The sequence below is a fragment of the Salinirubellus salinus genome (assembly GCF_025231485.1).
GTDB lineage: Archaea > Halobacteriota > Halobacteria > Halobacteriales > Haloarculaceae > Salinirubellus > Salinirubellus salinus.
Window position 1 is genome coordinate 1,917,648 of sequence record NZ_CP104003.1, and the last position, 230,686, is coordinate 2,148,333.

A 230,686-nucleotide genomic window follows, 5' to 3' on the forward strand; every position below is an offset into this window, starting at 1 on the left:
GCTGTCGTGGGTCTCGAGGTGGGCGAGTTCGTGCGCGACGATGGCCTCCAGTTCCGGACCGTCAAGCAGGCGGAACAGGCGACCGTCGAGGACGACGGTCGCGGTGCCGACGACGCCACCGATGGCCAGCGCGTTCGGCATCTCCATGCGCGCCACCGCCACCGCGGGCGGGTCCACGCCCAATCGCTCGGCGTACGTCGCCACCCGCCGGTGGAGTTCCGGGGCCTGCGCGGGCTGGAGTTCCGTGGCGTCAAGGGCGGCCAGCAGCCGTGCCGTGCCGAACCGGTAGGAGCTCAGCCCGAACGCGACCGTGAACAGGACGACGAAGCCGGCGGTCCAGAGCAGGTCCGCGCGGGTCGCTCCCCGGACGAGCGCCGACAGGAGCAGGTAGCCACCGGCCGCGAGAAGCAGGTAGAAGCCGAGCAGCAGCACGCCGACCACCCCCATCAGGAGGCGGACGGTCGGCGAGCGGGCGGGGACGGGGACCGGACGCTCGGAGTCCATACCTACGGTAGGAGATGAGGGGACAAAACGGCCGCCCCGGCTCGCTCAGGTCACTCGGCGCCCGTGTCGACCGACCGGACCGTCCCGACGCCCTTCGAGCGGCCCTCGCGGAAGACGAACCGCTGCCCCTCCTCGACGAGGTAGGGGTGGAACTTGAACCGGACCGTCGCCCGGCCGGTGTCACCGGGGAGGAGCTGGCCACCCTCGGGGAAGAACGCGGCCGCCTCGCTCACCGTCTCGAGGTGGACGACCGGTTCGTACCCCTCGCCGATACGGGTCGGGTGGTTGAGCACCATCACGTCCGCCTCGAACTCGCGGACCGCCGTCGGGTCGCTGTCACGTGGCAACAGCACCATCCCGCGGCGGATGTCGGGTTCGCGGACCCCCTTGAGCGCGATACCGACGATGCGGCCGGCGCGGGCCTCGTCGACCCGGTGGTAGTGCATCTCGATGGAGCGGACCTCGACCTCCCGGAAGGAGCCGTCGGCCATCGGCCCGAGCAGGAGTTCGTCGCCCGCCTCCACCGTGCCCGAGCGGATGGTGCCCGACGCGACGGCACCGACGCCCGTCACCATGTACGAACGGTCGACGTACATCGAGAACTCGCCGTCCTCGTGGCTGGTCTTTGGCAGGCGCTCGAACAGTTCGTCGAGCACGGGCAGGCCGGCCATCGTCACCGCGCTCGTCTTCACGACGGGGACGACCTGCTCGCTGATCTCCTCGATGGCGGCCTCGACGCCGTGGCGTTCGACCGACAGGGGGGTCCGCTCTGCCCCGCGCAGGAGGCGCTCCACCTCGCGTTCGACCTCGTCGACCCGCTCGGGCTGGACCACGTCGGTCTTCGTGATGGCGACGATGGTCGGCAACTCGGTGGCGAGCAGGATGCCGAGGTGTTCGCGCGTGGTCTTGGTCGGCCCGTCGTCGGCCGCGACGACGAGCATCCCGTAGTCGAGCTTCTGGCCGACGAGGCCCCTGATGGTCGTTCGGAGCCACGGCTCGTGGCCCACGGTGTCGACGAACGAGACGAGACGATCAGCCTCGCGGACCACAGCGGCCCGGTCGTCCTTCCGGTCGGGGTTGTCCATCCGGATGGGTTCGCCGTGCTCGTCGAAGCCGTAGACGCCGTACGAGAGGTCCGCCGAGAGGCCACGCTCCATCTCGTGTGGCTGGACGTCGAGGAACGACCGGGTGCCACCCTCGCCGTCGTCCGGGTGGCCGGTCACGAGCGAGCCGACGAGCGTGGACTTGCCGTGGTCGACGTGACCGGCGGTCCCCACGACGATGTGTTCGTCGTCCGTGTCGAGGACGGCGCCCTCGCGGACGGTGGCGACGCCGACGATGCCGGTGTCGGCACCCTCGTCTCCCGCCTCGACGCCCCACGTCTGCACGTCCTCGATGTGCGCACCGGCCTCCTCGGCCAGCAGGGAGAGCACGTCCATCGACTCGGAGAACGCCTCCGGGCCGATGCCCGCGATACCGCCGTCGTCCGTGACGCCCACGACGTAGGTGGCCTCGCCGTCGCCCGAGAGGACCCGGTGTCGCAACTGGGCGGCGAGCGATTCCAGTCGGCCGTCCGCGAGGTGGACGTCCTTCGTGAGCCGTTCCTTGAACTCGACGCTGCCGCCCTCCTCCTCGCCGCGCGCGATGGCGCGTTCGAGGACGGCCCGGTCGGGACTCATTTACGTGAGACGCTAGCAATCGCCTGCATAAAAACGTTCGCGCGTTCGACAACTGTTGTCAGGGGAGCGACGGTGGCCGAGACGGGCTGACACCGCCGATCCGTCGACGCGGGCTGTGGCTCGACCGGACGGACGAGGGCCACGTGGCCGCTTGCCCGGCGGCAAACCAAGAGCCTCGTCGGGCGCAGTGTAACGGGATGTATGGCCGACATCCACACGAGCATCGACATCGACGCACGGCCCGAGGCCGTCTGGGCCGTCCTGACCGACACCGCCACCTACCCCGAGTGGAACCCACACCTCGTCCGGGTCGAGGGGGAGCTCGCGGCGGGCGAACGGCTCTCGCTGACGGTCCGACAGAGCGGCCGCGAGAACACCCTGTCCGTCCGGGTCACCGAGTACGACGACCCCCGACGGCTCGAGTGGGTCGGCCGGGTCGTCGCACCGCTCGTGTTCGAGGGGACCCACGCGTTCGAACTCGAACCCCTCGACGGGGGCGAGCGGACGCGCCTCCACAACACGGAGGCATCCCGTGGGCTGCTCGTGCCGCTCGTCGTCAGGTCGGACGCCCGCGAGGCCTACGAGGCGATGAACGCGGCGTTGAAGCGACGGGGCGAACCCGGCCGGGGCGACTCGGCCGACGCCCGCCCGGCCATCGTCCGGGTCGACTGACCGGCCCGCTCAGCCACAGAGGTCGACGAAGTTCCGCAGGATGCGCAGCCCCGTCTCCCCGCTCTTCTCCGGGTGGAACTGCGTCCCGAAGACGTTGCCCGCCTCGTTGGCGACGATGGACGGGAACTCGATGCCGTAGTCCGTGGTGGCGACGACGCTCGCCTCGTCGTCGGGGCGGGCGTAGTACGAGTGGACGAAGTAGGCGTACTCGCCATCGACGCCCTCGACGAGCGGGTGCTCGCGCTCCACGTCGAGTTCGTTCCAGCCCATGTGGGGCACCTTCTGTCCCTCGGCGAAGCGGACGTTGCGACCAGGGATGAGGTCGAGCCCCTCCGCGTCACCCTGTCCGACCTTGTCGGCCTCCTCGGAGGAGGTCAGGAGCATCTGCATCCCGAGACAGATGCCGAACAGGGGCGTCCCGGAGTGGGCGGCGTCGACGAGCGCGTCGCGGACGGGCTCGGCGTTCTCCATCCCCTCGCTGAACGCGCCCACGCCGGGGAGGACGATGCCGTCGGCGTCGTCGAACGTCTCGGGGTCGTCGGTCAACGTGACGCGCGCGCCAGCCCGTTCCAGCCCGCGGGTGGCGCTGCGGAGGTTGCCCAGTCCGTAGTCGACGAGTGCGACGTCGGCGGTTACCTGCTGGCTCACGGGTGGTGGTTACCGGAGCGTGGACAAGGCGCTTTCCGTTGTGGCAGTCGGGTCGCCGCGCCACTCGGGCCACCCGTCGACGCGTGGGCGGAACGAGGTGCTACATCCAGGTATGTCCAGGTCTATAATCCGAATCGGAACCCTTAGTAGGTAAGTGTCGTACATCTATCGCGTACGCGTCATGACCAAACGACGTAATTTCATCAAGACGGCCGGGGGACTGGGGGTCGCCGGGCTCCTCGCAGGGTGTACCAGCGACAACAACGACAACAGTGGCGGCGGGGATGGTGACGGGACCCCGACGGCCACCGACGAACCGACGGCCACGCCGACGGAGGTGCCGTACAACGACGGGCGCCTGACGTTCTACATGTCGCCGTCCGAGCCGCAGCAGCTCATGGAGTCGCAGTACGCGCCGGTCAAGTCGCACCTCGAGGAGGAGACGGGCGTCCAGACGCGGCTCAACTACGCTGCGGGCTACAGCGCCGTCCTCCAGAGCCTCGGTGGCGGGAGTGGCGACGTGGCAGAGACCGGCCCGTTCGCGGCCGCGCTGGGCGTCAAGGAGGACCGCTGTGACGTCGCCCTGCAGCGGTACGCCTACGGTTCCTGGGAGTACTCCTCGGTCATCGTGACACAGGAGGGCTCCGACATCGAGTCGCTCTCTGACCTCGAGGGTGAGCGCGTGGCGTTCGCCGACCGGCTCTCGGCCTCGGGCGCGCTGTTCCCCCTGTACATGCTGAAGGAAGCCGGCCTGAACATCGGCGACCTGCCGACCGACTCGGCCGGTGCGAACTTCACGCCGCAGTTCTCCAGCCACGCCGAGGCGTTCGCCGCCCTCGAGCGCGGGCAGGTCGCCGCCGCCGGCGTCGGGAAGTTCATCACGCTCAACGACGCTCGCGAACTCAAGGACGGGTTCCGCTACGTCGAGACGTACGACGGCATCCCGCGTGCGCCGGTCATCGTCAGCCCCGAGCTGAGCGACGAGGAGAAGAGCGAGGTCACGCAGGCGTTCCTGGACGCCCCCGACTCGGTCTACTACGGCGAGGACGGCGAGGAGGGCACCGACGACGACCTGTGGTTCAGCGACGTCCGCGAGGCGAGCGTCGAGGACTACCAGCCCGTCGTCGACGTGGCCACGGAACTCGGCATCAGCGCGGAACTGCTGGACGGCTGAGACCCCACCCCCGGATAACCGGGTTTTAACACTCTTTCAGATTATCCATCAACAATGCCAGCAGTATCGCTGCAGAACGTCACCAAGGTGTACGGTGAGGACACCGTCGCTCTGGAGGACGTCACCTTCGACATCGAGCAGGGGGAGTTCGTCGTCGTGCTCGGTCCGTCGGGCGCCGGCAAGTCGACCCTCCTCCGCATCCTCAACGGCCTGACCAATCCGACCAGCGGGACGGTGGAGATAAACGACCGCCCGGTCGGGAACGCCGGCAGTGCGGTGGGGATGGTGTTCCAGATGCACTACCTCATCGAGTCGATGTCCGCCTACCGCAACGCGCTGACCGGTGCGCTCGGGCGGACTGGCTCGCTCGCGAGTGTCCTCACGCTCAACTCCAAGGGAGACAAGCGTGCCGCACTCGAGGCGCTCGACACCGTCGGCCTTCTCGAGGAGGCCGAACAGCGTGCCAGTTCGATGTCCGGCGGCCAGAAACAGCGCGTCGGCATCGCCCGGGCACTGGTGCAGGACCCCGACCTCCTGCTGGCGGACGAACCCGTCTCCAGTCTCGACCCGAAGGCCGCCCGTGACGTGATGGGCTACATGAAACGTGCCGCCGAGGACCGCAACCTCACCACACTCGCCAGCCTCCACCAGGTGAACATCGCCCGCGAGTTCGGCGACCGGTTCATCGGCATCCGCGACGGCGAGGTGTTCTTCGACGGCGACCGCGACGACCTCTCGATGGAGATCGTCGACGACCTCTACTACGGCACCGACACGGAGGGCGAACTCGCGTCGGACGCCGGCGAGGGGCAGCCGACCGCGACCGCCAGCACCGACGGCGGGGAGGAACGATGACCGAGGACGACCCACGTACCGACGGTGGAACGCAGACCGCGAACCGCGTCGACGAACTCCTCGCCCGCATCGAGCGCAAGCGACTGGTCAGGCTGCTGTTCTCGCTCGGTGCCCTCGTGCTGGCGGCGGCCGTCGCCTACTTCGGGACCGGCTTCCTCGGTGACCGGCCGGTACCCGACATCCTCCGGTTCGCGCAGTACGAGTTCTTCGTCACGGAGTTCCTCAGACTCCTCCGCCCGACGTTCGTCGACCTGACCTTCTACACCCGCGAGGCGGGCATCGGCGGGCTCCGGGCCATCTGGGTGACGCTGACCAACCCCGCGACGGTCGTCGAGACGGCGACCAGCCTCCGGTCGGACCTGCTGGTCTCCGGGGTCGTCATCACCCTCTCCATCGGCATCATCGGGACCATCATCGGGTTCCCGTTCGCGCTGTTCTTCGGCGTCCTCGGCTCGGAACGGGTCATCCCGTTCCCGTTCAACTTCGCGTTCCGCGGCGTGATGTCCACCATCCGAGCCATCCCGGCGCTCGTCTGGGTGTTCATCTTCGCGGCGCTGGTGCCGCTCTCGCCGCTGACGGCGATGCTCGCGGTGGCGACCGACACCATCGGCAACCTCGGCCGTCTGTTCACCGACGAGCTGGAGGAGATACAGGAGGGACCGATAGAGGCCATCAAGTCGACCGGGGCGGACCGCTCGCAGGTCATCTCGTTCGGGATGCTCTCGCAGGTCTCCACCTCGTTCATCGCGTGGACGCTCTACATCCTCGAGATCAACACGCGTATCGCCGTCTCGCTCGGTGTCGTCGGGGCCGGCGGCCTCGGCCAGTACATCCAGCAGAACCTCAACCTCTTCAACTCCTTCCGGGCGGGGGCGGGGCTGGTGACGCTCCTGTTCCTCGTGCTCTCCATCGAACTCATCTCATCGCGGACGCGGGCGTGGCTCCGTCCCTCGGAACACGAGAGCAAGGGGCTCGTCGACGCCATCCGCGACCTGGGCGACGGGAGCAAGTGGCTCGGCACGAGTTCCGGCAAGGAGTGACCCGCGTCCCCGACGCTCGTCGGGTCGCCCGCTCTTGAATCCTGCCCCCGGCTCTCGGCGACCGGGGGCGGACCGTGCCCGATAAGTTCCCGCCGTCCCAACGCTGCCCCATGAACTTCCGAGAACTGGGCGAGTCGGGCGTCGAGGTGTCCGAAGTTGGCTTCGGTGCGTGGGTCGTCGGCACGGACTGGTGGGGCGACCGGACGGAGGAACAGGCCATCGAGATGCTGCACCACGCGTTCGACCGCGGTGTCACGTTCGTCGACACGGGCGACGTCTACGGCCACGGCCGCTCGGAGGAACTCGTCGGGAAGGCCATCGACGGCCGCCGCGACGAGGTCACCCTCGGGACGAAGGTCGGCTACGACTTCTACAACAACCCGCAGGCCGGCCACGGCGAACTCCCGAAGGAGGCGAACGTCGAGTACCTCGACGAGGCGTTCGAGAGGTCGCTCGAGCGGCTCGACGTCGAGTCGGTCGACCTCCTGCAGCTCCACAACTTCGACGCGAGCGAGGTCACCCCCGAGGTGCTGGAGTGGCTCGACACCCAGCGCGAGCAGGGCCGCGTCGAGGCGGTCGGTTGGGCGCTCGGTCCCTCCATCGGCTGGCTGGAGGAGGGGTTCTCCGGCATCCACGAGGAGTTCGACGCGGTCCAGACCGTGTTCAACATGTTCGAGCAGGTGCCCGGTCGCCACTTCGTCGAGGAGATCCGCGAGACCGGGTCCGACACCAGCCTGATGGCCCGCGTGCCCCACTCCTCGGGCCTGCTGAACGAGCAGGTCACGCCCGAGACGGAGCTCGGCAAGGGCGACCACCGCGGTCACCGGCCGCAGGCGTGGTTCGAGACCGGGTGGGAGAAACTCGAGAACGTGCGCTTCCTCGAGCGTGACGGCGAGCGGACGATGGCGCAGGCGTCCATCCAGTGGCTCCTCTCGCACCCCGAGGTGTCGACGGTGACGCCGACGTTCCGCACCACCGACGACATCGACGCGTGGGCGAGCGCCCCCGACACGCCGCCGCTCTCCGATGAGGAGGTCGAGCGCGTCGAGGAGCTCTACCGGACCAACTTCGGTGTCGACCGGGACGACGGGATGAGCCCCGAGCAGTTCCGGACCAGCGTCGGCGGACGCGACCTGGAGGAGGCCGGCATCCTCCCGAAGTCCGCCGGCGACTGACCGCGCGTCGACCTCAGTCGTCGCGCGCCGTCGCCGTCCGGAGTTCGAACCGGGCGCCCCCCTCGTCGCTCTCCTCGGCCTGCACGTCCCAGCCGTGGGCGTCGGCGATGCGCCGGACGATGTCGAGGCCGAACCCCGTCCCCGTCCCCGTCGTGTACCCGATGTCGAACACCTCGTCGCGGACCTCCGGGGCGATGCCCGGGCCGTCGTCGGCCACGTAGAATCCACTGCCATCCTCGAGGGGGCCGACGAGCACCGTCGGCTCCTCGCCGGCGTGGTCCAGCGCGTTCCGGAAGAGGTTCTCCAGCAGTTCGGTGAGGAGACCACGGTTGGCCTGGACGGTGAGGTCGTCCGTGACCGACAGCGAGGCGTCGTCGGGGGCCACACTTCCCCAGGCGCTCCAGGCGATGTCGTCGAGCGGGAGTTCGTCCGGGTCCTCGACGTCCCTGCCCCTGGCGATGAGGACCGCGTTCTCCGCGATGGTCGCGATACGGTTCAGAGCCGCCTGGACGTGTTCGAGGTACCCCGAGTCGACCTCGTCCTCGAGTAGCGTGATGTAGCCCGAGGCGACCGACAGCGGCGTCCGCAGGTCGTGTGAGAGGACCCGCGCGAGCGCCTCCAGTCGCTCCACCTCGGCGGTCGTCGCGAGTTCGGCCTGCGTCTGCGAGGTGCTGTCGAGGTGGAACACCAGCACGTGCGGGTCCCCGTCCAGTTCCAGCCGGTAGGCGAGCAGGTCGAACCACCGGGGCCCCTCGGGACCCGTGTGCGGGTACGTCGTCCGGTACTCCTCCATCTCGCCGGCCAGCAGTCGCTCCAGTGCCTCGACCACCTCCGTCGCGTACGGGTCGTCGGCCGCCCGGTGACACACCTCGAGGTAGTTCTCCCCCTCGCTCGCGGGGTGGGGATTATCGTCGGTCTCGCCGAACGCCCGCCACGACTCGTTCGTCACCAGTACCTCTCCGTCCGGCCCGACGAGACAGGCGATGACCGGCAACGCCTGTACGACCTCGGCGATGGAGTGGTCGAACGAGGAGGACGGAGGGTCCACGTGTCAGTCAGATGACCCCAGCCATCATAAATATTGGTCACGTCGGAGGAGTATCGAACTACGGCCCGTTGAGGGCCACACGACCCGTGAGAGCAGGACCGTTCAGTCGTCGTCCGTCCGGAGTTCGAACCGGGCGCCCCCCTCGTCGCTCTCCTCGGCCTGCACGTCCCAGCAGTGAGCGTCGGCGATACGCCGGACGATGTCGAGGCCGAACCCCGTCCCCGTCCCCGTCGTGTACCCGATGTCGAACACGTTCTTCCGTACCTCGTCCGGGATGCCCTGGCCGTCGTCGGCCACGTAGAACCCCTCGCCGTCGTCGAGGGGGCCGACGAGCACCGTCGGCTCCTCGCCGGCGTGGTCCAGCACGTTCCGGAGGAGGTTCTCCAGCAGTTCGGAGACGAGCCCGGGGTCGCCCTCGACGACGACCCCGTCGACGTACAGCGACGCGTCGTCCGTGTCGAGGGTCGCCCAGACCCGTTCGGCGAGGGTACCGACGTCGATGCGTTCGGTGTCCTCGACCGACGTGCCCCGGGCGATGAGGACCGCGTTCTCCGCGATGGTCCCGATGCGGCTCAGGGCCTCCTGCACCCGCTCTATGTGTTCCGAGTCCACCTCGTCTTCGAGCAGTTTGGTGTAGCCCGAGGCGACCGACAGCGGCGTCCGCAGGTCGTGTGAGAGGACCCGCGCGAGCGCCTCCAGTCGCTCCACCTCGGCGGTCGTCGCGAGTTCGGCCTGCGTCTGCGAGGTGCTGTCGAGGTGGAACACCAGCACGTACGGTCCGCCGTCCAGTTCCAGCCGGTAGGCGAGCAGGTCGAACCACCGGGGCCCCTCCGGTCCAGGACAGGGGTACGTCGTCCGATACTCGTCCATCTCGCCGGCCAGCAGTCGCTCCAGTGCCTCGACCACCTCCGTCGCGTACGGGTCGTCGGCCGCCCGGCGACACACCTCGAGGTAGTTCTCCCCCTCGCTCGTCGGGTGTGGGTTGTCGTTGGCCTCCCCGAACGCCTGCCACGACTCGTTCGTCATCAGCACCTCTCCGTCCGGCCCGACGATGCAGGCGATGACCGGCAGTGCCTCCAGTGCTTCGGCGAACGACCGCTCGGCCGGCGAAGAGGGACCCTCCATCGTCTGGTGCATACGATACCAGACCCAGTTAGATATCAGTTGCCCAATCGGTTAGACCAGTGAATCTTCGAAATAAAGACTCACAGTGCCGAGACAGTCATCTGAGCGGACAGGAAGCGGTGAGGCGTCGAGACCGGCTCAGGCGAGGAAGACGTGGCGCGGCCGGTCGGCCAGCACCTCGCGACCCCACTGGACCGTGTCGCGGAACGCATCGGAGCGGAAGAAGCCCATCGCGTCCTCGCGCGAACGCCACTGGCTGGCGATGAACATGTCGTTCTCGTCGTCGCGGTTGACCATCAGGCGGGTGTCGTGGTGGCCGTCCATCTCCGCCAACATCCCGCCGACGTCGCCGAACGTCTCGACGAACTCCTCGCGGTACTCCGGGACGACGGTGTAGAACATCCCCATCGTGCCGAAGCCGGACTCCTCGCCGGCCCGCGCGACCACGTCCGGCAACTCCGAGAGGAAGTCACCGGCCGTCTTGGCCGCCGACTGGGTCTCCCAGATGGAGACGACGGCGGTCCGACTCCCGTCCTGCGCCTCGTACACCGAGGTCCGGACGTGGGTGCCGTAGCGCTCGAACGCCTCGCGGAGTTCGTCCACCTCGTCGGCGAGTTCGTCGGGGGCGGCCTCCGAGTAGACCACCATCGAGTAGACGTCCTCGCCGTGGGGTTGCCCCCCGTAGATGTCGAGGTCCGCGAGTTCGCCGCGGATGTCGTCGTCCTCGTCAGTCCCGACCGGGCCGTCCGCGTCCTCGGCCCCGGCGTCGTGACCGTGTCCCCCGCTGTCAACCGCGTCGTCCGCTGTCTCCTCGGCCGGGTCGCCCAGCGACCCCCCGATGCCCGGCTGTGCGCCGGGGAGGTCACCGAGGAAGCCGCTGGCGACGTTCGCTGCCCGCTCGTTGGCCCACAGGCTCACCACGGCCGTCTGCCCGGCGTCGGCCCGCACCGCGGTCAGCACGTGCGTGTCGTAGTGGTCGAAGTTCCCGCGCAGGCCGTCCACGTCGTCCACGATGTCCTCGGCGTCCGCCTCGGAGTGGAACACGAGGCCGTAGCCCGCCCGCTCGCGCTCCTCGCGCGAGACGCCGAACCGGTGGAGTTCCTTCGCCAGTTCCTCCCGGTCGACCGTCTCGTGGGGCGGTTCGTCCGGACGCGAGGGACGGCCCCCGTCGTCGGTGTCGGGGTGGTCGCCGTCGGCGTCCGCACCGTCGCCGTGCGGTGAGTCACCCCCGCCACCGTGGTGGTGGCCACCCTCGCCGTGCGGGTCGTCGCCACCCTCGCCGTGTCCGTGTCCGTGTTCGACGCCCGACCCACCGTTGGCGTGGGCGGCCGTCGCCTCGTGGGCCTGCGCGTGGTCATCCGCGGCCGCACCCTCGTCCGCGTCGGCCGGGACGGCCTCGCCCGCCAGCAACGCGGGGAGGTCCTCCGGCGCGATGCGCCGGCCGAAGTAGAACGGGCCGAACTCGGCGTACTTCGAGGAGGAGGGGTCGAACCGCATCTGGTAGAGCAGTTTCTTGATCTGGGTGGCGTCGTCGGCGAACAGCGTGACGCCCCACTCGTAGTCGTCGAAGCCGAGGCTGCCGGTGATGATCTGGGTCACCTTGCCGGCGTACTCGCGGCCGATCTCGCCGTGCCCGGAGATGAGGTCACGCCGCTCGTCGAACGGCAGGTCGTACCAGTTGTACTCCGGGTCGCGGCGCTTGTCCATCGGGTAGAAACAGACGTGTTCGCTGTCCGGAACCGACGGGTAGAGCCGGGACTGCATGTAGTTGCGTCGGCCCGCGTCCTCGATGTTCTCGAGGCCGTCCGCGAGGTCCTCGGTCATGTAGCCCGAGATCTCGGTGACCGAGACGTAGGAGGTGACGCGCTCCGTGAACGCGGCGAGGGCCGTCTGCTCGAAGCGGCGCTCCGCGCGGTCGAGGTGGGCCGTCGTGGGACGCATGTGCATCACCATGAGGTCGGCCTTGTGCCCGACGACCGAGAACAGGGCCGACCCGCCGGCGTCGGCGTCGGTCAGGTCCTCGTGTGCCCGGAGGTGCTCGATGCCCTCGGCGAGCGCGCGCTCTCGCTCGTGGTCGGGGGCCTCGCGCCACGCGTCCCAGTCGACACGTCGCAGGTCGTGGAGCACGTACCACCCCTCCTCGGTGGCGGGGGGGTCGCGTCGGATGTGGTCCATACCGGAACGTGGTCTCCGGGCGACAAGGGCCTTTCCGATTCCCCGAGTCGAGGCCGACCGCCCACCGCTGATGCACGGTGAGCGTGCCCTCACCCGGTTACATTCGTGTTACTGCGAGGCAAGGACAACCCATATGCCCGATGCCGGAGTACGCGGTGCCATGACGAAGCGACACGTCCACCTGCCGGCCGAGGCCGAGGACGGCCTCCACGCCTTCCTGGAGGAGGTGGACTCGCGGCTCGCCAACGACGAGGAGAGCACCTGCGAGGTGGTCGAGGACGTCCTCGTCGACCTGCACGGCGACCGGGACGCCTACGAGCGCTGGCAGGCCGGCGAGGACGTCTCGCCCGCCGAGCGGGTCCGCCTGCAGGGGTACGACCCGTGTAACGCCACGCTGGAGTCCGAGTACTACGCCGAGAAGGACGAGGAGGCGTTCAAGACCTCCAAGCACCTCCAGTGGCTCTGGCGGCAGTTCGACGACACCCCGATGGCCGACAACGTCGAGTTCGCACTCCGCTTCCGGCAGATGCTCGCCGACCACCTGTTTGCCGAGTGTGGGGAGAACTGCCGCTTCTTCAAGGGCATCACGTTCACCTACGGCCACAACATCGAGGTCGGCGACAACGTCGTCGTCCACGACGACGTCCACCTCGACGACCGCGGCAAGCTCACCATCGGCGACCGCGTCTCCCTCTCCGACGGCGTCCACGTCTACAGCCACGACCACGACATCGTCGACCAGACCGAGGTGACGAACTACCACACCACCATCGAGGACGACGTCCGCCTGACGTTCGACGTGATGGTACAGGCCGGCGTGAACGTGGGCGAGAACAGCGTCGCCGGCGCGCGCAGCGTGGTCCAGTCCGACGTCCCCGCCCACCACGTCGTGGTCGGCCAGCCGGCCAAATCCGTCCGCGTCAAACCGGGCTGGGAGTCCGTCGCCGAGCCCCTCGACACCGACCCTCCGAACGAGCGCGACTCGCGGGTCCTCCCGTACGACCTCTCCGAGGACCTCGAGGTGTTCGACGAGTTCCAGCGCGACCTGCGCCCACCGGACGCGGACGGCCGCGACGACGACTGACCGGGCGGCCCTGTCGGCTCACGCCTCCAGCGCGTAGAGTCGCACGTCGCCGTTGCCCGACGAACACCTGAGCGTCGGGCCGCCCTCGCCGAGCCGACCGGAGATAGACCGGCGGCTCGACTCGCTGTCGGCCAGTTCGACCTCGGCCTCCACGTCCCCGTTGCCCACGGAGAGTTCCACGTCGGCGTCGAGGGCCGGTCCGACGCCGGCCTCCACGTCCCCGTTACCGGACGAGAGGGTCACGTCGTCACGGATGTCGTACACCTCCACGTCCACCTCGCCGTTGGCCGTCTGGGCGCCCGCGACACCCGTCGTCCCGCGAGCGACGGCGTCGCCGTTGGCCGACTCGACGGTGACGTAGCCGTCCACGTCGACGGCCTCGGCGTCGCCGTTGCCGGAGGAGAGTCTCGCGTCGCCGACGACGCCCCTCGCGCTCACGTCACCGTTGACCGTCCGGGCCGACAGGAGCGAGACGCCGTCGGGGAGGGTGACGACGAGACGGGCGCTCGCGTTCGCGAACCTGAAGTCGTCCTCGTAGACCGACTCGAGCGTGAGGAGGCCGTCTTCGACGGTGTCCTCGACGGTGACGGCGTCGATGGCCTCCTGCGAGCGACCGCGTTTGTGTATCTCGACCGTGACCTGGTCGAGGTCGGCGTCGCCCGCCTCGACGCGCACGTCGCCGTTGCGGTTCTCGAGGCGGACGGCGTCGTAGCCGCTGACGCTGTACGTCTGGGTGTCGTCTTCGACCACGTCGGGACCGGTGAAACCGGCACAGCCGGCGAGCCCGACGGCACCGACGAGGCCACTCGCCGCGAGGAACCGGCGTCTGCTGGAGGACTGTCGCATGGCGGCGTCCAGACGCGCCCCCGACTTAGGGGTTCCGTGGGCGCCCGCTCACTCGTGTCGGGTCGCCTCACGACGGCGCTGGACGGCGAGGAACCCGAGCGCACCGAGCCCGCTCAGCGCCGCCAGCACCTCGACCGGCCCCATCCACGTCGGGAGGAACGGGACGAACCCGAGCCACGAGTCGGCCGTGGCGAGTGCCGACCCCAGCGGGCCGTCGGAGGTCCGGCTCTCGAACCCGTCGCCGGAGACCCGCGCCTGTTCCTCGGGGACGCCCATCCGGTCGGCCTCGTAGACGATGCCGCGCTCTGCCTTCATCTCGTAGCGCCACACCACCTCGCCGGTCCGGTCGATCTCCAGCAGCCGGAAGTTCCGCGAGTCGGTCACCAGGGTGTTCCCGTTGGGGAGTCGGTCGACGTCGCGGGGCCACTGGAGCAGCTCACCGGAGCCAGTGCCGTCGTACTCCCAGACCACCTCGTTCGTGTCGACGTCCACCTCGACCACGCGGTCGTTCTCGGAGTCGGCTATCAGCACGGTCCCGTTCAGTCGCATCGGGTTGTGCTGCTCGTTCATCACCGAGTGGGCCGTGGGTCGCCCGACGACGTCGACGATGTCGTTCGTCTCGGGGTCGACCTCGAGGAGGACGTCGAAGTTCCGGATGGAGAGCTGGAAGTTGCCGTTCTCCAGCCGGTCGATATCGTTCATGTGCGTCCAGTCGGACTCCGGCCCGCCCTGTCGGAACTCCTCGGCGCTCCCCTCGGGCACGTACTCCTCGAAGAACGGCGTCCCCTCCGAGATGTGCTCGGTGGCGTTCCACTGCCACGTGATGTCCCCGGCCTCGTTCACGGTGAACGCGCGGTTGTTCCCCATGTCGATGATGGCCGTCTCGCCGTTCTCCAGTCGGTCGGCGTCGTGGACCTCGTGGTGGTTCGGGAAGACGTCGTACCAGTCGTACTCCCAGACGACGTTCTCGTTCGGGTAGTCGAGTTCGACGACGCGGTTGTGGACGCACGTGTCGCCGTACTGGGGTGGGCAGTCCTCGGGGACGATGGCGACGCTGGCGAGGACGTTGCCGTTGTCGAGCGCCTCCACGTCGAACACGCGGCCGTTCTCGGGGCGCCACTCCCAGACCGTCTCGCCCTCGGGGTTCACCACGCGGGCGCTCCCGTTGTTGTTGCCGAACCAGCCCTCGGCCTGCAGGCCGAGGAGCGTGTTGCCGGGGTAGACCGTGGCGTTGGCGGGGTCCGTCTCGTTGGCGGGCGACTGCTGCTGTGCGGGGGCGGTGCCGCCGCCACCCGCAGCGGCCGCACCGATGACGGCCACCGACAGGAGGAGGACAGCGAGGGGGAGGGCGACCCGGCGCGATTCCATACCGTCAGGTGTGGGTATGTCAGTAAATCCCTGTTGGTCCGCACCGTCGTCGAACCGTCCGCAGCACCTCAGTCCTGCGGTGGTGCGGGGGGCATCGACCGCTTGTGTGCGCTCCCCTCGACCAGCGAGACCACGCGCTCGACGGCCGACTCGGGAACCCCGAGCGTCTCGCACGTCGCCGACAGCGAGAACGGCCCGTCGACGTGCAACATCAGGACGGCGTCGAGCGTGTCGTAGGTCAGGCCCATCTCCGTCTCGTCGGTCTGTCCCGACCACATCTCGGCGCTCGGGGGTTTCTCGACGAGGTCGTCGGGCACCCCCACGTGGGCCGCGAGCTGGCGCACCTGGTACTTGTAGAGGTTGCCGATGGGGTTGCAGTCGACGGCCTGGTCGCCGTACTTCGTGAAGTAGCCCGTCATCGCCTCCGAGCGGTTGCCCGTCCCGAGGACGACCCGCGACTCCGCGTTGGCGACGAAGTAGTTCAGGACCCCGCGCGTGCGGACGGCGACGTTCCCGAGCGCCATCCGGTCGCCGGCCACGTCGTCCGGCGCGGCCTCGACGAACGTGTCCACGATGGGCTGTATCTCGACGATGTCGTACTGGATGTCGAGCAGTTCTGCGACCCGTTCGGCGTCGCTCATGTTCCCCTCCGTGTTGGCGTCGCTCGGGAGGACGAGGCCACGGACCGCGTCCGCGCCGAGCGCCTCCACGGCGAGGTGTGCAGTCAGCGTCGAGTCGATGCCCCCCGAGAGGCCGAGAACCGCCCCCGCCGCGCCCGCGGCGTCCACGGTGTCGGCGATGAAATCGGTGATCCGCTCGCGGCGGGCGTCGAGTTCGGCCTCGGAGAGACCGAGTTCGACGGGCAGGGCGTCGGCGTCGAGTTCGTAGACCTCCTGACTCATGGCCGGGTGTGGGTGTCGGGTGGTGAAAAGTCCGTGGCCCGGGGGAGAGACGCTACGTTCAAGTGGGGCGACGGGATAGTATTGGTTGCCTGCGCCAGTGGTCCAGTGGTAGGACATTAGCTTCCCAAGCTAATAGCCCGGGTTCGACTCCCGGCTGGCGCATGTCTGTCTCGAACGCCAGTAAGAGACATCATCGCCGCGCGGGAGTCGAATCCTGCCAGTCGCAGCCCGGGAGCGCAGCGAAGCGAGCACCCCGGACCCTGGCTCCGGTTCGACTCCCGGCTGCCGCACTCGCTTCGCTCGTGCGGCAGCCGACGTTCGTGAAGCCGACGGCCTCACTCACTCCCGGCTGGCTCGGGACGCTCGATCCGAGACGACCAGGCTCTACTCATTCACCGCGTCGTACCTCGCCGCCAGCGGGTAGCGCCACCCCATCCCGAACGCCTGCCGCGTCACGCGCAACAGCGGCACCTCCTGCCAGCGCTTGTACTCCGACCGATGGAGGAGCGTCAGCACCCGGTCGACGGCATCGGGGTCGTGACCCGCCTCGACCAGCGCCTCGCGGTCCATCCGCTCCTCGACGTAGTCGCGGGCGATGGGGTCGATGACGTCGTACGGTGGCAGGTCGTCCGCGTCGGTCTGGTCCTCGCGGAGTTCCGCGCTCGGGGGGCGTTCGACCACGCGGTCGGGGACCGGCGGGCCGTCGAAGGAGGGGTGGGGGGCCTCGTTCAGGCGGGCGGCGAGGTCGTAGACCAGTTCCTTCAGGCAGTCCCCGAGCGGGGCGAGTGCACCGACCATGTCGCCGTAGAGGGTGCAGTAGCCGACGGTGGACTCGGACTTGTTGTCCGGGGTGAGGACGAGCGCGTCGAACTTGTTCGACAGGGCCATCAGCGTGGTCCCCCGGATGCGCGCCTGCACGTTCTCCTCGGTCTCGTCGCGCTCGTAGCCGTCGAAGACGGGGCCGAGCTGGTCCATGAACGCGCCGAACGTCCCCTCGACGGGGACGACCTCGAACCCGATGCCGAGCGTCTCGGCGGTCCGGCGGGCGTCCTCGGTGGAGGCGTCGGCGGTGTAGCGGGTGGGCATGGCGACGCCGAGGACGTGGTCGGGGCCGAGCGCCTCGGCGGCGAGGACGGTCGCGACGGTGGAGTCGACGCCGCCGGACATCCCGACGACGACGTCCTCGAACCCGGACTTGTGGACGTAGTCGCGGATGCCGACGCGGATGGCGCGGCGGGCCTCTTCGGCCCGTGACTCGGGCGGGGCGGCGAGCGGTCGGTCCGCAGGGTCTGGGGCAGCACCGTCGAGCGGGACGTCGACGACGAGGAGGTCCGCTGCCCAGTCGGTCGCGCGGGCCCACGGGTCGCCGTCGGGGCCGAGGACGAACGAGCCGCCGTCGAACGTGAGTTCGTCGTTCGCACCGACCTGATTGACGAAGACGACCGGGCGGTCGTTCCGGGTCGCGTGCCCGGCGAACAGGGCCTCGCGCTCGGCACCCTTCCCGAGGTGGAACGGGGAGGCAGAGACGTTGACGAGGAGGTCCGCGCCGGCGTCGGCGAGGTCGGCAATCGGGTCGGCGTCGTAGCGGCGCGTGCCGTCGACGGCCGTCTCGTTCCACGCGTCCTCGCAGACCGAGAGCCCGACAGTGGCACCAGCCACCTCGACGGTCGTCGGGGCGTCACCGGCCTCGAAGTAGCGCGACTCGTCGAACACGTCGTAGGTGGGGAGGAGTCGCTTGACAGCACTGGCGTGTACCTCGCCGTCGTAGACGAGGGCCGCGACGTTCCGGACGGCGCGGCCGGTACCGGGATTGCGGTCCGCGACGCCGACGACGGTGGGGAGCGGGACCGCGTCGGCCAGCGAGTCGAGCGCCGCGAGGCCGGCGTCGACCACGGCGTCCCGGCGGAGGAGGTCACGCGGCGGGTAGCCGAGTAGAGAGAGTTCGGGCGTCACGAGCATGTCGGCGCCCGCCTCGGCCGCGCGTTCAGCGGCGTCGAGGATGCGCTCTCGGTTGCCGGTCACGTCCCCGACGGTCGGGTTCAGTTGCGCGCAGGCGACGCGGAGCGAGGGCTGCATCTGTCGGGCACTACTGTCGCGTCTCGAATATCGGTATCGGTACCGACAGGCAGGATGGTGGACGCCCGTCGAGTATTTCCGTCGAAAACATTCGAACTGTCGTTCCTTAGACTCGGCTGGGCGTGGTCAGCCCGCCCGTGCGAACTCCCGGCGCAGGGTCGTGTTCTCCGGGGTCACCCGCGCGTACTCGGCGACGACGACGAAGGCGACGGCCCACAGGATCGCCGCCACGCCCCACATCGCCCCCGTCGAACCGGATTGTAGGGGGAACGCGATGGACATCGCGCCGTAGTAGGCCATCGGGAGCGCGGCGAGCCACGCGGCCAGTCGCCAACCGGCGAAGCCGAACGCTGCGAACGCGCCGTAGGCGATGGGCGCGACGGCCAGCCCCGCCATCATCACGTAGTGGCTGTCCACGGCGTGCGGGTCGGTGGCGCTCCCGCTGAGCGAGAACTGGTTCACCGCGAACGCGAGCAGGGGCACGGCCGCGACGGCCACCAGCGCGAGCAACGCGGGGCTGTACGACTCGCCGCGGCGGAACAGTCCCCGGCCGGCGGGGTGGGTAAGCAGTGCGACCCCCGTCAGGACGAAGAACGGGACCACCTCCTCCGGGCGGCCGACGCCGAACCCGAGCGTGCCGGCCGTGACGACGAGGATGACGAGGAAGGAACCCCACATCGCCGCCACCCGCCGCTTCGGTCGGTACGCCTGCGCGAACAGGCCGAGGACGAACGTCAGGACGACCGCCGCGATCCCCATCACGTGCAGGCGATGGATGCCGAGTTCCGCACCGGCCCCAGCCGTCCAGCCGAGCGCGAGCAACAGGAACAGTTCGCCGAGGAACAGTACGGTCATCGCGGCGGCCGCGACGAGTGCGAGGTAGAACACGGCCAGTCGAACCATCTGGAGATTCGACCGGCGCTCGGTACCGCGTTCCGGAGCCGTGGACTCCGGCGAGGGAGTCGACGTGGTCGGTGATGACATCGAGGACACCAGGAGGCGGGACGCTGGAACCGGTGATAACCCTGTATTCGGCGGGAATCCCGGGGAACGGACGTTCGGTTCCGGGGACGTGAACGACCGTTCAGCAGGAGCGCAGCGGCGTCGGGCGCCCGTTCACGGCTCGCCGCCAGCCTGTACCGCCGCGACGGCGTCGAGCAGTTCGGCGGTAGCGTCGGCGTCGTAGCGGAGCGGGCGTCGCCACCACGGTCCCTTCCCCGAGTCCGCCGAGAGGTCGGTGACGAGGTGGTTCGCGTCCGTCCCGCCCGAGGGCGCCGAGAGCGGCACGGCCCGGTCGAGCAGGCGCGACTCGTCGGGGTCGCCGTAGAGGAGGACCCGGGCGTCGAACGTCTCGCGTTTGACGTGGGCGTTGTCGGCGAAACAGGCACGGGTGCTGGCGTCGGCCGTCCGGTAGTCCTCGCCGGAGAGCGGGTCGCGGGCGAGTCGGAACGCACCGACGAGGAAGGCGCCCCAGCGTGGCGGGTGCGACGCCGGTGGCTCCTCGCTCGTGTCGAGCGTCGCGTAGAAGAACGCCCAGTCGCCGGCCGCGAGGTCGAGCAGGGGCCGGGCCTTCACCCCGAAGGGGTCGCCGTAGGTGTAGGACTCGCAGTGCGGGTACTCGGCGAACGCGGGGTCGAGGTGGACCGGCGTGTCCCGGACCGACTCGGGGACGTCGAGCGAGAGGCCGAGGTCGCCGTAGGTCGGGACGGGTTCGCTCGTCGGTTCGCGCTCGGGGATGGGGACGAACTCGAAGCGCCCCTCGCGGTCGACGGGGGCGCGGAAGCCGGGGTCGTTCGTGTTCGCGCCGACGTTGACCGCGACAGCGCGGTGTCCCGACGCCGCGTCGCGCGGCCGGTCGTCGCTCATCGGTTCACGCCCGTTCGACGGTTATCACGATGCTGTCACCGTCCTGTAGGGTGTAGCCGGGGCCGACCGCGTTCCCGTTCACCGTGACGGAGACGTCGTACTCGCTCCCGTCCTCGTAAGTGGTCCCCTCGTAGGTGAACGAGTTCCGGGTCACGTCGAACCCGAGGGCCTCCATCCCGAAGCCGAGGGTGACGTCGCTGGCGTGGGCGTGCCACTGCTCGCCGCTCCCACCCTCGAAGTGGAACCGACGGTCCTGCAACTGGTACTGTTGCTGGGAGAAGTCGACCGTGTCACCGAGGACCGTCACCTCGATGTCGCCGTGGTAGTGGTCGCTGTTGACGGGACCGACGCCGGCCGCGGAGGAGCCAGTGAAGAAGACGACGTAGGCGACGAGCGCCGCCGCCAGGCCGATAACCACGACGAGGGCGATGGGACCGGTGGGGAGGCCACCGTCGTCCTCGGCGTCGCCGATCCGCCGCCGGTCGATGGGACCGAGTTCCTCGAGGTGCTCGGAGCGCAGATGCGAGTCGGGGACCTCGCCGTCGAACGACGCCCCACAGTAGTCACAGTCGGCCATGCGTGTTCGACCCACCGTTGCCCACGGATTTATTCAAGCGTTGCGACTGGTACAGCCGGGGATTTAGATGGCGGCGGGGACCCCACCTAGTCCAGTCGCTCGGCGTACGCGGCCAGCAACTCGGCGAACGCCTCGCGCTCGCCCCGTTCCTGCTCCTCGATCCGTTCGTGCGCCCGGAGTCGACGTTTGAGCACGCGGAGGGCGGCGTCGTCGTTCCCGGCGAGCTCCTCGCTCACTGCGAAGGGGGCCTCGACGACCCGCTGGACGAGGCCGATGCGGTGGGCCGACTCGGCGTCGAGCGTGCGCCCGGAGAGTGAGAGGTCTATCGCGTCGCCGAGCCCGACCACCGCCGGGAGCCGGTGGGTACCACCCCACGCGCCGAACAGGCCGAGTTTCACGCCCGTCTCGGCGAACGTCGCGTCGGGCGTCGCCACCCGCAGGTCACACGCCAGCGCGAGTTCCACCCCGCCACCGCGGGCCGGGCCGTCGACACCCGCGACGACGACGCTGTCGGCCGCCTCGATGGCACGCATCGTCTCCTGTCCCCGGCGGATGAACGCCTCGGCGTCGTCGCGCTCGGCGGCCGCGGCCACGCTGTCGAAGTCGGCGCCCGCCGAGAACGCGTCCCCAGCACCGGTGACGTGGACGACGGGCGCCGCCGCCTCGGCGACGGCCGCCCGCAGTTCGACCAGCCCCTCGGGCGTCAGCGCGTTGCGCTTCTCGGGTCGGTCGAGGGTCACCACCCGGACATCGCCCCGGCGTTCGACCTGTATCATGCCCGACCCACCGAGCGCGAGGTGTTGAACCTGTCTCTCCCGCGGGTCGCGCCGGGTGGTCGACCGGCGGCGGGTGGCCCCCTTTCCAAAGGTCTTTGACGCTACTCGGCCTACTTCGGAGTGATGGAGGAAGCCGCCGCGGTCCGTCGGGCCGTCGCCGAGACCGTCCGCGACGTGGTCCCCGAACCCCTCCAGGACCGCATCGTCGGGTTCGTCGACGACGGCTCGATGGTGCCGGGGACGGTGACGGTACTCGCCGCCGAGTCGTTCGGCGGCGAGGAGGTGGCCGTCGACCCCCTGCTCGAGCGTGCCGTCGGCGTCCAGCTCATCTACGACGGGCTGCGTCTGACCCGCGACCTCGTCCACGACGAGCCGTGGGACCGGGGAGAGAAACCCGACGCCGACATGGGCATCCTCGCCGCGGACGTGATGGTCGCCCGTGGATTCTACCTGCTCGCCCGCTCGGAGGCCGCCGAGTGTGCCGTCGAGGTGGTCCGAGCGTTCGGCCGGGACCAGACGGCGTTCCGCGCGGGCGGCGACACCTCGCTCGACTCGCGACTGGAGTCGGACGTCCTCGAGCTGGCCGTCCTCGCGGGTGCGACGGCCGTCGGCGTGACCGTCTCCGACGCCGACCTCGCAGGGTTCGCCAACGGGCAGGTCGACGGTGTCGGCTACCCGCCCGTCGACGGGACCGTGGCCGGGGGGCTCCGGGCGGACCTCCGGGCGCTGGCGGACGGGCACGTCGGCGAGCGGGCGGCCCGGAGTGACTGAACCTCGGTCCGGCGAGCGGGCGGCCCGGAGTGACTGAACCTCGGTCCGGCGAGCGGGCGGCCCGGAGTGACTGAACCTCGGTCCGGCGAGCGGGCGGCGAGCCACCACTCGCCGTTCTGCTACTCCGCGCTCGCGTTGCTGGCGCTGGCGGCGTCCGCACTCGTCCGAGTACCGTGACACTCCGGGACAGCGCCGTCCCCGTATCGAAACGACTAAAGACGAATCCCGGCTACCAAGGAATGCCTGCCTGGGTAGCTTAGCGGTAAAGCGCGTCCTTGGTAAGGACGAGAGCCCGGGTTCAAATCCCGGCCTAGGCTTCTCCGATTCTCGTACCGACGAGCGACGACTCAGTCCACGAGCGCGCTCAGCACGCGCCCCTCCACCTTCCGCAGGTGTTCGCCGACCGTCCCGGCCGAGAGGCCAACCGCCTCGGCGATGATCTCGTGGGTCGTCTGTCGTGGCACCTCGTAGTAGCCGAGTTCGACAGCGGCCTCGAGGATCTCCTGCTGGCGGGCGGTGAGCGCGGAGAACAGTTCGCCGGTGTCGGGGTGGTAGTCACCCATCCGGTCGAGCGTCAGCGTGATGTCCGAGGGGATGTCGGCGACCGCCCGCTGGATGGCGCCGCCGTCGCCGAGGACGGTGAAGCGGATGCCACCGCCGGCGGTGCACTCGACGGGTGTCTCGAGGATGATCTCGTTCTGCTGGACGACGTCCAGGAGCGCACGGGTCCGGTCGTTCGGGTGGAAGTGGACGTACGCCAGCCCCTCACCCTCGCCCGAGACCTCGAAGTCGATGATGTCCTCGTGAGCCGCGATGAGTTCGGCCGCCCGTGCCATGTCCCCCCGCAGGGCGTACAGCATGACCCCGGTCCCGTCGTCGAGCAGGTTGATCTGCTGGATCGACTCGCGGGTGACCGCCGGGTCGGTCGCGAGCGACCGATCGACCGGGTGGAACCCCCCGTCGTCGGGCGTGAGCGACACCGTCGCGTAGCGCATACTCCCGATTGCGTGTCACCCCCCTTGGCCCTTCCCCACCGGGCCGACGTCGACCCCCTGTTAAACTACCCTCGGGTGTGAGGCGATAGTCGGAGGGATAGAGAGTCCCACCCACGGTTCGTATGACGCGCTACGCAGATCAGGGCCGTTCGCTCCGACTCGACCCGGAGAGCCAGTCGGGCGGGTACTTCCGGCACGCGGTGTACAACCACTGGGACCCCTACGAGGACGTCCCGGAGTCGCTCCTCGAGCAGGACCGCCAGCGGCTGATGGCCACCGACCGGGACGCCGTCAGCGAGACGGCCTTCGACGACCTGCGCCAGTCGCTCGCGCTGTTCGGCGCCGGCGAGGAGGCCGTCACGGAGGACCTCGCCCCGCTGATGCTGGCGCTCGACGACATCGACGACCAGATGTTCGTCTCCTCGCAGATCTACGAGGAGGCCAAGCACACCCAGTTCTTCGACCGCTACTGGCGTGACGTGATCGACCCCGTCGCCGGGCACCACGGCTTCGAGGTCACGAACCCCACCGACGAACGCTACTTCATGCCTGCCTACGAGGCGCTGTTCGACGGCACCGAGGCGGCGATGCACCGACTCCTCGAACCCGGCGAGGACACCCCCGAGAACCGGGTCCGGGCGTACTGTCACTACCACCTCACCGTCGAGAGCGTGCTCGCCCAGACGGGCTACTACGGGCTGACGAACTCGCTCTCGGACTCGAACGTCGACATCACCCAGCCCGAGGCCCCCGACCTCGAACTCGACGGGCTCGTGGAGGGGATCAGTTACATCCGCTCGGACGAGGGCCGCCACGTCGGCTTCGGGATGCACAAGGTCCAGCAGCACCTCGCCGAGGACGGCGTCGACGAGCAGGTCGTCCGCTCGACGCTCCAGGAGCTGATGCCCCACGTCGCCGGCATCGTCTCGTACTCCGACGAACTGGTCGACCCGGTCCCGCTCGTCGAGTACGCCCGCGACAAGCTCACCCGCCGCATCGAGATCATCACGAACGCGGACGCCGAGATCCCGGACGTGGAGGAGCTGGTGCGTCTGGACGACGGGAACGGGGCGACCCCCGCCGACGACTAGGGACCACTGTTTCCGCCTCGGGTGCGAGCTCCGCGCGCACCGCTCGTCGCAAAACCGTGGGGAGAAAGTGCGCTCCTCGCTTCGCTCGGAGCGGGTGGGTGCACTGGCCCGCGCCGCCTCAGCACCACACCGCCTCCGCACAGCCTCCGCTCGTTTCCTGCTCGTCCCCGCTACCCCACCGTCAGCGGCCACGCCAGGGCAAGCAGCCCGAGCAGGACGCTCGCGACGAGCAACCCGAGGAGCACGTCGAGGACGCTACCCGCACGGAGCATCTGCTCGCGGGTCACCTCGCCCGTGCCGAAGACGATGGCGTTCGGCGGCGTGGCGACGGGGAGGGCGAAGCCGAAACTGGAGGCGACGGCGGCGACGACGGCGAGGAACACGCCCGCGGTCCCGGCGTCGGTGCCGAGCGTCGCGGCGTAGGCCGGCCCGAGGGTGACGAGGACGGGTGCGAGGATGGCCGTCATCGCCGTGTTCGACGCGAGTTCACCCAGCCCGATGGTGACGAGGACGACGGCCACGACGAGGACGACGGCCGGCACCCCGCCGAGCGACCCGACGGTCACGTCGGCGAGCCACGTCGTCGCGTCGGTGGCGACCAGCGCGTCCGCGAGCGAGAGCCCGCCACCGAGCAGGAGGAGCGTCCCCCAGTCCACGTCGACGAGCGTCTCCCACTCGGCCGCCCCGCTCACGACGAGCGCCGGGATGGCGAGCAGCCCGACGAGGACGTAGAACAGGAGTCCCTGATGGCCCGTGGTACCGAGGAGGTTCGCCGCGTCGCCGCCGAACAGGGTGACGAACGCCCGCTCCGGGAGGTAGGGCTCGAACAGGAACCCCAGCCCGCCGAGGACCCAGAGCAGCGCCGTCGTGGCCGTGACCGCGAGGGTCCGCCGCGCGGCCGTGGAGAGTGACCCGGCCGCGGCGAGTCGGCGGCGGGCGACCGCACGGGCGGGACTGGCGTCGTCGGTCGCTGGCGGGTAGAGCCGGACGAGCAGCGCCCACGCCACCGGCAGGGTCACGGCGACGACGGGCAGGCCGACGAGCGACCACTGGAGGAAGCCGATGCGGTAGTCGAGCGCCCGTTCGACCTGCGCGACGACGATGGCGTTGGGCGGTGTCCCGACGATGGTGCCGACGCCGCCGATGCTGGCGGCGTAGGCGACGCCGAGCAACATCGCCACCTCGACGTTGGCGAGGCCGTCACCGTCCCCGTCGCTCCGGCCGCCGTCGGTCGCGCCGGGGACGAGTTGCCCCCCGATGCCGAGCGCGATGGGCGCCATCATCGCCGCCGTCGCGGAGTTCGATACGAGCATCGACAGGCCGGCCGTCGTGACCATCACGACGAAGACGAGGCCGCGGGGCGACCCGCCGACGCGCGCGACGAGCGTGAACGCGGCCCGGCGGTCCAGGCCGTGTGACTGGAGCGCCGCGGCGAGGGCGAAGCCCGCGAACAGCAGGAAGACGACGGGGTCGGCGAACGACGCCAGCGCCGGGACGAGGCTCGGGTAGACGCCGAAGCCGGCGAGGAGGGCGGGGACACAGAGGGCCGTGACCGGGAGCGGGAGCGCCCCGGTCACCCAGCAGACGGCGGCGAACGTGCCGGTGGCGACGGCGTACTGGCCCGCCGTCGAGAGCCCGTCGATGGGGGCGAGAGTGACGGCGGCCGTGGCGAGAGCGGCGAGGGCGAGGAAGGCCGGACGCCGGCTCATGCCGCCCCGGCGAGCAGTTCACCGACGACGAACGCGACGGCGGCGGCCACCATCCCGACCACGAGCACCTCCGTCCCCGCGAGGTACCAGCGTCGCGGGATGACGAGGCTCCGCGCCGCCCCGACGAGGAAGAACGCGACGCCCGTGGCGACGATGGAGGAGAGGAACAGCGGCCGGATCTCGAGGACGTAGGGCACCAGCGGGAGCGCCCCCGCGACGACGAACGCGAGGAACGTCGCCAGCGCGGTCTGTCCCGGTCGCTTGCCGCCGTCGTCCGGCGTCTCGCCGGCCCCGCGCGCGTACTCCAGTTCCGAGCGCCGCGAGAGGAAGTTCGACATCCCCATCGAGAAGCCGTCGGCGAACAGGTTCGCAGCGCCGAGGATGAGGACGATACTGGGTTCGAGCGCCGCCCCCGCGACCCCGGCGACGACGGCGAACGTCGTCACGATGCCGTCGTTGGCCCCGTAGACCAGTTCCGCGATGTAGGCTCCGGCCGTCTCGTCCACCTCGTCGCCGAACAACGCACCGAGCATGATGGGTGGGCGACGGGACGACCCAAGAGCGTTCCCCCGCCCCACCGACACCTTTCTGCCCGGGCGGGTCGAGACTGGAGCAGTGACCGAGCGAAACGTCGCGCTGGTCTGTCTGGAGGCGGTCCGGGCCGACGCGTTCGCGGTCCACGCCGAGCGACTGGCCGCGCTCGCGGACGTGACCTTCGCCGAGTGTCGCGCCGCGAGTTCGTGGGCCGTCCCCAGCCACGCCTCGATGTTCACCGGTCGCCTCCCGCACGAACACGGCGTCCACGCGTTCGCCCCCGACTTCTCGGCGGTCGACCGCTCTGCGACGTTCCTCGCCGGACTCGACCACCGCGCGGTCGGCGTCAGCGCGAACCGCGACGTCGGGTCGTCCAGCGGCCTCGACACGTGGTTCGACACGTTCGTCGACGTGGACCCGACGCAACGGTACCCGTGGGGACTCGACGCCGAGTCGTTCCGCCTCGACTACGACGGGGCGCTCCCCCGGCCGGTCGGCGCGCTCGCGGCCGCACTCGGCCACGAGCACCCGGTCGCCTCGCTCGCCAACCTCGGCGCGCTCGGCCTGCGTGACCGTGCCGAGCGGAGCGACCGACCCGTCCCCGCCGACGACGGGATGCGCGTGATAGAGCGTGCGGTGGACCGGGAACTCGTGGACGGAGACGACGGGACCGAGCCGTGGTTCCTGTTCGTCGACGCGATGGACGCCCACGCCCCACACCGGCGCCTCGGCCTGCCGGAGTTCACAGACCTCGCGGTCCCGGACGGCTGGTCGTACACGGAGTCCGACGCACCCGCGTACCTCCAGCACCCCGACCAGTACGCCGCGGACGTGGACCACCTCCGGGCCTGCTACGACGCCTCGGTCCGCTACCTCGACCGTCGGGTCGCGGCGCTGGCCGAGCGGCTCGTCACCGCGAGCGACCGCCCCACCACCGTCGTCGTCACGGCCGCCCACGGCGAACACCTCCTGTATCCGGGCGACGAGGGGCGACTCGGCCACGTCGGCAGCCTCGGCGAGGGACTCCTCCGGGTCCCGCTCCTCGTCGTGAACCCACCGGCGGGCTACCCCGACCGCGTCGCGGCACCCGTCTCACACCTCGCGCTCCCCGACCTGCTCGTCGGCCTCGCCGGGAGCGAGACGCCGGACGTGACCGCCGACCGCACGGTCGCGGAGGTGGTCGGTCCCGCCCCCGGCAGTGAGGGCCTCGACGGGGTCCCACCGGGCGAGTGGGACCGGGCCATCCGGTGTGCCGTCGACGGCACCGCGAAGTTCTGCTGGGACTCGCTGGGCAATCGCCGGCGCTACGAGGTGACCGGCCCGAACGACCAGTCCGACCCCGAGGTGGCCCCACCGCCGGACTGGGGACGCGACCGGTTCCGCGAGGACGAGGAGTCGGTCGCCGCGTTCCGCGAGCGGGTCGAGTCCGGGGCAGGTCCCGAGCCGCCGTGCTAGAGACGCCCACCCATTTTAATTCCACTAGGATGGGGGATGCCTGAAGATACGCTAATGGATATTAACATTATAATTCATAAGGGTTTTGTACTGGCTCCCGAGACGTGGAGACGCACACAGGAGCGGGTCGCCAGCACGGCGCGCCGCTCAGGACTACCACAACAATGGGACACGACAACGACGGCGTGGACAAGGTCGCGAGCCGAGTCCACAACACGGACCCGATGATTCGAGACGTCGACAACCAGGCGGCCCGCGAGTTCCGCCAGAAACTGGACGAGCAGGACTTCGTCTTCGCTCCCGGTATCTACCACGCGCTCGACGCCCGGCTGGCCGAGATGGCCGGCCTGGACGCCGCGTACATGTCGGGCTACTCGACGGTGCTGGGCCAGTTCGGCTTCCCGGACCTCGAGATGGTCACGATGACCGAGATGGTCGAGAACGCGAAGCGCATCGTCGAGGCGACGAACCTGCCGGTCGTCGCCGACTGTGACACCGGCTACGGTGGCATCCACAACGTCCGCCGCGCCGTGCGCGAGTACGAGAAGGCCGGCGTCGCCGCCGTCCACATCGAGGACCAGACGACCCCGAAGCGCTGTGGCCACATCGCGGGCAAGCAGATTGTCTCGCGTGAAGACGCGAAGGCCCGCTTCAGCGCGGCCGTCGACGCCAAGCAGGACGAGGACACCTTCATCATCGCCCGCACCGACGCCTACGGCTCGGCCAACGGCGACTGGGAGGAGCACCTCGAGCGCGGCCGCATCTACGCCGACGCCGGCGTCGACATGGTCTGGCCCGAGATGCCCGACCCGTCCCGTCAGGACGCGGTCAACTACGCGGAGACCATCCACGAGACCCACCCGGACCTGAAGCTGGCGTTCAACTACTCCAGTTCGTTCGCGTGGAGCCAGGAGGACGACCCGCTCACGTTCCAGGAGCTCGGCGACCTCGGCTACGAGTACATCTTCATCACGCTGTTCGCGCTCCACTCGGGCGCGCACTCGGTCTACGAGGACTTCAAGAAGCTCGCCGAGGGCGACGAGGAAGGCCAGTTCGACCTCGAGCAGCGCTACCTCGGCCACGAGACCGAGAGCCACCACGAGCTCTCGTTCGTCTCGCGGTTCCAGGACATCGAGGCGCAGTTCGACCCCGCCGCCAAGGAGCGGATGGAGAAGTCCGCTGGCTTCTCCGAGGACGAGTCGGACCCGATCTCGAGCCAGAACGACGACGACTAATCACGAAAGTTTTGCTGTCGGGTTCGCACCTGCGGCGCGAACCACTCCAGCGGAACTTTCGATTCAAAAGGCGCCGCTCGGGCCTCCGGCCCTCGCGGCGGGTGGGTGCGCTCGACCGCACCGCGACCGCCCCGCACGGCCTCGACCGTGTGACATTCTTTCACGGACACGGCCCGCGAGCGGCGCTCTTTCGTGTGAATCGTCGATAGCGTTATACGAATCCACGGCACAGTCCGACTGTGTCTAGTACGAACGCTCCCATCCACGTCCTCTACGTGGACGACGACCCTGCACTCGTCGACCTCGTCGGCGAGTACCTGGAGCGTGAGGTAGAGCGCCTCGAGGTCGACACCGCCACCGACGTCGACGAGGCGCTCGAGCGGTTCCACGACCCGGACGAGCAGATCGACTGCATAGTCTCGGACCACGAGATGTCCGGGATGGACGGACTCGCCTTCCTCCGTGCGGTCCGCGAGACGGACCCACACCTCCCCTTCCTCATCTACACCGGTCGCGGCTCCGAGGAGGTGGCCCAGGAGGCCATCTCGCAGGGCGTGACCGACTACATGCAGAAGGCCCGCGGGATGGCCCAGTACGCCGTCCTCGCCAACCGCATCGTCCAGGCCGTCGAAAAGTACCGCGCCGAACGCGACACCCGACGGCGGCTCCTCGCGCTCGAGACGGCGTGGCAGGGCATCTGTATCGTCGACCGAGGCGGCGAGGTGGAGTACGCCAACAGCGCCTTCCTCGACCTCTACGGCTACCGCGAGGACCAGTTGCTCGGGCGCCCGTGGGAGGAACTCTACCCGGCCGCTGAGGCCGAACGCCTCCGCGAGGAGGTGCTCCCGCGCCTGCAGGACACCGGCGGGTGGGCCGGCGAGAGCGTCGGCCTCCACGAGACCGGCGAGACGTTCCCCCAGACGATGTCGGTCGCCGAACTTCCGGACGGCGGGTTCGTCGCCGCGGCAGACCACCTCGACCGTACCCGCGAGGACGGGCGGGCGACGCTGGGGGAAGAGGCCGAGGACTGACGCCGCCAAAGTTTTTCGCACGGGTTCACGCCTGTGGCGCGAACCGCTCGCGAAGAACTCTGGATTCAAAAGCGCGCCTCGCTGCGCTCGGCGCGGGGGGGCGAGCTATTTTCCCGCACAGCCCCGCCAGCCGCAGTTCTCTCGTGGCTGTCTCAGGTACCAGTAGTGGCTCGGCGCTCGGCGTGCGGCCGACCGCAGAGGCCGTGCGAGACGGCCACACGCCGCGGAACGAACGACCCACAAGGGTTTAATCGGTCGCCTCGAACCTTGCCGTATGCCCGACTGTCCACTCGCGGACCAGTGCCCCAGTTTCTCGGAGCGGATCGAGGGGATGGGGTGCATGCACTACGGCGACCGGGGGGGCGCCGAGTGGTGCCAGCACTACAATCAGCCGATCCGGGACCTGAAGCAGCAGCCAGTGACCCCCGGTGAGGAGGTCGTCGTCGAGGTGACCGACATCCACGAGAGCGGCGCTGGCGTCGGCCGAACCGAGGACGGGTTCATCGTGATGGTCGACGGCCTGCTGCCGGAGGCCCGCGCGAAGGTCCGCATCACCCGCGTCCACTCGAACCACGCGACCGGCGAGGAGGTCGAGCGCCTCCCGCTCGACCCCGAGGAGGACGAAGAGGGCGTCGAGCCGGTCGAGCCGGACGACGAGGCGGAGAGCGACGACGACGCGGCCGAGGCGGACGCGGACGGCGAGACGGACGAAGACGAGGAGGAGGAGCGCCAGCGACCACGACACTCGCGGCGCGAGCGACTGGGCAGTCGCGACAACTTCTGGGGCAACTGAGCCGCTCGGCGGGGCGGTGGGTTTTTCGCTTCGAGTTCCGAACGAGTAGGTGTGAGCGGAAGCCCCACCACGGGTGAGTCGCCGTGAGCGAGCGACTGGACCCGGACCCGTTGCTCGACCGCATCGGCTTCGACCCGGAGACGAGCGTGCTCACCCGGCGGCAGGCGGAGGTGCTGGCGCTGCGTGAACAGGGCCACGCACAGGCCCAGATAGCCGACCGGCTCGGCACCTCGCGGGCGAACATCTCCTCCATCGAGGCCAGCGCGCGCGAGAACGTCCGGAAGGCGCGCGAGACCGTGGCGTTCGCCGAGGCGCTCCGGGCACCCGTCCGCCTCGCCGTCGAACGCGGGACCGACCTCTACGACGTCCCCCGGATGGTGTACGAGGCCTGCGACGACGCCGGCGTGAAGGTCAACCGCACCGCGCCCGAGCTGATGAAACTGGTGAGCGACGAGGCGGGCGACGCCGTCCAGGGGCGGAAGGTCCAGCGCTCCATTACCGTCGGGGTCACGAGCGAGGGGCACGTCCAGGTCCGGCCGACCGGCGGCCGACTGGACCAGTAGCCACGGGGACGAGGGCTTTTGACGCACGCCCGAGAGTCGTCGGTATGGACCTCGGACTCGACGGCGACGCGGCACTGGTGACGGCGGGTAGCTCCGGCCTCGGCCTCGCCTCGGCCGAAGCATTCGCGACGGCGGGCGCGGACGTGGCCGTCTGCGGACGGACCCCCGAGCACCTCGAGTCGGCCCGCGAGTCGCTTGAGTCGCTCGGCGACGGCGACGTGCTCGCGGTGGAGGCGGACATCACCGACCGCGAGCAGGTGGAGGCGTTCGTCGACGAGACGGTCGACGCGTTCGACGGCCTCGACCACGTGGTGACGAGTGCCGGCGGCCCCCGCTCCGGGCCGTTCCTCGACATGGACGACGAGGACTTCTACCACGCCTACGACCTGCTGGTGATGAGCGTGGTCTGGACGACGCGGGCGGCCCACCCCCACCTCGCGGCGGGCGACGACGCGGGGAGCGTCGTGAACATCACCTCGCGCTCGGTGCAGGAGGTCATCGACGGCCTCGTGCTCTCGAACTCCGTGCGGCGGGCGGTGATCGGCCTGATGAAGACGCAGGCCGACGAGTTCGCTCCGGACGTGCGGGTGAACGCCGTCCTGCCGGGCGCCCACGAGACCTCGCGCATCACGGACCTCGTCGAGCAGAGCGTCGAGCGCGGCGAGTTCGAGGACTACGAGGCCGGCATGGACGCGTGGTCGCAGGGCATCCCGCTGGAGCGGGTGGGCGACCCCTCGGAACTCGGCGAGACGGTCGCGTGGCTCTGTTCGGACGCCGCGAGTTACGTCACCGGCACCGCCATCCCCGTCGACGGCGGGTCGATGCGCTCGGTCTGAACGTGGCGCTCCCCGACCCGACGACGCTCGTGGCGTTCGTCCCGGCCGCCGTCGCGTTGATACTGGCGCCCGGACCGGACACGGTCTACGTCCTCGGGCGTGGTATGCGCGACGGGACGCGGCCGGGCGTAGCGGGCGCGGCGGGCGTCGCCACGGGCGTCCTCGTCCACGCCACCGCGGCCGCGCTCGGACTGGCGGCGCTGTTCCGTGCGGTGCCTGCCGCCTACACCGCCGTCCGCGTCGCCGGCGGCGTCTACCTCCTGTTCCTCGCGGTCCGGACGCTACGCTCGGGCGAGGCGTTCACCGTCTCCGCCGGCGACGAGTCGCCCGCACGCGGCCCGGCGCGGAGCTACGCAGGCGGCCTGCTGGTGAACGTGCTGAACCCGAAGGTGGCGCTGTTCTTCCTCGCGTTCCTCCCCCAGTTCCTCGGACCGGACGCGGGGGTGGTCGAACCCCTCGGTCTCGGGGCCGTGTACGCACTCCTGACGGTGGGCTACCTCGGTGGGGTGGCGTGGTTCGCCGAGTCGGTCGGTGCCGGCCTCGGGGCGCGCCCACGGGTCGGCCGAGCGCTCCACCTGCTGACGGCGGCCGTCCTCGGCGCGTTCGGGGGGTGGGCGCTCGTGGACGCTCACTCGCGGCCGTAGCCGGCGACGGAGGCTACTCCTCACCGTAGACGGCGTCCCACACCTCGCGGACCCGCTGGCTCTCGGCTTTCGGCACCACGAGCACCCGGCCCTCGTAGGCCGCGACGACGAGGTCCGAGACGCCGACGGCGGCGACGTGACTCCCCTCGTCCGTCGCGAGGACACACCCCTCGGCGTCGACGGGGAGGGCGTTCCCGTCGACGACGGTGCCCGACTCGTCGGCGTCGAGGACGCGGGCGAGCGCGTCCCACGTCCCGAGGTCGTCCCACGCGGACGAGACGGCGACGAGGTAGACGTCCTCGGCGTCCTCCATCACGCCGTAGTCGACGCTGACGGCCTCGCAGGCGGCGAACGGCTCGGGGTCGCCGGCGTCGAGGGCATCGACGAGTGGTTCGAGGGGCGTCCCCTCGCAGGCCCGGAGGAGGGCCGCGGGCGTCCACGCGAAGATGCCGGCGTTCCACCGGTAGCCCGCCTCGCGGTAGCGAGCGGCCGTCTCGGCGTCCGGTTTCTCGACGAACGCCTCGACGCGGTTGACCCCCTCGCCCCTCGCCTCGCCCGGCTTCAGGTAGCCGTAGCCGGTGGCCGGACGGGTGGGCTCGACGCCCATCGTGACGAGGCCGCCGGTCTCGCGGGCCGTCGCCGCGGCCCGCTCGGCCGCCGTGGCGAACGCCGCGTCGTCGCCGACGTGGTGGTCGCTCGGGAGACAGACGAGCGTCTCCGCCCGGCCGCGGAGGCGGTGGGCGGCGTAGACCAGCGCCGGCCCGGTGTCCTTCGGTTCGGGCTCGACGAACACCTCGGCGTCGACGAGGCCGCGCACCCGGTCGGCGTACGCCGGTCGAGTGAGGACCACCACCTCGTCGGCGAAGCGCTCGGCGCGGGCGACGGTCCGTTCGAGGAGGGAACGTTCGCCACCGACGGCGCGGAACTGCTTGGGCGTCTCGGGGCTGCTGGCGGGGTAGAGTCGCGTCCCCCGTCCGCCCGCGAGGACCACGGCGACGGTGTCAGGGTTCGACATGCCCGAGCGTCGGCGGGCGAGTACAAGAGCGTGGGTGCCGGCCGACCGCCGGTACGCCAGACGGATTTAAACCTCGGGGTGGCGTAACCATCGGTAACCGTGTGTACGCTCATCCTCGCGTGGCAGGCCTTCGAGGACACCCCGGTCGCCGTGGCGGCGAACCGCGACGAGGCCGACGGCCGGCCGGCCGAGCCGCCGCAGGTCTGGGAGTCGAACCCGGGGGCCCGGTTCGTCGCCCCACGCGACGCGGAGGCCGGCGGGACCTGGATCGGGTACAACGAGCGCGGCCTGTTCGTCGGCATCACCAACCGGTGGCAGAACGTCGACGACCTCGCCAGCGAGCGCTCGCGTGGCCTGCTGGTCCGCGACGCCCTCGAACGCGAGAGCGCGAGCGAGGCGCGCCGGCACGTCGAGACCGAACTCGACGCCCGCGAGTACCAGCCGTTCCACCTCGTCCTCGCCGACGCCGAGGCGGCGTACTTCCTCGAGTGGAACGGAGAGGTTCGCGTCCGTGCGTTCGACCCCGGTGTCCACGTCGTCGTCAACGTCGGCGCCGACGGCGAGTACTTCGTCCCCGACCGACGGCCCGAGGTGGGCGAACGACAGGCTCGCGACACCGACCGCGTCATCGAGGCCATCGAGCCACGTGACGGGGAGACGGCCGCCGAGTGGACCGAGCGCGCCCGCGCCATCCTCGGCGACCACGAGTACGGCCGGTGCATCCACGGCGACGGGTTCGGGACGAAGTCGAGCACCGTGCTCCGGGTCGGCCCGAGCGGTGGCGCCGTGGCGCACGCCGAGGGGAAACCCTGCGAGACCCCGTTCGAGCGCATCGAGACACCGTTCTGACGATAGCGGGACGGGGACGCGAGGACGGGCGACACCAGCGGAGGGGGAGATTTAAACGGGTCGCTCTCCCAGTACGGGTGATGAGCGCCGTCGAGGAAGCCGAACTCTCGGAGGTCGAGTTACGGGGACTCGAACTCGTACAGGACAGCGGGGGGATCCACCAGAGCGACTTCTGGAAGCAGCTGGAGGTGGACTCCCGCAAGGGGAGCCGCATCCTCGAGTCGCTCGAGGAGCACGGCCTGATCGCCCGCGAGGAGGTCGTCTACGAGGGACACAACACCTACTACATCGAGCCGGTGTACGACCCGCGCGACCTCGATTTCGGGCTGCTGATGGCCGGCGACATGCTCAGCCCGTTCATCGGCGACGACGAGGTCGACGCGAACTCGGACCGGTTCTCGCGGTGGATCATGAACCTGGCGTACGAGGACCGGTAACAACGAAACTTTTCCGCCCGGGTGCGCCGAAGGCGCACCGCTCGCGCAAAACTTTCGATTCAAAAGGCGCCGCTCGCTTCGCTCGCGGCGGTGAGCGCATTGGCGGCACCGCACCGCGCTAATCGGTAAGCCGAGGCGATGCCAACGGAAAACTGCTCAGAACGGGAGTTTTGAACGTACTTGGGAGAGGGCCGAGCGTGTTCGATGGAGACCGAGCATCAGGACGCGTGGGAGGGTCATTGCAAGTAGTAGGAGCCAGAATCCACCCCAGACGTACTGGAGGGGGAGCGAGACGGGGAGGAACGTATCTAGCAAGCCGAGGCCGAGCGACAAACCGCCTCCAAGTACGGCGACCACTGCTGCTCGGAGGTTCCACATCGAAGTGCGGTAGTGGAGTTGAGAGTAAATTTTGCTTTCCCTCTCTTTATAAATTGGAGCAACTGAAATCATTCGGGCGGGTTCATACACGACCGCGGAGAACCCGAGTGCAAGGAGAAGAAGCGCTGCACCCAGTAGTGTATAGATGTTGGTCAGTAGCTGGGAGGCAACAGCCTGGCTCTCACCCTGCAGTAGGAATCCTACGGCGGAGATATACAACCCAGTAATGACCACTGTGAATCGGAGGAGTCGGAGGCCGTCATCGGCCAACCAGTGGAAGCTCTCCCGTACTCGCTCAACGTTCTCGTCCGACAGATCATCTTTCACCATAGGAGATAATCACCTGTGCATACATATCAATCCGGGGGCACAGGGGTTCGCTCTGTGCGAGACCACCCGCTATTTAATTCACTGGAGGAGCAAAGCAAGTCGGGCGAGAGAGTCTAGCGCAAGAACGGCGTATCTCGAAGGCGTTATGCACCCGGAACACCAACGTCCCGGGGAATGAGCAGTCCCGAGGTTGCCGTCGTCGAGTTCCTGTTGACGGCGGAGTTCTACACCGAGCACACGCAGTTGGACGAGCGTGACCTGCCACCACAGTACCGGCGCGTCTTCTGGAACGACGGCGAGGTCGAGCGCCCACTGACGACGACGGGCAACACCGCCGCGGCCGCCACCGGCGTCGACCGGCCGTGGGACGCCGTCTCCGGTCTGATGTTCACCGACCGGGACGACTTCTCCGGCTCGCTCTCGCTCACCGACCGCGACATGGCCGCCGAGTGGTACCTCCAGCGCGTCGAGGCCGAGGACGTGGCCGCGAACCCCACGCTCGCGTACGCCATCGGCGAACAGGTCGACGTGGACTACGAACGCGCCCGCGAGTCCAACCGCCCCATCCACGCCGACCGGGTCTGGATCGACGGCCTGCTGGACGAGATGTTCGACGAGGACGACGAGGAGATGCTCGACCTCGTCGACGTGAAAGCGCCCGAGGAGGTCGAGATAACGCTCGACGACCTCGTGCTCACCCGCGACCAGGAGGCGGAGATCGAGAAGGTCATGAAGGCCATCGAGCACCGCGACTACCTCGCCTCCATCGGCCTGCGCGAGATCGGCAAGCTCCTGTTCGTCGGCCCGCCGGGCACCGGGAAGACCTCGGTGGCACGGGCGCTCGCCCGACAGCTCGAACTCCCGTTCGTCGAGGTCAAACTCTCGATGATCACCTCGCAGTACCTCGGCGAGACGGCCAAGAACGTCGACAAGACGTTCGAGGTCGCCAAGCGACTCTCGCCGTGCATCCTCTTCATGGACGAGTTCGACTTCGTCGCCAAGACCCGCTCGTCGGACGAACACGCCGCCATCAAGCGCGCCGTGAACACCCTCCTGAAGAGCATCGATGAGGTCTCGCTCATCCAGGACGACGTGCTCCTCATCGGCGCGACGAACCACCCCGACCAGCTCGACGCCGCGGCGTGGCGCCGGTTCGACGAGATCGTCAACTTCCCCAAGCCCGACCGGAACATGCGCTCGGACATCCTGCGTATCGTCACCCGGCGGATGGACATCGACGGCTTCGAGCCGGACGAGCTCGCGGACCTGACCGAGGGCCTGACCGGGTCCGACCTCCGACTCGTCCTCCGCGAGGCCGTCCTCGACGCGCTGACCGAGGAACGGACCACGCTCACGCAGGACGACCTCCGCGCCGCCGTCGAGGGGTTCGAGGAGCGTGACAACCTCAAGAACATGGACGACTTCGACAACTGGACCGGCAGCACGTCGGGGTCGGACTCCGAGACCGACGCCAGCGAGAACGGCCACGCGGACCACGACCACGCGGACCACGACCACGACCACGCCGAACACACGCACTGATGGAGGTCACGCTGCTCGGCACCGGCGACACGACCGGCACCCCCACGCCGGGGTGTGGCTGCGAGACCTGTGTCGAGGCACGCGACCGCGGCGTCGAACGAACCCGCTTCTCCGTCCACGTCCACAACGAGCGGACCGACCGTTCGCTGCTCGTCGACGCCAGCCCCGACTTCCGCTACCAGTTCCTCCACCACGAGACCCCGCTCCCGAGCGAGATCCTGGTCACGCACATCCACTTCGACCACCTCGACGGGCTGGGCAACGCCTACCGACTCCTCTCGGACGCGCCGGTCCACGCTGCGGACGAGACGGACCCGAAGACCGGCGAGTCCGTCCACGAGACCATCGACCGGAAGTACGACTACCTCGACGCCGTCGACCCGACCCCGCAGACCCCGTTCGAGTCGTTCCGCGCCTGCGGGTTCGACGTGACGCTCGTTCCCGTCGACCACCCGCCGCTCGTCTGTTACGGTGCGCTCGTCGAGGACCCGGAGACGGGTGCGAGCCTCGCGCTCTCCGGTGACACGAGTTTCGGCATCCCAGCGCGGTCGAAGGCGGTCCTCGCGGGGGCCGACCTCCTGCTGGCCGACGGCATCGTCCCGGCGCACCTCTCCGAGTACCACCCGCTCGGTGGCCGCCACGAGGACAGCGAGGGGACACCTCGGACGTTCGGCACCAAACACATGACGGTGGAGGGTGCCCGGTCGCTGGCCGCGGAGCTCGACGTCGGGGAGTACCGCATCGTCCACCTGTCGCACTTCATCCCCGAGGACGAGGCGTTCGAGGACGACATGGCCGTCGACGGCGAGCGGTACGTGCTGTAGGGCCGCGACTGAATCGTCGGCTACGGCCGCGAGCACTCACCACCCGATTCGTCCCGCGAGCACACGCACTAGCGCGGTACAGAGTGGACAGCGACCGCCCCGAAGTAGCGCCGGTCAGTCCTGTCGGGCTGACACGGCGGCTGCCCTGCCCTCCCCCGCGTTCGGGCACACGCGCCCGTGGCGCGTGGCCCTCACCGGCCGAGTGGTTCGCTCGGTGGAGCGAGAGGTGTGGCCTCGCGGCCGTCTCGTCGGCCGCGAACGGGGGAGGACTGGGGCGCCATGCCGCGCCGACAGGCGCGGCTGGCCTGCCTGCGGTGGCGGTCCACGCTGTACCGTGACTCGCGCACCTGCTCGCCACCACTACCCTCGGACCGAGACTCGCGCACCTGCTCGCTACCAGTAGACACGGGACCGTTCGAAGAATCGAGACCGAACACCGCTTCCTACTCCTCGCGACGGACGTACCTGACCGAGCCCACCGCCACCAGCACCACCAGCGCGCCGAGGACCGAGACGATGCCGAAGCCAGCCCCGTCACCGCTGGAGCCACCGGGCGTCTGTCGGTCGGTTCCGTCCGGGGCTGTCCCGTTGCCGTCGTGTTCGACGAACTCGCCGGAGAACAGGTCCGAGCCGAGGAGCCCCTTCTTCGGGGCGAAGTCGGCCATCGCCTGCCCGCAAGCCTCGACCTCCGAGCGGGAGAACTGCGCCGAGTTCGTCAGCGAGATGCTCCGGTCGGTCCCCATGTCGGCGCTGGTCGGGCCCTTGGCCGTGTCGTCGTCACCCAGTGCGTACCGCTCGGCGTCGTACGGTTGCCACGGTGTGTAGACCTCCCAGACGACGCGACCGTCGGGGGTCACCTCCATCGTCCGGTGGCCCTTGCGGTCGACGACGAGCGTGTTGCCGTTGGGGAGGCGGTCGGCGTCACGCGGTTCGTCGAGGCCACCGCCGACGAGTTCCCACGTCCGCTCCCACTCGCCCTCGCCGGTCCGCTGCCACTCGACGACCCGGTCGTTCAGCGAGTCCGCGACGAGGATGGTGGGTGTCCCGTCCTCGCTCTCGAGGTACTGCGGGTTGTGCTGCTCGTTCATGAACCGGTAGTCGTCGTCCTCACCGAGTTTCATCGTGACCTCCTTGGTCTCCCGGTCGACGACGATGACCTGGTCGAAGTTCCGGACCGAGGCCATGTACTTGCCGGGGCCGATCTTGTCCACGTCGTTGACGTGCGTCCAGTCGTTGCGGTAGTCACCGCCACCGGACTCCGGGAAGAGGTCCGGGTGGTCGGAGAAGTTCCACTGCCACGTCACCCGCTCCTGCGTGCGGTTGTAGATGAGGAGGCGGTGGTGGAGGTCACCCTTGTCCGCGATGAGCAGTTCGTCGCCGTTGATGAGGTCCACGTCGTGCGCGTCGGTGACGTTCTGCGGGTGGAAGCCCGGCGCGTCGCCGTTGTCCCCGTCGAAGCGCTTCACCCACTCGTTCTCGTTCGCCCGCGGGTCCATCTCCTGGACGACGGTGATGCCCGGTTCCGTCGAGGTCATCAGGAGGTTGCCGTTGGCCATCGGGTCCACGTCGTAGGCCCACCAGCGCCCGCGGGCGGAGCCGTTCCACGCGTACTCGAACTCGCCGTTCGGACCGAACGACATCAGCATCGCGGGCCGTTTCTGGAACGAGTCGCCGTCGAACTTGATACCCTGCATCGTCACGAGCGTCGACCCGTTCGGGGTGCGCTCCATCGTACCGACACAGGGGTTCGGGCCGTCTGCCTGCGCGCTCGCCGTGCCGACGCCCGCGCCACCGAGGAACGCCAGCGCCGCCGTCGCGGAGACGAGCAGGCAGCCACAGAGCAGTAGCGTACCGACCCGGGGGGCCTGCTTTCGCATACCACGAGCCACCTGCCCGCGAGGCATCAGTCTTCCCTCTCACTGTCGTGATGGTCGGCCGACCCCGTCACCGGAAGCGGTCCAGCCCCGACTGCTTGCGCACCCGGCCGGCCGGGTCCGCCACCCACGGTGAGTGGGTGTCCCTCGCGCCCGAGACGTCCACCTCGGGCGGGTCGCTCGGGTCGTAGCCGCCGCAATCCGGCCCACACTCCACCTCGGGGTGGACGAGTCCGCCCTTCCACGCACAGCCGGGGAGCGGCCCCCGGTCCGAGTGCTCGACCACCTCGCACCTCGCGCAGGCCGGGAACGACTCGGCCGCGACGCGCCACCCCTTCCCATAGGCCCGTTCGGCGAGTCGCACCCGCTGGCGGTGTTTCGCGTCGGCTCCGACGGTCCGTATCTCGGTCCGTCCGGGCCGTTCCTCCAGCACCTCCACACCCGGCCCATCGGTGTCCAGCGGCGTCGCCTCCCGGACCGTCTCGCGCGCGCCCGTCGCCGGGTCGAAACGCCAGACCCCCACCGCCGCGGGGATGCGGTTGAGGTGCGCGCCGGTGACGTGCGAGGCCGTCGCCAGCCACACCTCGTCGAACAGCGCGAGCGAGACGTCACGCCGGAGTTGCAGTTCGAGGTCACCCGGCCGCCCGAGGTCCGGCTTGTTCTCCACGCCGACGACGCGGTCGAACCAGTCCGGGTAGCGGGCGGTCTGGCGGACGTAGAGCCGTCCGTTCCGGCGCTCGGTCTCGAAGAATCCCGCCTCGACGGCCGCCTCGACCGCCCCCTTCGCCCACCCCGCGCTCCGGTCGGGGAACGCGTCGCGGTAGTATCGGGCCGACCCCACGCCCACGTCGGCCTCGATGGCCGCCGGGGGGATGGCGTCGGCCGTGATGGCGGTCCGCTCGTCGAACCCGGGGCCGGGCGAGACGAGCGCCACGTCGATCACCCGCTTGCCGTGGACGCTCGCACCCAGCTGGCGCGCCACCAGCCGCTCCGGGTGGACCGCCTCCAGTGCCGCGCAGAACGACAGTTCGAACGCGAACTCGCGCACACAGGCCGTCCGGGTCGGGTGGGCAAAAACGTCGCGCTCGGTCGGGTCGGCGGGCGCGTCGGGGGTTTTTGCCGCCGCCGGTCGGACCACTGACCGATGAGCCTCCCCGTCCAGTCGGCGGTCCTCGTCCTGAGCGTGGTCGGCCTCGGTCTGGGCGCCCGTGCACTCGTCGACAGCGTGGTGCGTCTCGCGCGCCGGGTGGGCCTCTCGGAACTCACCATCGGCCTGACCGTGGTCGCGGTCGGCACCTCGACGCCGGAACTGGTGGTCACGCTCGACGCGGCGTTCGGTGGGGCCGGCGGTATCGCCGTCGGCAACGTCGTCGGCTCGAACATCTACAACCTCGCGTTCGTCCTCGGGGTGGTCTCGCTGGTCCGGGTCGTCCCCGTCGACCGGTCGTTGCTCCACCGGGACGGGGTGCTCCTACTCGCCAGCACGCTGGTGGGTGCCGTCGTCCTCCTCGACCTGACTGTCTCACGGGTCGAGGGGGCGCTCCTCGTCGCGCTGTTCGTCGCCTACACGGCCTTCCTGCTCTGGGACTCACGGCGCGGGGGGGCCGCGAGCGACGGCGGCAAGACGGCCGAGGACCCGCTGGTGACGGACCTCACCGAGCGGGTCACGTTCCGCGGCCGCGACGCAGCCCTGCTCGCCGGCGGCCTCGCGGTCGTCCTCGTGAGCGGCCACTTCATGGTCGAGTCGGCGTCGGCCATCGCCCGCATCGCCGGCCTCTCCGAGGCGCTCGTCGGGGGGACCATCGTCGCTGCCGGCACGTCCACGCCGGAGCTCGCCGTCTCGCTCGTGGCGGTCCGACGCGGGAGTCTCGGTGTCTCCGTCGGCAACGTCGTCGGCTCGAACGTGTTCAACTTCCTCGCGGTGCTCGGACTGGGGGCGCTCGTCCGGCCGCTGACCACCGGGCCGGGCACCCTCGAGAACGTGGCGTGGCTCGTCGGTGTCGTCGGCGTAACCGTCGTCGCGCTCTGGTCCGGCCGGAAGCTCTCGCGGGCGGAAGGTGGCCTGTTCGCCGCGAGCGAGGTGGCCCGTTGGGCGCTGGGACTGCTCGGACTCGTTGGCTGACCGGACTCGACCAGCTACCGGTCGGCGCCCGGCTTGGGGCGCCAGTGCACGGCCGTCTGTGGGTGCAGCGGGTTCGGCCCGAGCGTGTCGTACACCACCCGCTCTACCGCGAGGCGGGCGTCCCCGCGCAGGGCCGCGAGCGCGGTGTCGTCGTACCCCCGTACTCGAGCGTAGTGCCGGCGCAACAGCCCGAGGGTCGTCTCCGGGTGTGCGTCGACCTGTTCGAGGTGGACGCCGCCGACCACCCGGCCCCCGGCCGCGCGCTCGGCCAACCGCTCGACCACGCCCGCGGTGTCGTCGAGCGTCGTCAGCACGCCGCGGGTGAACACGAGCACGTCGCCCGGAACCTCGTCCACGAGGCCCCACGACCCGGCGAGGTCGAACCGCTCGACCGATATCCGGTCGTGGTCGGCGTGGAGTTCGCGGGCGAGTTCGACGCCCGACTGGCTCCGTTCGGCGCCCACGACGCTCGCGTCGGGGAACGCCGTGGCGAGCGGCGCGAGCGTGGCCCCCCAGCCACAGCCGAGGTCGAGGACGGTGTCGGGGGTGGGCACGCCACGGACGGCCGTCTGCACCTCGAACCGCTCCAGTTCGAGCAGTTCGGCGGGCGAGACGAGGTGGAGCGACTCGCGTATCGAGACGGGACCGGGGTCGTCGCGTCCGGCAGCGGACACCCGCCGTGCGAGCGCCTCGGGCGTGAGCCCCTCGTCGCGATAGGCCGACAGGAAGTGCCCGTAGATCCCGTCATAGCGGTCGGCCGTGGTGTAGGCAACCGGGTCGTCCGGCGGGTCACCGTGCGGGTCGAGCAGGTACCGTGCCCACCCCGAGTGTTGCGGGAGCGCGTCGAGCGCGAGCGGCCTCATCGCCCACCCCCGGCGTCGTCGCTGGTCGGCGGTCGGTGCGTCGCCGTGGACAGTTGCATCGCTACCACGGGGTGAGAACGCGCACTCGCCCCGGCGAACGCTGGCAGGAAGAAACTACCGGCTGTCAGTCGAGGCCGAGGGACTCGCGCATCCGCGCCGGGTCGCCGTCCATCCGTTCCAGCAGGTCGAGGGCGCCCTCGCGTACCTCGGGCGTGACGGTCGCGAGGACCATCCCCTCGTCCGGCTGGCCGTAGACGAGGCTCGCCCCGTCGGGCGCGGCGACCAGCACCGGGAGGGCGGCGAGGTCCTCCTCGCCCTCGACGACGAGGACGGTCGTCTCGCCGTCGGCCGCGCGGTCGATGGCCGCCCGGAGTTCGGTCAACAGGTCGGCGGACAGGGTCGCCTGCGGGTTCGCCACCTCGACACGGTGGTCGAACCCCTCGATGGCGTCCCAGACCGCCTCCGCCACGGCTTCGCGTTTGGTCTTCCCGTCGACGAGCGCCACGTCGGGCCGGCGGTCCGCCTCGAGGAGGTGGTAGGTGACGACGTCGCCGACGGCGACGATGGGGTCGCCCGCCTCGGCGATGAGGTCGGCGGCGTCCGTGTAGATGGCCCCCATCGGGTCCTTCAGCTCCCCGCGCATCTCGTGCGGCAGGCTGAGGACCACGTCGGCCACGCTATCGGAGCCGTCCGCGTCGCCCATCTACCGGACCTTCAGCGCGTACTTGCCCGGTTCGGTCACGCCCATCTCACTGGCGATCTCGCTCGACTCGGGGTGGGCGATGACGACGTAGCCAGCCCAGTCCTCGGTGAGCGAGTTCGACCCGCAGACGGGACACTGTCCCCCCTCGTCGACGTCGAGGACACGGTGGCACTCGCGACAGACCAGTCGTTGCGCCATCTAGTCCCCCGTCTGCGCCTCGCGGCGCCGTCGGTCGGCTTCGAGCCACTCGTCCTTGCCGAGGCCGGGCTGTTTCGCCGTCAGACCGATCTTCGAGTCCCGCGGGTTGCGCTCGTCGATGGACTTCGTGACGATGCGCGTGCGGACGGCGTCGCCCACCCCGAGGACGCGGTTGGAGTCACGAGAGGCCAGTTGCTGGTTCTCGTCGTCGAACGCGAGGTACTCGTTGGAGATCTGTGAGACGTGCAGCAGTCCGTCGACGGGACCGATGCCGACGAAGGCGCCGAAGTTGACGACCTCGACGACCTCGCCGTCGACGACCTCCTGCATCTCGGGGTCGAACGTGATGGCGTCGAAGTCCGCCTCGTAGTAGACGCCGGGACGGTTCGGGAGGACGGCACCCGTGCCGATGTCCCGCACCTCGACGACGCTGACGACGGAGCCGACCTCCTCGTCCATCCGCCCCTCGAGTTTGTCCTGCAGCAGTCGTTTCACCAGGTCCGGCGTGACGTCCGCGAGGAACTCGGGTGGGACCTCGACGGTGTCACGGAGTCGTACGCGTTTGTACATGTGCTATGGTTCGTTGCGTTCGAGTTTGTTGTGCCCCCGTAAACCGATTACGGGAACCCCCGCCTCGAACAGGCGGTCTCTGAGCGGTCTGTCGTTCGTCACCACCGTCGCCTCCAGCTCGCGGGCCACCTCCAGCACCGCGTCGTCGGCGTAGGGCGCGTCGTGCTCGACCGGCGTCGCGCGCTCGGCGAGGTCCGCCCCCACGCTGGCGGCGGTGGCCTCCGTCCCGGCACCCGACGAGAGCTTCGCCAGCTCGTCGAGGACCGCCTCGGGCACGAACAGCTCGTACCCCGGCGGCAGGATGCGGTCGAGTTCGTCGAACAGTCGCACGTCCAGTTCGACCGGCATCATCAGCGCGTTCGTGTCGAGCACGACGTTCATCTACTCCAGCGTCCCGACGCCGATGAGCCGCCAGCGCGAGCCGACCCGTCGGTTGATGGCGATCTTGGCGCCGGGGTCGGCACAGACGGGGCGCTTGAGCCGCACCTCACACTCCCCGGTCCGGGCCGACGTGACCGCCCCGACCGTCGTCGCCGTGCCGACGGTCATCATCAGCGGTTCGCCCGTCGAGATCTCCTCGATCTCGGCCTCTTCGTCGCCGACGACGCGGTCCAGCAGGTCCACGGTCATCGTGAACGAGTCGTGGACCTCGGGGAGCGACCCCGGCGGGCCCGCGACCTGCCCGGCCAACGCGTCACCCTTCGTCATCGAGGGGTCGAGTCCGGTCCCGACACCCACGAGGCCACCGGGGGTGACCTCGTCGGCCATCTGGCCGCCGGCCTGCAGCGAGCGGACCGTCGTCGTGACGGGGACGTACTCGTCGCCGTCGGGCTGTGCGCCGGGACGGATCTCGATATCGTCGCCGACGGTGAGTTTCCCACGGGTGAGGGACCCGCCGATGACCCCACCGGAGAGGTTCTCGAACGTCGTGCCGGGGCGGTTGATGTCGAACGAGCGGGCGACCTGCATCCGCGCGTCGGCGTCCGGGTCGCGCTCGGGCGTGGGGATGGTCTCCTCGATAGCGTCGATGAGCAGGTCGATGTTCACGCCCTGCTGGGCCGAGATGGGGACGATGGGCGCGCCCTCGGCGACGGTGCCCTCGACGAACTCCTCGATCTCGGCCTTGTTCCGCTTCGCCTCCTCGGCGTCGGCCACGAGGTCGATCTTGTTCTGCGCGATGACGATGTTCTCCAGCCCCATGATGTCCAGCGCCATCAGGTGCTCCTGGGTCTGGGCCTGGGGGACGGGTTCGTTCGCCCCGATGACCAGCACGGCACCGTCCATCAGCGAGGCGCCCGACAGCATCGTCGCCATCAGCGTCTCGTGGCCGGGCGCGTCGACGAACGAGACCGTCCGGAGGATCTCGGTCTCCTCGCCGTCGACCTCCTCCTCGACGGTGTAGCACTCCGGCGGGTCGACCCCCGGAACGCGGCGGAACGTGGCGTCGGCGTAGCCGAGGCGGATGGAGATGCCGCGTTTCATCTCCTCGGAGTGCTGGTCGGTCCACTGACCGCTGAGGGCCTGGACCAGTGTGGTCTTCCCGTGGTCCACGTGGCCGACCAGTCCGATGTTCACCTCCGGTTGTCGGTGTGTCTGCGACATCAGTAATGTAGTGGCTATCGACGCCTGCGAAGTATAAGGGTACCGAACCATGTTTTTCCGCTCGGGTGCGCCTGCGGCGCACCACTCCCGCAAAAACATGGGTCAAAAAGGCGCCACTCGGCGGCAAGCCGCCTCGTGGCGGGTGGGTTACGGGACCGCACCGCATCGCGACCGCGGCTCGACCCGCACCTCGGGTCGGTCTCGCCGACGCACTTCACTTCGTTTCAGCGAAGCCTTTAGCCACTCGCGGCCCAGTGGCCGTTCATGAGCGACGCACGCGACGCCCGCGACCCCTCCACGGCGGGCGACGACGACGAACTGCTCGCCTGCGAGGAGTGCATCTCCCCGGCCGAGGCGTTCGCGGTCGTCGGCAACGAGACGCGCCTCCGTATCCTCGAGGCGCTCTGGGAGGTCGAGCGGCCCGTCTCCTTCTCGGACCTCCGGCGCGAGGTCGGGATGCGTGACTCCGCGCAGTTCAACTACCACCTCTCGAAGTTGACCGGCCAGTTCGTCCGGAAGGTCGAGGACGAGCACGGCGAGAGCGCTGGCTACGACTTCCGACAGGCCGGCCGTGCGGTCATCCGCTCGGTGCTCGCCGGCACCCTCAACCAGGACCCGCGACTCGACCCGTTCGAGGTCGAGGGCGAGTGTGTCGAGTGCGACGGCCCCCTGCAGGCCGAGTACCGCGACGAACACCTCCTCGTCCGGTGTGCGGAGTGCCAGCGGCCCCACGGTGCCTACGAGTTCCCGCCCGGAGGCCTCGAGGACCGGACCCGCGAGGAGATACTCGACGCGTTCAACCAGCGCGCGCGTCACCTCGCCTGTCTCTCGAAGGACGGCGTCTGCCCGGAGTGTAACGGCCGGATGGTCACGACCGTCGAGCGCGCCGACGGCGAGGAGCGGATGGGGCTGGACGTGAAGGTGGACTACGAGTGCCAGCGCTGTCACCTCCACACCGCCTCCTCTGTGGGGCTCGCGCTGCTCGACGACGCCGAGGTGGTCTCGTTCTACCGCGACCACGGCGTCGACCTGAACGAGGTGCCGTACTGGACGCTGGAGTGGTGCGTGACCGACCGCCACACGACCGTCGAGAGCGAGGAGCCGTGGCGGCTCCGCGTCGAGGTGAGCCTCGACGGCGAGACGCTCGTCGCCCGCCTCGACGGCGACCTCGCCGTGGTCGACACGGAGCGACGGGCCCGCGAGGTCGAAGCGTGAGTCCGGCGTCGACCCTCCGCTCGGTCGGGGCACGAGTGGCCGCCGCGACCCGGCAGCGCCTCGCCACACTCGGGACCTACCGGACGGACCTCAGACGGCGGAGCCGGCGGCTGGCGACGGACGCGCTGGTCGCGCTCGCGATGCTGGCTGTCCTCGCCGTGGTGGTCGCCGCCGCGGGCTACGCCGTCGTATTCGCAGTGAACGCCGGCGGCACCCCCGGCGTCGTCCTCGGGTGGACGGCGGCGTTCGCGTTCGCCGTCTCGCTCCCCGTCGTGGCCATGAAACTCTCCAGCGCCCTCTATGCTCGGCTCGGCGTCTGAGACGCGTACTGGTACCGGGACGACCCGGAGCCGCCCCCTACATAAACCACGTGCGTATCGCTGGCACGATACTTATCCGCACGGAAGGCTACGGTCGGGCCATGAGTTCCGACACCGGGGAGTACGCCGACCGGACACTGGAGGCGGTGGCCGAGGCGGGGTCGTCACCGACCGAGGACGTCGACGTCTCGGCGCTTCCCCTGCCACCGTACCCGCCGAACCTCGGGTCCCCGAAGCTCCACGTCCTCCGGCAGATGCGCGACCCGAGGCGGTTCATGTTCGAGTCGATGGCCACCCGCGACGTCGTCCGGACCCACTTCGTCGGGATGGGCGACATCTACAACCTCGCACACCCCGAACACTCCAAGCGCATCCTGCTGACCGAGCGCGACCGGTTCAGCAAGACCGACGACTTCTCCATCGCGTTCGGCGAGGGGCTCCTCACGGTCGAGGGAGAGGAGTGGCGTCAGCAACGCGACGTCCTCCAGCCGCTGTTCGTCCGGGAGTCGGTCCGCGGATACGGCGACGGGATGGTCGAGCAGATCCGGCGCCGGTCGGACCGGTGGGCCGACGGCCAGCGCATCGACCTGCAGCGCGAGATGACCCACATGACCCTCGACGTGCTGTTCGCCACCGTGCTCGGGCGCGAACTCGAACTCGACGGCGACGAGGCCATCCGCGAGGCGTCCGAGCGCCTCCACGACTGGTTCCTCCCCACGTCGTGGTTCCTGCCGAACTGGGTGCCGACGCCCGCCCGACGACGGTTCACGGAGGCGAAGCGGACACTCGAACGCGAGGCGACCCGACTGCTGGAGGAGAAGACGGCCGAGGGCGCACCCACCGACCCGAGCGAGGCGACGGACCTGCTCTCGCTGCTCGTCGGGCTGCGACAGGCCGGCGTCACCGACTCGGGGATGCTCACCGACGAGCGCCTGCGCGACCAGATGGTGACGATGATATTCGCGGGCCACGACACCACGACGACCACGCTCTCGTTCGCGTTCTACCTGCTCGCACACCACCCGGAGGTCCGCGAGCGGTTCCACGCGGAGGTCGACACGCTCGACGGTCCGCCGACGATGGCCGACGTGGACGACCTTGAGGTGACCGAGCGCGTCGTCACCGAGACGCTACGGCTGTTCCCGCCGGTCCACACCCTCCCACGACTGGCCGACGAGGACGTGGCCTTCGACGGCTACCGGGTGCCCGCCGGGGGGCGCATCTCCATCCCCATCTTCCGCATCCAGCGCGACCCGCGGTTCTTCGAGGCCCCCGACGAGTTCAGACCCGAGCGGTGGACCCCCGAGTTCAGGCAGTCGCTACACAACTTCGCGTACGCCCCGTTCGGTGGCGGCCCGCGCATCTGTATCGGGCGCGAGTTCGCCCTGCTGGAGGCGAAACTCGCGCTCGCGACGGTCGGCCGGCAGTACGAACTCTACCACCTCGGCGACGACGACGACGAGCCGACGAGTTTCGAGATGACCACCCGGATGCGAGCGGGTGAGCAGTTCCTCGTCACCGAACGCTGAGGGTTCACACGCCGGCGATAGCCTCTTCTCACCACCCGCCGAGCGCCCGACGTGGACCACCCGGAACTCGTCGAGACCCTCGACGCCGAACTCGGCGTGCACGTCACCGGCCTCGAGCTGCTCGCCGACGGCCTGAACCGGGTCGTCGCCGTCACCACGGCGGAGAGCGGCGACCCCTCGGCCTACGTCCTCCGGCGACCGACGGCCCTGCGCGAGAGCGAGGTGTTCGTCGACCTGCGGACGGAGTACGCGGTCCTCGAGCGACTCACCGAGACCCCGGTCCCCGCGCCAGCGCCGGTGCTGTACCACGGCGACGCGTCGCTCCTCGGCCGGCCGTTCGCCGTGGTCGAGCACCTGCCGGGCCGGCCGTTCCCGTGGGGGGCCGACCTGCCGGAGCGGTACCGGACCCCGGCCACCCGTGACCGTGTCGCCACGCTCGTCGTCGAGACGCTCGCCGAGGTCCACGCCGTCGACACCGCTCCGTTCGCGACCGTCTGCGAGCGGGTCACTACGCAGGAGCAGATCGAGCGGACCGCCACCCGCGTCGACGCGGTGACCGACGCGACGGGCCACCGACTCGCGGGACTTCGCCGGGTGGCCGACCGACTCCGCGAGCGCGTGCCGGCCACCGCGGCGACGGAGAAGGCGCTCGTCCACGGTGACTTCCGGCCGGGCAACCTCCTGTTCGACGGCGACCCCCTCGCCGTGACGGGGGTCCTCGACTGGGAGACGGCGATGCTCGGTGACCCGCTGACGGAGCTGGGGTACCTCCTGCTCGACTGGCGGGGCGGGACCGAGTCGTGGCCGGCCCCGTCGGCCGTCGACGCCCCCGCCGACGCCGCGGGGATGGACCGGGTCCACGAACTCCACCGCGAGGGGCTGAGCCCGTTCACGCACCGGCCGGGGAGCCCCGCTGCCGACGAACTGGTCGCGCGCTACGAGGCACGCTCGAGTCGGTCGTTCACCGACGGTCCGTTCTACCGGGCGCTCGCGGCGTTCGGGCTGGCGACGGTCTGGGCCGACATCCACCGACACGCGGTGGCGACGGGGGCAGCCGACCCCGTCGACGCGCTCCCGGTCGTCGAGTACACGGCGCTCGTCGCCGAACACATCCTCGAGGCGGCAGCGGAGTAGTAGTGGGTCGCGGGCGGCGTGCGCACACGGCGCACACCTTTGACCCCCGGTGCTCTACTACGGCCATGTCGTTCGACCCGGACCGCGTGGAGACGGTCACCTTCGACTCGTACAGTACCATCGTGGACGTGGCGTCGGCGGTGGAGGCGCTGGAGGGCCGCGTCGAGGACCCCGAGCGAGCGGCCGACCACTGGCGCGCCCACTCGCTGCTGTACACGATGGTCGCCAACGAGATCGACGAGTACGAGCCGTTCTACGAGATGAACCGGCACGCCGCGACGAACGCGCTCGCGCTGTTCGGCGACGGCGAGGTTGACGAGGCGACCCGCGACGAGGTGACGAGCGTCTACCACGACCTGCACGTGTTCGAGGACGTCCGGTCGGGGATGGACCGACTCGCCGACGAGTACGACCTCTACGTCGTCTCGAACGGGAACCCGGAGATGCTGGCGACGATGGTCGAGCAGGCCGACATCGGCGACCTGCTGGTCGACACCGTGAGCGCCGACGAGGTGGAGACGTTCAAGCCCCACCCCGAGATCTACCGGCACGCGGCGGGCCGGACGGGGACCCCCATCGAGAAGCTAGCCCACGTCTCGGCGGGGTGGTTCGACGTCCACGGCTCGAAACACGCCGGGATGCAGGCGGTGTGGGTGAACCGGGACGGCGGGCCGTTCGTCACCTACGGGCCGCGACCGGACCTCGAGGTCGAGTCGTTCCACGAGTTGGCCGACGAACTGGGCGTGTAGCGGCGGCACCACTGCGTGTGGAGACGAACGGCGTACGCGGGCTGAAAGACTCCGATATCCTTTTACGGCTCTCCGGGCCATCTACGTACCAACGAACCATGGAAATCGACATCATCTCCGAGCAGGAGAACCCGATGTTGCACCGTCGGGACGTCCGTTTCGAGGTCGTCCACGAGGACGCCACGCCCTCGCGACTGTCCGTGCGTGACTCGCTCGCCGCGAAACTGAACAAGGACGCCGCCGAGGTCGTCGTCCACGCCGTCGACACCAAGTACGGGATGCGCAAGTCCATCGGCTACGCGAAGGTGTACGACACGCCGGACGCCGCCCGCGACGTCGAGCAGGCCTACATGCTCGAGCGCAACAAGATCGGCGTCGACGAGGAGGCCGAGGCCGAGGCCGAGGCGGAGGAGGCCTGAGATGGGCCGTCACGAGTACTACAACGACGACGGCACCACGGACAAGCAGATGTGCCCCCGCTGCGGGGACACGTTCCTCGGTGACCACAGCGACCGCCTCCACTGCGGGCGCTGCTCGTACACCGAGTGGAAGTAGATAGGTGACCCGCGTCCTCGGCATCGAGGGCACCGCCTGGGCGGCCAGCGCGGCGCTGTTCGATTCGGGGGACGACCGCTGTTTCATCGAGAGCGACCCCTACCAGCCCGAGAGCGGCGGCATCCACCCGCGCGAGGCCGCCGAGCACATGCGCGGTGCCATCCCGCGCGTCGTCGAGACGGCCCTCGAACACGCCCGCGAGACCCACGAGGGCGACGGCGGCGTCGACGCCGTCGCGTTCTCCAGGGGACCCGGTCTCGGCCCCTGCCTCCGCATCGTCGGGACCGCTGCTCGTGCGCTCGCCCAGCGACTCGACGTGCCCCTCGTGGGCGTGAACCACATGGTCGCACACCTCGAGATCGGCCGACACCGCTCGGGGTTCGAGGACCCCATCTGCCTGAACGCGAGCGGTGCGAACGCCCACGTCCTCGCCTACCGCAACGGTCGCTACCGGGTGGTCGGCGAGACGATGGACACGGGCGTCGGCAACGCCATCGACAAGTTCACCCGCCACCTCGACTGGACCCACCCCGGCGGCCCGAAGGTCGAACAGGCCGCGAAGGACGGCGAGTACGTCGACCTGCCGTACGTCGTGAAGGGGATGGACTTCTCGTTCTCGGGTATCATGAGCGCCGCGAAGCAGGCGGTGGACGACGGCGTCCCCGTCGAGGACGTCTGTTTCTCCCTGCAGGAGAATATCTTCGGGATGCTGACCGAGGTGGCCGAACGGGCGCTCTCGCTGACCGGGAGCGAGGAACTCGTCCTCGGCGGTGGCGTAGGACAGAACGGCCGCCTGCGCGAGATGCTCGGGGCGATGTGCGAGGCGCGTGGAGCCGAGTTCTACGCGCCCGAGCCACGCTTCCTCCGGGACAACGCCGGGATGATCGCCGTGCTCGGCGCGACGATGTACGAGGCCGGCGACACCGTCGCGGTCGAGGACTCGCGGGTGTTGCCGGACTTCCGGCCGGACAAGGTGGCGGTGTCGTGGCGGGCCGCGAACCCACCGGCGCGTCGGGTCGACGCCACCGAGGTGCGCGGCGCCGAGGCGCTCGTCGACATCGGCCCAGAGCGGGTGACCAAGCGCCGGCGGCCCAAGTCCTACCGCCACCCGGCGCTGGACGAGCGACTGCGAGCCGAGCGGACCCGTTCGGAGGCGCGGCTCACGAGCGACGCCCGGCGGCAGGGCGTGCCCACCCCCGTCGTCTTCGACGTGGACGACGTCGAGGCCACACTGACGTTCGAGACGGTGGGCGAGCGTGACCTGCGCGAGCGACTGGACGAGCGTGGCGTCCGCGACGTTGGTCGGCACCTCGCGGCGCTCCACAGGGCCAGTCTGGTCCACGGCGACCCGACGCCGCGGAACGTCCGGGTGGACGGTGGCCGGACCCACCTCGTCGACTTCGGCCTCGGCTACTACTCCGAGGACGTGGAGGACCACGCGATGGACCTGCACGTGTTCGAGCAGTCGCTGGCCGGTACCGCGGACGACGCCGACGCGCTGCGGGCGGCGTTCGAGGATGCCTACCGGGAGCGGGGCGACGAGGCAGTCGTCGCGCAGTTGCGCGAGGTGGAGGGGCGGGGACGGTACCAGTAGTCACGGCTCGCGTCTCGGAACGACCGCATAGGCTATGTTCTCGAGACGATGAGTGTCTCCTAGAGACTCCACTGGGGGGTGGACGACACCATGCTCGACAGGACCGACGGCGGCACTCGAGGCGACTCCTCAGTCGTCGGCTCGCTGCTCCTCGTAGCCGTCGTGGCCGTCTCGGCGACCGTGGTCGGGAGCGTCGGCGTGGCGAACGTGTTCGAACCGGAGCCGCCGGTCACCGCGTTCGAGGCCGACTTCGAGGGTGAGTCGGTGCGGCTGACGTACGTCGGGGCCGAGACGGTCGACGGAGACGAGTTGCGACTCGAGGACCGGTCGGGCGAGGCGTTCTCGAAACAGTGGGCCGGGAACGTCTCGCCCGGCGAGAGCCTCGTGTTGGACGACGACTGGGACGGCGAACCGGTGCGAGTCGTCTGGACCGGCGAGAGCAGCCGTCAGTCGGCGACACTGTCCGAGTTCGCACCGCCGACGTCCACGGAGACGGGTACTGGAACGTCGACGCCGGCGGCCACATCGACACCGACCGCGACTCCCACGCCAACACCGACACCAACGCCGACAGCGACACCGACCGCGACTCCCACCCCAACACCGACACCAACACCGACGCCAACGCCCACACCGGCACCATCACCGACCATCGATTCGGTCACGGTGACCGACAAGCGTCTCGAATCCCGCGGCAGCTGGACCGAAGAGGTGTTCGACGTCGAGACGACGTTGAGCGGTGTCGACGACGACCACTGGCTGGTGTACGTCCTGCGAGATTCACAAGGTAACATCGTCACGTACAGTTTCGACACGTCGGTCGCCAGCGGCGAGTCGAGGACGACACTCCTGGTCAGGGGATGGGGACGACAGCCCCGGTACCGACTCGACGTGTACCTCTACGACAGCGCAACGGGACGTTTCGACGACATCGAATCGAAGACCGTCTATCCGCCGTAGGCCAGCTCGCACCCACAGCCCGATTCCGAACCCACCAGTAAACCCTTATCCTGCGCTGTCGTACGCCGGGCCATGGCAGACAAACCTCAGTCCGGAGAACTGTTCGGCATCCCGTACAACTTCGAGCGGCCGTCGCTGGGTCGGATGTTCTCCTCCTACTGGCAGCCCGGCGAGGGGATGCTGGTCGAGAAGCCGTTCGGCATCGGCTACACGCTGAACCTCGCCAACTGGCGCTCGTGGGTCGTCCTCCTCGTCGCCGGTGGGCTGATCTACCAGGAGACCCAGTCCGCGAAGGCCGCCGAGGGGGCCGAGGACGAACCGGTCGAAGTGCTCGTCGACTGAGCGGCAAACGCAGTCGTCTTACTCCCCCCGCTCGCACCGCCAGTCGTGACGCTCCGCTACGTGACGACCAACGAGGGCAAGGTCCGCGAGGCACGCGAGTACCTCGACAGCGTCGAACCGCTGGACTACGACTACACCGAGGTGCAGGCCGACACGCTCGAACCCATCGCGGCCCACGGGGCGCGAGAGGCGTTCCGGGCCGCTGGCGAGGAACCAGTCATCGTCGACGACGCCGGCCTGTTCGTCGAGGGACTCGGCGGCTTCCCCGGCCCCTACTCGGCGTACGTCGAGGACACCCTCGGCGTGGAGACGGTCGGGCGAGTCGCTCGAGCGGAACTCGGCGAGACACCGCGGGCGGCCTTCCGGTGTGTCGTCGCCTACTGTGACGGCGAAGGGTTCGCCGCCACGCCCGAACCCGTCGACCTCGGGGACCGCCGGGGCGCCGACCTCTCGGCCGAGGACCGGGGGAGTGCAGCCACCGACGACACCGTCGCGGAGGGGTCGCTCCCGGTCAAACTGTTCACCGGGAGTGTGCCGGGGCGTATCGTCGAACCCCGTGGCGACGGTGGGTTCGGCTACGACCCCATCTTCGAACACGACGGGCAGACGCTCGCGGAGATGCGCACCGAGGAGAAGAACGCCATCTCCCACCGGGGGCGGGCGCTGGCGAAGTTCGCGGAGTGGTACGCCGAGCGCTAGGGAGGCGAGTGCTCCCGACACCGCCACCTGTCTGACCGACACCACCACGACCCTCGGGGTCCGACGGGGGACCGATGCAGGTCCGCCCCGCAAACCCCGAGGACACCGAGTCGATGATGCACCTCCACGTCGCCTCAATCCACGCGTTCGGTCCCGAGACGTACACCGACGAGCAGGTCGAGGCGTGGGCCACGCTCCCGGACGGCGCGCCGGGCTACCCCATCGGCGAACCGGGGGAGTACTACGTCGTGGCCGAGCGGGACGACGGACTCGCCGGCTTCGGCCACCTCACCGACGACGGCGAGGGGTACGGCACGGACGCGGCCGTCGAGGCCGTCTACGTCGGTCCGGACCACGCCGGTCGTGGGGTCGGGAGCGCCATCCTCGCGCACCTCGAGGGCTACGCGCGGGCGTCGGGCCACGAGTCCCTCGGACTGTGGGCGTCGCTGAACGCCGTCCCGTTCTACGAGGCCAGCGGGTGGGAGCGGGTCGCTGAGCGTGACCACGAGACGAGCGGCGCCGTCCTGACGGTGGTCGAGATGCGCAGAGACCTCGGAGGGGCGCGGACAGAGCTATGACCGGCCGCGTCGCCTAGGCCGACATGAGCCACGGAACGGTACTCGTCACGGGCGCCTCGGCCGGCATCGGCCGCGCGCTCACCGACCAGTTCGCCGCGAACGGGTGGGACCCCGTCCTCGTCGCCCGGCGCGAGGAGCGACTCGCCTCGGCCTGCGAGGAACTCGAGGCTGCGTTCGGCGTCGACGCCGACTACGTCGTGCAGGACCTCGCCGTCGACGGAGCCTGTGACGCGCTCTACGGGACGGTCACCGAGGAACTGGGCCGCGAGGTGGACATCCTCGTCAACAACGTCGGCGTCGGGACGCAGGGCGAGTACGTCGACGTCGAGGCCGAGCGTGACCTCCAGCAGTTGCAGTTGAACGTCGTGGTCCCGAGCCACCTCGCCAAACTGTTCGGCCGCGACATGAAGCAGCGAGGCGACGGCTACGTGTTGAACGTGGCCTCGTCGGCCGCGTTCCAGCCCGGCCCGTACATGGCCGTCTACTACGCCTCGAAGGCGTACCTGCTCTCGTTCTCCGAGGCACTGCACGAGGAACTGAAGCCACACGGCGTCACCGTCACGGCGCTCTGTCCCGGCCCCGTCGAGACGGAGTTCCAGGAGCGCGCGGAGAACACCGACACACCCATCGGCGGGGGTCGGGGTGGGTTCGTCTCGTTCCAGCAGGCCGACGAGGTGGCCGAGGCCGGCTACGACGGGCTGATGGACGGGAAGGCGGTCGTGATCCCGGGGCTGGACTACAAACTGCTGGCGAAACTGACGGGGGTCCTCCCACGGTCGGTGACCCGGAGACTCGCGGCGCAGTTGAACCACTGAGCGGGAGTCAGCCCCGCGGGTCGCGGTCCGGCCCCGGATACGTACCCTCGCCGACCTCCGGCCAGAGCCGCTCCGGTCGGAACACCGCGGCGAACGCCCGGGGCGTGCGGACGCTCACGTCCACGTGTCCCTTCAGGTTGGCCCCACCCGCCGCGCTCGTCAGTCGCTCGTCGAACGAGAGCAGGTGGGCGGCGCCGCCGGCGTGTGCCGAGGCGAGGCCGGGATGGTCGCCCGGCGTCTGCTCGACCGGTTCACGCCACGCCTCGACCCGTTCGCGCCAGTCTGCGGCGAGCGAGTCGTCGGCCAGTTCGCTCACGACCGCCTCGGCGTCGTCGAGCAACGGGTCACTCGCCACGAGCGTCAGCCAGGAGTGCTCGCGCAGGGCGTCGAGCGCCCGCCGGGCGTCGCCACCGACCAGCAGGTCCGCGGCGAGGACGTCCGCGTCGGCGACCACGCGGGTGGGGTCCGGCCCGTCCGCGTGCTCGTGTTCACTCATCGGCGTCCCGTCGTTCCCGCAGTGTCTCGCGCACGTCCGCGACGGTCACGCCTCCGGGTGCCCGGTCGAACAGCGTCGCCCAGTCCATGTGGCGAGGAGTCGGGCCGGGGCCAAAGCCTCACCGGCGCGAGAGCACCGCCCACCCGAGGGCGCCGGCGACGAACGCCACCCCCACGTTCGTGAGGACGGCGAGGACGCCGACACCGACCGCGAGCAGTCGGCCCGCCCCCTCCGTCTCGGTGAGCGCGGTGCGGGCGAGGCTGGCGGCGACGACGAACAGGAGCGCACCGAGCAGTGCCATCGGGAACCCGACCCAGAGACCAGCGACGAGCGCGGCCCCGAGGTAGCCCACGGCGAGGACGAGGTTCGCCGCGCCGGTCCGGGCACCGAAGGCGTGTTTCCCGGCGAGCCCGCCGCTCCCGTGACACATCGGTACCGCACCGAACGGGACGGCGAGGAGGTTCATCGTCCCCATCGAACGCGAGAGCCGGTCGGGCGACACGTCGCGGTCGAACAGGTCCGAACAGAGCAGCGAGGTGGCGACGGCTGCGTTGCCGACCGTCATCGCCAACTGCGCGGCGAGACCGGAGCCGGCGGCGACGGTGAGGTCGGGACCACCGGTCGGGAAGAGGGCGAGGTCGGGGACCGAGACGCTCGGAAGGCCGCCGGTCAGTGCCACGGCCGTACCGACGAGGAGGACGGCCAGCGCGCCCGCCCGGCGGTCGAGGAGCGTCGCCACGCCCGCCACCGCGAGACCGGCGACGGCGACCAGCGGTGCCTCGACGCTCAGGCCGAGGCCGGCCTCGACGAGGAGGAGCGCCACCGCGAACTGGACCCCCCGGACGACGGGTCGCCCGACGACGCTCGCCACCCGACCGACCAGGCCGAGGTGGCCGGCGGCCAGCAGGACAGCGCCGGCCAGCAGGCCAGCACCCAGGAGTTCGCCGTAGGAGAGCGCCCCGGCGATGGCGAGGCCGGCGAGTGCCTTCATCGGCTCGACGGAGAGCGGCAGGCCGTAGACCAGCCCCCAGACGGCCTGGAAGACGGCGAACCCGACGAGGACGTGCGCGAGCGAGGCGTCCGTCAGCGCGCCGAGGGCGACGACGATGGGCAGGACCGTCACCGAGTCACCGACCGCACCGGTCACCTCGCCGACCGAGAAGTCGAGGCGGCGCTCGCGTGCGGTACCGGTCCCGAGGCTCACACCCGTTCTGAGGCCCGACCGACCTTCAGTATTGTCAGAAACCGTACTTGTTTGCCGTTCGAGCGGCGGGAAACCGCCCACGGTTACCCGGTCAGTAGACGAGTTCTCCCTCGACGAACTGGCGCGCCCGGTCGTCGCCGGGAGCCTCGAACACCCGGTCGGTGGCGCCCTGCTCGATGACGGTACCGTCGAGGAACACGGCCACGCGGTCGGCGACCCGGCGGGCCTGGTCCATGTCGTGCGTGGCGAGGACGACGGCGATGTCCCGGTCACGGGCGTCCCCGACGGCGTCCTCGATGAGGGCCGTGTTGCGCGGGTCGAGGTTCGACGTGGGTTCGTCGAGCAGGAGGGCGTCCGGGTCGGGCGCGAGCGCTCGCGCGAACGCGACACGCTGTGCCTCGCCCGCCGAGAGTTCGCTCGCACGCTGGTCGACCCGTTCCGCCATCCCGACGGTCGCCAGCGCCTCGCGGGCCGCGTCGGGGACCGTCTGCTCGACGGTCAGCCTGGAGAGCCACGGCGGTACCCGCTCGGCCATCCCGAGGGTAGCGAACAGCTCGCGGAGCCGCGTCTCGTCGAGCCCGAGGCGGACTCGGAGCCACGAACTCATCCGGTCGCGCCACGGTCGGCGCACGGTCAGTCCGTAAGCCGCGTTGGCGCCGACCGTGGTCGAGAACAGCGAACGGTCCTGGAACACCATCCCCAGCCGTTTGCGGCGGGCGAGTCGCTCCTCGGCCGGGAGCGCCCAGACGTCCTCGCCGTCGAGCGCGACGGTACCGGCGTCGGGCCGCTCGAACAGCGAGAGTAGCCTGAGGAGGGTGGTCTTGCCCGTCCCGGAGGGACCGATGATGGCCAGCACCTCGCCCCGGTCGGCAGAGAGGGTCACGTCCGAGAGGATGTGAGCGTCCTCGTAGCCGAAGGTGAGGTCGCTCGCGGCGAGCATCGCCATCAGCGCTCGCCTCGTTGCTTGACGTAGCCACCCAGCGCGTTGACGCCGAGCGCCAGTGCGAGGAGGATGACACCGAGCGCGATGCCGGTCTCGTACTGCCCCTTGCGCGCCTCGATGGTGATGGCCGTGGTCAGGGTGCGGGTGAGCGACTCGCGCTGGCCGGCCTCGTTGATGATTGCGATGTTGCCGCCGACGATGAGGACTGACCCCACCTCGCTCACGGCGCGCCCGAACCCCGCGAGGACCGCGGTGATGACCCCGTAGCGCGCCTCACGGACGACGGTCAACTGGACGTCGCGTCGGGTGCCGCCGGCGGCGAACGCGGCGTCGCGGAGCGACTGGTCGACCCCCTCGATGGCCGAGAGTGAGACGCTCGTGATGACGGGGAACGCGAGGACGATCTGCGAGACGATCATCGCCCGCCGGGTGAACAGCAGTTCGAACGTCCCGAGCGGCCCCGAGTTCGACAACAGGAGCAACACCGCGAGTCCCACGACGACGCTCGGGAACCCCATCCCCGTGTTGACCACCGTCTCGACGACGCCCTTGCCCGGGAACTCGGTGAATCCGAGTGCGAGCGCCGTCAGCACGCCGAGGACGGTGGCGATGGCGACCGCGGTGAGACTCACCTCCAGGGTGACTCTCGCCACGCTGAACAGGTACGGCAGGCTGAACTCCGAGAGGAGTCCCTGCAGGGGGACCGGGAGCGGGACGAGCGTGGGGCCGAGCGGGAGGGCCGGAAGCGACACGACTGCCGTGTCCATCGCCACCTCAGTAGTCGTTGGGGACGATAGTGTCGACCCAGTGACGGTACTGGGCGCGGCGCATCGACTCGGCCGAGCCGTCGAAGTCCTGGGGGACGTACTGGCCGAACTGCGGACCGTCGGCCAGCGCGTTCGGGAAGAACAGCTGCTGGCCGTTGGCGGTGTACTCCTCGATTGCCGTCTGGCCGCCGGGTGAGGTGAGGAACCCGACGTAGGCCATCGCCGCCTGGTAGTTCACGTTGTCGTGGACCGCCGGGTTCACCGGGATGACCCCGTAGGGGTTCATCAGTATCTCCGGGCCGTCTTTGAGCGGTCCCTGGACGTGGATGACGAGGTCGATCTCGTCCTGCTGGGAGAGGTAGGTCCCGCGGTCGGCGAGCGTGTAGCCGGGCGACTGGTTGGCCTGGTTCAGCGTCGCCCCCATCCCCTGACCGGTCTCCTGGTACCACGAGCCGCTGGGCTCGGTGCCGGCGGCCTCCCAGATGTTGAGTTCCTTCTTGTTCGTCCCGGAGTCGTCGCCGCGGGAGAGGAACGTGGCCTGCTCGCTGGCGATAGTGTCGAACGCCTCCGTCGCGCTGCCCATCCCGTCGATGCCGGCCGGGTCGTCCTCCGGACCGACGACGACGAAGTCGTTGAACATCACGTCGCGACGGTTCAGCCCCACACCGTCGCTGATGAACTCGTCCTCCGCGCCGCGGGCGTGGACGAGGATGACGTCGGCGTCACCGTCCCGTGCAGTCTGGATGGCCGCCCCGGTCCCTTGCGAGATGGTCTCGACCTGGATGCCGAACGACTCCTGGAACGTCGGGTTCAGGGCGTCGAGCAGGCCAGTGTCGTACGTGCTGGTGGTCGTGGCGAGGACGAGCGACCCGTCGCCCACGTCGCTACTGCCGCCGTCGCTCCCGTCGCCGTCGCCGTTCCCGTCGTCGCCGCTCTGGTTCGCGCCGAGGCTCTCGGTACACCCCGAGAGGCCGAGGGCACTCGCGGCGCTCGCCGCCGCGATGAACGCTCGGCGGCCCGTGCTCGGACCAGCTCCGTCGCTGTCGTGTCGGTCGTCGGACATCGGTGTCCCGCCGTTGTGCCGGCCACGACATAACGTTTTGCACCACGTCCTCGCCGCCGCTGGCCGTCGTCCCGGATCGCGGGGACGGGAACCGGGGAACGGGGGAACGGTTTTGTCCGCGAGCGACGGACCCGCGGTATGGACGCCGGTTTCGAGGCCCGACTCCACGCCGACGGAGTGACGTTCGAGGCGCGGGACGCGGACCTCTTGCGTGCCGTCGACAGCGAGGGGTCGCTCAACGCGGCCGCGGCCGCGCTCGAGCGGTCGTACTCCCGGTCACACGAGCGGCTCGGTGACCTCGAAGGGGCGTTCGGCCCGCTCGTCGAGCGGACCCGGGGGGGGAGCGGTGGCGGCGGCAGTCGGCTCACGGACCGAGCGCGCGCGCTGTTGGCCCGGTTCGACCGCCTGCGCGCGGAGTACTCCGGTGTCGCCGCCGGCGCCGAGACGGTGCTCGAGGGGGAGGTCCTGGGCCGAACCGGCGAACTCGCCACCGTCCGGACGGGCGTCGGCGAGCTGCGGGCGCTCGCACCAGACGGTGCCGAGGCGGTGCAGGTGACCCTCCGGGCCGACGCCGTGACGCTCCACGACCCGGACGAGGCCCCACCGGCGGGTGGGACGAGCGCACGCAACCGACTCGCCGGGACCGTCGACGGTGTCGACGCCGGCGAGGCCGTCGCACGCGTCGCCGTCGACGTGGGGGCGACCGACCCGCTCGTCGCGCTCGTCACGGTCGAGAGCCTCGAACGCCTCGACCTCCGACCCGGCAGGCCCGTGGTGGCGACGTTCAAGGCCACCGCCACGCGGGCCGTGGAGCGCTGAACCGCCGCGTGGTCGACCGGCCCTGACCGCGGTGAGTCTCTCGCCGACGTGCTCGCCGAGTGCCACCGCCGACGCCGGGCAGAGATGTACCAGTCAACTGACTTGTACTGGCCACGAGCGCGTCGCGTCCGCCGCCCGTCGTGCGTCTGTCCGACGCGAGAAACCTGTCGCGCGGGCGTCTGACGCGGATTTATTGTAGGCCCTGTCGTGGCGTCTGCTGGGCGCGCACCTACGGCCTCAACTTCCCCATCCTCCCCACTGCGCGCCCGAAACTTTCCCGAGGTTACGCCGTCGCCTCCTCGCCGCCGAGCATCGCTCTCACCGCTTCGAGCGACTCGCGTTCGGCGATGACCGCTACCCGGTCGCCCGCCTGCAACACCGTCCTGGGCATCGGGATGGTCAGCGGCTCGTTCGCCGAGCCGTGGGCGTAGAGTCGCGCGTCGTCCGGGAGTTCCAGTTCGACGACCCGCCGACCGACGTGCGGGGAGTCCTCGGGGACCGTCACCGTCGCTGCCGTGAGGTGCTCGGTCAGGTCCGCGAGCACGTTCAGGTCGCCGCCCAGCAGCGCCGTCTTCGCCCCCGCCGCGCCCATCCGTTCGGGGTAGACGATCTCGTCCACGTCGGCGGCGTACTTCTCGTATATCTCCTGGCGGTAGTCCTCGTCGATGCGGAGGACCGTCCGACAGCCGTATCCCTTGCCGATCATGCAGACCGCGAAGTTGGCGTTCAGGTCGCCCGTGAGCGCCGCCAGCGCGTCGGCCTCGGCGATACCCGCCTCCTCGAGCACCCGCTCGTCCTCGCCGTCACCGACGACCACGTCGAAGCCCGCCTCGGCGGCGGCGGCCGCCTTGTCCTCGTCTCGCTCCACGACGACGAGGTCGTGCCCCTCCGAGCGGAGGATGTCCGCGGTCCGCTTCCCGACGCGGCCGTAGCCGACGATGACGAACGTCATGCGGCACGGTAACACACGGTAGGACAAAACGTTACCGCCGTCCGGACCCCGCTACCCGCGGCGACCGACCACGCGCGACTGCTCGTGGGCCGGGAACACCTCGCCCACCGCCTCGTCGCCCGTCCGGTCGCGCAGGGCCGCCCGGAGCGCCGTCTCGTAGTCCCCCTTCGCCAGCGTCTCGGAGGGACCGGTCTCCACCTCGAGGCGGGCGTCGACGAGGGCGTCGACCGCCCCGCGGCCGAACCCCGCCAGCGGTGCGACGTGCGCGACGCCGAAACGGTCCTCGACGGACTGGGCGAAGGGTCGGGCGACGGTCGGGGTCCGGTCGTCCCGTCGGGTCCCGTCGGCGACCACGTCCCACCCGGCCGCGGCCGCGTCGCCGGCGAGTCGCTCGACGGCCGCCTCGTGGACCGACTGGACCGCCGCGTTCGGGTAGCCGTCGGCGCACAGCCGGTCGACCGCCGACTCGAGGACGGCCGACTCGAGCCGTCGGGTCTCGTGGGGGAGCGAGAGGGCGGCGGCGCTCGCGGCGGCGTTCTCGGTCAGGTCGGTCAGTCCGAACCCGCAGGTGACGAGCGTCACATCGTAGTGCGGTTCGAGCAGGAGCGCGGCGAGCGCGGAGTCCTTGCCGCCGCTGAACAGGACGGCCGCCCGGCCGGCGGGGGCGGCCCGGTCGGTCACGCTACCGGCGCTCGATGTTGAACGACTTCCGGTCGGGCTTGAGTTCCTGGAGGAGCGACTTCATCTGCTCCTCGTCGACCTGCCCGTTGAGCCGGCCGGACTGGGCCAGCGCGATGACCTGCTGTTCGACCTGCTCGCCGAACTCCGGCTTGGACATCTTCACCGTGTTGAGACGCTTGCGCGCGCCGTCGGTGAGCGCCTGCCGGAGGACGGCCTGTTTCTGCGCCTCGGCCTGCTGGCGCTGGGCTTCGGCGGCCTCACCCTGCGCACCCTGGCCCTGCCCTTGCTGTTGTTCGGCCTGTTCCTGGAGCTGCTCCATCTTCTTGCGGCGCAGTTCCTCGATGTCTTCCTCTCGGCCACTCATGGGAGTCGATTGTGTCGCCGGGTCGAAAACGGTTACGGGTGGGGAGGAACCGAACGGCACGCGAGCGGCGTGGACCCGACTGATAGGGAGCCGTCCACGGACACCGACGACAGCAGCCGCTCACCACCTGCGAGAACGCGGAGTCAGAGGGCCGATTCAGGCGTAGCGCTCGAGGTCCGGCCGGTCCAGGTACTCGAGGACCTCGCTGGCCACCTCGTCGAGCATCGCACGGCCGTCGCCGCTCACGATGCGGCCATCGGGGTTCTGCTCGACGTAGCCGGCCTCCTCGAGGTCCTGCAGCGCGGTGCGGATGACCTTCCCGGACGAGCGGGCCTTCTGGTCCGACCGGACGCGGTAGCGGGTCGAACCCTGCTTGGAGTCGCCGTAGGCGACGCGCAGGCGCTCGACGCCGACGGGGCCGTCGACGGCCACCTTCCGGAGCAGGCTGGCACAGCGGACGTACCAGAAGTCCTCCTGTTCGGGCGGCAGCTCTCGGGAGACGCCGGTCTTGGTGATTCCGACCCACTCGGGCTCGTCCAGTTCACCTTCGAGTCGCTCCGCGACAGCCTCGATGAGGGCCTCGGCGGGAACGTCGTAGAGTGTCGTCATTACCTGTGGTATCCTCGGGATTGCGTTTAAGACTGTTGTTACGCGACGCGGCGGGCGGGTCGTGCGCTCACCTGCCGTGGGTCCAGCCCTCGTCCGCTAGCGCCGCGCCGTCCATCTCGACGCCGCTGTCGGTCACCACCCCGACACGGGTCAGCCCGCAGTCGACGGCCTCTCGCGTGGCCTCGAGCGCCTCCTCGGGGAGCGTCACCACCAGTTCGTAGTCCTCGCCGAACGTCGTCGCCAGCGCACGCTCGTCGACGGCGTCGCGGGCGACCGCCCGCACGCCATCGTCGACCGGGAGCGCGTCGTACTCGACGGCGAACCCCACGTCGGAGGCCTCGGCGAGCTGGTGGAGCGACCGTGCCAGCCCGTCCGAGGAGTCCATCATCGCCGTCGCGTGTGGTGCGAGCGACCGACCCGCGTCCACGCGCGGGACGAACCGATAGAGGTCGTTGGCCCGCGCCGTCTCGCCGGCCTCGAACAGGCGGAACGCGGCGGCCGACCGGCCGAGCGTGCCGGTCACGCAGACGGCGTCGCCCACGCGGGCCCCCGCGCGCCGGACCGGGTCGTCGGTCCGGCCGACGGCCGTGCTGGCGACCGTGAACTCGTCGTGTTCGTCGAGGTCACCGCCGACGTACTCGCAGTCGACGGCCTCGCAGACGCCGGTGGCGCCGTCGAGGAACGCCCCGATCTCGGCGGGGTCGAACCCGGGGGCGGCGTAGGCCGCGACGGCACAGACCGGGTCGGCACCCATCGCCGCCACGTCCGAGAGTGAGGCGCCGAGCGCCCGCCACCCGGCCGTCTCGCGGGTCGTCCCCTCGGGGAAGTCCGTGGCCTCGTGGAGCATGTCCGTCGTGACGACGAGACCGTCGACGACGGCCGCGTCGTCGCCCACCGCCGGGAGACGGTCGGCGAGCAGTGCGAGGGCGGCCCGCTCGTCCATACCGCCGGGAGGCGAGCGGACCACTTGAATCCCGGTCAGTCGACGCCGTGGTCTCCGCGGTCCGCGCAGTCACCGCTCCGGTACAGTGTCGGAGGGTTGAAACGCTCTGGCCGAGTTCTGGGCCCCATGGACGTGGACCTGCGGACCACGCTGGTCGGGTTCGCCGGCGCCCTCCTGGTCCTCGGTGGCCTGGTGACGGTCGTCGGCGTCGGCCGGGTGGTGGACGCCCTCCAGCGGGCCGACACCACGGTGTTGCTCGGCGTCCTCACCGTCGCCACCGTCTGGCTCACCTCGTGGGGGCTCTCGCTCAGGACCGTCCTCGGAGTCCTCGGGTCGTCGGTGTCGGCCCGCCTCGCCGTACTCGTGTTCGCCGCAGCCACGTTCGCCAACAACGTCACCCCGTTCGGACAGGCCGGTGGCGAGCCGGTGACCGCGCTGTTCATCTCCCGGACCGCGGACACGGAGTACGAGACGGGGCTGGCGGCCATCGCCAGCGTCGACTCGCTCAACTTCGTCCCCTCAATCGTCCTCGCGCTGGTCGGCATCGGCTACTTCTCGGTGACAGTGGCGTTCGGCCGTCGCCTGATGCTCGCCACCGTCGCCGTCGGCGCACTCGCGCTCGTCATCCCCGTGGCCGGCTACCTCGTCTGGCGCAACCGCTACGCCGTCGAACGCCGCGTCGTGAGTCTCCTCACCCCGCTCATCCGGGGCGTCGGCCGACTCCTCCCGCGGCGCAAGCCGCCGGACCCGGCGGTCATCGAGCGGCGAATCGAGGGGTTCTTCCACGCCATCGAGCGCGTGACCGGCGACCGGCGGGGGCTGGCACTGGCGCTCGGGTTCTCCACGCTCGGGTGGCTGTCGCTCGCTACCTCGCTCTGGCTCTCGCTCTACGCGCTCGAGTACCAGGTCCCGTTCGCGGCCGTCCTCGTCGTCGTGCCCGTCGCCGCCATCGCGGGCATCACCCCGCTTCCGGGCGGCCTCGGCGGCGTGGAGGCGGTGCTCGTCGCGCTCCTCGTCCCCACGACGGGCGTCAGCGTCGCGGGGGCCACCGCCGCCGTCGTCATCCACCGGACCGCCACCTACTGGCTCCCGACGCTCGTCGGGGGCGGCGCGGCGGCGGCGCTCGGGGCGGGCGGGGTGGTCCAGAGTCTGAGCGGGGGGCCGCCGGAGCGGGAACGTGGTGACGACTGACCACCACTTTTTGCACTTCGCTCCCGTTGGTCGCTCGTCGCGCGCTGGCTTCGCTACGCTCAGCCAGTGGACCTCGCTCGCTGCGCTCGCTCGGATGCTGGGCACACCACAGCTGGCCGAGCCACACGGCCAGCGCAATCCGCTCGCCACAGCGAGCGTGCGAGTGTACGGGAGAGGGCAGGGACGCCGTGTCGCTCCGCAGGAGCGACCGGTGATACTGCGGGACGGGGCTGTTCAGATGGACCGTGCTTTGCACTCTCGCTCGATCGAGAGAGCGTCCAGGATACCCGGGTTTCTCGGACTACGCGCCCAGCAGCTGGAACGGGACCGGGGTGAAACAGAGCGCCCCGAGGACGAACGTCAGGACGCCGACGGCCACCCGCTTCCGGTCGAGCGCGTCGTCGTACACCGGCGTCGCGGGGCCAGCGTAGGCGAGCCCCATCGAGACGAGACCCCAGAACCCCCAGATGAGCACCGAGTCCCGCAGACCGAGGCCCTCGACGAAGAACAGGTAGCCCGAGAGGGCGAACAGCCCGAACGGGACGAGCGCGGCCACCGTCTCCTGTCGCTCGCCGAGCATCGCACGGACGAGGTGCCCACCGTCGAGCTGGCCCACCGGGATGAGGTTCAGGAACGTGACGAACATCCCGATCCAACCGCCGAAGACGACCGGGTTCACTGCGAGTTCGGGGTCCGCGTAGCTGAGTGGCTGGCCCGTCAGCTCCGAGAGGAGCAACAGGAGCGGCGGGAAGCCGAACTCGATGTTGATGGCGTTCGGGTCGTTCAGCACGCTGTCGGGGACCGGCACCGGCGGGAGGTAGAGCCCGACGACGGTGACGGCGACGGTGGCGACCAGCCCGGCGAGCGGCCCGGCTACGCCGATGTCGAACAGGGCCTCGCGGTCGGGGATGCGCCCCTTCATCCGGATGACGGCCCCGAGCGTCCCGATGAAGGTGGGTACAGGGATGAAGTACGGCAGCGTGGCCTCGACGTCGTGGTAGCGCGAGAGCACGTAGTGCCCGAGTTCGTGGACCCCCAGCACGGTCATGACCGCGAGCGCGAACGGCCACCCGGCCAGCAGGTCGGCCGGCGAGTTCACCGGCTCGTAGTACCACATCGTCCCCGCGAACAGCGTCGTGAGGACCGTGAGGAGGAACATGACGACGTTCGTCCACGGGACGCCGTCGAGACCCGTCGAGCGGGGTTCGGCCACCAGCGCGTGTCGCGAGTTCTCGATCCGGAGCCCCGTGATCGGGTCCTGCGTGGACTCCGTGACCGTCGTGAGGTGGACCTCGTAGCCGTGGTCGCGGAACACCGGCCAGACGCGTTGCTCCAGCGCCTCCGGCCCGATCTGTGGCTCACCGATGTAGAGGAGTCGGTCGCCGTCGCGTCGCGTCTCGACGACCCGGAAGGCCGAGGAGAACGCGGCCACCGGGGGAGCGTCGGCCGGTGGGTCGTGTCCCATCTACCGAGGGCAGGTGGTCGGTAGGCATAAATCCCCGGACAGGGACGGCGACGACGGCGGTCCCACCGCTCGGCGGGTGGGGGGTAGGGAGAGGGCACGCGCCCTCTGCGGGAGGGAAGGTGTCGGGCGGGGACCCGACGGGGACTGGAGTTCCGGTCTGGGCAGCCTACGCGAGCTCCACGCGCCACGTGGTCGCGGAGGTGTACGACCACTTCTCAATCTCCAGGTCCGTCGCGGACTCCCGGAGCTTCACCATCAGCGCGCCGATCTCCTTCGGGGAGAGCCCGACCTCGTCGGAGATGAACTTCGACTTGAAGTACATCTCGCCGTCCGCGGCCCGCTCTCGCAGGTACGTCTGCAGCCGCTCGGTCTTCGTCTCGGTCTCCGACTTCGTGGAGGGTTGCGTAGTCGCACTCATCTGTGACACCTCACTCCTCCCTATCTACCCCACCACCATATACCGGGCCGAACTTTAGGGTTGATTCGGCACGTTTCGGACTGAACCGAAGTAAAACGTACGTTTCACGACACCACGAGAGCCACTCAGACGTTTCACGAACGCTTCTGAGACTTTCTTTCACGGATTCGCGTCGAGCGCCGGCAGGGCCCGGTGAGCGGAGTCGATACCCCCGTTCGGGGGCACGAACCCCGCTCGTCGGCCCGCCGAGCGCGGACCGCGCGCGCCGGCGCCGGTCGGCACGTGCCGCCGTGCGGGCCGAGCAGTCGCGGTCAGTCGCGCTCGTGGACCCAGAACGTCTCCTCGGCCGTGACCTCCTTCTTGAACAGGGGGACCTCGTCCTTGAGGCGGTCGATACCGTCCTCGACCGTCTCGAACGCCTCCCCCCGGTGGGCCGCGAGGACGACGACGAAGACGATGTCCTCGCCGTCGGGTACCACGCCCGTCCGGTGGTGCATCACCACCTCGAGGACGCCCTCGCGCTCCTCCAGTTCCGTCTCGATGGTCCGCATCCGGCGGTCGGCCACCCCCTCGTACTTCTCGAACTGGAGGTACTCGGTGGGGGCGTCCTCGTCGTGCTCTTTCGCGCGCACCCGACCCGTGAACGTGGCGATAGCGCCCGAGTACGGAGCCTTCGGCGACCGCTTGACACGGGCGACGAGCGACTCGAGCGTCTCACGCGGTTCGACGTCGGCGAGAGCCTCGGTCAGGCGTTCGAGGTCGACGGCGTCCGCCGAGTCGGCACGCACGAGGACCTCGCCGGCCGCGTCGGTCCCCCCGAGCGCGACGGTCGGGAGGTCGGCGGGCACGTCGAGCACCAGCGCGTATTCGTGATCCGGCGCGAGCCGGTCGAGGACGTCGTCGAGCGAGAGGTCGTCGCGGCCGGTCGCCTGCCACCCGGTCTCGCCGTAGCGGTAGGTGGTGGCCGCCGTGCCCGTCGTCACACCGCCGTCGAGTGCCGCCTCGTGGACGACGCCGACCCGGCCGTCGAGGCGGTCGGCCAGTCGGTCCGCGAGGGTCCCGCTGTCGGGGCCGCAGATGGCGAGCGTTCGCATACCACGGCGTCGGGCCGGCGAGCGTTAGTAGGTGTCGCTGTCGGCCGTGGGCGGCTCCCGGTGGCACCCCTTGAGAACGCTTAAACGGCGGCCGCAGTAACTCCGGACAATGAGAGTCGTCGTCTCCGTCGGCGGGAGCGTCCTCGCACCGGACCTCCGGGCCGACCGTGTCGAGGAGTACGCCGGGGCGCTGGGGAGTCTCGCCGACGCGGGCCACGAGGTGGCCGCCGTCGTCGGCGGGGGCGGGGTCGCCCGCGAGTACATCGGAACCGCCCGCGAACTTGGCGCGAACGAGGGACAGCTGGACCAGCTCGGTATCGAAGTCACCCGGCTGAACGCGCGCCTCCTCATCACCGCGCTCGGCGAGCGGGCCGCCCCCGTCCCCCGCGAGGGGTACGAGGAGGCGACCGAGACGCTCCGGCGCGACGGCGTGGCCGTCATGGGCGGCGTGGTACCGGGACAGACCACCGACGCAGTCAGCGCCGCGCTCGCGGAGTACGCCGACGCCGACCTGCTCGTCTACGCGACGAACGTCGACGGCGTGTACGACGCCGACCCGAGCGCCGACGACGACGCGACCCGGTACGACAGCCTCGCGGCCGAGGAACTGGTCGCGCTCGTCGCCGAGGGCGAGTCGCTCGGCTCGGCGGGGAGCAACGCCCCCATCGACCTGCTGGCGGCGAAGATCCTCCAGCGCTCGGCGCTCCGCACGTTCGTCCTCGACGGGAGCAACCCGGACCGCGTGCGTGAGGCCGTCGAGACCGGCGATTTCGACGGCACCGAGGTCCGACCGGACGCCGAAGGCGGGCTGAGCGAGGAGGACCGATGACCAGCGAGGACGAGCAGCGCGAGTCCTCGGAACGAGTGAGCGGGAGCGAGCGACACGCGAACAGCGAGTTCCAGCCGACCAGCCCCCACACGCTCTCGGAGAGCGACTCCCGTCACGTCTTCTGGGCCGACACCGTCGCGGACCTGATCCTGGCGCGTGACCCCGACGAACCCATCGTCGTCAAGGGCGGCATCTCGCCGTCCGGGGTGCCCCACCTCGGCAACATGAACGAGGTGATGCGGGGCTACTTCGTCGCCGAGGTGCTCCGCGAGCGTGGCTACGAGGTCCGGCAGGTGTTCACCGCCGACGACCGTGACCCGCTCCGGAAGCTCCCCCGAAAGCTCGCCGACGCCGAGGGGAACGTCGTCGGACTGGGCGAGGTGGACGCCGCCGCCCTCGGCCAGAACCTCGGCAAGCCCTACACCGACATCCCCGACCCGTTCGGCGAGGTCGACTCGTACGGCGAGCACTTCACGAACCTCGTCGAACGCGGGGCCGAGCAACTCGGCGTCGATATCGAGGTGGTCTCGACCACCGACCTCTACGAGACGGGACAGATGGACGACGCGGTCAGACACGTCCTCGAACACGCCGACGAGGCACGGCGTATCCTCGGACAGTACCAGGACAAGGTCGACGAGGACTACGTCCCGTTCAACCCCATCTGCGAGTCGTGCGGGAAGGTGACCGAGACGGTGCTCTCGGTCGACCTCGAGGCCGAGACGGTCGAGTACGAGTGCACGGACATGACCGCCGGCGACCGGACCATCGAGGGGTGTGGCCACCGCGGCACCGCCACCTTCCGGGAGGGGAAACTCCCGTGGCGCTTCGAGTGGCCCGCCCAGTGGCAGGCGCTCGGCGTGGACTTCGAGCCGTTCGGCAAGGACCACGCCGAGGGGTCCTGGCCCTCGGGCGAGCACATCGCCCGGGAGCTGTTCGGCTTCGAGCCGCCGCTCCCGATGGTCTACGAGTGGTTCACGCTCGGCGGCGAGCCGTTCAGCTCCTCGGCCGGGAACGTGATACTGGCCGGCGAGGTGCTCGACCTGCTGGAGCTGGAGGTGCTCCACTACTTCTTCACCAAGAACCCGAAGAAGGCGCGGGACTTCAGCGTCGGCCGGCTCGACCAGCTGGTCGACGAGTTCGACCGGTTCGAGCGGCTCTACTTCGGCGAGGAGGACGGGACGGAGAACGAGACCGCGCTCGCCGAGCGCGTCTACCCGTTCGTCGTGAGCGAGGTTCGCGAGGAGCGCCTGCGCATCCCGTACACCTACGCCGCCGTCCTCGGGATGACCGACGACGAGTCCCTGCGCCGGACGATGGCAGAGCGTGCGGGCCACCTCCCGGGCGACGCCCCCGACTGGGCGCGAGAGGCCGCGCTCGGGCGCATCCCTCGCGCCCGCGAGTGGGCGGTGCGCACGGACAACGAGTACAACTACGAACTCGCGGAGGACCTGCCGGACGTCTCGTTCGACGCGGCCACCGAGGCGGCGCTCGACGCGCTGGCCGAGTTCGTCGAGGCCGAGGACCCGGACGAGGAGGCCCTGCAGGAGGAGATCTACGAGACCGCCCGCGCACACGACGTGGGCGTCGGCGACTTCTTCACCGCGGGATACCGCCTGTTCCTCGACACGGACGAGGGGCCGCGACTCGGTCCGTTCCTCGCGGCGCTGGAGCGGGAGTTCGTGCTGGCGCGACTCCGGCGACAGGCGTAGGACAAACACCACTTTGGCTCTCCTGAAGGCACTTACCCGTCACGCGAGCACCGGCAGGTATGGGACGACAGACGCGACGCGCCCTCCTCGCGTCCACCGCGGCACTCGTCGGCGCCGGTGCGGGCTGTACGGGCCTCCGGCACGCGCTCGAAGGGTCGGACGGCACCCCAACTGCCGAGCGAGACGGCCCGCCCCCGACGGACAGTCCGACCGAGTCGGGGCCGGACTCGCTCACCCTCGAAGCGGTCGAACCGCCGCTGGCGACCGAGGGGGCCGAGCCACGCACCGTGACGGTCTACCCCGAGTCGATGGCGCTGGCGCTCCGTCGTGCCGCCCGCATCGAGGGCACCTACCGGAGTCACGGGCCCGCGTTCGTCTACGCGCCCGAGCCCTTCTGGACCCGGTACCGGACGGTTCGGCTGACCGGCCCGGACGCCGGGTCGACGCCACAGGGCGTCTACGAGATGGCGGCCGACGGTGGCATCCGGTACGAACTGCTGGTGGGGGCCGACCGACTGGAGGACGACCCGCCGGCCGCGCAGGTATCGGGGCTGGAGGGCGCGCGCCGCGAACTCGCACTGGCGGCCATCCGGAACGAGGGGCCGCGCGTCTACCCGGAGACGGAACTCGGCGAGTGGGTCCGGACCGAGTGGTTCGACAATCGCTGGGAGCACGATGGGACGGTCTATCGTGGGAAGGAGGTCCAGCAGACGGACGCTGCGTTCTTCAGCCAGCAGGTGTGGGCGACGGTGCAGTTGCGCGAGACGCGCGCTGACCCACAGGTCGTCTTCGAGTTGCGGGCGCCCGGCGACGAGGTTCGCGACGTGCTGGGCCCGGTGTTCGACGAGTGGTCGAAGGACGAGCCGACGACGGGGATGGACGACCCACCCGCGGCCGTCGTCGAGTACCTACGAGACGTAGACCTGCTGGCGACGCACACGACGGTGTTCAGGCCACGTCTCGAGGAGTTGCTGTGAGCCGTCGCGCGCCGACGAGCGACCGTGTATCCTACCGGACCCAAAAGGGCCTTGTCGCGCCGACACGTCCCTGACGGTAATGCTCGACCCCCTGCTGCTGGTCCTCGTCGGGGTCGTCCTCTACACGGTCGGGGCGACGTTCCTGAAGATGCGAGGCCGTCTCCCCGAGTACATCAACGTCTCGGGGCCGATCACGACGCTGCACACGAAGCGCGGGCGGGTGTTGCTCGACAGACTCGCCCAGCCCAAGCGGTTCTGGCGCGCGTGGGGGAACTTCGGCATCGGGGCGGCGCTCGTCGTCCTCGTCGGGTCGTTCCTCCTCGTCGCCCTCGCCGCCGTCCAGGCGATACAGAACCCCACGCCGACGGCGCTCAACGAACCGCGGAACGTGCTCGCCATCCCCGGCGTGAACCAGTTCCTGCCGCTCTCGGCGGCGTTCGAGATCCTGCTCGGCCTGCTGATCGGTCTCGTCGTCCACGAGGGCGGCCACGGCCTGATGTGCCGGGTCGAGGACATCGACATCGAGTCGATGGGGCTGGCACTGTTCGCGTTCATCCCGGTCGGGGCGTTCGTCGCGCCGGACGAGGAGTCCCGGCGGCGGGCGTCGCGCGGCGGGCAGACCCGGATGTTCGCCGCGGGCGTGATGAACAACTTCGCCGTCGCAGTGGTCGCGTTCGCGCTCCTGTTCGGCCCGGTGATGGGGTCCATCGCCGTGGTCTCGGGTGCCCCCGTCGGCGGGGTGCTCCCCGGGTCACCAGCCGCGCAGAACGGCATCGAGCGCGGCGACGTGGTCACGGCCATCGACGGCGTGACCGTCGAGGACGCCGACAGCCTCGAGGCCGCGCTCGCCGCCACCGACGCCCGGACCGTCGACGTCACGCTGGAGAGCGGGGAGACCGTCGGCATCGAGCGGTCGGTCATCGTCACCGGGTCGGCATCCGACTCGCCGCTCGACGTGAACAGTACCGTCACCGCGGTCAACGGCACCGGGGTGTTCACCGAGAGCGCCTTCCGCGAGGCACTCGCCGACCGCGAGGTGGCGACGCTCACCACCGCCGGGGAGACGGAGACTGTCACCACGCCCGTCGGGACGCTCACGACGCCCATCGAGGGCTCGGCGTTCGCGGCCGCCGGCGCCCCCGCCGGCGAGAGCGTCGTCGTCACCCACATCGGCGGGGAGCGCACGCTCGACCACGCCGCGCTCTCGACCGTGCTCGACGGGTTCGGCCCCGGCGACGAGGTCGAGGTCGTCGGCTACGTCGACGGCGAGCGCGAGACGTGGACCGTCACCCTCGGCGAGCAGAACGACGAGGCGTTCCTCGGCGTCACGGTGGCACGCGGTGTCACCGGGATGACCGTCGACGACTTCGGCACGGACCCGTACCCGGCCGCGCAGTTCCTCGGTATCCTCGGCGGGGGTGACGGCGGCGGCATCGACTCGCCGATCCAGCGCGCGGTGGTCACCCTGAGTCTCCCGTTCCTCTCGGCGACGGGCGGCGCGGGCTACAGTTTCGCGGGGTTCAACGGTGCCGTGGCGAACTTCTACACCGCCACCGGCCCCCTCTCGGTGCTCGGGACGGGCGCGGTGTTGCTGCTCGCGAACGTCCTCTACTGGATGGCGTGGATCAACCTCATCATCGGCCAGTTCAACTGCGTCCCCGCCTACCCGCTCGACGGTGGGCACCTGTTGCGCACCTCGACGGAGGCCATCGTCTCCCGACTCCCGGTGCCCGACCCCCGCTCGGTGACCAGCGCGGTCACCACGACGGTGACGCTGGTGATGCTCGGCGGGCTGTTCGTGGTCATCTTCGGGCCGCGGCTGCTGACCTGAGGCGGGACCGTCGCCTCCGCTGTCGACGCCCTATATAGCCGACTATACCAATACCCACCAGTAGTTCGTAGAACGTACACAACGGACCGATTAGAGAGCAGAAGTGACCCGTATGGGGTCGTAATATAAATCGCTTTAGTCGGATTCGCCCTCCGTCAGCCCGATGACAGAGAACGCGGACGGTGTCAGCGCGGGTATCTCGCGTCGGAAACTCCTCGCCACGACGGGCCTCGCGGGTGCGGGACTGCTGGCCGGATGCACGCAGTCGAACACCGGGAGTGACCAGAACGGGGGCGGCGACTCTGACGGCGGTTCGGGCGGCGAGTCGGACGGCGACGACACGACGCCGACCTCCGACGTCCTCTCGGGGGACATCGAGATCGCCGGCTCGTCCACCGTCTTCCCGCTCGCGACGGCGTTCGGCGAGATATTCCAGCAGGAGCACCCAGAGGTCAACATCAGCATCCAGTCCACCGGCTCCGGTGGTGGGTTCGCGAACTTCTTCTGTCCCGGCGAGACGGACTTCAACAACGCCTCGCGCCCCATCAAGGAGGGAGAGATGCAGCAGTGTGAGGACAACGGCGTCGAGCCGGTCGAGCTCACCGTCGCCACCGACGCGCTGACGGTCGTCGTCAACAACGAGAACGACTTCGCGACGGAGATGACCGTCGAGGAGCTCAAGACGCTCTGGTCTGCCGAGTCCGCCCCGACGACGTGGAGCGACGTGAACTCCGACTGGCCGGACGAGGAGATCGAGTTCTACGGCCCGACCGACGCCTCGGGGACGTACGACTACTTCATCGAGGCCATCATCGGCGAGGAGGGGCCGGGTCACCGTCAGGACTACTCCGCGACCGAGCAGGACCGCACCATCATCCAGGGGGTCGAGGGCTCGGAGTTCGCCGTCGGCTACATGGGCTTCGCCTACTACTCCACGAACACCGACCGCGTGACCGCCGTCGCCGTCGACAACGGCGACGGGCCGGTCGAGCCGTCGCTCGAGACCGCGAAGTCCGGCGAGTACGCGCCGCTCTCGCGCCCGCTGTTCACCTACCCGTCCAAGCAGTCGCTCGCCGAGCGCCACGTCGCCGAGTTCGCCCGGTTCTTCGTCGACAACACGGACAACGAGCAGGTCGTCGCCGAAGAGGTGGGATACGTCCCGCTCGACGCCGACCAGAAGGCAGAGCAGGTCGACAAACTCGAGACGGCCATCGAGGAGGCGAACGCCTGAGCCGACCCGTCCGTATCGGACGTTCGGCGTCCCCCGCGGCCGAACGAAGGACTTTTTCACCGACGCAAGAACACACGAATCACTCTAGATGAGCACGGACGACATCACGGACGACCTGACCCGGAACACGCAGAACGCCCCGGTGGAACTCGTCACGCGGTCGTTCTTCTTCGTGTGTGCGGTGCTCTCCATCGTCACGACGGTGGGGATCATCCTCCTGCTGGTGACCGAGGCGATGAAGTTCTTCAGCGTCACCGCCCCGCTGATGGGGTTCGAGGGCCAGACCGCCTCCATCGTCGAGTTCCTGACCGGGACCACGTGGCAGGTGAACGCCGGGAAGTTCGGCGTCCTCGCGCTGGTCTCGGCGACGGTCCTCATCACGTTCGGGTCGGCGCTCATCGCCATCCCGTTCGGGGTGGCGACCGCCATCTACCTCTCCGAGTACGCCGACCCGCGCCACCGGGACGTCCTGAAGCCGGCACTGGAGGTACTGGCCGGCATCCCGACGGTCGTCTACGGCTTCTTCGCGCTCATCTACATCACCCCCGCCATCCAGACGGTGCTGCCCGACACGGGGACGTTCAACCTCATCTCGGCCAGCATCGTCGTCGGCATCATGATCATCCCGATGGTCGCCTCCATCTCCGAGGACGCGATGTCAGCCGTGCCGGACGACCTCCGACAGGCCGGCTACGGGATGGGCGCGACGAAGTTCGACGTCTCCACCGGCATCGTCGTCCCCGCCGCGCTCTCGGGCATCTTCTCCTCGTTCATCCTCGCGCTCTCGCGCGCCATCGGCGAGACGATGGCCGTCACCGTCGCCGCCGGCGCGCAGGCCCGCTACCTGAACCCGTTCCCCGTCTTCGAGTTCCTCAACGGCAACGCCCCGCTCCCGGTGAACGTCGCCGTCTACCAGGAGGGTGCACTGCCGATGACCGCCGCGATGGTCCAGCTCCTCACCGGAGACATCGAGGGCGGCGGGCTGGAGTACCGGAGCCTGTTCGCCATCGGTCTCACGCTGTTCGTCATCACGCTCGTCATGAACATCGTCAGCGACTACATCGCCCAGAAGTACCGGGAGGAGTACTGAGATGAGCACCGAGACACGCGGGGACGTCATCGAGAGTTTCGGCGAGGTGAGCAAACGCGTCGGGCTCGCGTTCCGCTACCTGCTGCTCGTGGCGACGATGTTCGGTATCGCCACGCTCGCGGTGTTGCTGGTGTTCGTGTTCAACGACGCGGTCCAGCCGCTCACGGCCGACCCGCGTTGGCACCTCACCTTCCTCCTGACGTTCGTCCTCCCGTCGCTCGGCGTCGGGAGCTATCTCTACCTCCGGGACGACCCCGGCTTCGGCTTCGGAGCGGGGACCGTCGGCCTCGTGGTCGTCAGCCTGCTGTTCAGCGGCGGCGTGGCGATGATATTCGTCGACCTCGTCGACCCCATCGTCTGGTTCGCGTACACGCTCGCGGTGGCGGTCCCACTGGGCGTCGTGGTGTTGCTCCAGCGCGAGAGCCGTCGTATCGGCTTCTTCACCCGCGTGGGCCTGACGACACTCGCGTTCTACGTCTCGCTGGCCGGGATTCCGGGGCCGCTCGGCGACGCGGTCGGGGTCGCGAACGTCGTCCCGAGTCTCGCGAACGTCGTCTCGAGCATCCCCGTCCTCCCGGTCGACTGGATGTTGCTCCTCGCCTCGGTGACCCTCCCGCTGGCCGTGCTGGTCGGCCTACGTGCTCGACGGCTGTTCGACGGGGACGGCCGGGCCGGACTGGTGGCCGGGGCCGGCGCGCTCGCGCTCGTCGCCGTCGCCGCCGTCGCCGGCCCGGCGGTCGGTGTCGACCCCATCCCCGCGACCGCCGTCGCCACCACCGTCCTCGTCCCCGCGGGCGCGTACGTGGGGTTCACGGCCATCGAACACCCGGAGCGCCGTCGGGGCCTGCTCCTCCCGGCCGCGGTGTTCGGCGGCGCGCTGGTCGGCGCGGTCGTCGTCCAGCAGTTCGGCTTCGCCGGCCCGCAGTCGTGGGTCGACTGGCAGTTCCTCACCAGCGCCCACAGCCGGAACGCCGAGGACGCGGGGCTCTACCCCGCCATCGGCGGCTCCATCCTGCTGATGACCGCCGTCGCGGTGCTGGCGTTCCCGCTCGGGGTCGGCGCCGCCGTCTACCTGGAGGAGTACGCGCCGGACAACCGCCTCACGCGGTTCATCGACGTGAACATCTCGAACCTCGCCGGCGTGCCGTCGGTCGTCTACGGCCTGCTGGGACTGGGCGTGTTCGTCACGTACCTCGGCCAGCCGACGGGGACGGTGGCCATCGGCGGCGCGACGCTCGCCCTGCTCATCCTCCCCATCGTCATCATCTCCTCGCGCGAGGCCATCCGCTCCGTGCCCGACGAGATGCGACAGGCCTCCTACGGGATGGGCGCGACGAAGTGGCAGACCGTCCGTCGGGTCGTCCTGCCCCGTGCGTTCCCCGGTATCCTCACCGGGACCATCCTCGCGCTGGGGCGGGCCATCGGCGAGACGGCCCCGCTCATCATGATCGGCGCGCCGAACGTGGTGTTCAACCTCCCCGCGGAACTCGGCGCGAAGGTGTCGGCGATGCCGCTGCAGGTGTACGCGTGGGCGTCGCTGTTCGCCGGCCCGGACTTCTACCAGAAGGCCGTCCCGGCCGGCGTGGTGGTGCTGGTGACCGTGCTGCTGGCGATGAACTCGGTCGCCATCGTGCTGCGAAACAGGTATCAGAACGAGAACTGAGGTAGATACAATGAGTAAGGAGAACACGGAATCGCAGGTGAGCAGGGAGGTCGGGCGTGAGACAGACGACGGGAGCGTCATCGAGACGGACGTGAGCGAGAGCGTCGCCGACGCCGGGTCCGGCGTCACGGCCGGGTCGGCGAAGCCCATCGTCCGGTCCGAGGGTATCGACGTCTTCTACAACGACAACCAGGCGCTCCACGACGTCTCCTTCGAGATCCCCGAGAACCGCGTCACCGCGATGATCGGCCCCTCGGGCTGTGGGAAGTCGACGTTCCTCCGCTGCATCAACCGGATGAACGACCTCATCGACTCGGCGCGTGTGGAAGGTGACCTCTACATCCGCGGGAAGAACGTCTACGACCCCGACGTCGACCCGGTCGCCCTGCGCCGGCGCGTCGGGATGGTGTTCCAGAAACCCAACCCCTTCCCGAAGTCCATCTACGACAACGTGGCCTACGGCCTCGAGATACAGGACAAGGAGGGCGACTACGACGAGATCGTCGAGGAGTCGCTCAGGCGTGCGGCCCTCTGGGACGAGGTGAAGGACCAGCTCGACGAGTCCGGCCTCGACCTCTCGGGTGGGCAACAGCAGCGCCTCTGTATCGCACGGGCCATCGCGCCCGACCCCGAGGTGCTCCTGATGGACGAGCCGGCCTCGGCGCTCGACCCCGTCGCCACCTCGAAGATCGAGGACCTCATCGCCGACCTCGCCGAGGAGTACACCGTCGTCATCGTCACGCACAACATGCAGCAGGCCGCCCGCATCTCCGACAAGACGGCCGTCTTCCTCACGGGCGGGCACCTCGTCGAGTTCGGCGACACCCAGCGCATCTTCGAGAACCCCGAGAGCCAGGAGGTCGAGGACTACATCAGCGGGAAGTTCGGGTAGACCGGCTCGAAACGCACTCGTTCTCCGTCACGCCGACCCACCCACGGAGCGACCGCGCCGGCTCGCCGACGGCCCGAACACGTATCCGTCGCCCGTCGCGCTCGCCACACCCGAGACGGGACCGCGTCTATCGAGACCTATCGAGTCGACCCGAGCCGTAATACTCGTCTCGTATCGGTGTGTTCCCGGACCGAGCCGACCGTACCGCAACCGCCATCTACGAGCCGTTCGGGGCCGCTACGCCCCGATATTATAAACCGGTTTAATCGGATTCACCCACCGTCCACTCGATGACGCAGAAGACGGAGGGTGTCAGCGAGTCCGTATCGCGCCGCAAGTTCGTCGTCGCCTCGGGGGTCGGCGGCGCTGCGATGCTCGCGGGATGTACAGGAAGCGAAAGCACGCCCACGCCCGGTGACTCGGGTGGGGACGACGAGACGGAGGCGCCGGCGGACGAAGACACGGCGACGCCGGAACCGGGTATGGATACCTCGTCGCTCACGGCCGAGGGGTCCTCGACGGTGTACCCGATCGCGAACAAGGGGTCCTCGTACTGGAACTCCAACCCGCCGAGCGACGATGGCGAGTACTGGGGTTCGAACTCGGAGGAGGGCAACACGGTCCCCGGCTGGGACCAGCTCGACGGTGCCGAGGGCACGCGTCTGGCCGACTACTTCGCCGGCCTCTACGGCTTCGAGGCGACGGGCAAGCAGGCGAACCCGCCGTTCGCGACCCGCATCGGCCTGAGCCACTCGGGGACCGGCTGTCAGGCCGTCGTCGACGGCCTCGTCGACATCGGTAACTCCTCGGGTCCGATCACGGCCGAGCTCGGCTGGAGCCAGGAGAAGGCCGACGAAGAGGTCGTCGACCACGTCCTCGGTCGCGACGGCCAGCCCGTCGTCGTCTCGCAGGACATCTACGACGCCGGCGTCACGGAACTGACCGGTGAGGAGGTCCGCAAGATCTACCAGGACGAGATCACGAACTGGAGCGAGGTCGGCGGCCCTGACCAGCAGATCTTCTGTATCGGTCGCGCCGAGGGCTCCGGAACGGACACGGCGTTCCGCCTGAACATGCTCGGCGGTGCCGACGCTCCGATGCCCGGCGTCGACGCACGCTTCGGCCAGAACCAGCAGGTCGCCCAGCAGGTCCAGCAGAACGACGGTGCCATCGCGTACATGGCGCTCGCGTTCACGAGCGATTCGGTGCTGCCGATCGCCATCGACTTCGAGGGCACGGTGTACGAGCCGGACGCGGACGCGGAGAACACCATCTTCGACTCCTCCTACCCGCTCAACCGTGACCTCCACCAGTACACGAAGATCACGGACGATACCCCGAGCGGGACCGACCTGCGCGAGGGTGCGTTCGCGAACATGTTCCTGACCGACTTCGGGCAGGAGGTGTTCGTCCGCCAGGTCAACTACATCACGCTCCCGACCAAGGACATCGAGTCCGAGCGCGCGAAGCTGCCGGACCAGGCCTGAATCGTCGAACTCGCTAGCGACGCGTCTCGAAAACCACCGACCGAGCCGCGGGCGCGGCTCCCCGCGACGACCTATTTCGATACGACGACACACACGATACTCACACAATGTCCACGACACAAGAGGGGAGAACAGGCGCGGAGACGGTCACACGGACCGTGCGACGGGTCCGGAAGTTCGTCGGCGAGACACCAGCCGAGGCCCTGGTGACCCTCGCCGTCATGACGCTGTCGTTGCTCGGCGCGTTCGTCGGCTTCCTGCTCGTCTCGCCGCTCACCGTCGTCCCGTTCCTCGTCTTCCTCGCTTCGGCTGCCTACGGGTGGGTCCGCTACCAGGGGTTGACCGCGAAGGTGCTCGCGCTCGCCACCACGATAGTGACCATCCTGATACTGCTCCTGATAACCGTCTTCATCTTCCTGGAGGCCATCCCGACCTTCCGGTTCATGAGCGACACCGTGTTCGGGGTCAGGGTCCCGGGCCTCGGCGTGTTCACGACGGGCAACTGGGACGCCGTCTCGCCGCCCATCAACTACTCGATGGTCCCGATGATCCACGGCACCGTTCTGGTGACGCTCATCGCGACGGCCGTCGCCGCGCCGCTGGGTGTGGCCGCGGCGCTGTTCCTCTCGGAGATCGCACCCGCGACGGTCCGGGAGATAGTCAAGCCCGGCGTCGAGATACTCGCTGGCATCCCGTCGATCGTCTACGGCTTCATCGGGTTCACCATCCTGAGCCCGTGGGCCTCCGACCAGTTCTCGCTGGTCGGTCAGGGGTCGTACGTCTTCGTCGGCATCATCGTCGGCCTGATGGCGCTCCCGACGGTCGTCTCGGTGGCCGAGGACGCGCTGTCCTCGGTGCCCGAGTCGATGAAGTCCGGGTCGCTGGCGATGGGGACGACCGACTGGCAGACGATGACCAGCATCACGCTGCCGGCGGCGTTCTCGGGCGTCTCGGCTGCCGTCCTGCTCGGTGTGGGCCGGGCCATCGGCGAGACGATGGCCGCGACGGTGATGCTCCGGGGCGTGCCGAAGGTCACCGAGCCCATCTTCAACGCCTTCTACGGCCAGGAGACGCTCACGTCGCTCATCGCGCGGAACTACGGCGAGGCCGACGGCCTCCAGATGTCCGCGCTGTTCGTCGCCGGCGTCATCCTGTTCGTCACGGTGCTGTTCCTCAGCATCGGGTCGCAGTACATCGAGTGGCGGATGCGCAAGAAGCTGGGAGGTGAGGTCTGATGGCCACCGACTTCGGTGTCGACAAGGAGAGCCGCGACACGCTGGTCCAGAGCGGCACATCGAGCACGCGAGCGCTGGCGGGCTTCGCCGTCGCGGTCGCATCGATCCTGTTCGCGCTCTCGCTGACGGCGCTGTTCGAGGTCATCACCATCTCGGAGCCAGTGGCGGGCGTGCCGGTGACGGCGTTGCTCGGGGGGCTGTTGATACTGCTCGGCGGGACGGTCACCATGTTCGGCGTCGGCTCGCGACTCGACTACGTCGAGACGGATCCGCGTGCGAGCGCTGGCCTCGTCGCCGGCATCGCGTTCGGTGGCGTCTGGGGCATCGTCGCCGGCCTGACGGCCTCGCAGACGTTCGAGCTCGGTGGCCTCGGCTGGGTCGCCGTGGCGCTCGTGGTCGGCGGGGCGGCGTTCTTCGCGACCATCCTCCCGCGCGAGGACGTCGGCTCGACGCTTCCGGCCGGGGCGCTCACCGCGCTTACCGGCGCGGTTTTCCTGCTCGACATCATCGGCCCGCAGTGGGTGTGGGACCTCGGCTTCCCGGACGCGTTCTTTGTGGCCGTCACCGCCGAGTTCACCATCCCGACGCTGACGCTGTTCTGCGCGCTGCTCGCGGGTTGGGCGTCGGCGAAGGCCTACGGCGGCTTCGGCGCCCGTGGCCGGCACATGGGCGCCTACCTGCTCGTCTACCTGAACGCACTCTCCATCGTCGGCGTGCTGTTCGTCCTGCTCGCGTTCACGATATTCAAGGGGCTCCCCGGACTGTTCCGTGGATTCGCCATCGGGCCGGGGACCGGGCCGACCTCGACCGTCGTCCTGTTCGGCACCGACCTGACGTGGACGTGGCCGTTCTACGTCCCGTTCGCGATGGAGGGTGTCGGTCTGCTAAACGACTTCAACGGCGTCCTCCCGGCCATCTTCGGCACCATCTGGCTGGTGGTCGGTGCGGTGCTGTTCGCGGTGCCACTCGGTGTGGGTGCGGCCATCTTCCTCACCGAGTACGCCGAGCGTGGTCGGTTCACGCAGGTCGTCGAGGTGGCGACCAACGGGCTGTGGTCGACCCCGTCCATCGTCTTCGGCCTGTTCGGCTTCGCGTTCCTCATCCCGCGGTTCGGTGGCAACAAGTCGCTGCTCTCGGGGGCGCTCACACTCGGGTTCATGCTCCTCCCGCTGGTGGTCATCACCAGCCGCGAGGCGATGATAGCCGTCCCGGACGAGTACCGGGACGCGAGCGCGGCACTGGGGGTGAGCAAGTGGCAGACCGTCCGCAGCGTGGTCCTGCCGGCGGCACTCCCGGGCGTCGTCACGGGCGTCATCCTCGGCGTCGGTCGTATCGCTGGTGAGACGGCCCCCATCCTGCTGACGATGGCGGGGGCACCGTTCACCCCCGGCAGCGAGACGGTCGACGTCATCGGCGGCTTCGAGTTCACGAGTACGGCGCCGTTCGTCTCGAACCCGGCGCTGCTCGAGGCGACCTCGGCACTCCCCTACCAGCTCTACGCGCTCATCACCGCAGGCGTGGGTCTCGGTGAGAACGTCGCCAACCCCGACCAGTTCCAGTGGGCGACGGCACTCGTCCTGCTGATGGTCGTGTTGAGCTTCTACGCGGTCGGCATCGCGGCGAGATACTACTTCCGGCGGAAACTCCAGTACCAGTAATCATGAGTGAATCCAAGCAGGAGACGGAGGCGCAACGAGAGGCGGCGGCCGAGTCCCAGACGGGGGGTGAGGCCACCAGCCAGCCGCTCACCACGGTGAGCGGCGAGACCGAAGAGCAGACGCGCGAGGAGTGGATCCAGTACGAGTTCGACGGCGAGGCGAAGATCGTCGCCGAGGACCTGGACGTCTACTACGGGGACGACCACGCGCTGAAGGGTGTCACGATGGAGATCCCCGAGAAGTCGGTCACGGCGCTCATCGGCCCGTCGGGCTGTGGGAAATCCACCTACCTCCGGTGTCTCAATCGGATGAACGACCGCATCAAGGTCGCCAGCATCGACGGGTCGGTCACGGTCGACGACCAGGAGATCTACCAAGACGGCGTCGACCTCGTCGAGCTCCGCAAGCGGGTCGGCATGGTGTTCCAGTCGCCGAACCCGTTCCCGAAGTCCATCCGCGACAACCTGCTCTACGGTCCCCGGAAGCACGGTGACCTCGATGCGGGGCTGCTCGCGCGGCTCACCGGTCGGGCCGACGAGAACGCGGAGGAGGAGCTGGTAGAGCGGACGCTGAAGCAGGCGGCCCTCTGGACCGAGGTGAACGACCGCCTCGACGACAACGCGCTCGGACTCTCTGGCGGCCAGCAACAGCGGCTCTGTATCGCTCGCTGTCTCTCGGTCGACCCCGATGTCATCCTGATGGACGAGCCGGCCTCGGCGCTCGACCCCATCGCCACGGCGAAGATCGAGGACCTCATCCACGAGCTCTCGAAAGAGTACACGGTCGTCATCGTCACGCACAACATGCAGCAGGCCGCCCGCATCTCGGACCAGACCGCCGTGTTCCTCACGGGCGGTGAACTGGTGGAGTACGGTGACACCGACCAGATCTTCGAGAACCCGGAGAGCCAGCGCGTCGAGGACTACATCAGCGGGAAGTTCGGCTGAAGCACGATGGAGACACGAAAACTCCAGTGTGTAGGCGGCGGAACGTACACCGTCTCAATCCCGAAGGGGTGGGCGACCGAGCACCGACTGGAGTCCGGCACCGAGGTCCACCTCTACACCCACCGCGACGGGTCGATCGTCCTTCGCTCCAGCCACCACGACGGAGAGAGCCTGTCCGAGGTGACCGTCGAACTGACGGGGATGTCCACGGTGCTGGCCGAACGCGCGGTCCGTGCGGCCTACGCTGCCGGCTTCGAGACGGTGCGGCTGTCACACGCCGAGACGTTCACCGACGACCAGCGCCGACGCGTCGACCACGTTGCCCACCACCTGACGGGTACGGCCGTCGAGGGTGAGGGGCCCGACGAAGTGGTGCTCCGCAGCCTTCTCGACGCCTCCGACGTCTCGGTCCGGCAGACCGTCGTCCAGGTCCGGTTCACCGCGCTGTCGATGTACCGTCGGGCGACCGAAGCGCTGCTGGAGGCCGAGAGAGGCGTCGCGGACAGGCTCGACGACCGGCGCAAGGAGGCCGAGCGACTCGCCGCGCTCCTCGACCGACAGGCGAACCGCTCGCTCGTCGCGCTGTCGACCGTCGACGAACTCGGGACGAGCAGACCGGCGCTCGCCGACCACGACGAGGCGGCGTCGCTGCTGGCCGCGGCCGCCGACGACGCGGTCACCGTCGCCACGGCCGCCGAGGGGCTCGAGACACCGCTCCCTGAGGAGGTGGCCGAGGCGTTCGGGACGGCCGTCGACGAAACCCGACGGTCGATAGAGGTGGCAACCGAGGCGTTGCTCGAGGGAGCCAGCATCGCTGACGCGGCCGAGGCACTCGACCACAGCGAGGCCGCCGCCGCCCGGGTCGCCGCCGTCGACGAGGCGCTGCGCGAGGAGACGCTCGGGGTCGGGGAGCGCGCCCAGGTCGTGTCGCTGACCCGTGCGCTCGACGCCGTCGACCGGACCGCCGGCCGGGCCGCCGGACTTGCCGAAGTCGCGCTCCGTGCGGCGACCCGTGAAGCTGACAGCTGAGTCAGCGACGCGCCTCGCCCCGTCTCACTCTGTCTCTGTCTCTGGCTGGAGTCCCTGTCGGTGCTCTGTGAGCGTCGCCTGCACCGCTCCCCAGTCAATCGGTGGCGACACGTCCTCTAGGTCCGCTTCGAACGCGGCCCGCTCGTCGGCGAATCGGTCGGCCCACCGCTGGCGGGCGACCGAGGAGAGCCGGTCGCCGACGTCGTCGACCCGACGCTCGAACTCGGTGAGTCTGTCCTCGACCGTCTCGACGCGGTCGGTCACCTCGTCACCGTCCTCGTCGCTCCACGCACGGAGCGCGTCGAACTCCCAGCGGAGGTCCTCGAGCAGCAGTTCGAGCACGTGGTGGGTGAACGTGGCATCGACCCACGCGAGTGCGGTGTCGTCGGTCTCCAGCGGCTCCGTGTCGCCGGTCTCGACCGCCCGCTCGATGCGGTCCAGTCCATCCGAGACTTGCTCGAGCGACTCCGACAGCGCGTTCAGGTCACCCGTGAGTTCGTCGAACCGGGAGCGTGGGTTCGAGACCCACGTCTCGAACTCCTCCAGTTCGAGTTGCAGGTCGTCGGCCAGCTTCTGGAGCCCGTTGGACCGCCGTTCGAGGTCGACGATACCCTGCGCGACGGTGTAGAGGTCCTCGTCCGCCTCGGTGAGTCGTCGGAGGTCGGCGCCGAGGTCCGTCACTTCGCGCTGGATCCGGTCTAGCCGGGCTGCGTGGCCATCGAGACGGGTCTGGACGACCTCCCGCACCCGTTCCTCACCGGCCGCCTCGAGCGCGTCTTCGAGTGCTATCTCGGCCAGTTCCGCGCGGGTCTCGGGCGTCGAGACGACCTTCGAGAGGTGTGCGAGCTTCGACTCGACGGCCTCCCACGTGAGGAGTTCCTCGACCTCCTCGCCGTAGGCAGACACGGTGTAGAGCGCGCCTCGGACCTCCTTTCGGTCGAGGGTTGGATCGTGTTCCATCAGGCGGTCTGTCGCGTCCAGGACCGTCAGCCCCTCGACCTCGGGTCTCGCCGTGCGGTCGGTCTCGGTCATTCGGACGCGTGTTGACCGCCCAGCGGGTTAATCGCTTCCGTCCGCCCCAATCGCTCGACCTGACGGGTCCCCTCAGACAGTCGGCCCGTCGGCGCTCTGGACCCGCCAGCCGCCCTGCACGTCGCAGGCCTCGTGTTCGGTCCACGCGATCTCGGTGTCTGCGTCCACCTCGGCGCCCCCCTCGACCTCGGCCACCCGGAGGGTGAGGTCGAGCGCGTCGCCACAGCAGCCCACGTCGAGGAACTCCTCGCGCCGGTCGCCCTCGTGGACGGTCCCGAGGGTCTTGCGGAGGTAGGCCTCGAAGTGCCGCGTGGTGAGCTGGTAGCGGCCCCAGTCCGAGAGGTCGGCCGGGTACGAGAGGACGACGCGGGTCGCGGTGTCGGTCATGCTCGTGCTACGTACTGGACGGACGAGAATCTTCGGCGCGTGGGTGCCCGACGGCCACGGGCGTCCCCGGCCGAAAAAGAAGGCTTATCCACGGCCCTTTCGCACCGACAGACATGCAGACACACGCTCGGACCCGGCTGGGGGTGCGGACCCGTGGCTGAGGCGCGGGCGCAGCTCCCGTTCAACCTCCCCGAGGTGGACTACGAGCGATACTCGAACCGGCAGCTCGTGGCCATCCCCGTGACCGTCCTCGGCCTCGCGTTGCTCGTCATCGCCGTCTTCTTCGCGCTCAACGGGACGCCGGTCGGCCTCGGCATCGAGTTCACCGGCGGCACCGAGTTGCAGGTGACGACGGACCAGTCGGAGGCACAGATCCGACAGGCGTTCGACGCGGAGATCGCGTCGTTCCAGCCCATCGCCGCTCAGGAGAACGCCTACATCATCACGTTCCAGTCGGAGGACACGAACGCCATCGAACAGCAGGCCATCGCGGCCTTCGGTGAGGGCAGCGTCGACTCCGTCGTCGGGCGGGAGGGCTCGTTCGGCCGGCAGGCACAGACGCAGGCCCTCGGTGGCATCGCCGTCGCCTTCGTCGGGATGAGCATCCTCGTGTTCGCGCTGTTCCGCACGTTCGTCCCCTCCATCGCGGTCGTGCTCTCGGCGTTCTCGGACATCGTCATCCCCCTGGCGCTGATGAACCTGTTCGGCATCGAGTTGAGCCTTGGGACGGTCGCGGCGCTCCTGATGCTCATCGGGTACTCCGTGGACTCGGACCTGCTGCTCAACAACCACGTCCTCCGCCGCCGTGGGGGGTTCTACGAGTCGACCTACCGTGCGATGCGGACCGGGGTGACGATGACGCTCACCTCCATCTCCGCGATGACGGTGATGACCATCGTCGCGTTCCTGTTCGGCATCCCGCTGCTCCCGAGCATCGGTCTCATCCTCGTGTTCGGACTCACCGCTGACCTGATGAACACCTACATGCTCAACGTCACACTGCTCCGGTACTACAAGTTCGAGGCGATCGGTCGATGAACCTGCGCGAGAACTGGCGGCTGGTCCTGCTCTCGCTGTTGCTCGTGCTGAGTTCCGTCGCGCTGTTCGTCCCCTTCGGTGGTGGGGCGAGCGGGAACGCCGACGCGGGTGTCGTCGACACCGGCACGACGCTCCAGTACGGGCTGGAACTCTCCGGCGGAACCCGCATCCGTGCGCCCGTCGTCGGGATGCACGTCGACCAGGTCGAGCTCCCCACCGACCCGAGTACGGTCCGTGACCAGGAGGCACAGCTCGCCTCGCGGCTCAACGTCTCGCTCTCCGACGTCCGGATGACACCCTCGCAGGGCACAGTCGAGGTGTTCGCCGATCAGAACAACGGCAACGTGACGAAGGCGGAGTTCGCGGCCGCGATGGGGTCGCTCGGCTACGAGGTCTCCGAGGGTGACATCGACGACGGCGTCACCGCCGAGACGCTCGACCAGATGGAGCGGACCCTCGACGACAAGATCAACCGCGGGGGGCTGACCGGGGGCGACGCCAGCATCGTCCGGCCGGCCGGCGAACCGCTCATCGTCGTGGAGGTGCCCAACGCCGACCGCTCGGAGGTCCTCGAGCTCATCGGCTCGCGGGGGCAGGTCCAGATCGTCGCGCACTTCCCGGAGCAGCGGAACGGCACCACCGAGTACCGGGACGTCCCGCTGTTCGACCAGGACGGCATCCAGAGCGTCCAGAACGCCCAGCAGGGCCGTGGCGAACAGCCGCCGTACGTCCCCATCACGCTCGAGCCCGAGGCCACCGAGAACTTCTCGAACGCGATGAACCAGTTCGGCTTCACGAACGAGGGCATCTCGGCCTGTCGGTACTCGCAGAACGAGTCCGACGCGGGCTACTGTCTCTACACGGTCCGTGACGGCGAGGTGGTGTTCGCCGCCTCGATGAGTCCCGGGCTCGCGGAGATCATCCGCAACGATGAGTTCGACGGCGGCTTCCAGACCACGGCGTCGAACTTCTCCGACGCCCAGCGCCTGCAGCTCGACCTGCAGGCCGGCGCGCTCCCGTCGAACCTCGACCTGAACGCGGGCACCTCCTTCTTCCTCCAGCCCTCGCTGGCGGAGGAGTTCAAGTTGTTCTCGCTCATCACGGGGTTCGTCGCCGTCCTCGCGGTCGCCGGGACCGTGTTCCTCCGGTACCGTGAACCCGGCGTGGCTGCACCGATGGTGCTCACGGCGGCCGCAGAGGTGTTCATCCTCCTCGGGTTCGCCTCCGCCATCGGCCTCGCGCTGGACCTCTCGCACATCGCGGGGTTCATCGCCGTCATCGGGACGGGGGTGGACGACCTCATCATCATCGCCGACGAGATCCTACAGGAAGGTGAGGTCCGCACCGGGAGGGTGTTCGAGTCACGCTTCCGCAAGGCGTTCTGGGTCATCGGTGCGGCGGCCGCGACGACCATCATCGCGCTCTCGCCGCTCGCGGTGCTCTCGCTCGGTGACCTGCAGGGGTTCGCCATTGTCACCATCGTCGGCGTCCTCATCGGGGTGCTGGTGACGCGGCCGGCCTACGGGAACATCCTGCGGAACATCGTGCTGGACTAGGCGGCTTCGGTTCTTTTTCGAGGGGTTTCGTCGCTGGTGACTGGTCTGTCGGGTGAGCGACGGTGCTAGAGCGCGGTACAACGTAAACCGCAACCGCAGAGCGGCCGGTGGCCGCTGCCGCGGCCACACGGCGGCCCCCCCACGCCCCGGGCGCGGGTGCGCGAACGAACGTGAGCGTGCCCACGCTGGCCGTGTGGTTCGCTCGGTCAGTCGAGGGGTCTGGCGCGTGCGGTGAGCGGTGCCGACCGAAGGGAGGCCCGCGAGCGACTCCGAGCGAGGGGCGAGCGAAGCGAGCCGGTTGGGGAGGAGTGAGGCTGTCGCTGGGCCGTGCGGTTTACTACGTACCGCGATTCGCGAGTCTGCTCCACCACACCCACGAGGTAGGTCCACTCCCCGACACCCACAGGACGAACACCCCACCCGACACGCCCTCCTAGAACTCCCCGAGCGAGGACTGCTGAGCCGCGGCCAGCACGTCGTCACACGTCGACCACGAGGTCCGCGCACAGGGTGGCAGGGCGCCGTGTTCCGCCACGTAGTCGGCGAGGAACGTCCGCGTGTTCGGGTCGCTCGGGTAGCCCGACCCCACGTCGCCGTACTGCTCGGCGAGCGCCGCGACGTGGGCGTCGCGGGCCACCTTGGCGACGATGCTGGCCGCGCCGACGAGGAGGTACGACTCGTCGGCGTGGTGTTCGGCCCGGAGCTCCGTCTTCACGGACAGGCGCTTCCTGACGCGTTCGGCGAACCGCTCGGTGCTCGTGTCGCCCGCGTCGATCACGCCGCCGTCACCGGCCTGGACGACCTGCGAGAGCGCCTCGGCCTGCGCCGCGACGGTGAGCGTGTTCATGTCCTCCGCGCCGTCGATACGCGAGACCGGTATCTCGGCCACGCCGACGGTGACCCCGTCGGCCTCGCGTATCGCCCGGTCGAGCGTCTCGCGGCGCTCGGGCGTGAGCCGCTTCGAGTCGTCGATACCGTTCGGGAGTTCGTGAGCCGGGCCACGGACCGCTGCGGCGAACATCGACCCGAGCACCGGTCCCTTGCCGGCCTCGTCCACCCCGAATCGCATGGACGGCCGGTTTCGCCGGGGGTGACTTAGCCGTTACTGCCGAGCCGTTCAGTCGTCGCCGTCGGCCTCGAGGAGGTACTCGGGGTCCGCGAACGGTTCGTCCTCGCCCTCCACCGCGAGGACGTCGAGGTGGGTGACGACGGCCGGGACGCCGAGCAGGCCCGCGAGCGAGGGCTCCGTGCGCCCCTCGTCGCCGCTGACGAGTTCCTTCACGTAGAGGCCGCCCTCGCCGTCGACGGTCAGTTCGGCGTGGTACTCGTCGACCAGTTCGCCCGAGATGTCGTAGACGGTCCGCTCGCGCACGAGGTCGGCGCGTCGGTGCGAGACGCGGTTCGGGGTGCGCTGGTCGACGGTCGCGCCGTCGAGCGCGTCGACGGCCGCGGCGAGGTCCGCGGCCGTCACCGGCTCCTCGAACTCGACGTCCATCCGGTAGGTCTTGCCCGCATCGAGCATCTTCACGCGCTCGACCATCTCGTAGGTGGCGTAGCGCAGGCCCTCCACCTCGACGCGGCCGTCGCCGTCGTCGTTGACCTGTTCTTCGAGTTCCGGGAGGTCGACGTGCCGGCGTCGTGGGTGCTTGACCTCGAGGACGAACGGACGGCCCGTCCCGAGCATCAGCGCGTCGACGTCCTCGCGGCCGGCGCCGTGGAACACGCCCTCGGTGCCGCGGTGGGCGGTGGTGATGGCGGGCGAGACGAACGACTCGACGCTGTGGTCGTACTTCTCCCAGTCCGTCTGGGAGATGCCCCGCTCGAGTTTCCGGTAGCGGCCGTAGACGGCGATGGAGTTGCGCTGGACGTCGACGGTGTCGGCGTCGAGGTCCAGTGTGAGCTGCACGTCAGGGCGCTCGAACTCCACCTCGGTCTCGGTCAGGCGGCCGACCCGGCGGCCCACTTCGCGGTTGACCTCGGATTTGAGCAGTTCGCCCGCGTCGGGTTCGAGACCGGCGTCCTCGCGCAGGAGCACCTCGTTCTCCTCGACGAGCGGCGGGACGCGGGTGCCGAGCTGGTAGGTGTCGAACTCGGTCCCGTCGAGCGCCTCGACGCACCGCTCGGCGAGTTCGTCGAAGCGACCGCAGACCCCCTCGCAGACCCAGCAGGCGTCGGCGTCGGGGGCGTCGTAGTCCGCGTCGTCGGCCAGCGCGACGGCGACGCGGAGGCCCTTCCCCCGCTCCTCGTTGCGGAGGCCGAAGCTCCGGTCGGCGAACGGCCGGCCGAGACAGGCGTCACAGAGCGGCCCGGTGGCGAGCAGCGCGCGGGCCGTGGCGAGAGGGTCCGAGTCGTCCATACCCGCGCTGGGGTGGGCCGCCGTATGGCTCCTTCGCCTTCCGGGTCAGCGCAGCGACTGGTTGATGGTCTTCGTCTGCTGGTAGTGCGCCAGCGTCTCCTCGGAGAGCTCCCGGCCGATGCCGGACTGCTTGTAGCCGCCGAACGGCAGGCCGGGGACGAGGTCGTGGTAGCTGTTGATCCAGACGTAGCCGGCCTGGATGTCGCGGGCCGCGCGCTGGGCCTTCGTCGCGTCGTTCGTGACGACGCCGCCGGCCAGCCCGTAGTCCACGTCGTTGACGAGCGTCATCATCTCGTCGTAGTCGTCCCAGCGGAACACCGAGAGGACGGGGCCGAATATCTCCTCCTGCACGGCGCGTGAGTCGTGGTCCAGCCCCTCGACGAGCGTCGGCTCCACGTAACAGCCGTCGGCGAGGGCCTCGTCGTCCGGTCGGTCGCCCCCGGCGAGGAACTGCCCGCCCTCCTCGCGCGCGAGGTCGAGGTACTCCATCGTCCGGTCGACCTGCTCGCGCGACACCTTCGGCCCGAGGTCCGTCTCCTCGTCCAGCGGATCGCCGAGCGTCATCCCGTCGATGGCCGCCTGCAGCCCCGCGAGCACCTCGTCGGCCACGTCGTCGTGGACGAACAGGCGCGACCCGGCCTCGCAGCACTCCCCGGTGTTGTAGAAGATGGCCGAGGAGACGAGCCGGACCGCCTTCTCCACCTCCACGTCCGGGAAGACGACGACGGGTGACTTCCCGCCGAGTTCGAGCGTCACGTCGGTGACGTTCTCCGCGGCGGCCTTCATGACCTCCTTGCCGACCGCCGTGGAGCCGGTGAACGCTACCTTCCGCACGTCGGGGTGCCCGGTCAGCGGAGCGCCGGCCTCCTCGCCGTAGCCGGTGACGACGTTGACCACGCCGTCCGGGAGGAGGTCGTTCTCGGTGAGCAGTTCGGCGAGGCGGAGTGCCGAGAGCGGCGTCTGCTCGGCCGGCTTGAGGACCGTGCAGTTGCCCGCCGCGAGTGCGGGCGCGAGCTTCCAGGAGGCCATCAACAGCGGGAAGTTCCACGGGACGACCTGCCCGACGACGCCGTACGGTTCCTTGATGACCTGCCCGTAGCGCGAGCCCTCGGCCATCGTCTCGCCGTCGTTCCCACGGACGAGGCCGGCGAAGTAGCGGAACTGCTCGGCGGCCCCGCGCACGTCGATTGTCGCCTCGGAGACGGGCTTGCCGTTGTCGAGGCTCTCCAACCGGGCGAGTTCCTCGGTGTGGGCCTCGATGGTGTCGGCGATGGCCGTGAGCGCACGCTGGCGGCGGCCGGCACCGTAGCCGCTCCACTCCTCGTCGAACGCCCTCCACGCCGCCTCGACGGCGCGGTCGACGTCCGCCTCGCGACCCCGAGCGGCCGAGGCGAGCACCTCGCCCGTCGTCGGGTCGACGGTGTCGAACGTCTCGCCGGCCGCGCTGTCGACGAACTCGCCGCCGACGTAGAGGCCGGTGTGTTCGGGCAGTACCTCGCTCGCCGTCTCCCGGTGGCGCTCGCGGACCGCGTCACGTCGCTCCGCTGCTGACTCTGGTTGGCTCGACATCGCGTGGATGGCGGAGCGAGCGTCGGGAAAGCGTTTCGTGGGTAGCGGCGACGGCGTAACCACTCGGGGTTTCGTCTCGGGGCGTGAGGTGGTCGACGACACCGTGCAGAATTACGTCGGGACAGGGAACGGGCCGTGGAGACACAGTTCGAGGCCGACACTTATGCCGACCGCGCCGGAAGTACCGTCCGCATGCCCTCCACCGACGACGACGGCGACCGGTTCGGCGAGCGGTTCGCGGAGTTCCTCGACAGCATCGGGCTCGAGGAGTTGACCGCAGACTACCGCGAGGAACACCGGACCGCCGAATCGAACCTCGAGGCGGCGTTCGGAGACGCCCCGGACCTCTCGGAGACGCCGCACGTCGCCGAGGTCAACCGCGTGAACGAGCACCGCGACGGCAGTGACGTCGTGGTCCCCGTCGTGCCGGCGGTGTTCGAAGCGTCGGGCGAGCCACCGCGTCAGCGTGTCTACGAGGTGGTCGGGACGGTGCTGGCGGCGGTCCACCCCGTGTTCGACGGTGCGGACTGTCACGTCCGGCACTACGACGTGCAGTTCGCCTACGCCGACGAGGCGGCGGAGGCGGTCGTCTACCGCCGGGTGACGGTCGACCCCGGACTGGCCGAGCGCGCGCTGACAGACTCAACGTTCGACGCGATGGCGCTCGCCCGTGCGGTGAAGGAGGGCGACGACGGCGACGACGGCGTCCCACCGGTCGACTTCCAGCGGTTCGACGCCCGTTCCACCTCCGCCGGGTCGTACGCGGGTGGGCACGCCGCGGTCCACGCCGCCACGGTGGCCGCGAGTTCGGGGGCGGCGGCCTCGTGTGCGTCGGGGGGGGCCGGGGCGGGCGCCGGTGGCGCGCCCGGCTGCTAGGTCAGTCCTCGTCCCAGTCGAGGTCCGTCTCGATGTCGATGGCCGCCAGTTCGGCCTGCTCCTCGAGTCGCGTTATCTCGGCCTCCCGTTCCTTGATGGCCCGGCGGTAGGCCTCGCGGTCCTCGAAGTTGGCCGACTCCGCACGCATCCGCAGGACCCGTAGCTGAGTCTTCAGCTCCCGCGAACGGGACCGGAGCGCCGCCGGGTCGTCCGTGTCGATGTCCTCCTCGTCGCTCACAGTGGGCCGTAGGTGGGCCCGGGGGCTGATCCCTTCGCCTCCGGCGAACCGTGCACCGAACCCGACACCCGAGCCACACCTCGGGTGCGGGTTTTTCACCCCACCGCTCGTCGGCCGGCACATGACAGAACTCTCCGAACCGGCAGACGTCGAGCGGACCGCGGTGATAGGCGCGGGGGAGATGGGACGTGGCATCGCGGCCGTGCAGGCGCTCGCCGGACGGGAGGTGGTGATACAGGACCTCGACACGGACCAGCTCGACGCCGCGCTCGAGCACGTCGAGTGGTCGCTGGGGAAGTCGGTCGAGAAGGGGCGGCTGAGCGAGGCCGAGAAGGAGGCCACGCTCGGGCGGCTCTCGACGGCCGACGAACTCGCCGACGCCGTCGCGGGCGTGGACCTCGTCACCGAGGCCATCGTCGAGAAGCAGGCGGTCAAGGAGTCGGTGTTCGCGGACCTCGACGAGCACGCTCCGGACCACGCTATCCTCGCGTCGAACACCTCGGGGCTGAATATCACGCGCATCGCCGAGGCGACCGAGCGCCCGGACCGGGTGCTCGGCACGCACTGGTTCAACCCCCCGATGCTGATGGAACTGGTCGAGGTGGTCCACACCGAGCACACGGACCCCGCGATCGCCGACCTCGCCGCCGACTTCGTCGAGGCCCTCGGCAAGACGCCCATCCACTGCCGGAAGGACGTCCCCTCGTTCGTCGTGAACCGGTGTATGCGGCCCTACGGCGAGGCGGCGGCGTGGCTCGTCTACTACGACGAGGCCCGGAAGGAGGCCGTCGACGCGGCCTTCGAGTACGACGAGGAGTTCCCGATGGGGCCGTTCGCGCTCGCGGACTTCACCGGGGGCATCCAGCTCCGGGTGGACGGCGAGGCCGACCACCTCGCGGACGACCGACTCCTCGCGTACGACACGCGTGTCTGTCCGCTGTTGCACGAACTGTACGAGCAGGGGCGGTACGGCCGGAAGGCGGGCGCGGGGTACTACGAGTACGACGAGGAGGGGCAGAAGGCCCCCGTCCCGGCCACCGCAGCCCGCGAGTTCGACCCGATGTGGGTCTGGGCCCCGGTCGTCAACGAGGCGGCGAAGATGGTCCAGCACGACGTGGCGACCGTCGAGGACGTGGACACGGGGATGCGACTGGGCGGCAACTGGCCCGTCGGCCCGTTCGAGAAGGCAGACCGCGTCGGCGCGGACACCGTCGTGGAGTACCTCTGCGAGTGGGCGGCGATGCACGACCGGCTGAACAAGCGGGCCGAACTGCTCCCGTGTGACCTCCTCGTCGAGCAGGCGAAGACGGGCGAGCGGTTCCACGACGACGGGGCCGCCTGATGGAGGTCGACCCCACGGACGGCAGCCTCTACCGCACGCTCTCGTCGCTCGTCACCCCCCGACCCATCGGCTGGGTGTCGACGACGGGGCCGGACGACGTGGACAACCTCGCGCCGTTCTCGTTCTTCAACGTCGCGTGCGTCTCGCCGCCGACCCTCCAGTTCGCCCCCGGCAAGCGCCGCGGGCGGCCAGCGGGACTGACCGACAGCCAGCGGAACGCCGAGGCGACGGGCGAGTTCGTCGTCAACGTCGTCACCCGCGAGTTCGTCGACGCGATGAACGAGACGAGTGCGACGCTCGCGCCCGGCGAGTCAGAGTTCGACCACGCTGGCCTCGAGCGGGCCGCGTCGACGGAGGTCACCCCGCCGCGGGTCGCGGGGGTCGTCGCCGCGTTCGAGTGTGAACACCGCGAGACGGTCGACCTCGGGTCGAACGCGCTCGTCCTCGGGGAGGTGGTCCACGTCCACGTCGACGACCGGGTCGTGAACGGGGTGGGGAAGGTCGACGTGGCCGAGGTGGACACCGTCGGCCGGCTCGCGGGGAGCTGGTACGACCGCGTGGAGTCGCGGTTCCGGATGGAGCGGCCGGACTGAGGAAGGTCGTCGCTCGTTGCGTGTCGGCGGTGGGAACGTACCCGAAGTCGGTGACCGGGGGGGCCGAGCGCGGTCCAAGGTGAACCGCACGGCACCGCGACCGCCGAGCGGCCAGTGCGTCCCGCTGGGCGCACACGGCAGGCCTGCCCTCCCCTTCCGGCAGAGCAAGCTCTGTCGGCGTTCGCCTCGCTATCGCTCGGCTCACCGCTTCGCACCCACGCTCCCTGCGGTCGCGCAGGGTGCCAAGGCCACCCGGTCGACTCAGGCGTAATCGGCGCGCACCGCCTCGCGGGTGGGGAGGAACACGAACAGGACGGCCGCCACGGCGGTCAGGCCGGCGAGCAGGTAGAACGACTCGGCGAACAGGTCGGCGTCGGCCATCGCCCCCACGACGGTCGAGCCGCCGGCGCCCAGCAGGAAGAACAGGGTGCGCAGGACTCCCCACGCGGTCCCCCGGACGGCGTCGGGGAGGACGGCGATGACGTAGGCGTTCGTCACGGCGACGATACCGAGTCGCGTGCCCAGCAGGAACGAGAGCAGGGCGACCGGGACGAGGCCGTCGACGAACGGGACCGCGGCGAGGAGGGGGACGCCCGCGACGGAGATGACGACGATGACGATACGCTCGCCGAAGCGGTCGGCGAGCGCGCCACCGAAGAACTGGGCGAGCGCGCCGCCGAGGAACAGCAGCGAGAACATCGCCGCCGCGGTGGGCTGGGCGAACCCCTTCGCGTCCACGAGGTAGGTGACGAAGAAGGTGGTGAGCCCCTGGAAGCCGAACAGCATGAGCGTCACCGCGGCGACGGCGACGGTCACGCCGCGCACCCGGACGGCCCGGAGGACGTCGCGCGCGAGGTCACCGACCGGCGGGACCTCGGGGTCGGCGTGCCGCTCGCGCTCGGGGACGGCCCCCCACGCGAACGCGCCGGCGACGAGGAGAGGTGGGGCGAGCCCGGCGACCACCCACCGCCAGCTCACGGACCCGACGAGCGCGCCCGCGAGGAACGGGAGGACCGCACTCCCCACCGCGCCGGCCGCGAGGGTAGCCCCGATGGCGGCTCCGTCGTTCTCCGGGAAGGTGCGCGAGAGGGCGGTCCCGCGCGGTGGGCCGTAGAGGCCGGTGGTGAAGCCGAACGCGGCACAGCCGCCGAGGAAGGCGAGGAAGACGGGCGAGACGCCGAGGACGAGGACGCTCCCGCCGGTGAGGAGGAGGCTGCCGGCGAGGAGGCGGCGCTCACCGACCCGGTCGGTCAGGATGCCCGCCGGCGACTGCATCAGCGCGTAGGTGGCCCAGATGACGGTGACGGCGACGCCGGCCTCGAAGTCACCGACCGCGAAGGTACCTTTCACCTGCGGGAGGACGGCGGGGACGAGGTAGCGCCCGCCGAGGACGAACACCCACCCGACGGCGATGGCGAGCAGGGTCCACCCGCGGCCGTCGCCACGGAGGCGTGCCACCGCCGATTCGGTCGACATTGGCGGGAGTCCGGCGCCACGCGAAGAGGAAGTTCCGGTACCGGCACGCGATGGGGAGAGCGCACCCGTGGTTCTATGCCGGCGGGCGGGCGACGGCCCCACATGAGCGAGCCACGCATCGTCGAGGACGTCGATCCGGACGAGGCGTTCGCCCTCCTCGGCAACGAGACGCGACTCGACATCGTCCGCTCACTGTGGGAGGCCGACGGTCACGAGGCGACGTTCTCCGCCCTCCGCGAGGCAGTCGGGATGCGCGACTCCGGGCAGTTCAACTACCACCTCGGGAAGCTCGTCGACCGGTTCGTCGAGCAGTCCGATTCCGACACCTACCGGCTGACCCTCGCCGGCCAGCGCGTCTACGGCGCGGTCCTCGCTGGGCTCTACACGCAGGAGGGGTCGGTCGAGGACCGCCGGCTCGAGGAGCCCTGCGGGGCCTGTGGCGGCGACCGGACGTTCGCCTACGACGGCCAGCGGGTCGACGTCAGTTGCGTCGACTGCGGGCTGGGGACGTTCGTCCCGGTCCCGCCGGGCGTGTTCTCGGACTACCCGGTCGCGGAGTGGCCGAGCGTCGCCGACCGCTACGTCCGGGGGACGCTGCGGCGACTCGGTGACGGCTTCTGCCCGTTCTGCGAGGGCCGGGTCGCGGCCGCGGTCGAACCGGAGATCGGGACCCGCGACCCGGATGCGGACCCCCCGCCGGCGTACGAGGCGTTCCCGAGCGTCCGTTACGAGTGCCAGCGGTGTACCGAGCGGTTCAGCGCCGACCTCGGGAGCGCGCTGGCCGCCCACCCCGCGGTCGTCTCGTTCTACCACGACCACGGCGTCGACGTCCGGGAGGTGCCGCTGACGCGTGTGCAGGCCGTCGACGAGGCGGAGGCGTGGGTTCGTGAGCGCGACCCGGTCGAGGCGGCCGTCAGCTACGGGGCCGGCGACGAGCGGCTCACGCTCGTCGTCGACGCGACGGCGACCGTGACCGAGACGCGCCGGGAATGACATCCTCCTCGTCGTGAACGACGAGGGTTCCCCATCCGCGCTCGGGGCCGCTCCGGCCATCGCACCACTGAAAACGGTGCATGGGACTCCGGTGCGTCCGACGGGGGCAAATCCACCCGCGTGAGCGGGGTGTCTCGGTTTGTGCGCGATACGTGAGTCCCGCGAGGGATGTGGCGTATTCGGCGTCCAGACGGACGCGGTATCTCCTTGCACCGTGCATCCCCGCCGCCCACGAGGGAGTTGGGGGATGCTCCCGAACGACTCTTTCGAGGCGTCCGGGCACGGGTCGTGCCATCGACCTGCGTCACCTCTCTGCCACGGTGATGACGCTCAACCCCGGCAGGCTCGCGTTGTTGATGCCCACCGTTCGGCGGGTGCGTCGGTGGACGTGAGTCCGGTCGAAGGTGTGGTATCGACCACGCCGACGGGAGGAACGCCAAACCACCTCCACGTTTCCGCGTTGAGTTACCGGAGAAACGACCCAGGCGGCCATAAGCGCGTGGTTCGGACTGTAAGTGGTTGGATTCACGCCCGCCGTGAACGGCGGGACTCTCTCCTCGAATCAGGTAGTCACGCCCGCCAGTCGAAGGCGCTCGGCAGGTCGTGGGGTTCGTGCCCCTCGTCGCCGGCCCGTCCGAGGTACGCCCGCAGGTCGTCGCGGAACTCGGGGGCAGCACAGGCGAGGATGCGCTCGGCGCGTTCGCGTGGCGAGGTGCCGCGCAGGTCCGCGACCCCGTGGTCGGTGACGAGCACGTCCACGTCGTGTTCCGTGTGGTCGACGTGCGTCGCCAGCGGGACGACGCGGGAGATGTCGCCGTCGCCGGCCGTCGAGGGAACCGCCACCACCGAGAGCGCGGCGTTGCGCCAGAAGTCGCCCGACCCGCCGAGGCCGTTCAGCAGGCGCGAGCCCTCGACGTGCGTGGAGTTGACGTGTCCGTACAGGTCGACCTCGACGGCGGCGTTGACGGCGACGACGCCCATCCGCGAGACGACCCCGGGCGCGTTCGACACCTCGGCCGGGCGGAGGACGAGCGCCTCCGCGTACCGCTCGAGGTCGGCGAACAGGCGGTCCTGGCCCTCGCGAGAGAGTGCGAGCGCGGTGCCCGAGACGACCGAGAGGTCGCCGGCGTCCACCATGTCGAGCAGGCCGTCCTGTATCACCTCGCCCACGTACTCGACGGGCGCGTCGAGGTCGCCCAGTTCGGCCATCATCGCGTTGCCGAGCGACCCGACGCCGAACTGCATCCGCAGGCGGCCCGGACAGGGGTCGCGGCCCACCTCGCCCGCGAGGAACGCGCGGAGGTTCGCCGCCACCGCCTCCACCTCGGGGGTCGGGTCGCGGAACTCGTAGGCGTCGTCTCGCCGGTCGGTCCGGACGACGGCCCGGAGTTTCGCGGGGTCGAACGGGATGCGTGGCGAGCCGATGCGCTCGCCAGGGTCGGTCAGCGGGACGGGTTCGCGCTGGGGTGGGTCGGCCGGCGTCCAGACGTCGTGGACGAGTGCGAGTTCGCGGGGGAGCGCCTCGTTCACCTCCACGACGAGCGCGTCGGCCGCCTCGACGAACGCTGGGGTCTGTCCGAGCGACCCGCTCGGGACGAGCCAGTCCGGGCCACAGGCGACGGCCTCGACGACGGCCACGTCGGGGGGGCCGTAGTGGCCGAAGCGGGCCTCGTCGGCGACGGCGGAGACGTGCCGGTCGCTGGTGGCGACGCGACCCTCGTTGGCGGCGGCGCGGGCTTCGGGCGTGCCGGCGTAGGGGTAGCGCCGTGCCACGGCGCCCGCCTCGACGAGCGCGGTGTCGATCTCGCTCCCGACGCTCCCGCCGGAGACGACGGTCAGGGCGAGGTCACGGTCGGCCTCGGCCAGCGCGAGCGGGACGGCCTTCGGGTAGCCGACGCTCCCGAAGCCGCTGACGAGCATCGTGGCGTCGTCGGGGACGTGTTCGGCCGCGCTCGCGGCGTCCGTGACGGGGAGGTCGCCGCGCAGGCGCGCCTCGGGGACCCAGCGGTCGGCGGTCATTCTGGCTGGGTGCCCACACCCTCGGGCCACCCCGGCGGGCGCGCGGCCGACGGCTGGGCGTGCTCGCGCTTGAGGACCATCGGGGTGCGCTCCAGCGAGAGCACCTTCGTCCCCTCCTGGTTGTACGCGCGGAGTTCGGTGGTGACGATGCCGACGTGGTCGCGGGAGTCGGACTCGCGCCTGTCGAGCACCTCGCTCTCGGCGAAGATGGTGTCGCCGTGGAAGACGGGGGCGTGGTGGCGGATGCGGTCGTAGCCGAGGTTCGCGGTGGCGTTCATCGACACGTCGACGACGCTCATCCCGACCGCGAGCGCGATGACGAACGTGCCGTCGACCAGGCGCTCGCCGAACTCCGTCTCGGCCGCGTACGCCTCGTTGAAGTGCATCGGGTTGAGGTTCATCGTCACGTTCGTGAACCAGACGTTGTCCGTCTCGGTGACGGTGCGTCCGAACGGGTGCTTGTAGACGTCCCCCACCCGGAAATCCTCGTAGAAGCGGCCCTGCCAGCCCTCGACGAGGCGAGTCTCGTGGTCGGGGTCCTCGCTGTCGCTCATACCCTCGGGTCGCGGGGCGTCGTGAAAACCGTTGGCCGCTCACGCGGTCGGCGTCGCGGTGACGGTGGCGTTCGCCCACGTCCGGGGCTCCTCACCGAACGACTCACCACACCCGTTCGTCGACGCCGGGTCGATGCCGGTGAACGCGGCCGAACAGCCGGCGAACTCGCCGTTCTCGACGTAGAGCACCTGCACGCCGTGGGCGTCCGGGAGGAGGCCGGCGGGCGACCCGCCGCTCGGGTCGAGCGCGACGCGGTAGCCCACGGCCGGGTGCTCACAGGTGGACTCGACGGGTCCCTCGTGGACCGACTCGACGTGGACGCGGAACCGGCTCAGGTCCGCGCCAGGCGGCGAGACGCGCTCGACCCGGACCGAGAGTGCCGCGTCGGTGTCGGCCACCCGGATCGAACCGTGTCGTTCGTACAGCGAGTCGGGGACGGTCGACCCGACCACCCCACAGCCGGTACCGGTCCGCTCGAACTCGGTCACGTCGAGTTCGGCGGGACCGGTGTGGTCGGAGAAGCCGGGCAGGGCGTTCACGGAGCCGGCGACGGCGAGCGTGAGAGCGGCCGTGACGAGGACGAGCACCACGGTTCGGCGGGAGGGCTGGAGGGCCATACTCCGGGCTGTGGCGCCGACTACAAAGAGTGGCCCGGCTCGGGCGGGTGTGGACACGGGGACTGCGACGACCCGACTCTCACACCCGCTCGTCGTACTGTACCGTCGCAGGTTCCGGAGAGAAGGGTTCGCTGCGCTGCCGCGGCGTCAGTCCGAGGCGGCGGTCCGCCCGCTGGTCCCGTTCGCGTCGGACGGGGCGTTCGTCTCCGGACGGTTGGACTGCCCGACGGTGTAGAGGCCGCCGGTGGTCAGGCGCAGTACGCCCTCGTCCTGCAGGACGCCACACCGCCGGCGGACGCGCGCCGGGTGGGCGTCGACGGCCGCAGCGAGGTCGGTCCACGTCGCCGGGCCGTCGTACCGCAGGCGGTCGAGTATCGCCTCGTCCAGTTGCCGTGGCATCACTACAGACGAGGGGCGCTGGACCCGTAGGTGGTGACCCACAGTACTGCCCCACGGGTCGGTCTCGAGGCGAGCGAGGCGCAGCCGGTGCGAGCGACGGCGTGTCGTCGAGTGAGCGTGTGCCGGCGACACGCTGAAACCCCCTCCCCGATTACGGCCCCCCGAACATGAGTGACTGCACCCACCCGCTCGACCCGGAGTTCGTCCACCCTGGCGACGTCGACATCATCGGCGTCGGCGCCGACGGCGAGGGCACGTTCTTCAAGCTCGCACTCCCCTGCCCCGAGTGTAGCGAGGCGCTCGAGGTCCACGCCCACGTCGACAGCGTCGAGGAGGGCGAGTTCGAGTTGCCGCTCGACGACGCGCGCTACGACTGAGCCGCTCGACAGCCAGTCGCTCGACGCGACGCTGCCGAGGCCGGTCGCCACGACGGCGTCGCGTTCAGTCGTCGTCGCCGACGGCCTCTGCTTCCTCCCCCGCGAGACCGGCGCCCGCGTCCGTGACCGTGGCCGCTCCGTCGACGACGTGGACGTCGCGCTGCGGGAACGGGATCTCGATCCCGGTCTCCATGAACGCGGCGTAGACCCCCTTGTTGAGCAGGTGCGTGGCCCGCCCGCGGAGGACGGGGTCGCGGATCCAGCAGAGCAACTCCACGTCCACGGACGAGTCACCGAACCCGCGGACCCGGACCCGCGGGGTGGGTCGCTCCTGGACGAGCGACTCGGCCTCGGCCACGCCGAGCAACGTCTCCTCGACGTGGTCGAGGTCCGACCCGTAGGCGACGCCGACGGGGATGCGGATACGACGCTCGCGGTCCGGCGCGGACTCGTTGACGACGGTGGCGGAGTTCAGCCGCGCGTTCGGGATGGTGACGAGGATGTCGTCGCGGGTACGGATGACCGTCGAGCGGATGGAGACGTCCTCGACACGCCCGCGCTCGCCCGACTCGAGGACGATGTAGTCGCCGACGCGGTAGGTGCCGTCGAAGTAGAGCGCGATGGAGCCGAAGAAGTTCGCGATGGTGTCACGCGCCGCGAGGCCGATGACGATGCCGAGGATACCCGCGGAGGCGAGCAGCGGCGTGATATCGATATTCCAGTACGTCAGGAGGAGGAAACTGGAGACCGAGATGACGAGGAACGACCAGACGTTCTGGAAGATGGGGACGACGGACTGGTCGACCACCTCCGTCGTCGTGAGTTCGTGTGAGACCTTCCGGCCGACGCGGACGAGTGTGAGCCCCCATATCACGGTCAGCACGGAGAGGATGGTCGCGGCGACCTGCAGGTCGAGCGCGCCGTTCAGGCCGATGGGTTCGCGCGCGAGGTAGGCACCGACGAGGACAACGGTAACGTAGCCTGCCGGGTGGATACCACGGAGGACGATGTCATCCACCTCGCCGTCGATACGGCGGGTGATACGGGTGATGACGCGGTCGCCGCCGACCTGGACGAGACGGGCGACGGCCAGCGAGAGGACGACGATGACGACGAGTGCCTGCCAGTCCGGCAGCGCCGCGAGCGTCCGCTCGAACTCGGCGAGGGCGGCGGACGGGTCGGCGGGGAGGGACTGACCGGTGAACATCGAACCACGTTGGCTGTCGGTGGTCAAAAGACTGTCTGCCGGACGTGCGTGCCGCTGGCAGGGCGCTCGCGGCGGATTTCCGGGAGAGGGAGGCCACGTGAGGGGAACCGCGTCACTTGAACCAGACCGTCGCCCCGACCACGTCCGCGGGGGCGTCGACCTCGCGGTCGAGTCGGCCGGTGAACAGGTCGAAGATGGCGTCGGTGACGGTGACGACCACTGGGTCGCCGTCCGTGGGCGCGACGGTCACCTCGACGCCGGCCTCGCCGCGGGTCACCGCGCGGACGACGGCCTCGGTCCAGTCGTCCACGTCGGTGGTCGGGGGGCGGGCTCGGATGCGGTCGTGCACAGCCGTGGTTGGGACCGACCCGGCGAGAGTGTTCCGGCCGGGCGAGACCGCGTGCCGTGAGCGCGCTCTGATTCCGCCTTCTCGAACGGTAAGGGTGCTGTTAACCTCCTTAGAACCGGAGTTTTCCGCCTTCTAACTAAGACTGTCTGTAGCGGATGACAGGCCGTTAGAGATGAGCCCAGATACTAGCAACCGAGGATCGGCGCGGCAGGTCGCGCTCGTGGTACTGTTCGCCGTCGTGGTGACCGTGGCGGGTGTCGCACCCGCCGTCGCGGGGTCACCCAGCGCGGGAAGCGTCTATCAGATCTCCGGGATGGACGTGCCGTCGTCGGTCACGACCAACGAGTCGTTCAGAGTCTCGGCGCAACTGAGCAACGACGGGGCCATCGACATGCAGGTCGTCGCGTTCCGCATCGACACGAACGGCGACGGCGAGTTCACCCCGAACGAGTCGCTCGGCGCCGAGGCGTTCGTCCTCCACGAGGGGGCCTCCCGGAACGTCACGTTCGACGTATCAGCCGCCGACATCGAGCCGGGCGAGTACGAGTACATGCTCTGGACCGAGTCCAGTAGCATGACCGGTAACATCACGGTCGAGTCGCCCGTCGCGCCCGCCACCTTCCGATTGGTTGGAGCGAGTGGACCAGACCAGATTACCATTGGGGAATCGTTTACTGTGAATGCGCGACTCGCGAACCTCGGTGATCTGAAGGGGACAGAAAACGTGAGTCTCTATTTGGATACCGACGGTGATGGGCTACTGAGTGATGAGGTGGCCTTGACCAGCACGAGTTACGACCTCAACGGGTCGAGTGAGATGACAGTCGGGCTGAACGCCAGTACGCCCGAGGTGAGCCCTGGAACGTACGCAATTGGAGTGACTACGGGTGCCGAAGTCGTAGCAGGCGAGGTAAACATCACGCAGGCACCAGCACCTTTCGAGGTGAGGAGTCTCCGGACCGGTCGGGCGATGGTCGATGGGACCCTGGGCGTCTCGACGATTATCAAGAACGCCGATGATGAAGAGCGGACGGGGATTATCGAAGTGCGGCTCGATTCGAACGGCGACGGCCGGTACACACCAGAGGAGACAGTGCGGACCCGAGAGGTGACACTCGGTGCAGGAGCATCGCAGCTCCACAACTTCGCAGTTGATCTTCCAAGAGGTTACGACCCTGGAACGTACGAGTTCGCATTGGTTACTCCTGCCACAGTGCGGACCGCGACGTTCGAGGTGTTCCGCCCGAGCAGTGGTTCGGACGATGATGAGTCCCCAGAGAGGACGGAAGAACCTCCTGAGACGACTAGAGAGGACGTTGCGCAGGCGCTCTACGGTGAGAGCTACGAGGCGCTCGACGATGGGCAGAAACTCGCCGTCGAGGACGTGTTTGTCCGTCTCCCAGCCGAGGTGCCACTCTCGGAGATTCAGACCCGTCAGCAGCTCTCGCAGGAGTTGTATGGCGAGGACTTCCTCGTCGACGATGAGTTCGATAACGATGGTTCAGAGTATGCATTGACGCCAGAGCAGGCAACGACTGTGCAGAACACATACGACAAGCAGTTCGGTCCACTACCTGAGAGCCCGGATTATTCGCTCGAAGAGGTCGCCGTCGGGCTTTACGGGACGAGTCTCGAGAACCTGAAGGCATATGACCTCTATCAGGTCTACGCGGTGTACAACCGACAGCCGTACACCGAAGGCTACCGGTTCGACCAGTACAGCCTCGGTGATGAGTCAGATACGAAGGTGATTCGGACGCAGCGGCGGATTGCCAATATCAACTACGAGCCTAGTATATACGTCCGAGAATGGCAGACACTCGACTCGGAGTCTGGGCTCTCACTCGAGCGTCTCCTCGAGGTCTACGACGCGTGGCAAGACCAGTTCGAAGAGAACTGATAAAAGGGTAGATATCTGGGTCAGTGACCCACGACTGACGTCGTGGGCTTGTCAGTGGACTCCCCTTCTGCCGTCGCTTTGACGGAGGCGGTGTACTCGCCGTTCAGATTCAGCGTCCCTGACGTCAGCGCACACTGACAGGGTGCGCCTCCACCCGAAGACGTCTGCCCCGAGTGGAGTCGCTTGAGCAGTTTCCGAGCAATATTCTTGCTCGCATTATAATCCGCGTTCAGTTCGTATTCGCACTTCTGACACTTGAACTGGTGTTTCGACCGCCGATTGTTCTCGTGGGTAAACCCACACGACGAACACCGCTGAGACGTGTACGCGGGACTCACCTGCTCGACCTCGATGCCGTACATCTCGGCCTTGTATTCGACGTACTGGTAGAGGCGTCGGAACGCCCATGCGTGGAATCGCTTCGCACCAGCCATTCGGTCACGAATCCCGGTCAGATTCTCGAACGCGATATGCGTACACTCGTAGTCGCGAGCTTCGTCGAGAATCTGGTTCGAGGCGCGGTGGAGTTCGTCTTGCATCCAGCGGTGTTCGCGGTCGTTCATCGACTGCATCGACAGGTGTGCCGACCGCGTTCCCGCCTGTTGCATCGACCCACGAGTCTTCTCAAACTCTCGGCGTCGATGATTCATCTCGTCAGCGTTCCCAACGAACGCGCCCGTCGACGTCACGGCGAGTGAGCCATCCACGTTCAGGTCAACGCCAAGGACTGTTCTGTGCTTGGCGTCTTCAGAAGGAGTCGTGGACTGCTCGCCCGTGGTTCGGCGCATTCGAGCGTGGAGGTAGAACGACTCTGTGGAGCGGTCGTACTGTAACGTGGACATACGGAACTCGTAGTCCTCGTTCAGTAGGTACGCACCAATCGGCGTTCCTTCAGGTTTGTCGGGAAGCACGTAGTCACACTCGACGCGACCGTTCACGGTCGAGAGCGAAACGTGGTCGCGGTGGAACGTCGCACTTCGCTTGTCGTAGACGACGCTCCACGCATCGAAGTGCGGTTGACTGGTGTTCTCGCCGTTCTTGAGTCGGGCGACACCGCTTTTTGTGGCCTCGATAGCACGCCGAATCCCTTTCTGGACGAGATTCGCGGTCAACTCCGTTTCCCCGCGAAGTCGCTCGTAGAGGGCGTTCTCGGCTTGCTGTTTCGAGGTCACGCAGTAGTCGTTCGGGTGTCGCCACGCCCACTCCGAAGTGGTGTTCGCACAGTGGAGGAACTGGGTTTTGGTCTGATGGAGGTCGTCGCACCGCCCTGTGGGTACGTCGAGTTTGATCTTGACGGTGCGAATCACGTCCATCGTTAGTTCACATATCGAAGTACTTCTTTATCATAATTCGGGTTAGCGTGGGGGAGTCGGACTACTATCGCTCGTGGGTTGGTTCGAGCCTTGTCGGATTCCTCCCACGGCTCAAGCCGTGGGCTTCCTCCTTGCATCTATGTGAATCAACGCACATCCAACTCGAAACCACAAACCATTCTTTCGCTCGTGGCGCGTCGACTGCATGGACAGCGACGCCCTCAGACTCGCGTTCGTCGTCGGCCTCCTACAGGGCGTCTTCGAGTGGCTCCCCATCTCCAGCGAGGGGAACGTCTCGCTCTACCTCACCGTCGTCGAGGGGCTCCCGGCCGAGGCGGCCGTCCGCTACTCCCTCTTTCTCCACGCCGGCACCGCCGTCGCCGCCGTCGCGTACTACCGCGGCGACGTGGCCGACCTGCTCCGGGGGCTCCCCGAGTGGCGACCGCGCGGGGCGTTCGAGGCGGGTCGGCGGGCTGACACCACCTTCCTTGCCGCCGCCACCCTCGTCTCCGGCGTCGTCGGCATCACCGCGTTCCTCGCGCTCGAGGCGCTCGTCTCGGAGGTCTCCGGTGGCGTGTTCGTCGCGCTCGTGGGCGTCCTCCTCGTCCTCACCGGTGTCGTCCAGCGCGTCGCCGAGGGGGCGCTCGGGAACCGTGCGACGCCGACGGCGCTCGATGCCGTCCTCGTGGGTGGGTTGCAGGGACTCGCCATCCTCCCGGGGGTCTCGCGCTCGGGGACGACGGTGTCGGCACTCCTCTTGCGCGGCTACGAGGCCCCCGTGGCGTTCCGGCTCTCGTTCCTGCTCTCGATCCCGGCGGCGCTCGGTGCGGGCGTGCTCGCGCTGCTCGACACGGGGTTCCCTGACATCGGGGTCGCGGCGGCGGTACTGGCGCTGGCGACGAGCGCCGTCGTCGGCTACGCCACCATCGACGGCCTCCTGCGGGTGGTCAGCCGGGTGGCGTTCTGGGCCGTCTGCGTGGGCCTCGGGACGCTCGCGGTGGTCGGCGGGCTACTCGTCCTCGTCTGAGTGGTCTCGCGGGTCGAAACAGACCAGTTCGACCGCGTTGCCGTCCGGGTCGTCGAGATACGCCGAGCGCCACTCGACCCAGTCGTGATGACATCCTCCTCGCCGTGAACGGCGAGGGTTCCTCACGCTGGGGGTATCGCTTACCGGCCCACGGAGGCAACTTGCGGGTTCGTATGCTCCTCGTTGGGACGGAAAGAGCGTGATGACTCTGACCAGTGATGGTCGTCCCACTTGAGGCATACAGGCCGTGCCATCGGCCGTGGTGCCGTCGTTTGCCGTTGACAAGACACTACGTGTCTCGTTCGCCAATCAGAACCCGAAGAGTTCTGATGACGTCGAAGGAACGTCTCCGATGCGGTGAGGTCTGCGTGTCCCTCGAATCCACACGGACATGTCAGCGTATCCCTGTGGCGCGTCGTCTCCGCTGTCGAACCACAGTTCGGACACTCCTGACTCGTCCACGCCTCCGAGCGGACCTCGACCGACATACCGAACTCCTCGGCGGTACACACCAGCCTTGCGACGAACGCCCGAAACGCCCAGAAATTGTGCGTCTTGGCGTTCGTCTCCACCGACCAGTGGGTCGAGAGGACGTCCGTCAACGCCCCGACGTACACTGTCGAGACGCCCTCTTCGTAGAGACGTTCGATGAGATCGCGGACGAGCGCGTCTTGCGCGTGGTCGCGCCGCTTCGTCCGCCGGTCGTACAGGTGTTGGATACGGTGACTGCTGTATCGGCCGTCTTCCAACAGCGACTGGAGGCGGGCGACCTCTCGCGTCGTCTCGCGGAACCGCTCGAACAGGTCGCGTCCTTCGTACAGGTATTGCTCACCGGTTGTGGTCGTACAGGCGACGAGCGTGTTCGCACCGATGTCCAGCGCGGCTTCTTCCGAAGCCAGTGGGTGTGCCAGTCGAGAATCGTCGATGGTGACTGGCTGAAAGGCCCTGAACGTCTGTGCGTGTTCGTCGTAGTACAGTTCCAACCGGCCCTGCTTGTCGTACTCCTTCCAATTGGGGTCGCCCCGGACTTCGAGTCGGAGGCGTTCCCGTCGGCCGAGTCCGTACTCGGCTTTCAGGTCCTGACCGACGAGGATGTCGAGGCGGGAGTATTCGCCCCACTCGACGGAGTACGACGTGTTGCGGATGTACGTGCGGAGGTCGCGTCCTTCGCGTTCGTTGCCCTAGTCTCCGGGCTTGCCGTTGGCTTCGCTCTTCTCCTTGAGCGCGAAGAACGACCGCCACGCTTCGCGGCTCTTGCGCTCGATCTGCTGAACCGTCGACGCTCCGAGGACGCCACCGTAGCGACCGCGATACTCGCTGATGTCCCACACGTCGCTGTCGGAATCGGCGTAGTTCTCACGGCGCTCGTAGGTGATTTCGTTCCAGAGGGCGGCAGAAGCGTCCAACAGCCGGCGAAGCAACTCCTCGTCCTCCGCGGACTGCGGAACCACCTGGAACGCGTTGGTCCGCTTCATCGAGCCGACAGAGGGCGCAGCGGTATCTATATAACGGCCATCCGGGGTGAAAGTGAACACGGGGAGATACCCCAGAGTGAGCGGCGTCGGCGGTTGTTCCGCAGTTGTCGGATTCACGCCCGTCCTCAGAACGCTCTGCGTTCTGATGTGCGAACGAGACGCTTTGCGTCTCGTTATCGCCGTGAACGGCGGGACTCTCTCCTCGATTCAGGTAGGCCGCCAGGCGCCAAAGCGCTACGCCCTGCGCGAAGGGGAACATACAGGCACGGCGGGGGCGAAGTCGGGACAATGCAGGACCAGTACAAGGAGCTCATGTTCCGCTCGTTCAAGGACGCGATGGACGTCGTCGCGGACTACAACGAGTGGGCCGAGGACGCGTTCGAGACGCAGGTGCCAGTGCCCCCGCAGGCCGTGCCGCAGGTGGCGATGGCGCTCTACCGCTCGCGGGTGATGGCCCACGCCGGCGGCGACGGCTTCTCGGTCCCCGAGTTCGACGGCCGGATGTACGAGTGAGTTCGGTGACTGCCGACCCGTTGCCGATTCGGCTACTCCTTGCAGGCGTGAACCGTCCCGATTAATCAGTCGAACACTATTCCGGGGCCCCTCGATGGTCGCCCATCGTGTCACCCTCCAGACCGGATCGCCGTACTGACTTGCTCGTCCAGGGGTTCGTGGTCCTCGCCGCCGGCCTCACCATCCTACTTCTCGTCGGCATCGGGATACCGGGCCTCGGTGACGCGGGGCTCGGTGGGGGACCTGACGACGGTGGCGATAGCGACCTCGCCGGCGGGCAGGGCGTCACGCCCGCCGGGAGCGCGGACGAAGGGAGCGAGAGCGGCGCCGTCACCGCCACGCCCGAGGCAGGCGCCACGGAGCGAGCCCCGACTGAGCGGCCGGAGACGCCGGCTGGACAGGTGGTGACGCCAACCGCCGGCGCGTCGCCGACGGCGACGAGCGGCCCACTGGTCGAACTCGAGCCCGACCCGAACGAGACAGCCACGCCGGGACCAACGGGGACACCGGAGCAGGTGACTGGGACACCGACGACCAGCGAGCCGACGGTGACGGCGACGCCCACGGCGACGGCGTCCGACGAGGAGCCTGAGGACGGCGACGAGCGGGACGACCGGAACAACGACGATAGCGACGACACCAGCGACACCGACGACACCAGCGACACTGACGACACCGACGATACCAGCGACACTGACGACACCGACGATACCAGCGACACTGACGACACCGACGATACCAGCGACACTGACGACACCGACGATACCAGCGACACTGACGACACTGACGACAGCGACACCAGCGACGACACCAGCACCGTAGACGTCTTCGAGTTCACCGACGCCGGCCCCATCGACCCGCGAGTCCGGCCGGGAGAGACGCTCAGGGTAGGCTACGAGGTCCACAACTTCGGGAACGAGACGACGACACAGCTCGTGGAGGCGGGGGTCGATACCGACGAAGACGGGACGCTCGAGGCCGACGAGGTCGTCCACACCGAGGAGGTGACCCTCGAGTCGGGCGCCGGGCGTGGAGTAGGGTTCGACCTCACCGTGCCCGAGTCGCTCGAGACCGGGCGCGAGGAGTGGGTGGCGGTCACGGGGACGCGACAGACGAGCGCGTCCCTCTACGTCTCGACGCCCGGCGACGAGTTCCTGATACGGGACGTCACCCCGGCCGATCCGATCGTCGCCGCCGGAGGGGCGTTCGCCCTCGAGTACGATCTCGAGGCCATCGGACCGAACGAGTCCACGCAGTCCGTCGAGGTCGTCGTCGACACCGACCGCGACGGTACGTTCGAGGCGAGCGAGGTCGTCGACAGTCGGGAGGTGACAGTCTCGCCGACCGGGAGTTCCGAGGCGGTGCTGACCGACATCACGGTGCCCGAGTCGCTCGAAGCCGGTGAGTACCGGTGGGTCGTCCGGACCGGGAGTCAGACGGCGGGGAACGCGCTCACGGTCGAGGCGACGGCAGGGGCGACCAACGCGTTCGAGTTCGCCGCGGCGAGCGCGAACAGCGACACGACCTACCAGTCACGCAGCATCGGGCTGGGGTACACGGTGGTCAACAACGGGAGCGCCCAAGGTGCGTCGGCGTCCCAGACGGTCGAGACGTGGGTCGACACCGACCGTGACGGGAAGTTCGAGGACGACGAGCGCGTCGACAGACGTCTCGTGAGTCTCGCGGCCGGCGAGCGCACGGACGAGGTCGCGGGGTTCGTGCCCCGGTCGATCGAGCCCGGCGTCTACGACTGGCAGGTGCGGACGGGGACGGTGACCGCCGGCGGCTCGTTCGAGGTGCTGGCGGACGTCGACTTCACCGAGACTGGGCCCATCGACCCGGCCGTCGAGCCGGGCGACTCGCTGACCATGGGGTACTCGCTCGTGAACAATCTGGACCCCGTGGGCGACCTGTCGGAGGAGGTGACCCGTGAGGTGGCGCTGGCCGTCGACTTCGGTGACGGCTTCGAGACCGTCGACTCGCGCGAGGTGACCGTCGCGTCCGGCCAAGAGGCGCCCGTCAGCGTCACGTTCGACGTGCCTGAGTCGACCGACCCCGGCCAGTACGAGTGGCGGGTGACGACCGGCTACGTCGAGGGCGGCAACTCGTTCACGGTCGAGGCGGCCGAGACGGACGTGTTCGACTTCACCCAGGCCGGGCCGATAGACCCGAGCGTCGAGCCGGGAGACTCGCTGACCGTGGGCTACTCGGTCGTGAACGTCGGCAACGAGACGGCGACACAGGAGGTGGTCCTCGAAGTCGACTTCGGCGACGGCTCCGAGGTGGTCGACTCCCGTGAGCTGACCATCGAGTCGAGACTCGAAGAGCCGGTCAGCGTCACGTTCGACGTGCCCGAGTCGACCGACCCCGGCCAGTACGACTGGCAGGTGACGTCCGGCAGCGCCGACGCCGGCAACTCCTTCACGGTGGAGTCGACGGCGACGCCGACGCCGACGCCGACCACGACACCGGCACCGACCGCCACTGCCACAGCGACACCGACGGCGACGCCCACCAACACGGCGACGCCGACCGGAACGCCGACGCCGATGCCCACCGAGACGGCGACGCCGACAGCCACTGCCACAGCGACACCGACGCCGACAGCCACTGCCACAGCGACACCGACCGGAACATCGACTGTGACGCCCTCGCCGACCGCGACGCCCTCGTCGACGCCTACTGAGACCGAGACTGAGACCGACACCGAGACCGAGACCGACACACCGACCCCAACCGAGACCAGCACGGACGACGGCACCGGGACGCCGACCGCGGCGGTCGCGCTGCTCGCGGGGGTGCCGTCGGTCTGGCTGTGGCGCCGCCGAGGTCGCCCACCCGGCTGAGTCCACCAGCCTCTGCTCGAGTGGGACGTTGTCCGGTCCCGCGTCGAGGCCGGTCACCTGCCGGGGGGCCGTCGGGTAGCACGAGACGTTCCGCGAGTCGATGGTCGAGGCAGAAACTGAACGGCGAGGCGACGAGACGACGATTCGACGCGAGAAATCGAGGCGAGCGAGCGTGCGGTGCAGCGTATCCGAGGTGTCGTGACAGGGGCGATACGAGGCTCTCCCAAACCCCGGTAGGTGGGCGGCTTCTGGCGGCTCCACCTCCGTTCTGTCTGTCGTTGGCACAGAACCTCAAGATTCGGTTAGCGTCCGACAACCGAGAGCAAAAGCCGACGGGTCCGCTGGAGGTAGATATGGAGAACATCCCACCGGGGGAAGAATTACGTTTACTCAGATTGTGGGTACCCCTATGATTCCCGACTGCGGCGTGGTCCTCGCGGCGGGTGAGGGGACCCGTCTCCGCCCGTTGACGCACAACCGGCCCAAGCCGATGCTGCCGGCGGCGAACCGCCCCATCCTCGAGTACGTCCTCGAGACGCTCGTGGACGCCGGGGTGAGCGAACTCGTCCTCGTAGTCGGCTACAAGCGCGACCGGGTTCAAGAGCACTTCGGCCCGACGTTCCGGGACGTCCCGATCCGGTACGTCGTCCAGGAGAAACAGCTCGGGTCGGGCCACGCGCTGTTGCAGGCCCGTGAGGCCGTCGACGAGCCGATGCTGGTCGTCAACGGCGACCGCGTCATCGAACCCGAGATGGTCCGTGCGGTCGCCGAGCGCTACGAGGCGACCGGGCGGGCGACGATGGCGGTGCTCGAACATCCGGAGGCCCACACCTACGGCGCGGTCCGGCTGGACGGCGAGCGGGTTGTCGAGCTCGTCGAGAAGCCGACGGCAGGACAGTACCGCCTCATCAACGCCGGAGTCTACGCGTTCGGCCCGACGATGTTCGAGACGGTCGACGAGACCCCCCGTGAGGAGGGTGAGCTCGGGCTGACCGAGGCGCTGGTGCGCCGCATCGAGGAGGGCATCCCCGTCGAGGGGGTCCTCGTCGACGGGCTCTGGGCCGACGCCACGTTCCCGTGGGACCTGCTCGACCTCTCGCGAGAGGTCCTCCGCGAGGGCCGCGTGAGCGAGGACGAGCGCCACCCCTCGGTCTACGTCTCGAAGCGCGCGCGGGTCCACGAGTCGGCCACCCTGCAGGGGCCGGTCGTGATCGGCCCCGACTGCGAGGTCGGGCCGGGGACCGTCGTCGGGCCGAACGTCGCGCTCGGGCGCAACGTGACGCTGGGTGCGAACTCGACGGTCGTGGGGAGCGTCCTCGACGCCGACACGCGCGTGGGGGCCGGCTCGACGCTGGTCGAGACCGTCACCGGACAGGACGTCCACCTCGGGGCCGGGACCGTCGTCGCCGGTGGGCCCGCGGACGTGGTGCTCGACGAGCGCGTCTTCCCGGGGCAGGATCTCGGCGCCGTGTTCGCCGACCGCGTCCGGGCCGCCGGCGGGGTCACGGCTGACCCGGGTGCGCTGGTCGGCACCGGCGCCACCATCGGGACGGGCGTGGTCGTGCGTGGTCGGATTCCCGCGGACGCGGAGGTGGTCCGCTGATGTGTGGGATCATCGGCTGCGTCGGGATGGGCGCCGAGACGCTCGACACGCTCGTCCACGGCCTCTCGAAACTGGAGTACCGTGGCTACGACTCGGCAGGCGTCGCACTCGCCAGCCCAGCCGACCCCACCGTCGAGATCGTGAAGAAGGCGGGTGAACTCGACAACCTCCGGACGGCGCTCGCCGACGGCGGCACCCCGGCCGGCACGGTCGGCATCGGCCATACCCGGTGGTCGACGCACGGCCCGCCGACCGACGGCAACGCCCACCCCCACACCGACGCCGAGGGGCGCGTCGCCGTCGTCCACAACGGCATCATCGAGAACTACCAGGCCCTGCGCGACGAGCTCACCGACGAGGGCGTCGAGTTCCGGAGCGACACCGACACGGAGGTCGTCCCGCACCTCGTCTCGCGGAATCTCGAGGCGGGGATGGACGCCGAGAGCGCGTTCCGCGACGCCGTCTCACGACTTGACGGGAGCTACGCGCTCGCGTGCGTCGTCGCCGGCGTCGAAGCCGTCTTCGTCGCCCGCGAGGACTCCCCGCTCGTCCTCGGCGTCGGGGAAGACCGGACCTTCCTCGGGAGCGACGTCCCCGCGTTCCGCGAGTTCACCGACCAGGTGGTCTACCTCGAGGACGGCGAGTTCGCCCGCATCGACGGCGACGGGTTCGTCGTCAGCACGGCCGACGGCACGGTCGTCGAGAAGCAGGTCCACACCGTCGAGTGGGACCCCGAGGAGACCGGCAAATCCGGGTACGACCACTTCATGCTCAAGGAGATCCACGAGCAGCCCCGCTCGCTCCGCCAGTGTCTGCAGGGCCGGGTCGACGAACTCGCCGGGCAGGTCACGCTGGAGGAGTTGCCGTCGCTCTCGCCCACCCGCGTCCACCTCGTCGCGGCGGGCACGTCGTACCACGCGGCGCTGTACGGCGCACACCTGTTGCAGGAGCGTGGCATCCCCGCCCAGCCGTTCTACGCCCACGAGTACGCGAGCTTCACGCCGCCGGGCGACGACGCGCTCGTCGTCGGGGTGTCACAGTCGGGCGAGACGGCCGACACGCTCGCGGCGATGCGCGAGGCCCACCGCCGGGGGGCCGACACGCTCGCGGTGACCAACACCGTCGGCTCGACGCTGGCGCGCGAGTCCGACCACGTGCTGTACATCCGCTCGGGTCCGGAGATCGGCGTCGCGGCGACGAAGACGTTCGCCTCGCAGTTGACCGCGCTCAACCTGCTGACCCTCTCCATCGCGGCGGGCCGCGAGGCGCGTGACGTCATCGCGTCGCTGCGTGACCTGCCCGGCGACGTGCAGGCGGTGCTCGACGACTCGAAGGCCGAGCAAGTGGCGTCGGCGTTCGCCGACAGCGACTCGTACTTCTTCATCGGCCGGGGGCTGCACTTCCCGGTCGCGCTGGAGGGGGCGCTGAAACTGAAGGAGATCAGCTACGAGCACGCCGAGGGGTTCGCCGCGGGCGAGCTGAAACACGGGCCGCTGGCGCTCGTCACGGAGAACACGCCCGTCTTCGCCCTCGTCACGGGCGACGGCGAGGCGGCTCGCAAGACCATCGGGAACGTCAAGGAGGTCGAAGCGCGCGGCGCGCCCGTCGTGGCCATCACCGACGGGCTGAGCGACGTCGGACGCTACGCCGACTACGTGCTGCCCATCCCCGAGAGCCACCCGCGCGTGGCGCCCATCCTCGCGAACGTCCAGCTCCAGCTCGTGGCGTACCACGTCGCGAACCAGCTGGGCCGGCCCATCGACAAGCCGCGGAACCTCGCGAAGAGCGTAACGGTGGAGTAGTCCCGCGGGGGACACGTCCCGGCCACCGACCGGACACGGTCCTCGACGGCGTATTCGGGGCGACGAACACAGGTCGCTGGACGACCGGACCCGCGTCGCTACTGCGCGTGGGTCTCGAGCGAGTGGAGGATGATGCCGGTGAACGCCGCGAGGATGCCTGCGAGCGCGAAGAACACCGAGACGACGGCCAGTCCGAGCGGGAACGACCCCGAGTTGAGGTAGTTCGAGAACGTGGCGTAGCCGAAGCCCAGTCCGACGAGTGTGCTGAGGACTCCCGGGATACCCAGCAGCATCACCGGGTGTTCGCGCTCGACCGTCCGGAGGATGTTCGAGACGATGTGGAGTCCGTGGGAGACCGGATTCTGCGTGTTCGCGTCCGCCACGTCGTAGTTGATGGTCGTCCCCACCTCCTCGATCCGGTACCCGTGCCGGTGGGCGTGGTAGAGGATGTCGGTGCTGGCACCCATCTCGTTCCCGATACTGTCGTCCTCGGCCAGGGAGACGATCGACCGTCGATTGTAGACGCGGAACCCGCTCTGTGTGTCCTTGATGCGCGACCCCTTCCGTACCACGCCGAGACTCAGGTTCGTGAGGACGTTCACTAGTCGGAGACCGACCCGACGGTAGCGTGGCAGTTGGGTCTCCGACCCCGGCCCGAACCGGCTTCCGATGACGATGTCGGCCTCGGTCGACTCCTGTTGGTCCACGAACTGGGGGATGTCCCCCGGGTCGTGTTGGCCGTCACCGTCCAAGACAACGAGATGCTCGGCTCCAGCCCGCTCGGCCTCGGCGAACGCCGTCTTCAGTGCGCCACCGTACCCCCGGTTCCGGTCGTGTTCGATGACCGTCGCACCCGCTGCCCGAGCGGTCTCTACGGTTCCATCGTCACTCCCGTCGTCGACGACGACGATCTCGTCCGCGTGCTCGCGCGCCTCGGTGACGACGTCGGCGATGGTCGCCCCCTCGTTGTACGCTGGGATGGCAACCAGCACGTCCGGGGTGCCCGTACTCCGGGGGTGGAACACGGGGTCGACGACGTACGCTCCGCTCTCGCTCACCGCGGCCTCACTCTCCTCGAGGTCGATGCTCAGGGAGAGGTCGTCGTACCGTAGCAGGCCGGGATACCCCGCTTCCCTGGCGGCGGTGCCGAGTTCGCCCCAGATATCCGTCTTCGGTCGAGCGGACGGCTCCACCGTGAGGACGGGAACGTCGAGGAGTCGCGCGAATTCGGCCCCTTCGACGTCCGGGGCCGTGGCCGCGATGATAAGCCCGTACCCCTGGTCGAGTGTCCGGAGTATCGCCCCCGCGACGAGGTTCCCGTTCTGACTGTCGGCGACGATACCGACTGCCGGTCGCTGTTTCGGCTGGTCTCCTGGTGCGACCTCCTCCTCATGTATCGTGCGAATTCCACTCATGGAGCCAGATGGGCATAAATTTCAACTTCCAGATATGTTGCTCACGACCAACTACCGGCCCAGAGTGTATTTCGAATGATAATAAATCCTGTTTCAGTAGCGAGGAGAGACAACATCGTGTGACTGTCATCGAGCGTGAACTTCTATGGCTCACCCTCCACTGCGCTACAGCGCTGGCGGTGGGTCCGATTCCGGCGGGACAGAACCAGTAGTAGTCCAGATTCCGGTGACGACGAGGGGTATCCTACCGGTGGCCCTTGACCGGCAGCGGCTCGTACGGCTCCTCGAGGTACTCCATATCGGCTCGCGAGAGGTCGACCTCGACCGCCTCGACGGCCTCCTCGACGTGCTCGACGCTCGTGACGCCGACGATGGGGGCGTCGACCCAGTCCTTGTGGAGCTGCCACGCGAGGGCGATCTGCGCCATCGAGACGCCGTGGTCCTCGGCGAGCTCGCCCACGCGTTCGTTGATCTCGATACCGCCGCCGGCGTCGTAGGGTCGGCGGTGGAGGATGGTATCAGAGCGCCCGCGCTTGGTGGCGCGGAGTTCGTCGTGCGACCGGGCGAGGAAGCCCTTCGCGAGCGGCGACCACGGGATGACGCCGAGGCTCTCCTCCCGACACAGGGGGAGCATCTCGCGTTCCTCCTCACGGTAGGCCAGCGAGTAGTGGTTCTGCATCGTGGCGAAGCGCTTGAGCCCGTGGCGGTCGCTGGCGTTGAGCGCCTTCAGCAGTTGGTAGGCCCACATCGAACTCGCGCCGATGGCGTGGACGTCGCCGCGGTGGACCGCGTCGTCGAGCGCGTCGAGCGTCTCCTCGATTGCGGTGTCGTAGTCCCAGCGGTGGATCTGGTAGAGGTCGATGGTGTCCATGCCGAGGCGGTCGAGGCTCCGCGAGAGCTCCTGCTCGATGGCGCGGCGCGAGAGGCCGCCGCTGCTCGGGTTCGACTCGTCCATCTCCATGTACACCTTGGTCGCGACGACCGGCCACGAGCGGTCGTACTCCGCGAGCGTGTCGCCGAGGATGCGTTCGGAGTCGCCGTAGTTGTAGATGTTCGCGGTGTCGAAGAAGTTGATCCCGAGGTCGATGGCCCGCTCGATTATCTCGTGGCTCTCGGCCTCGTCCAGCCCCCAGCCGTAGCGGCTGTTGCCGAAGCTCATGCAGCCGAGACAGATGCGGCTCACCCGCATCCCGGTCTCGCCGAGCGTCGTGTACTCCATTCGCCCGGGACGACGGGGGGCGAGGGCATAACTGTGGGCAGGACTCGGCGCGCTCGACCCGGAGCGTTCCCCGTCGAGCACCGCCGAGCGCCGCGGGGATTCAAGAGCCTCTCGGCCCATCCCCACGCCATGACGCTACTGGCACCGTACGACGGGTCGCCGCTCGCGCGGGCGGCGGTCCGCCGGGCGGCCGAGTTCGGCACGTTCCGCGAGGAAGGGGTGGTCGTCCTCACCGTCGTCCCCGAGGATGCCGCGTTCGCCGAGGACCGCGGCTGGGTCGACGAGGAAGCAGCGTACGACCCCGAGACGGTCGAGGAGCGACTCGAGGCGGAGGTAGCCGACCTCGCTCCGGACGCGACGTTCCGGGCCGAGCGGCCCGACCCGTCCGAGTCGCTCTCCTCGTCGACGCCCGACGACATCCTGCGGACCATCCGCGAGGTGGCCCGAGAACTCGAGGCGTCGGTGCTGTTCGTCGGGAGCGACAACGCCGACCGGCTGGCGGTCCCCACCGAGTCCATCGGCAGCCACCTCACCGACGACCCGGAGTACGACGTCTACATCGCCCGGACCGCCGAGTGAGCGACGAGACAGGGACGAGACGCAGCCGCCCGGCGGACACACTCTCTTGTGGACCTGTCCCTCGACACGGCGGAGTTTATATCTGGGACTGTCCTACACCGCTCGATGTCACGGTCCCCCCTCCTCCGCGCCGTCCTCCTCGTCGCCGTGCTGGGTGCACAGTTCGGCCTCCTCCTCTGGGGCGGGACCCTCGTCGGGAGCCTCGACGACCCCTACCCCAACGAGTACGCCATCGCGCTCGACTACGACCGACACGTCGGCCGCGAGGTGACGGTGACCGCGGAGGTGGTCTCGACCGACCCGCTCGTCGTCTACGAGGCGTTCCAGTACAAGGACGTGCGCCTGACCGTCGACGGGGCCGACGTGGACGCGAGCGTGGGCGACCGGCTGGTCGTCTTCGGTGTGCTCCAGCCAGACGGCCGTCTGGAGGCGGTACGGGCCTACACGGTCCCCGACTCCGGACTGCGCTACGCCTACACCGTCTCCGCGCTGGCGGGGCTGTGGGTGCTCGCCCGCCTCGTCCGGGGCTGGCGAATCGACACCGACGGCTGGGGGCTGGCCCCGCGCGAGGAGCGCGAGGGAGGTGCGCGCGATGCCTGACCTGCTCGCACACGCGCTCGCCGCGTACGCGCTCGGCACCGCCCTGTCGTGGCGTTATGACTGGCTCACGCCCGCGTACGTGACGGTGGCGATGGCGGGGGCGTTCGTCCCCGACCTGGCGAAGATCCGGCTGGCGGTCCACCAGTCCGTGATCGTCGAGGCCATCGGTCGACCGTTCAGCTGGGACCCGCTGCACTACCTCGGTGGTGTCGTCCTCTCGGTGCTCGTCGGGGTGCTCGTCGTCGCGCCCGGTGGCCGGCAGCGGGTGCGGGTGCTCGCGCTGCTCTCGCTCGGGGCGGCGACCCACCTGTTCCTCGACGCGCTGTTGCGCACGCCCAGTGGCCGAGCGTTCCCCGTGTTCTGGCCGCTGACGACGTGGCGCCCGCCGACGCCCGGGCTCTACCTGAGCACGGAGCCGTGGCCGACGCTGTTCTTCGCCGCGCTGGCGCTGGTCGTCTGGTACGTCGACCGCCAGCGCGGGCGGGCGGCAGCCGACCGGGCGGTGGAGGCGGTGGTGGACGACTAGTCGTCGGCTCGAAACGGGGGAGTGGAGGACGGGCGGCGACAGGGGTAGTTTAGCGGCGCCGAGCGAGCAGGAGCGTCGCGGCGAGCAGCCCAATCAGGGCGGCCACGGGCCCGAATCCGGGCCTGTCACCGCTCGTCGCGGTCGTGCTGGGTTGGGCGGTGGTCTGACGCGGCGTCACCGGCCCCGTCTCGGTCGCGGTCTCGCCGGCCTGGCGGAACAGGGTGAGCGCCTTGCGGGCGTCACCCCAGCGGTCGGCAGCCGCCCGCACGCCGTACTCGACGACTCGTCGGCGAGCACCCACTCGCGAAACGCCTCGTCGAGTCGCGGCTCGAGGATGGCGCGTAACCGATACCTCAACGGGGGAATCCTCGCGCGGTAGCGCAGGGAGGACGTCAAGCGGCCTGCGAGAGCGCCTCGACGACGTCATCGAGCGTGAAGAGCTGGAGGTCGTCACGACTGGCAGCTGCCTCCTCGATAGATGGCTTGAATCCACTCCGGCTGAACAGGGCGTACTCGTACTCCGGGTCGCCACCGTCTGACGGTGTCCAGTCGATGTGGGGAGCGTCGTCCTCCAGGCCAGCCAGGACGCCATACCCGAGCGGGCTGTTCGTGAACTTCGCTTCGCCCACCAGCAGCGTCGCGCCACTGGTCGGGGCGACGACGTCGACCTCCCGGTCCTTGTGCCACCACTGACCGGGCACCCGGAGAAGCTGCAGATCAGTGTACAGCGTCGGTACCGCCTCGTGACAGAGACGTTCGAACGTGTTGCTGACGAACGCCGGCAGCTCCGGCTCGATGAGGTCCGCGTACGCACCATCGCCGTAGAGTTCGTACTGACCTGCTCTGCCGTAGAGATATTTGAAGTAGAAGCGAAAGAGCGGGTCGCGGACCCGATAGCGCGTCGTCTTCGTTCGCGTCGGATCTGCCGTCACTGGATGGTAGCGTTCGATGAGGCCGAGCGTCTCCAAGCGGTCGAAGTAATAGGACGTATCGCGGCTGTCGATTCCGGCCCCCTGGGCAATCTCGTTGCGCGTTCGGTTGCCGCTCGCCATCGATTCCAGCAACGCGAAGAAGCGGTTGACCTCGGTGAGTTCCATCTGGAGTACCGTCTCGGGCTCGTCGTGCAGTGGGCCGTCGGCATCCAGCAAGAGGCGCTCGATGTTCTCGCCGAGAGTGAGCGAGCTGTCGAGCGGGGTGAGATACCGCGGGGTTCCCCCGAAGACACCGGCGACGAACACCAGTTCCTCGTTCGAATACCCGGGAACGAACTCCCGGAGCGAACGGAAGGGAAGCTCCTGGAGTTCGATCCTTCCGTTCGGTGTCTGCGAGACACGGCCGTACAGCGGTGCGCCACCGTCGAGGACGTGTTCGTGGATCATGCCGATTGCAGACCCCGTCAGGACGAGTGTCGCCCCACTCTCGTCGACCTCGTGGTCCCAGAGTCGCTGAATGATCGACGGGAGGCTCGCGTCCTGATCGATGAGGTAGGGAAACTCGTCGATGGCGACGACCGCGTCCTGATCGATGAGGTACCGGAGGAGTGGCTCCCACGCCTGGCGAATATCGGTAATCCCCGGATACACCGATTTGGCGGCCTCGATGAATCGGGTGAGCTGGACTGGTGGTGTCTCCTGCACTGCCTGATAATAGACGGCGCCCTCGCGGTCTTTGAGCGATTCGAGGACGAGGCTGCTCTTGCCGATCTGCCGACGACCGTACACGACTGCGAGTGCTGCCTGATCGCTCTCGTACAACGCTCGCAACCGGTGGAGTTCGTCCTCACGGTTGACGAACTGCTCCATATACTCTCTCGACGCCGAGTGCGCATAACCGTACCGATATTAGAAACTCATTTCGTAGAAATGAGTTTCGCAGAATTTCGATTCTCATATCTCGGTCGAACGTTCGAGCGCCTCCACATCGGGAGCCCGTGACGGCACTGTTTGGCGAACCTGGTTCCCCCGAGGTACGCGACGCCGAGCGAGTAGCGTCGCGACCCCGCCCCTCGAATTGTGCTGAACGAATATTCATTCAGTGAAATCGGGGTTGATCGTCACCACTCCCGAGGCGACGCTCACCGGCGACACTCGGCTCCGGGGAGGGGCGTCGATCGAGTCGAGCGGCACTCAGGACGCCAGCGTCAACGTCAGTCCATCCCCGCTGAACGAGCCCTTCGCCTTGCAGTGGCGCGAGCGACGCGAAGCGGATGGCTCGCAGGCAGTGACGGTTCGGTGCTTTCGGACGGAACAACGGGTCGATGGGGATGGGTGACATTCGAGCAGGCGAGCCGAATCCGAACGGTTGCCGATTCGTCGTGGCCCACCCGGTCAGGTACATGGACGAGACAGCAAGTCGAAGTTCCAAACTCCGTTTAGATGGCCATTGGTACCCATCTCAGGGCCTCTGACGCGAAACCGGCGTTTCCAATCTGCGATTCGGCTCCGGGAAGTTGTGCGTGTTGAACGGGTTTGGAGCGGACGAAAAGCGGGGACGACAAACAAATAGAACAGGCGAGAGAAGCGCTCTCGAACGCTCTGAGCCCCGATACCGGAACCCCGTTCGAGCGACAGAGAGCCCCGACTCGGCCCGACAGAGTTTCCAAACACGGTTGCCGTCTTGCGGTTTTGCCCGCTTCGCCCCCCGACTAGCGCCCACCTCGCCCTGCAGTCAAACGGGGTAGAAACCAGCATTCGACGTATAGAGCGCCTCTGCCTCTCGTTTCCATCTCGGTACCCCGGCACCCGTCTCTCGCTTCACCCCTCGTTTCAGCCCAATCCAAACACCGCTTAGACACCGTACCTCCCGGATAGAAACGCAGTTTGGAAGATTTGGAGGGGTCGGCAGCTCCGGTAGCACTTCGGCGTCGTGGGTCCCGCCGGCCCGAGCTACCTGATTCAAGGAGAGAGTCCCGGCCTTCAGGCCGGGCGTGAATCTGACCGCTTCCGACACGTACCACGTGTTTATGCTGGCCGGGGTCGTTTCTCCGGTAACTCAACGCGGAAACGTGGAGGTGGTTTGGCGTTCCTCCCGTCGGCGTGGTCGATACCACACCTTCGACCGGACTCACGTCCACCGACGCACCCGCCGAACGGTGGGCATCAACAACGCGAGCCTGCCGGGGTTGAGCGTCATCACCGTGGCAGAGAGGTGACGCAGGTCGATGGCACGACCCGTGCCCGGACGCCTCGAAAGAGTCGTTCGGGAGCATCCCCCAACTCCCTCGTGGGCGGCGGGGATGCACGGTGCAAGGAGATACCGCGTCCGTCTGGACGCCGAATACGCCACATCCCTCGCGGGACTCACGTATCGCGCACAAACCGAGACACCCCGCTCACGCGGGTGGATTTGCCCCCGTCGGACGAACCGGAGTCCCACGCACCGTTTTCGGTGGTGCGATGGCCAGCCCGACCCCGAGCGCGGATGGGGAACCCTCGCCGTTTACCCCGAGGAGGATGTCATTCCGCCATCCGGTCGCGGATCCACGTCAGCGGATAGATGCCCGTGAACCCTGGCTGGTCGATGCGGAACTGCTGGAGCGGCGTCGCCTCTGCATAGGTCTGGGTGACGCGTGGCTCGCCATCGAGGGGGTCGTTGAGCGCTCGGAGGAGCTTGTGTCCGTCCGATTGGGTCATCGTGATCCAGATGGCCTCCTCGGGCTCACACGCGGCGATCTTGTCGTAGTCCGCTGGCGCGGCCGCGGCGAGGTCGTTGTTGATGCGCTCGACCTCGATAGCGACGACGACCTCACCCTCGCGATCGAGTCCGACGATGTCGAGGCGGTCGGCGTTCCCCGAGGGCTCGTCCGCATCGTGGTTCACCTCGTAGTAGGGAACGACCTCGACGACAGGTGAGTCGGCGTCGTCCAGGTAGTGCGTCTCGAGATATCGCCGCCCGGCTTCGACGCCGAGGGTGTGTTGACTCGACTCGCCGAGGTCGCCCGTGCCGTGGCCAAAGGCGATACCGCGGCGATGCCCCTCGTTCAACAGGGCTCGGCCCTCGCTCGTCACCGTGTACAGGCGGTGGGGGTGGTCACCACCGTGGCTGAGCACCCCGGCGTCGAGGAGTTCGTCGACGGCTTCGGACTCGATACCGACGTACTCCTGGAGCCGGAGCATACTGTCGAAGACGAGGTCGAACTCGGGGGCCTGATAGCGGCCCTGCTGGGCGTTGTAGACCGCTTGCAGGAACATGAGCTGGGCATCGGTGTAGCCGGTGTCGTGGCGTTCGTTCGCGCTGAGCTTGAGCGTCAACTCGGTGATGGGGACGTCGTCTGGATTCGTCGACCCATTGGGGTGGCACTCGAGCGCGCGACGCATCCCCTCGGGGCCGGGGTCGTACGTCGCCTCGCAGTGCTCGCAGACGATGGCGTGGCGCTCAGCGTCGTAGCGAAGCCCGCTCGGAAAGCGCGTGGTGTACGGGAGCGGGGTATCGACCCGTGGCCGGCGAGCGTCGTCGTCACGCGGGTCGGCGGGGTCGGTCGGCTCTCCGTCGGCGGTGTAGCGCTGCGTCGTACTGATGGGGATGCCGGCCTCCTGCACGGTGCGGTGGCGGCATCGGGCAGCGGCGGCCTCGTACAATACCTGCTCGGTTCGGTCGAGTGACTCGTCGCTCGCGGGGTGCCCACGCGGCGGGCTGGGCGAGGCGAGCAGGCAGGGTTGTGGTGGCGTCCCACCGAACGGTGCGGGCAGACTCGCGAGCCACTGGCCGGGGCGGAGCCCACGCATCCGGGCAGCCATCGCCGTGTCGTCGATCTCGTCGGTCGCGAGGCGTTCGGCCAACTGTGGGTCGTAGCGGACCGGGCCGGCGAGGATGGTGCCGACGTCGTTCAGCACCTCGTCATAGGCCCGCTGGGAGGCCGCCTGCAGCTGGCGGGGGAACTGCATCGCGAGCGTGATCGAGAGGCCGAAACTCCGCGATTGCGAGAGAAGCTCACTGAGTAGCCCCGTATCGGCGACCGTGGCCGCCTCTTCGATGTAGCAGTTGACGAGCGGTCGGTCGTCGTCGTCATCATCGCGGGCGGCCCGTCGCCTGAGCGCCGCCCACAACTGCGAGAGGACGACCAGCGTGACCGCCCGTTGTGCGTCGTCGCGTAGCCCACCCGTGTCGATGATGATCGTCGCTCGCTCGTTCAACAGCGCGTCGAGGTCGAAGTGGGGAGTCGCTCCCTCGGTCTCAGCCTCAGCATCGGAGGCTGGGGCGACGTAGCCGAACAGGCGGGCGAGTCGGCGGTCGGCCGGTACCTTCTCGATGCGGGTGAGGACACCCTGCATGATGGCCTGGAAGGTATCGCCGTTGGCTTCGACGACGCCCGCCAGCAGGTCGGCGAGTTCGTCGTCGACGACGGGCGGCGGGGCCTGCCGGGAACGGAGTCGGCGGGCGGCCTGTTGCAACGCGGCGTGTGAGAAGGCGTCCGAGCCGTTGACCGGGTCGAACAGCGCCTTCAGCAGGTAGGTGATGACGTCGGGGCTGCGTTTGGCCTCCCCGTAGCTGTCGGCGCCCATCAGCCCCTTGACGATCTCGACGTAGTGGGTGATACGGTCGTCGACCGCGGTCTCGCGGGGGATGCCTGCCTTCAGGTCGGCTCGGATGTCGAAAAAGCCCATCGCGGGGAGCACTCGACTGCAGTCGAAGTAGTAGACGTCGTTGAGATTTCCGTAGCGAGCGTAGTGTGCCTGCAGGAGCTCACTGGCCATGCCATCACCCTTCGGGAGAAGGGAGATATCGGCGCCGTCGGTCGCGGCGCGATTGTCGATCATAGCTCGATCGAAGAGTGTGGACTTCCCGACGCCGGTCGGGCCGAAGATAGCCATGTGTAACGACTGCAGTTCTGGTGGAAGCGCGAGCAGGTCGCCCGCCTCGTCGTTGTGATCGAGGAGGTGCCCAAGCGTGAAGCCCGTGGTCCGGTAGCGCCGAACCTGCTCGGTCGAGAGGGGCTGGTGGGCGCGTTGCTCGGCCGGCGTCGGTGCCAACGCCCGCCGGGCGGGCTCGGGGAGCGTCGCGCCGCTACAGAGCGTGAACAGCGAGAGGGTGGTCGGGTCGGTGACGATGCAGGCCGACCGATTCTGCGTCCACGGGAGCTTCGTCATGAAGCGGTCGTGGTCCGGCGCGGCATGTTCTCGATTACGGAGTGCACTCCACGCCCGCTCCGAGTCGACGTCCTTGCCTTCGAGGTGGTAGTGCTCGCCGCCGGCGTGCTCGAACGCACTCCGCAGGGCACTGGTGAGCGCGTCGAGTGACCCATCGCCGATCGAGACGCTCTCAGACGCGACAGCTTCCTCCCTGTCGGCGTCGTCGTCGAGATGAGTGGTGGGTCGCACTTCGCCTTCGGCGGCCGTGGCGGCCCCGTCAGTGGCCGCTGGTGGGACGACCTGCGACGTGTGCTGGTCGAAGTCTGGTTTGCAGACGACCGCTCTGGCCGTGACGGCGAAGGCGTGGGTCGCGTCTTTCGTCTCGAGGTCGGCCAGCCGCGACTCGGTGAACCGTGAGTAGTTGCGCTCATCCGCGTCGAGGTGCCGTGTCGTACCGGTGTCGTACTCACGCCGGTACACGCTGTCGCTGTATCCTGCATCTTTGTGCTGGCGACGCTCGTACGAGCGCTTTGCCTCGCGCATCGCCTTGCGCTCGGATGGAGTCCCGAAGATAAACGCGGCGAGCTTCCCACCCCACGTCTCGACGCCCTCTTTCAGGTCGTACTCGCGGAGTTCGACCGCCCACGTGTAGTCCTCGAACGGCTCGACGAGTGCCTGGTAGACGGCCGGATACGGTGACTCAGCTAACAGCGACGCGACGTCGGCGAGCGGCGGTGCCGTCGAGTCCCGGTGCTCCGGGTTCTCGAACGCATCGTAAGGCGTGAGCCGCGTCTGCCAGTCCTGACGACGCTCGCCACGACCCTGCCACTGAATCGCTCGGACCGGGGTCGGGTCGGCAGCCCCGGCCGTGTCCTCGGGCTGGTCGCTACCCCCTCCGTTTCCGGTGGAGCGACATGACAATCCTTCTGTAGCTGAGCGTTCGGTCCGGGTGATTTCGTAGCCTGCGGGAAACAGTTGGCCGGCGAGTCGCTCGATCGTGTCGAGTTGGCTCACCGGCTCGCACCCGAGGTAGTACTCGAGCGTCGGTTCCGGGCCACCCGGTGCGACGAGGAGCACCTCGAGGCGGACGGGCGTGGTCTCATCGAGGCCCAGCGCACCACGCAGCGTGGTCGTCTCGAACAGCGCGTCCCGGATGCCCGAGGCGCCGGAGTTCGTCACCTCGACTGCCCGGTGAAGCCGCTCGAGTTGACCGACGAGCGTCTTCGGCTCGAGTGGGGTATCGGTCGGGCGGACGTGGAGATACGGCCTGGTGTCGCTCGATGTCGCGTCGTGGGCGTTCGACGCGTTCTCGCCGTCGAGGCGGGCGTCAGCTTGACTCGAGCCCCCCGACTCGTGGTCAATCACCGGCTTCCCGCGCTGATTGCGCGATAGATTCGGCGTGGCCGACGGCGACTCTCGATATGCGGATTATCGTGGGGGATTCCCATCACCCGCCGCTTCGCTACTTCTCCGCATATATGCATCTGCTGTCACAGTGGAACATATAGTGGAACGAGAACGAAATCTCCACGCGAGATGACGTGTCACGGGACGAGGCGAGGGTGAGAACGGCTCGAAAGCCCCCGGGCGCTGGGCTCCCGCGGCTCGCTGCGCGCCTCGCAGGCTCGGTGCTTGCGTCGCCGGGGTTCGCCCAGCCCCCGGCCCCTTTCAGTCCCACCCGGTTGCTTGTGTAGGGGAGCGTCGTCTCGTGGACGGCTGGTGTATGCTCGACGTGCGCCCTGCTCGCCAGCCCGGTCGCCTGCGGGGAGTTCGTGCCTCCCCGGCACGCCAGCATTATGCGCGGTTTCGGTCGGCTCGCCGACCGCCGCTCGCCGACGCGAGAACCGGCATAAAGCTGGCCACTCCTCGCGGGCTGGGCTGGCGCGCACGGCTGTTTGTGGCCGTCTCGGATGCCGCGCCACTTCGCGCCCAGGGGCGCTCAGTGAAGGCGCGAAGCGGCGCGGCGGCTGGTCGGTTCGGTGTCGAAACCCCGTTGCAGCGGGGTTGTCGGCGTCGTGGAGACGCCTTCGGACTAGGAAGTCCAATGAGTAGTAGATACACAATCGGTGAAGAAGTTTCGGGCAGTGAACAGCAGACTGAACGGTTCGAGGTCGCAGAGGAGCCGGAGCTCAGAGCGACGGTCGAGATGGAGGTCCAGGCCAAGGTGGACACCAACCACCCGGATGCGCGACGGGCTGGGATGACGCTGGAAGCAGAGGAGCGGATGGCGGGGCGTGAGATGGAGATCGAACGGACGAGTCGGCGGGTCGAGCTCTCGTTGGAGAACGACAGAGAGGCTCGGACGCGGCGGGTCGCGGCGCGAGGGAGTCGCCAGCGGCGGTGTGCGTTCGACGAGCGGGCGGCGAGCGTGGAACCCGAGTGTGAGCCTGGGCTGGACGACCCGAGAGCGCGGCTATCGAAGCAAGAGCTGGCGGGGGTGAATCAAGAAGCAGACCGGTTGGCGAGAGGACTGGGAGGTTGGAAGCGGCCGGCGTACGCCAAGCGGTTGGCCGAGCACGTCGTCGAGGGGGCGAGTCTCCTGACGGCGAGCCTCCGGGTGGTCGAGCAGGTGAAGACGGGTCCGGGACTGGTGGTGCCCATCGCGAAGATCGGCGAGGTGCCGAGTCGGGAGGTGAGCGTGTCTGGGCGAGTGAAAGCGTTGTGGACACCGAGCAGCCCTACAATTGCCCAAGTCGGACTCCTAGAGGACGAGACGGGGACGACGAAGCTGACGGTCTGGAAGCGTTCGGATTCGCCATGGCTGGCCGAGGGCGAGCGTATCCGTGTGTACAAGGCGGCCAAGAGCTGGTACGGCGGCCGGGTCCATATCGCGGCGACCGGGTGGACCGAGATGGCGTTCCCCGACCGGGAGGCGTGGTGGGCTGAATAGGGCCTGACGCCCGATTTTTTGCTGGTGTGGGCGTCGGGCTGTCGACGCTCTCGGGTGGCTGGTGTGTGGTCCCTCCCCAGCCGACGGGCCCGCCGCTTCGCTCCGGCCCCGCCCCTCGCGCGTTCTCGGCAAGCCGATTCATCGCGCGCCTTGTTCCGTGGGTTGACTTAGGCGCTCGAACTGTCGTACATCTCTGCGAATGCCTGCTCGCCGCGGATCAACTCGTCGACGCCGTCAGTGAGGGTCACCTCACCGAAGACAGTCGCCCGATAATACGTGTACAGGCCGTCCTGTCCACGCTCCGTCCGCTGGCGCTTCTCGACGAGACCGACGTCGACGAGCTTGTTCAGGTGGTAGTGAAGCGTACTGTCGTCGATTTCGAGTACCTCCTCGAGCTCCTTCGGACTCATCTCACCGCCGTGGACGAGTCGGTAGAGGATCTCGTAACGGGTGCGCTGACCGACAGCAGCATGCATCGCGAGATACTCGTCGAGACTGAGAACGCTCTCCTCGGGCAGCAGGTCCTCTGGGTCGTCCGGGAAGTCGCCGTTCACCCTCGGCGGTTGATCCGTCGCCATCGTACGTCACGCTACGAGCCAGCTACGCTTAGTCATTGTCAAGCCAATAATCCCCAAAAACACGGCTTTTTATACACTACTGCTGAATACCCACGTCCATGACTGTCGAGGTCACGCGAGAGCTGATCGTCGAGCGGCTCGGGAGTGTCACGTACGACCGCTTTCTGTTCTACCTGATGGGCCCCTACAAGTCATTCAACCTCAACTACGTCCTCAGCGAGGAGGAACGGCGTGAGTTCGAGGTGGAGGATCTACCTGGACCCCTCCGCCGACTCTTCCAGAACAAGGAGGATATCGATGCTGCGCAAGCGCTCTTGCGACGCGTCCAAGGAGAACTCCGAGCCAACCCGGGGATGAACGCATTTCTCGCGCTCGACGTCGACATCGACACGGACGACGTAGACGCAGTGACACAGAGCATCGAGTACGCACGGTGTAGCAACGCGACGGCGTTCGTCCTCCCGTTTCTCGGCCACAACTTCGGCGTCGGCGAAGAGGCTGGTAGCATTCTGGAGAACCTCGCGGACACGCACGGTGAACGGCTGGTCTTCATCCACGAGGACGACGTGACGAGTGCGATGATTCGGTCGGCGTCGATTCGGTGGGACCTTCGCGTCGAGACCTACGATACCGAGGACGAACTCGTGGCCAAACTACGCCGATTCGCCGGCGGGATCATGCACCGCGAACGGCGTGGGGGACTCAGTCGCTTGGAGTAAACTACCGAGCTAATCAAAGGTGCCTTACTCCAGAGTAGTTTACTCCAAAGTAAACTACTTGCTGGCAGGGTGTCTACCGTCTCGTATGAGTACCGATTTTGGGGCTGCGGGGGAGATCGAGTCCCGCGAACTCGTCCACTTCGTCACCCAGCAGACACGCTTCACACTCGTCAACAACATCCTCCAGCACCCCGACCAGCTCCCCTCGATGTACGAACTCGAGGCGCTCAACCCCAGCGTGAGCGACGCGACCGTCTACAAGCACATCCAGAAGCTCATCGATGCCGGCATCGTCAGAGAGGTCGCCCTTGAGGACGACCAGCGCAGGCAGGGCTACCCCTGGAAGTTCTACGGTCTCACCGATGACGGCCGCGAGTTCCTCGAGGAACACAACCTGCTTGCAGCCGAGGAAACCCTCCAGCAGATCTACGAGACCATTTCTGATAAGCCCGAGAAGATGGTCAAGTACGAGAACGCACCCCGCCCCACCGACAGCTAAGCTACGCACCCTCCGTATGGGCCGATTTCCAGCTCGATAGTGGACTTGCGAACGCCGATACGGCCCCTATGTGTAACCTTGTGACTCTCTGCGTTCGCCATACCAGCAGTGGGAGGAGCTCAGCCCGCTTCGTCCAGATATCCGGAAGTAGACTTTCCGCTCACCAAGCTGTACTCCGGTTTGTGATGGGGGAGCAGTTTGAAGATTTGCTTCCCTCCCCAGCCGACGGGCCCGCCGCTTCGCTCCGACCCCGCCCCTCGCGCGTTCTCGGCGGATCCGATTCATCGCGCGTCGGGCTCCGTGAACTCGATTAAGAGGGACGTGGAATGCCGACCACGTCACGGATTTGTGTCGAACTGGTTTGACGGGTACGTGCTTCATGGGATTTGCTATGCGAACATGTTATACCTCATGAGATTGTAGAAGACAGTTGTAATTGAGGACTCCTATGAGCAGGAACAACACCAAGCACGTCCAAACCGAACTGAAAGAGGACGAATACGAACGATTCCTCGAGTTCGCCAGGGAACATGGGCTGTCGCTCAAGGAAGCTAGCCACGAGGCGCTTATCGAGTGGGTCGAACGACAGCAGCGAGCAGACCCAAACGACCGAGCGTTCACCGTTCTGGACGAGCTCGATGCGGACGCTCTTCCGGAGTCAGCAGAGACGGATGCTCGCGAGGAAGACGATCTCACCGGGGAGTGGCACGGTAGCGAAGAGTCGTTCACGCTCGCTGATGATCCGCCCGGGCAATCCTGAGCTCGCATGGTAGAGTCAGTTGAGACCCCTATCGGAACAGTCACCCCCGAGCATTTCCGTCCGGGCCACGTTCGGCATCAGGTCGTTGTCGGCCCGAAGTTCCTGTACGCGCTGTTCAACCCCCGCGATCAAATGCATGCCGTTTCACGAGCGTTTCTGACATTCCTTCGCGACGGTGACCTCCCCTATCGTCGACTCATCGTCAACGAACATATCGTCGACGAGGCGGCCACACGGCTGAAAAAGCAGGCTTCGATGCGGAATGCAACGTCGTTTCTGACGACGCTCGACGAGAGTGCGCTCTATCAGCTTGAATCCGTCCCCGAGACCGTCTTCACTGATGCAAAAGCGACGTTCATCGAGTGGGCCGATCTAGATGCGTCGTTCACCGATTTCATCGTCGCCACACATATGGACGCGTTGGAAGTCAATCACATTCTCACGTACGACCGGCACTACGATGCGTTCGATGTGGCGACGCTTCCATATCGAAATTAAAACCCACCACTCTCTGGTATCTCAGCCTCGGGAGGTGTACAGCGGGTATGTCACGGTGACCTCCTCCTCGCCGTAAACGGCGAGGCTTCCCACGTCCGCACCGCAACGCTGGGTTGGGAGATTTACTGGTTGACGACTCGTCGGCATGACGAGTCGATGGCGGGGCCACACCGCCGTTACTCCTATCCCCGGCAGGGGGACTCGGAGTTATCTTGACCGAGACACCACAGCGGTTCGAGAGGGTGTCTCGAACGTACTGGTTCTCGGAGTCCCGATATTGTGCATTTAGGTGGCGGTGAAACCGCCTCGGTGTACCTCATTCTGCCGTTCGATGTTACTTAACTATCCGTTTTAGCGTCAGAGCATGGGTCGTCGAAGAATTGTCGGATTCACGCCCGCCGTAAACGGCGGGATTCTCTCCTCGAAGAAAGATAGACGGTATGAACGTTTCATACAGAGGCGCAGGAGGTTTGGAGAGGTGTTCATTGCTCACAACCAATTTTAATAGAAACGGTAGATACGTTGCGAACACCTGACAGTGATTCACAAACGAAATCCGTTCACACGGCGCTGGGCCAGAACGGAGCTCACTCTGAGTGAGAACTGTCACCCATAACCACAAACAATGAGTAACGACATCTCAGAGCAGATCAGCTTGGATCGTCGCCGCTTCCTCCGTGCGACTGGTGGGAGCACCGCACTGGCCATGCTCGCTGGGTGCGCCAGCGACTCGGGCAACAATGACCAACAGAGCCCCGATAGTACCGACACCACCGATGGGGGCGGTGGTGGCGGTGGTGGCTCGACGGACAACGAACTCACGATGATCTGGCCCGGCGGTGTCAACAACATCAATCCGCTCGGGTGGCTCACCATCCCGGACTACGACGCAGCCCGGATGATGTACGAGCCACTGACGAGCGTCGACACCGAAGGGCAGGCCATCGGGCACGTCGCGTCCGACTGGGAGACGACCGACAACGGTGCCAGTTACACGTGGTCGATCCAAGAGGACATCACGTGGCACGACGGCGAACCCCTCACCGCCGAGGACGTCGCGTTCACGTTCAAGGCGATCAAGCAGTACGAGTGGCCGTACCTCGGATCCCTCTCGAGTGTCATCGGCGACCCGAGTGAGATCACCGTCGAGGACGAGTACACGGTCACGACCCCACTGACCCAGCCGTATGCGCCGCTCCCGCTGGTCCTGGCCGACCTCGGACTGGTCATCCCGAAGCACATCTGGTCCGAGTTCGACAGCCCCGCGGACAAATCGAACACCGAGAACCCCATCGGCAGTGGCCCGTTCGTCTTCGAGACGCGCGAGCAGGACCAGTACATCAACTTCTCCGTCGACGAGGACTACTGGGGCGAGGTGCCCGACTTCGACACGGTTAGCGTCCAGATCATCTCCTCGACGGACTCGCAGGTCCTGAACATGAAGCAGGGTAGCGGCGACATGCTGCGTCTCCAGCCCGGTCAGTACGTCGAAGAGATCGAGAGCGCAGACAACCTCGACGTGGTCAAAGGAGGCTCGACGTACGTCACGTACATCGGCGTCAACACTAACCGCGACCCGCTCTCGGACAAGGCACTGCGCAAGGCGATGGCCTACGCGGTCGACCGCGAGACTGTCGCGAGCCTGGTGAACGCCGGCTACGCGACGCCTGGGTACTCCCCCATCCCCCCGGGGCTGGAGTATTACCACAACGCCGAGAGCAACAGCTACGCCTTCGACGCCGAGGAGGCACGGAGCATCCTCGACGAGAACGGCTACGAGCAACAGGGTGACGGCCGGGTCACGCCGAACGGCGAGCCGCTCGAACTCGTGCTCTCGATCCAGAACACGGGGAACTGGCCCCGCATCGCCGAGGTGCTCTCCCGGCAGCTCGGTGAGGTCGGGATCAGCGTCGAGGTCAACTCGATGGAGTCCAACGCCCACACCCAGAAAGTCTCTGTCGAGCAGGACTACGACCTGACGCTCAACACGTGGCGTGTCTGGTTCGACCCCGACCCGTTCCTCTCTCCGGTCTTCGAGGAGGAGGGGACCCTGAACACCAGTCAGTACCACAACGAGGAGTTCGACGAGCTCATGCAGCAACAGCGTCGGGCGACCGACCCCGCAAACCGGCAGGAGTACCTCTACGACGCGCAGGACATCCTGACCGAGGAGCTTCCGTGGGTCGTGCTATACTACCCGCAACTGCTCCACGGGATGCGTTCCAGTGCGTGGGAGAGCTTCAACCCCATCCCACGGTACGGCATGCAGAGTCCCTACGGAATCGAACCCGGAAGCGGTCCGATAGTCCAGCTCGACCCCAAGTAGCGTCAAACTCACCACCCCCACTCACTCTAACGAATGGCCGACAAATCATCGAAGAAAGCGTACATCGCCACGCGGGTACGGAACTACCTCGCGGCGTTCGCCGCCATCCTCGTGGTGAACTTCGCCATCCCGCGGGTGATGCCCGGTGACCCGACGACGCGGTTCGTCGGACCCGGCTTCACGGAGGAAGCCCGACAGGCGCTCCTCAGGGAGTTCGGACTGACCAAGCCGCTCGGCGAGCAGTTCGTCCTCTACCTGACGAACACGCTCACAGGCGATTTCGGCGTCTCGTTCGCCCGGTACCCGACGCCGGTCATGGAACTCATCATCCAGCGACTCCCGCGCACGCTGTATCTCATGGGTGCGAGCGTGACGATTAGCGTCGTCATCGGGATCCCACTGGGCGCCGTCGCAGCGTGGAAGTTCGGCGAGCGTGAAGATCTAGCGATCACTCAGTCGTCGCTGTTCTTCCGCTCCATCCCGACGTTCTGGCTCGCCATCCTCCTCGCGTTCCTCTTCGGGTACGTCATCCCAATCTTCCCGATTTCGGGGGCGACGAGCAGTGCGACCCACGCGTCGTTCCTCGATTACTTCCTCGACCTGTCGTACCACACGTTCCTGCCAGTCGTCACAATGTCTGCGTACTTCCTGGCTGGCTACACGTTCTTGATGCGCGGGAGCCTGCTCGACATCCTGCCCGAGAACTACATCAAAATCGCCGAGAGCAAGGGGCTCTCCGAACGCCAGGTTCTGTTCGGCCACGCGGTCTCACCGGCTTTCCCACCCGTCCTGACTCAGCTGGGCTTCCAAATCGGCCGCCTCGCTGGGGGGGCGGTGCTGGTGGAGACGGTGTTCAGCTACCCGGGTATGGGACAGTTGATGTTCGAGTCGGTACTAGCCCGCGACTACCCCGTCATCCAGGCGACGTTCTTCTTCCTCGCCATCATGGTGCTCGGGTCGATGTTCCTGGCGGAGATCCTATACACCGTCATCGACCCCCGGATCGGAGGCGGCGAATGACCCACCCACAGACGAGATATCCACGAATGAAAACAGAGGTACACCGATGAGTACGGCAGAGGAGACTAGTCAGGGGACCCAGAACCGCCGAGTCGAGCGGTTCCGTAGCTTCCTCGGTGATTTCCTCACGAATCGAAAGGGCCTCGCGGGAACCCTCCTGCTGGGGACGATCGTCTTCATCAGCGTTGCCGCGCCGCTCATCGCACCGTACGACCCCGAGGCCTACGGAGTCGGAGGCGCACTCGCACCTCCCTCGGCTGCACACCTGTTCGGGACCGACGACCTGGGACGCGACGTCCTCTCTCGGTTCCTCTACGGTGGGCGTATCTCGCTCCTAGTCGGGGTGACCAGCGGCGTCGTCGCCACGCTGGCGGCGACGCTCATCGGCGTGCCCGCAGGGTACTACCGTGGACGTATCGGCCGGTGGATTACGACGGCGATCGACATGAGCCTCGTCTTCCCACCGTTCGTGCTGGTCGTGGTCTTCGCAGCGTACGCGGGCAGCAGCGTGTGGAACATCATCCTCATCCTCTCGCTACTCTCCTGGCCGATTCCGGCCCGGACGATCAAGGCGAAGACACTCAGCGTCCGCGAGAACGACTTCGTCGAGTCCACGCGAGCGCTCGGCGCCTCCGACACCCGCATCATGCGCCAGGAGGTGCTCCCCAACATCCTGCCGGTCGTCTTCGCGAACGGCATCCTCCAGATGGTCTACACCATCCTGATGGAGGCTGCGGTCGGCTTCCTCGGCCTAGGTGACACCGCACGTATCTCGTGGGGAACGATGCTCTATTTCGCCCAGAAACAGGCCGCGCTGAGCAGTGGCGCCTGGTGGTGGATGATACTTCCGGGTCTCGGCATCGCACTCGCCGCGTTCAGCTTCATCCTCGTCGGAAGCGCACTCGACGAGGTACTCAATCCTCGCCTCCAGCGGCGGACGTGGGGTGACGACTGATGCGTTCGACCTCGACTGACTCGCCGCGCGAGCAACCCGGTCTCGACAGCAACCATGTCCACGAGTAAACAGACCCAAGACCGTCGTAGCAGCACCGACGAGACGCTGTTGTCCGTCCACGACCTCCGCACCTACTATCAGGAAGGTGAGGGCGACGTCCCAGTCCGGGCGGTCGATGGCGTCGACTTCGAGATCGCCCGCGGAGAGACGTACGGACTGGTCGGCGAATCGGGCTGTGGGAAATCCACCCTCGGCCTGAGCCTCATCCGCGCACTCCCCCCGCAGGGAGACATCGTCGACGGCGAGATCCGGTTCGACGGGCGGGAGATCGGCCAGCTACCCAAGTCCGAGGTCAAGGACGTCCAGTGGGCCGACATCTCGATGATCTACCAGGGGGCGCAGAACGCGTTCAACCCGGTCAAGACCGTCGGGAAGCAGATCGAAGAGCCACTCCGTATCCACGACACGGTCCCAGAAGGCGAGCGCGAAGCCCGCGTCGCAGAGTTACTCGAGATGGTCAATCTCCAGCCCGACGTCGCTGAGCAGTACCCACACGAGCTCTCGGGAGGGATGAAACAGCGTGCGGCGATCGCGATGGCCATCGCGTGTGAGCCGGACCTCCTCATCGCAGACGAGCCGACGACGGCACTCGACGTCATCGTCCAGGCGGAGGTGCTGAACATGCTCCAGCGCCTCCAGGACGAACTCGAGTTCGGGATGCTGGTCATCTCGCACAACCTCGCGGCCATCATGAAGCTCTCGGACCGAATCGGGGTCATGTACGGCGGGAAACTCGTCGAGACCGCCCCGTCCGAGACACTCTACGAGGCGCCACGCCATCCGTACACCGCGCGATTGCTCCAGAGCCTCATCGACCCACGGCGACCGCCAGATCAGGTCGAGACTATCGAGGGGACACCGCCGGACCTGCGTGATCCACCGAGCGGCTGTCGGTTCGCCGAGCGGTGTGAACTGGCGACCAGCGAGTGTACGGCGACCGAGCCGCCGTTAGAACCGGTGGGCAAAGAGCACGAGACCGCCTGCTTCCACCACGATAAGGTGTCCGAGCTATGAGTTCCGAGTCCACGAGCATCTCGACCGAGCCCACGGCAGATCCGATTCTCGAGGTACGGAATCTCGAGAAGCATTATGTCAAGAGCACCGGTTGGCTCGAATCACTCTTCGCCGACGAGCAGCGTGTGCGTGCCGTCGACGGAGTGAACCTCTCGATCGATCGCGGTGAGATATTCTCCGTCGTCGGTGAGTCCGGTTGTGGCAAGACCACTCTCGGCAAGACGCTGCTTCGGGTTATCGAGCCCACTGGAGGTGAGATTCTGTTCGACGGGACCGACCTCTCATCGCTCTCGTCGACGGAGATGCAGCAGATGCGAGAGCACCTCCAGATCGTCTATCAGGACCCGTTCGAGGCACTCAATCCCAAGCGAACGGTCCGCGGACTGCTCCGCCAGCCGATGGAGATTCACGACATCACCTCGGCAAAAGAGCAGCGCAAGCGCATCCACCGAGCGCTCGAAGACGTGAACCTCCTCCCGGCAGAGGACTTCCTCGATCGCTACCCAGAGGAGTTGAGCGGTGGGCAACTCCAGCGAGTCCTGTTCGCCCGTGCGCTCGTGCTCAACCCGGAGTTCATCGTCGCCGACGAGCCCTCGAGTATGCTCGACGCCAGCGTCCGTGCTCGTGTCCTCGACCTCATCGACGAACTCCGCAACGAGCGAAACATCTCGTTCTTCATCATCACCCACGACATCGGCGCCGCACGATATCTGAGCGACCGAATCGGGGTGATGTACCTCGGCCGTATCGTCGAGATGGGTGCCGCCGATGGCATCATCGACGACCCGAAACATCCGTACTCGAAGGCGCTCATCGAGAGCATCCCCTCACCCGATCCGACGGAGCCACTCGAGAGTTCGGGAATCGGCTCCGAGGTTCCAGAACCAGTGGACCTCCCCAGTGGGTGTCGGTTCCATCCACGCTGCCCCGCGGCGACAGAGCAGTGCCGGCAGGCCGACCCCGAGTGGCGAGACGTTCCCTCAGAGGACGACGACATCAGGATGACCGAGTGTCACGAGGTCGAGCCGAAGCGGACGCCGACCGACTGACGCCCACCAGCGCGAGGGGTTCGAGAGCCGGTGGAGCCGGCGGCTGCTGATTTTCCCGCGAGAGGACGACAGCCTCAAGGACAGGACTGCGAAGAGCTACCCTACTTCGACTGGCGTTTCTGTTCGCTGTAGAGCGTCTCACCGTCACGTTCGACGCGGTACTGCATCGTCGCGAACGACCGGCTGACCGAGTTTGAGACGCGAGACCGGACGGTCTCGGTCGGGTACCGGAGGGTCGTCACCGTCTCGCGGTCGATCGTCTCCGTGGAGAGACTCGACCGCCCGACAGCGGTCTCGATGGCCATCTCGTACTCGAACTCGGCGCCTGCGAGGGATTTCGTATAGGACTGTTCGAGTGTGACCGTCGCCGTGTCGCCGGTGTGGTCGGTCGTCGTCTCCCAGTTCGGGGGGTCCGGCTCGGGATAGACGCCCTGAGGGGACTCGAACGCACACTCATCTTCGAACTCGGGACTCCCGTCGTGGCGTCGGCCGGGGAGATGGAGTGTGGCGGGCATCTCCGGGGTGGATTCGAGGACGAAGCCGGCGCTGCCGTCGGGTGGTGAGACGTACGGGAAGAACGCACCACTGATGGCAACTCGGAGCTGGTGGCCCGGTTCGAAGACGTGCGACGTCGGTCGCAGCGAGACGGAGACGGCCTGCGGTTCGCCCGGCGTCAACGGGGTAGCGGACGCACCCGTTGTGCCCGCGGGGTCGATCTCTCCCGCCTCGAGTCCCGCTCGTGTGACACCGTGCGTGACCAGGGTCCCGGTCCCGTCGGGTGCGACGTCGACGACACGAACGGCGACGAGTTGGGCTGGGCCGTCGGGAACGACCGTGAGCGAGGCCGACCCCGTCCCAGTCAGTTCGAGTGCGTCCTCCAGGGTCTCGGTCTCGTACGTGAGCGACCGGACGTCGTCGCGTGTGGTGTCGAGGTCGGTGGCACCGGGGATCTCGAATCCGATCGAGTCCGTCCCGACGCTGTAATCGACGTCCCACCGGTCTGCGACCGGCGTCGGGTCGTCCGCGTCGGCCTGGAACCCCTCGTCGTCCAGCGTGAGTGTGATGTTCTCGGCTGCGTCCTCGACGGTCGGCCACGCCGCTCGGGTGCGCCACGTCCCTGCCGAGGGATCCTCCGACGTCGGCTGTTCGGTCCAGTACCGGACAGCTGGGGCCGAGTCGCGGCTCGGGCCACCCTCCGTGAGGTGGTCGTCGAACCACGCTTCGACCTCGCTCAGGAAGTCGATGCGCGCCGCGTCACCCTGCTCGGGCACGGCGTGTCGCCAGGGGCCCAGCACGACTTCGGTCGGCGCATCGATTCGCTCGGCGTACGAGACGGTGCCGCCGCCGAAGGCATCCCGATAGCCGCCGACGGCGAGCGTTGGCACGTCGATCTGTTCGACGGGGACGTCCTTGCGTGCCCAGTAGTCGTCTTTCTCCTCGTGGTCGAGATACTGGAACAGGAACGGCGTTCGATCGCGGAGCCCCGACAGTCGATCGTCCCACCGCTCGCCCCAGTCCGGAGACGACCGGTCGACGGGCGGTTGCAGTGGCAGATACTCGAAGTTGGGTGCCCACTGTCCACAGGTCCGCAGGTACGCCAGGACACCGCCGTCGAAGTAGGCGTCGTAGGCACGGACTGGTGCGTGAACCGGGACGATCGCTTCCAGCCCGTCGGGGGTCTGAGCCGCGACCTCAAGTGCTGTCGTCCCGGGGTAGGACTTCCCGATCATCCCCACGTTCCCGTTGGACCACGCCTGCTCGGCTAACCACTCGACGACGGCCGCACCGTGGCGCCCCTCGTCGGCAGTGAACGGCTCGTCGACCAGGCCGTCAGATGCGCCGGTCCCGACGGCGTCGGCGACGACGAACTCGAAGCCGGCGTCGACCAAGTACTCCACCATCGGGTCGGCCCGCGTCGCCGAGAGGTCGTCCTTGTGATACGGCGTATAGACGAAGACGACGGGTCGAGGGCCCCGTTCGGTCGGTTCGTGTCTCGTTGCGCGGACGGTCACTCCATCGACCGGAATCTCCAGCTCGTGGACGTACTCGTCGTGACTCATTGGCCCGCCTCCAGGGAAGCAGCCTCTACCGCCTCGATGAACTCCGCTGCATCGGCGACTAACTCCGCCCAGAGCTCCTCGCCTTTCTCCGCGGAGGCGAGCGTGGGGTCACCGACGTGGCCGAGGTCGCCGTCCTCCGGAGAATGCGCCGTGCTAGGGGTCAGTACCCGGTCGTCGTTACCGACGAGATTGAGCGTCCGATACGCGCCGGTCGTGGGACTCTCCTTGACGAACTCATCTTCGGCGACGAGTTCGGGATACCGGGCGAGCATGAACGAGGTCTCGAACTCGCCGCCGTGCATCCCGTCTTCCGGGTCGCCATCGCGAAGCCGCTGATGTACGGAGACACCGAGACGGAGTGGGTCGATAGCCGCAAACGTGACGCCCGGATGCTGCTGTTTGCGCTGTTGCATCGCCGTCTCGATGGCCGGGAGATTCGCGATGCGGTGGCCGTTAACCGTGATGACGTTCTCGAACCCGTGGCCAGCCAGACTCGCGTACACGTCTGATAGTACCGAAACGACCGTCTCCGTCGATAGCGAGACCGTCCCTGGGAAGCCGAGGTGATGGTCCGCATCGCCGTATGGAATGAGCGGCGCCACGAGGACGTCTGCTGCCACGGCTATCTCCTCGGCTAAATCACGCGCCTGAAACGCGTCTACGGCGAGCGGCAGGTGCGGGCCGTGCTGTTCGGTCGACCCGATCGGAACGATGACGGTCGGTGTTTCGCATTCTTCGAGATACTGTTCGACCTCTGGCCAGCGAAGTTCTTCGAGTCTGTGTGTTGCTCGGCTCACGTCGAGTCCTCCATATCGTCTGCGGTGGTGCGCTCGCTGTCGGTGTCGCGAGCGTCACGGTCGCTCGTGACTTTTCCATCTAATCGGTCCGACTCCTTTGCGCTGGTCGCTCGGTCGGCAGGATCACCATACCCCCCGCCTCCCGGCGTCCGGATCGTGATCGTGGTGCCGGCCTCGATATTGCGCGTGGCCTTTGCGGGGAGTGGCTCACCGTCAGCGAGGTTCGCCCCACGCGCGCCCGGTTCGCCCCCAGCAACGCCCTGCGGGCTATGTCGCCGTCGCTCCGTCAACACCGAGACGACGGCATCAGTCTCAACGGTCAGCGAACGCGTCAGGCCGAGTCCTCCTCGATACTCTCCGTCCCCACCGCTGTCGGTGCGGAACGCGTACTGTTCGACGGTGAACGGGTACTCTGCCTCCAGCGCCTCGATCGGCGTGTTCAGTGTGTTCGTCATCCCGACCTGGACGCCATCCATCCCATCCTTGTTCGGCCGGGCACCGAAGCCACCAGCGATGGTCTCGTAATACGTGAACCCCTCACCCTCTCTGGTCCCGATGATGAGGTTGTTCATCGTCCCTTGCGAGTGTGCCGGGACTCGCTTCGGAACTGCCTCGGCGAATGCCGCGAACACGACGTCTGTGATCCGCTGGCTCGTCTCGACGTTGCCACCGACGACCGCGGCTGGCGGTGACGGGTTGATGATGGTTTCTGCCGGTGCAGTGACCTCGATATTGGCGTAACACCCGTGGTTCGGTGGGATCTCCGGGTCGGTGATACTCCGAACCACGAAGTACACGGCACTCTTCGCGACCGCGAGTGGGGCGTTCATATTCCCTCGACACTGGGCAGCGGTCCCCTCGAAGTCGACCTCGACTCGATGCCCATCGACCGTGATCGTCGCTTCGATAAGGAGGTCTTCGTCGGTAACGCCGTCTCCTTCGAGGACGTCGCTCGCCGAGTAGGTGCCATCCGGGAAAGCCTCGAGCTCGCCAGTCATCCGTGTTCGAGAGTAGTCGATGACGGCATCGAACGCTCTCTCGACGCGGTGGGTGCCGTGCTCGTCGAGCAACTCTCCAAGCCGCTCCTCTGCCCGGTCGTGGGCGGCGAGCTGGGCTCTGAGGTCAGCCCGTCGCTCTGTCCGATTCCGGACGTTCGCGAGGATGACGTCCATCAGCTCCTCGTCAAGGGTGCCTTCGGAGCGGAGTTTGACCCCCGGTAGACGAAGCCCCTCCTGGTAGATTTCGGAGGCGCCGGCTGGCATACTCCCCGGAGTCATTCCACCGACGTCGGCGTGGTGGGCCCGAGTTACGGCATAGCCAACGACGCTCCCCTCTGGTGCCAGCGTCGAGACGATTGTGATGTCCGGGAGATGCGTTCCCCCTTTGAACGGGTCGTTCAGAATGAACGCGTCTCCCGGTGCTGGGTCGTTCGTTTTCACCATCTCGACCGCGTCTGGCATCGCACCCAGGTGAACCGGGATGTGCTCGGCCTGAGCGACCATCCGGCCCTGCGCGTCGAACAGCGCCGTCGAGCAGTCTTGGCGCTCCTTGATGTTTGGAGAGTACGCACTCTGAATGAGTACCTCACCCATCTCCTCGGCGACGCTCTCCAGTTGATTTCTGAAGACCTCGAGCGTCACCGAGTCGATATCCCCCGTCGGTGTGGTCATGGCTCCACCTCCGTGAGGACGAGCGATCCGTTGTCCTGGACGGTTCCCTCCCATGACGGTGGAATGACCGTCGTGCTCTCGTCCTGTTCGAGAACAGCCGGGCCGCTGACCGTCCGTCCGGGTGTCATAGGTCGCTGATAGATAGGCGTGGCATACTCTGTGCCATCGAAAATCGCGGTGTGCTCACCGAGTTTTTCCAGTGTCTCCGCGGCGACGGAACTCGACTGGATGCTCCGCGGGACGGTCGCTGCCGCACGGAGGTTCACCACCTCGATGCCCTCGTCGGCGGTGTAGCCGTACACACGCTCGTGTTTCCGTTCGAACGCTGCTCGAAGCTCCTCCGTGTCGACGCAGTCCTCTGCCTCGACTTCAAGCTCGAAGCTCTGGCCAGTGTACCGGAGGTCCGCAGACCGCCGAACGGTCACCGCCTCTTGGGCCGTCTCGACAGGCAGGTCTGAGACGAGTCCCTCGTAGATGGACTCGAGTTCGTCGCTGGTCGTCTCGCCGAGTGCAGTCTGATGGGTCCGGACGGCGTCGTACGTTTCATCAGCAGCTAGCAGACCGTAGGCCGAGAGGACTCCCCCCACGTGCGGGACGACAACGGTGCCGATGTTCAGGCGCTCGGCGAGCGCAACGGCGTGCATCGGCCCAGCCCCACCGAAGGCGACGAGCCCGAACTCACGAGGGTCGTGGCCTCGTTCGACGGTCACTGACCGAATTGCCCGCGTCATATTCGCGTTCGCAACGCGGAATACACCCCGAGCGGCTTCGAGCGCAGAGCCGAGGTCGGCCTCGTCCGCGAGCCGGTTCAGCGCATCGACGGCTGCGTCGTAGTCGAGGCCCAACTCGCCACCGAGCTGCGTTTCCCGATTGATGTACCCCAAGACTAGATTCGCGTCGGTGACCGTTGCTTCGTGTCCCCCACGCCCATAACAGGCTGGCCCGGGCTCGGAGCCAGCAGACTGTGGCCCAACGCGAAGGGCTCCGCCAGCGTCCACCCAGGCGATACTCCCACCGCCAGCCCCCACCGTGGTCACGTCGACCATCGGTACTCGAATCGGGTAGCCGCCGATTTCGCTGTCCGTCGTTCGCTCGACCTCGCCGTCGCGAATCAGGCTCACGTCGCTCGACGTGCCACCCATATCGAAGGTGACGAATCCTTCGAACGATGTGCTGTCTTCGGCTGCTGCCTGACTCGCACCGACGACACCGGCTGCCGGGCCGGACAGAACGGTCTGGACCGCGTGCGACCGAATCTCACCGGCATCCGCGATCCCGCCGTTCGACTGCATGATGCGGGGTTGCGGGAGGCCGAGGTCTGCCGCCCGGTCCGCTAGTCGGCTGATGTAGGAGTCTATCGCGGGTGTCACGTACGCATCAACCGCCGCCGTCGAGGTCCGTTCGTATTCCCGGAACTCGTTGAGGACCTCGTGCGAGGCGGACACGGAGACGTCGAGTTCCTCGCGGAGCCGCTGTGCAACTCGCGACTCGTTCGTCTCGTCGACGTACGCGTGCAGGAACGAGATTGCGACACTCTCGATATCCCGTGTCTGAAGGCGATCGATTAGTTCCGCTATCGCATCAGCGTCAGGCTCGATCTGCTTGCCCTCGGTCGTCGTTCGCTCGTCGAGCTCGAATCGATCACGCCGCCTGACGAGCGTCGGTGGTTTCTCCGCTTTGAGATCGTACAGGTCCGGTCGAGTCTGCCGACCGATCTCGAGAACGTCGCGAAACCCATCGGTAGTTACGAGCGCGGTCCGGGCGCCATCACTCTCGAGGAGCGCGTTCGTAGAGACCGTCATGGCATGTGAGAACTCGCTGATCTGGTCGGGAGAGATTCCAGCCTCGGCACTCGCCTGGCGGATGCCGCGAATGACGCCATCGCTCTGGTCGGCCGTGGAGGGGACTTTCGTCGTCGTCAGCTCGCCATCGGCGATGAGCACGACGTCAGTAAAGGTACCTCCAACGTCGACTCCGACTTCCGCATTCACCATCGGTGTCGTGGCCGCTGCACCGGCTCGCTTCTAAGGCCGCTTCTCGGCGCGCACTCGAGTCTGCTTGACCGCGCTAGGCCAGCAATCATTGGTAAGATATGGCATGCGGTAACGGTCTAAAATGGTTGTTAAGAGGACCCCACACTGTGTATGCAACCGTGTGAACATCAGACCTCGGAGATGAGGACTTTTGAGACACCTTCTGAAACCTCGACCTCGAAATCGAGTTTCTCGGTGCTGCGCTTGATGAAGCGCGTCATGAACCACTTCACCTTCTCGGTCGGAAAGACGACGTGGTAGGTATTCGCCTCGGCCCGACGCGTCGACAGGAAGCCACAGAACGATAGCCAATCGAGGATGTCTTCGAGGCTGTGAAACCGCGTCCGGTACTCCTCTGCGTGGAACTCCGCGACGCGGTCGATCACCTCTTGGAACTCGGGGCTCGGTTCACCGTTTTCGAGCTCCACGTGGTCGAGCAAGCCGTGAAGGAAGTCGATGTCGAGTAACACGTGCTCTCCCCCCGAGAGCATGCGGTAGTACTGCTCGAGATCGACATCGCTCTCCGAGTTCGCTACCTGAAAGTTCGCAGCGTAGAATATAATCGCTCGGCGGACAGTCTCACTCTGCCCATTTCCCGTCCGATTGACCAAGTCATCGAGCGCCTCTCTCGACTGCTCGTCGAGAGAAACAGTGAGTCTGTCGCCAACCATGTCCCCCCTTTCGAAGTCATTTGGCAAATACGCGCTGATAATACGAACATCTGACAGAGAGACACTATACATCACCATTCAGTCGTCACCACGACCCGTGAGTTGACGACGAGGGCACCCACGAACGTGCTGAAGCTGACGCATCCCCTGACGTGGGTCCGCAGTATTCCTATCGAACAATTAAACAGTCGGCCCTCACGATAAGTAGGCATCAGTATGGAGGTCGACGAGCGGGGAGACAGGGTCTGGGTGACGCGACTCTCGCGGGTGTTCGTCGACCGAAGCCCCCTCGGAGCCGTCCCGACGATACTGCTTACCGTTGGGCTGGTCCCGTTCGTGCTGACGGCGCTCTTCTTGGGGCTGACTGGGCTCGACGTTCGGCCCGTATTCCTGGGAAGTCAGTTGCTCGCCGCGACCCTGACAGCCGTCGGATCGGTCCTGGTTTGGAGGTACGATACCGTCGTCTTCCCGACCTTCATCGAGCGCGCCACGGAGGTCACGCCGTACGACGACAACCGTGAACTCCGGTCGATCGCCACGCGATACCGCGATTTCTTCACCGACGTGCGAGCCACCACGGCTGTCTGGACCGGACTGGTACTGCTAGCGGTCGTCGTCAACGACGGCTACTTTGCCTCACTCGGCGTCACCGGCTACACCGACCCGGCTTACCTCGCCTATCTGCTCTTCGCCGCGTGGACGGCCGCGATCACCGCGGTCGGCATCCGGATGGCGTTCACGACGAACCTCTGCATTCGCGAGATTGGCGAGCTGGATTTCAGCATCGACCCGTTGCATCCGGACGGGCTGGGTGGGCTGAGCAACATCGGCTACTTTGCCATCCGGACGACGACCCTGTTCTCGATCGGTGCGCTGGGCTTGCCTCTCGCGTTCGACGTCGTCCGGGTCGGCGGCGGCAGCGGCATCGTCTACCTCCTTGTGGCGAGCTACATCGCGATGATCGTCGGCTCGTTCGTCTTTCCGACCGTCTACATCAACCGCCGGGCCAACGAGATCAAGTCCGAGCTGCTGAACGAGAAGCGAGAACACATCCACGAGCTTCGGGCTCAACTTCTGGCTGGTGACGACCCCGAGGAGATCGAGACGCTCCAGATGAAGCTCGACGAACTCCGAACACAGTACGAAACCTACGACCGCGTGAGCCTGTATCCGATGTCGCTGTCGATCGCCTCACGCCTCGTTTCCTCGGTGCTCTTACCGCTGTTTTTCGTGGTGGTCGAGACGTACGTTATCTGAGCCGACTCGCCGGACTCGAGTGGAGCGAACTTTCCCAGAAAGGCGGTTCAACCGGACTGTAGCTCGAAGTCACGCCCTTGGACGGGCGGCCAGAATCGTGTATCTGCTTGCACGCTGAGCAGTGTCTTGGCATGCAACCCCCACAAAGAGACACTCCAGCTCCAGTCCTGGGTAACACCTAGCAGTGACTGCTCATTCCAAGTGAGTGAACACTTATGACCGACACGACCGAATCTCCACACTCTTCCGGCTCGTGATAGTTCATACCACGCACTCGGGAGAGGAGCACACAGCATGACAGACGCAACCTTCGCGAGCGAGGAGTGGTGGCACAGCTATCAAGAGACGGTCAACGCCGACCCGGAGATGACGCTCAACGGGCGGGACGCGTTCGACGAGAACTTCCTCGTCGGCATCGGCGAGGAGCACTTCCTCATCGACATGCACGACGGGCAGGTGCAGGAGGTCCGCACGCCCGGACTGGACGACTCGTGGGGGTTCGGCGTCGTCGGCCCGCGCGAGGCCTGGGAGGAGTTCGTCAGCGAGATTCCAGCCGCACACCACAACGAGGTGTTCGCCTCGTTCTACCGGACGGCCGTCAAGGGTGAGGAGGGGTATTTCGACCTCATCGGCGACCACAAGCTCATCTTCCAGAACTTCCGGCCGTTCCAGCGGGCGCTCGACCTGATGCGGACGACCGAGAACGGCGGTGAGCCAAGTACCGAGGGGACGACGCGCCCGAACGAACCCCGAAACGAAGCCATCACCGGGCACTACGTCACGGTCGAACTGGACGGGGTCGACCACCGGATCTACTACGAGACCAACGGGCCCGAGGACGGTATCCCGCTGCTCTGTCAGCACACCGCGGGGTGTAACCACCAGCAGTGGCGCCACGTCCTCGGTGACGAGGAGATCACCGAGCACTTCCGCGTCATCGCGTACGACCTGCCGCGTCACGGCAAGTCCGTCCCGCCGACGAGCCAGTCGTGGTGGACCGAGCAGTACGACCTCACGGCCGAACGCTTCACCGACACCATCGTCTCCATCGCCGACGCGCTGGACCTCGAAGATCCTGTCTTCATGGGGTCCAGCATGGGCGGGACCATCACGATGGAACTGGCCGACTGGTATCCCGACCGGTTCCGCGCACTCATCGGGCTGGAGGCCGGGCTGTTCACGCCCGGATTCTACATCGGCTGGCTCGCCCACCCGCACGTGAACGCCAACGATGTCAACTCCCATGCGACGTGGGGGTTGATGGCGCCACACGGCCCCGAGTGGGCGCGTCGCGAGACACTTTACAACTACGAACAGGGCGCCAATGGCGTGCTGAAGGGTGACCTCTACTACTACTCCGTCGAGCACGACTACCGGGAGAACGCGGATGACATCGACGCGACGAAGACGCGGATGTATCTGATGAACGGGGAGTACGATTACCTGACCAACCCCGACGACGCCCGCGAGGCCGCGGAGGCAATCGGTGAGGGGGCAACCGCCCACGAGATGAAGGCGACCGGCCACTTCCCGATGGCCGAGCGCCCGGAGCTGTTCAGGGCGTATCTGAAGCCCGTGCTCGACGACATCCGTGGGGTCCGCGACGAGCCGGTTCCGGAGGTGCTCACGCCCGAGGACGTCGGCGTGGAGGCGAACCAGTAACGCCGCCCGTCCCCGTTCCGGACACTTCGACGGGCCCCTCAGATCAGCCTCCGAGTCCCCGTACGAGTGGGTCTCGGTGACGGCTCACCGCCAGTCCGACGCAGACGGGCTTTGCAGCATCTCGGTCGAGAGACGCCTGGGTAGCGTGGGTGCCAACGACACGTGGGACGCACGATACGGAGCAAAGGTGGCCAAACACTCAAGAACGGAGTTCTCCAAGAGAGCATGTGGCCACTATCGAGGTGACATCCTCCCCGCCGTGAACGGCGGGGCTTCCCGTACCGCGTTGGGATAGCTTGCGTTGTTCACACACTACTACAACCATCTCAGACCGCATCAAGCGCTCGACGGACGAACGCCAGTCGAGGAGGTGCTAAACTAGACAGTGCCCCTGAATGAAATATGGTGTATATGTTACTGAAGCTCCTCAACGAGTGCAGCAACCGTCTCGTCAACGAGACCTCCGGCAAGACACCCCTGCCAGAAGTCGATATCCTCGTGGTCAATGGATTGGACGCCCCACGGGACGATCCGACCCTCGTCCGGTGTCCCGCCACGAAGCCAGCTCTCCTCAGGAATGGCGATGAGGCCATCCATCCAAGACTTCGACGTTAGTGTTACTGCGATATACTGCTCGCCGTAGAACGGACGGCCTTCGTGGTTCGAGAGGATAAGCCAGGTACGAGCGTCTTCTTCGCCTTTGAACGGGTCATCGCCGTAGACGACATCGCCACGCTCAAAGATCGGTGTCCCTTCGTCGGTCACTGTTCATCCTCGACGCTCGGGTGGGGCTTCTGCGGTGCGTGCTCGCGCCACGCCTCCTTATCCTCTGTACCGAGTTGGTCGTTGAACAGTGCGGTCGCCCGTTCGTAGCCGCTGTATCCTTCGAGGCGTTCGGCGTCGTCGGTTATCGCCCAGTACGTCGCCTTGTGTTCGACCAGACCGCGATCCTTCAATCGTGAGAGTGCAGTGCTCACCGCCCCCTCGTCAACGCCGATCTGAGAGGCAATTTCGCGCGCCTTGAACGCCCGATCTTCGTTAGCATCGAGAAACCCGAGAACCTGGTCAGGGACGGAGAGGTCAGCGAGTTCTTCCTCGCTCGTGTTCTCGAAGGTGTCTCGGTCGATGGACATCGTTGAATGGAGGTACGTCATCCGCTGTAAAGAGTGTTAGGAGTGAAACTTACGTAAATACTGAAGGAGACGGCTCGTCCAAGGCAGCGAGGCGGTCCGAGAACTGTATGCATTGAGGTAGCCAGTCTCAACTATTTGAAGTCTAGATTTCAGAAATCGTGATTTCCACGACGAGACGTTCTACCTCGACCGCGATCGCTGTCCCCCGCGCCACCCACTCAGGCGTCCGCCCGGGGAAGGCGAAGCGCCACGCGACTCCCCGGCGCGTCCTCCGCGATGTGGAACTCGCCGCCGTAGGCGTCTGCGATCCACTGGGCCACCCAGAGGTCGATGGTGCGCGAGTGGTTGAGCTGGGTGATGTCCGCGTCGCCTTCGAGGAGTTCACGCTCCTCGTCGGTAATCCGGCCGCCGGGGCTCGTGACGCTCACCTCCACCCCGTCGTTGACCGCCTCGGCCGCCAGTGTCACCTCGGGGTCGGCGTCGTTGTCGACGAGTGCGTCGGCCACGAGATAGCCGACCGCACGGTCCAGTCGGTCACCGGCGAGGACCCTGGTCCCGGTCGGACAGGCGCAGTCGACGGTCACGTCCGCCCGGTCCCGATACTCGTCTGCCACCGCCTCGAGGGCCGGCTCGACCGAGGTGGGTGCTGCATCCGCCGCGTCGAACTCCATCGCCCAGTACACCTCGCCGACCTTCTCGTTGAGCGCCGTCAGCGACTCGGCGCTGGCTTCGACACGCTCGGCACCAGCGCGGGCCGCAGCGAGGTCGTCGCTGCGCTGGATGCGGTCGGCGTGGCCGAGCAGCACCTGTGCCTCGGTCCGGAGGTTGTGCCGGAGCACCTGACTCAGGACGTCGAGCCGCTGGGTCCGGTCGGCCAGCTCCTCGGCCCGGATCTGCCGCACGTCGTTGTACCCGATGAGGACGTGGGCGAACGCGCTGACGAGGATGATGTCCGCCGCGGCGAACAGCGGCAGCGCCCCGGGAACGTACAGCTCGACGAGTCCGAGGATGAGCGCGAGGACCGCGATGCCGAGGAAGTGCCAGCCGCCGATGCGAACCACCCCCCGAGTCGGGATGGAGCTCCGATAGAGGAGCCCGCTCACCACGACGAGGACGACCCCGAGGACCACGCCGAGTAAGGCGAGAACGGTACCGAATATCGACCCGTCACCCGTGAGGAGGAATCGAAGCGGGAGCCACCCACCAGTGAGCCCGGCCAACGCGATAGAACCTGCCGCGACGACCCGTGCTACGTCCATCTGTGACAGTTCGGTGCTCGGGACGTTTCAACCCGTCTATATGGGGTAGCAACGCCGGTTTCGGGCTGCTGGACTCGCCCGGACGGTGGGGCGGGCACCCCGTCGCTGGGTGCTGGCACCGTCCAGTTGCCTACGGCCCTCGAAGGCAGAATATGTCTGTGGACGGTAATACGAATTTAAGCTACGGCCTCGCTTCCGAGACGCATCGATTGACTGATGTGTCTCTCCGAGCGGCACATCCCGTCCAGGCGGACGCTCGGGACCCAGACTCATGTTTCAGGACCCAGAGACCTTCGCTGGCGCGGGAATCGGCATCGCGACGGGCACCCAACCCATTGGGGCGGCCCCGGCGCTCGACCCCGGTATCCACCTGCGGTGGGCGAGCGCGCCCCACCGCGGCGTCCCCCGCTACGGAACGTACCTCTTCCGCCGGCGCAGTAGCGAGGGGCGCACCAAGCCGGTCGGTATCGACACCGAGACGGGCCAGCAGTACGTCGCCGGGACCGAGTCCGACTTCGGCTCGCTCGCGGGCGCGGGCTCGACCACGACCGGCACGGGGCCGTTCGGCTGGATCGAGGTCACGTTCACCGACCGGAGCTACATCACGGCCGTCGACGTCCTGTTCACGGGCGGCCAGAGCGGTGAGACGACCCTCACGACGTTCACCGACGAGCGCGCCGTCGACACCGCGACAGTCGGGCCGGGCCCCGTCGGTCGGCAGACGGTCAAGCTCACCGGGCAGTACGTCACCAGCTTCCGTGTCGAGGGTGACTTCGGCCTCCTCCTCGACGTGCGCCTCCACTCGACGGCCGAGAGCCTCTCGACCGGGTGGGACTTCCTCTCCGGGGCCGACCCGCTCTCGCTCCCGCTGGCACACGACGACTACCCCTGCGTGAGCGCGCCGGCGACGCTCGACGAGGCGCGGTCGCTCGCCCGTGACCGCATCGCCTACGGCTCGCCCGACCGCTACGCCGCCGCCAGCACGGCCACGCCCGCCACCGGGACGGCCGCCGTGGCCAACGGGTCGCCACTCGTCGCCGGGGCGGGGACGAACTGGTCGGCCAACCGCGCCGGGGAAGTGTTCCACGTCGACGGCGACGACGACGCCTACACCGTCCTGTCTGTCCTCGCGAGCGACCGTCTGCTCCTGTCTCGGCCCTACGCCGGGGCGACCGACGCGAGTGCCGCCTACTCGCTCGCACCCGACCGCTTCGGCACCATCCACGACGCGCTCGCGACGCTCGTCGCCGGCGGACCCACCGCAGGTGGGCCCTCGGCACGGGCGACCCCGACCGCCGTCGAGACGACGGGCACGGTCACGCGAACCGCGAGCGAGACGGGCGTCACCGGCATCGGGACCGCGTGGGACGACTCGCTCGAAGGGCTCGGCCTTCAGGTCGCACTCCACACCGGCGACATGGGTGATTTCACTCCTGGCGAGACCACCGTCAGGGATGTATTGGGGGGGTACAGCGACCGGCTAGAGGGTGGCATCCTCGTCATCGACGGCCAGCAGACCCGGTACGAGATCGCCGAGGTAGTCAGTCCGACCGAACTCACACTCGACCGGCCCTACGACGGGCCGTCCTCAACGAGTCAGACCTACACCGTCTACGAGCGAGCGGTGGCTCGCATCGACCGCGTGGTGAGCCCGACCGAACTCGAACTCGACCAGCCACACGCCGGCCCGACCCACACGAGTGGCCGCGCGTACCGCATCGTCGGGTCGATGGCCGCACTCGGGGCGAGCGGTGACGAGACGCTGACGCTCGCCGCACAGTACCCGCTCGAGACGCTCTCCGTCGCGAGCATCGACCCTGCCGTCGCCCAGCTCCTCGGGAGCGCCTGGGTCGACGACACGGTCGAGGCGAACGTCGCGTACGACTACCTGCTCGTCACCGACCACACGGGCTACGTCGACCTGCTGGCTAACGTCTGGAACGTCGACGCGGGCGACCCGGTCGACTTCCGCGAGTTCGTCGGCGATGTCGTCGTCGCGGCCGAGTACGACCTCGTCGACGCCTACCTCCTCTCGAACTTGGAGCAGGGCGACACCGACCCGCCCGCACCGGCCGCCCCGACAGACGTCAGAGCGTACGACCTGCCGCCGTCGACTGCGACCGGGACCGACCATGACCGCTACGCTGCGGGCCTCGGCTGGGACACGGGCCACGTCGACGGCCACCTCCCCATCGACGCCCCGGCCGCGTACTACTGCTGGCGGACCGCACTCGGCGATAGCCCCGGCTCACTGGCACCGGCGACGTCGGCTTACACGCCGCTCAGTGACGACCCAGTCACGGACTTCCTCGCGGATGCCGAGCCGGTCCTCGTCGCGAACGGTGACGACGGCCCGAGCGTTCCCGGCTGGCCGACGGCCCCGGTTCACGCCGTCGACGGCCGGCGCCCGCCGGGCTGGTACAGCTATCGCGTCACCGGCGTCGACCTGTTCGGCCGGCACACCGACTACAGCGAGCCCACGACGTGGCACGACCCCGAGACCGACCAGCCGGCGACTCACGCTACCCACCCCGACGCCCCGGGTTTCGCGGTCGAACTCCGGGCCCGACTCCCCCCGCCGCGGCCGGCCGGCGTCACGGCGACCGTGCTCGACCCGCAGGACCCCGACGACGCGGACGACGCTGCGGCCGTCGCCTGGTGGGACCAGCACGGCCGGCAGGTCGCCCTCCGCATCGGCTGGGCCTGGCCGGCCGCCTTCGACGCACAGGCACCCGATACGGACGCCTTCGAGTGTCTGGTCGAACTCGGCTCGCTCAACAGCCACCCCGGAACCGTCACCGCGGTGAACGAGGGCCCCGAGACGACGCGCGTCACCACCACGCTCTCGCACACCGTTGACCCGACCGACGCATCCAGCCCGTCGCTCTCGCCCGGTGCCTTCGCCGGCGCCTCGCTCTCGGTCGCGGGCGCGACGTTCACCGTCGTCGACAGCGGCGGCGGGAGCGGCCTCTGGGTCGAGGTCCGAACCCGCGAGGGCCCCGACGGCCCGGTCGTCCCACAGACGGGGGCGGAGTGTGCGCTGGCCGTCCCAGCCGTGTACGATACGGGGACCGCCACGGTCGTCGACGGGGACGCCGTCGTGACCGGGCGCGACACCGGCTGGCGTGACGCACTCGTCGGCCAACCGTTCCGGCTGGCGACGACCGGCGAGACATACGAGGTGACGCGTGTCGACTCGCCCACCCGACTCCACCTCGACCGCCCCTACGAGACCCCGCCGAACCGCCCGGACCGCGAAGCCGCGGCGTACGCCGTCGACCACCCCGTGAGCACGGACTACAGCGAGCACGACGCCTGGACGTTCCAGGTCGACGATGTCCCCATCGACGCCGACGTGACCGACCGCCGGACGCCGGCCGGCGACCGCTTCTACGAGACGACCGTCCCCGCCCCGGGCGCCGATGGCGGTGGGTTCGACCCCGGTGTCGGCTCCGGCGAGTCGCCCGTCGTCTACGCCAACGTGGGTGTCAACGCCCGCATCGACACCGACGACGGCTCCCTCCGCGGTGACGTCGGCGGCCCCGCCCCGGTCGCCAGAGCGCACCGCGACCCGCCGGCCACGCCCGAAGTCCCACCGCTCGACTCCAGTGTCGACTGGGCCACCCACCCCGACTACGACGGCCTCGCCCACTACACCGTCCGCTGGGTCCGCCCGCCGGACGGCGTCGAGGCACACGTCTACCGCACGCTCGACCGGACGCTCTTCCGCGTGGACTGGGACCGCCGGAGCGCGACCGACGCGTTCGTCCTCGACGCCACTGCGACCGAGTACTTCCCGCCGTCACGACGCGGTGACGACGCCGCCGAACGGGCACGACGCGAGGCCATCACCACCACGCTCACGACCGACCTCGACGTCGACACGTGGGCCGCTGCCGAGACGGTCTACCTCGGGCTGGAGCCTGACGAACTCCAGACGCTGGCGGCGCTGCCGGGCAACGAGTCGGCGTTCACGCAGCTGACGACCGACCCGCTCGCGCCAGCCGACGCGCCGAACGTCCGCGGGCCGGACTACGAGGCCGGCGACCCCGGCCCGGGAACCCAGCCCGGCGTCGACGGCGTTCCGGACGAGATGCCACCCGGCGACGACCTCTGTGCGTACGTCGACAGCTTCGACGGCCGCTCGCGTAACCACTATCTCTACCGAGTCGGTGCCGTCGACGACGCCCACAACCGCGCCGGGGCGCTCACCTACCCGACCCCGCCGACGCGGGCGCTGGATGCCGTCCCGCCGGAGACGCCCGTTGTCACGGGTCTCGTCGCCGGGCATCCGGACGACGCCGAGGCGGACGACCGCCGACTCACCCTCCGCTGGAACGCCGTCCGGAGTCCCGATCTCGCGCGCTACCGCGTCTACCGGACGACCGACCCGGACGCGGTCCGCGACGTCCGGCTGATGGACGAGGCCGCGACGCTCTCCGTTCCGGTCGCGACCGATGGCGACCCACTCGTGACCGGCCGGAGCGACGGCTCGACCGTCTTCTGGACCGACGGCGACCGCGACGCCGGCGTCGACCACCACTACCGCGTCGTCGCCGAGGACGAGACGGGGAACGCCTCGCGTGCCTCAGATGCGGTCGCTGGCCGCACCTTCGACACCACCCCGCCGACGCCGCCCACGGTGACGGCCGAGTGGGTCCGCGTCGGCCCGAACGGGACCGTCCAGCCCTACGCCGACCCGTTCCCGCCGGACGAACGGTGGCGACCGGCTGTTCGCGTGACGTGGGCCGACGGTGCCTCGTCCCGCGTACTCCTCGAGTCGGGGCCGGCGACCGGTCCAGACGGCTTCGCACCGGCATCGGGCTGGCTCGTCGATACGACCGAGTATCTCCACGATCCCGGCGAGTCAGCGCCCTACCGCATCCGGGTGCGTGTCCTCGACGACCGCGGTCGGCAGGCGACCGGTGACCCCGTGACGGTCCCGGCACCCGGAGGTGCGTGATGGCCGACGTGGACGCGCTGGTCGAGAAGTGGTTCATCGACACCAACGGCACCCGGAACCTGCTGGACCTCGCTGCGAGCGAGGCGAAGAACCACTGGCTTCCCCCGCAGACCCGACACGAGGGAGCGAGCCTCACCGACCACACCACCGGGAACGACGTCACGGCGCTGCTCGACGGGGAGAACATCCTCCCGAAGTGGGCGGAGGGAGTCGTCCACCTCACGAACAACCACGGAGACGCCCAGCTGCTGCACTCCGGCTGGATCGCGAGGGACATCAACGTGAAAGCCGGGAAGTCGGTCTCGCACTATCTCGGGCAGCTGACGGCCAAGACCGACGAGGTGTACATCGCGCTCAGCGACCACTGGACGAACGCGACGGACAACCGCAAGTTCGCCAACTCCGTCGGCATCGACACGGCCGCGGTCGACTCACGCTACCCCGACGTTGGGTCCAACCACGCGAAGTACACCGTGTTCAAGGACGGCACAGACGACTACGCGCTGGTCGGGTCGGCCGACCTCTGGGGACCCGCTCGGGCCGTCCAGGCGCACGACCAGCTCGGCGGCCAGCACGAACTCAGCGTGACGCTCCGCGGGCCGGCTGTCGCGGACGTCCAGCAGTCGTTCGTCAACCGCTGGAATGACGAGACGCGCGACGACGTCAAGGGCTCGCTCTGGCACCCCGTCTCGAAGAGCACCGTCGGCAGTATCATCGGCCCGTACGCCGTCTGGACGGAGAAGACGCCACCGGAGTTGAGCGCCAACGCCGTGCAGACGACCACGACCGGGACCCACGCCGTCCAGGTGCTCCAGACGTTCGGCATCGACCACGACGACGAGACCTACTCGTGGGCGAACGGCTCCGGCGGCGAGTTCACCGTCTGGGCCGCCCGACTCCGCGCGCTCTCGAAGGCGACCGACTACATCTACGTCGAGGACCAGTACTTCGTCCCCTTCGGCGTCCCGGGGACGAAGACCTACCAGCTCGCGATGAAAGCGGACCACAAGTGGGCGCCGTTCACTCATCTCAAGGAACGACTGGCGGCCGGCGTCGACGTCTTCGTCGTGACGAATCCCGAACTCGACGGGCGGTTCGCGAACACGGCAGCGTTCGCCCGGACGGACGCGCTCGTCGAACTGAAGACAGCGAGCGAGCAGTCCGGGGCCGGCGACCTCGTCGTCGCCTCACTCGAGGTGGGCGGCGACGTGGTCAACACCCACGCGAAACTCGTCGTCGTCGACGACGAGTACGTCGCGCTCGGCTCGGCCAACTTCAACCGCCGGTCGGCGACCAACGACGGCGAACTCGCCCTGGGTATCGTCGACGGTGACGAGACGCTCGTCCCGACTATCCGCAGCGAGACGTGGGGTGAGCACCTCGGGGTCTCCCCGTCGTCGCTGGGCGACCTCGCCGCCGCGAAGGCGACCTACAAGGACCGCGTGACGAACGAGACTGGCCGACTCCGCGCCCTCGACATCCCAGACGAAGCGACGGACGAGCCGTGGAACCAGAAGTTCGGCCTCAGCCAGTGGGACCACTACGCCGGCCCGGCCGACCGCACCCCGGAGGCAGACCAATGACACGATACGCGAGCGACATCCCAGCCACGCAACTGTTCTCGGCCGACGACCTGCCGCTGTCGAAGGTCCTCCCGACCGAGGGAATCGACGACCTGCTCGACCGACTGTACTTCCGCAGCGTCGAAGAGGCGTACGACCCCGCCACCGAGACGACGACGCTCCAGTACGGTGCCGTCGTCGACCCGGAGGCGGCGTTCGAACTCCCCGGCCTCGGCGGGATGCAGGTCGTCGTCGGTGGCGATACAGCCATGCTGGCCGCCGAGTTCGTCGGCGGTCCAGATACGGGGGCACTGACCCTCTCGGGTGGCATCGCGCTTCGCTTCCCCCGCGAGTGGCTCCGGCCCGTCGTCGAGACCGAGGACGGCTGGGTCGACGACCCGTCCCGCGAGCACGTCGAACTCGGATTCGGCGGCGGCGTCACCGTCGACCACGAGTTCGATGTCACCTTCGAGGGGAGCAATCGCTTCACCGTCGAGCCGGCCATGATCGGCGACACCGGCCTCGTCGTCGAGGGAAGCGTCGCGGTCGACCTCTCGGAGACGACCGCGCACCCCTCGAGCGCGGCGATGGGCCTCGACCCCTCGTGGCGTGGCGTCGTCTTCGATGACCTCACGCTCCACCTGCCCGAGGCGCTCGACGTGCCGGGCGCTCCGGCCGAACTCTCGCTCGAGGAGTTCCACGTCGGCGGAGGCGGCGTCTCGGGGACCGTCTCGGGTGACTGGGACGCCGGCGACGCCACCGGGTCGCTGTTCGGGATGGAGTTCGAGTTACGGACGGTCGACATCGAGTTCCGCGAGTCCGCACTCGTCGGTGCCGGTGCGCGGGGGACGCTCACGCTCCCGTTCTTCGACGGCCCGGTCGACCTCGAACTCGGCATCGCGGGCGACGGTACCGTGACGGCCGCACTGGACGACCCGGACGGCCTTGTCTCCGTCGACCACGACGCCTACGCGCTCGAGATCGACGGCCTGCGCTTCTCGACGGCCGGAACTCCCGCCGTGGCGCTCAGCGGGACCGTCACGCCGAAACTCGTCCCCGACGCGCCGGGTGTCCGTATCGAGGAACTCAGCGTCGACGCCGACGGGAACGTCCGTGTCGAGGGCGGCTGGCTCGACCTGCCCGACCAGTACAGCATCGACTTCTACGGCACGACGTTCGAGATCACCGCCTTCGGCCTCGGTCGTAACGACGACGGCAGCAAGTGGGTCGGCCTCGACGGGAGCGTCACGTTCGTCGACGAGCTCTCGGCGGGGGCGTCGGTCGACGGCCTGCGCGTCACCTGGTTCGACGACGGTCCTCGTGCAGGCGACGCCCCACAGCTCTCGTTCGAGGGCATCGGTGTCGAACTCGAGATACCCGACGCCGTCCGGTTCAAGGGGGCGGTCTCCTACACCGAGCGCACGCTCGACGACGGCTCGACCGACCACCGCTTCGAGGGCGACATCGGCCTCGACCTGCTCGCACTCGACGTCTCGGTCGACGGCAAGCTCGTCGTCGGCCAGCGCGAGGAGGCCGGCGAGACGTTCACCTACCTCGCGGTCTACCTCGGGGTCGACCTCCCCACCGGGATTCCGCTGTTCTCGACGGGCCTCTCGCTGTACGGGTTCGCGGGGCTGTACGCACAGAACATGTCGCCCGCGCTCGAGGACGACGAGGCGTGGTTCACGCGCGACCCGGACCAGGAGAGCTGGTACCACCGCGACCCCGAAGGGGCGACGGGCTTCGGTGGCGACCCGCCGAAGTGGCCCGCACGGAAGGGCGACCTCGCGTTCGGTGCGGGCGTCACCCTCGGGACCGCCGCGGACGACGGCTTCTCGTTCTCGGGTAACCTCCTGCTCGTGGTCGCCTTCCCCGGCCCCGTGGTCGTCCTGAACGGCGAGGCGACGATGCTGGCCAAGCGGAGCGATCTCGACAGCGGCGAGCCGAACTTCTCGGCGCTCGCCGTCCTCGACGGCCGCGCCGGGACGTTCACCTTCGGGCTGGACGCGCAATACCGCTTCGGCGACGGTGGCGAACTCGTCGACATCGGCGCGAGCGTCGAGGCGTTCTACAGCCTGAACGACCCGACCGCATGGTACGTCTACATCGGCCGGAAGGAGCCACGCGAGAAACGCGTCCGCGCGACCATCTTCTCGCTGTTCGAGGCGAACGGCTACGTCATGCTGGACTCGCGGCAACTCGCCGTCGGCGCCTGGTACGGCTTCGACGAGTCCTACTCGTTCGGCCCGCTCGGCGTCGACCTGGAAGCGTGGCTCTCGGGCGACGCCGTCCTGAGCTTCGACCCCGCACACTTCTCGGGCGTCGTCGCCGCGAGAGGTGCCGTCCGGTTGCGAGCGTTCGGCTTCACCGCCGGCATCAGCCTCGACGCGACCATCGCCGCCGAGGTGTTCGACCCGTTCCACCTCCTCGGCAAGGTCAGAGTCGCGCTCGAACTGCCGGGGTTCCTCCCGGACCCGAGCGCGACCGTCACGCTGGAGTGGGGGCCACGACCCGAGCCGCCCGAACTGTCCGACCCGCTCGCAGGCGTCGCTATCGACCACGACCTCGGGACGGCGACCTGGCCACTCGCGCTCGACGACGACACCCCGCCAGCGGACGAGGACCTCCCGGTCGTCCCGCTGGACGGCCGGCCGCAGCTCACGTTCGCCGCCGCCGTCCACGACGACGGCTACGACGCGCTCGCCACCCCGGACGGGACGCCCGACCCGGTCGGCGAGAACGCCCACCCGGTCCGGCCGGCGTACGTCCGCATCGGTGACCCGGCCGCGAACGAGGGCCCGGTCGAGGTCAGATACGGGCTCGCGGCCGTCCGCGTCGAGCGCCGGACCGCCAGCGGGTGGGAGTCGATGCCGGACGTGTTCGGCTCGTGGGCACCCGTCCCGACCCTGCCGGAGGGCGACCGCACCGAGGGGGCCGACCCGCCGATGGCGAACACCAAGCTGTCGCTGTTCACCCCCAACCCGTTCGCGTACGTCCGGCACACGAGCGGGGCGTGGGGCGACGCGATGGTCGAGCGCGCCGGCGACTACCCCTGTCTGGCCAAGCGCGACTGCTGGACGTTCGAGGGTACCTCGCTCGCGGACTTCGACGTCCGGGCGACTACGCTGCAGGGCATCCCGGTCACGACTGTCGACCGGGCCGACAGCGAGCCGTGGCCGACGTTCCACCACGCCGCGACGGTCCCGTCCGACCCGCCGGACGTCGAGGACGTCTTCGCGGACGGCGCCCGGCGAGCGCTCACTCTCGGGTTCGTCGCCCCGGCCGACACGGCCGGTGACGACCTGGGGCAGTACCTCGTCGTCGACCTCCCCGAGCCACGCAAGTCCGTCGCTATCGAGGTACTGGCGGACAAGTACTGCGACGCCATCGGCCTGTTCGGCACCGACAGCGAGGGCGAGTCGGTGACGACGTTCGTCGAGCGACCCGAAGGGACCCAGCGACTCACCGTGACCAGCCGTGAGGGGACGCTCGACCGGGTCGTCCTCGTGGCGTACTACGCCGGCGACACGACGGCCACGTCGAGCGTCGGCGACCTCGCGGTCTTCTCGGTGTGTGCCTCGACTGCCGCGCTCTCTGACGTCGGCGCACTCGAGGTCGCTCGCGAGCGGACCATCCGCGAGCAGGTGGCCCGCCTCGGCGACGAGGCGGCCGTCTTCGACTCGCACACGACCTACCGCATCGCGGTCGAGACGACGCTCCAGGCCCGCGGCCTCGGCGAGTTCGACTGGTTCACCGAGGAACGGACCAGCACCGCCTACGCCTACTTCCGAACCGACGGCCCGCCCACACTCGCCTCGCTCTCGGTCCCCGAGGGGGCCGACCCCGAGCAGTTCGAGAGCGGTCTCGAGGACCTGCGACGCTACGTCCGCGGGACCGTCCCCGAGACGCTCCCGGCCCGTGGCGAGCGCCCCAGCCTCCCGCGGCCGGTCTACCGCGCCTACGACGTGGGCGTCCGCTTCAACCGGACTCACGTCGACCGGCTCTACCGGAGCGTGGGCCGCGACCTCGCGCTCGTCCTGTTCGACCGCAACAACCGGCCCGCACGGACCGCCGACGGCCGACTGCACGTCGTGGCGAACCGGTGGGGCGAGCAGGCCGACCTCCTGCTCGACGTGGCCGAGCGCCAGTGGCTGCGCGCGGTCGACCGTGGTGAGTGTGCCGGCATCGACCGCGCCGTCGTCACCCGTGACGACCTCCTCGACGCCGTGGTCGGCCTCGGCGTCCTCGACGCCGACGAGGTCTACGAGGCACGACTGCTCCCACGCCTCCTGCGCGACCCGTTCGGCGACCGGGCGTACTACGACGGCGAGCCGCCGTGGACGGCGGTCACGCGCGGTGGCGCGAGCGCCGACTGGACCGTCGACGGCCACCCAGACCTCGCCGGCGCCCGCGCCGAACCGGCCGGTGACGGCTTCAGACTCCAGATACGCGACCCGAACGCGGCCGACGGTGCGCCCCCGTCGTACGTCGACGCCGACCTCTCGGCCCTGACGGCAGGCGCCGACGTGATCCGGTTCGCCGCGGCGGCCGGCTCGAAGACGGTCCGTATCACGGCCGTCGACCCCGCGAGCGCGACCGTCGAGGTGGACGGCAGCCCCTCGTTCACCACGTCGCGGTGGCTCGTGCCCGGACGTGGCGAGGTCACGCAGGCGGCGGCCACCCCCACGGGCGACGACGCGTTCACCTGCTGGGTCCGCGACCCGGTGCCGGGGACGCCGGCCCCGGAGACGTGGACGGACTACCGGGCGGCAATGACGGTGACGCTCGACGCTCCGGACGCAGCCGCCGGGCTGGCCGTCCGGTACGACGCCGACGGTGGCCACCTGCGCTACGTCGTCGACGCGGGCGCGGACGAGCGCCGCCTCGTCAGCGACGACGGCTCCACGGCGACCGTCCTCGAGACCGTGCCCGGCCCGGTCGACCGTGGCCAGCCCTACGCGCTCGCCATCGAGGCCGTCGATGAGGAACTCCGGGTCTACGAGGACGACACCCTCGTGGCCACGGCCACGGCTGACGACGCGCTCGCGGGTGGCGTCGCGCTGGTCGCCCACGGCCCGGCCACGTTCGGCGAACTCCGCGTCGACGACGTCTCGACGGACGCGCCGGTCGCCTACCGCTTCGCGTTCACCACCTCACGGTTCGCCAACGTCGCCCACCACCTCGGGAGCTACGCGGACGAGACCTGGCGCGCGACGAGTGCCGACCCCATCGACGCGACGGAGGGGGTCGCGCTCGGTGACGCGGACACACCACCCACTGCCGACGAGGGGCGTGCGTACGCCGCCGCGGTCGACGCGCTCGACCGGCCCGCTAGCGACCCACCCACCCGTGTCGAGGCGACGGTCGTCGGCGAGAGCGACACGCCACACGCGCTCCTCCTCGAGAGCCCCGAACCGCTCGACTGGACGCGGACCACGCTCTCGCTCTCGCACACGACTCGGGGCTCGGCGGCCGACGTGGTCCCCGACGGCGCGAAGGTGACTGACGTGACCTACGGTGCCGACGAGACGGTCGGGCTCCTCCTCGACCGCGAGACCGACCTCTCGGGCCACCGCGTCGAGTTCCGCCACGACGGTGACGGGCACGTCCCCCCACTCGTCGGGGCGCTGTTCGTCGACGACGCGGCCGACGAGCAGTTCGTCGCCTACGGGCGCCCGGACGGCGTGCGTCGGACCGCAGACGGCGCGTTCGTCGTCGACCCGGACGAGGCCCCCGAGACGCTGTTCATCGACGAGCGCTTCCCGGCCGAGGCGGTCTGGTCGGTCGCGTTCGACGCGCCCGGAGACGCCGAGGTCGGCCTCGCGTTCCGCGAGGGGAGCGACAGCGGCTATCGATTCACCGTCGGCCCGGACGGTCGGGCGCTCGTTCACTACGACGTCGGTGGCTTCGACACGCTCTGGGCGGACGACACCGTCGTCGCATCGAGCGGGCCGGTCGCGCTCCGTGTGGAGGCAGTCGATGGCCGCCTCACAGTCTACCAGGACGAGATTCCCGTCTGTGCGGTCGACGACCCCGGCGGGAGCGACGGCCGGTTCGGACCGGTCGTCAACGGCGACTCCCCCGTGACGGTGACGCACGTGGCGGTACACGAGACGGCCGCACGCGCCGGCCTCTTCGCCGAGTCGTTCGACGACCCGGCGCTCGATGGCTGGACGGTCGTGGACGAGCCGCCGGAGACGACCCGGACCTCCGACTGGCGCGTCGAGGACGGGACGCTGGCCCAGCACAGCAACATCTACGGCTTCCACGGCGAGCCCTACGGCGAGCCGGGGACGTTCCTCGTCACCGACGAGCCGTTCACGGACGGTCGCGTCACCGTCCGGCTCCGGTCGGACGACGACGACGCCATCGGCGTGATGGTCCGCGTTCGCGACGAGGAGAACTACTACCGGTTCTCGATGGACAGCGAACGGTCCTACCGGCGGTTCGACCGGCAGACCGACGGCATCACGGTCCCGCTCTGGGCGGACGAGGTGTCGTTCGAGGCCGGCCACGAGTACCTCCTCACGCTCGACTGCGAGGGCGACCGGTTCACGGGCTACCTCGACGGCGTCGAACTGTTCAGTGTCCGCGACAGCGCCCACGCCGCCGGCGCGCTCGCCCTCTACTGCCGGGCGAACGTCGGCGCGAAGTTCCACGACGCCCACGTCACCGCGGCGGCCGACCAGTGGGTCACCTACCACCGCTTCGAGGACGAGTCACCCAGACCGGCCGGCACCCAGCTCCGGCTGCACGCCGGCCCGACGCCGGACCGGACCGGTGCCGGTATCGTCCCGGTCCGGGTCGGCGAGGAGCCACGACTCCCCACGACCGGCGCCGCACTCCGCCTCGTGGGCCCGGACGGCGTGCGACACGAGCGGTGGGTCGCGCCCGCGAGTGCGTTCGGCCCGGTCACCGACGTCACGCTCCTCCGGGCGCTCGACGGGACGGGTGTCTGCTGTCTCGTCGACGGCCCGCTCGAGAACGGGACGTACCGGCTCGACGTCGAGTACGCCAGGGACGGGGAGGTCAGGCTGACGCAGGCCGGAGACAGCACGCCCGAGCGGGCACGGCTGGACCTCACCGTCACCGACTGAGCCTCAGGAGTCACTACGGCCTCGCACCGGCCCCGACCCGACCACAAACTACTTGGCGGTAGTTACTCACAGTCTGAGTAACCGATGAGCATCATCGTCACTGGCGGCGACGGCTACCTCGGGTGGCCGACCGCCCTGCGCATCGCGGACCGAACGGACGAGCGCGTCGTTCTCGTGGACAACTTCGCCCGCCGCGAGTGGGTCGAGGAGGTCGGTGCGACAAGCGCCACGCCCATCTCGTGGCCCGAGGAGCGCCTCGCGGCCGCCGCGGAGGTCCACGGGCTCCGCAACCTCTCGTTCGTCGAGGCGGACCTGACCGACCGCGCCGCGGTCGACCAGTTGCTGCAGGTCCACGAGCCCTCCGCCGTGGTCCACACCGCCGCGCAGCCGAGCGCACCCTACTCGAACCTGAACGGCGAGCGCGCGAACTACACCCAGCACAATAACATGCAGGCGACGCGCAATCTGGCGTTCGGCCTCGCGGAGAACGACATGGCCGACACGCACCTCATCGAGACCACGACGACAGGGGTCTACGGGGCACCGGAGTTCCCCATCCCCGAGGGCGGCGCGACGATGGAGAACCAGGGCGAGCGCGACGACGTGCCGTTCCCCGCGATGGCCGGTTCGTGGTATCATCAAACCAAGTGTCATGATGCCGCCAATTTACGACTCGCGCACAAGCAGTTCGACATCCCCATCTCGGACGTGCGGACCGCCATCGTCTACGGCACCGAGACGGAGGAGACCCGCCCAGACGACCGGCTGAAGACGCGGTTCGACTTCGACTACTACTTCGGCGTCGTCGCCCACCGCTTCGCCGCGCAGGCGGTCGCTGGCTACCCGCTCACGGTCTACGGCAAGGGCGAGCAGCGAAAGCCGTTCATCTCGCTCGAGGACGCCGTCGAGGGCCTCGCCCGCCTCGCCGTCGGCGACCCCGACGACCGGCCGAGCGACCACGTCGTCTACAACCAGGTCACCCGCCCCATCGCCATCGTCGAGATGGCCGAGACCATCCAGGAGGTCGGCGAGGAGCTGGGCCTCGACGTCGACGTCACGCACGTCGAGAACCCCCGTGACGAGGACGAGACCCACCAGATGGAGATCGAGAACGAGCGCTACATGGACCTCGTGGGCGGGCAGTCCCAGACGTTCGCCGAAGGGGTGCGTGACATCCTCGAGACGCTCACGCGGTACGAGGAGACGATCACGAGCCACGAGGACCGCTTCCTGCCGGACGTGCTGAAAGAGGACGCCGAGGAGTAAGCCAGCGGTCGGTCAGTCGAAGGCCGCCGCCACGTCCTCTACGTCGTAGAGGAGCAGGTCGTCTCGCTCGTCCGCCAGCGCAGCAAGATCGTCGGTGAATCCGGCTTTCGAGAAGAGCGCGTAGGTCACCGCCCGGTCGTCCCCGCGCCATCCGACCTCAGGTTCGGTGGCCTCGAGCGAGCGCAACAGACCCGGACCGACGGGGTCGTTCGTCCACTTGCACTCACCGAGCAGGAGCGTCTCCGTCCCCTCGTTCAGGCCCACCACGTCGACCTCGTCCTCACCGTACCACCACCGGCCGACGCGCGAACACTCGACGGGGAAGCTGTCGGTCGAGACGGCCTCCCGGCAGACGGCCTCGAAGGTCCAGATCGTGTGCGTCGGGAGCCCCTCTCGGACCACGTCGAGGACGGCGTCGGTCGCGCCGCGCTCGAGCTGGGCCCGATTCGGCGAGACGAACCGGAACCAGAACCGGAGGAAGTCGTCGGCGATACGATAGACTCTGCGCCCCTCGGGGTCGGTGACCGGTGTCTCCTTCTCGAGCAGAGCGAGTCGTGAGAGATTCTGTAGGTAGCGCGAGAGACTGCTCGCCGGGCGGTCGATCTCGTTGGCGATCTCGGTCACGCGGGTCGAACCAGCCGAGACCGCCTCCAGGATGGCCATGTACGTCGCCGGCTCGTGGAGTTCCTGCCGCAGGAGGAACTCCGGCTCCTCGTAGAGGAACGACCCCTTGGTGAGTACGCGGCGCTCGGCGTTCGCGAGCAGTGACGCCGACGGATCAAGCTGTTCGAGATACGCGGGCATCCCCCCGAACACCGCGTACGTCCGTATCTGGTCGCGTGTATCGTATCCCGGGACGAACTGCCGGGCCGCACCGAAACCGAACGGTTCCAGCCGCCACTGGCCCGTCCGCCGGCCGTAGAGCGGGCTCTCGTAACTGAGTGTCCCCTCCTCCATCATCGAGATGGACGACCCGAACAGGACCAGCGAGACGTCGGTCCCGGCGAGCGTCTCGTCGAACACGCCCTGGAACACCGACGGCACGGTCTCGTCGGCCGAGACCAGGTAGGAGAACTCGTCGATGGCGACGACGAACGGGCCATCGACTCGGTTCGCGAGGTAGCGAAACGCGTCTTCGAACCCGTCGACGGCCGGTTCGACGTCGTCGAGGGCGTCGGCACACGCCGCCGCGAAGCGCTGCGCGTTCGCCTCTGTCCCGCGCTCGTCGCAGAGGAAGTAGAGGCTCGGCTGGTCGAGCGTCGAGAGTGCTCGAGTGACGAGCGCCGTCTTGCCGACGCGACGCCGACCGTAGAGGACGAGGAGTTGGCGCTCCCCGCTGGTGAGGCGGTCGGCGAGCCAGTCAACTTCAGCCTCGCGGTCGACGAAGTTCATTATGCACGCGATAATATTATCTTCTGCATAATAACTGTTCGCCGAGGAGGCCCGTGAAGCAGTGGCAGTGGTGAGGAAAGCCCATATCGAGCCGGGCGAACGACCACGGATGGGACTGTTCGACCGCCTCCGAATCGAGGACGGCCTCGACATCACTCTCCCGGGCTTCGAGGGCGACCCCACCGCCGTGACGTGGCAGACGAAGTCGCTGTACCCCCCGGCGATGGAGAACTACAAAATCACGATGGGGGGACAGCTCTACTACGAGCGGACGCGTACCGAGGAGGTACCCGAAGCGGAGCGCCCGCTGTACGACGAGGAAATCGGCGGGTTCGAGAGCGCTCTGCAGCGTCTCGCTGGAAGTCTGCGAACCGTCCATCTGGGCTGGACGGATACGGAGTACCACGGGACCATCGAGTTCCACCGGTCCATCGACGACGGGTGGTACGCCTACGAGGCGACGTTCACGGACGGCAACCTCGAACTCGTCCAGCGGGTACACTGATAGGAGAAGTACACTAGATTCACCTTCCCAGTCGGCGGAACGGTTAACCATTATCGCGATAATGATTATCCAGATAATGGCCTTCTACGACCGGGAGGAGGAACTCGCCGCACTCGAACGGGCGTTCGACGAGCCCGGACACGACGTGGTCGTACTGTACGGACGGCGCCGTGTCGGGAAGACCGAGTTGCTCAAGCGGTTCCTCGCCGACCGCGACGGTGTCTACTACCTCGCAGCCCAAGAGGCAGAGCAACGACAACGAGAGAAGTTCGTCGAGCGGATTGCGACGCACTTCGGCGACCGGTTGCCGGCGCTAACGGGCTGGGACGACGCGTTCGACTATCTGGGTGAGCGCCTGGTCGAGACTGGCGATCCCACGGTCGTCGCGATCGACGAGTTCCCCTATCTGGTTGAGGAGAACGACTCGGTCCCGTCGTACCTCCAGGGGTTCGTCGACGAGCAGTTGGCGAAGACGGACTCGATGCTCGTCCTGTGTGGCTCAAGTATCAGCGTGATGGAGTCGGAGGTTCTCGGCCACGACAGCCCACTCTATGGACGCCGGACGGCACAGTTCGACCTCCAGCCGTTCGGCTTCAGCGAGGCCCTCGAAGCCATCGACTACCCGTTCGAAGCCGCGCTCACTTCGTTCTCGGTCACGGGGGGGACACCGCTCTACCTGACGCTCTTCGATTACGACCAGTCGCTGGAGACGAACGTCCGTGAGCAGGTCCTCACGCCGACGGCGGTGCTCTACAACGAGCCAGAGTTCTTGCTCCGTTCGGAACTCCGCAATCCGGCCAGATACATGAGCATCCTCGAAGCGATCGCTTCGGGGCGAACGACACCGAACGACATCGCGGGGGCGACTGGTGTCGAGACGGGTCCGCTCTCGAAGTACCTGCAGACGTTGCGACAGCTGCGACTGGTCGAGCGGGTCGTTCCGGTGACGGCACTGGGCCAGTCTTCGAAGCGTTCGCGATACCGGGTCGCCGACGAGTTCCTCCGGTTCTGGTTCCGGTTCGTCGGTCCGAACCGCTCGAGCATCGAGGCCGCACCGGATGCAGTCTACGGGCAGACGATAGCGCCGAACCTGGCAGACCACGCTGCCGAGACGTTCGAGCGAGTCTGTCAGGAGGCCGTCTGGGCGGCGGTTCGGGACGGGACACTCGGTCCGTACGGGGCCGTCGGGACGTGGTGGTACGGGGAGGAGGAGATCGACGTCGTCGGTCTCTCGCCGGAAGACGACCGTATCCTCTTCGGGGAGTGCAAGTGGACGAACGAACCGGTCGGGCCAGCACTGGTCGAGTCGCTGCGAGCGAAGGCCTCGGCCGTCCGCTGGGGGCCTCCCGATCGGACCGAACAGTTCGCGTTGTTCTCTCGGTCCGGCTTCACCGACGGGGCCGAGGCAGCCATCGACGAGTCGTGGGAGCTGTTCGAGCTCGAGCGTCTCGATGGCCTCCTCCGAACCGAATCGAGCGACTAAGCGTCGCCCCGAAACCACTTACCGGCCACCCGTCCACTCGCGTGTATGACCGACACGGACGTCCTCGTCACGGGCGGGTGTGGCTACATCGGGAGCGTCCTGATACCCGAACTCCTCGCGGACGAGCGCGTGGACACCGTCCGCGTCCTCGACTCGCTCGACTCTGGCTCCCCACGCTCGCTGATGGGGACGCTCGGCGAGGACGGCATCCGCTTCCGGCGTGGCGACGTGCGCGAGTACGGCGACGTCGAGAGCGCCATCCGCGGCGTGGACACCGTCGTCCACCTCGCGGCCATCACGGGCGCCTCGACCACCCACGACCGCCGCGAGGAGACCTTCGGCGTCAACTACGACGGGACCGAGAACGTCCTCAAGGCGGCCGGAAAACTCGACGTCGACCGCGTGGTGTTCGCCTCCTCGTGTAACGTCTACGGCCGGGCCACCTCCACGGACATCGACGAGACGGTCGACCCCGACCCCATCAATCCCTACGCCGAATCCAAACTGGCGTCGGAGGACCTCGTCCGGGAGTACTGCGCGAGCCACGACATGACCGGCACCTCGCTGCGGATGTCGACCGTCTACGGCGACGCCCCCGGAGTCCGCTTCAACCTCGTGGTGAACTACTTCGTCTTCCGGGCGCTCACCGACCGCGCGCTGACCGTCTACGGCGACGGGTCGAACTGGCGCCCGTTCGTCCACGTCCGTGACGCCGCGCGAGCGTACCGGGAGGCTGCGCTCTCACCGGATGACTGGACGGCCGACGCGTACAACGTCGGGAGCGAGGCGGGCAACTTCCAGATCGCCGATATCGCCGAACTGGTCCGCGACGAGGTGGGGCCGGTGGACGTCACGTATCTGGAGGACGAGCATCCGGGGCCGTCGTATCACGTGAACTTCGACCGCCTGGACGAGACGGGCTACGAGACGGAGTGGACCGTCGCCGAGGGGGTCCGTGATCTGGCGGCGCGGTTCCGCGGGGAGGGGGGCGTGACGGAGACGCCGACGTTCTGACACTCGTTCTCATGACGCGGGAACGAGCCACCGTTTTTGTAGCCCTCTGAGCGACAGAGACAGGTATGCCCACCTCACCGATAACCGAGACGGAACGGCGCGTGGAGTGCTGGGTCCGCTCCCTGGCACGGGTCCCCGACGGGCCGCAGGGGCGGGTCGTCCGTCGACTGGAGTGGCTGGCGACCGACGGCCGACTCGACACGCTCGAGGTGGAGACGTGGCCCGCGACCGTGCCGACCGACCGCGAGCGACTGCTCGGAAGCCACGAGCGGACCGTCCACGAGCGCCTCGAGACGTTCGAGGACTGGGCCGACCGGCGAGACCGCGACCTCGGGCCGGGCTTCGAGGAGCGCGGGGTCGGACACACCGCACTCGACGCGCCGGTCGAGCAGGTGCGGACGCTCCCGGCCGTCGCGCTGGCAGAGTACCGCGAGGGCGAACTGGTGCGGGTGACGCCCAGCAGCGACGAGAGGGGGGTCGACAGCGTGGACGCACACCTCCAAGACCTGCTGAGTCGGCCCCCGAAGCACTCGGCCGAGGTGGAGCGCGCCGGGACCGTGAGCGGGGACTGACGAGACCGACGAGACGATTCTGACCGACGACTGTAGAACTCGTATCGGTTCGCCACGGCACACTCGTCCCGCCGCGCCACGCTCGAGTGGCGAGGCCAGCCGTGGCGGCGCTTCGACTCCCGACCCCCACTCGTGTTCTCGGCGGGAGGGAACGACGGGACCGTTATATGTGAATACACATACACTATCTCGGCATGTCCTCGACCGCTAGTGAGGTACAGCACGACTCGCGTTCGGGTGTGTCGGTCGCTGTCGTCGTCGGGCTGTTCCTCTCGTTGTTCGGTGGGCCACTCCTCGGACAGATCGACCTGCCGGGATGGATCGAGTCCTCGACTGCCAGTTCGATGCTGGCCAACTCGCTCGGTAGCTGGCTACTGGTCGGCGTACTTCTCGGTCTCGTCGTCTACTGGGAGGGGCGGGGGGTGGCGTCGATCGGTCTCCGGCTGCCGACCCGAACGGAGGTGGCCGTCGGGCTCGGTGCTGGACTCGGCGCGGTCGTCCTCGGGCTGCTCGTCACTGGCGTCGCCGTCGTCACGCTGAACCTCGACCAGCCGGAGACGCTGTCGGCGATCAGCCGGCTCTCCCTCCCGATACAGCTCGCCATCGTGGGGACGGCCGTCGTCGTCGAGGAAATCCTGTGGCGCGGGTATCCGATCGAACGACTGACCGAGTTGACGGGGCACCTCTGGGTCGGCGCAGCCATCAGCGGCGTCGTCTTTCTCGCCGTTCACTACCCGGCGTGGGGGCTCGTGGGGGCGATTCCACAGGCGGTCTTCACCGTCGTCCTCGTCGGCGTGTACGTCTGGAGTCGCAACGTGGTGGCCAGCATGCTCACACACGGTGTCATCAACGTCGTGATGGTCCTCGTCCTGCCCGCGTTCCTCTGACTCGGCGGGCGACGCGGTCCGGTCGTAGGTGGTCGCGGGTCGGTCGTCGCCACGCCGAGGCAGGCGCTCACTCCGGCTTGCCGGAGGGCCACCGCCGCTGGTACCGGATCCGCCGTTCGACGAGGAACCAGACCACGACGAGCGATGCGCCCAGCGCGTTCGCCAGCGCGTCCGCGAGGCTGAAGTAGCGGTTCGGGATGGGCGCTTGGACGAACTCCATCAGGAGGCCGTAGCCCACGGCGACGGTGAAGACGATGGCCGCCCGTCGGTAGGGCGCATCGCGCCAGTGGGCGGTGGCGTAGGCGAGCGCGAGTGCGAGCCCCGCGTACGCGGCGAAGTGGAGGTACTTGTCGAAGAAGTCGCCGAATCCCGGAGGCGGTGGAGGCGCATCGCCGGTAACTGAGCCGACGGTGACAGCGGTGAAGACGAGCGCCGCCGCGGCATAGCGGGCCCACCGAGGGAGCAGAGGGAGGTGCAGGCGCCGGGAAGCCGACATTCGAGTATGAATGTTCGAGAGAGGCACAAATCGGCTTCGGTCGACTCGTGACTCGTGGCGTGAGGTGACCTGCTCGTCTCGAACACCAGAGTGATAACGAACCAAACGGAGTGGATGATATGAGTAACTCGGAATCCGAGTCACCGCAGGTCGCGGTGACGGGGGCGGCGGGCTACATCGGCAGCCGGGTGGTCCACCAGCTCCAGCGCGACCACCCCGACTGGGAACTCGTCGCGCTGGACAACTTCTACCTCGGCGACGTCCGGCAGAACGGCGACGTGACGGTCCAGCACGTCGACATCCGGAATCGTGACCGGCTGGAGGAAGCACTCGTGGGGAGCGACGTGGTGTTGCACCTGGCGGCGGTCTCGGGCGTGGACGACTGCGATACGAAGCCGGACCTCGCCTACGAGGTGAACGTCGTCGGGACGAACAACGTCGCGTGGTTCTGCGAGAAGACGGAGACGCCGCTGGCGTTCCCGTTCTCGATGGCCGTCATCGGCGACCCCGACTCGTTCCCCATCACCGTCGAGATGGCCCGGGACCCGCTGAACTGGTACGGCGAGACGAAGGTGCTCGGCGAGCAGGCGATTCGGACGATGGCCGAGGGGTCGTTCCCGGCTCACCTGTTCATGATCTCGAACCTCTACGGCGCCCACGAAATCGACGGCCGGGAGGTGTCGAAGAACACCGTCATTAACTTCTTCGTCAACCGGGCGCTCGCGGGCGAGCCGCTCACGGTGTACGAACCGGGGAGCCAGTCGCGGAACTTCGTCCACGTCAAGGACGTCGCGAACGCGTTCTGTCTGAGCGTCGAGGCACTGCTGGAGGAGACCGAGCCGGGCGCACGCGAGTTCGAGATCGCGAGCGAGGAGGACCCGAGCGTGATGGCCGTCGCAGAGCTGGTCCAGCGCGTGGCCCGCGAGGAGCGAGGACTGGACGTCGACGTCTCGCTGGTGGCGAACCCCCGGAGCGCCGAGACGCTGGTCGACGAGTTCGGCGTCGAGACGAGTCGTATCGAGGCGGCGCTGGGGTGGGAGCCGGCCGAAACCGTCGAGGCGAGCGTCCGAGACCTGTTGCGCGCGGACTGAGCGTCCCGTCACTGCGTTCTGTGCCGGCTCCTGTCCGTCGACGCTCGTGAGCGAAGCCCGACGGCCGCAGTGTCCTCCGATTCACGTCACGACCCCGTGAGCGACGCCCATCGCGCTCCGGCAGGCGTTGTTAACAGCCGAGTCGAAGAAAGCCAAAGTTATTATTCTAGCACCCAATATTGTTAACCAGAGATGGAACTCACTCGACGGCGGCTCGTCACGTCGGCTGGAGCGGCAGGCGCTGGACTGCTCGCTGGCTGTCTCGGCAGTGGAGACGCGCCCGGGGCTGACTCGGAGGCGGGGGCCGACGGCCTGACTGCCCAGTCGTCGTTCTTCGTCTTCGGCGACATCACCGCGCAAGTCGCGGGCGGCGCAGCGACGGCTGACCTCCTCGTCCCGGTCGGCCAGCACGGCCACGGCTGGGAGCCGGGGCCAAGAGTCCGCGAGGCCATCGGCGACGCGGACCTGCTGGTCCACGGGATGACCGGGTTCCAGCCGTGGCTCGACACCATCCGGACGGACCTCGAGGCCGACGGCTCGGAGGTCGTGACCGTCGACGTGAGCAGCGAGGTGGACCTGCTGGCGCCGGGCGAGGAGCACGACCACGATGGCGAACATGACGAGGAAGAACACCACGACGAGGAACACACCGAAGAACACCACGACGAGGAACACACCGAAGAACACCACGACGAGGAACACACCGAAGAACACCACGACGAGGAACACACCGAAGAACACCACGACGACGAGCATACCGAGGAAGAACACCACGACGAGGAACACACCGAAGAGCACCACGACGAGGATGAGCACGACGAGGAGGACGGCCACGACCACGGGTCGGGGATGGACCCGCACTTCTGGATGGACCCGCTGCGAGTGAAGACCGGGGTCGACACCGTCGAAGCGGCGCTGGCAGACCTCGACAGCGAGAACGCGGCCACCTACGAGGAGAACGCCGCGGCGTTCCGCGACCGATTGGACGGGCTCCACGAGCGCATCGAGGCGACGGTCGCCGACGCCACCACGGAGACCATCCTCGTCGCCGGCCACGACTCGTTCCAGTACTTCGGCGAGCGCTACGGCGTCGAGGTCGAGGCGCTCACGAACGTCTCGCCGGACGACCGGCCCACGCCACGCGACATCGAGCGCGCTCAGGCGGTCATCGAGGACCACGGGCTGCGCTACATTTGTGCCGACCCGCTCGAGTCACAGCGGGCCGCCGAGCAACTCGTCGCGGAGACCGAAGCCGAGGCGGTGTTGCCGCTGACCGCGATGCCCGGGCTGACCGACGAGTGGGAGTCGGAGGGGTGGGGGTACGTCGAGGTGATGGAGAACGTAAACCTTCCTACCCTCGAGCGCGCACTCGGCGTATAGTATGCCGGCCGCCATCAGTGTCGAGGACGTCACGTTCGCCTACGGTGAGCGGCCGGTCGTCGAGGGCGTCTCGCTCGAGGTGAGTGAGGGTGAGTTCCTCGGGCTCGTCGGGCCGAACGGCTCGGGAAAGACGACGCTGCTCGAGTTGATGATCGGCCTGCAGCGACCCGACGAGGGGTCGGTCACGCTGTTCGGCCAGCCTGCGCACGCCTCTGACGAGCGCGAGCGCGTCGGCTTCGTCCCGCAGGACGTGGCCGAGACGAAAGGCGAGATGCCGGTGACCGTCGCGGAGGTCGTCCGCATGGGTCGGTATCCCCACCGACTCGTCGGCCGGTTCTCGGCGGCCGACCGCGAAGCCATCGCGGCGGCGATGGAGCGCGTCGGCATCTCTGACCTCGCGGACCGTCGGGTGGGGCGGCTCTCTGGCGGCCAGCGCCAGCGCGTCTTCATCGCCCGCGCGCTCGCCGCCGAGGCCGACCTGCTCGCGCTCGACGAACCCACGGTGGGCGTCGACGCCGAGTCACGCGAGGCGTTCTACGACCTGCTGCACGACCTGAACGACGAGGGCATGACCGTCATCCTCATCGAACACGACATCGGCATCGTCACGACCCACGCCTCGGAGGTGGCCTGTCTCAACCGCGAGCTGTTCTTCCACGGCGACCCCGAGACGTTCGTCGAGACCGACGCGCTGTCGGCCGCCTACGGCGGCGCCCAGTCGATCATGCACCACGAGCACTGACCATGTCGGCACTCGCACTCCCCGTCGTTGCAGGCTTCGTACTCCAGCTGGCCGGCGCGCTCGACCGGGCCGTGAGCGTCGTCCTCGACGACCTCTGGGGGACCGCGATGGACGTGCTGGCGGCGCTCACCGGCGTCGAGATGCTCGGCTCGCCGTTCATGCAGCGGGCGTACCTCGCGGCCGTCTGTATCGCGCTCATCGGCCCGCTGGTGGGGAGTTTCCTCGTCCACCGCGAGATGGCGATGATCGGTGACACGCTCGCGCACTCGGCGTTCGCGGGCGTCGCCGCCGGCCTGTTCGTCAACAGCGTGTTCGCCACGACGGTCCCCCCGCTACTGACGGCGCTCGTCGTCGCGGCCGTCGCCGCGCTGCTCGTCCAGACGCTCGTCGACTACGCCGGCGCCTATCGGGACACCTCGCTCGCCATCGTGCTGACGGGTTCGTTCGCCGTGGGAAGCGTCCTGATTACGGCGACCGACGGCGGCATCGCCGTCGGTATCAGCGCCTACCTGTTCGGCTCGCTCGCGACCGTCTCGCGGGCGAACGCCGCCCTCCTGCTCGTCCTGAGCGTCATCGTCACGCTCGGAGTCGCCGTCGCGTACCGGCCGCTGCTCTACGTCACCTTCGACGAGGTGGGCGCGCGGGCGGCCGGGTTGCGCGTCACGCGCTACAACCAGTTGCTCGCGGTGCTCACCGCGGTGGTCGTCGTCGGCGCGATGCAGATCATGGGCGTCATCCTCGTCGCCGCGATGCTCGTCATCCCGGTGGCCGCGAGCACGCCCGTCCGTGGGTTCAAGCGCTCCATCACGGCGGCCGTCGCGGCCGGGCTGTTCACCACCGTCGCCGGCGTGACGCTGTCGTACTGGTACGACGTGGCCGCCGGCGGGACCATCGTCCTCGTCGCCATCGCCGTCTACGCGGCCGTGCAAGCGGGTGTTCGAGGGCGGCGTCGGTTGGCGAAACGGCAGCGGGCCGTGGCGAGTGGTGAGGTAGCAGCGGCGGACGGTGGCGACGGCGGGGACTGAACCGTCGCTAGTGCCATTCGATGCCGGTGTCGTTATCGTCGCGAGCCGCAACGAGGGGGTATGGCGTTCACCGACCTGCTGCCGGACCGGCCACTGACACGCGAGGAGTTCGAGGCGCTCGAACGGAACGAGAACATCGATTCGCTGGAGACCGACGACAGCGAGGGGACCGTCAGCGCGCTCACGGTCGTGATTGGGGATTCCGAGGCGAACTACCACTTCGCGCCCGGGATGGGGTGGCACACCCACGCCCACGGACATCATCACCACTGAGCCCGGAAAAACGGGGACCCGTACGCTGAATGGAAGGGGTTTTGCCTCAGGCGTCCGGGACCGAACGTAGATGCAGTTATTAGACGATGACGGCCGGTTGTTCGGTATCGTCAACGTCGTTGATGCGCTGGCTGTTCTGCTGTTCGTCTCGTTACTGGTAGCTGGCGTCGCGGTGGTCGGCGGATTCGGTAGCGAGAGTGAACCTGCGACTCGCTACGCCACGGTCGAACTGGGCGAGCAACCGGTGTATGTCGCGCAGCAACTCTCGGTCGGTGACCGCTCGTCGGCAGGACCGCAGGCAGGCAACGTTACCGTGACCGACCTGTCAGTCAGTGGCGCAAGCGAGCCGGGAACAGCCACCGTTTACGCACGTGTCGAGATCGAGGGCGCACTCGCCGAGCGGGAAGACGGCCCGGGGCAGCGGTTCACGTACGCTGACCGACCGCTCCCGGTTGGGTCGACGCTCGCAATCACGGGAGCCGAGTACGAGACCAACGGGACCGTCGTCTCGCTGGACGCGGGCGGCGAGACACTGAACACCAGTACGACACCAGTCCGGGTGGAGACGACCGTGCCGGCCGACGTGGCAATGGCGGTAAAGGAGGGTGATGCCTACCGCATCGATGGGCAGGCTCTCGCAACGATTACGGACGTCCGGGTCGCCCCGACGGCCGACCCGAGTCGGTACCGCCTCTCGCTCGCTCTCGATATCGAGACTGCTCGCGTCGAGGGAAGTGACCAATTTGCCGGGCGAACCGTCTCTATCGGCACTACCGTCCCGTTCCGGACCGCCTCCTACAACCTGACCGGTTCAATTGTCGCGGTCGGTGATACAGGACTCACCACTGAGACTACAGCGGTCCGAATAGAGACCACAGTCCAGAACAGCGTCGCCGCATCGGTGAGTGTCGGAGACACCTACCGCGTCAACGGCGGATCTGTCGGCCGCGTCGTCGACGTTCGGGCCTATCCGACGCCGGATGACTCGCGCCGATTCCTCTCACTCGGTCTCGAACTCGAGACAGTGGTCCGGAACGGCGAGCGACGTTTCGGGGGACAAACGCTGTCTCTCGGTCAGTCCATTCCCTTCCGGACCACCTCCTACGATGTGACGGGCACGGTGGTCGGTCTGGGGTCGAGCGTACCTCCCGGTGAAGCGACCACCACGACTGTCACTGTTGACCTCGAGTCGGTGGATCCAGCGGTCGCCGCCGAACTTGACGCCGGGACCGCTGAGCGACTTGGTAACCGAACGCTCGCGACGGTCACCGAGGTCGAGCGTGCGAATGCAACGGTCGTCCTCGAGAGCGAGTCGGGGGAGATTTTCGCCCGCAATCACCCGGTGCTGGAGGACGTCACACTCACCCTCGATCTCACGACCCGCCGAACCGATAATGGGTTGCGCTTCCACGCCCGGCCACTCACGGTAGGTCGGACCGTCACGTTCGACTTGGGGACAGTCCGGGTAACCGGGAACGTGACCAGCATCGAGCGATGAGCGAAGACGGCCGTCGTCGAGTTCTCGCCAAATCGTGGGTCGCCAACCTACTGGGACTCACCGAGCTGTCCGAAAGCGAAGTGACTGACCGCTCGAAGGCCATCCGGGCTTTTCGGCGTGTCTCAAAGGCGCCTTCGCGAGCCAGCGAGGGGTCGATCACTGCCCGACTCCTCAGGCGCTTCCAGACGTTCGTCCAGGCATCGTTTGGCTACCGGTGGCTAACCGCCGAACCGGACCCGGATGTGGTCGTCATCGACCTCCGAAAGACCTGGACGGTCGGGCCGATTATCGCTATCCTCGACCGATTCATATCGTGGTTCAGGCCGCGCTGGCAGGCATCTCTGCTTGGGCGGACCGCTGAGAGCCTTATCGCCGCGCTCCGACCTGCAGCTGCTGAGTCCGCGGTCGTCGCCGGGATGCGTGCAGTCCTCGTCCCGCCAGCACCACCCGAACGTGAGCGTCCCCTGTCTCCGGACGTGACGGAGCGTGACCGGAATCAGCCGTCACCCGACGACCCTGAGTCCTGAGTCTGGTTCGTGAGCGGAGGGTCCCATCCGTGCCGCCTCTCAGCGTACCAGAAGAGTCGACCAGCTTCTTGACCACGTCTCACTCGGGCTTACCGCCGAAGAGTTGGCGGATTCGATCGAGGTCGATCACATCAACAGCGACTTGCCGAAGCTACGCCTGCCGAGTACGACAAGATGGCTGCGACCGGACAGGCTATCTTTCTTCGAGGGGAGAATCCCGCCGTTTACCGCGGGCGTGAATCCGACAATTCTTCGACGACCCATGCTCTGACGCTAAAACGGATATTTAAGTAACATCGAACGGTAGTATGACGTACACCGAGGCGGTTTCACCGCCACCTAAATGCACAATATCGGGACTCCGAGAACCAGTACGTTCGAGACACCCTCTCGAACCGCTGTGGTGTCTCGGTCAAGATAACTCCGAGTCCCCCTGCCGGGGATAGGAGTAACGGCGGTGTGGCCCCGCCATCGACTCGTCATGCCGACGAGTCGTCAACCAGTAAATATCCCAACCCAGCGTTGCGGTGCGGACGTGGGAAGCCTCGCCGTTTACGGCGAGGAGGAGGTCACCTGGGTCACTAGCTGATGTGGATCTGTGACCGGCTAAAAGATGAGCTGTACAGGCGGTCTGGAAGCATGTAGTCGAAGGCCTATCGAGGCAGTCGAGCCCTCCAGATCTTCCAAACTGCGTTTTTATCCGGGAGGTACGGTGTCTAAGCGGTGTTTGGATTGGGCCGAAACGAAGGGTGGAGCGACAGATGGCCAGTGAGGCGTCGAGACGGAATCACGGTCGAGAAACGCTACATCCCCCGAATTCTGGTTTTCGTTGGATCTGGTTTCAGCGCGAGATGAGCGCCAGTCGACGCGGCCAAAGGCCAAAACCGCCATACTGCAACCGTGTTTGGATGCTCAGAGGGGTCGAATCCGCCCTTGCAGTCATCGGTCGACGATTCCGGTATCGGGGCCTGACGCGCATTTGGGCGCTTCTACTGCTGCTTATCGCCGCATGCCGCGCATCGTTTTGTCCGTCCCAAGCACGATTTACACAGACAACCTCCCGGAGTCGAATCGTCGTTCGGAACTGGCCTGATCGCCGCAGAGGGCCTGAAAAGCCCGCGAATCCGGATTAAAATCGAGTTTGGATTTTCGAGCTGGTGCTCTTCGGGTATCAGACTGGGGAGGAGACATTAGAGTGGTGAACAGTTTGCGTCTACGAGGCTTTCTCTAGGAGAGCACATCCCCATTCCTCTGAACGCGTCGACATGCACGGTGAAGACGAGGCCGAGGTGGACCCAGGCAGGCCTCATCCCCTATCCACGACTGGGAGCCAAGAGAGTCGGTTGTATCGCCGTCTACCCGGGCCACACTGATGGCTGCTCGATCCGGTTTGTAGCCACTTCAGTAGCCGAGTTGCGCCACCGGACCTCTCATCGGTGGTAGGTAAGCGATACGCGGTCCCGATTTTGCTGAATGGATATTCATTCAGCAAAATCGAGGGGTAGCATGAGGGGCACCCTTCAGGCCGATGATCCAGGAGGGGTGGGGGAATCAGCCCCCGAAATCTGGGAGAACAGGACACGTGAGAGGGACGATAGAGGTTGACCGCGCAGCCGTACGCGCTATTTGCGATCGCTCTGCTCACCCAGTCCGATAACGGGCAGGGACAGCGTCATCAAGACCCCTGCGGCGAGTCAGAACCCTCAGCCCATGGCCACTACGAGTATGAGTTGATTTGTGGCAAAGAGGGTCGCCCACAGCGGGGTGCCGATGCGAGTGGCCGCACGTGCGACCCTGGCACCATGAGTCCCACTGCCACGCTCGCAAAGGACAACTTCGGCTACGATCGCCGACAATATCCAGTCGCCATCGGACACGATTGAGAAAATCACTCGCCGGAGAGTATTTATACGGCCCTCCGAAAATTTAGGCAATGGGTTCCGGTCCCCTCATCGGCATCATTCTGCTCCCGCTTCTGATGCTGGTTTTGCACGAGCTCACGCACGTCATCGCGGCACGCCTGGTCTCTCCTGTCTCCGTCGACCTGGTCTCGGTCGTTCCGCTACGGCTTGATCTCAACTTCGCCGAGACGCCGTCAGTGTGGCACACCCGTTTCATCGCGCTCTCCCCAGCAATCGTCGGCACATTCGTGCTCGTCTGTGCCGTCTGGAGTGGCCTCTGGGCGGAAGTCCAGCGGGTTGAGCCGTATTTTCTGGACCACCTCCTCATACTCGACTGGATAGTATATGCCCACGTCAGTCCGGCAGACCTACGCGCGGGTCTGCGGCCGAAACAAGCGCTTCGATCCCGGGAGGTCGGTCAGTAGATGGCCCCAGACAGATTCACCTCAGTCACGGACTCACGAGCCGCCGCCAATGTGATCGGCGCACTCGTGTTGTTCGCCTTCCTCATCATAGCCGTCTCCCTGTATCAGGCACAGGTCGTCCCACAGGATAACCAACAGGTCGAGTTCAGCCACAATCTCGAGGTTCAAGACGACATGTCGGCAGTTCGGAACGCGATTCTTGATGCGGCGTCGACGGGAGAGGCCCGGTCGATCGGTGTCGATCTGGGAACTCGCTATCAGCCGCGGACCTTCTTCCGCAATCCACCACCTCCGTCTGGTCGCTTGAGCGCGACGCAATTCGACAGGCCGGTCACGATTGTGAACGCACAATCAGTCGGGGACACCGAGACGGGCGATTACTGGAACGGCGATTCGAGGAGTATCGAGACTGGGGTCCTCGAATATGAGCCCAATTATAATCGCTATCGGGCCGCTCCGACAACGGTCTATGAGTCCACGCTCGTCTACAATTCGTTTGCAGAAGAGAAGACCCGTATGCTGGCACCCCAGCGGCTGGTCCGGGGGACCGATATCACGCTTATCGGCCTCACGGGAGAGTTCTCCACATCGAGAAACCGCCCGGTCACGATCAGTCCAGAAGCTGCCAGTCCCGAAACCAGAAGGGTCACCCTCGAAGCAGCGGGCGGTCCGATCACAATCACCGCACCCACCACGCTCGGAGAGGCGGCTTGGGAGGATGCGCTCAACGATGAAGACCACGTTGAGTCGGTAACTGTCGCGGACGGGGTGCTCACCGTGACGCTCGATGAATCGGCGACGTATGACCTCCGGATGGCAAAAGTCGGCCTCGAACAGCAAGCCCAGACTACGCCGCGATACATCACGGACGTGGGGCGGTCGGGAGACCGCTTCACCGTCGAGGTCCGTGATACATACAACAATCCGAAATCAGGCGTCGAAGTGACAGTCTCGACAAACGGCGTCCAACAGACCGTCAAGGAGACCGACAGTGACGGCCGAGTCAGCTACGATTTCTCTGGGACGGGGACGCTCAGCTTCAGGATTCCGGGCGGAGGCGACGAGCGCGAGGTTGTCTTCGACGTCGACCCCGTAACCAGTCCGAACGGTGACGGCGGGCCTATCGACGTGACGTGGACCGCGCCGAACGGCGGTGATGACTTCACCTTCGACGCAGGTGCAGACGACGACGGACAGGTGACGCTGACCGCTCAGAGCGACCCTGCCGTTGAAGACCTCGACGTGGAGTACGTCGTCAATAACTCGAGTGTCGGGACGATCGCTCCACCCGATAGCACGACCAACGACGCAGGGGCGACGCAAACGACGTTCGAAGCGCTAGCGAACGGGACGGTCTCGGTGTATGCGCTCGGCGGCGGGGGAGGCGACGTAATCAACATCACCGTCACAAATGTCGGAGAGGGTGACCTGCCGGGCGGCGAACCTGTGGTCGGGAATCCGGCCCAGGCCTTCGACGATGCCGACGACGACGGTGCCCTGGACGCTAACGAGCGAACGATTGCCACGAGCCAGCTCTACGACTTCGATAACACGTCGGTGAATCTCGTCATCCCGGAGGCCGTTGGCGAACTGGAGCAGAGGAACGATCCAGTCTCCATCCGAGCACGGAGTATCACGAGCGAGGTTGATTTCTCCTCAACCAATAAGGCCGTCACACTTGAGGCGACGGCAGGAGAAGTCCTGCTGGACAGTCGTATCGAAGCGAAAAAATCGAGTGTAGATATCTCCGGGACGCGTGTCGATGTCTCGGGGGCGAGCATCAACGGCCAGAACGACGGTATTACCCTTACCGCGAATGGCGATGAGCTCATCGCCTCGGGCGCTCAGCTAAGTGCCTCGAAGTCGACGGTAGACGTCTCCGGAAAACGAGTCGATGTCTCGGGAGCGAATATCGACGCGACCAATCGGGGCATCACCCTCGCTGCGACCGATGGCGAGCTCGTCGCCTCGGGCGCTCTACTCAGTGCCTCGAAATCGACAGTCGATATCTCCGGGAAACGGGTCGATGTCTCAGGGGCGAATATCGACGCGACGAATCAAGGCATCACCCTTTCAGCGACTGTTTCGGGCGGAGGCGAGCTCATCGCCTCGAACGCTCTACTCAGCGCCGATAAAAGCGACATCGCTCTCGAATCCGTTGGTGACATCTTCGTAGACGGTGCGACCTTGCAGTCGCGGAACGGCCGAATTACCGCAGATCTCGGTGGGGCGTACACTCTACATCTGAGTGGAACAGTCGTCCAGAATCAGAAGGGCCCTGGAGCGATTCAGTACACGCCAGATGGTGTCACCGAAGATCCCGACCGACCCATCGCGGAACCGCAGTGATTCGTGGTCACTGTCCCTGCACTGTTGGTGCCGTTGCACTTGCGACACGGCAGAACACTGTCCTCAGGAGCCGTTCCGTTTGGCTGCAGTGGTGCTATGGGCAGTTCACCCCGTGAGTTCAGGATTACCCACGTTCTTCATCGTAGGAATGCACTCGCTGGGGCGATGCCCGTTCGGGTGTGCCGCGGTCAATAATCAGTACGACAGGGCGAGTGCGTAGAACGACATCCAGAGCATCGGGCCCCACTTCGCGTGGGGCGGGAGCGTCAGTAGCCTTCACGGGCTAGACTTCGGCATGCTCAGGAGCCGAGTTACACGACCGAGCAGTTGTGGAGCAGCAGGAGGCAGCAACGTGGACCCATTTTTACTGAATCATATCGTAGGTCTACGAGCGTGTTAAAGAGATTATCAAGTGTGTCCTGTTCGTAATCGACTACACTCATTACCTGATGACGTGCATAGCGACGCTGGGTTGAGTGGAGACGATATTCAAACACTACCGGCATCCGACCTCTTGATTTGGTTAATTATTCAGACCACCGACTATTTCCTCGACCACGATGTCACGACAATCATCCTCGGCCACAGTAATTCAATCAGTTCTACAATCTGGACGGGGGAAGAGCGCGTTGATAAAAATTTCGAGCTTGACCACGCCCAGAGGCGCGATCTCTAGCAAGCCGTCGTGAGCAATGAGGAATTTTGGTATTCGCAAGATGCAGGAGAGCTGTGGTATCAAAGGGTCGGCGCTTGGAGGAAGAGAGGTCGTAGAAGGCAGTTGCTATACGATGGGCCGACTGGCAAAACGTAACCAACCATAGGATGAGGATGCCACCGAACCAGCATGGAAACCGAATCCCGAGAAGGACAGACCGCCGTGGCCAGTCGAACGGTGTGGGGGGAACGACCCGGAGCTCATAGTTACTAGGCGAATAGGTCGTTCTCCACCAGATATTGACACACGTATTCGTGTGGATCAGATTCATGTTGCGTGACGAGTCGCTAGGCAGTGTGCTGGTCGTCAAGCGAGATCTTGAGCTCGTCGGCCGCAGGCGTAACGCGGAGGGGAACGTTGACTGTGAGGCTGCTCTCGTTTCCCTTGACAGAGCTCGTCTCCCAATAGTGACTGTCGACGGCCAGTTGTTGGTGGAAGCCGACGTCGATACTGTTTCCTCGCAAGCGATACATTCCCTTGCAGCGGAGGGGTTTCTCCCTTTTAGAATTGTTTCCCGGCCAGAACCACCCCCCTTTATGCGTGTATGGTGGCTCAACGAGTGGTGCAGACATCATCTTCATGATGGAGATTTTACTATCATTTCCACAATTATAATATACTATCTTTATTTCTATTAACTTGGATTTCTTGTGCAATACGAAGTATGCAATGCCCGAACATTAAATACACAGCCCAAGCCGCCGGTTGCAGGGCGAGGACTAAGAGATTCGAATTGAACGAGGTGAGATATTGTATCGATGGTCGGACGATGTGTGCCAGTCCGACTGATGCTACAGGGAGCCAGACGGCTCCATTAGGTTGATGTAACTCCGTCGATGCCACCACCACGCAAGCCGGTACCAGAATCAATAGAATAAGCTGGTTTGGTGTCGGCGAGACCAATGGGACTGTTACCAAGCCGAGTGCCACGACGTACCGATCCATCCGCGTGGTCATTATCCGGCGGCTATAACGCGCTAAGAGCGCGACGCCTGTGATAATGAGAAATTTCGCATGGATTCGGTAGTTGGTCATAAAGTACAGCGGCTTAAAGTCCCCTGGTGTCCAGTTCACTGGGTCGACAGTCTTGCCCCAGCCTTTGCCCGCGGCTAGCACCTCGATAAAAGCCTGGTGCTCCGCGACGCCGAAGAGCGCGAGGCTAATCAACCCAAGTCCACTGACGGCGAGCAGCGTGTTCCGGAGTCGATTCCAACCCCGAAGGAGAAAGGCACCGAGCGGTGCGTACTGCATCTTGATTATTGCGGCTAGTGACGCCACGACACCTGAAACGGCCTGCCAATCACCGGTACGTTCTCGTTCAAGTAGTCCGACTCCAATACAGACCAGTCCAATCATCAAGGGCGTCATCTGACCGAGATAGAGGGATCGTGTAAGTGGCGAAAAACCAGTGGAGCATATCACGGCCAAGCCGATCACCCATTTTGGGGCTGTCGGTTCAAGTGTCTCAATCAGGTAGACGAGACCACCGAGGAACACGCCAAGCGATAGGATGTTGAATACGAACCCGGCGGGGCCTACTGGAAGGAGCGTAAACGGCACGTACAGGACTGCGATGATTGGAGGATATAGATACCGACTCCCCGTGTTTGCAATGCGTGTAATCTCAGTGTTATAAAGAGGGAGGCCCTCTATTGCGAACTGGCCGATTTGGTAATAAACGCCAAAATGAAATAGCGTACGATTCCATGTCCGAAAGAATTCAGTATAGAAACCGACAGCTTGCGAGAGCATGAGCGTGGCCACAGCGACTGTGACGGCAACCGTTGGTAGTATATGTCTAACAACCGGTTCGGCGACATCAAGGATGAGTGGTCGGTCGGACGGGTCCATGGGCAATAGCGTATCATTTCACTATCCGCCCTTAAATCAAGTAGATACATCATTAAACACGCTGTTAGCATCCGTATCAACGGTGTACCGGCAGTGACGTCTATTCGTGACCGGAGTTTTTGGCACCAATCCCACTGTAGCCTCGTGGAAACCGAGGTTCACCATCATCTTTATATACATCCAGATGCATATGGTTTCGCCGGTATCCACCCTCCCCCCTAGTTTATGTCTCAACGTGGATGGGTTACCGAAATCATTCACTAATAATCCGGTTGAAGAATTCACGATCGTCTTTTTCAAGTCCGAGTACGAACACGATACAGAAAAAAAGTAATCCACCAACTGGAGCACCAATAATAAGCAACACGTATCCATCAAACAGCTGGTGGAGGCCAGACATGAACACTGCTGTAAGTATGCCTGCAGTAGTGGGTTTCCAATATGCCTTTGAGTACGGTGTCAGTCCTTCTGTGTACCACACTTCAATTACTCGGATTATATTAATGAACGATAAAACACTTGCAGTAGCAAGAGCTGCACCGATAACCCCAAGTTCTGTAATGAGAATGTAATTGAGAACGATATTTAGTCCACCTAGCAGCCACTGGTTTATCATGGTGAGTTGCTGGTGGTCCGTCATCATCAGGAAATAACCACTCGGCCCGACAGCACAGTTCGTTATTTGACCGACAGCGAATAGAGTCAAAACGACTGCGCCGCCTGAAAATTCGGGGCCAAATATTAACAAAAGCTCCGAGCTATATACGGCCGCAACAAGCGCGAGGGGAATCGCTAATGTCAGTGTCCACCGGGTGACGGTCTCATAGACCGATTGGAGTTCACGTATTTCACCATTGGTATACAGTTGTGACGCGACCGGCGGAAACAGCTGATTGAACGCGTTAAGTGGTAGGGCTAGCAGCCCGGAAAGAAGGAACGCTACTTGGTAGATACCTACTGTTGACTCTGCAAGAAAAAACCCTACCATTAGGATGTCTACCCGGCTGTACATGACCGAACCGACATCCTTGAGAGTCAATGGAATCGAGTAAGAAAAGAATTCTTTAGCCCCCTCGTTCCTCTGTCCTCCACTAACGTGAGGTCTGAGCGAGGTGCGCGCGTATAGTAACGTTACAGCAACCAGACAAACGAGAATCGAACCAAGTGCAAGGGAAGCGACCACGCCAAGCAGCGAATATCCGAGTAGCAGGGCGATCATGACGACACCGATTTGCGTCAATGGATGGAGTATATCTGCGAGCAAAACCTGATATTCAAGCTTTTTTAGGCCCCTAAATATTTCGTTCGTAAGTTTTATTAAAGTGCTGAACGGTAGTGCTAATGAGAGAATTCGAAGTACGTCAACAAGCAATGGGTTGTTGAGCGTTGCTCCGGAGATAGCCGGTGCAGCAAGGTAGAGGGCGGCGCCGATCAGAACGCTCCCAAGGAGTGCTGTCAGATATGCCAGTCCGACGAGGTAGTTCCTATAGGGCGAGTCATCCGCGTAGGCTGGAAGAAACCTGAGCAACGACTTGCCCGCCCCTAATCGTGCGAGCACAACAGCCAGAGAAGTGAGGGTCGTCGCGTAGGCGTAAATACCATAGAGAGACGCCCCCAGTCCGCGGGTCAATATAAGATTAAGAACGAATCTAAATCCTTTAGCCAGTATCCGGCCAATAAAGAATAACGACGCTCCGTGAGTGATAACATTCAATGAAGACTGTGTTTCTTCGTCCGACAACGAATCCGGCATCTGTTCCTGTTTTTTATAGCCAACACTTCACTGCTTTGATGCCACGATTGCGGCGTATAACCTAATAATTACACGTCAAAGTAGCCAAGATCAGCAAGACGGTCAGTGACATCACCCGACGGGTCGGACAGTTGTTTAATTGGCTTTTCACTGACAATATATTTCCGCTCGGTCCCCGCTACAATGAGCCAAGGTACTTTAGAGAGGTGCTCATGTCTCATCCCATGGGGGTGGCCGTACACTGGTGCCGCAAGAGGGTGTGGTTTCTCACCCAGCAGGTTCCCATGGTCCGATGTGATAACTGTCTTTTCATCAAATAACTCAAGTAGTTCCTCAACGTGCGGGAATACGATTTTTAAGTTCTCTGCATAGGCGTCCCAGACGAGTTCCCGCGAAACATCGCCCGCTTCCAAGCGCTCCCATACCGTGGGGTTGTCGCGGCTTGCCTCGCCTTCTGTTACGTTCCGGTAGGCGAATTCGTATCCTGAATGAGCACCAATTTCGCTGGCAAGCTCTCCGACGAAGGGATAGTGGGGTTGCATAAAATGGGATATAATACGCTTATTCGGAAACCGCTTGTACGCTGACGCAGTCGCTTCCGTCATTGCTTCGGGTAGGACCGTCTGCTTTTGTCTGTCCCAATGGTTCTCCCATACATCTATAATTTGGTGGAACACCTCATCTAAGCCAAGGGTCCGATACATCGGGTTCGCAGTCACATATACGGTGTCGTGGTACTGCTTCTCTTCAAAGTTCCGTGAGAGGAACTCCGGCGTGGCTGAGGCTGGTGAAATTCGGTAATCAAGGTTGCCGTCAAGCGTATTCACTGACTCGAATAGGTCATATCGGCAGGCGTCAAGGATGACAACGTTATCCCAATCTTCCTCCATCAAATAACTTGGTTCACTCGGCGGCGAGTACGCCCACTGGGAGAGTCCTATATCCAGTTGTCTGCGGGCATATGGAAGCGCTGTGTCTAACCACCAACGACCACTGAGAAATTTATTGATTTCCCGCATATTGTTTAATTATAGCCACTAGTTATATCTTTGTCCGTTTTTCTGCTTTTATAAAGTGTTCGCTGCCTCGTTGGTGAATGGCCTCGATTTCAAATCCGTATGAACGTAGTAGTTTGTATACATCCCCTTCGTTTGCGTCGAAGTTTTGGATCTTCCGTGGGTGAATCTCACAGAACACCAGCCGGCACGATTCCTGGAGTGTTGATCGTAGCCCATTCAACACCGCGAACTCCGCGCCTTCAACATCAATCTTGATGACTGTCGGTTCTGGTAAGTCACACCGGTCAATCAAGCCATCGCCTCGGTTCACCTCTACCTCAACTGTCCGGGCTGTACGTCCAGTCGCGATAGCGTGCTCTCCCTCTCCGACCTGATCACCGGCAACCGCCAAATCCACTTTCCCCTCTATGTCTGAAAGCGCGACAGGGATAATTTTAGCATCAAGATTATTGTGTTGGAGGTTCTCCCGGAGTCTGTCCACGCTCTCCTCATGGGGTTCAAACGCGACAATTCGGTCCGCCCCCAGTTCATTCGCCACGAAGCACGTGTACATCCCTATGTTCGCACCCACATCGTAAAACACGTCTGCCGGTTCCAAGGATTCCAAAACCTCTGTTATGACGTCACGTTCACTGACGAGATCTCTAAACCTCCGGAACTCGGAATAAGAATCCGTCAGGAAGTGAACTGAATTGCCACAAATAGTATGCGTCTCTGTCTTACCTGAGAGAGCGTACACCAGCCGCCAGTACGGATCCGAGAATAGTTTGTTAAGCCCCGACCACCGAATTACATCCCGCACGTACCCGCTGTAGAACTGTGCACGCAGTCGCCGTAGAGTATCACCCAACTGGTTACTCAGAGACACGCTATCACACCTACGAAATATGCCAGTACGTAAGTATCTATTTATTCAGTATCCTCCGGATAGCGCCACCAATCCGGTGAGTAATCAGGAACCAAATAGTGGTTCTATAATCCATCTATCTGATGTTTCTTAACGCTTATAATCATGAGTAGTGTTCAGGCCAATGATGAACCGAAATGTTGTCGTAGTCTGCTTAGATACTGTTAGAAAAGACTACTTCGACCGACATGCTTCCTCTCTGTCTCTAATGTCTAACGTATCGTTTGAGCAGTGTCGCGCTGCAAGTTCATGGAGTGTACCCAGCCATGCAAGTATCCTCACAGGCGAATTACCCCACAAGCATGATGTACACACTTATTCTCCGAATTTCTCGCAACTTGCCTTTGAGAACACATTCCTTGCCGACCTCTCTGACCACAGGCTGATTGGGGTCAGTGCAAATTCGTATGCCAGCCAGCTTTTTTCTTTTAATAAATTCTTCGACGATTTTAGTTTCATTTCATCATCTAGTCGGTTCCCAGACGCACTTAGCCCCAGTGAGTTTTTCCACGATTCACCCGACCAGACTAGCAATGTTGCGTACTTACGACAGGCACTTTCTCACCAGAAACCGGTCCGAAGTATAATTAATGGGATATCTCGGAAAGTAAGTAATATTTTTGCTAAGACACCGGTACCAAAGCCGTACGATGACGGCTGTTCCGCAGTGCTACGCGAAACCACCACACGTATACAGGATGGTGAGGAGCCATTCTTTGCGTTTGTCAATCTCATGGACGCACATGGGCCTCTCCAGACTATACGCCAGTATGACCAAACGCTTCTAAATGTCCCGAATACCTTTGATTCGAGAGATCTGGACGTGCTTAGTATCAACATGAATGAGGAGTGGAGTGAGCATGAAACCGAGTTTGGCTACTACAAGGATTTGTACGCGGCAGCTATAGACTATCTCGACAGACGAGTCTCCGAGTTCGTTACACAGATACGAGACATGACCGAACGAGAGACGACGGTTCTTATCACCTCTGACCACGGTGAGCAACTGGGCAATGAAAATCCCAATAGACGGTTTGGTCACATTACTCCGGACCTGACCGAGGAACTTCTTCATGTCCCACTTGAGGTAATAAATCCGCCAGAGGACGGTGCTATCAAGTCAAATGAACTATTCTCACACCTCCACCTCGGGGAACTCATAACCTCGTGGGCTCTTGGCAGGGATTTCGAACCAGATTCAAGACCGGTCGGGGCCGAAGTTGTTGGAATCGGCGTCTCTAATATCCCATACGACCACGAGCAGTTTGAGCACTGGGACCGAACAGTAAGGTGCGTGTACGCGGACGACGGCAGTAAATATGTCTGGGACTCCAACGGGAACACAGATTGTTCCCTAGTGAATGGGTCTCCTGCCAACATGGAGACGAAAACTCCATGCCAAGGACGGCCCGAGGCCTGCAATAGGCCTCCATTCTTGATTCCGATTGAGGAGTTTGCAAAGTCTGCCCGTTCGGAGTCACAAACTGTAGACATTGACGAGAGGGCTCGTGCTCGGTTAGCAGATCTCGGATATATGTAGTAATGATTAACCGTATTATTGATCCGTAGAATACTGGGCTTGGAGTTTATTTTCTGCCCTCTCCCAATAGTTTCATTGCTACTGAAACTAGGCGCATTAGCAAAAATAGGAGAGCGATATTAAACCAGAAAATCGGGTTCGCCCACATGGGAGCGTGCCATGATAGAAGAATAACCGATCCTAATATCCCATATACTTGGACCGCAAAGAGGCTATTTTCAGCACGAAAGAACGCTAGTTGCGAAATATGCCCCCAAATGAAGAGGATAATAAGTCCAAATATTCCGAAGTCGACATATGGTGCGCCCAATGCTGTCCAACTCCCACCTCCGCTGTATAGGGCAATCTCGGGCTGTACTCCTGAAAGCAAAGTCTTTCTCGCCAACCCCTCAATAAATGTGTATTTAAAAACAAAGTTGAAAGAATAGTATCCATAACTATGCCCGTCTATCAAAAGTGCTCTGTTCAGATTCCCGATGTCATTCGCGAAGTAGAATAAAAGCCTAGAAACGCTGTATGACAATGACCGCAAGAGACTATTGATTGAGAGACCTACTCGAATTAACTCTTGAGTTGTCCATACAGAAAACGATAACAATATGGAAAAAATTGGATATCGGAGTGGGATTGATATTGAGCTCGCTATCGTGAATGATATCAGACCCCCAAGCAGAGCCATCACTAATAATAACCTTTGAGAAATCAGGAGCGGGAGAATCAGAAGTGGACCGCAGGAGAGCAGAAAAAGTAGTGCATATGGAGCAAACCAACCGACGCTCGAGAGGGCTCTATTCGAATCCGCATTAAGATGGCGGACAGTAAGTCCCAATACAGAGGCAGCAACAATCGTCGGGGTGATTAGTCCAGTATACAGGAGTCTAGCCCCAATGAATGGTTTTTGATTGATCCAAAGCCGGGATGCAGCGTGCCAATCACTAACCAGTAAGGATAAGAACGATCGGATCCCTCCAACTTGATTTACCGCTAGTAAAGTCCACAATAGTAACATCACTAGTATAGTAATAGAAATGAAATAAGCGGGAATAGCCACTACTCGAAATCGGAATCCCAACTCGGTTTGGTCGCGTAAATCGGGGACAATCCCGCTGGTATCAACTCGAGATCGCACGATATGGTACTTTCGTGCAGAATGGACCCCCAGTAAAAACGTTAAGGCTGAAACAAAAAGCCAGACAATCCCTCGTGCAGTGAATATAGTGGTGACTCCGTGTATATCGTAAACTTGCTTGGCGGGACCGAACCAAGCGCCGGTGACCGCTACTGTCCAAGTGACGAGGAATAACCGATCCGGTGATAGAGACGACTTTGATAGAAGACGGAACCCAGACACTATGCAATCACCATCTCAAATTACGCCATATATTCTTTGCGGAGAGGAGATACTTATTATCCGCATCAATAGGTGAGACCCCTATAAATAATGCGAACCACGTTTTCCAATATAAAGGATAAGAACATAACGAGCGTAATAACAAGGACTGCGCAAGGGACGGCCTGCCAGCAAGCTGCGCAAATCGACCCATTGTGTAGTACTGATATCCCCATGTATGACGTCTCTGGACATAACCTAGTGATTCAATGTCAGGTTTGATTTTCTCGAGTATTTCTTTGTTTCCATCCATTCGAGCGCCAATGTCCCCTGTAATTCTATTACTACTGTCAGTATGCAAAATCGTAACCGGCTCCTTGACATAATCAAATTTGAATTGCCGAGAGATTCGGAGCCACATATCGTAATCTTGTCTAGCAGGTAGCTCCGAATCGAATAGGCCTACATCTTCAAAACATCGAGATTTTACCATTACTGTCGAGGTAGGATTCACCCAGTCTTTCATCAGCTGCTGGGTGAAAATATCACCGCGTTTAGACGGAACAGTCCCGATCTCCTCTTGACCGTCATTAATTGTCTTGAACCCAGTGTAGACTGCCCCTAAAGGAGTTAATTTTGAATTTTTGAATACCTGTAATTGGGATTTCAATTTCCCAGGTTTCCACTCGTCATCACTATCAATAAATGCAACAAAATTACCCTGACTAGCTTTGATTCCAGTATTTCGAGCAGCAGGCGCTCCTCTATTTTCTTGATGACGAAGGTACTCAACAGATTCATCATACTGAGAGACAACATGTTTTGTATCGTCATCAGAGCAATCATCCACAACAATCAGCTCAATATCGTCTAACGTCTGCGACAAGACGCTATCAATTGCTCTAGGAAGTGTTTCTGCCCGGTTATATGTGGGTAAGACGACACTGACCTCAGGAATCATTTTGAGCTAATAATGGCACAGTTATATTGTACGTCGTTAAATCGGTTTCTAATCAGATGGTGTGTATGACAGAATCGGGGCACTCCCACTGGTATAACAATAGTGATGAACGCAACGACCAAGTGTGTATTAATATCATGCCCCATTGGATGGATGATCTGTAAATGAAAGTCGCTATCTTACACCCGTATTTGAATGCAAATGGCGGGGCAGAGTCAGTTCTCTTACACACCATCGAAGCTCTACAGTCAAACCATCAACTTACTCTTGTTTCCAACAGAGAAATCCCACTCAGTGACCTGAATGAATTCTTTGATACAGAAGCTCAAGTTGATAAGAATGTTGTCCCCGCTGGCAGTAAAATAGTATCAACAATTTCCGCCTTGTCGCGTTCAGCTACTGGGAATGGCTTAGAACAACTACGGCGGGCATTTTTGAATAGGTGGCTGTCGGGTCATAGCGGGTCATACGACTTGGTGTTCTCAACAAAAAATGAAATCACAAGCTCTGAGCCAACCATTCAGTACATTCACGCACCACAATTTACCGGGGGAAATGTGCCGGGCATTATTGGAGGTAAATCTTATTCGCGAAAGATATACGAACGTATTTGCAAAAAATTAGGTGGCATATCAACAGAATTTGTGAATTCAGATTGCCTAATAGCTAATTCAGATTGGACTGCAGATATGGTTGAGCAATCGTACGAAACAAACGCACGTGTTGTTCACCCCCCTGTCGACATCATTCCATCCCGACCCCTTAGCGAGCGTCAAAACGGATTTGTGTGTGTCGGTAGAATCGTACCAAGCAAAAATATTGAAGTATTGATCGACATTATTGATGAACTACGAAATAGAGGTCATGCAACTCACCTACATATAGTAGGACCAGCCTCACAAGGCAATTACCTAGATCTGATAAAAAAGCGTTCTCGCGCTCGCGATTACATTCAATTTGAGGGGGCCGTGACTAAGCCCGTTCTTCGAAAACTCGTTCGAAATCATAAATTTGGGATACACGGACGGAAATATGAACACTTTGGTATTGGAATTGCAGAGATGGCAGCCGCAGGGACTATTCCTTTCGTACATGATTCTGGGGGGCAGCGCGAGATCGTGGATATTAGTCCACTCCTGACGTACAATGATAAAGCTGATGCGGTACGAAAGATATCAAGCGTCTTGTCCGCTATACCCCTCCAAGAAAGCTTATCCCATGACCTAATTTCGAGTGCGGAGGAATACGCCCCAGAGAGTTTTCGTGAAAATATTAAAAAAGTGATGGAGCGACATGGCAAATTATCAGAATAAGTCAAAGATAGTTGCTGAACCGATTCACTTATTCATTGTACACGATTTACCCATCTCGTGAACCTCCTCTATGTTACAGTTGATGCACTGCGCCAAGATCACGTAGTGGAGGAAATAATGCCGGCGACGCGCGAATTCTTTGACGAGGCAGTCGAGTTCAAGGAATGTGTCGCAAACGGGCCTGGGACACCATGGTCGTTCCCAGCGCTTCTCGCGGGACGATACTCCGGGGGGACAGTTGGGTTTGGGATTCCAGATACGGGCGACTCTCGTCCCACCCTAGCCGAGGTAATTTCAGACCATGGATGGTCTACCGCTGGGTTCACTGACAATCGGTTCGCCTCAAGTGCCTACCACTATGATCGTGGGTTCGACACAATGAACGACGAGGGAGCAGTCTCCTTCCTGAAAGAGCTGAAACAGATAGTACGAGAGCGGTTCGACAGAGACGGGCTGGTATTCCAGTCGCTATTGAGAGCCTACCACTTGCTTGACGGAGCGGTTATTTCTGCTAGCGGACGAGACAGTCGGTTCGTACGTGCAAAAGTGCTGGTCGACCAACTCATCAACTGGACCGCCGACGAGGACGATTGGTTCGCGTGGTTCCACCCTATGGACGTCCACGACCCATACGAGGCCCCGCCCGAATACCAGCGGATGTTCCTCGATTCACCGGTCGACCGAATCCGCTCACAGAAACTGGCCCGGGCGGCGGTCCACCACCCGGAGGAATTGAGTGACGAGGAGTGGGATCTCCAACGCCGCCTCTATCGGGCGGAGTGCCGGTATTTCGACGACCAGTACGGCCGGTTGCTATCTGCTCTTGAACAGCGCGGGGAACTCGAGGAGACGATAATCGTATTCACTTCTGACCACGGTGACATGCACGGTGAACATGGCCGGGGGGGGCATCCGCAAGAATTCTGGGAGGAAGTGATACGGGTACCACTCGCAATCCGCGTTCCAGGATACGGGCATAGCACCTTAGATGGCCAGACCGCACTCGTGGACGTGCCACCGACGATTCTGGAACTTCTGGAGATTGCTCCGCCAGATGGATGGGATGGAGAATCGATTTGGGACCGTGTCGAAGGGGGTTCACAACCCCGGCAACACGCGTTCATTGACGTCGGGGCCGAACTTGACAGACAACACGCTGGTATTAGACGGGCAGATGGGTGGAAACTCATGCGACATCGTGAATCAGAACTCCTGTTTGACCTCTCCGAGAACCCGACAGAGCGGGAGGAAAAAAACCACCGGGACGTGGCTAAACGACCATTTGATGAACTCACCGACGCCTTGGATGCACACTTAGACGAGATGGAACGTCGACGGAGTGGGGACGCGTCGGGCGTTCAAGACGAGGAGATGATTGAAGACCACCTACGAGAGCTGGGATACCTGGAATAAAGACGGATGTGTGGTATTACTGGGATATTCGACCCTCACGAAAATCCTGATAACAACCTTGAGGCGATGAACGCCTGCCTCGCCCATCGTGGCCCAGACGACAGCGGTATTTTCCGCGACGGACCGGTTGGGCTCGCACACACGCGTCTGAGCATTATCGATCTCTCGACCGGGAAACAACCAATCTTTAACGAGGACGAAACAGTGTCAGTCGTATTCAACGGCGAAATCTACAACTACCGCTCGCTCCGTTCGTCTCTCTCGAACGCCGGGCACACGTTCAGCACTAAAACCGACACTGAGGTCCTCGTTCACCTGTACGAAGAACACGGTCCGTCGTTTGTTGACCGGCTGAAGGGGATGTTCGCGTTCGCGTTGTGGGACCACGACGACGAGCGACTCCTCCTCGCTCGAGACCCGCTGGGAATCAAGCCGCTCCTGCTTGCCGATGACGGCGACCGCATCGCGTTCGCCTCCGAGCTCCCCGCGCTGCTCGAATCGGGCGTCAACCACGGTGGCGTCAATCGACAAAGCATCTCGCAGTACTTCGCACTGGGATACATCCCGGCTTCGATGACAGCGTTTCGCAACATCAGAAAACTACGCCCAGGAGAGCAGGTCATCGTCTCGGAGGAGGGGGTCGAGCAACGTCAGTTCTACACCCCGACAATCAACTCTCGGGATGTAAGCTTCGACACCGCCGTCAATGGACTCCGTGACAGGCTGGAAGATGCCGTCGAAGAGCGTCTGATGAGCGACGTTCCACTTGGCGCGTTTCTGAGCGGCGGTATCGACTCTAGCATCATCGTCGGGCTGATGACAGACCTCTCCGACTCACCGGTCCGGACGTTCACGGTTGGCTTTGAAGAGTCGCGCTTCGACGAGTCATGGGCCGCTCGGGAGGTCGCAGAGTACCACGATACAGACCATACCGAGTACACAGTAAGTCCCAGCGAAGTCCGTGACGCAATCCCGAACGTGCTCGGGCAGCTAGGCGAGCCTTTCGCCGACCAGTCACTCTTGCCGACCTACGCCGTCTCCCGTGAGACGAGTCGAGACGTGAAGGTCGCGCTATCGGGGGACGGCGCGGATGAACTGTTCGCCGGCTACAGCCGGTATCGAGGCGAGTACTATGCGAATCACTACCGTCGCATCCCTTCGACCGTCCGGACGAGCCTATTGGAGCCCGTTGTCAACCGACTTGATGTCTCACGGCGAACCACTCGCGGTGAGCTCGTGCGAAAGGGGCAGAAGTTCCTTGGGGGTGGTGAGCCCGACCCGGCGATTCGCCACTTCGAGTGGGCTCGAGTGCCCGATGACGAGGCCGCGGTCACGTTCGACCAAATCGCTCCCGTGGAGGCGGGGCGACAGGTGCTCAAGAAGCAACACGAGGCCGCAGGTGACTACCTTCCCACGGAGAGGCAGGACGAGTTGGCGACGATGCTCGCGGTTGACACTCAGTTTGGCCTCCCCAACCAGATTCTTCACAAGACCGACCTCGCAAGCATGCAGAACTCCCTCGAAGTTCGTGTCCCATTCGTAGACACGGATGTCGTCGAGTATGCTATGTCGCTCCCAACAGAGTACAAAATTACTCCTCGGAAGCAAAAGCGGGTGTTGAAGCGGGCGTTTGATGACCTGTTACCCAAGCCGATACTCGAACGTGGCAAGCAGGGGTTCGACATGCCGATTGGCGAGTGGCTCAAAGACGACCTTTATTCCGAGTTCCGAGAGACCGTTACGAGCATTGATACCGATTTATTCGACACCCGTGGTGTGCTCAGTGTACTCGACAATCACCGGACTGGAGCAGCTGAACATGGGAAGTTCCTCTGGTCGGTGTATGTCTTCGCCCGCTGGCACCGACAGATGACACAGCGCGGTGTTATCTAATCTCTGCGAGCTGTGCAGTCGTCTGAGCAACGGTATTTTCCCACCTAAATCCATTGACAACGGCACGACGACCCTGCTCGCCCAGTTGTGTTTGACTACTGAGCACCTGATTCAATGCTACAGCGTACCCCTCGACATCACCCACTGGCACGGTTTTCCCACCCTGCCTAACAACCGGTGCAGTATGGTCAAGGTGACTCGAGACAACGGGGACCCCACTCGCCATTGCCTCGAGCACCGTTCGAGGCAAACCCTCGGCTCGACTTGGCAATACCAGCACATTCGCTCCGCGATACACAGATGGCATCTCCTCATACTCAAGATGTCCGAGAAATCGGACTGACTCCGCTATCCCAAGCGTCTCTGCCCTACATCTCAGTTCCTCACGTAACGCTCCCTCGCCAGCGAATACCATAGACGCATCTGGGTGCTCCTCAACCACACCAACGAACCCCTCCAGCGCATCTCCTGGTCGCTTCCCTTCTACCAGTCGCCCCACAAACAGCACATTCGTGCCGTCGGGCATTGCATGGTGGATCTTGTCTCCAGGTGTAAACCGCTCCGTATCAATACCATTCGGTACGACTGCCACATCCGTCATTACGCCGTACTCGCGTAGTCGCTCACGGTCCGGATCCGTATAACAAAACAGCACGTCGGCCGAGTTGAACGTCCACTTTCCGACAGTCTTCAGGTACCAATGAAACACCTCTTCAGGAGCGTTCTGGCTGAATAGCCCGTGGTTCGTAATCGCCAAGGGTGTCTCAGACAACTGCCGAAATGCCGCCGCGAGGTTGGTCGAGAAGTACAGGTGAGAGTGCGCGTGAACCACGTCAAATTCGTCCGCGTGACTGACCAGATGCCACGCCACGCCTGGCGCAATATCGTTGCCCACCACGGCTCCCCAGCTCGGATATCGAAGCACCTCGTACCCATCGCGAAACTCCCGCCGCGGGCCCTCGCCCACAGTTAGGAGCGTCACGTCGTGGCCCATCGCTGCCTGATCACGACTCATCGCGTGGACGTGATACGCTCCTCCGCCCGTGACATCGGGATACGCCTTTTGTGCGACGCGGAGAATTCGCATCTATCCGCAGTGTACCCGAGCCTTGGGTTTCAGTCTACTCATCGTGCCTGGAATCGCCACCCAATGCAACAACGGCATCTTGTACCACCATGTACACTTGCCGAATGACTATCTTCACGTCAAACCAGAAGTTCTGCCGTCGAATGTACTCCACGTCGTACCGTAGCTTCTTCTCCGGATCGTGCCCCGTTGCCCCCTGGATTTGGGCTAGTCCCGTCAGCCCAGGCTTGACGAACCATCGTGAGCGCCACTTAGAAGCACCGTCTTCCATCTTCCAGTCTAACTCCGGCCGCTCCGGTCGTGGGCCAACGACGCTCATGTCGCCAACAAGGATTGACCACAGCTGTGGAATCTCGTCTAGATGCGTTGCTCGGATGACTCGTCCCACGCGGGTCACCCGTGGGTCGACGCCGCCGCGATCTTCTTCACTCAGCTTCGCTCCATTCTCTTCAGCATTTTCTATCATCGAGCGGAACTTTGCGACGGTGAATGTATCGCCGAACGAGGCGGTCCGCTCTTGCCGGTATAGAACTGACCCACCATCCTCAAGCTTCACCGCGAACGCAATAACGAGAATCACGGGCGACAAGATGAGAAGCGCAACACCGGCAAAGGCAATGTCAAACGCCCGTTTCAGTACGTGATCCACCGGGTCCCACGGCTCAAGATCGATATCAACCAACTCGTCCTCGCCGAACCCGGTCGTCAACACGGCATCGGCGTGATCACGGTGGACCTTCGCGGTGACACCGTGCTCATAACAGGAGTCCAGTGCCCCGAAGAACTCCGCTCGGTCGGGATGGGAGAAGGCCAAGACAGCAGTGTCGATATCGTACTGCACCAGCACTTCATCCAGTCGCGAGAGCCCACCAAGATTCGTCAGATGTGACAGCGCCTCTGGAGTACCACCATCGGTCGCCTCAATATCGAGGATGCCGCGACTTGTGTAGGTGATGGGTGGAGAGACGTACCCAAGGACGGGGACATCAGTCACCTCATGGATCTCGGCAATCGTCTCGGGGTCATCGCCAACGATGAGTACCCGGTCAGCGCTTCCCGAGGGTCGGGTCCGAATCAGCATGAACCAACCCGGCATCGCCACGAGCAGGATCGCCGTGGTCAACACGAGCGTCAACCTGGGAAGCGCGAAGGTATAATCGAAGTATCCGATGGCGGCAAGTGCAACCATCGCGAGGAGGACCCGCTGTTGTGACAGCGTCGCGGTATCGAGTAGCCGGCGTGGTCGGGATTTGAACAGCGGGATGAACGTCACGAACATCACGGCGACTGCAGTTGCCGTCTCGAGGAACAGCAAGCGCCCAGTAGACGGCTCCAACGGAAGCCGGCCCAAGACAGGGACGAGTCGTACGATCGACTGGACAGTACCGTTCGCTGCGATCAGGACGGCGAGCGTAGTCAGGACTATCGCTCCACCGCCAGCAGCAAGTCGGTACTGCCACCCAGTCCGCATTCTGTTAAAATACCAAACGCAGGCAGGATAAACGCTACGTCTCGTCTGACACGTGAGGGCAGATATCGAAGCGTATAAATGTTTAATGTATCGGGAGGTACCCCTAGGCAGAGTTCAAACCAGAGAACCGTAGGACGACGAACGTGCTTAACAGATTGGGCGTGCCGGGTCACGCCACGGTCAATCACCGGGATACCCAACGTAGGAGAGTGCTGAAGAAGACGGTAAGCCATCGTATTACTTCACCAGAAAGTATTATCAACCAGCCGACCAACTATAGAAATGGGTAATACGCACCCTCTGTTGAGGCAGATGGTGCGGGCGCGAGAGAGCCCCCGCCTTCCGCGTCCGTCGACAACCCTTGCCCGGGGACATTCTGTCGGCGGCGCACTCATGACCCTGAGCGACAGCCGTGCACTACATAGTTTGGCGCTGAAACGTGGAATTAAGTCCGTCTAAGGAATCATTATCAGATGGAAACAGTCAGAAATTATAAGACGATGACCGCGTAACGTCAAGTCAACCAGTCTGACCCACCGAGGATACCGCCACGAAGGAGTAGAGGGGCACCGGAGGGCACCATCCTCCCCGGAACCTCTCATCACCCGATTCGGAAGGGTTCGTGATAACGGTTGTCCCAAGCGGGGTCGGCACTGGGAAAGATAATCATGAACATCAAGAACCTCATCTCAGAGGAAGACGCGGTGTCGCCGGTCATCGGCGTCATCCTGATGGTCGCCATCACCGTCATCCTCGCCGCAGTCATCGGCACGTTCGTACTGGGGCTCGGTGACCAGGTGCAGAACAACGCGCCGCAGGCAACGTTCAGCTTTGATTACAGCGAGCAGAGTAGTGGTAGCTCATTTGACGTGGATGCGACCCACGACGGTGGTGACACGTTTAACGAAGAGAATACGCAGGAACTCCAACTTACTGACGGGGACGGGCCTGGATCAGAGACTACATTCAGCCTTGGCGGAGGAGGAGTTTCAGCCGGTGATACGGCTACGCTGACGGGTGCAAACCCTAATAGCGAGATACGAATTATCTGGACCTCGGCAAACGGCGGTAACACGGCAACTGTCGCCACCGGCACGACGCCCTCACTGTAAGGGCGATTCCGCCGCTCTTCATTTCGCTCGCTAATCCTCAATGAATGCCCAGTGGGGTATTAAACAGAGCATTATTGCGTGTATCCAGTTATTGTACCGCACCCGTCCTAAATCCCAAATCCTCCCCAGTTATAACAATGAAAATATTCGACTACATCATGACTCAATATTGAACCATCAGAACAAATTATGTTCAAATGTCGGTCAGCTTTCTGGTACAGAGACTAGTGATCCGTTCCGGATGGAGGCTTCTGTAATTGTCGCCCGAGCGCCGTTTACCGAGTATGTACCAGTATAGGGGACAGTAACCTGGTAGGACCCATTCGTAGTAGTCTGTATTTCTCGTACATATTGGCTAGTTCCATTTCGGAACTCTACCTGCGTCGAGACTTTTACAGTCGTATCTGGAGCAGCTTTTCCCATCAGTGTGGCACCGGGAACTAGTTCAACCACCCGGTACTGCCCATCCTCCGAAGCGTAGACTACCCGATAGTGAGCTAGACCAGACCCGTTCGTGGTTTGGCTTCCGTTGGCCGCCAAGCGCTCTGCGATGCTCCCCGAGCGCATATCATCAAACTCCGTATCGTAGACGACGAAGCCCACCCGTCCACGCAACTGTTCGTACCACCGCGTCGAATTGCTCGAGTTCAAGAACGCCACGTAGTTCGCCCGTGCGAACCCATACGACCGAGACTCACCGTTGACGAAGTAGTTGTGCATCCGATTGTGTCCCCACTCGCTGAAGACGTAGTTCGGCCCCTCCCATCCCGGCTGGTCAGCCTGCTCCTCCATCCATGCCGTCGTCTCGTACATCTCGGTGGGCGTCGTGATCTGGCTGGTCTTCAGCGGCACCTGCAACAGGCCAAGTCCCCCAACGAGCACGAACAGCGCGAGGAGCGTCCCGGCCTGTTGGCGGTTCGGCAGCACCAATTGAGCCCCGTCAACGGTCCGGTCAAACGGTCGGGGGCGACGCGCAACCTCGAGCCGTTCAGCGAGATGAACGAAGCCGAGGCCGGCGAATAGGGCGATGAACGAGGCGAATTCGCCAACGAATCGGATCTGCAACACCGAGAGCCCGAGGAACCACCACGCGTACACCGCGGGGACAGCCCAGACCGGTTCGGAGAGGGCACGCCGCGTCCCCCATAACAGATAGGGAATCGCGAGGACGAGCACGAAGCCGAAGAGCAACAGCCACCCCACGGAGTCACCGAACAATCCCTGTACCTCAGCAATCTGGTCGCTTCGAAGGAGACTGCCCTCCACACGGCTCTGGAGCGTGCTCCACGCCTCAGGCAAGCCGAAGGCGACACCAGCGAGCCCTGCCCCACCCGCGACACCAACCGCGACGGTCGCGAGTCGAGCATCCGGTCGGAGTCGGAATACCGCTTCGGTAACGAGAAGGACTCCCGCACTACCGGCGAGCAACAGGGCGGGCGCCGAGGCGACGACGTTCGTGTGCCACCCGAGCTCCGTGTGGACGAGCCACGTCACACCGGCCGCGATACCTGTCCCCACCAGTATCGGGAGGCCACGAACGAGTGGAGACTCATCAGTATGCACCCACGCGATACTCATCGCGGCGATAGCGAGCCCAGCCGCGCCAATCAACAATGGCCCCGCATCCCACGCCAGCACCTGCCCGGAGACGCCGAGACCGAGACCGAGCACTCCGAGCACGGCCCGCCCCCACTGGCCCCGCTCGCGTACCACGACGACCGCGAGCGAGAGGGCAGTAAGCCCGAGCCACGGGTAGTCGAACGCGTGATGGTCAGGGAATCCGAGACTGGTCCGGAGAGCGTGACCTGCAATGACGGCCAACATTAGCACGGAAGCGATGCCAACGCGCCGGTCCTCGGTCACGGTAACGGTGAGGAGATAGACGAGCACACCCGAGAGCAGCGCCGAGACGACGGGATACCACGCCAAGAGCCACCCAGTCGTCGTTGCCCCACCGCCGAGCACTGCTGCAATCGCCCACATCGTTACCACGTACAATGGCTCGCCCTTCACAACCTGCCATGGGAGCGAGGAAGGCGTTAGATCCGGATTCGCCAACAGTTGCTCGACCCAGTAGCGGTAGTAGTACGGGTCGTTCGACGAGAGGACGACCGCACCATCGCGAAAGACCGCAGAAAAGGAGAAGACCACGCGAAGCAGGACGAGAAACGCGAGCGCCCCGCCGAGCGCGAAAACGAGTCGGCGGTCAGGCAGCGTTGGCCGCGAGAGACCCACCTCCGAAAGCGCGGAGGTACTCTCACCACGCTTCTCACCAGCTCCCGACGTTTCGCCTGCGAGCGCCCGCTCGACCGCCTGCGGATTCGCAAGTTGGTACCCGCCATCGGTTTTCGTGATAACTCCACGGGAGACGAGCTCGCCAAAGCGGCCGGAGTCGACCGAGAGGTCGTCGAATGTCCACGACTGTGCCCCGGCATCGGCTTGGAGGGCGGCTTCGAGCGGCGCCTCGAGGTCGGGGCGCTCATCCAGGAGGGCAGCAACCTCCTGTGCGTCGTTCATACCTCCGGTGATTGGAGACGAGCGAATAAACCCACCGACTACGCAGGGGCGGGTGGCGTCTTCGGCACAGCCTACCTCATACGCGCCAGCCAGGTGCTCAGTCACACCCAAAACGGTCGGTGAACGGCGAGCAATGCCGGCGCTCTAAGCGGGTACAATCCGTGGCGGCGGCACGTCCACTCGAGCTTCAGAACCGCTATTAACACCAGGTTGTCGATTCCGGGATACCCATTCACAGATGCTTCCGACCGAAGGATTTTGGTAGTTTAGTTGATATGTGAGTGAAATGGCTGACGGGTCGTGGGAGTTCAGCATCGCCAAGGGTGTCGTCACGGTGAGGTCTGATTCCATCGGTATCCGAATGACGCCACAGGCGTTCTTGAGGGGACAATACGTCCAGCTACGAAATGGGTCGATCGGCCAGCAAGTCCAAGCCCTGCTCAACCTCTGTGCGTTTGCGTTCACACCGATTGCGTTAGCCCTCCACCTCGACCAGCTACTCGGTCCCGGTCAGCAGTGGGCATTCGTTCCGTTCGCCGTGTTCGGCCTCGTCACGCTGATGTGGGGGTTCTGGATAACGCATCTCCGGGAATCGTCGATTCCGTTGTCGGCCGTTGAGTTCGTCTCCATCGACGAATCAGCACAGACGATACGAATCGCTCACGAGCGACCGAACGGCCTGCTGTCGAGACTAACCACCTGCGCAACTCAGGAGCAGTACGCTCTGCGGGGGGCCGAAGACGCGCGGCGGGCGAAAGAGGCTTTCCAACTGCGAGGCATCGAACCAAAGTCACCATCCGACCTGAGTACGACCACCGAGTATCGATTCACCAGTCGTCAGGGCGTCTGTTTTTGTGACCAGTGCCATTCGCAGGTGTCCCCGAGTGACCGGGTATGTCCCTCTTGCGAGTATCTCCTCCGAGTAGAGTCGCCGCTGGTTGAGTGACTCTCGCTCCCGGGTGTGGGTTTTTGACCCTCGTTCCGCGCTGGACAGACATGATACACACGCGCCCTGTATGCAGCACGCCAGTCGTATCAACTTCTGAGGATTTCAACAGAGTCGTTTCTTCGGCGATGAAGTAGACAGAAACTCTACGCCCGTTCCCAGAGCGTATGGATGCGTTCTTCAATCCTGTCGAGAACGAGGCGGCTCACCCCTCGATGGTCAGAAGGCCAGTGAGCATTCTCCGCATCGCTACGGCTGGCGGTCGGCGGCGGGTGAAAGTGATCTCTGGAGTTGTGGGTATTCGGATGTCGGTCCCAGCGGCATTTCCACGTGCTATCCGGGCGTTCCTCCTGATAGTGAACGTTGAAGTCGTCGTTCCGGTACCACCGAATCTCGAATCGAGCAGATACCTTGCCTGGATAGTACTCGTCTGACAGTTCGACGCGGAGATGCAGGTTTCCTTCCTCGATGAATTCCGCGGACTCGAACATGCGACTCCCGATGAACCGGGACCGTAGCCGCTCCAGTACCGACCGGTCTATCGGCGCAGGACTCGCGCCGTCGTCTGAGGGCCCCATCCTCAGCTATGTGACGGGGCTGTGGAGCCAGCGGCTTTCCGTCGAGCACGCTCGTGAAGGGCACGCTCCTCGATGGCAGTGGCCCACTGACCGAGTTCGACGTAGACATCGTCGATTCGCTCCGGGTCGAATTCGAGGACATCAATCTCGGCGGGCGAGTCAGCATCGTATTCGTTGCGATAGTTCTCAATGCGGTCGGTCAGCTCTGACACCCGGGTCTGCAGCTCGTCGACGGTATTCTCTCGCGCCAGCTCGTTCACACGCCGCCACTCGAAGTAGTCGTCGTTGCGCTCATATCGAACTGGCCGTCCCTCGTGTTTGATGACAATCCCGAGGTCGGCGTAGAAGGAGAGATGCGTCCGCGCAGACTCTGTCGAGCAATCGGCCCGCTCGGCGAGTTCAGCAGCAGTCATCGGATCTCGAGCGTGCAGTACTGCTCCATACACGCGCTGCTTCGTGTCTTCACCGTCGAACGGTCTATCAAATGGAGGCGGGCCGTCACGGTGAATCTCGTCGGTCATATCCCCACTAACGCACTTAACGTATATATTTCTTTTTTCACCCCAAATATATTGTGTTGAGGAGTCGTTCGTCTCCCCAACGGTCGGTCGCACTGCGTGGTTGTACGCTCAGACTCCGCAACCGAGCGAGCCGCTGTCGACTGCTCGCCCACCCAAGAGAGCGCAGGCCAGCAGTCTCCATCCCCACATCGGCAACAGCCCAGTTGAGTTCAGGACGCCAGCACGAGCGGTTCGTACCACCCGCGATTCTGCTCGTACCACTCGATGAACTTCGCCACGCCCTCGCGGATGGTGTGGTCAGGCTCGTACCCCAGCAGGACGGAGGCCTTCGACGTGTCGGCGTGCGTGTGCTCGGCGTCCGCGTCGTGGCGGTCGGCGAACTCGAACTCCAAGTCGGGTGCAATCTCATCCCGGACGACCGCGGCCAACTCCCGGATCTCGATATTGTCCGTCGACCCGACGTTGACCGCCTCACCGTCGGCGGCGCCGGTCTCCATCAGTGCGAGATTCGCCTCCACCACGTCGTCGACGTAGGTGAAGTCCCGCGTCTGCGTCCCGTCGCCGTAGATGATGGGCGACTCCCCGTTCATACACCGCGAGACGAAGTTCGAGATGGCCATGTTCGGACGCATTCGCGGGCCGTAGACCGTGAAGTAGCGCAACCCGACAAAGGGGAGGTCGTACACCTCACTGTAAGCACAGCCGTAGCGCTCGGCCGCCAGCTTCGATGCTCCATATGGCGACACTGGTGTCGTCGGATGCTGCTCGTCGTACGGGAGGTACTGCGGCTTGCCGTACACGGACGACGAGGAGGCCATCACGACGCGCTCGACATCGCTCGCACGCGCCGCGTCGAGCAAGTTCAGTGTTCCATCGACATTCACCTCGTCATACACACGCGGGTCGCTCACGCTGTCTCTGACGCCGGCTCTGCCCGCTTGGTGGTAGACGAACTGAGCATCCGAGACGAGGTCGCTCACGAGGTCCGCGTCGCGCACGTCGCCCTCGACGAACTCGTAGCCGCCCGCCTCGCTCGACGCACTCGCCTCGCGACAGACCTCGACGGTGTGTTCCTTGATGCCGAGGTCGTAGTACGGGTGCATCGCGTCGAGGGCGACCACGTCGTGGCCTTCGCGGACGAACCGCTCGGCGAGGTGGCCACCGATGAAGCCTGCGCCGCCGGTGACGAGTATCTGCATGCCGGTGGCGTCGGCAGGGGTCGGCAAAAGAGCGTCGGGTCCACCTCAGCCAGAGCCTACCGGCCAGTTCTCCTCGTTCAGTAGCCGATTCGCTGTAGTCCGTCTACCGTGTCGAAATCACGGTCGTCGGAGACGACGGCCTCGTTCTTCTCCAGTGCTGTCGAAGCCACGATGGCGTCGGCCGGCCCGAGCTTCGGCTTGCTGTCGCTCCGACGGTGCGTTCCCTCCAGTACACCCGCACGTGTCGCGATCGACTCGGTGAGGTCTACGGTCGGCTTACTGGCAAGGAGTCGACGATACGCACGCTGGTCCGTGACCTTGTACTCTCGCCGAGTCGTGTGCCCGATGGGGACGAACAGCTCGAACCAGACGATAGTGGGGACGCGAAGGGGCACACCAGTACGCTCCAGCTCGGCCGCTCTCTCCAGCGCGCCCGGATCCTGGTCCTTCAGCGCGCCGAGAAAGTTGGTGTCGAGGATCATTCGTCGTGGAGGAGCCGCTCGACGGACTCGTCCTCGTCTTCCGTCGCCTCGATGAGTTCGCGCTCGGTTTCCCACCGTCCGCTGTCTTCGTCGTCGAACTCCGCCGCGAAGTCGAGCAACGTGTACTCACCCGTGAGCCGGTCTATGGCGTCCGAGAACGTCTCGTCGTCGCGCTTCTGGCTCTTGATGCGCTCGTAGACATCCTCGTCCAGTCGGACGTTTTTCGTCCCCATGTGTGTACGTCGTATACACACCAGTATCAGCGTTTCCCCGCTCGGCGAGCGGTACGCACGAAGAACAGCGGTCGTCTCTCCGCTCAGTCGTCGGCCTCGACCGCCTCCCGCGCTTCCAGGATTCGCTCTTCGGCCTCCTCTCGGTCTTCGGGGTAGCCCACGTCGACACGCCAGCCGTCCATCCGAACCGCGTCGATGGTCCGCCCCGAGTGGATGAGCAGGTCGATGGCATCGCTCAGTTCGTATTCGCCGCGGTCGGAGGGCTGGACGAGGTGACAGGCGTGGAAGATAGCCGGCGAGAACGTATAGAAGCCCGTCATCACCAGATTCGTCGGTGGGTCGTCCGGCTTCTCGACGACGGCCGTGATCTCACCGTAGTCGTTCGTATCACAGACGCCGTAGCGCGAGGCTTCCTCGTAGGGCACCTGCTCGACGAGGAAGGCGGCGTCGGCGCGGTCCTCGCGCTGGCGCTCGACGACGTCACCGAGGTTCGCCCGGAAGACGTTATCTCCGAGCATCAGCATGAAGTCGTCGTCGATGTGCTCTTCCACCGTGAGCAGGGCGTGGGCCAGCCCGTTCGCCTCGCGCTGGTGGCAGTACGTGATGGGCACCCCCTCGTACTCGTCCTCGTAGTGGCTGATGATGGCCTCCTTCTTGTAGCCGACCACGACGAGCAGTTCGTCCGCGCCGAGCTCGATGAGGCGGTCGAAGCAATCGGAGAGGATGGGGCGGTCCGCGACCTCGACGAGGGCTTTCGGCTTGTCCTCGGTCAGGGGCCGGAGTCTCGTCCCCTCACCGGCGGCGAGTACGACGGCTTGCATACCCGGTGGGTGTACGAGCGCCGACAAATACCTTGTCTGTCGGACAGGGAACGAAGCGCGGGGGGTCCCGAGCGAAACGATGCTGATCAGACTTGTCGACTAACTCGGCGGCCGATCACTGTCGAGGTCATCGACACATGACTGAAGTCGTGGGCTTGTCCGCGGACTCCCGGTCTGGCGACCCAGCATCGTTGGCGGTGTACTCGCCGTTCCCGTCCAACATCCCGGACTTCAGGGCGAGATGACCGTCGCCCAGCCCAGAGGGACGTTTGCCCTCCGATTCGGTTTCCTCGTGTAGTCTCTCGAGTGTCGATTCCGAGCTACCACCAGTTACGGAACTTCTGTCGTTCGTTCCGTCTGCGGTAGACCAAGCTGCACACGATGGCGAGAAGTGCCGCCACTAGCGTCACGGCGGGACCGAAGCCCGCGCCGGTCTGAGTGGTCGTCGATGGCTCATCGGTCGACTGCTCAACCGTGGAATCCGCTCTCGTGTTCGCGGTCACTGTCGCAGTCTCTGCCGTAGCTGTCGGTTCGGGTGTCGCCGTCGACTGACGTGCCACTACCCGGACCGCCCCGGCCGACTGCTCGCCGACCGCCAATGCGTACGTTCCTGCTGTCTCGAAGCCCGGTTCGAGGGTCACGGTACGGGTCGAGTTGGGGGCGATGTCGACCGCCGTTGTCGCCACGATGGACCCGTTAGCAGTCAGGTTCACAGTGAACGTCCCCGCTGCACTGCCCCGGTTCTCGACCGTCGCCATCACGGCAGCAGACTCGCCAGCCTCAAGCGTGTCTGTGCCGACTTGCGCGTCCGTCACTGCGAACGCGGGCGCAACTGACGCGATGGTGAACACCGAGAGTCCCGGCGAGGTGGCCACGAGCGTGTAGTGGGTGTCACTCTCGCCGACGACAGTGGTCGGCAGGCGGTTCCAGCCGTCGGTCTCCTCGCGGTACACGACCACCGACGCTGGCGTGGTGTCCAGGTCCTCAAGCTGGGACTTGCGCACGTCGACGGTGAGGGTCACGTCGTCGATGTTCTCGTCGGGAACGGTGTGAGAGACGGTGACATAGCCGACCGCTCGCGCGCCCGTTTCGGCTTCAAAATCACGGGGCCCATCGTCGCCCGTGTCGCGCTCGGGCTGGGTATCGCTCGCCGTCACGTCGAGGGTGAACTCACTGTCTCGATCGAGAGTCAGTTGGAGCCGCGACATCATAACAGACTGGCCGTCGTCGCCATCGGTAGTCCCACCATCGGACGCCTCGACGCTGATGTCGACGGACTGGTCGGCACTCGCGTTCGAGACGGTCGCGGTCCACCCTGCCGTGCCGTTCTGCTTGGTGGAGACCTCCACCTGCGGCGTCGTCGACTCGTTGAGAGTCTGGTTGTGGGCCGTCGTGTCGTTTCGGACGATGATCGTCTTGGTGTCGCTGTCGGTCTTGCCGACTTCGTCCTCGACAGTCAGTGTCGCGGTGTAGGTCCCCGGCTGGCGGTAGATGGTCTGTTTCCGCGGGAGGTTCCCCTCGACGGTGCCGTCACTGGTGAAGTCCCAGCGATAGCGGGCGATGTCCATGTCGTCGGTGGAATTCGACCCGTCGAGGACGACCACCGAACCCGGCTCGACGGTGACGTTCTCACCAGCGTCGGCGGTGGGCGGCCGTTCGTCTTGCTGGCGCTTGCGTTCCTGAATGGAGATTCCGTCCGATTCGATACTCACGGTGATTGATTCCGCAGCAGTCTGGCCCGCGGCGTCAGTGACGGTTAGTCTAGCGGTGTAGCTTCCGGCATCGGCGTAGGTGTGTGTCGCGGTTTGGCCGGTTGCCGTGGTGCCGTCGCCAAAGTCCCACTGGTAGGACGCGATCTCATTGTTGTCGGTCGATCCACTGGCGTCGAAAGATATTGCAGTACCCTCCTCCGCGGGGTTCGGATCGGTGGTCGACGAGGCGACGGGCGCGGTGATATCAACAGTTACAGGACTCGACGCGACAGCTTGGCTCCCGCCGTTACTGGCGGCGTCGGTCGCATCCACACTGACTGACTGGTCACCCTCGGTCGGTGCCGACCCAACGGTGACAGTCGCGCTGTACTGATCGTCTGCCGTCGTCGAGTCCGGGCCGTCGTCGTCGAGCGTGACTGTCCCAGCGTCAAACGCGCTCGCATCGGCCTCGATTGTCGAAATCGTGTTGCTGTCGGTGACGGTGGCCGTGACCTGGATGGTGTCCCCGTCGGTGACGATGCCGTTCTCATCGGTGACGTCCGTGAGCGTGACATCGCTGATGCTCGGTGCGGTGGTGTCGACAGTCATGGAAGTCGACGCGACAGCCTGTTTCCCGCCGTTACTGGCGGTGTCGGTCGCACCCACACGGACTAACTGGTCTCCCTCGATCGGTGCCGCACCGACAATCAGCGTGGCGCTGTACTGGTCGTCCGAGGCCGCGGAGTTCGGCCCATCGTCGTCGAGCGTGACCGTGCCCGCATCGAACGTGCTCGCGTCGGCCTCGACCGTCGAAATCGTGTTGCTGTCGGTGACAGTGGCGGTTATCTGGACGGTATCCCCGTCGGTGACGATACCGTTCCCGTCGGTGATGTCCGTGAGTGTGACGCCGTTGATGCTCGGTGCGGTGGTATCGACGGTCAGAGAAGTCGACGGGACAGCCTGGCTCCCGCCATTACCGGAGGCGTCGGTCGCACCCACACTGACTAACTGGTCTCCCTCGGTCGGTGCCGCACCAACGGTGAAAGTCGCGCTGTACCGGTCATCCGAGGCCACGGAGTTCGGCCCGTCGTCTTCGAGGGTGACTGTCCCCGCATCGAACGCGTTCGCGTAGGCCTCGACCGTCGCAATCGTGCTGGCGTCCGCGACCGTTGCTGTGATCTGGACGGTGTCGCCGGCCGTGACGACACCATCGCCGTCAGTCACGTCTGTGAGTGTGACGCTGGCGACAGCCGGTGGCTTGATGTCTTGGACGACGACGTCCCGCGTATCGCTGTCTACGTTGCCTGCAGCGTCTCTGACAGTGAGTGTCGCCGTGAACGTGCCGGGGGTGTCGTAGTAGTGCGTTACCGACTCGCCGGTGGCAGTCTCGCCATCGCCGAAGTCCCACTCGAACGAGGCAATGTCGATATTGTCACTCGATCCCGATCCGTCAAATCGGACGTCTGTGAACTGATCGACAGTCACGTCCGACCCGACGACTGCGACAGGGTCGACTTGATCTTCGACCGTGACCGTCGTCGTGTAGTCGTTGCCGCCCCAGGTCGCAGTAATCGTCGCCGTCCCCGGACTGACCGCAGAGACGGTACCGTCTGAATCGACGGTCGCCACGGTCGTGTCGCTACTGCTGTAACTCGACACGCCCGTCCCGGTCTCGGTCGACCCGTCGACGAACGTGCCAGTGACCGAGACCGTCGTCTGACCGGTCGTGGCAATGGATGACTGGCCCGCGTCCACCGACACGGATTCGAGCGACCAGCGCAGTCGCGGATAGCTATCGGTGACCAGCCAGGTCGTATCGTAGTCGAACTCGGGGAGGTTCGTCTTGGCATCGAGACCGGTCATCTCCGCAGTCGTGAGTCCCGTCGCACCGCTGGCGGACGAATCCGCACCGGTCGCCTCCGTGTCCCAGTACGATTCGGTCACGAACGCAGAGCGGCCCGGGTCCGGCTCGAGTCCCTTGACACCCATGAATCCACCGTCCCGGTAGTTGGAACCGGCTTTCGTGGTCGCACCGGCAGCGTAGGAGCGCTCGATGGTTCCGTTGTTCATCCCGACGTATCCGGCGGGATTCGTCGAGTCCGAGGTGGAAGAGACATCACTCGTGGTGTACGTCGCCTCGACGGTACTCACGTCGAAGCCGTCCACACTCGAGGAGGCGTCCGCATCGAGATGCCACCCGAAGAATCCGCCGACGGTCGACTCGTACTTGGAGGTTAGGTACCGCTCCCCGACGTCACCTGCCGTATAGGACTCTTGCACGGTAGTGAACGCGGCGTACCCAATCAGGCCACCGACGAACTCGTCGCCCCGAACCGTCGTCGTCGTCGCCACCTTCCGGACCGTCACCTTGTTGGCCGGGTCTCGGTCGAATTCGCTGCCCTTCGAGCCGCCGGTCGTCCCGGCGAGGGCGCCGACAAATCGCCCGCCTTCGACCCGTCCCCCCTCAAGGACGACGTGTTCGAGGGTCGCCTGCTCGGCGTACCCGAACAGACCTACTCTGCTCTCCAACGGCCTGTCGATAGTCAGCCCCGAGATGGTGTGGCCCTGCCCGTCGAAGCTGCCGGTGAACGCCGGTCCCCCGTAGCGTGGGTCCTCTCCGATCGGGACGAAGCCCTTGCCGCCGTTCCAACTGCCCGTCTCGCTCGCGTCGATATCGCCGGTCAAGACGTAGTTCTTATCCAACTGCTCATTGATACACTGGAGCTGGTCCAGGCTGCCGACCTGATACGGATCGGCGACTGTGCCGGACCCACTGTAGCTGACACTGCTACAGTCCGGTGCGTCTGCGACTGCTGTGCCCGAAAAGGCAGTGAAACCAACACACAGCGAGGCAATCACGAAGGCAGACAGAACCAGCGACCGTTTGTAACTGCGTCCCGTCACGCCACTACTCCCCACCGTCCGGGCCGTCGATCGCCATCGGCGACCCTCGCTACATCTGTCACGCTCATTAAACCAACAGACTGGTCAGTTCAGTGTTATAGTCATTCCCTGAGACGATGTTTCAGCATCCGAGATTTACCTCGATACACTAACAATTCAGCGGTCTGTATATTGAGCATGGACTACTACGAGAGCGACCCACACCTGTTGCTTGATCGGGCACCGATGTTAGAAGCGACTCGCGGCGACTCACTCGACCGGTCGCAGTTGCAGGACGAACTCGATATCTCACGCGCGACCGCCTACCGACGAACGTCTACCCTCACAGAGCATGGGATGCTCGAAAAAACGCCGGCTGGCTACCAGACAACCGGATCCGGCCGTGCCGTACTCGAGGCCGTCGAGCAGTTCAAGCGCTCGCTGGCGGCTATCGACAAGCTGGAACCGCTGCTCGCACAACTGTCGGCACCTGAACTCACGCGGAACGTCCACCTGTTTGCGGACGCCGACCTCCACGTCGCCAGGCCCCAGAACCCGAACGAACCCATCGAACCGTGGCTCGAACACTTCGACGAGTTCGATTACGCTCGAAGCTTGGTCGTCGCCGGCTGTCCCCCGAAAGTGACCGAGCTGGGTATCAAGCACGCACAGAACGGCGTCGATTTCGAGGCCATCTGTACGCCGCTTGCCCTCCAGGCAGACCAGAACGCCTCCGAAGAGGCCTTCGAGACGATCGCCAACGCCGACGCACCAGCGCTGTACACCCATCCCGCACTCCCCTTCACTATGGGAATCATTGACGACGTGGTCATCATCGGTGGCTTCGACGATGAGACATCGCTACCCGTCGCCTCCCTCACCACCGAGAATCCAGAGGCTCGAAGGTGGGCCGAGGACCTCTATCGCCGGTGCAAGCGTGATGCAGAAGAACTCGATTTCGTCGAGATAGACAGTAGTATCCAGTCATCGACCCACGACTGAAGCCGTGGACTTCCTCCTTGCATCTACGTGAATATCCGTCCTGGGTGGGTTGTGTAGGAATGGTCGGCCCTGTTGAAACCCGCAAAACGCGATGGCTTTCAACGGGTGTGCTGAAGAGACTAATACGGCCCAAGTCGTCGGACAGAGAGGAGTTCACGGAGGCCTTCTGTATCGAAGTCAGCGTCGGAGACGACCAGTTCTTTCCCTTCAGATCGAGCCGTAGCTGCGATCATGACGTCACGTGGCGACATCGGGGTGCCAGATTCGAGAAGGCAGTTCTGCATCCGGGCGGCTTCGAACGCGACCTCTTCGGAGAAGTCAATACCAGTGACCCGCCCGAAGTTCTCACGCGCCCCAATCAGGTCTGCCTCACCCGCTGAAAACACCTCACCAGCGAGAACTTCATAGAGACAGATGCTGGAGGTGACCAAAGTCGGTTGTTCATCGACGAACTGGATTACGTCTTCGACACCATCGAGGTAGTCGATGATAATGGACGAATCGAGAAAGGACACTACTGGAAGCTCTCTCGGGAACGTTTGATTGCCTCACGTGCCTTCTCGGCTTTGTCAGTCCCTTTCCACGCACCAGCCTCCATTTCCGAACCCTCATTCGCCAATCGGTCGAGAAACTCGTCCCAACTCTCATCCTCACGCTTCAGCCGCGCCAGCTTCTCTTTCGTCTCGTCAGAGACACGGATTGATGTGCTCATGTGCATACATTGCGTATGCAGTCGTAAGTAGTTTGAGAACCCTGCCATTGGTGGATTGCTTTCAGTAGTGAGGTTGCTGCATACACTCTTGATATCTTGTACGGTTTTTGTTGACCTCCTCCCGCGCCTGAAGACGCGGGTATGCGCTTGAATGTATCACACTCCATCGACCGTACAGATGCTTCTCGACGGGATCTATGCTCGACCTGCTGAATACACCATCTAGGCCTTGTAGACGCTTCTGAACGCGTTGGTCGGTGGTTTTGTCGGATGAGCAGAACCAGTCCGTGAGCGCCTCTCAATCCGCTTTCGCTGTTCGGAGAACGTCCGTACTGGACGATCTACACCGCATCTACACAAGCCCCGGAGGGTGTATTCAGCACGCCAGTTCTATCCGACACTGAGGACTTAAACAGAGCCAAGAAACATCGAGTCCACGAATGCCCGCACCAGGTGTTCACGTTGGCCGAACTCAGGAGCCCTGCCGGGTGGGTTCGAGCTGCGCGTGAAGTCCTGCTCGGACTCGGGAGGCGACCTCACGGTCGGTGCTCACGCTGGCCACAAGCGCGCCGTTGAGTGTCGCGGCGACGTGCTCAGCGAGAATCGCTGGGTCCCCGGGCTCGAACACGCCGTGTTCGATGCCGACTCGCAAACACTCCCTCAGGTAGTCGTATAGCCGGTCGTCGAACGCCGTGAGTACCTCGCGGAGGCCGTCATCGACGGCGGCTTCGGCCCGGAGTTCGACCACCACCTCGCGGGCGGCCACAATCGACGGTTCGACGGTCGAGGCCGGCCCGAGCAACAGCTCGACGGTCGCGTCTAACGCAGCAGCCGGGTCGTCCGTCTCGAGGGCTTCGAGACGGCGAGTGAGTCGCCCGGTCGCGACCACCAGCGCGTCACGGACGAGTTCGTCGCGGTCGTCGTAGTGGCTGTAGAGGGTCGCTTTCGACCGGCCGGACTCGGCAGCGATGCGCCCGATGCTCAGCCCCGAGTGGCCGTGCGTGCGCAGCACGCGAAACGTCGCCTCCAGCAATTCGCGTTGACCAACCGTCCGGTCGGCTTCCATCCACGGCGCCTCACTCATCCGTGACCTCTTCGACCGTCAGCCGCTCGAAATCCAGCGAACACCACTGGCAGAACCCCAGCTCCACGTCCGTCTGCTTGCCGCACCGAGGGCACTCGAGGCCACCCGCTTCCTCGGCCGGCTCGACCGTCGACTTCGCTCGGTCGGCAACTGCGAGGACGTATGCATCGAGCGCCGAGAGGGCAGTCACGGCAGCGACGGGGAGGAGAGTCCGGAGGCGGGGGAGTTCACCTGCGATGAAAGCTTCGGCCGCCGCAGGCGGGATGAAGAACACGTTCGTCACGTACGCGAGGGCGATCCAGAGTACCGCGCGCTTCCACCGCCGAAGATAAAGGTGGCCACTCCCGGGAAGCACCGCACCGAGCACCGCGGCGAGCCACGGACGGCCAGACCGGCTGGAAACGCTCACATACTGAACGAACAGTCAGTAAGTGTTCAATCTTACGCCCTAATATCGGACTCCGTAGCTATCGGCACCGGAAGCGGCTGCCGGAAAGCGTGATACGCACCACCACGCTTGTTTGTAGGATAGTGCAAACAGTTATCCAGTCCGGCCCAGTACGTGTGAACGTTGAATGAATAGTCAGTCTACGTCGGCCCAGATTCGGTGCGGTCGTTCGCCATTCGGGCCAGAGGAGGCGGCATGAATCGGAAACAGACGCTCGCTATCTTTTTCGCGGCAGTTTTGTTCGTCCCTGCGGCGGGGACGGCCACCATCGGACTCGCACAGGCCCAGACCACGAGCGGGGCGGCGACCCCGGGCCCGATCGGTGAACCCGATGTCACGGTGTTCGCCCCGGACAACGAACTCACGCCCGGACAGCCGACCGCGCTCACCCTGCAGGTCCAAAACAACGCACAAATCATCCGTGGCGGGGCCAACCCATCGACGGTGCAGCAGGTGACGACTGCCCGTGGCGTCGAGGTGAACCTGACGAGCGACAACGACCAGATCGATATCACCACCGCCACCCAGCCGATCGGGACGCTCCCTGACGGTGCCATCAGACCGCTCACGTTCGAAGTGGTCGCCGACGAGAACATCGAACCGGGCACCTACGACCTCGAGGCCGAGGTCGACTACGAGTACACCCGAACCGTCACCGACGAGGGGCTCTACTCGCCTCGAAGCGAGAGTAAAACCATCGACGTGACCGTCCGTGTGACCGATGACGCCCGATTCGAGATCGTCGAGGTCACCGACAGTGTCGCGGTCGGCGAAACTGGCGACGTGGCACTGACGGTCCGGAACATCGGTGGCGAGCCCGCCAGCGAGGCGAGCGTTACCGTCCAGAGCGGGTCCGCAGACATCGTCTTCGGACAGTCGCCTTCCGCGACACGATACCTCGGTGAGGTCGAGCCGGACGACGAACGAACCATCAGCGTCGAGGCGACCGCCACGAGCGGCGCTTCAGCCAGCGCCTACCCACTCACCGCGACGGTGAACTTCGAGAACACTGATGGCGTCACCAGCCAGTCCGTCCCACTACAGTTCGGGATTCAACTTGGCGCCGAGCAGTCCGTCTCCATCGAGGACGGCACCTCATCACTCGCGGTCGGCGACCGCGGGACGGTCACGGCGACGCTCACCAACGAGGGGCCGCGCACGCTTCGCGATGCCACGGTCGCGCTCCAGCCGAACGGCCAGACGGTCGTCCCGGTCGAGCCGGAGCAGGCCATCGGCACCCTCGAACCCGGTGAGTCAACCACCTTCGAGTACCCAGTCCGCATCTCGCCCGAGGCGAGCGAGGGGCCACGCCAGCTCGCGTTCGTCACCGCCTATCGTGACGGCGAGGGAGAAACCCGACAGACCACACCCAGCTATCTGACGCTCGATGTCGCCGAGCGCCAGAGCTTCGATATCGCCGAGGTGACCGACGATCTCGCAGTCGGCGGACAGGGGACAGTCAACTTCACCGTCACCAACGAGGGCCCGTTCACCGTCGAGGACGCGACGGTCGCGCTCCAGCCGAACGGCGAGACGGTCGTCCCGGTCGAGCCTGACCAGCCCCTCGGCACGCTCGCACCTGGCGAGTCCACGACCGTCCAGTACCCCGTCCGCGCGACGGCTGCGGCCGAGCCTGGCCCGCGGCAGCTCTCGTTCGTCTTCGACTACCAGTACGACGGCACGGCCGGCCGCAGCGAGCCAGAGTTCGCTCGTGTCGAACTCGCCGACGAGCAGTCGTTCTCGCTCTCGAACGTGAACAGCACGCTTCGCGTCGGCGCGGAGGGCGAGGTCGAGTTCACCCTCACGAACGACGGCCCGAACGCCGTCTCGGACGCCGTCGTCGCGCTCCAGCCTGCGGGCCCGAACGTCCAGCCGCAGGAGACCGAGTACGCAGTCGGCGACCTCGCGGCCGGTGAGGAGGCCACCGTCACCTTCCCGGTCGACGTCACCTCGTCGGCCGCCGCGATCGCCAAGCAGCTCTCGGTCACCGTCGAGTACCGCAACGCCGACGACGACGCTCGACAGAGCGGCCCCGTCAGCACTCAAGTCGAAGTCGCCCCCGAACAGCGCGTCTTCGCCCTCGAGGGCGTCTCCACACAACTCGAAGCCGGCAGTGAGGGGACCGTCGAGCTTCAGCTCACTAACAACCGCGATGAGGAAGTGCGGAACATCAACGCACAACTGTTCGTCGACAGCCCACTCTCGGCGAGCACCGATGAGGCGTACGTCCCCTCGTTGGCATCCGGCGACAGCACGACCATCGCGTTCGACCTGAGCGTGGCCGGCGATGCACCCGCTCGGAACCAACCGGTCGAACTCGACTTCCAGTACGACGAGTCGGACGGCGACACGAAGCTGACAGACACCTACCAGCTCCCCATCGACGTGACCGCCTCCTCAGATGGCGGCGGCCTCGGCCTCGGAACAATCGCCATCGGCCTGCTCGCTATCGCGGGCGTCGGCCTCGGTATCTTCTACGTGAGGCGATAGCGAGTGGTCGACGTCGAACCGCTTCTCGAACGGGCCGACGCGTTGATCGTCGGCCGTCCGAAGGTGGTCATCCTCGCGTTCTTCGTCCTGACCCTCGCGTTCGCCGGCGGGCTCGCGAACACGGCCACCGAAGCGGGAACCGACCAGTTCGTCGAGGGTAACGAGGCCCAAGAGGCCTTCGAGGACATCAACGAGAACTTCGGCGGCTCGACGTTCGCAACCGACACCGGGACGACGCAGCTCATCCAGAGCAGCGAGAACGTCCTCTCGAAGCCCGAGCTACTCCGGATGCTCGAGATACAGCGCGACGCACAGGTGCGCGAGGACCTACGCGTCGTTGGAACCACCAGCGCAGCCGGCATCGTCGCCCAGCAGCTCGACCCGAGCGCGACGACGCTCAAAGCACAGATCCAGGCTGTCGAGACGGCAAGCCCAACGCAGATAGACAACGCCGTCGGGCGAGCCGCCGAGATTCAGGGCTTTTCCTCCACGCTGAGCGATGACTTCAACCCGACCGCCGCCTCCGCCTCGGCGACGACTGGCGTCATCACCCACGAGGTACCCGCTGGCGTCTCTGGCTCTGCCGGTACGGGCGGGACCAGCCCGCTCACCGCCGTCCAACAGGAGGTAGCCCACATCGCAGAGACCGCCGGTGGTGATGTCACCGTCTTCGGAAGCGGAATCATCTCCGCCGAGCTGTCCGGCGTTGTCGGTGACTCGCTCGCCATCGTCGTCCCGGCGGCATCGCTGCTCATCTTCGCCTTCCTCGTCTACGCCTATCGCGACCCCATCGACCTCCTGCTCGGCATCACGGCACTCGTGATGACCATCATCTGGACGTTCGGATTCATGGGCTGGGCGGGCATCCCGTTCGGCCAGATCCTCATCGCCGTCCCGGTGTTGCTGCTGGCGGTGGGAATCGACTTCGGTATCCACGCAGTCAACCGCTATCGCGAAGAGCGCATCGAGGGCCGCGGCGTCTCCGAGTCGATGAAAACGACGACCGACCAGCTACTCGTCGCGTTCTTCATCGTCACCGGGACGACCGTCCTCGGGTTCGGCGCAAACCTCGTGAGCGACCTCCCCCCGATCCGCGACTTCGGGCTCGTCTCGGCTATCGGCATCGTGTTCACCTTCCTCATCTTCGGTGTGTTCCTCCCGAGCGCGAAGCTCTGGGCAGACCAGCTGCGCGAACGGTACGGCCTCCCCACGTTCGGCCAGCGACCCATCGGTGCGGAAGGGTCGGTGCTCTCACGCGCCCTCGCCGGTGGCGTGACTATCGCCAAGCGAGCGCCCAAGGCGTTTCTTCTTATCATCCTAGTGACGAGCGTCGCCGCCGCAGGCTACGGCACCGGACTCGACACTTCGTTCTCTCAGGAGGACTTCCTCCCACCCGAAGAACAGCCCGCCTACGTCGAGGTGCTCCCCGAAGGACTCGCCCCCGGTGAGTACACCGTGACCCAGACGCTGAACTTCCTCGAAGACAACTTCGAGTCCGCGCAGGGGAGTTCGGTGACGGTCTACATCGAAGCCCCACTCAGACAGGACAACACGCTCGAGCAGTTACACGACGCCTCGGCCGACCCACCCGATGCGTTCGTCAGCGAGGGGCGACGCGCCGAGGTGAACTCCATCGTCGGCGTCATCCAGCAACAGGCCGCACGCGACCCCGAATTCGCTGCCCTGGTCGAGCGAAACGACCTGAACGACAACGGCGTCCCCGACAATAACCTCGAGCAGGTGTACGACGCGCTGTTAGAGACACCCGCCCGGGGACAGGCGCTCAACTTCATCACCGAGGACTACACCTCGACACAGCTCCGATTCAGCGTCGAGGCCGACGCCACCGATGCCGAGATCACGACTGCTGCGCAGTCAGTGGCCGACCGAATCCGCCTCGGCGGCGTCGCGACCGGCCAGACAGTCGTGTTCAAAGCCATCTCGGATACGCTGTTGAACTCGGCGCTCGTGAGCCTGCTCGCCGCGCTGGCCGCGACCGCAGTGTTCCTCGTGTTCATCTACTGGGTGCTCGAAGGCCGTCCCAGCCTCGGTATCGTCAACCTCGTCCCGATCGTGGCGACGGTCGCACTGCTGGCAGGGTCGATGCGGGCGCTCGACATCCCGCTCAACGCCCTGACCGCGACCATCCTCTCGATCGCCATCGGGCTGGGTATCGACTACTCCGCACACATCGTCCATCGGTTCGCTGAGGAGTACGAGGCCGGTGGCGACCTGTTCGGCGCGCTCGATAAGACCGTCCGCGGGACCGGCGGCGCGCTGATGGGGAGCATGCTCACCACCTCGAGCGGGACGGCCGTCCTCGCGCTGGCCATCACACCCGTACTCGGGCAGTTCGGCCTCGTCATCGCCCTGAGCGTGTTCCTCTCGTTCGCCACCGCCGTGCTTATCACGCCGTCGACCGTCGCCGTCTGGAGTGAGGTGACCAGCGCGTGACCGACGACGCCGACGCCATCGCTGCACTCGAACGCCTCGGCCTGTCGAACTACGAGGCCCGAGCATTCGTTGCACTCCAGCGCCTTGGAACGGGAACCGCCCGGGATATCCACGACGCCGCAGACATCCCTCGGTCACAGGTGTACGGCGCGGCCGACTCGCTCGAAGACCGTGGCCTGGTCAACGTCCAGCAGTCCCGCCCGAAGCTCTACCGCCCAGTCTCGCTCGAGCAGGCCAACCAGCACCTGACGGCCGAGTTCGAACACGACAGACAGCGCGCGTTCGACCACCTCGAGGCTGTCCAAGCCCAGAGCGACGCTGACGAAGAGCAGGCCGAAGAGGTCTGGACGATCACCGGTCGAGCCGCTATCGACTCGCGCGTCGCCTCGCTCATCGACGGGGCCACGGACTCGGTCATCGTCGCCGCGGGCGACCCACAGTACCTCCCCGACTCCGTCGTCGAGGCGCTCCAAGCCCGGCTTGACGCAGGCATAGACATAGTCGGTGTTTCGGGAAATCCTGCCGTACTCGAACGGTTCGAAGAGTTGGGCATTCCGGCCATGCGGCCGGATGAAGAGATGGTCGACCCCGACGAGCGTCTCGGGACGCGACTCCTGCTCGTCGACGGCGACACGCTGTTGCTGGGCGTCCGGCCGGACGAAGAGATCGCGGTCTGGAGCGCCGGAAGCACGTTCGCAACCGTCTTCGGAAGCATGCTCCGCCGCGGTCTCCTCTCAGGTGAACGCCACCCGTGACGGCTCGCCTCTGAGCCAGAAACGACGACGGCTCCTGTCCGCGCCGGCTAGCGGGCCCACCATCCCAGCACCAGCCAGTGAGTGAGCCACCAGAAGAACACCGGCCGAGCGGAAGCCCGCTTCGTCGAGTCGACGCTACTCCCAGTTGTACAGCGCGTCCCGGAAGATCTCCTCGCAGTCCTCGACGGTCACGGGCCGTGGGTTACACCGCAACAGCCGCTGCTGGGTCTCGACGGTCTGCGTCGCTAGCCAGCCGATGTCGTCTTCCTCCACACCGGCGAGTTCCGCCAGCCCCGAGGGCAGGACGTTCAGGTCGCGCTGGAGATCGACGTACGACTCACGCAACGCGGTGGCCGCCTCGCGGTCGCTCAGCCCCGCCGTCTCTACGCCGAACAGGTCGGCCACGTCCGCGAACTTCGAGGGGTCGCTCGCCACGTTGTAGCCGATGGTCGACGCCGGTGTGAGGACCGCGATAGTCTCGCCGTGGGTCGTGTGATACTTGTTCCCGACGGGGTAGGCCATCGCGTGACAGAGCGTCGCGCCAGCGGTGAGCCCCGCGATGGCGCCGAACAGCGCACCCTGCAACATCCCCTCGCGGGCGTCCAGGTCGTCGCCGTTGTGGACCGCCTTCCGGACGTTGCCCGAGAGGAGCCGGATCGCCCGCTCGGAGAACTGCTCGGTGATCGGGGTCCGCCCCGCGTACACGGGCCTCTCTTCGGCGTTCGAGGGCGCCAGCAGCGAGTCGTAGTCGTGTGTCGTGTACCCCTCGATGGCGTGCCCGAGCGCGTCCATCGCCGTCTCCGCAGTCAAATCGGGCGGGAGCGTCGTCGTCAACGTCGGGTCGAGCACCGCGGCGTCGGCCCGGACGTGATTGGAGGAGATACCCTCCTTGATCTCCTTCTCCGGGACCGAGAAGATGGCGACGGGCGAGATCTCGGAACCGGTCCCCGCGGTGGTCGGCAACAACACCAGCGGTTCGCCCGCGTCGGTGAGTCGCTCGCCTTCGCCGGTGGGCTCAGCGATGTAGTCCAGCACCTCGCCCCCGTTCGCCACCACGGCTCGCGTGGCCTTCGCGGTGTCGAGCGCCGACCCTCCACCGAGCCCCACGTAGAAGTCGAACCCCTCGGGACCGGCTTCGTCACGCACGAACGCGATGCACTCGTCGACCGCCCCGACGGAGGGCTCGCGCTCCACGCCGTCGTAGACGGCCACGTCGTAGCCCGCAGCCTCGAGTTCGTCGCTCACGCGGTCGGCGTGGCCCAGCGAGACGAGGGTCTCGTCGGTGACGAGGACCCCCTGGGCGCCCTCGGCCACGCCGAGGTCGCGGAACTGGTGGCCGAGTTCCTCCACCGCCCCGCGGCCGAACCGGACCTGCGGCATCCGGAACTCCCAGACCGACTCCGCGCGCTGTTCGTGTGGCGATGCAGAAACCGAGCGCTCGTAGCCCGTCGTCACGCCGACCACCGCCCGGCACGCCCGCCTGCTGTGGTGTGCATACCCGAGTCACCGTGCCACGCGCAATCACTCTTCCCCCACCGAACCTCGGTATCGAGGCTACCGCAGTTTCCAGAGCAGCGAGCGAATCTTGTAGCTCAGCGACCCCTCGTGGTACCCGCGCCAGCCGCTCATCCCACCGCGCAGCGTCACCGCGTCGTACCCCTCATCCCGAAGCAGGCGCGTCGCCCGCTTCGCGACGATTCCCATCTTACAGACGACGACCACGGCTCTCTCACGCGGAATCTCGTCGAGTCGCGCCCGCAGGGTCGACTCGTCGCCGCTCCGTAGGTCGTCGTAGACCGGGACGTTCCGGCTCCCGTCGATGGCGCCGCCCTCGAACGACGGTTCGGGCCGGATGTCGAGCAGGAAGGGCTCGTCGTCGGTGCCCGACTCGAGTCGCTCGTGGAGGTCGTCCGGACGGATGGTGCTCACGGGGAGCCGTTCGCGTTCGGGGCACAAGAGCCGCCCGCTTCGAGGTATGGGTGGAGGGGAACGCTGAAACGGGCCGGCCCGGAAGCCGTGGTATGGACGTCTCCGTCATCGGCAGCGGCTACGTCGGCACCACACTCGCAGCCTGTCTCGCTGACCTCGGCCACGACGTGGTCGCCGTCGACATCGACGAGGACATCGTCACACGGTTGAACGAGGGCGAGGCCCCCATCCACGAACCCGGCCTCCAGCCCCTGCTCGACGCCTACACTGGCTCTCGCCTGCGCGCCACGACCGACTACGACGCCGTCCCCGAGACCGACCTCACGTTCGTCACGGTCCAGACCCCCTCGCGCGAAGACGGCAGCATCGACATCTCCGCCGTCGAGGCCGCCTGCCGCGACGTGGGTGAGAGCATCGCCGAGAAGGACGAGTACCACCTCGTCGTCGTCAAATCGACCGTGATTCCGGGGATGACCGAGGAGGTCCTCGCCCCCGCCATCGAGGCGGCGTCGGGCAAGACCGAGGGCGAGGGGTTCGGTCTCGCCGTCAACCCCGAGTTCCAGGCGCAAGGCTCTGCGGTGCAGGACTTCATGGAGCCCGACAAGCTCGTCCTCGGCACGGACGGCGACGACCGGGCGCTCGATCTGCTCGCGAACTGCTACGAGCCGCTCGTCGTCGACTGGGACCCACCCGTCGTCGAGACCGGCCGACGGGAAGCGGCGATGATCAAGTACGCCAACAACGTCTTTCTCGCCTCGAAGATCTCGCTCATCAATGAACTCGGCAACGTCTGCAAGGAGTATGGCGTCGACTCCTACGAGGTAGCGGATGCGATGGGCTTAGACGACCGTATCGGCGCTGCCTTCCTGCGGTCTGGCGCCGGTTGGGGGGGCAGTTGTTTTCCAAAGGACACGGCTGCATTAATGGCCGCCGCTCGCGAGCGGGACTACGAGCCCGAACTCCTCGGACAGGTCGTCGCGGTGAACGACCGCCAGCCGCTCCGGATGATTGAACTGCTCGAACGCCACGTCGACCCGAGCGGCGAGCGCATCGCCGTCCTTGGCGCGGCGTTCAAGCCCGGCACAGACGACACGCGCGGAACGCGCTCGCGGCCCGCTATCGAAGGACTGCTCGAACGGGGCGCGACGCCCGTGCTCTACGACCCGACCGAGGCCGCAGCGTCGCTCGCGAGCGAGTTCGACGGCGTGGAGGTGGCCGACTCGGCGGCCGACGCACTCGAGGACGCGAGCGGTGCGATCGTGATGACAGACTGGCCCGAGTTCTCCGAACTCGACGCGGCGTTCGACGCGATGGCCGACCCGGTCGTGGTCGACGGACGGCGGATAATCGCGCGGCGCGAGGGGCTGATGTACGAAGGGCTGACCTGGTGAGCGAATCAATACGACCCCTCTCGTAGGACAGCCCCGACTACGGTAGCCGACAGCGACGCACTCACTCGTCGAGTCGGATGGTCGCCCCCTCCGTGACGGCCGTCTCGTTCACGGTCACCGTCGTATTCCCGAAGGTGTACGTCCCCGGATACGAGACAGTGAGGCTGAACGCGCCGTTATCCGCCGGCTCAACGAGTCGCTGATAGCTGAACGATGCCCCCTCAGTCGAGACATCTGTCGCGGTGATGAACGACTCGTTGGCGCTCAACGTTCCGATGATTTTCGCACCAGGGACGACCTGAAATACCTGGTATGCCCCATTCTGTGAGTCACGCTCGTAGATGAGTCGGTAGTGTGAGACGCCCTCCTCGGCGTCTCCGAGGCTGCCGTAGTGCTCGCGGAGCCGCGAGAGTACCACGTCACGGTCTGTGTCGTAATCCGGGTCAAGCACGATGAACCCGACCGGCTTGTTCAACACGCCATAGCGCTTGTGTCTGGTCTGGAACTCTTCACGCTCGAATTTCTCGTACCAGAATCCCGGACTGGGCGACCCCAAGAAGGGAAGGTAGTCGTTCTGTGCGTACGCATAAGACTCGGACTCACCGCTGACGAAGTAGTTGTACATCCGATTACGCCACCACTTCGAGAACACGCGATTGTCCGGATACGAGAGATCTTGCGTCTCAGCGAACTCCGCGGTGAACGCTGCAGTTTCGTACTCGCCTTCGGTCATCGGACCTCTCGAAGCGTAGTTCGGCCCTTGCACGATGCCGTAGCCACCGATGAGTAAGAAGAGCAAGACGATGACGCCGAACTGCTTGACCGAAGGCCACCCAACGCCAGTCAGTCGGTCGGCCACATCCGTGAACGGCACCGGATCGCTAAGCACCTCAACCTTCCACGCCAGATAGACGAGGGCCAGCCCAGCGAAGGCAGCGACGAACGGTGCAAACTCGCCCGCGAAGCGCTGCTGGAGCGAGGCGAGAAACAGGAACGACCAGCCGTAAGCGACGCCAGCCAGCCAGCGTCGTGACCCCCCCCACGCTCGGTACGATCCCCAGATGAAGCCCACGATGGCGAAGAACAGTACCGGCCCGAACAGTGTCAGCCAGCCATTACTCCGCAATGAGAAAAGCGGCTGATACTCGACGATGGGCCGCGAGTCGAGCAGGACGCCAATCCGCGAGAACAGTACCTCACCAACCGCGGGGATGATCAGCGTGATGGCTGTCATGAACGCGATGAACCCTGCCGTCATCACGACGAGAAGGACCGAGAGGTCCGCCACAGGAAGGGAGACGCGGCGAACCGCCTCGGCGGCCACGCCCACCGCTAGCCCACCGGCAAACAATAATAGCGGTGTGAACGCCACCACCGCGCTGTGCCAGCCGAACAGCAGGTGGACACTCCCCGAGAGCGCGCCGCCGAGCGCCAACCCAAGCAGGACAGGCGCGTTCGCCCAGAACGCCGAGGTGCCATCACGCGCTGCCAGCACCGTAACCACAGGTAGGTAGACCAACAGCGGCAACAGCAGCAACGGCCCGGCCTCCCACGCGAGCATCTGTCCTGCGACGCCGAGCGCGACCCCACCTACTCCGAAAAAGAGCGGGCGACTTGGCCGAACGAGCGCCTCACGCGTCGCGGGTAACCGCGCCAGCATGACCACGCTTGCGGCCGTCAGCGTCAGCCAGATGTAATCGAAGGCGTGGTGATCGGCGAATCCGAGTCCCGAACGAAAGACGTGGACGGGAACGACCGCCAGCATCGCGACCGCCGCAATGGCAATCCGCTTGTCGTCGGTTAGCTCACGCGTGAACACGTAGGTGAGCAGCCCGACCAGCACCGCGCTGACGACGGGATACCACGCCAAGACGAGCCCGGAGGCCGTCTGTGTCCCGCCAAATAGGCTGGTAAAGAACCAGAGCGTCGCGACCAGCAGTGGCTCGCCACCCCGGACGCGCTCAGGGAGGGCCGCCAGCCCACCGAAGTCGAGCGTGCCACCCGCGGCGACGACCTGATCGACCCAGTAGCGGTAGTAATACGGGTCGTTCGCTGAGAGGACAACCGCGTCGGAATAGAAGATACGCTCCCAGACAGTGAGGCGAAGCACCACCACGAGCGCGAGTGCTCCTACCAGCCCAAGCGCCGCGCGGTCATCAGCCGAAAGACGTGCTGTTATATCGAGCGACTCCCGGACGCTCGCCGTCGCCCCCCCGTCGGTGCTGGCCGACTCGCGCTCGGTCGATGTGTCTTCGATAGTGACCTCTCCACCAAGCGCTGCCTCGACCGCGCCCGGATTCGCCAACCGGTACTCCCCGTCAACTTTCT

General features: G+C 66.2%; 197 protein-coding genes, 2 tRNA genes and 3 pseudogenes (2 of these 202 only partly in view). 109 read left to right on the plus strand and 93 right to left on the minus strand.

Annotated elements, in window-relative coordinates; translation table 11 throughout:
- Both N0B31_RS10490 and N0B31_RS10495 read right to left on the minus strand, forming a co-directional pair.
- Positions 1 to 504 carry the 5' portion of a M48 family metallopeptidase gene (locus N0B31_RS10490; RefSeq protein WP_260643817.1) on the minus strand. Its footprint begins 501 nt before the window's first position, so 504 of the gene's 1,005 nt are visible here — the first part of the coding sequence; the start codon lies at positions 502 to 504; the stop codon falls past the left edge of the window.
- 50 nt (positions 505 to 554) lie between these two features.
- Positions 555 to 2,183, minus strand: a complete 1,629-nt coding sequence (locus N0B31_RS10495; RefSeq protein ID WP_260643818.1) for a GTPBP1 family GTP-binding protein — start codon at positions 2,181 to 2,183, stop codon at positions 555 to 557.
- A 201-nt stretch (positions 2,184 to 2,384) separates the two neighbouring features.
- On the opposite strand from N0B31_RS10495, the gene N0B31_RS10500 reads away from it, so the two are divergent.
- Positions 2,385 to 2,855: an SRPBCC domain-containing protein gene (locus N0B31_RS10500; protein WP_260643819.1), complete on the plus strand. Its 471-nt coding sequence runs from the start codon at positions 2,385 to 2,387 to the stop codon at positions 2,853 to 2,855.
- Between the two features lie 9 nt (positions 2,856 to 2,864).
- Here the strand turns inward: N0B31_RS10500 and hisH are convergent, their stop codons facing one another.
- The gene (gene hisH / locus N0B31_RS10505) at positions 2,865 to 3,503 is read right to left on the minus strand and encodes an imidazole glycerol phosphate synthase subunit HisH (protein ID WP_260643820.1); all 639 of its coding nucleotides are present in this window, start codon (positions 3,501 to 3,503) and stop codon (positions 2,865 to 2,867) included.
- Between the two features lie 181 nt (positions 3,504 to 3,684).
- Between hisH and phnD the strand changes: the two genes are divergently transcribed.
- The 4 genes from phnD to N0B31_RS10525 all read left to right on the plus strand — a co-directional run bounded on the left by phnD (position 3,685) and on the right by N0B31_RS10525 (position 7,747).
- Entirely contained in the window at positions 3,685 to 4,677 is a 993-nt protein-coding gene (phnD, locus tag N0B31_RS10510) for a phosphate/phosphite/phosphonate ABC transporter substrate-binding protein (protein WP_260643821.1), read from the plus strand.
- Between the two features lie 54 nt (positions 4,678 to 4,731).
- The gene (locus tag N0B31_RS10515) at positions 4,732 to 5,532 is read left to right on the plus strand and encodes a phosphonate ABC transporter ATP-binding protein (RefSeq protein ID WP_260643822.1); all 801 of its coding nucleotides are present in this window, start codon (positions 4,732 to 4,734) and stop codon (positions 5,530 to 5,532) included.
- Positions 5,529 to 6,572: a PhnE/PtxC family ABC transporter permease gene (locus tag N0B31_RS10520; RefSeq protein WP_260643823.1), complete on the plus strand. Its 1,044-nt coding sequence runs from the start codon at positions 5,529 to 5,531 to the stop codon at positions 6,570 to 6,572. The genes N0B31_RS10515 and N0B31_RS10520 overlap by 4 nt, the downstream gene beginning before the upstream one ends.
- Before the next feature lie 110 nt (positions 6,573 to 6,682).
- Complete coding sequence (locus tag N0B31_RS10525) at positions 6,683 to 7,747, plus strand: aldo/keto reductase (RefSeq protein ID WP_260643824.1); 1,065 nt, start codon at positions 6,683 to 6,685, stop codon at positions 7,745 to 7,747.
- A gap of 13 nt (positions 7,748 to 7,760) precedes the next feature.
- On the opposite strand, the gene N0B31_RS10530 is transcribed toward N0B31_RS10525, so the two are convergent.
- The 3 genes from N0B31_RS10530 to N0B31_RS10540 all read right to left on the minus strand — a co-directional run bounded on the left by N0B31_RS10530 (position 7,761) and on the right by N0B31_RS10540 (position 12,095).
- Positions 7,761 to 8,795: a sensor histidine kinase gene (locus N0B31_RS10530; protein ID WP_260643825.1), complete on the minus strand. Its 1,035-nt coding sequence runs from the start codon at positions 8,793 to 8,795 to the stop codon at positions 7,761 to 7,763.
- Between the two features lie 102 nt (positions 8,796 to 8,897).
- A complete protein-coding gene (locus tag N0B31_RS10535) occupies positions 8,898 to 9,920 on the minus strand; it encodes a sensor histidine kinase (RefSeq protein ID WP_260643826.1) in 1,023 nt (340 codons plus the stop codon).
- A 138-nt stretch (positions 9,921 to 10,058) separates the two neighbouring features.
- Complete coding sequence (locus N0B31_RS10540) at positions 10,059 to 12,095, minus strand: heme-binding protein (protein ID WP_260643827.1); 2,037 nt, start codon at positions 12,093 to 12,095, stop codon at positions 10,059 to 10,061.
- Between the two features lie 160 nt (positions 12,096 to 12,255).
- Here N0B31_RS10540 and N0B31_RS10545 point away from each other — a divergent pair, with 160 nt between their 5' ends.
- Positions 12,256 to 13,179, plus strand: a complete 924-nt coding sequence (locus tag N0B31_RS10545; RefSeq protein WP_260643828.1) for an acyltransferase — start codon at positions 12,256 to 12,258, stop codon at positions 13,177 to 13,179.
- An 18-nt stretch (positions 13,180 to 13,197) separates the two neighbouring features.
- On the opposite strand, the gene N0B31_RS10550 is transcribed toward N0B31_RS10545, so the two are convergent.
- From N0B31_RS10550 to N0B31_RS10560, 3 genes are all read right to left on the minus strand, one after another.
- The gene (locus tag N0B31_RS10550) at positions 13,198 to 14,025 is read right to left on the minus strand and encodes a DUF4097 family beta strand repeat-containing protein (protein WP_260643829.1); all 828 of its coding nucleotides are present in this window, start codon (positions 14,023 to 14,025) and stop codon (positions 13,198 to 13,200) included.
- A 48-nt stretch (positions 14,026 to 14,073) separates the two neighbouring features.
- Positions 14,074 to 15,393: an aryl-sulfate sulfotransferase gene (locus tag N0B31_RS10555; protein WP_260643830.1), complete on the minus strand. Its 1,320-nt coding sequence runs from the start codon at positions 15,391 to 15,393 to the stop codon at positions 14,074 to 14,076.
- 68 nt (positions 15,394 to 15,461) lie between these two features.
- The gene (locus tag N0B31_RS10560) at positions 15,462 to 16,295 is read right to left on the minus strand and encodes an NAD+ synthase (protein ID WP_260643831.1); all 834 of its coding nucleotides are present in this window, start codon (positions 16,293 to 16,295) and stop codon (positions 15,462 to 15,464) included.
- Positions 16,296 to 16,386: 91 nt separating this feature from the next.
- Between N0B31_RS10560 and N0B31_RS10565 the strand changes: the two genes are divergently transcribed.
- Positions 16,387 to 16,457, plus strand: a tRNA-Gly gene (locus N0B31_RS10565).
- 222 nt (positions 16,458 to 16,679) lie between these two features.
- On the opposite strand, the gene N0B31_RS10570 is transcribed toward N0B31_RS10565, so the two are convergent.
- The 5 genes from N0B31_RS10570 to N0B31_RS10590 form a co-directional block, all read right to left on the minus strand.
- Positions 16,680 to 18,371, minus strand: coding sequence for an NAD+ synthase (locus tag N0B31_RS10570; RefSeq protein ID WP_260643832.1), 1,692 nt, complete (start codon positions 18,369 to 18,371; stop codon positions 16,680 to 16,682).
- 126 nt (positions 18,372 to 18,497) lie between these two features.
- Positions 18,498 to 19,355, minus strand: coding sequence for a hypothetical protein (locus N0B31_RS10575; protein WP_260643833.1), 858 nt, complete (start codon positions 19,353 to 19,355; stop codon positions 18,498 to 18,500).
- A 132-nt stretch (positions 19,356 to 19,487) separates the two neighbouring features.
- Complete coding sequence (locus N0B31_RS10580; RefSeq protein WP_260643834.1) at positions 19,488 to 20,237, minus strand: Nmad3 family putative nucleotide modification protein; 750 nt, start codon at positions 20,235 to 20,237, stop codon at positions 19,488 to 19,490.
- A gap of 4 nt (positions 20,238 to 20,241) precedes the next feature.
- The gene (locus N0B31_RS10585) at positions 20,242 to 20,814 is read right to left on the minus strand and encodes a hypothetical protein (RefSeq protein WP_260643835.1); all 573 of its coding nucleotides are present in this window, start codon (positions 20,812 to 20,814) and stop codon (positions 20,242 to 20,244) included.
- An 86-nt stretch (positions 20,815 to 20,900) separates the two neighbouring features.
- The gene (locus N0B31_RS10590; protein ID WP_260643836.1) at positions 20,901 to 21,590 is read right to left on the minus strand and encodes an enoyl-CoA hydratase/isomerase family protein; all 690 of its coding nucleotides are present in this window, start codon (positions 21,588 to 21,590) and stop codon (positions 20,901 to 20,903) included.
- Positions 21,591 to 21,713: 123 nt separating this feature from the next.
- On the opposite strand from N0B31_RS10590, the gene N0B31_RS10595 reads away from it, so the two are divergent.
- Together N0B31_RS10595 and N0B31_RS10600 are read left to right on the plus strand one after the other, a co-directional pair.
- Complete coding sequence (locus N0B31_RS10595) at positions 21,714 to 22,361, plus strand: DUF7114 family protein (RefSeq protein ID WP_260643837.1); 648 nt, start codon at positions 21,714 to 21,716, stop codon at positions 22,359 to 22,361.
- 245 nt (positions 22,362 to 22,606) lie between these two features.
- A tRNA-Thr gene (locus tag N0B31_RS10600) sits at positions 22,607 to 22,678 on the plus strand.
- Positions 22,679 to 22,708: 30 nt separating this feature from the next.
- On the opposite strand, the gene N0B31_RS10605 is transcribed toward N0B31_RS10600, so the two are convergent.
- Positions 22,709 to 23,356 carry a helix-turn-helix domain-containing protein gene (locus N0B31_RS10605; protein ID WP_260643838.1) on the minus strand — a complete coding sequence of 216 codons (648 nt, stop codon included), beginning with the start codon at positions 23,354 to 23,356 and terminating at the stop codon, positions 22,709 to 22,711.
- 122 nt (positions 23,357 to 23,478) lie between these two features.
- Here N0B31_RS10605 and N0B31_RS10610 point away from each other — a divergent pair, with 122 nt between their 5' ends.
- A complete protein-coding gene (locus N0B31_RS10610; RefSeq protein ID WP_260643839.1) occupies positions 23,479 to 24,447 on the plus strand; it encodes a ferritin family protein in 969 nt (322 codons plus the stop codon).
- 170 nt (positions 24,448 to 24,617) lie between these two features.
- On the opposite strand, the gene N0B31_RS10615 is transcribed toward N0B31_RS10610, so the two are convergent.
- Together N0B31_RS10615 and N0B31_RS10620 are read right to left on the minus strand one after the other, a co-directional pair.
- Positions 24,618 to 26,156 (minus strand): SLC13 family permease, encoded by a 1,539-nt coding sequence (locus N0B31_RS10615; protein WP_260643840.1) that lies wholly within the window; start codon positions 26,154 to 26,156, stop codon positions 24,618 to 24,620.
- On the minus strand, positions 26,153 to 26,689 hold the full coding sequence (locus N0B31_RS10620; protein ID WP_260643841.1) for a VIT1/CCC1 transporter family protein: 537 nt from the start codon (positions 26,687 to 26,689) through the stop codon (positions 26,153 to 26,155). Before N0B31_RS10620 ends, N0B31_RS10615 begins: the two co-directional genes overlap by 4 nt.
- Before the next feature lie 82 nt (positions 26,690 to 26,771).
- Here N0B31_RS10620 and N0B31_RS10625 point away from each other — a divergent pair, with 82 nt between their 5' ends.
- The 7 genes from N0B31_RS10625 (at position 26,772) to N0B31_RS10655 (ending at position 33,247) form a co-directional block, all read left to right on the plus strand.
- On the plus strand, positions 26,772 to 28,145 hold the full coding sequence (locus N0B31_RS10625) for a sulfatase-like hydrolase/transferase (protein WP_260643842.1): 1,374 nt from the start codon (positions 26,772 to 26,774) through the stop codon (positions 28,143 to 28,145).
- A gap of 224 nt (positions 28,146 to 28,369) precedes the next feature.
- Positions 28,370 to 29,380 carry an isocitrate lyase gene (gene aceA, locus N0B31_RS10630; protein ID WP_380628457.1) on the plus strand — a complete coding sequence of 337 codons (1,011 nt, stop codon included), beginning with the start codon at positions 28,370 to 28,372 and terminating at the stop codon, positions 29,378 to 29,380.
- Positions 29,381 to 29,619: 239 nt separating this feature from the next.
- Entirely contained in the window at positions 29,620 to 30,411 is a 792-nt protein-coding gene (locus tag N0B31_RS10635) for a response regulator (protein WP_260643844.1), read from the plus strand.
- 274 nt (positions 30,412 to 30,685) lie between these two features.
- Positions 30,686 to 31,204 carry a TRAM domain-containing protein gene (locus N0B31_RS10640; protein WP_260643845.1) on the plus strand — a complete coding sequence of 173 codons (519 nt, stop codon included), beginning with the start codon at positions 30,686 to 30,688 and terminating at the stop codon, positions 31,202 to 31,204.
- An 83-nt stretch (positions 31,205 to 31,287) separates the two neighbouring features.
- Positions 31,288 to 31,767, plus strand: coding sequence for a Tfx family DNA-binding protein (locus tag N0B31_RS10645; RefSeq protein ID WP_260643846.1), 480 nt, complete (start codon positions 31,288 to 31,290; stop codon positions 31,765 to 31,767).
- Between the two features lie 44 nt (positions 31,768 to 31,811).
- Positions 31,812 to 32,603, plus strand: a complete 792-nt coding sequence (locus tag N0B31_RS10650; RefSeq protein WP_260643847.1) for an SDR family oxidoreductase — start codon at positions 31,812 to 31,814, stop codon at positions 32,601 to 32,603.
- A gap of 2 nt (positions 32,604 to 32,605) precedes the next feature.
- Positions 32,606 to 33,247, plus strand: coding sequence for a LysE family translocator (locus N0B31_RS10655; protein ID WP_260643848.1), 642 nt, complete (start codon positions 32,606 to 32,608; stop codon positions 33,245 to 33,247).
- 13 nt (positions 33,248 to 33,260) lie between these two features.
- Here N0B31_RS10655 and N0B31_RS10660 read toward each other — a convergent pair whose 3' ends face one another.
- Positions 33,261 to 34,262: a mannose-1-phosphate guanylyltransferase gene (locus N0B31_RS10660; RefSeq protein ID WP_260643849.1), complete on the minus strand. Its 1,002-nt coding sequence runs from the start codon at positions 34,260 to 34,262 to the stop codon at positions 33,261 to 33,263.
- A 99-nt stretch (positions 34,263 to 34,361) separates the two neighbouring features.
- Between N0B31_RS10660 and N0B31_RS10665 the strand changes: the two genes are divergently transcribed.
- A complete protein-coding gene (locus N0B31_RS10665) occupies positions 34,362 to 35,111 on the plus strand; it encodes an NRDE family protein (RefSeq protein WP_260643850.1) in 750 nt (249 codons plus the stop codon).
- Positions 35,112 to 35,191: 80 nt separating this feature from the next.
- Entirely contained in the window at positions 35,192 to 35,548 is a 357-nt protein-coding gene (locus tag N0B31_RS10670; RefSeq protein ID WP_260643851.1) for a helix-turn-helix transcriptional regulator, read from the plus strand.
- A gap of 156 nt (positions 35,549 to 35,704) precedes the next feature.
- Here N0B31_RS10670 and N0B31_RS10675 read toward each other — a convergent pair whose 3' ends face one another.
- Positions 35,705 to 36,256: a hypothetical protein gene (locus N0B31_RS10675; protein ID WP_260643852.1), complete on the minus strand. Its 552-nt coding sequence runs from the start codon at positions 36,254 to 36,256 to the stop codon at positions 35,705 to 35,707.
- A 174-nt stretch (positions 36,257 to 36,430) separates the two neighbouring features.
- Here N0B31_RS10675 and N0B31_RS10680 point away from each other — a divergent pair, with 174 nt between their 5' ends.
- Both N0B31_RS10680 and N0B31_RS10685 read left to right on the plus strand, forming a co-directional pair.
- Positions 36,431 to 37,798 carry an ATP-binding protein gene (locus tag N0B31_RS10680; protein ID WP_260643853.1) on the plus strand — a complete coding sequence of 456 codons (1,368 nt, stop codon included), beginning with the start codon at positions 36,431 to 36,433 and terminating at the stop codon, positions 37,796 to 37,798.
- Positions 37,798 to 38,622: an MBL fold metallo-hydrolase gene (locus tag N0B31_RS10685; protein WP_260643854.1), complete on the plus strand. Its 825-nt coding sequence runs from the start codon at positions 37,798 to 37,800 to the stop codon at positions 38,620 to 38,622. Before N0B31_RS10680 ends, N0B31_RS10685 begins: the two co-directional genes overlap by 1 nt.
- Before the next feature lie 443 nt (positions 38,623 to 39,065).
- On the opposite strand, the gene N0B31_RS10690 is transcribed toward N0B31_RS10685, so the two are convergent.
- Positions 39,066 to 40,499, minus strand: coding sequence for an aryl-sulfate sulfotransferase (locus N0B31_RS10690; protein ID WP_260643855.1), 1,434 nt, complete (start codon positions 40,497 to 40,499; stop codon positions 39,066 to 39,068).
- A gap of 67 nt (positions 40,500 to 40,566) precedes the next feature.
- Entirely contained in the window at positions 40,567 to 41,544 is a 978-nt protein-coding gene (locus tag N0B31_RS10695) for a DUF5787 family protein (RefSeq protein WP_260643856.1), read from the minus strand.
- Positions 41,545 to 41,640: 96 nt separating this feature from the next.
- On the opposite strand from N0B31_RS10695, the gene N0B31_RS10700 reads away from it, so the two are divergent.
- Entirely contained in the window at positions 41,641 to 42,618 is a 978-nt protein-coding gene (locus N0B31_RS10700; protein WP_260643857.1) for a calcium/sodium antiporter, read from the plus strand.
- Positions 42,619 to 42,632: 14 nt separating this feature from the next.
- On the opposite strand, the gene N0B31_RS10705 is transcribed toward N0B31_RS10700, so the two are convergent.
- The 6 genes from N0B31_RS10705 to N0B31_RS10730 form a co-directional block, all read right to left on the minus strand.
- Positions 42,633 to 43,481: a class I SAM-dependent methyltransferase gene (locus N0B31_RS10705; protein WP_260643858.1), complete on the minus strand. Its 849-nt coding sequence runs from the start codon at positions 43,479 to 43,481 to the stop codon at positions 42,633 to 42,635.
- 124 nt (positions 43,482 to 43,605) lie between these two features.
- On the minus strand, positions 43,606 to 44,157 hold the full coding sequence (locus tag N0B31_RS10710) for a GTP-dependent dephospho-CoA kinase family protein (RefSeq protein ID WP_260643977.1): 552 nt from the start codon (positions 44,155 to 44,157) through the stop codon (positions 43,606 to 43,608).
- A 27-nt stretch (positions 44,158 to 44,184) separates the two neighbouring features.
- Entirely contained in the window at positions 44,185 to 44,382 is a 198-nt protein-coding gene (gene spt4, locus N0B31_RS10715; protein WP_260643859.1) for a transcription elongation factor subunit Spt4, read from the minus strand.
- Positions 44,383 to 44,952: a DNA-directed RNA polymerase gene (locus N0B31_RS10720; protein WP_260643860.1), complete on the minus strand. Its 570-nt coding sequence runs from the start codon at positions 44,950 to 44,952 to the stop codon at positions 44,383 to 44,385.
- Between the two features lie 3 nt (positions 44,953 to 44,955).
- Entirely contained in the window at positions 44,956 to 45,333 is a 378-nt protein-coding gene (locus N0B31_RS10725) for a type II toxin-antitoxin system VapC family toxin (RefSeq protein ID WP_260643861.1), read from the minus strand.
- Complete coding sequence (locus N0B31_RS10730; RefSeq protein WP_260643862.1) at positions 45,334 to 46,554, minus strand: translation initiation factor IF-2 subunit gamma; 1,221 nt, start codon at positions 46,552 to 46,554, stop codon at positions 45,334 to 45,336.
- Between the two features lie 264 nt (positions 46,555 to 46,818).
- On the opposite strand from N0B31_RS10730, the gene N0B31_RS10735 reads away from it, so the two are divergent.
- The 13 genes and pseudogenes from N0B31_RS10735 (at position 46,819) to N0B31_RS10795 (ending at position 57,044) form a co-directional block, all read left to right on the plus strand.
- Positions 46,819 to 47,769: a winged helix-turn-helix domain-containing protein gene (locus N0B31_RS10735; protein ID WP_260643863.1), complete on the plus strand. Its 951-nt coding sequence runs from the start codon at positions 46,819 to 46,821 to the stop codon at positions 47,767 to 47,769.
- Positions 47,766 to 48,089 carry a hypothetical protein gene (locus N0B31_RS10740; RefSeq protein WP_260643864.1) on the plus strand — a complete coding sequence of 108 codons (324 nt, stop codon included), beginning with the start codon at positions 47,766 to 47,768 and terminating at the stop codon, positions 48,087 to 48,089. Before N0B31_RS10735 ends, N0B31_RS10740 begins: the two co-directional genes overlap by 4 nt.
- Positions 48,090 to 48,190: 101 nt before the next feature.
- Positions 48,191 to 49,618, plus strand: coding sequence for a cytochrome P450 (locus N0B31_RS10745; RefSeq protein WP_260643865.1), 1,428 nt, complete (start codon positions 48,191 to 48,193; stop codon positions 49,616 to 49,618).
- A gap of 51 nt (positions 49,619 to 49,669) precedes the next feature.
- Complete coding sequence (locus tag N0B31_RS10750; RefSeq protein ID WP_260643866.1) at positions 49,670 to 50,752, plus strand: phosphotransferase family protein; 1,083 nt, start codon at positions 49,670 to 49,672, stop codon at positions 50,750 to 50,752.
- Positions 50,753 to 50,817: 65 nt separating this feature from the next.
- Positions 50,818 to 51,396, plus strand: a pseudogene (locus N0B31_RS10755) (haloacid dehalogenase type II); the annotation flags it as partial.
- A 203-nt stretch (positions 51,397 to 51,599) separates the two neighbouring features.
- Positions 51,600 to 51,920: a 30S ribosomal protein S24e gene (locus N0B31_RS10760; RefSeq protein ID WP_260643868.1), complete on the plus strand. Its 321-nt coding sequence runs from the start codon at positions 51,600 to 51,602 to the stop codon at positions 51,918 to 51,920.
- 1 nt (position 51,921) lies between these two features.
- Entirely contained in the window at positions 51,922 to 52,056 is a 135-nt protein-coding gene (locus N0B31_RS10765; protein ID WP_260643869.1) for a 30S ribosomal protein S27ae, read from the plus strand.
- Positions 52,057 to 52,060: 4 nt separating this feature from the next.
- Positions 52,061 to 53,650, plus strand: a complete 1,590-nt coding sequence (locus N0B31_RS10770) for a bifunctional N(6)-L-threonylcarbamoyladenine synthase/serine/threonine protein kinase (protein WP_260643870.1) — start codon at positions 52,061 to 52,063, stop codon at positions 53,648 to 53,650.
- A gap of 90 nt (positions 53,651 to 53,740) precedes the next feature.
- Positions 53,741 to 54,610 (plus strand): hypothetical protein, encoded by an 870-nt coding sequence (locus tag N0B31_RS10775; RefSeq protein WP_260643871.1) that lies wholly within the window; start codon positions 53,741 to 53,743, stop codon positions 54,608 to 54,610.
- A 72-nt stretch (positions 54,611 to 54,682) separates the two neighbouring features.
- Positions 54,683 to 54,952: a DUF5808 domain-containing protein gene (locus tag N0B31_RS10780; protein WP_260643872.1), complete on the plus strand. Its 270-nt coding sequence runs from the start codon at positions 54,683 to 54,685 to the stop codon at positions 54,950 to 54,952.
- Positions 54,953 to 54,997: 45 nt separating this feature from the next.
- Entirely contained in the window at positions 54,998 to 55,651 is a 654-nt protein-coding gene (locus N0B31_RS10785; protein WP_260643873.1) for a non-canonical purine NTP pyrophosphatase, read from the plus strand.
- Between the two features lie 74 nt (positions 55,652 to 55,725).
- Positions 55,726 to 56,229: a GNAT family N-acetyltransferase gene (locus N0B31_RS10790; RefSeq protein ID WP_260643874.1), complete on the plus strand. Its 504-nt coding sequence runs from the start codon at positions 55,726 to 55,728 to the stop codon at positions 56,227 to 56,229.
- A 23-nt stretch (positions 56,230 to 56,252) separates the two neighbouring features.
- Entirely contained in the window at positions 56,253 to 57,044 is a 792-nt protein-coding gene (locus N0B31_RS10795; RefSeq protein ID WP_260643875.1) for an SDR family NAD(P)-dependent oxidoreductase, read from the plus strand.
- 7 nt (positions 57,045 to 57,051) lie between these two features.
- Here the strand turns inward: N0B31_RS10795 and N0B31_RS10800 are convergent, their stop codons facing one another.
- The 5 genes from N0B31_RS10800 to N0B31_RS10820 form a co-directional block, all read right to left on the minus strand.
- On the minus strand, positions 57,052 to 57,540 hold the full coding sequence (locus N0B31_RS10800; protein WP_260643876.1) for a DUF7384 family protein: 489 nt from the start codon (positions 57,538 to 57,540) through the stop codon (positions 57,052 to 57,054).
- A gap of 118 nt (positions 57,541 to 57,658) precedes the next feature.
- The gene (locus tag N0B31_RS10805) at positions 57,659 to 58,744 is read right to left on the minus strand and encodes a putative sulfate/molybdate transporter (RefSeq protein ID WP_260643877.1); all 1,086 of its coding nucleotides are present in this window, start codon (positions 58,742 to 58,744) and stop codon (positions 57,659 to 57,661) included.
- A gap of 91 nt (positions 58,745 to 58,835) precedes the next feature.
- A complete protein-coding gene (locus tag N0B31_RS10810; RefSeq protein WP_260643878.1) occupies positions 58,836 to 59,690 on the minus strand; it encodes an amino acid ABC transporter ATP-binding protein in 855 nt (284 codons plus the stop codon).
- The gene (locus tag N0B31_RS10815) at positions 59,690 to 60,454 is read right to left on the minus strand and encodes an ABC transporter permease (RefSeq protein ID WP_260643879.1); all 765 of its coding nucleotides are present in this window, start codon (positions 60,452 to 60,454) and stop codon (positions 59,690 to 59,692) included. Before N0B31_RS10815 ends, N0B31_RS10810 begins: the two co-directional genes overlap by 1 nt.
- 7 nt (positions 60,455 to 60,461) lie before the next feature.
- Positions 60,462 to 61,517 (minus strand): ABC transporter substrate-binding protein, encoded by a 1,056-nt coding sequence (locus N0B31_RS10820; protein WP_260643880.1) that lies wholly within the window; start codon positions 61,515 to 61,517, stop codon positions 60,462 to 60,464.
- Positions 61,518 to 61,655: 138 nt separating this feature from the next.
- Here N0B31_RS10820 and N0B31_RS10825 point away from each other — a divergent pair, with 138 nt between their 5' ends.
- Entirely contained in the window at positions 61,656 to 62,336 is a 681-nt protein-coding gene (locus N0B31_RS10825) for a TOBE domain-containing protein (protein WP_260643881.1), read from the plus strand.
- A 283-nt stretch (positions 62,337 to 62,619) separates the two neighbouring features.
- On the opposite strand, the gene N0B31_RS10830 is transcribed toward N0B31_RS10825, so the two are convergent.
- The 5 genes from N0B31_RS10830 to thiL form a co-directional block, all read right to left on the minus strand.
- On the minus strand, positions 62,620 to 63,288 hold the full coding sequence (locus N0B31_RS10830) for a potassium channel family protein (protein WP_260643882.1): 669 nt from the start codon (positions 63,286 to 63,288) through the stop codon (positions 62,620 to 62,622).
- A gap of 51 nt (positions 63,289 to 63,339) precedes the next feature.
- Positions 63,340 to 63,969, minus strand: a complete 630-nt coding sequence (locus N0B31_RS10835; protein WP_260643883.1) for a DUF7411 family protein — start codon at positions 63,967 to 63,969, stop codon at positions 63,340 to 63,342.
- Position 63,970: 1 nt separating this feature from the next.
- On the minus strand, positions 63,971 to 64,333 hold the full coding sequence (locus tag N0B31_RS10840) for a DNA-binding protein (protein WP_260643884.1): 363 nt from the start codon (positions 64,331 to 64,333) through the stop codon (positions 63,971 to 63,973).
- A gap of 156 nt (positions 64,334 to 64,489) precedes the next feature.
- Positions 64,490 to 64,942 (minus strand): 30S ribosomal protein S19e, encoded by a 453-nt coding sequence (locus N0B31_RS10845; RefSeq protein ID WP_260643885.1) that lies wholly within the window; start codon positions 64,940 to 64,942, stop codon positions 64,490 to 64,492.
- Positions 64,943 to 65,009: 67 nt separating this feature from the next.
- Positions 65,010 to 65,885 carry a thiamine-phosphate kinase gene (gene thiL, locus N0B31_RS10850; protein WP_260643886.1) on the minus strand — a complete coding sequence of 292 codons (876 nt, stop codon included), beginning with the start codon at positions 65,883 to 65,885 and terminating at the stop codon, positions 65,010 to 65,012.
- Positions 65,886 to 66,011: 126 nt separating this feature from the next.
- Between thiL and N0B31_RS10855 the strand changes: the two genes are divergently transcribed.
- Positions 66,012 to 67,076, plus strand: a complete 1,065-nt coding sequence (locus N0B31_RS10855) for a lysylphosphatidylglycerol synthase transmembrane domain-containing protein (RefSeq protein WP_260643887.1) — start codon at positions 66,012 to 66,014, stop codon at positions 67,074 to 67,076.
- A 301-nt stretch (positions 67,077 to 67,377) separates the two neighbouring features.
- Here N0B31_RS10855 and N0B31_RS10860 read toward each other — a convergent pair whose 3' ends face one another.
- The 3 genes from N0B31_RS10860 to N0B31_RS10870 all read right to left on the minus strand — a co-directional run bounded on the left by N0B31_RS10860 (position 67,378) and on the right by N0B31_RS10870 (position 70,053).
- Positions 67,378 to 68,541, minus strand: a complete 1,164-nt coding sequence (locus N0B31_RS10860; protein WP_260643888.1) for a site-2 protease family protein — start codon at positions 68,539 to 68,541, stop codon at positions 67,378 to 67,380.
- 166 nt (positions 68,542 to 68,707) lie between these two features.
- Positions 68,708 to 68,959, minus strand: a complete 252-nt coding sequence (locus tag N0B31_RS10865; protein ID WP_260643889.1) for a DUF7123 family protein — start codon at positions 68,957 to 68,959, stop codon at positions 68,708 to 68,710.
- 311 nt (positions 68,960 to 69,270) lie between these two features.
- Complete coding sequence (locus N0B31_RS10870) at positions 69,271 to 70,053, minus strand: molybdopterin synthase (RefSeq protein ID WP_260643890.1); 783 nt, start codon at positions 70,051 to 70,053, stop codon at positions 69,271 to 69,273.
- 109 nt (positions 70,054 to 70,162) lie between these two features.
- Here N0B31_RS10870 and pyrH point away from each other — a divergent pair, with 109 nt between their 5' ends.
- The 13 genes from pyrH to N0B31_RS10935 all read left to right on the plus strand — a co-directional run bounded on the left by pyrH (position 70,163) and on the right by N0B31_RS10935 (position 86,634).
- Positions 70,163 to 70,882 (plus strand): UMP kinase, encoded by a 720-nt coding sequence (pyrH, locus tag N0B31_RS10875; protein WP_260643891.1) that lies wholly within the window; start codon positions 70,163 to 70,165, stop codon positions 70,880 to 70,882.
- Entirely contained in the window at positions 70,879 to 72,594 is a 1,716-nt protein-coding gene (gene lysS / locus N0B31_RS10880) for a lysine--tRNA ligase (RefSeq protein ID WP_260643892.1), read from the plus strand. The genes pyrH and lysS overlap by 4 nt, the downstream gene beginning before the upstream one ends.
- Positions 72,595 to 72,653: 59 nt before the next feature.
- On the plus strand, positions 72,654 to 73,571 hold the full coding sequence (locus N0B31_RS10885) for a hypothetical protein (protein ID WP_260643893.1): 918 nt from the start codon (positions 72,654 to 72,656) through the stop codon (positions 73,569 to 73,571).
- Positions 73,572 to 73,650: 79 nt separating this feature from the next.
- Positions 73,651 to 75,402, plus strand: a complete 1,752-nt coding sequence (locus N0B31_RS10890) for a site-2 protease family protein (RefSeq protein ID WP_260643894.1) — start codon at positions 73,651 to 73,653, stop codon at positions 75,400 to 75,402.
- Between the two features lie 163 nt (positions 75,403 to 75,565).
- Entirely contained in the window at positions 75,566 to 76,633 is a 1,068-nt protein-coding gene (locus N0B31_RS10895; protein WP_260643895.1) for a PstS family phosphate ABC transporter substrate-binding protein, read from the plus strand.
- Positions 76,634 to 76,721: 88 nt separating this feature from the next.
- Positions 76,722 to 77,723 (plus strand): phosphate ABC transporter permease subunit PstC, encoded by a 1,002-nt coding sequence (gene pstC / locus N0B31_RS10900; protein ID WP_260643896.1) that lies wholly within the window; start codon positions 76,722 to 76,724, stop codon positions 77,721 to 77,723.
- Between the two features lies 1 nt (position 77,724).
- Positions 77,725 to 79,386, plus strand: a complete 1,662-nt coding sequence (pstA, locus tag N0B31_RS10905) for a phosphate ABC transporter permease PstA (RefSeq protein WP_260643897.1) — start codon at positions 77,725 to 77,727, stop codon at positions 79,384 to 79,386.
- A gap of 10 nt (positions 79,387 to 79,396) precedes the next feature.
- Positions 79,397 to 80,278 (plus strand): phosphate ABC transporter ATP-binding protein PstB, encoded by an 882-nt coding sequence (gene pstB / locus N0B31_RS10910; RefSeq protein WP_260643898.1) that lies wholly within the window; start codon positions 79,397 to 79,399, stop codon positions 80,276 to 80,278.
- A gap of 290 nt (positions 80,279 to 80,568) precedes the next feature.
- A complete protein-coding gene (locus N0B31_RS10915) occupies positions 80,569 to 81,765 on the plus strand; it encodes a substrate-binding domain-containing protein (protein ID WP_260643899.1) in 1,197 nt (398 codons plus the stop codon).
- 107 nt (positions 81,766 to 81,872) lie between these two features.
- Positions 81,873 to 83,000, plus strand: a complete 1,128-nt coding sequence (gene pstC, locus N0B31_RS10920) for a phosphate ABC transporter permease subunit PstC (RefSeq protein ID WP_260643900.1) — start codon at positions 81,873 to 81,875, stop codon at positions 82,998 to 83,000.
- Complete coding sequence (pstA, locus tag N0B31_RS10925; RefSeq protein WP_260643901.1) at positions 83,000 to 84,658, plus strand: phosphate ABC transporter permease PstA; 1,659 nt, start codon at positions 83,000 to 83,002, stop codon at positions 84,656 to 84,658. The genes pstC (N0B31_RS10920) and pstA (N0B31_RS10925) overlap by 1 nt, the downstream gene beginning before the upstream one ends.
- 2 nt (positions 84,659 to 84,660) lie before the next feature.
- Positions 84,661 to 85,605 carry a phosphate ABC transporter ATP-binding protein PstB gene (gene pstB / locus N0B31_RS10930; RefSeq protein ID WP_260643902.1) on the plus strand — a complete coding sequence of 315 codons (945 nt, stop codon included), beginning with the start codon at positions 84,661 to 84,663 and terminating at the stop codon, positions 85,603 to 85,605.
- Positions 85,606 to 85,611: 6 nt separating this feature from the next.
- Positions 85,612 to 86,634: an AbrB/MazE/SpoVT family DNA-binding domain-containing protein gene (locus N0B31_RS10935; protein ID WP_260643903.1), complete on the plus strand. Its 1,023-nt coding sequence runs from the start codon at positions 85,612 to 85,614 to the stop codon at positions 86,632 to 86,634.
- A 24-nt stretch (positions 86,635 to 86,658) separates the two neighbouring features.
- Here the strand turns inward: N0B31_RS10935 and N0B31_RS10940 are convergent, their stop codons facing one another.
- Both N0B31_RS10940 and N0B31_RS10945 read right to left on the minus strand, forming a co-directional pair.
- Positions 86,659 to 87,666 carry a hypothetical protein gene (locus N0B31_RS10940; RefSeq protein ID WP_260643904.1) on the minus strand — a complete coding sequence of 336 codons (1,008 nt, stop codon included), beginning with the start codon at positions 87,664 to 87,666 and terminating at the stop codon, positions 86,659 to 86,661.
- Between the two features lie 72 nt (positions 87,667 to 87,738).
- On the minus strand, positions 87,739 to 88,053 hold the full coding sequence (locus N0B31_RS10945) for a DUF7968 family protein (protein ID WP_260643905.1): 315 nt from the start codon (positions 88,051 to 88,053) through the stop codon (positions 87,739 to 87,741).
- A gap of 153 nt (positions 88,054 to 88,206) precedes the next feature.
- Between N0B31_RS10945 and secF the strand changes: the two genes are divergently transcribed.
- Positions 88,207 to 89,091: a protein translocase subunit SecF gene (gene secF / locus N0B31_RS10950; protein ID WP_260643906.1), complete on the plus strand. Its 885-nt coding sequence runs from the start codon at positions 88,207 to 88,209 to the stop codon at positions 89,089 to 89,091.
- Positions 89,088 to 90,647 carry a preprotein translocase subunit SecD gene (locus N0B31_RS10955; RefSeq protein WP_260643907.1) on the plus strand — a complete coding sequence of 520 codons (1,560 nt, stop codon included), beginning with the start codon at positions 89,088 to 89,090 and terminating at the stop codon, positions 90,645 to 90,647. The genes secF and N0B31_RS10955 overlap by 4 nt, the downstream gene beginning before the upstream one ends.
- 433 nt (positions 90,648 to 91,080) lie before the next feature.
- Here N0B31_RS10955 and rnhB read toward each other — a convergent pair whose 3' ends face one another.
- The 3 genes from rnhB to N0B31_RS10970 are packed head-to-tail and all read right to left on the minus strand — an operon-like array spanning position 91,081 to position 94,572.
- Positions 91,081 to 91,716, minus strand: coding sequence for a ribonuclease HII (rnhB, locus tag N0B31_RS10960; RefSeq protein WP_260643908.1), 636 nt, complete (start codon positions 91,714 to 91,716; stop codon positions 91,081 to 91,083).
- Positions 91,717 to 91,764: 48 nt separating this feature from the next.
- Positions 91,765 to 93,003, minus strand: coding sequence for a tRNA pseudouridine(54/55) synthase Pus10 (locus N0B31_RS10965; protein WP_260643909.1), 1,239 nt, complete (start codon positions 93,001 to 93,003; stop codon positions 91,765 to 91,767).
- A 45-nt stretch (positions 93,004 to 93,048) separates the two neighbouring features.
- Entirely contained in the window at positions 93,049 to 94,572 is a 1,524-nt protein-coding gene (locus N0B31_RS10970; protein WP_260643910.1) for an aldehyde dehydrogenase family protein, read from the minus strand.
- Positions 94,573 to 94,764: 192 nt separating this feature from the next.
- Between N0B31_RS10970 and N0B31_RS10975 the strand changes: the two genes are divergently transcribed.
- A complete protein-coding gene (locus N0B31_RS10975) occupies positions 94,765 to 95,448 on the plus strand; it encodes a hypothetical protein (protein ID WP_260643911.1) in 684 nt (227 codons plus the stop codon).
- A 1-nt stretch (position 95,449) separates the two neighbouring features.
- On the opposite strand, the gene N0B31_RS10980 is transcribed toward N0B31_RS10975, so the two are convergent.
- A complete protein-coding gene (locus N0B31_RS10980; RefSeq protein ID WP_260643912.1) occupies positions 95,450 to 95,686 on the minus strand; it encodes a hypothetical protein in 237 nt (78 codons plus the stop codon).
- 121 nt (positions 95,687 to 95,807) lie between these two features.
- Between N0B31_RS10980 and N0B31_RS10985 the strand changes: the two genes are divergently transcribed.
- Complete coding sequence (locus N0B31_RS10985) at positions 95,808 to 97,028, plus strand: 3-hydroxyacyl-CoA dehydrogenase (RefSeq protein ID WP_260643913.1); 1,221 nt, start codon at positions 95,808 to 95,810, stop codon at positions 97,026 to 97,028.
- Entirely contained in the window at positions 97,028 to 97,621 is a 594-nt protein-coding gene (locus N0B31_RS10990) for a flavin reductase family protein (RefSeq protein WP_260643914.1), read from the plus strand. The genes N0B31_RS10985 and N0B31_RS10990 overlap by 1 nt, the downstream gene beginning before the upstream one ends.
- Positions 97,622 to 97,882: 261 nt before the next feature.
- Here the strand turns inward: N0B31_RS10990 and N0B31_RS10995 are convergent, their stop codons facing one another.
- Entirely contained in the window at positions 97,883 to 99,097 is a 1,215-nt protein-coding gene (locus N0B31_RS10995) for an MFS transporter (protein WP_260643915.1), read from the minus strand.
- Between the two features lie 102 nt (positions 99,098 to 99,199).
- On the opposite strand from N0B31_RS10995, the gene N0B31_RS11000 reads away from it, so the two are divergent.
- On the plus strand, positions 99,200 to 100,090 hold the full coding sequence (locus N0B31_RS11000) for an ArsR/SmtB family transcription factor (RefSeq protein WP_260643916.1): 891 nt from the start codon (positions 99,200 to 99,202) through the stop codon (positions 100,088 to 100,090).
- 570 nt (positions 100,091 to 100,660) lie between these two features.
- Here N0B31_RS11000 and N0B31_RS11005 read toward each other — a convergent pair.
- The 4 genes from N0B31_RS11005 to N0B31_RS11020 all read right to left on the minus strand — a co-directional run bounded on the left by N0B31_RS11005 (position 100,661) and on the right by N0B31_RS11020 (position 103,680).
- Positions 100,661 to 102,109 (minus strand): acetyl-CoA hydrolase/transferase C-terminal domain-containing protein, encoded by a 1,449-nt coding sequence (locus tag N0B31_RS11005; RefSeq protein WP_260643917.1) that lies wholly within the window; start codon positions 102,107 to 102,109, stop codon positions 100,661 to 100,663.
- Positions 102,106 to 102,663: a MaoC family dehydratase gene (locus tag N0B31_RS11010; protein ID WP_260643918.1), complete on the minus strand. Its 558-nt coding sequence runs from the start codon at positions 102,661 to 102,663 to the stop codon at positions 102,106 to 102,108. Before N0B31_RS11010 ends, N0B31_RS11005 begins: the two co-directional genes overlap by 4 nt.
- 39 nt (positions 102,664 to 102,702) lie before the next feature.
- Positions 102,703 to 103,281, minus strand: coding sequence for a hypothetical protein (locus N0B31_RS11015; protein WP_260643919.1), 579 nt, complete (start codon positions 103,279 to 103,281; stop codon positions 102,703 to 102,705).
- Positions 103,282 to 103,428: 147 nt separating this feature from the next.
- Positions 103,429 to 103,680, minus strand: coding sequence for an Lrp/AsnC family transcriptional regulator (locus N0B31_RS11020; protein WP_260643920.1), 252 nt, complete (start codon positions 103,678 to 103,680; stop codon positions 103,429 to 103,431).
- Between the two features lie 167 nt (positions 103,681 to 103,847).
- Between N0B31_RS11020 and N0B31_RS11025 the strand changes: the two genes are divergently transcribed.
- A complete protein-coding gene (locus N0B31_RS11025; RefSeq protein WP_260643921.1) occupies positions 103,848 to 104,057 on the plus strand; it encodes a hypothetical protein in 210 nt (69 codons plus the stop codon).
- Between the two features lie 64 nt (positions 104,058 to 104,121).
- Here N0B31_RS11025 and N0B31_RS11030 read toward each other — a convergent pair whose 3' ends face one another.
- Together N0B31_RS11030 and N0B31_RS11035 are read right to left on the minus strand one after the other, a co-directional pair.
- Positions 104,122 to 105,264 (minus strand): mechanosensitive ion channel family protein, encoded by a 1,143-nt coding sequence (locus tag N0B31_RS11030; RefSeq protein WP_260643922.1) that lies wholly within the window; start codon positions 105,262 to 105,264, stop codon positions 104,122 to 104,124.
- A 112-nt stretch (positions 105,265 to 105,376) separates the two neighbouring features.
- Positions 105,377 to 105,613 carry a DUF7861 family protein gene (locus N0B31_RS11035; protein WP_260643923.1) on the minus strand — a complete coding sequence of 79 codons (237 nt, stop codon included), beginning with the start codon at positions 105,611 to 105,613 and terminating at the stop codon, positions 105,377 to 105,379.
- Positions 105,614 to 105,833: 220 nt separating this feature from the next.
- Here N0B31_RS11035 and N0B31_RS11040 point away from each other — a divergent pair, with 220 nt between their 5' ends.
- Positions 105,834 to 107,513, plus strand: coding sequence for a COG1361 family protein (locus N0B31_RS11040; RefSeq protein WP_260643924.1), 1,680 nt, complete (start codon positions 105,834 to 105,836; stop codon positions 107,511 to 107,513).
- A gap of 20 nt (positions 107,514 to 107,533) precedes the next feature.
- Here N0B31_RS11040 and N0B31_RS11045 read toward each other — a convergent pair whose 3' ends face one another.
- Positions 107,534 to 108,826, minus strand: a complete 1,293-nt coding sequence (locus N0B31_RS11045) for an RNA-guided endonuclease InsQ/TnpB family protein (RefSeq protein ID WP_260643925.1) — start codon at positions 108,824 to 108,826, stop codon at positions 107,534 to 107,536.
- Positions 108,827 to 109,031: 205 nt separating this feature from the next.
- Between N0B31_RS11045 and N0B31_RS11050 the strand changes: the two genes are divergently transcribed.
- On the plus strand, positions 109,032 to 109,853 hold the full coding sequence (locus tag N0B31_RS11050; RefSeq protein WP_260643926.1) for an undecaprenyl-diphosphate phosphatase: 822 nt from the start codon (positions 109,032 to 109,034) through the stop codon (positions 109,851 to 109,853).
- Between the two features lie 140 nt (positions 109,854 to 109,993).
- Here N0B31_RS11050 and N0B31_RS11055 read toward each other — a convergent pair.
- A pseudogene (locus tag N0B31_RS11055) lies at positions 109,994 to 111,328 on the minus strand (RNA-guided endonuclease InsQ/TnpB family protein).
- A gap of 288 nt (positions 111,329 to 111,616) precedes the next feature.
- Between N0B31_RS11055 and N0B31_RS11060 the strand changes: the two are divergent.
- The 4 genes from N0B31_RS11060 to glmS all read left to right on the plus strand — a co-directional run bounded on the left by N0B31_RS11060 (position 111,617) and on the right by glmS (position 118,092).
- Positions 111,617 to 111,841 (plus strand): hypothetical protein, encoded by a 225-nt coding sequence (locus N0B31_RS11060; protein ID WP_260643927.1) that lies wholly within the window; start codon positions 111,617 to 111,619, stop codon positions 111,839 to 111,841.
- A 107-nt stretch (positions 111,842 to 111,948) separates the two neighbouring features.
- Positions 111,949 to 114,687, plus strand: a complete 2,739-nt coding sequence (locus tag N0B31_RS11065) for a COG1361 family protein (RefSeq protein ID WP_260643928.1) — start codon at positions 111,949 to 111,951, stop codon at positions 114,685 to 114,687.
- A 409-nt stretch (positions 114,688 to 115,096) separates the two neighbouring features.
- Complete coding sequence (gene glmU / locus N0B31_RS11070) at positions 115,097 to 116,290, plus strand: bifunctional sugar-1-phosphate nucleotidylyltransferase/acetyltransferase (RefSeq protein ID WP_260643929.1); 1,194 nt, start codon at positions 115,097 to 115,099, stop codon at positions 116,288 to 116,290.
- Positions 116,290 to 118,092, plus strand: coding sequence for a glutamine--fructose-6-phosphate transaminase (isomerizing) (glmS, locus tag N0B31_RS11075; RefSeq protein ID WP_260643930.1), 1,803 nt, complete (start codon positions 116,290 to 116,292; stop codon positions 118,090 to 118,092). Before glmU ends, glmS begins: the two co-directional genes overlap by 1 nt.
- 98 nt (positions 118,093 to 118,190) lie before the next feature.
- Here the strand turns inward: glmS and N0B31_RS11080 are convergent, their stop codons facing one another.
- Together N0B31_RS11080 and N0B31_RS11085 are read right to left on the minus strand one after the other, a co-directional pair.
- On the minus strand, positions 118,191 to 119,507 hold the full coding sequence (locus N0B31_RS11080; protein WP_260643931.1) for a glycosyltransferase family 2 protein: 1,317 nt from the start codon (positions 119,505 to 119,507) through the stop codon (positions 118,191 to 118,193).
- A 244-nt stretch (positions 119,508 to 119,751) separates the two neighbouring features.
- A complete protein-coding gene (locus N0B31_RS11085; protein WP_260643932.1) occupies positions 119,752 to 120,726 on the minus strand; it encodes an aldo/keto reductase in 975 nt (324 codons plus the stop codon).
- A gap of 129 nt (positions 120,727 to 120,855) precedes the next feature.
- Here N0B31_RS11085 and N0B31_RS11090 point away from each other — a divergent pair, with 129 nt between their 5' ends.
- The 3 genes from N0B31_RS11090 to N0B31_RS11100 all read left to right on the plus strand — a co-directional run bounded on the left by N0B31_RS11090 (position 120,856) and on the right by N0B31_RS11100 (position 122,431).
- Positions 120,856 to 121,305, plus strand: a complete 450-nt coding sequence (locus N0B31_RS11090; RefSeq protein WP_260643933.1) for a universal stress protein — start codon at positions 120,856 to 120,858, stop codon at positions 121,303 to 121,305.
- A gap of 105 nt (positions 121,306 to 121,410) precedes the next feature.
- Complete coding sequence (locus N0B31_RS11095; RefSeq protein ID WP_260643934.1) at positions 121,411 to 121,905, plus strand: OB-like fold-containing membrane protein; 495 nt, start codon at positions 121,411 to 121,413, stop codon at positions 121,903 to 121,905.
- Positions 121,898 to 122,431, plus strand: coding sequence for a metal-dependent hydrolase (locus tag N0B31_RS11100; protein ID WP_260643935.1), 534 nt, complete (start codon positions 121,898 to 121,900; stop codon positions 122,429 to 122,431). Before N0B31_RS11095 ends, N0B31_RS11100 begins: the two co-directional genes overlap by 8 nt.
- A gap of 49 nt (positions 122,432 to 122,480) precedes the next feature.
- On the opposite strand, the gene N0B31_RS11105 is transcribed toward N0B31_RS11100, so the two are convergent.
- The 3 genes from N0B31_RS11105 to N0B31_RS11115 form a co-directional block, all read right to left on the minus strand.
- Positions 122,481 to 122,732, minus strand: a complete 252-nt coding sequence (locus N0B31_RS11105; protein ID WP_260643936.1) for a PGF-CTERM sorting domain-containing protein — start codon at positions 122,730 to 122,732, stop codon at positions 122,481 to 122,483.
- Between the two features lie 91 nt (positions 122,733 to 122,823).
- Positions 122,824 to 124,233 carry an ATP-binding protein gene (locus tag N0B31_RS11110; protein ID WP_260643937.1) on the minus strand — a complete coding sequence of 470 codons (1,410 nt, stop codon included), beginning with the start codon at positions 124,231 to 124,233 and terminating at the stop codon, positions 122,824 to 122,826.
- 1,653 nt (positions 124,234 to 125,886) lie between these two features.
- A complete protein-coding gene (locus N0B31_RS11115) occupies positions 125,887 to 129,864 on the minus strand; it encodes a type IV secretory system conjugative DNA transfer family protein (protein ID WP_260643938.1) in 3,978 nt (1,325 codons plus the stop codon).
- Positions 129,865 to 130,543: 679 nt separating this feature from the next.
- On the opposite strand from N0B31_RS11115, the gene N0B31_RS11120 reads away from it, so the two are divergent.
- Entirely contained in the window at positions 130,544 to 131,389 is an 846-nt protein-coding gene (locus N0B31_RS11120) for a DNA-binding protein (protein WP_260643939.1), read from the plus strand.
- A gap of 167 nt (positions 131,390 to 131,556) precedes the next feature.
- Here N0B31_RS11120 and N0B31_RS11125 read toward each other — a convergent pair whose 3' ends face one another.
- Positions 131,557 to 131,967 carry an ArsR/SmtB family transcription factor gene (locus tag N0B31_RS11125; RefSeq protein WP_260643940.1) on the minus strand — a complete coding sequence of 137 codons (411 nt, stop codon included), beginning with the start codon at positions 131,965 to 131,967 and terminating at the stop codon, positions 131,557 to 131,559.
- A gap of 98 nt (positions 131,968 to 132,065) precedes the next feature.
- Here N0B31_RS11125 and N0B31_RS11130 point away from each other — a divergent pair, with 98 nt between their 5' ends.
- The 9 genes from N0B31_RS11130 to N0B31_RS11170 all read left to right on the plus strand — a co-directional run bounded on the left by N0B31_RS11130 (position 132,066) and on the right by N0B31_RS11170 (position 140,867).
- Positions 132,066 to 132,686 (plus strand): DUF7509 family protein, encoded by a 621-nt coding sequence (locus tag N0B31_RS11130; protein ID WP_260643941.1) that lies wholly within the window; start codon positions 132,066 to 132,068, stop codon positions 132,684 to 132,686.
- An 85-nt stretch (positions 132,687 to 132,771) separates the two neighbouring features.
- Entirely contained in the window at positions 132,772 to 133,185 is a 414-nt protein-coding gene (locus tag N0B31_RS11135; RefSeq protein WP_260643942.1) for a helix-turn-helix domain-containing protein, read from the plus strand.
- Positions 133,186 to 133,633: 448 nt separating this feature from the next.
- The gene (locus N0B31_RS11140; RefSeq protein ID WP_260643943.1) at positions 133,634 to 133,945 is read left to right on the plus strand and encodes an ATP-binding protein; all 312 of its coding nucleotides are present in this window, start codon (positions 133,634 to 133,636) and stop codon (positions 133,943 to 133,945) included.
- A gap of 6 nt (positions 133,946 to 133,951) precedes the next feature.
- Entirely contained in the window at positions 133,952 to 134,443 is a 492-nt protein-coding gene (locus N0B31_RS11145) for a type II toxin-antitoxin system VapC family toxin (RefSeq protein ID WP_260643944.1), read from the plus strand.
- Between the two features lie 625 nt (positions 134,444 to 135,068).
- A complete protein-coding gene (locus N0B31_RS11150; RefSeq protein WP_260643945.1) occupies positions 135,069 to 136,769 on the plus strand; it encodes an ABC transporter substrate-binding protein in 1,701 nt (566 codons plus the stop codon).
- A 33-nt stretch (positions 136,770 to 136,802) separates the two neighbouring features.
- On the plus strand, positions 136,803 to 137,789 hold the full coding sequence (locus N0B31_RS11155; RefSeq protein ID WP_260643946.1) for an ABC transporter permease: 987 nt from the start codon (positions 136,803 to 136,805) through the stop codon (positions 137,787 to 137,789).
- A gap of 46 nt (positions 137,790 to 137,835) precedes the next feature.
- Positions 137,836 to 138,744 (plus strand): ABC transporter permease, encoded by a 909-nt coding sequence (locus N0B31_RS11160; RefSeq protein ID WP_260643947.1) that lies wholly within the window; start codon positions 137,836 to 137,838, stop codon positions 138,742 to 138,744.
- A 54-nt stretch (positions 138,745 to 138,798) separates the two neighbouring features.
- Positions 138,799 to 139,818, plus strand: coding sequence for an ABC transporter ATP-binding protein (locus tag N0B31_RS11165; RefSeq protein ID WP_260643948.1), 1,020 nt, complete (start codon positions 138,799 to 138,801; stop codon positions 139,816 to 139,818).
- Positions 139,815 to 140,867 (plus strand): ABC transporter ATP-binding protein, encoded by a 1,053-nt coding sequence (locus N0B31_RS11170; RefSeq protein WP_260643949.1) that lies wholly within the window; start codon positions 139,815 to 139,817, stop codon positions 140,865 to 140,867. Before N0B31_RS11165 ends, N0B31_RS11170 begins: the two co-directional genes overlap by 4 nt.
- Positions 140,868 to 140,968: 101 nt before the next feature.
- Here N0B31_RS11170 and N0B31_RS11175 read toward each other — a convergent pair whose 3' ends face one another.
- The 5 genes from N0B31_RS11175 to N0B31_RS11195 form a co-directional block, all read right to left on the minus strand.
- Entirely contained in the window at positions 140,969 to 142,927 is a 1,959-nt protein-coding gene (locus N0B31_RS11175; RefSeq protein WP_260643950.1) for a CocE/NonD family hydrolase, read from the minus strand.
- A complete protein-coding gene (locus N0B31_RS11180; protein WP_260643951.1) occupies positions 142,924 to 143,724 on the minus strand; it encodes a creatininase family protein in 801 nt (266 codons plus the stop codon). The genes N0B31_RS11175 and N0B31_RS11180 overlap by 4 nt, the downstream gene beginning before the upstream one ends.
- Positions 143,721 to 145,394: a hydantoinase B/oxoprolinase family protein gene (locus tag N0B31_RS11185; RefSeq protein ID WP_260643952.1), complete on the minus strand. Its 1,674-nt coding sequence runs from the start codon at positions 145,392 to 145,394 to the stop codon at positions 143,721 to 143,723. Before N0B31_RS11185 ends, N0B31_RS11180 begins: the two co-directional genes overlap by 4 nt.
- Positions 145,391 to 147,388 (minus strand): hydantoinase/oxoprolinase family protein, encoded by a 1,998-nt coding sequence (locus N0B31_RS11190; RefSeq protein ID WP_260643953.1) that lies wholly within the window; start codon positions 147,386 to 147,388, stop codon positions 145,391 to 145,393. Before N0B31_RS11190 ends, N0B31_RS11185 begins: the two co-directional genes overlap by 4 nt.
- A 167-nt stretch (positions 147,389 to 147,555) precedes the next feature.
- Positions 147,556 to 148,098 carry a ribbon-helix-helix protein, CopG family gene (locus N0B31_RS11195; RefSeq protein ID WP_260591712.1) on the minus strand — a complete coding sequence of 181 codons (543 nt, stop codon included), beginning with the start codon at positions 148,096 to 148,098 and terminating at the stop codon, positions 147,556 to 147,558.
- Between the two features lie 216 nt (positions 148,099 to 148,314).
- Here N0B31_RS11195 and N0B31_RS11200 point away from each other — a divergent pair, with 216 nt between their 5' ends.
- From N0B31_RS11200 to N0B31_RS11210, 3 genes and pseudogenes are all read left to right on the plus strand, one after another.
- A complete protein-coding gene (locus N0B31_RS11200; protein ID WP_260591713.1) occupies positions 148,315 to 149,355 on the plus strand; it encodes a hypothetical protein in 1,041 nt (346 codons plus the stop codon).
- A gap of 294 nt (positions 149,356 to 149,649) precedes the next feature.
- Entirely contained in the window at positions 149,650 to 151,017 is a 1,368-nt protein-coding gene (locus N0B31_RS11205; protein ID WP_260591714.1) for an alpha/beta fold hydrolase, read from the plus strand.
- Between the two features lie 295 nt (positions 151,018 to 151,312).
- A pseudogene (locus N0B31_RS11210) lies at positions 151,313 to 151,399 on the plus strand (IS6 family transposase); the annotation flags it as partial.
- A gap of 32 nt (positions 151,400 to 151,431) precedes the next feature.
- Here the strand turns inward: N0B31_RS11210 and N0B31_RS11215 are convergent.
- The 3 genes from N0B31_RS11215 to N0B31_RS11225 form a co-directional block, all read right to left on the minus strand.
- The gene (locus N0B31_RS11215; protein WP_260591715.1) at positions 151,432 to 151,782 is read right to left on the minus strand and encodes a type II toxin-antitoxin system PemK/MazF family toxin; all 351 of its coding nucleotides are present in this window, start codon (positions 151,780 to 151,782) and stop codon (positions 151,432 to 151,434) included.
- Positions 151,779 to 152,150, minus strand: coding sequence for a MarR family transcriptional regulator (locus N0B31_RS11220; RefSeq protein WP_260591716.1), 372 nt, complete (start codon positions 152,148 to 152,150; stop codon positions 151,779 to 151,781). The genes N0B31_RS11215 and N0B31_RS11220 overlap by 4 nt, the downstream gene beginning before the upstream one ends.
- 218 nt (positions 152,151 to 152,368) lie before the next feature.
- Complete coding sequence (locus N0B31_RS11225) at positions 152,369 to 153,409, minus strand: sensor histidine kinase (protein ID WP_260591717.1); 1,041 nt, start codon at positions 153,407 to 153,409, stop codon at positions 152,369 to 152,371.
- Positions 153,410 to 153,680: 271 nt separating this feature from the next.
- Between N0B31_RS11225 and N0B31_RS11230 the strand changes: the two genes are divergently transcribed.
- From N0B31_RS11230 to N0B31_RS11245, 4 genes are all read left to right on the plus strand, one after another.
- Complete coding sequence (locus N0B31_RS11230) at positions 153,681 to 158,372, plus strand: fibronectin type III domain-containing protein (protein WP_260591718.1); 4,692 nt, start codon at positions 153,681 to 153,683, stop codon at positions 158,370 to 158,372.
- A complete protein-coding gene (locus N0B31_RS11235; RefSeq protein WP_260591719.1) occupies positions 158,372 to 159,955 on the plus strand; it encodes a phospholipase D-like domain-containing protein in 1,584 nt (527 codons plus the stop codon). Before N0B31_RS11230 ends, N0B31_RS11235 begins: the two co-directional genes overlap by 1 nt.
- Positions 159,952 to 167,031 (plus strand): 3-keto-alpha-glucoside-1,2-lyase-like domain-containing protein, encoded by a 7,080-nt coding sequence (locus tag N0B31_RS11240; protein ID WP_260591720.1) that lies wholly within the window; start codon positions 159,952 to 159,954, stop codon positions 167,029 to 167,031. The genes N0B31_RS11235 and N0B31_RS11240 overlap by 4 nt, the downstream gene beginning before the upstream one ends.
- 84 nt (positions 167,032 to 167,115) lie before the next feature.
- Positions 167,116 to 168,297: an NAD-dependent epimerase/dehydratase family protein gene (locus N0B31_RS11245; protein ID WP_260591721.1), complete on the plus strand. Its 1,182-nt coding sequence runs from the start codon at positions 167,116 to 167,118 to the stop codon at positions 168,295 to 168,297.
- Positions 168,298 to 168,309: 12 nt separating this feature from the next.
- On the opposite strand, the gene N0B31_RS11250 is transcribed toward N0B31_RS11245, so the two are convergent.
- Entirely contained in the window at positions 168,310 to 169,689 is a 1,380-nt protein-coding gene (locus N0B31_RS11250) for an ATP-binding protein (RefSeq protein WP_260591722.1), read from the minus strand.
- A 109-nt stretch (positions 169,690 to 169,798) separates the two neighbouring features.
- Here N0B31_RS11250 and N0B31_RS11255 point away from each other — a divergent pair, with 109 nt between their 5' ends.
- The 5 genes from N0B31_RS11255 (at position 169,799) to N0B31_RS11275 (ending at position 174,150) form a co-directional block, all read left to right on the plus strand.
- Positions 169,799 to 170,194, plus strand: coding sequence for a hypothetical protein (locus N0B31_RS11255; protein WP_260591723.1), 396 nt, complete (start codon positions 169,799 to 169,801; stop codon positions 170,192 to 170,194).
- 76 nt (positions 170,195 to 170,270) lie between these two features.
- Positions 170,271 to 171,677, plus strand: coding sequence for an ATP-binding protein (locus N0B31_RS11260; RefSeq protein WP_260591724.1), 1,407 nt, complete (start codon positions 170,271 to 170,273; stop codon positions 171,675 to 171,677).
- A gap of 45 nt (positions 171,678 to 171,722) precedes the next feature.
- Positions 171,723 to 172,691 carry an NAD-dependent epimerase/dehydratase family protein gene (locus N0B31_RS11265; protein WP_260591725.1) on the plus strand — a complete coding sequence of 323 codons (969 nt, stop codon included), beginning with the start codon at positions 171,723 to 171,725 and terminating at the stop codon, positions 172,689 to 172,691.
- Positions 172,692 to 172,756: 65 nt separating this feature from the next.
- Entirely contained in the window at positions 172,757 to 173,263 is a 507-nt protein-coding gene (locus tag N0B31_RS11270; protein WP_260591726.1) for an HTH domain-containing protein, read from the plus strand.
- 194 nt (positions 173,264 to 173,457) lie between these two features.
- Positions 173,458 to 174,150: a CPBP family intramembrane glutamic endopeptidase gene (locus N0B31_RS11275; RefSeq protein ID WP_260591727.1), complete on the plus strand. Its 693-nt coding sequence runs from the start codon at positions 173,458 to 173,460 to the stop codon at positions 174,148 to 174,150.
- A gap of 67 nt (positions 174,151 to 174,217) precedes the next feature.
- Here the strand turns inward: N0B31_RS11275 and N0B31_RS11280 are convergent, their stop codons facing one another.
- Positions 174,218 to 174,646 carry a VanZ family protein gene (locus N0B31_RS11280; protein WP_260591728.1) on the minus strand — a complete coding sequence of 143 codons (429 nt, stop codon included), beginning with the start codon at positions 174,644 to 174,646 and terminating at the stop codon, positions 174,218 to 174,220.
- 119 nt (positions 174,647 to 174,765) lie between these two features.
- Here N0B31_RS11280 and N0B31_RS11285 point away from each other — a divergent pair, with 119 nt between their 5' ends.
- The 10 genes from N0B31_RS11285 (at position 174,766) to N0B31_RS11330 (ending at position 187,210) form a co-directional block, all read left to right on the plus strand.
- Positions 174,766 to 175,737 (plus strand): NAD-dependent epimerase/dehydratase family protein, encoded by a 972-nt coding sequence (locus N0B31_RS11285; RefSeq protein ID WP_260591729.1) that lies wholly within the window; start codon positions 174,766 to 174,768, stop codon positions 175,735 to 175,737.
- A gap of 192 nt (positions 175,738 to 175,929) precedes the next feature.
- Positions 175,930 to 177,117, plus strand: coding sequence for a metal ABC transporter substrate-binding protein (locus N0B31_RS11290; protein ID WP_260591730.1), 1,188 nt, complete (start codon positions 175,930 to 175,932; stop codon positions 177,115 to 177,117).
- Between the two features lies 1 nt (position 177,118).
- Positions 177,119 to 177,859, plus strand: a complete 741-nt coding sequence (locus N0B31_RS11295; protein ID WP_260591731.1) for a metal ABC transporter ATP-binding protein — start codon at positions 177,119 to 177,121, stop codon at positions 177,857 to 177,859.
- A gap of 2 nt (positions 177,860 to 177,861) precedes the next feature.
- Positions 177,862 to 178,884 (plus strand): metal ABC transporter permease, encoded by a 1,023-nt coding sequence (locus tag N0B31_RS11300; protein ID WP_260591732.1) that lies wholly within the window; start codon positions 177,862 to 177,864, stop codon positions 178,882 to 178,884.
- 60 nt (positions 178,885 to 178,944) lie between these two features.
- A complete protein-coding gene (locus tag N0B31_RS11305; protein ID WP_260591733.1) occupies positions 178,945 to 179,157 on the plus strand; it encodes a DUF7964 domain-containing protein in 213 nt (70 codons plus the stop codon).
- Between the two features lie 70 nt (positions 179,158 to 179,227).
- Complete coding sequence (locus N0B31_RS11310) at positions 179,228 to 180,655, plus strand: DUF4330 family protein (protein ID WP_260591734.1); 1,428 nt, start codon at positions 179,228 to 179,230, stop codon at positions 180,653 to 180,655.
- Complete coding sequence (locus tag N0B31_RS11315; RefSeq protein WP_260591735.1) at positions 180,652 to 181,182, plus strand: hypothetical protein; 531 nt, start codon at positions 180,652 to 180,654, stop codon at positions 181,180 to 181,182. The genes N0B31_RS11310 and N0B31_RS11315 overlap by 4 nt, the downstream gene beginning before the upstream one ends.
- A 1,933-nt stretch (positions 181,183 to 183,115) precedes the next feature.
- Complete coding sequence (locus N0B31_RS11320) at positions 183,116 to 183,508, plus strand: hypothetical protein (RefSeq protein ID WP_260591736.1); 393 nt, start codon at positions 183,116 to 183,118, stop codon at positions 183,506 to 183,508.
- Positions 183,509 to 185,857, plus strand: coding sequence for a hypothetical protein (locus tag N0B31_RS11325; RefSeq protein WP_260591737.1), 2,349 nt, complete (start codon positions 183,509 to 183,511; stop codon positions 185,855 to 185,857).
- A gap of 1,011 nt (positions 185,858 to 186,868) precedes the next feature.
- The gene (locus N0B31_RS11330) at positions 186,869 to 187,210 is read left to right on the plus strand and encodes a hypothetical protein (protein WP_260591738.1); all 342 of its coding nucleotides are present in this window, start codon (positions 186,869 to 186,871) and stop codon (positions 187,208 to 187,210) included.
- On the opposite strand, the gene N0B31_RS11335 is transcribed toward N0B31_RS11330, so the two are convergent.
- From N0B31_RS11335 to N0B31_RS11350, 4 genes are all read right to left on the minus strand, one after another.
- Positions 187,182 to 188,336, minus strand: coding sequence for a glycosyltransferase family 87 protein (locus N0B31_RS11335; protein ID WP_260591739.1), 1,155 nt, complete (start codon positions 188,334 to 188,336; stop codon positions 187,182 to 187,184). The two genes, N0B31_RS11330 and N0B31_RS11335, sit on opposite strands and share 29 nt — an antisense overlap.
- Positions 188,337 to 188,676: 340 nt before the next feature.
- Entirely contained in the window at positions 188,677 to 190,176 is a 1,500-nt protein-coding gene (locus tag N0B31_RS11340) for a flippase (RefSeq protein ID WP_260591740.1), read from the minus strand.
- 68 nt (positions 190,177 to 190,244) lie between these two features.
- A complete protein-coding gene (locus N0B31_RS11345) occupies positions 190,245 to 191,066 on the minus strand; it encodes an alkaline phosphatase family protein (RefSeq protein ID WP_260591741.1) in 822 nt (273 codons plus the stop codon).
- A 151-nt stretch (positions 191,067 to 191,217) separates the two neighbouring features.
- Complete coding sequence (locus tag N0B31_RS11350) at positions 191,218 to 192,063, minus strand: FkbM family methyltransferase (RefSeq protein WP_260591742.1); 846 nt, start codon at positions 192,061 to 192,063, stop codon at positions 191,218 to 191,220.
- Between the two features lie 166 nt (positions 192,064 to 192,229).
- Here N0B31_RS11350 and N0B31_RS11355 point away from each other — a divergent pair, with 166 nt between their 5' ends.
- Entirely contained in the window at positions 192,230 to 193,642 is a 1,413-nt protein-coding gene (locus N0B31_RS11355) for a sulfatase-like hydrolase/transferase (RefSeq protein WP_260591743.1), read from the plus strand.
- Between the two features lie 1,358 nt (positions 193,643 to 195,000).
- On the opposite strand, the gene N0B31_RS11360 is transcribed toward N0B31_RS11355, so the two are convergent.
- Positions 195,001 to 195,933, minus strand: coding sequence for a glycosyltransferase family 2 protein (locus tag N0B31_RS11360; protein ID WP_260591744.1), 933 nt, complete (start codon positions 195,931 to 195,933; stop codon positions 195,001 to 195,003).
- A 164-nt stretch (positions 195,934 to 196,097) separates the two neighbouring features.
- Here N0B31_RS11360 and N0B31_RS11365 point away from each other — a divergent pair, with 164 nt between their 5' ends.
- The 3 genes from N0B31_RS11365 to asnB are packed head-to-tail and all read left to right on the plus strand — an operon-like array spanning position 196,098 to position 200,552.
- Positions 196,098 to 197,246, plus strand: a complete 1,149-nt coding sequence (locus N0B31_RS11365; protein WP_260591745.1) for a glycosyltransferase — start codon at positions 196,098 to 196,100, stop codon at positions 197,244 to 197,246.
- Positions 197,247 to 197,303: 57 nt separating this feature from the next.
- Complete coding sequence (locus N0B31_RS11370) at positions 197,304 to 198,659, plus strand: sulfatase family protein (protein WP_260591746.1); 1,356 nt, start codon at positions 197,304 to 197,306, stop codon at positions 198,657 to 198,659.
- A gap of 6 nt (positions 198,660 to 198,665) precedes the next feature.
- Positions 198,666 to 200,552 (plus strand): asparagine synthase (glutamine-hydrolyzing), encoded by a 1,887-nt coding sequence (gene asnB / locus N0B31_RS11375; RefSeq protein ID WP_380627598.1) that lies wholly within the window; start codon positions 198,666 to 198,668, stop codon positions 200,550 to 200,552.
- Here the strand turns inward: asnB and N0B31_RS11380 are convergent.
- Positions 200,545 to 201,639 (minus strand): glycosyltransferase family 4 protein, encoded by a 1,095-nt coding sequence (locus N0B31_RS11380; RefSeq protein ID WP_260591748.1) that lies wholly within the window; start codon positions 201,637 to 201,639, stop codon positions 200,545 to 200,547. The genes asnB and N0B31_RS11380 overlap by 8 nt on opposite strands.
- 34 nt (positions 201,640 to 201,673) lie before the next feature.
- The gene (locus N0B31_RS11385; protein WP_260591749.1) at positions 201,674 to 203,110 is read right to left on the minus strand and encodes a sugar transferase; all 1,437 of its coding nucleotides are present in this window, start codon (positions 203,108 to 203,110) and stop codon (positions 201,674 to 201,676) included.
- Between the two features lie 668 nt (positions 203,111 to 203,778).
- Here N0B31_RS11385 and N0B31_RS11390 point away from each other — a divergent pair.
- On the plus strand, positions 203,779 to 204,222 hold the full coding sequence (locus N0B31_RS11390) for a type IV pilin domain-containing protein (RefSeq protein WP_260591750.1): 444 nt from the start codon (positions 203,779 to 203,781) through the stop codon (positions 204,220 to 204,222).
- 204 nt (positions 204,223 to 204,426) lie between these two features.
- On the opposite strand, the gene N0B31_RS11395 is transcribed toward N0B31_RS11390, so the two are convergent.
- The gene (locus N0B31_RS11395; protein ID WP_260591751.1) at positions 204,427 to 206,739 is read right to left on the minus strand and encodes a hypothetical protein; all 2,313 of its coding nucleotides are present in this window, start codon (positions 206,737 to 206,739) and stop codon (positions 204,427 to 204,429) included.
- A 286-nt stretch (positions 206,740 to 207,025) separates the two neighbouring features.
- On the opposite strand from N0B31_RS11395, the gene N0B31_RS11400 reads away from it, so the two are divergent.
- The gene (locus N0B31_RS11400; protein ID WP_260591752.1) at positions 207,026 to 207,685 is read left to right on the plus strand and encodes a hypothetical protein; all 660 of its coding nucleotides are present in this window, start codon (positions 207,026 to 207,028) and stop codon (positions 207,683 to 207,685) included.
- A gap of 146 nt (positions 207,686 to 207,831) precedes the next feature.
- On the opposite strand, the gene N0B31_RS22585 is transcribed toward N0B31_RS11400, so the two are convergent.
- From N0B31_RS22585 to N0B31_RS11435, 7 genes are all read right to left on the minus strand, one after another.
- Positions 207,832 to 208,176, minus strand: a complete 345-nt coding sequence (locus N0B31_RS22585; protein WP_368389180.1) for a toxin-antitoxin system TumE family protein — start codon at positions 208,174 to 208,176, stop codon at positions 207,832 to 207,834.
- An 89-nt stretch (positions 208,177 to 208,265) separates the two neighbouring features.
- Positions 208,266 to 208,784: a DUF7342 family protein gene (locus N0B31_RS11410; protein ID WP_260591754.1), complete on the minus strand. Its 519-nt coding sequence runs from the start codon at positions 208,782 to 208,784 to the stop codon at positions 208,266 to 208,268.
- A gap of 209 nt (positions 208,785 to 208,993) precedes the next feature.
- Positions 208,994 to 209,983, minus strand: coding sequence for an NAD-dependent epimerase/dehydratase family protein (locus N0B31_RS11415; protein ID WP_260591755.1), 990 nt, complete (start codon positions 209,981 to 209,983; stop codon positions 208,994 to 208,996).
- Positions 209,984 to 210,060: 77 nt separating this feature from the next.
- Positions 210,061 to 210,465 carry a PIN domain-containing protein gene (locus N0B31_RS11420; RefSeq protein ID WP_260591756.1) on the minus strand — a complete coding sequence of 135 codons (405 nt, stop codon included), beginning with the start codon at positions 210,463 to 210,465 and terminating at the stop codon, positions 210,061 to 210,063.
- Entirely contained in the window at positions 210,462 to 210,698 is a 237-nt protein-coding gene (locus N0B31_RS11425; RefSeq protein ID WP_260591757.1) for an antitoxin VapB family protein, read from the minus strand. The genes N0B31_RS11420 and N0B31_RS11425 overlap by 4 nt, the downstream gene beginning before the upstream one ends.
- Positions 210,699 to 210,781: 83 nt before the next feature.
- Positions 210,782 to 211,519, minus strand: coding sequence for a UTP--glucose-1-phosphate uridylyltransferase AglF (aglF, locus tag N0B31_RS11430; protein ID WP_260591758.1), 738 nt, complete (start codon positions 211,517 to 211,519; stop codon positions 210,782 to 210,784).
- 320 nt (positions 211,520 to 211,839) lie between these two features.
- Entirely contained in the window at positions 211,840 to 216,069 is a 4,230-nt protein-coding gene (locus N0B31_RS11435) for a PKD domain-containing protein (RefSeq protein ID WP_260591759.1), read from the minus strand.
- A gap of 222 nt (positions 216,070 to 216,291) precedes the next feature.
- Here N0B31_RS11435 and N0B31_RS11440 point away from each other — a divergent pair, with 222 nt between their 5' ends.
- On the plus strand, positions 216,292 to 217,095 hold the full coding sequence (locus N0B31_RS11440) for a helix-turn-helix transcriptional regulator (RefSeq protein ID WP_260591760.1): 804 nt from the start codon (positions 216,292 to 216,294) through the stop codon (positions 217,093 to 217,095).
- 119 nt (positions 217,096 to 217,214) lie between these two features.
- Here the strand turns inward: N0B31_RS11440 and N0B31_RS11445 are convergent, their stop codons facing one another.
- The 4 genes from N0B31_RS11445 to N0B31_RS11460 all read right to left on the minus strand — a co-directional run bounded on the left by N0B31_RS11445 (position 217,215) and on the right by N0B31_RS11460 (position 219,300).
- Positions 217,215 to 217,610: a type II toxin-antitoxin system VapC family toxin gene (locus N0B31_RS11445; protein ID WP_260591761.1), complete on the minus strand. Its 396-nt coding sequence runs from the start codon at positions 217,608 to 217,610 to the stop codon at positions 217,215 to 217,217.
- The gene (locus tag N0B31_RS11450) at positions 217,610 to 217,807 is read right to left on the minus strand and encodes a DUF7557 family protein (RefSeq protein WP_260591762.1); all 198 of its coding nucleotides are present in this window, start codon (positions 217,805 to 217,807) and stop codon (positions 217,610 to 217,612) included. The genes N0B31_RS11445 and N0B31_RS11450 overlap by 1 nt, the downstream gene beginning before the upstream one ends.
- A gap of 472 nt (positions 217,808 to 218,279) precedes the next feature.
- Complete coding sequence (locus N0B31_RS11455) at positions 218,280 to 218,891, minus strand: TetR/AcrR family transcriptional regulator (protein WP_260591763.1); 612 nt, start codon at positions 218,889 to 218,891, stop codon at positions 218,280 to 218,282.
- Complete coding sequence (locus N0B31_RS11460) at positions 218,884 to 219,300, minus strand: DUF6677 family protein (protein WP_260591764.1); 417 nt, start codon at positions 219,298 to 219,300, stop codon at positions 218,884 to 218,886. The genes N0B31_RS11455 and N0B31_RS11460 overlap by 8 nt, the downstream gene beginning before the upstream one ends.
- Positions 219,301 to 219,534: 234 nt before the next feature.
- Between N0B31_RS11460 and N0B31_RS11465 the strand changes: the two genes are divergently transcribed.
- Genes N0B31_RS11465 through N0B31_RS11475 form a run of 3 tightly spaced genes read left to right on the plus strand, consistent with a single transcriptional unit; the run spans position 219,535 to position 225,038 of the window.
- Positions 219,535 to 221,829, plus strand: a complete 2,295-nt coding sequence (locus N0B31_RS11465; protein ID WP_260591765.1) for a COG1361 S-layer family protein — start codon at positions 219,535 to 219,537, stop codon at positions 221,827 to 221,829.
- A 3-nt stretch (positions 221,830 to 221,832) separates the two neighbouring features.
- Entirely contained in the window at positions 221,833 to 224,283 is a 2,451-nt protein-coding gene (locus tag N0B31_RS11470) for an efflux RND transporter permease subunit (RefSeq protein WP_260591766.1), read from the plus strand.
- The gene (locus N0B31_RS11475) at positions 224,280 to 225,038 is read left to right on the plus strand and encodes a TrmB family transcriptional regulator (protein WP_260591767.1); all 759 of its coding nucleotides are present in this window, start codon (positions 224,280 to 224,282) and stop codon (positions 225,036 to 225,038) included. Before N0B31_RS11470 ends, N0B31_RS11475 begins: the two co-directional genes overlap by 4 nt.
- A gap of 135 nt (positions 225,039 to 225,173) precedes the next feature.
- Here N0B31_RS11475 and N0B31_RS11480 read toward each other — a convergent pair whose 3' ends face one another.
- Positions 225,174 to 226,493, minus strand: a complete 1,320-nt coding sequence (locus N0B31_RS11480; protein ID WP_260591768.1) for a hydroxyacid-oxoacid transhydrogenase — start codon at positions 226,491 to 226,493, stop codon at positions 225,174 to 225,176.
- Between the two features lie 99 nt (positions 226,494 to 226,592).
- Positions 226,593 to 226,967 carry a rhodanese-like domain-containing protein gene (locus N0B31_RS11485; protein WP_260591769.1) on the minus strand — a complete coding sequence of 125 codons (375 nt, stop codon included), beginning with the start codon at positions 226,965 to 226,967 and terminating at the stop codon, positions 226,593 to 226,595.
- A gap of 92 nt (positions 226,968 to 227,059) precedes the next feature.
- Here N0B31_RS11485 and aglM point away from each other — a divergent pair, with 92 nt between their 5' ends.
- Positions 227,060 to 228,358, plus strand: coding sequence for a UDP-glucose 6-dehydrogenase AglM (gene aglM, locus N0B31_RS11490; RefSeq protein WP_260591770.1), 1,299 nt, complete (start codon positions 227,060 to 227,062; stop codon positions 228,356 to 228,358).
- A gap of 61 nt (positions 228,359 to 228,419) precedes the next feature.
- Here the strand turns inward: aglM and N0B31_RS11495 are convergent, their stop codons facing one another.
- Positions 228,420 to 230,686 carry the 3' portion of an STT3 domain-containing protein gene (locus tag N0B31_RS11495; protein WP_260591771.1) on the minus strand. Its footprint extends 166 nt past the window's final position, so 2,267 of the gene's 2,433 nt are visible here — the last part of the coding sequence; the start codon falls outside the window, past its right edge — the gene reads right to left on this strand; it ends in the stop codon at positions 228,420 to 228,422.

Coding starts and splice junctions, on each gene's coding strand:
- N0B31_RS10860 (WP_260643888.1), bottom strand. CDS start 68,541: ATGGGACACGACCCACCGGCCGACGCTCCCCCGGTGGCCGCGTTCTCC.
- N0B31_RS11195 (WP_260591712.1), bottom strand. CDS start 148,098: ATGGTTGGCGACAGACTCACTGTTTCTCTCGACGAGCAGTCGAGAGAG.
- N0B31_RS10525 (WP_260643824.1), top strand. CDS start 6,683: ATGAACTTCCGAGAACTGGGCGAGTCGGGCGTCGAGGTGTCCGAAGTT.
- N0B31_RS10640 (WP_260643845.1), top strand. CDS start 30,686: ATGCCCGACTGTCCACTCGCGGACCAGTGCCCCAGTTTCTCGGAGCGG.
- N0B31_RS11080 (WP_260643931.1), bottom strand. CDS start 119,507: ATGAGTGGAATTCGCACGATACATGAGGAGGAGGTCGCACCAGGAGAC.
- N0B31_RS10735 (WP_260643863.1), top strand. CDS start 46,819: ATGAGCGACGCACGCGACGCCCGCGACCCCTCCACGGCGGGCGACGAC.
- N0B31_RS10610 (WP_260643839.1), top strand. CDS start 23,479: ATGACGCGCTACGCAGATCAGGGCCGTTCGCTCCGACTCGACCCGGAG.
- N0B31_RS10940 (WP_260643904.1), bottom strand. CDS start 87,666: ATGACCGAGACCGACCGCACGGCGAGACCCGAGGTCGAGGGGCTGACG.
- N0B31_RS10585 (WP_260643835.1), bottom strand. CDS start 20,814: ATGGCCGACTGTGACTACTGTGGGGCGTCGTTCGACGGCGAGGTCCCC.
- N0B31_RS10810 (WP_260643878.1), bottom strand. CDS start 59,690: ATGGCGATGCTCGCCGCGAGCGACCTCACCTTCGGCTACGAGGACGCT.
- N0B31_RS11140 (WP_260643943.1), top strand. CDS start 133,634: ATGAGCAGGAACAACACCAAGCACGTCCAAACCGAACTGAAAGAGGAC.
- N0B31_RS11450 (WP_260591762.1), bottom strand. CDS start 217,807: ATGAGCACATCAATCCGTGTCTCTGACGAGACGAAAGAGAAGCTGGCG.
- N0B31_RS10730 (WP_260643862.1), bottom strand. CDS start 46,554: ATGTCGCAGACACACCGACAACCGGAGGTGAACATCGGACTGGTCGGC.
- N0B31_RS11165 (WP_260643948.1), top strand. CDS start 138,799: ATGTCCACGAGTAAACAGACCCAAGACCGTCGTAGCAGCACCGACGAG.
- N0B31_RS10945 (WP_260643905.1), bottom strand. CDS start 88,053: ATGACCGACACCGCGACCCGCGTCGTCCTCTCGTACCCGGCCGACCTC.
- N0B31_RS10955 (WP_260643907.1), top strand. CDS start 89,088: ATGAACCTGCGCGAGAACTGGCGGCTGGTCCTGCTCTCGCTGTTGCTC.
- N0B31_RS11170 (WP_260643949.1), top strand. CDS start 139,815: ATGAGTTCCGAGTCCACGAGCATCTCGACCGAGCCCACGGCAGATCCG.
- N0B31_RS10815 (WP_260643879.1), bottom strand. CDS start 60,454: ATGGACACGGCAGTCGTGTCGCTTCCGGCCCTCCCGCTCGGCCCCACG.
- N0B31_RS10705 (WP_260643858.1), bottom strand. CDS start 43,481: ATGAGGCCGCTCGCGCTCGACGCGCTCCCGCAACACTCGGGGTGGGCA.
- N0B31_RS10540 (WP_260643827.1), bottom strand. CDS start 12,095: ATGGACCACATCCGACGCGACCCCCCCGCCACCGAGGAGGGGTGGTAC.
- glmS (WP_260643930.1), top strand. CDS start 116,290: ATGTGTGGGATCATCGGCTGCGTCGGGATGGGCGCCGAGACGCTCGAC.
- N0B31_RS11120 (WP_260643939.1), top strand. CDS start 130,544: ATGAGTAGTAGATACACAATCGGTGAAGAAGTTTCGGGCAGTGAACAG.
- N0B31_RS10560 (WP_260643831.1), bottom strand. CDS start 16,295: ATGAGTCAGGAGGTCTACGAACTCGACGCCGACGCCCTGCCCGTCGAA.
- N0B31_RS10800 (WP_260643876.1), bottom strand. CDS start 57,540: ATGAGTGAACACGAGCACGCGGACGGGCCGGACCCCACCCGCGTGGTC.
- N0B31_RS11095 (WP_260643934.1), top strand. CDS start 121,411: ATGTCACGGTCCCCCCTCCTCCGCGCCGTCCTCCTCGTCGCCGTGCTG.
- N0B31_RS11285 (WP_260591729.1), top strand. CDS start 174,766: ATGAGTAACTCGGAATCCGAGTCACCGCAGGTCGCGGTGACGGGGGCG.
- N0B31_RS10605 (WP_260643838.1), bottom strand. CDS start 23,356: ATGCGCTACGCGACGGTGTCGCTCACGCCCGACGACGGGGGGTTCCAC.
- N0B31_RS10615 (WP_260643840.1), bottom strand. CDS start 26,156: ATGAGCCGGCGTCCGGCCTTCCTCGCCCTCGCCGCTCTCGCCACGGCC.
- N0B31_RS10890 (WP_260643894.1), top strand. CDS start 73,651: ATGCTCGACCCCCTGCTGCTGGTCCTCGTCGGGGTCGTCCTCTACACG.
- asnB (WP_380627598.1), top strand. CDS start 198,666: ATGTGTGGTATTACTGGGATATTCGACCCTCACGAAAATCCTGATAAC.
- N0B31_RS11345 (WP_260591741.1), bottom strand. CDS start 191,066: ATGGAGGAAGATTGGGATAACGTTGTCATCCTTGACGCCTGCCGATAT.
- N0B31_RS10765 (WP_260643869.1), top strand. CDS start 51,922: ATGGGCCGTCACGAGTACTACAACGACGACGGCACCACGGACAAGCAG.
- N0B31_RS11355 (WP_260591743.1), top strand. CDS start 192,230: ATGAACCGAAATGTTGTCGTAGTCTGCTTAGATACTGTTAGAAAAGAC.
- N0B31_RS10700 (WP_260643857.1), top strand. CDS start 41,641: ATGAGCCTCCCCGTCCAGTCGGCGGTCCTCGTCCTGAGCGTGGTCGGC.
- pyrH (WP_260643891.1), top strand. CDS start 70,163: ATGAGAGTCGTCGTCTCCGTCGGCGGGAGCGTCCTCGCACCGGACCTC.
- N0B31_RS11125 (WP_260643940.1), bottom strand. CDS start 131,967: ATGGCGACGGATCAACCGCCGAGGGTGAACGGCGACTTCCCGGACGAC.
- N0B31_RS11220 (WP_260591716.1), bottom strand. CDS start 152,150: ATGTCCATCGACCGAGACACCTTCGAGAACACGAGCGAGGAAGAACTC.
- N0B31_RS11130 (WP_260643941.1), top strand. CDS start 132,066: ATGACTGTCGAGGTCACGCGAGAGCTGATCGTCGAGCGGCTCGGGAGT.
- N0B31_RS11385 (WP_260591749.1), bottom strand. CDS start 203,110: ATGCGGACTGGGTGGCAGTACCGACTTGCTGCTGGCGGTGGAGCGATA.
- N0B31_RS10650 (WP_260643847.1), top strand. CDS start 31,812: ATGGACCTCGGACTCGACGGCGACGCGGCACTGGTGACGGCGGGTAGC.
- N0B31_RS11160 (WP_260643947.1), top strand. CDS start 137,836: ATGAGTACGGCAGAGGAGACTAGTCAGGGGACCCAGAACCGCCGAGTC.
- N0B31_RS10760 (WP_260643868.1), top strand. CDS start 51,600: ATGGAAATCGACATCATCTCCGAGCAGGAGAACCCGATGTTGCACCGT.
- N0B31_RS10500 (WP_260643819.1), top strand. CDS start 2,385: ATGGCCGACATCCACACGAGCATCGACATCGACGCACGGCCCGAGGCC.
- aglF (WP_260591758.1), bottom strand. CDS start 211,519: ATGCAAGCCGTCGTACTCGCCGCCGGTGAGGGGACGAGACTCCGGCCC.
- N0B31_RS10970 (WP_260643910.1), bottom strand. CDS start 94,572: ATGTCGAGCCAACCAGAGTCAGCAGCGGAGCGACGTGACGCGGTCCGC.
- N0B31_RS11465 (WP_260591765.1), top strand. CDS start 219,535: ATGAATCGGAAACAGACGCTCGCTATCTTTTTCGCGGCAGTTTTGTTC.
- N0B31_RS11030 (WP_260643922.1), bottom strand. CDS start 105,264: ATGTTCACCGGTCAGTCCCTCCCCGCCGACCCGTCCGCCGCCCTCGCC.
- N0B31_RS11420 (WP_260591756.1), bottom strand. CDS start 210,465: ATGATCCTCGACACCAACTTTCTCGGCGCGCTGAAGGACCAGGATCCG.
- N0B31_RS11270 (WP_260591726.1), top strand. CDS start 172,757: ATGCCCACCTCACCGATAACCGAGACGGAACGGCGCGTGGAGTGCTGG.
- N0B31_RS10870 (WP_260643890.1), bottom strand. CDS start 70,053: ATGCGAACGCTCGCCATCTGCGGCCCCGACAGCGGGACCCTCGCGGAC.
- N0B31_RS11300 (WP_260591732.1), top strand. CDS start 177,862: ATGTCGGCACTCGCACTCCCCGTCGTTGCAGGCTTCGTACTCCAGCTG.
- pstA (WP_260643897.1), top strand. CDS start 77,725: ATGAGCACCGAGACACGCGGGGACGTCATCGAGAGTTTCGGCGAGGTG.
- N0B31_RS11305 (WP_260591733.1), top strand. CDS start 178,945: ATGGCGTTCACCGACCTGCTGCCGGACCGGCCACTGACACGCGAGGAG.
- N0B31_RS10620 (WP_260643841.1), bottom strand. CDS start 26,689: ATGCTCGGTGCGTTGTTCGGCGACGAGGTGGACGAGACGGCCGGAGCC.
- phnD (WP_260643821.1), top strand. CDS start 3,685: ATGACCAAACGACGTAATTTCATCAAGACGGCCGGGGGACTGGGGGTC.
- N0B31_RS10745 (WP_260643865.1), top strand. CDS start 48,191: ATGAGTTCCGACACCGGGGAGTACGCCGACCGGACACTGGAGGCGGTG.
- N0B31_RS10590 (WP_260643836.1), bottom strand. CDS start 21,590: ATGATACAGGTCGAACGCCGGGGCGATGTCCGGGTGGTGACCCTCGAC.
- N0B31_RS10520 (WP_260643823.1), top strand. CDS start 5,529: ATGACCGAGGACGACCCACGTACCGACGGTGGAACGCAGACCGCGAAC.
- N0B31_RS11050 (WP_260643926.1), top strand. CDS start 109,032: ATGGACAGCGACGCCCTCAGACTCGCGTTCGTCGTCGGCCTCCTACAG.
- N0B31_RS11225 (WP_260591717.1), bottom strand. CDS start 153,409: ATGGACGTAGCACGGGTCGTCGCGGCAGGTTCTATCGCGTTGGCCGGG.
- N0B31_RS11045 (WP_260643925.1), bottom strand. CDS start 108,826: ATGGACGTGATTCGCACCGTCAAGATCAAACTCGACGTACCCACAGGG.
- N0B31_RS11280 (WP_260591728.1), bottom strand. CDS start 174,646: ATGTCGGCTTCCCGGCGCCTGCACCTCCCTCTGCTCCCTCGGTGGGCC.
- N0B31_RS10830 (WP_260643882.1), bottom strand. CDS start 63,288: ATGACGTTCGTCATCGTCGGCTACGGCCGCGTCGGGAAGCGGACCGCG.
- N0B31_RS11200 (WP_260591713.1), top strand. CDS start 148,315: ATGGAGGTCGACGAGCGGGGAGACAGGGTCTGGGTGACGCGACTCTCG.
- N0B31_RS11380 (WP_260591748.1), bottom strand. CDS start 201,639: ATGCGAATTCTCCGCGTCGCACAAAAGGCGTATCCCGATGTCACGGGC.
- pstC (WP_260643896.1), top strand. CDS start 76,722: ATGAGCACGGACGACATCACGGACGACCTGACCCGGAACACGCAGAAC.
- N0B31_RS10985 (WP_260643913.1), top strand. CDS start 95,808: ATGACAGAACTCTCCGAACCGGCAGACGTCGAGCGGACCGCGGTGATA.
- N0B31_RS11230 (WP_260591718.1), top strand. CDS start 153,681: ATGTTTCAGGACCCAGAGACCTTCGCTGGCGCGGGAATCGGCATCGCG.
- N0B31_RS10840 (WP_260643884.1), bottom strand. CDS start 64,333: ATGAGTGGCCGAGAGGAAGACATCGAGGAACTGCGCCGCAAGAAGATG.
- N0B31_RS11240 (WP_260591720.1), top strand. CDS start 159,952: ATGACACGATACGCGAGCGACATCCCAGCCACGCAACTGTTCTCGGCC.
- N0B31_RS11325 (WP_260591737.1), top strand. CDS start 183,509: ATGGCCCCAGACAGATTCACCTCAGTCACGGACTCACGAGCCGCCGCC.
- N0B31_RS10965 (WP_260643909.1), bottom strand. CDS start 93,003: ATGGACGACTCGGACCCTCTCGCCACGGCCCGCGCGCTGCTCGCCACC.
- N0B31_RS11135 (WP_260643942.1), top strand. CDS start 132,772: ATGAGTACCGATTTTGGGGCTGCGGGGGAGATCGAGTCCCGCGAACTC.
- N0B31_RS11110 (WP_260643937.1), bottom strand. CDS start 124,233: ATGGAGCAGTTCGTCAACCGTGAGGACGAACTCCACCGGTTGCGAGCG.
- N0B31_RS10975 (WP_260643911.1), top strand. CDS start 94,765: ATGCCCTCCACCGACGACGACGGCGACCGGTTCGGCGAGCGGTTCGCG.
- N0B31_RS11415 (WP_260591755.1), bottom strand. CDS start 209,983: ATGCAGATACTCGTCACCGGCGGCGCAGGCTTCATCGGTGGCCACCTC.
- N0B31_RS11425 (WP_260591757.1), bottom strand. CDS start 210,698: ATGGGGACGAAAAACGTCCGACTGGACGAGGATGTCTACGAGCGCATC.
- pstC (WP_260643900.1), top strand. CDS start 81,873: ATGTCCACGACACAAGAGGGGAGAACAGGCGCGGAGACGGTCACACGG.
- N0B31_RS10675 (WP_260643852.1), bottom strand. CDS start 36,256: ATGGTGAAAGATGATCTGTCGGACGAGAACGTTGAGCGAGTACGGGAG.
- N0B31_RS10720 (WP_260643860.1), bottom strand. CDS start 44,952: ATGTACAAACGCGTACGACTCCGTGACACCGTCGAGGTCCCACCCGAG.
- N0B31_RS11395 (WP_260591751.1), bottom strand. CDS start 206,739: ATGAACGACGCACAGGAGGTTGCTGCCCTCCTGGATGAGCGCCCCGAC.
- N0B31_RS11150 (WP_260643945.1), top strand. CDS start 135,069: ATGAGTAACGACATCTCAGAGCAGATCAGCTTGGATCGTCGCCGCTTC.
- N0B31_RS10690 (WP_260643855.1), bottom strand. CDS start 40,499: ATGCGAAAGCAGGCCCCCCGGGTCGGTACGCTACTGCTCTGTGGCTGC.
- aceA (WP_380628457.1), top strand. CDS start 28,370: ATGATTCGAGACGTCGACAACCAGGCGGCCCGCGAGTTCCGCCAGAAA.
- N0B31_RS10595 (WP_260643837.1), top strand. CDS start 21,714: ATGGAGGAAGCCGCCGCGGTCCGTCGGGCCGTCGCCGAGACCGTCCGC.
- N0B31_RS10915 (WP_260643899.1), top strand. CDS start 80,569: ATGACGCAGAAGACGGAGGGTGTCAGCGAGTCCGTATCGCGCCGCAAG.
- pstB (WP_260643898.1), top strand. CDS start 79,397: ATGAGTAAGGAGAACACGGAATCGCAGGTGAGCAGGGAGGTCGGGCGT.
- N0B31_RS11365 (WP_260591745.1), top strand. CDS start 196,098: ATGAAAGTCGCTATCTTACACCCGTATTTGAATGCAAATGGCGGGGCA.
- N0B31_RS11010 (WP_260643918.1), bottom strand. CDS start 102,663: ATGAGCGACAGCGAGGACCCCGACCACGAGACTCGCCTCGTCGAGGGC.
- N0B31_RS22585 (WP_368389180.1), bottom strand. CDS start 208,176: ATGTTCGAGTCCGCGGAATTCATCGAGGAAGGAAACCTGCATCTCCGC.
- N0B31_RS10780 (WP_260643872.1), top strand. CDS start 54,683: ATGGCAGACAAACCTCAGTCCGGAGAACTGTTCGGCATCCCGTACAAC.
- N0B31_RS10550 (WP_260643829.1), bottom strand. CDS start 14,025: ATGCGACAGTCCTCCAGCAGACGCCGGTTCCTCGCGGCGAGTGGCCTC.
- N0B31_RS11145 (WP_260643944.1), top strand. CDS start 133,952: ATGGTAGAGTCAGTTGAGACCCCTATCGGAACAGTCACCCCCGAGCAT.
- N0B31_RS10825 (WP_260643881.1), top strand. CDS start 61,656: ATGGACGCCGGTTTCGAGGCCCGACTCCACGCCGACGGAGTGACGTTC.
- N0B31_RS10580 (WP_260643834.1), bottom strand. CDS start 20,237: ATGAGCGACGACCGGCCGCGCGACGCGGCGTCGGGACACCGCGCTGTC.
- N0B31_RS11090 (WP_260643933.1), top strand. CDS start 120,856: ATGACGCTACTGGCACCGTACGACGGGTCGCCGCTCGCGCGGGCGGCG.
- N0B31_RS10820 (WP_260643880.1), bottom strand. CDS start 61,517: ATGTCCGACGACCGACACGACAGCGACGGAGCTGGTCCGAGCACGGGC.
- N0B31_RS10570 (WP_260643832.1), bottom strand. CDS start 18,371: ATGCAGCCCTCGCTCCGCGTCGCCTGCGCGCAACTGAACCCGACCGTC.
- N0B31_RS11315 (WP_260591735.1), top strand. CDS start 180,652: ATGAGCGAAGACGGCCGTCGTCGAGTTCTCGCCAAATCGTGGGTCGCC.
- lysS (WP_260643892.1), top strand. CDS start 70,879: ATGACCAGCGAGGACGAGCAGCGCGAGTCCTCGGAACGAGTGAGCGGG.
- N0B31_RS11020 (WP_260643920.1), bottom strand. CDS start 103,680: ATGCCACGGCAACTGGACGAGGCGATACTCGACCGCCTGCGGTACGAC.
- N0B31_RS10495 (WP_260643818.1), bottom strand. CDS start 2,183: ATGAGTCCCGACCGGGCCGTCCTCGAACGCGCCATCGCGCGCGGCGAG.
- N0B31_RS10935 (WP_260643903.1), top strand. CDS start 85,612: ATGGAGACACGAAAACTCCAGTGTGTAGGCGGCGGAACGTACACCGTC.
- thiL (WP_260643886.1), bottom strand. CDS start 65,885: ATGGACGAGCGGGCCGCCCTCGCACTGCTCGCCGACCGTCTCCCGGCG.
- N0B31_RS10555 (WP_260643830.1), bottom strand. CDS start 15,393: ATGGAATCGCGCCGGGTCGCCCTCCCCCTCGCTGTCCTCCTCCTGTCG.
- N0B31_RS11295 (WP_260591731.1), top strand. CDS start 177,119: ATGCCGGCCGCCATCAGTGTCGAGGACGTCACGTTCGCCTACGGTGAG.
- glmU (WP_260643929.1), top strand. CDS start 115,097: ATGATTCCCGACTGCGGCGTGGTCCTCGCGGCGGGTGAGGGGACCCGT.
- N0B31_RS10895 (WP_260643895.1), top strand. CDS start 75,566: ATGACAGAGAACGCGGACGGTGTCAGCGCGGGTATCTCGCGTCGGAAA.
- N0B31_RS11205 (WP_260591714.1), top strand. CDS start 149,650: ATGACAGACGCAACCTTCGCGAGCGAGGAGTGGTGGCACAGCTATCAA.
- N0B31_RS11015 (WP_260643919.1), bottom strand. CDS start 103,281: ATGGCCCTCCAGCCCTCCCGCCGAACCGTGGTGCTCGTCCTCGTCACG.
- N0B31_RS10775 (WP_260643871.1), top strand. CDS start 53,741: ATGCTCGACAGGACCGACGGCGGCACTCGAGGCGACTCCTCAGTCGTC.
- pstA (WP_260643901.1), top strand. CDS start 83,000: ATGGCCACCGACTTCGGTGTCGACAAGGAGAGCCGCGACACGCTGGTC.
- N0B31_RS11175 (WP_260643950.1), bottom strand. CDS start 142,927: ATGAGTCACGACGAGTACGTCCACGAGCTGGAGATTCCGGTCGATGGA.
- N0B31_RS11410 (WP_260591754.1), bottom strand. CDS start 208,784: ATGACCGACGAGATTCACCGTGACGGCCCGCCTCCATTTGATAGACCG.
- N0B31_RS10670 (WP_260643851.1), top strand. CDS start 35,192: ATGAGCGCCGTCGAGGAAGCCGAACTCTCGGAGGTCGAGTTACGGGGA.
- N0B31_RS11440 (WP_260591760.1), top strand. CDS start 216,292: ATGGACTACTACGAGAGCGACCCACACCTGTTGCTTGATCGGGCACCG.
- N0B31_RS10575 (WP_260643833.1), bottom strand. CDS start 19,355: ATGTCATCACCGACCACGTCGACTCCCTCGCCGGAGTCCACGGCTCCG.
- N0B31_RS11275 (WP_260591727.1), top strand. CDS start 173,458: ATGTCCTCGACCGCTAGTGAGGTACAGCACGACTCGCGTTCGGGTGTG.
- N0B31_RS11235 (WP_260591719.1), top strand. CDS start 158,372: ATGGCCGACGTGGACGCGCTGGTCGAGAAGTGGTTCATCGACACCAAC.
- N0B31_RS11060 (WP_260643927.1), top strand. CDS start 111,617: ATGCAGGACCAGTACAAGGAGCTCATGTTCCGCTCGTTCAAGGACGCG.
- N0B31_RS11250 (WP_260591722.1), bottom strand. CDS start 169,689: ATGAACTTCGTCGACCGCGAGGCTGAAGTTGACTGGCTCGCCGACCGC.
- N0B31_RS11265 (WP_260591725.1), top strand. CDS start 171,723: ATGACCGACACGGACGTCCTCGTCACGGGCGGGTGTGGCTACATCGGG.
- N0B31_RS11390 (WP_260591750.1), top strand. CDS start 203,779: ATGAACATCAAGAACCTCATCTCAGAGGAAGACGCGGTGTCGCCGGTC.
- N0B31_RS10865 (WP_260643889.1), bottom strand. CDS start 68,959: ATGAGTGCGACTACGCAACCCTCCACGAAGTCGGAGACCGAGACGAAG.
- N0B31_RS10855 (WP_260643887.1), top strand. CDS start 66,012: ATGGACGTGGACCTGCGGACCACGCTGGTCGGGTTCGCCGGCGCCCTC.
- N0B31_RS10885 (WP_260643893.1), top strand. CDS start 72,654: ATGGGACGACAGACGCGACGCGCCCTCCTCGCGTCCACCGCGGCACTC.
- N0B31_RS11340 (WP_260591740.1), bottom strand. CDS start 190,176: ATGCCGGATTCGTTGTCGGACGAAGAAACACAGTCTTCATTGAATGTT.
- N0B31_RS10535 (WP_260643826.1), bottom strand. CDS start 9,920: ATGGAGGGTCCCTCTTCGCCGGCCGAGCGGTCGTTCGCCGAAGCACTG.
- N0B31_RS11025 (WP_260643921.1), top strand. CDS start 103,848: ATGAGTGACTGCACCCACCCGCTCGACCCGGAGTTCGTCCACCCTGGC.
- N0B31_RS10845 (WP_260643885.1), bottom strand. CDS start 64,942: ATGACGACACTCTACGACGTTCCCGCCGAGGCCCTCATCGAGGCTGTC.
- N0B31_RS11005 (WP_260643917.1), bottom strand. CDS start 102,109: ATGACCGCCGACCGCTGGGTCCCCGAGGCGCGCCTGCGCGGCGACCTC.
- N0B31_RS10995 (WP_260643915.1), bottom strand. CDS start 99,097: ATGTCGACCGAATCGGCGGTGGCACGCCTCCGTGGCGACGGCCGCGGG.
- spt4 (WP_260643859.1), bottom strand. CDS start 44,382: ATGGCGCAACGACTGGTCTGTCGCGAGTGCCACCGTGTCCTCGACGTC.
- N0B31_RS11085 (WP_260643932.1), bottom strand. CDS start 120,726: ATGGAGTACACGACGCTCGGCGAGACCGGGATGCGGGTGAGCCGCATC.
- N0B31_RS10990 (WP_260643914.1), top strand. CDS start 97,028: ATGGAGGTCGACCCCACGGACGGCAGCCTCTACCGCACGCTCTCGTCG.
- N0B31_RS11245 (WP_260591721.1), top strand. CDS start 167,116: ATGAGCATCATCGTCACTGGCGGCGACGGCTACCTCGGGTGGCCGACC.
- N0B31_RS10795 (WP_260643875.1), top strand. CDS start 56,253: ATGAGCCACGGAACGGTACTCGTCACGGGCGCCTCGGCCGGCATCGGC.
- N0B31_RS11310 (WP_260591734.1), top strand. CDS start 179,228: ATGCAGTTATTAGACGATGACGGCCGGTTGTTCGGTATCGTCAACGTC.
- N0B31_RS10685 (WP_260643854.1), top strand. CDS start 37,798: ATGGAGGTCACGCTGCTCGGCACCGGCGACACGACCGGCACCCCCACG.
- N0B31_RS11185 (WP_260643952.1), bottom strand. CDS start 145,394: ATGACCACACCGACGGGGGATATCGACTCGGTGACGCTCGAGGTCTTC.
- aglM (WP_260591770.1), top strand. CDS start 227,060: ATGGACGTCTCCGTCATCGGCAGCGGCTACGTCGGCACCACACTCGCA.
- N0B31_RS11290 (WP_260591730.1), top strand. CDS start 175,930: ATGGAACTCACTCGACGGCGGCTCGTCACGTCGGCTGGAGCGGCAGGC.
- N0B31_RS10660 (WP_260643849.1), bottom strand. CDS start 34,262: ATGTCGAACCCTGACACCGTCGCCGTGGTCCTCGCGGGCGGACGGGGG.
- rnhB (WP_260643908.1), bottom strand. CDS start 91,716: ATGCGATTCGGGGTGGACGAGGCCGGCAAGGGACCGGTGCTCGGGTCG.
- N0B31_RS11190 (WP_260643953.1), bottom strand. CDS start 147,388: ATGGTGAATGCGGAAGTCGGAGTCGACGTTGGAGGTACCTTTACTGAC.
- N0B31_RS11155 (WP_260643946.1), top strand. CDS start 136,803: ATGGCCGACAAATCATCGAAGAAAGCGTACATCGCCACGCGGGTACGG.
- N0B31_RS10545 (WP_260643828.1), top strand. CDS start 12,256: ATGACGAAGCGACACGTCCACCTGCCGGCCGAGGCCGAGGACGGCCTC.
- N0B31_RS10515 (WP_260643822.1), top strand. CDS start 4,732: ATGCCAGCAGTATCGCTGCAGAACGTCACCAAGGTGTACGGTGAGGAC.
- N0B31_RS11255 (WP_260591723.1), top strand. CDS start 169,799: ATGGGACTGTTCGACCGCCTCCGAATCGAGGACGGCCTCGACATCACT.
- N0B31_RS11400 (WP_260591752.1), top strand. CDS start 207,026: ATGGCTGACGGGTCGTGGGAGTTCAGCATCGCCAAGGGTGTCGTCACG.
- N0B31_RS11360 (WP_260591744.1), bottom strand. CDS start 195,933: ATGATTCCTGAGGTCAGTGTCGTCTTACCCACATATAACCGGGCAGAA.
- N0B31_RS11000 (WP_260643916.1), top strand. CDS start 99,200: ATGAGCGAGCCACGCATCGTCGAGGACGTCGATCCGGACGAGGCGTTC.
- N0B31_RS11100 (WP_260643935.1), top strand. CDS start 121,898: ATGCCTGACCTGCTCGCACACGCGCTCGCCGCGTACGCGCTCGGCACC.
- N0B31_RS10790 (WP_260643874.1), top strand. CDS start 55,726: ATGCAGGTCCGCCCCGCAAACCCCGAGGACACCGAGTCGATGATGCAC.
- N0B31_RS10725 (WP_260643861.1), bottom strand. CDS start 45,333: ATGAACGTCGTGCTCGACACGAACGCGCTGATGATGCCGGTCGAACTG.
- N0B31_RS10680 (WP_260643853.1), top strand. CDS start 36,431: ATGAGCAGTCCCGAGGTTGCCGTCGTCGAGTTCCTGTTGACGGCGGAG.
- N0B31_RS11260 (WP_260591724.1), top strand. CDS start 170,271: ATGGCCTTCTACGACCGGGAGGAGGAACTCGCCGCACTCGAACGGGCG.
- N0B31_RS11320 (WP_260591736.1), top strand. CDS start 183,116: ATGGGTTCCGGTCCCCTCATCGGCATCATTCTGCTCCCGCTTCTGATG.
- N0B31_RS11455 (WP_260591763.1), bottom strand. CDS start 218,891: ATGAGTGAGGCGCCGTGGATGGAAGCCGACCGGACGGTTGGTCAACGC.
- pstB (WP_260643902.1), top strand. CDS start 84,661: ATGAGTGAATCCAAGCAGGAGACGGAGGCGCAACGAGAGGCGGCGGCC.